Consider the following 230686-nt stretch of genomic DNA (forward strand, 5'->3'; position numbering starts at 1 on the left):
AGCAGGCCGACGAGGATCAGGATCAGCGCGGCGACGACATTGGATTTCATGCGGGAGACTGGTTGAAAGACAGGCGCCTATCGTAGCCGTTGCGCCCACGCTGCGACATGCTGCTGCAACGCCTCGGGCACAAAACGCTGCGCACTGCCGCTGCCCCAGACGGGTCCAGGCCACGCGGCATCGCCGGGGTGACGGCCGACCACATGCACGTGCAGCTGTCGCACGATGTTGCCCAGCGCGCCGATATTGAGCTTGCTCACCGCAGGTTGGGTGTGCAGCAACTGCGAAAGCTGGTTGATTTCGGCCAGCAACAAGCGCTGCTGGCCGCCATCCAGATCGATCCACTCACTGACATCGGCCACCCGCGGCACCAACACGAGCCACGGGAAGCGTGCGTCATCCATCAGCCGCACCTGCGACAGCGGCCCGTCGGCGACGAACACGCTGTCCGCCGCCAGGCGCGGGTCGAGTTGGAAATCGCCCGCAGGCATGCCTGGCGCGGTGTCGCTCATCCCAGATGCGCCGCGAAGAAACCCAGGGTGCGCTCCAGTGCGCGCTCGGCACTGTCGGCGTCGTAATGGGTCGGGTCGATGCTGCGGTTGAAGGCGTGCCCGGTCGGGTACACGAAGGTTTCCATCTGCGGCAGCTTCTCGCAGTGGGCCTGGATCGCCTCGGGCGGGATGCTGGCATCGCGCTCGCCGAAGTGGAACATCACCGGTGCCTTGGGGGTTTCGTCCAGCAGCTGGGTGTTGCGGCCGCCGTAATAGCTCACTGAAGGCAGCCCCAGGCGGATCGCCGATAGCAGTGCGACCGAACCGCCCCAGCAGTAGCCAACCGTGCCGACCTTGCCGGCGCGGGTCAGCAGGGTGGCGGCGGATTTCACCACCGCCACGGCGCGCTCCAGGCCCACCGCATTGGCCAGCGCCAGGCCGCGCTGGACGCTTTCCTGGTCGTACGGCAGCTGCACGTCTTTCTCTTCCAGGTCGAAGAAGGCCGGTGCCAGCACTTCGTAGCCGCGCGCGGCGTAATCGTCGGCCACCGCGCGGATGTGTTCGTTGACGCCGAAGATCTCTTGAATCACCACCAGGCCGCCGCGCGGGCTGGAAGCAGGTGTGGCGTGCAGGCGGCAACCTGGCCGTCGGGGGTGTCGAGCGTGGTCCAGTGACCCATGGAAACTCCTGCTGCAGTACGGGGAGGCGCGCATTATCGACTGGATTGGCGGCGCCGAAGGTGAGGGTTCCGCTAAGGTGACCTCGCTTGCGCGGGCATGCGGCTCGGAGCGCTGCCCACGCACCGCTATAATCGGGCCGCTCAGGCCCCAGGCCGCTCCGTTCTCCAGGCTCCTGCTTCCATGTCCCAGCTGAACCCCAAAGTCGGCTTCGTCAGCCTTGGCTGCCCGAAGGCGCTCGTCGATTCCGAACGCATCCTCACCCAGCTGCGCGTGGAGGGCTACGACATCGTGCCCAGCTACGACGCTGCCGATGTGGTGGTGGTCAACACTTGCGGCTTCATCGATTCGGCGGTGACCGAGTCGCTGGATGCAATTGGCGAGGCGATGAATGCCAACGGCAAGGTCATCGTCACCGGCTGCCTGGGCAAGCGCCCGGAGCAAATTCGCGAAGCGTATCCGCAGGTGCTGGCGGTATCGGGTCCGCAGGACTACCAGAGCGTGATGGAGGCGGTGCACGCCGCCTTGCCGCCGCGTCACGACCCGTTCGTGGATCTGGTGCCGGACTACGGCATCAAGCTGACCCCGCGCCATTACGCGTATCTTAAAATTTCCGAAGGCTGCAATCACCGTTGCAGCTTTTGCATCATTCCGTCGATGCGTGGCGATCTGGTCTCGCGTCCGGTGGATGAAGTATTGCGCGAGGCCGAACGGCTGGTGCGCGGTGGCGTCAAGGAATTGCTGGTGGTGTCGCAGGACACCTCTGCCTACGGCGTAGACCTGAAATATGCCGAGCGTCCGTGGCGTGACCGCATGTATCAAACCCGCATGAAGGCGCTGTGCGAAGGTTTGTCGGAGTTGGGCGTGTGGACGCGCCTGCATTACGTGTATCCATATCCGCACGTGGATGATGTGATTCCGCTGATGGCCGAAGGCAAGCTGTTGCCGTATCTGGACATCCCGTTCCAGCACGCCAGCCCGCGCATTCTCAAGCTGATGAAGCGCCCGGGTGCAGTGGAAAAGACCCTGGAGCGCGTGCAACGCTGGAAGGCGATGTGCCCGGAGATCACCGTGCGCTCGACCTTCATCGTCGGCTTCCCCGGCGAGACCGATGCCGAGTTCGAATCCTTGCTCGATTTTTTGGATCAGGCGCAGCTGGACCGCGTCGGTGCGTTCGCGTATTCGCCGGTCGATGGCGCCGGCGCCAACGCCTTGCCGGACCCGGTGCCGGAGGAAGTGAAGCAGGAGCGCCTGGCACGCTTCATGGCCAAGCAGGCAGAAATTTCTGCGTTGCGGCTGGAAGCAAAAATCGGCAGCGTGCAGCAGTGCCTGGTGGATCTGATCGAAGACGACATCGCGGTGGCGCGCTCACGTGCCGATGCGCCGGAGATCGATGGTTTGGTGCATATCCAGAACGGCGGCGAGCTCGGGCTGAAGGTGGGCGATCTGGTCGACGTGGAAATCACCGACAGCGATGAGCACGATCTGTTTGGCGATGCGTTGCCGGTAAAGAGCAATCGCGGGATTGAACTTGCGGTGATCAGCTAGCGCAAGGTTGCGTAGAAGAGCTCGTACATGACTCTCATTGCGAGTTCCGCGTCTTCGCGACCCAGGGCGCGCGGATGTTTTTTTTCGGCTATAAGTCGGCTTCCAAGAGTATGCTCTTGATCGTAGGCTTCTTTTCGATGCGCATAGGCATTTCTTCTTTCAACCAGTAGGCATAGATTTTTCAGCAAGTTCTGGCTTAAAACTAAATTGGGTATTTGGTGTTTTCTTATCTCTTCAATGATTATTCCCAGTGTTGGCTTCTTCAGTGAGCGGCCTGCAGCCTTCAGCTCATCTGCCAAAGTCATCTCAATATAAGCAGATGCCGTTAAAACTGCTGCAATGTCCAGGCTAAGTTTGAAGCACTTCTTTGCTTCCTGGAGAAGAGTGGGTGATTCGATATCATTACTCGAAAAGGCTACGGAATACTGCTCAAGCGCACCCAGCCATTTGATGCGCTCAGCGCGATCGGGTCTTGATTCAATGTCAGCTCTTTCCAGTGCGTCTAGTAGGTTGAGGTTCATGCGTTTCAAGCCTCGTAATGGACGGACATCACCACAAACGTGTGCTTGCCTGCCGGCAATTGCGCATCGAATTCGTCGTCCACGCGCTTTTTCAGCAGTGCGCGCGCCAGGGGCGAATCGATGCTGATCCAGCCGCGTCCGGCATCGGTTTCGTCCGGGCCGACGATGCGGTAGCGCAGCAACTCGCCGCTGTCGGCATCTTCCAGTTCCACCTGCGCGCCGAAGAACACCGCATTCGGGTCGGTGGGCGCGGTATCCACCACGCGCAGCGCTTCCAGGCGCTTGCTCAGATAACGCACACGGCGGTCGATCTCGCCGAGCTGCTTCTTGCGATAGGTATATTCCGCATTTTCCGAGCGGTCGCCTTCCGCGGCCGCGGCCGCCAGTGCGCGGACCACCTCGGGCCGACGCACGCGCCATAGGTCTTCCAGCTCGGCCTTGAGGCGGGCGTGGCCTTCGGGCGTGATCAGCGCGGTGCTTTTTTCGGCAGGTGGGCGCCAACGGCTCATGGGGCAGGGCAGGTTCGAACGACGGGGCCGCGATGCTAGCGCGCATGGCGTGCTTGCGCATCTGCCGCCTCACAGCGAAGCTTTGCGCCATTCTCGGACACGGACGTCGTCATGCTGATCATGCCGCTGCACAAACCCTGCTCGCGCCAAAATATTCCCTGGGTGACGCTGCTGCTGGTGCTGATCAATGTGGTCGTCTACCTGGGCTACCAGCGCAAGGACGATGGCCTGGTCGAGAGTGCCGTGCACTATTACGTGCAATCCGGGTTGGGCGCGCTGGAGGCCGATGCGCATATCCGTGACCTGCAGCAGACCGATGACGCCAAGCAGCGCGCGGCGCGCCAGGCAAAACTGGACAGCGTGGCTAAACCGCAGCGCCTCGCCTAGCTGACGCACCTGACGATGCACGATGTCGCCTTCGAACAAGCGCTGCGCAGCGGCAGCTTGTTCAAGGACGACGAGCATCTGCACGAATGGCGCGCGTTGCGTGCGCCTTACAACACGTGGCTGTCCAAAATCTTCACGCTACGCCATCTGCAGCGCAGTTCCAAATGGTCGCCAGCGCGCATGCTGACCGCCACGTTCCTGCATGGCAGCTTCGATCATTTGTTGGGAAACATGCTGTTTTTGCTGGCGTTAGGCACCTTGCTGGAAGGTGCGATCGGCAGTGGCTGGTTCCTGCTGCTGTATTTACTCGGCGGATTCGGTCCCATCGCCGACTTGATGGGCGCGTTTTGCGTGGTCTGGGGACGACGCAAGGTACGCGTTTTCTACTGGTTTTTCGTCGTCTTCAACTACGCGCGCGGCCCGGCGATCCTGCTGTTGCCCCTGTGGCTGGGCTGGGAGTTGTACAGCCTGGCATCCAGCGACAACGGCACAGTCGCCTTCGGAGCGCATGCAGGCGGCCTGGTCAGCGGTGCATTGCTGGGCGCATTGCTGGTGCTGTTGCGGCGAACCCGGCCGGCATTTATGGAAGAGGGCGACGCGCTCGCGGTGGATGATCGCTGGGAGTGTGCGCAGTGGCATCTGGGCCGGATGGAAGACGCCGAGGCCGAATATTTGCTGGCGGAGCTGGCCAGCGAGCAGCCGCACAATCTAGACGTTGCGCTTGCGCGTTATCGCGCAGCGCGTCATGCAGGACGCGGACAGGACAGCCTGCGCCATGCCGGACGTTGCTGACACTGCAGACGCACAACGCGCAACACACGCGTATCCAGCTGGCGGTCGCCGACGAACTCAGCAAGGCCAAGATGGCCTATGGTCTCCCGGCGCGCAGGGCTTTGATCGCTGCGCGCATACGCAACGGACTGCTCGCCGATGCCGAGCGCTTGTTGAAAGAAGGCGAGCTGAGTGCGCCACGCGACGCATTGGCGCACAGTGGCTTGTGCTTGCTCTACGTCATGGCGAGCTGCAGGCAGTCGAGCAGCGCACGCGGCTGTTGGGTATGGTCGCGGAGCAGTTTCCCGAACAAGGTCAGGCCACCAAGGCAAGTTTCCTGCTCGACGATGGGTGAGCCGTCTCAGCTTGCTTGGCGTGCTGCGACCAACATTCATCGCCAGCGATAGTTTGTCGATAACGGAACGGATGATCTGTGGCCTGCAAGTACATCCATGCAGGTTTTTGTGCGGCATCCATGCCGTCTAAAGCGCCTCGGCGGCGAGCGGGCCAGGACCAGTCCAGTTGGCTGGCACTGCTGCGCGCAGTCTCGATGAGAGCTGTTTGATCAGATCCCTCAAAGGGTTCGGCAGCCGCTCAAGCCGGTTGAATTGGCACCGCTTTCAGTGCTGCATCCAGTTTCGCGCGCAACGCGTCGTTGTCGCACTGATCGATTGCGCTATGCAGAACACCGCGCGCCTCGTCGTCGCGACCGAAGCGCTCGGCCAGCAGCAAGCCGGCGTCCAGTGACCAGGCCGGCAGCATTGGGTCGCGCGGCCATGCAGCGATAGCGGCCAGCAGGCCGTCGGTTGCGAGTTGGAACTGCCCGGCCATCTTTGCGCGCTCGGCCAGCACGTTGGCTTGTTCGGGCGTCAGCGGTGTAAATGTGGGGTCGAGGTCCAGCGCCGCACGCTGCAGTGCAAGCGCACGCCGCTCCTGCTTTTCCTGCAGCAGGCCGTTGATGTATTGGCGCGTGTGCTCGCGTAACTCGTCGTTGCGGTGATGCTGCCGGAGCAGGCGCTGATACAGCTCGTGCACTGCCAGACTCACCGCGCGCGAACGCACCGCACCGCGCAAGGCCTGGAAGGCTTCGTCGGAGTGGCCGTCGCGTACGTACTGTTCTGCTTCGTCGAGCAGGCGCTGATCCGGGTCGCTGCGTTCGTGCGCGGCTCCGCTGCTAGGCTCGTATCCAAGCTCCTCGTGGTACTGGTAGACCAGATACCCCAGCAGGTGAAAGCTGGCGAACAGGGACCAGATCGAGGTCATCACCACCGTCGCTTCGCGCACGAGTGGGGGCAGATATTTCATGGCGAAGAATACCGCTGCCGTACCGCTGCCCTGGATGACATAGAGCAGGCCATAAGCGGCCAAATACGGCCAGCCGATCCGCAGCGCCATGTCGATCGAGACGAGCGGATTGAGTGCGCGGCGCAGGCTGCCGTCGATGGCAAGCGAGATCAGCATGCCCGGCAGCAACAACATGGTTCCCAGATAGGCAACGGTCAACCCGAACCGGCCCCCGATTGCGGCAGCCATGCCGATCACGATGCCCAGCGCAACGGCCAGCAGGATCAAGCGAAGCACTGCGCTGTCGAAACTGTTGTACCCCAGTCGTGGCGCGTCGGTTTCGCCATCGGCGGTGTAGCGCAGAATGTCGAACGCATAGGTGTAGGTCGCCATACCCAGCACGCCGGCAATCACCAGTTTCACGATGCCCGGCAGCACCAATAACGCGCTACATAACGTCAGCGCGATCAGCGCATACAGCGCGGAGCCACGCAGCGGATACGTGGCGATGGAGGGAATGCGGGTCCAGAACGGCGCAGGCGCAGCTTGCGCGGCCACTTGGCGTGCGCGAAAACGGTCTTCCATGACGCTCCCCAAGCGTGTGATGTGAAGGGATTGTGCGGGCGCGCGTGTCGCTGCGCAATTGGGACGTGTGAGTTCCGCCAGCGGGGCGGGTGGCGGGATGATTGTTGGCAGCAACCTTGCGGCACCTGCCGCTGCCGCTGCAGAGCCAGAGCCAGAACCAGAACCAGAACCAGAACCAGAACCAGAGCCAGAACCAGAGCCAGAACCAGAGCCAGAACCAGAGCCAGAACCAGAGCCAGAGCCAGAGCCAGAGCCAGAGCCAGAGCCAGAGCCAGAGCCAGAGCCAGAGCCAGAGCCAGAGCCAGAGCCAGAGCCAGAGCCAGAACCGCGTCAACGCCGGGTTGCTCCATGCCGTGCAGGCAGCTGCAATCACAGATTCAGCACGGTGGTGTGCCTATCACGCGATGCCTAGTCAGCCTGAAAAATACCAGCGTCCCGTGTGTCATCGGGTTACCAAACCAAGCTGTGTCGTGCCCACGTAAACTTCGGCCTTGGATACGGTGTTGGCAGGTACCGACAATGGAACGCTTCTCTCAATAGTCGTGTTGAGCGACTCCATCTTCAGCGCCGCCGTACGGTAAGTCAGTCGTTATTTCCACAATGAGCTTTGCTTGGATCTCACCCCCACCGGCAACCCGCAGGTTCGTCTTCGTAACATCGCGACAAGATCGGCGACGGCGTGGGCTCGAAGAAGATGGCGAAGACATCGAAGTATTGGAGTTATCACTCGACACTGCGCTGGCGATGATCTCACGGCCGAGATCGCCGACGCCAAGACCATCATGCTGCTGCAGTACGCCAAGTTGCATGGTGTGCTGGAGTGAGGTGCGCCCAGTCCACTCTGCCCAATATAGGTAAGTAGGCAAACGCGCAACGCGCGTATGCCCGGACTCTCGCTTAAGGGGCTCGTCTCAACACTTTGTCTCGATGTTCTAGTGGATTGCCGCTGTTGCAGTTATTGCCGTCTTGAGCTAATGAAAAGCTAGCTTGCTGCCCTTTCGAACCAGTTTCTTCGTTGATCCGAAATCCATACATATTCGGATTGAGCGAGAGATCGGAGACGTCGTTGCGCGAGAGAATCAGGCAATCGTCCCCATTCTTGTCGAGCCACCAAGGTCCGCGTTCGGTTGTGGTGGTCGTACTGCGTTGCGTTTCGGGCGCGATACATACCGTCTTCAAAATATATCGCCGGCTTTCCTTGTTTCCTTTGGCCTCAAGCCAGAGCTCTGCGCGAACGGCCTGGCACTGCACGTTGTCTGGGTGCAGCTTGCCGACATAGTGACCTGCAAGCAGGTGCTGCCTGCCCAGCGGCCATGCGGTGGGCGGGTCGTCTTGATTTGCGTTCTGCTCAGCGAGCGCTGTGCCCGCGCTGATAAATAAGAAAAATGACGTGATAGCTGCATACCCTTGCATCTTGCGAGTCTCCTTGACGTGCGGATGTGGTGTTGCGCGTGCACGCTTGATTGTAATGCCTTGCTGGTCAGGCTTCATTGCATGCAAGCGCACAATCATGTTGGTTGTACTTCCAGGTTCAACGCTTCCCACCAAAAATACTGCCGAAAATACCGCGCACGATCTGCTGGCCGATCTTGTTGCCCACCGTGCGCGAAGTCTGCTTGGCCATCGCTTCGAGCATGCCCTGGCGGCGGCTGGTGCCGAAGACTGCGTCCTTGACTGCCTGGCCGAAGCCGCTGTCGTGCGCATCGTCGTCTTCGCGGGTGCGAGCGGGTGGGGCAGCGCTGTGTTCGGTCACCTGTTCGACACGGCGTGCGAGCAGTTCTGCGGCCGATTCGCGATTGATGGCGGTGTCGTACCGCGTGCCGACCGGGCTGGTGGCGCGCACCTGTGCGCGCTCGGGTGCGGTGATCGATCCCATGCGGCAACGCGGTGGTGCGATCAGCGTCTGTTGCACCGGCGCCGGCACGCCCGTGCCCTGCAGCGGCGACACCAGCGCCTCGCCAGTGCCCAGGCTGGAGATGGCGGTGGCCACATCGAGCTTGGGATTGCCGACAAAGGTCTGCGCGGCGGTCTTGACCGCCTTTTGGTCGCGTGGGGTGTAGGCGCGCAATGCGTGCTGCACGCGGTTGCCGAGCTGGCCGAGGATATTGTCGGGAATGTCGTCTGGAAACTGCGAGCAGAAATACACGCCCACGCCCTTGGAACGAATCAGGCGCACCACCTGTTCGATGCGCTGTACCAGCGCAGGCGGCGCATCGTCGAACAGCAGGTGCGCCTCGTCGAACACGAACACCAACTTGGGTTGTTCCAGGTCGCCCACTTCGGGCAAACGTTCGAACAACTCCGACAATAGCCACAGCAGGAACGTGGAATACAGCTTCGGCTTGAGCACCAATTGGTTGGCAGCCAGGATGCCGATGACGCCGCGGCCATCGGGCGCCACGCGCATCAGCTCGGCCAGCTCCAATGCGGGCTCGCCAAAAAACTGCTCGCCGCCGTCCTGCGCTAGACGTAGTAAAGAACGCTGGATGGCGGCCACCGATTGGCTGGACACCAGCCCGTAACTGGTAGAGAGCTGCTTGCGTTCTTCGACGACCAGCGCCAGCAGCGCGCGCAGGTCGTCCAGATCCAGCAGCAGCAAACCACGGTCGTCGGCCAGCTTGAACACGATGTCGAGCACGCCGGACTGGGTGTCGTTGAGTTCCAGAATGCGCGCGAGCAGGGTGGGGCCCATCTCGCTGACGGTGGTACGCACCGGGTGCCCGAGCTGGCCGTACAGGTCCCAGAACACCACCGGGTTGGCGGCCGGGGCGTAGTCGGCAATGCCCATCTCTTTGGCGCGCTGCAGCACACCGGGCGCGCCATCGCCAGCGACGGCCAGGCCGGCGACGTCGCCTTTCACATCGGCCAGGAACACCGGCACGCCCAGCCGCGAGAAGCCTTCGGCCAGGGTCATCAAGGTCACGGTCTTGCCGGTGCCGGTGGCGCCGGCCACCAGCCCGTGGCGGTTGCCGAAGCGTCCTTCCAGCACAACCGGGATGTCGTCGGTGACGCCTTTGCCGAGCAGGAACGAGGCCATTGCGCAGATCCGGTGGGAAAGTTCGGATTCTAGCGGGCAATCCCGGCGGGCAATGCCAGCCTGCACATCAGCAGCTTCTGAGGCGGCAGCATCGATCAAACCGGCTGATCACGCACGCGCCACGCCGCAGCTGCAGGCTCAGTGACGCATCGTCGCGGGGAGCCGGTTTGCAGGTGCTGCATGCTTGGATCACTCGCCTCAAGCTAACGGCCCACTGACCCCGGCGACCCCGCCGCCTTGCCCCGGTGTCGCCCCGGCGGCTACCCTGCCTGCCTTTCCGCTGTACTGCCTACGATGCCGCTCGCTCATTTTGGTTTGCGCCCATGGCCGGTTCTGGTCGTGGTTGCGTTGATGTCTGTCGTCCCCGCCGCCCACGCTATCTCCAAACGCGACACGGAGAAGGCTGCCGCGCTCGATGCGCGCATGGCCGCCGCCGAAAAACGCTATCGCGATGCGCTGGTGCTGGTGAACAACTCCGACCCCAAGGGCACCGCCGAAGGCGATGCCGCGCTGGAGGACATGGAAGACATCATCGACGCCTGCATCAAGCAGCGCGGCTGCCTGGTTTCCAATCAATTGGCCACCTACAAGCGCCTGCTCAAGGCGCGCGCCGATGCCGAAGCGCCGGCGGCTGAAGATCCGGAAGACGACGACACGCTGCTGCAAGCCGACCCGGACCATCTTGGCCCGGCGTCGAACGGCGTGCCCGAGGCCGCGCGTGCTTCCACGCTGCTCAACGACCAGCGCCACGACTTCGACAAGATGGTGCAGTACAACCCGGCCGTGCAGGCCGGCATCCGGCGCTGGCTTACCGATATGCGCCCGGCGCTGCTCACCAGCTATGAGAACTACAGCAACCTGCGCGGGGTGATGTGGCCGGAATGGCAGAAGCGCGGCCTTCCCGAGGCGCTGCTGTTCGGCATCATGGCCAAGGAATCCAATGGCAAGGTGCACGCCAGCTCGCGCGCGGGCGCGGCCGGGCTGATGCAGTTCATGCCGGCCACCGGGCGTCGCTTCGGGCTGGGTCCGGACGGCACCGGCTTCGACACGCGTTTTGATGCACGCAGCGCCGCCGAAGCCAGCGCCGCCTATCTCAATGAGCGCATGGCCGAGCTCAACCGCAGCATCGAACTGGCGCTGGCCGCCTACAACGGTGGCGAAGGCCGTGCTGCGCGCGTGTTCTCGCAGAGCGGTGGGCGCGGCTTCTGGGATCAGGACGTCTACAACCAGTTCCCGGCCGAAACCAAGGACTACGTGCCGATGGTGATTGCGGCGGCGTGGATCTTCCTGCACCCGCGCCAGTACGGTGTGGACTTTCCCAAGCTCGATGCGCAGCCGGCCACACTCAAGCTGGCCAAGTCGACCACCATCTACGAACTCACCATCTGCCTGGGTAGCATGGGCACGCGCGACGGCTACATGCGTGCGCTGCGCAACCTCAATCCGCGCTATGAATCCGATGGCTGGATTCCGGCCGGCACCGTCATCAACGCCACCAACCGCATCGCCAGCCTTTACACGCGTTACTGCGTTAACGGCCCGCGCGCGGATCTGGCTCGCACGCTGATCACTGCCGATCTCAATAACGCAATCGTCCGCAGCAGTAGTGCGCCCGAATACGTGCCAAGCGTGGCGGTGGGCGATGTCAGCCAGATGGCCGGCGTACCGACCACCGTGGCCACCGGCAAACCTGTGGTGGCCAAGCCCAAGGCCAAGCAGGTGCGCAACTACACCATTGCCAAGGGCGACACGCTCGGCCGCGTCGCGCAGAAGTACCAATGCGAGATCAAGGAACTGGCGAAGGCCAACGGCTTGAAAGCGCCCTCGTACGCGCTCAAGCCGGGGCAGAGCATCAAGCTGGCGGGTTGCGACCGCTGAACCTGCGCAGGCGGTGCCGTGCTGGTAGTCGAGTCCTGCAACAGCGGTGCGTCTGGCCTGTACGCGCTGCCGTAGGAGCGGACCCGGCCGCGACGAAGCCGTCCCGGTAGCCCCGCCTGGGCGGTGTGTTCTCAATCGAAGGCTGGAAGACGGCGCGTGGATGCAAGACGAGTCGTCGGGAATGCGTCTTCGCGGTCAGGTCCGCTCCTACGACGGCATCGCTGCAATCCGCCGGCGAAATGCAAGTGTCTGACCGGGGCGGACGGACGTTTCTGCAGTGAGTTCGCCGTCGAGCATTGCGACACACTGCGGCAGCAAGACAATCCCGCTTCGAACCGTATGGACGCGCCGTGCCTCACTCAAATGACGCGCCTAGACGCCGGACGGGCCGCTGCGCGTCAGCGCATTTGCCAGCGTGGGAGCGCTTGACCCAGCCGAACCGATGTCTCTGCTGCAGGTCTTCCGTCGAGCTTGGCCACACCCGGCGGCAGCAACACGGTGGAGCCGTAATTCAAGCGCGCCACGCCTGATTGCAATGATGCGCCTGAATGCCGGACGCGCCGCTGCGCGTCAGCCAGGCTGACGACGTGCGAGTGCCTGGCCAAGCCGGACCGACGTTTCGGAACCAAGTCCGCCATCAAGCTTCGCCACACCTGGCGGCAGCAATACGATCACCGTAGAGCCGTAGTTGAAGCGCGCCATCTCCGCAAACCTCTCCAGCACGATGCCCTTGCCGCGGTAATCCTTGCGCGTGATGCGGTCGCCATAGCGCGGAATCTCCACGCCGCTCCACACCGTCTCCACGCCGGAAACCAGGAGCGCACCCACCATCACCGAGGCCATCGGGCCGAAGTCGGTGTCGAAGTGGCACACCAGCCGCTCGTTGCGCGCGAACAGGCGCGGCACGTTGCGCACTGCATCCGGGCCCACGCTGAACAGCCGGCCCGGCACGTGCACGGTTTCACGCAAGGTGCCGGTCCACGGCATATGCACGCGGTGGTAGTCCTTGGGCGACAGGTACACGGTGGCGAACAGGCCGTTGTTGAACGGCACTGCCGCGGCTTCGTCACCGAGCAATTCGGCAGCAGTGAATGATTGCCCCTTGGCCTGGAAAATGCGGCCGTTTTCAATCGAGCCGAGCTGGCTGATGCGGCCGTCGGCCGGCATCAGCAATGCTGCTGGGTCGGCGTCCGGCACGCGTGCGCCGGGCTTCAAGGCGCGGGTGAAAAACGCGTTGAAGGTGGGATAGGCGCGCGGATCCGGCTCCTGCGCTTCGCTCAGGTCCACGCCGAACTTGCGCGTCACCGTGTCGATCAACCACTGCTTGGTGGACGGTGTCTCGGAATAGGCCAGCGCGCGCGCCAGCGAAGACAACAACCGGTGCGGCAGCACGTAGGTCAGGGAAGTGACAAGACTCACGGTGCAGTTACCTTGGTCAGCTGTTGGAGGTCGGCGGCAATCGCCTTCGGATCGAGCGGGGGACGGATCAGCCCGGCCAGGTGGCCCTGCGGATCTAGAACAGCGATGCCGGCCGAATGATCCATGCTGTAGTCGTTGGGATTCTGCGCGTAGCCCTTACCCGGCACCTTCTGGAACACAAAGCCCAGCGCGGCGGCAAAGCGTTCCAGCGCCGGCACGTCCGCGGTCGCGGCCAGGGTGTCCTTGTGGAAGGCGTGCGCATACTCGCCCAGTCGCGCCGGCGGGTCGCGCTGCGGGTCCACCGAGACGAACAGCACGCGCGGGCGCAAGCCGTCGGGAATGCTTTCCCATTGCTGCTGTGCCACTGCCAGATCGGTCAAGGTGGTCGGGCAGACATCCGGGCAGAAGGTGAAGCCTAGAAACACCAGCGTCCAATGCCCCTTGAGCTCGCCGGGCACCAACTGGGTGCCGTCGGATTGGCGCAGGCTGAATTGCGGCAGCGGGCGCGGCTGCGGATAAAACGTGATGGTCTTGGTGGGCGGCCATGGCGAACTGGGCGCGTCGCCAAGGAACTTCTGGCCCAGCAGCATCCCCAGGCCAGCGGCCAGCGCCACCAGTAGCACGATGCCGGTATTGCGATTGAACATGGCGGTTTCCAGTGCAACGGACGCTCATGATACCGATCCGACCTTTATAATCGGGGGCCGATTCCTCTTTAGTTGTTGCCATGACTGCCGCCGCGGCCGACGAACTGCACACCATCATCGACCTGATCCGCTACGGCACCAGCCGTTTCAACGCAGCCGGTCTGACCTTCGGCCACAGCTACGACAATGCGCTGGACGAAGCCACCCAGCTGGTCCTGCACGGCCTGCATCTGCCGCACGATCTGGGCCCGGCCTACGGCCAGGCGCGTTTGCTGCGCTCGGAAAAAGAGCAGGTGCTCGGCTTGTTCGAGCGTCGCATCGCCGAGCGCGTGCCGGCCGCCTACCTCACTGGCGAGGCCTGGTTTGCCGGCCTGAGTTTCAAGAGCGATGCGCGCGCCCTGGTGCCGCGTTCGCCGATCGCCGAATTGATCGAAGCCGGCTTCGAGCCCTGGCTGGGCGGCCGTGAAGTGACCCGCGCGCTCGACCTGTGCACCGGTTCGGGCTGTATTGCCATTGCGATGGGCCACTACAACCCGCAGTGGGATGTGGACGGCGTGGACATCAGCGACGATGCCCTGGCGCTGGCTGCTGAAAACAAGGCGCGCCTGCATGCCGACAACGTCAGCTTGCTCAAGTCGGACCTGTTCACCGGGTTGGGCGGTCGCCAGTACGACCTGATCGTCACCAATCCGCCATACGTCACCAATGACGAAACCGACGCGCTGCCGCAGGAGTATTCCTACGAGCCCGAACTTGGCCTGCGCGCCGGCGACGATGGTCTGGACCTGGTGCTGAAAATCCTGCGCGACGCGCCGCAGCATCTGAGCGAAGACGGTTTGCTGATTTGCGAAGTGGGCGAATCCGAGCAGCATCTGATCAAGCTGCTGCCGGAAGTGGACTTGGCCTGGGTCGAGTTCAAGGTAGGGCAGATGGGCATCTTCGCGGTGGAATGCCGCGAATTGATCGCCCACGGCGAACGCATCGCCGAGCTGGCCGCGCAGCGATGAGCCTGCGCGCATGAGTGCCAATGCGTTCGGTAAGCTGTTCACCGTCACCACCTTTGGCGAATCACACGGGCCGGCGATCGGTTGCGTGGTCGATGGCTGCCCTCCCGGCCTGGAGATTGCGCCGGAAGAGTTCACCCACGATCTGCAGCGTCGTGCCAGCGGCAAGAGCCGGCACACCTCGGCGCGCCGCGAGGCCGATGAGATCGAGATCCTGTCCGGCGTGTACGAAGGCCGCACCACCGGCACGCCGATCGGCTTGCTGATCCGCAATACCGATCAGCGCAGCAAGGACTACAGCAATATCGCCCAGCAGTTCCGTCCCGGCCATGCGGATTACACCTATTGGCAGAAGTACGGCATCCGCGATCCGCGCGGCGGCGGGCGTTCGTCGGCGCGCGAAACCACCATGCGTGTGGCCGCGGGCGTCATCGCCAAGAAGTGGCTCAAGCAGCGTTATGGCGTGCTGGTGCGCGGTTTTCTGTCGCAGTTGGGCGACATCCGCCCGAACGGTTTCGACTGGGATGCGGTGGAAGACAACCCGTTTTTCTGGCCGCATGCCGAGCAGGTGCGGGAGCTGGAAACCTACATGGACGCGCTGCGCAAATCCGGCGATTCGGTCGGCGCGCGCGTGGACGTGGTGGCCGGCGGCGTCCCGGCAGGCTGGGGCGAGCCGATCTACGGCAAGCTCGATGCCGAACTTGCGGCGGCGTTGATGAGCATCAATGCGGTCAAGGGCGTGGAGATCGGCGACGGCTTCGCCAGCGCGGCGCAGAAGGGCACCGAGCACCGCGACCTGATCACTCCGGAAGGCTTTCGCAGCAACCATGCCGGCGGCATTTTGGGCGGCATTTCTACCGGCCAGGCGGTCACCGCCTCGATGGTGCTCAAGCCAACCTCCAGCTTGCGCCTGCCTGGCGCAACGGTGGATGCCGATGGCAGTGTGGTCGATGTCATCACCACCGGCCGGCACGACCCCTGCGTAGGCATCCGCGCCACGCCGATCGCCGAGGCGATGATGGCGCTGGTGTTGATGGACCAGGCACTGCGCCACCGCGCGCAGTGCGGCGATGTTGGCGAGATCTCGCCGCGCATTCCCGGTCAGGTCGATGTCTGACGCGCGTCGCGCCAAGGTGTGGGTCAGCCAGCCGCTGTTCGACGATGTCGTCGCGCAGCTGGGCGAGCATTTCGAACTGACCACCACCGAGCGCGTCAGTGCGTATTCGCCGGCCGAGCTGGCCGCGCACTTGGCGCCACTGGACGGTGCCCTGATCACCCTCAACGAGCGCATCGGCGCTGCCGAAATCGCCGCGGCGCCGCGGCTGTCTGCGATCGCCAATGTTGGCGTGGGCTACAACAATCTGGATCTGGATGCGCTGAGCGCCGCTGGCATCCTTGCCAGCAATACGCCGGATGTGCTCACCGAAACCACCGCCGATCTGGGCTTTGCGTTGTTGATGGCCACCGCGCGTCGCCTCACCGAATCCGAGCGCTGGCTGCGCGACGGGCAATGGGGGCAATGGTCGTTCAAGACCATGCTCGGTGCCGATATCCATGGCAGCACGCTCGGCATTCTGGGTATGGGCCGGATCGGGCAGGGCATCGCACGGCGCGGAGCGCACGGTTTCGGCATGCGCGTGCTGTATCACAACCGCAGCCAGTTGCCGGCCGCCACCGAACAGGCGCTGGGCGCGCAGTACGTCGATTTCGATACCTTGCTGGCGCAGTCCGATCACCTGGTGCTGGTGTTGCCGTACACCAAGGACTCGCACCACATCATCGACGCAGCGGCGCTGGGCAAGATGCGCGCCACTGCCACGTTGGTGAACATTGCGCGCGGCGGCATCGTCGATGAGCTGGCGCTGACCGATGCGCTCGCGAACGGGCGACTGGCCGGTGCCGGTCTGGATGTGTACGAAGGCGAACCCCGCGTGCGTCCGGAGTTGCTGGCGCTGCACAACGTCGTTCTTACGCCGCATATCGGCAGTGCCAGCCTGGCCACGCGCCGCGCGATGGTGCAGCTGGCGGTGGACAACCTGATCGCTGCGCTGGGCAAAGGCCCGCATGCCGGCCATCCGCCGAGCGCGCTCAATGCCGATGCGGTTGCCGCTGCCAAACACGGCGGTACCGACGCGGACGCGAAAAAAACCGGCGTCACCGGCAGCATTTCGACCAAACGATAGGGAACCTCCGCGGCCAGCGTTGGAGGTTCCCCGAACCCAGCGCGCAGTGCTTCCTCTTTCCCCTTTCGATAAAGACAAACCTCATGAGCAACGAAAACCGTCGTTTCAACGTCGCGGTCGTGGGCGCCACCGGCGCTGTTGGCGAGACCATGCTGAGCATTCTGGCCGAGCGCAACTTCCCGGTCGCCACCCTGTATGCACTGGCGTCGTCGCGCTCGGCGGGCGGGCAGGTCGAGTTCAATGGCGGTAAGGTCGATGTGCTGGATCTGGCCGACTTCAACCCGACCGGCGTGGACATCGCGCTGTTCTCCGCAGGCGGCAGCGTGTCCAAGGAATACGGCCCCAAGTTCGCCGCGGCCGGTGCGGTGGTGATCGATAACTCGTCGGCGTTCCGCTACGACGACGACGTGCCGCTGGTGGTCTCCGAGGTCAACCCGGAAGCGCTCAAGCAGCGCCCGCGCGGCATCATCGCCAATCCCAATTGCTCGACCATGCAGATGCTGGTGGCGCTAGGCCCGATCCATCGCACCTACGGCATTGAGCGCATCAATGTGGCGACCTACCAGTCGGTCTCCGGCGGCGGGCGTTCGGCGATGGAAGAACTGGGCAAGCAGACCAGCGAGCTGCTGAGCTTCCAGGAAATCGACCCGCAGCGGTTCCCGGTGCAGATTGCCTTCAACCTGATCCCGCACATCGACGACTTCCAGGACAACGGCTACACCAAGGAAGAGATGAAGCTGGTCTGGGAAACCCGCAAGATCCTCGGCGACGACAGCATCCAGGTGAACCCCACTGCGGTGCGTGTGCCGGTGTTCTACGGCCATTCTGAAGCGGTGGCGATCGAAACCCGCGACAAGATCACCGTGGAAGCGGCGCGCGCGCTGCTGGAAGCATCGCCCGGCGTGGAAGTGGTGGACGAGCGCGCCCCCGGCGGCTACCCGACGCCGGTCACGCACGCCTCCGGCAAGGACGCGGTGTTCGTCGGCCGCATCCGTGAGGACTTCTCGCACCCGCGTGGTCTGAACCTGTGGATCGTCTCCGACAACATCCGTAAGGGCGCTGCGCTCAACGCCGTGCAGCTGGCCGAACTGGTCGCCCAGGAAGGCTAAGAACTGCTGTACTAACGAATGCGCAGCGGCCATCTGGCCGCGCGGTGCTCGGGTTCGGCATGTGCCAAGCGGACGTTGCGGTTGCTGTGCGTCGTCCTCACCCGCATGACGACTGTTCGCTGCGTTTTGTTAGCTGCTCCAAGCGGCCTTGCACCTGCAGGCGCGCGCGATGATGCTTCCTTGGGAGGCATCACCGTGCGCAAGCGCTCCCGCAGGTTGCACGCCAGCGCGTTGAAGATGGCTCCAGCCCTCAACAACTCGGGTCCAACCTGCAGGCGCGTGGTCATCGCGCGCCTGCAGGCATGCGCTAACTGCGCGTATCGCTGCATATCGAATAACCCCGGACGTGGGCGAAGTGGGCATGATTGCGCCGCGCCGCAGTCCTGATGCCGGCTTCTCTCACTCCGTTGCCGACTCTGCAGCGATCCGACAGCGCCAGCACCGGTGCGTCCGATGGTGTCACCCACTCGGTTTTTTGCACTATGCAAGCCACGGATGAACCACCGCGCGCGTGATATCTATCGCAGCGTTGTCGCCGATCTGTACGCGCTGTCTACATCGACCGCACATGCATGCCGCACTGCGGCAGTGGCGCCGTCACAGCGCTCTGCATCACAGCGCCGACTTTTTCGCTCATCCAGCGGCTATATTGATGCCCATGAAAGATAGGGGCGGGGGCGCGATGCGTCCGATACAAGGGATAGGTGCGTTGCTGCTGATGGCTTGCAGCGGCGCTGCCATGGCGTTGGGGTTGGGCGATATCCGGGTGCTGTCCAAGCCCGGGCAACCGCTGGTGGCCGAGATTCCGGTCATCTCCAACGAGCCGGGCGAACTCGACAACGCGCGCGTGGCGCTGGCATCGGCCACCACGTTTGCGCGGGTCGGTCTGGAACGCCCGCAAGGCCTGGTCGGCAATCTGCAGTTCCAGTTCGCGCAGGACGCGCGTGGGCGTGCGGTGATCCGCGTGACCAGCAGCCAGGCGGTGGACCAGCCGGCGATCAACTTCCTGATCGAAGTGGAGTGGGACCAGGGCCGGCTGGTGCGCGAATATTCCGCCTTGGTCGATGCACCCAGCACCGCTGCCGCGATCGCCGAGCCGGCCATCCAGGCGCCGCGCGCTGGTGCCAGCAACGCCATCACGCGCGAGCCGGCAGCTGCGCCGGTTGCCAACCGCGATGCACAGGACACCGCCAGAACCGAGCCCGCGGCACGCGCAGCCGCCAGTGCGCCGCCCGCGTCTGCCACGCAGGCCGGCGATGCGTTGCCGGCCGTACGCTCGGGCCAGACCTTGTCGGAGATTGCCGCGGTGGTGGCGCGTTCCAGCGGGCATTCGCTGGACCAGACCATGCTGGCCTTGCTGCGCACCAATCCGGATGCCTTCATCAACGGCAACATCAACCGCCTGAAGCAGGGCGCGGTGTTGCGCACCCCGCAGGAAGACGCGCTGGCGCAGGTCGGCGCGGCCGAAGCGGAGGTGATGGTGCGCGAGCAGGCTGCGCAGTGGCGGCAGGCACGCTCGGCGGTGCCGCAACCGGCCGAAGCCGGCGCTGCTGCCCCTACAACCCCGCCACCCGCCATGTCAGCCGCAGCGGCCGGTGGCGGTGCGCGGCTCGAAATCGCCCCTGCAGTGGCGAGTCAGACCAACAAGGCCGGCGTCACGTCCGGTACCAGTGCCGAAGTCGAGGGCGAGATGGCGGCCAACCAACAGTTGCAACATGCCAAGGAAGACATCGCCACCCGCGATGCGGAATTGCAGGATCTGCGCACCCGCGTGGCCGACCTGGAAAAGCTCAAGCAGCAACAGCAAGCGCTGATCGCAATGAAGGACACCGATCTGGCGGCCGCACAAAAGCGCCTGTCAGAAGCGCCGGCGGCCGCGCAACAAGGCAGTGGTTTTCCAATGTGGTTGATCGGTGGGCTGGTGTTGATCGTCGCTGCCGTGGTGGCGTGGCTGGCTGCGCGTCGTCGCAAACCGTCGCCGCTGCCACCGTTGCCGCGCCGGCAGTACGACTTCGTCCTGCCTGGCGCGCCGACGCAGACCGCCGAGCCGCAAGACGAAGCCCAGGCCACCGAGCCGAGCGAACGCGATGTGCTGCACGAGACCGAATTCGAGCCGGCAGATCTGCGCGAAGACGAGCGCGCACATGAGGCACATCAACCGTTATCGGACGTGCTGCGCCGCGAGCCGCTGCTATCCGCGCCGGCCGCTGCGCCGGCGGCGATCAATAGCGACGACTGGCGCGCGCTGCGTGCCACGCCGCCAGTGGTGGTGACAGAACCGCAGCATATTGCGCCGGTTGACGAGTCGTCTCAGTACGCGGCGCGCGATTCGGTGGAGGTGCACCACGCAGACGTGGAGCCCACGATCAGCGACGTGCCATCCGCAGCTGCAGCCGCACCGATCGCCACGCAGGACAGCGTGGATTTCGATAGCCCGCCGGTGGCACCGAGTGCGACACCCAATACGACCACCAGCCGGGACTTCGCCTCGGCCGGGCGCGATCGCCTGGAACTGGCGTTGGCCTATATGGACCTGGGCGACAAGGACACCGCGCGCGGCTTGCTGCTGGAAGTTGCAGCCACCGGCAATGACGTCACCCGCGCTGAAGCCGCCGAGCTGCTGGAACGCCTGGCATGAGCCCGGCAATCGACCATCTGGCCCTACAGGAAAGTGCTGCACGCGAGCGCCGGATCGACTACGTGGAGTTCGCCTCGGTCGATCCGGACGGCAGCCGCGCGTTTTTCGAAACGGTGTTCGGTTGGCAATTTCAGGCCTATGGCCCGGATTATCTGGCCTTCAATGACGGCCGCCTGGACGGCGGCTTCTACCGCACCTCCGCGCCAGCGCCGGCCGAAGGTGGCCCATTGGTGGTGCTGTATGCCGATGACCTGGCGCCGGTGCTCGAGCGCGTGCGTGTTGCGGGCGGAGAGATCGTCAAGCCGGTGTTCGGCTTCCCCGGCGGCAGCCGCTTTCACTTCCGCGAGCCCGGGGGCACCACCTTGGCCGTGTGGTCCGAGCGCAGCGTCGCATCCAACGACTAACAACTCGCCTGCGCGCTGACTGCACGCGCGCTGCTCGGCATCGGACATTGCTGCTCGTACACTTCACGTTCTCCGCAGTGGCGGGGCCGTGCCGACCATCGCCTGCGATGGAACGATCTGCATGACCGGTGCGCGGATTTCATCCAATCACTGAGAGGCAGGTACCGATGCGTTACGCGCTGGGCGTGGAGTACGACGGCAGCGAGTTCCAAGGCTGGCAGCAGTTGGGCGAGCATGGCGGCCCGAGTGTGCAGGCCAGCCTGCAGGCGGCATTGTCGTCGGTCGCCGATGGGCAGGTGCAGGTGATCTGCGCCGGTCGCACCGACGCGGGCGTGCATGGCGAATGCCAGGTGGTGCATTTCGACAGCGACGCACGCCGCGAGCCGCGCGGCTGGATGCTGGGCACCACGGCGCGTCTGCCGCCGTCGATCGCCGTGCGCTGGTGCGTCCCAGTAGCCGATGACTTCCATGCGCGTTTTTCCGCGCGCGCACGTCGTTATCGCTATCGCCTGCTCAATCGGCAGATTCGTCCGGCGCTGTATCGGCAGACCGTGAGCTGGGAGCGTCGCCCGCTCGATGCCGATGCCATGCATGCGGCAGCGCAGGCCTTGTTAGGCGAGAACGACTTCAGCGCATTCCGCAGCGTGCAGTGCCAGGCGTTGCATGCGCGCCGCAACTTGCAGGCCATCCATGTGCAGCGCATCGGCGAGGTGGTGGAGGTGCAGGTGCAGGCCAATGCATTCCTTCATCACATGGTGCGGAATATTGTGGGCTCGCTGATTTTGGTCGGTACCGGCGAGCGGCCGGCCGACTGGATCGCGACGTTGCTCGCCGGACGCGACCGCACTGTGGCCGGCCAGACAGCGCCGCCACAAGGTCTGGTATTCATCGGGCCTCTGTATCCTGCAGAGTGGCATCTGCCTGCTGAGGTGACCCAATGAATCGATCGCTGTACCGCACCCGTATCAAGTTCTGTGGCATGACCCGCGCCGGCGATATCCGGCTGGCCGGGGAGCTGGGTGTGGACGCGGTAGGTTTCATCTTTGCGCATGGCAGCCCGCGGCGCGTGGCACCGGCCGAGGCGCGCGCGATGCGCCAGGCCACCGCACCGATGGTCGATGTGGTGGCGTTGTTCCGCAACAACTCTAAGGAAGAAGTGCGCGAAGTGGTGCGCACCGTGCGCCCGACCTTGCTGCAATTCCACGGCGAAGAAGACGACGCGTTCTGCCGTAGTTTCAATCTGCCGTATCTCAAGGCGATACCGATGGGCAGCACCGGCGTAAATGGCGAAGATGCCAACGCGCGCACGCTGCAGTTGGCTTACCCAAATACCGCCGGTTTTTTGTTCGATAGCCATGCGCCCGGCGCGGGCGGCGGCACTGGCAAGACCTTCGATTGGTCACGCTTGCCCACCGGCCTGCATCGTCCGTTTCTGCTGGCCGGTGGCATCAACGCCGACAACGTATTCGACGCCATTGTGGCTACGCTGCCTTGGGGCGTGGATGTCTCCAGCGGTGTGGAGTTGGCGCCCGGCATCAAGGATGGTCACAAGATGCGCAAGTTCGTTGAAGAAGTGCGGCGGGCGGATTGTCACGAGATGTCGTGAGTGGTGGGAACGGTGATTTGGGATTCGTAACAGCATGCGCGTCACGCGGCGGTTTGTTGGGATTTGGCGAGTTTGCCAAGTGCGTAAGCGTTGGCATGCTTTTCTAATTCCGAATTCCGGTTAACGATCAGCGATTAGCGACGTCCCCGCACATGAGTGTTTAGCTCGTTTGACCAGGCTGCAGTTGCTTCACTTGAGGCGACTCCGCTGGCCATTGCGCGCTAGGTCATGTTCCTGCAGTGCGCGCCGTTACGCGCGTTTTTGCGCCGCCTTGCTCGCTGTGTCGATGTGTGGCGTGTCCGCTCGGCACGCAGAGCTTTCGGCGGTGCACGTGCTCGTAAACACCTGTTGGTTAGCGATGCAGCGCTATATCGACCGGCCGCAATAGCCGCTCAGGCTTCCGTTGCATCCATGGCTGTTGAGGTGTGCTGGTCTTTCGCTAACGCTTTGCCAAGCCAATCCGCCAGCCGTTCGATGCGTGGGTCCGGATTACGCTTTGCGGCGCACAGTACCCAGCGGCCGCGCGTGGCGGTGAATCCCCACGGCGCCAGCAGGCGCCCGGCCGCCAGGTCGGCCGCCACCAACGGCTGCGGCGCGATGGCGATCCCCAGGCCGGCGGCAGCGGCTTCCAGCAGATACACCAGGTGTTCAAATTCGGTGCCGAAGCGCAGCGCCTCGGGTGCCAGTTCATGCGCCTGCGCCCATTCCGGCCAGGCTTGCGGTCGCGAGCGGGTGTGGAGCAAGGCGTGATCGCGCAGTGTGGCCGGGTCGCTCCGGTCGATCCGCAAGGTCGACGCGAGCTGCGGGCTCAGCACCGGGCCGATCCACTCCACGCCCAGCGCGTGCACTTGCCACTCGCTTGGCCAGGGCGGGGTGTCCAGCAGCAGGGCGGCATCCAGACCGTCCAGATCCGGGCCGGGCGGCTGTTCGCTGGCTGACAGGTGCACGCGCAGGTCAGGAAGGTCGTGCTGCAGCAGTCCCAGGCGCGGGATCACCCAGCGTGCCAGCAGGCTACCGGAACACCCCAGCACCAGTGGCGCCTCGGCGGCCGGGCGCTGCAACGCTGCCCAGGTCTGGCCGATCACGCCAAAGCCTTCGCTGGTGGCATCGCGCAGCCTCATGCCTGCTGCGGTCAGCACCAGGCCGCGGCCCTGCCGCGCAAACAGCGCAGTACCCAGCGCCTGTTCCAGCGAACGGACGTGCCGGCTGATGGCGCCATGGGTGACGTGCAATTCCTGCGCGGCGCGGCTGACGCTCTGCAGGCGCGCGGCGGATTCAAACGCACGCAGCGCCGCCAGCGGGGGAAGTGACGCGGTCATGTGTGATTCCAAGTCACAGGTTGCAGCAATCTTATCGATTTATCGCAGGCCGTGGCTGCGCTAAAGTGTCTCTTCTCGTATGACGCATCGCTGCAGAGGATTTCCATGTCGGCCCAGCCCATCAGTGACTTTTACGCGTATCCGGATGCTGCCGGCCACTTCGGCAAGTTCGGTGGCCGGTTCGTCGCCGAAACCTTGATCGGCCCGCTGCAGGAACTGGCCGCCGCCTACGATCTGGCGCGTCAGGATCCGGCCTTCATCGCCGAGTACGACAAGGACCTCAAGCATTACGTCGGCCGTCCCAGCCCGATCTATCACGCAGAACGGCTCAGCCGCGAAGTGGGCGGGGCGCAAATCCTGCTCAAGCGCGAAGACCTGAATCACACCGGCGCGCACAAGATCAACAACACCATCGGCCAGGCCCTGCTGGCCAGCCGCATGGGCAAGAACCGCATCATCGCCGAGACCGGCGCCGGCCAGCATGGCGTGGCCAGCGCCACCGTCGCTGCACGTCTGGGCCTGGAATGCGTGGTCTACATGGGCGCTACGGACATCGAGCGGCAGAAGATCAACGTCTACCGCATGAAGTTGTTGGGCGCGACGGTGATTCCGGTGACTTCAGGCTCAGCCACGCTCAAGGACGCGCTCAACGAAGCCATGCGCGACTGGGTCACCAACGTGCAGGACACCTTCTACATCATCGGCACCGTGGCCGGCCCGGATCCGTATCCGCGCATGGTGCGTGACTTCAATGCCATTGTCGGCCGCGAAGCTCGCGAGCAGATGCTGCAGGACTACGGCCGGCTGCCGGATGCGATCAGCGCCTGCGTTGGCGGCGGCAGCAATGCCATCGGTCTGTTCCATGCCTTCCTCAACGACCCGGGCGTCAAGATCTACGGCGCCGAGGCGGCGGGCGATGGCATCGCGACCGGGCGCCATGCGGCGTCGATCGCGGCAGGGCGCCCCGGTGTGCTGCATGGCAACCGCACCTATGTGATCTGCGACGACGATGGCCAGATCACCGAAACCCATTCGATCTCCGCCGGTCTGGATTACCCCGGCGTGGGCCCGGAGCATTCGTTCCTGTCCGACAGCGGCCGCGCGGTGTACCAGGGCATTACCGACGACGAAGCGATGGCCGCGTTCCATTTGCTGGCGCACACCGAAGGCATTCTTGCCGCGCTTGAATCCAGCCATGCGGTGGCGCAGTCGATCAAGCTCGCGCGCGAGATGCCGAAAGATGCGTTGGTGTTGTGCAATCTGTCTGGTCGTGGCGACAAGGACGTGCACACCATTGCGGCGCGCGAAGGCCTAACCCTGTGAAGCAACAGCGCATGCGCAGCCTTGCTGGGGCGGCTGCGCTGCTGTCTGTATCTGCCCCTGCAGTGGCCGCCGCAGCACCTGCGCTGGATCGCAGTGGCGCGGTGCGTGTGGGCCGACGCTTCATCGACTTGGCGCCGCAAGCAACCTGGAAGCACTTCAATGCCGGCCAGATCGAACACTGCGATTACGTCGAGGCGGGGCTGTTGCCCGCTGGCGTGTCGATGATGCTGCAGGACGGGCGTGTTGCAGGATTTGGCGTCAGCAACGCCGCAACAGTTGGTCCGTTCGGGAGCTCTGTGGGCGACACCGAAGCCGCCGCGCGTGCGCGTCTTCCGGCAGGCTATCGCGTCGCACCGCATCACGATGGCAGCTGCGGCGGCAACGATCTTTATTTGACTTGGCGCGACCCGCACAGTGGGTTCGCGGTTCGCTATGAAACTGGAGAAGGCAGCGTGAGATCGATGTATTGGGGAACCTGGGACGGCGTGCAGTTGGTGGAGGGATGCGCATGAGCTGGCAGCCCGATCGCATCGCCGCGCGCTTTGATGCGCTGCGCCACTCCGGCCGCAAGGCGTTGATTCCCTTCATCACCGCTGGCGACCCGTCGCTGGAGGCCACCGTGCCGGTGATGCACGCGCTGGTGCGCGCCGGTGCCGATGTCATCGAACTCGGCGTGCCGTTCTCCGACCCGATGGCCGACGGCCCCACTATCCAGCGCAGCTCCGAGCGCGCGCTGGGGCGCGGCGCCGGCCTGGCTTACGTGCTGGAAGCGGTGCACGAGTTCCGCCGCGAAGACACGGCCACGCCGGTGGTGCTGATGGGCTACCTCAACCCGATCGAGATCCACGGCACGCTGCGCTTCGCCGAAGCGGCCGTCGCCGCTGGCGTCGATGGCCTGCTGCTGGTCGATCTGCCGCCGGAAGAAGCCGATGAAACGCGCACCATCTTCACCGAGGTTGGGCTGGCGCTGATTGCACTGGCATCGCCCACCACTAGCGAGCAGCGCCTGGACATGCTGTGCAGCACCGCGCAGGGCTATCTTTATTACGTCAGCTTCGCTGGCGTCACTGGTGCCTCCAACCTGCTCGACACCCATGCCGCCAGCGACCGCCTGCGCCAGTTGCGTCAGCGTGCCGGCGCACCGGTGGTGGCCGGCTTCGGCATCAAGGACGCCGCCAGCGCTGCCGCTATGGCCGTGGATGCCGATGGCGTGGTGGTCGGCAGTGCTCTGGTTGCCACCTTGGCCGAAGCGGACGACGTCCGTAGCGCTCGCGAACGCGCCGAGGCCTTCCTGGCCCCGTTACGCCAGGCCCTCGACCAGGCATAGACGACCACGCGTAGACCAAAAAACGCCAGCGCGAGGCCCGTGAGCAGGGCAACATCCCGCAATCGCGCGAGCTCTCGAAGGCGGCCGCGTTCGGTGCCGGCGTGTTGGCGCTGATGGCGCTGGCCCGCGGCATTGGCAATTGCGCCACGGTGGATGAAGATCGCGCTCGGCCCGGATCCGACGATGACCTAGGTGCCTCTCCCACCAAGACGGGAAGGCGCCGCTTGCGCGCCGCCGGTACGCGTGCCTTGGAATGCGCGCGGCAAGCGCGAGCTGTGGCGCCGAGCAGGGGGGATGGTACGAGCGCAGCCGTGTGTACCCAACCCATTGCGCTGCATCAACAAGGTGAAGCAGTGGCCCGCGATACGTCATCCGCAAGCAGACACACCAGTCAGGCCGGAAGTATCTGCGCCAGATCGCGCATTCATGACGCCCGCTACCTTGGCATTCCCACGGCGCGTTAGACTGTCGCCCCTCTGCGGCCCGCAAGGCCGCCCTGCATGGATTTCAGACACGCATGAGCTGGCTCAGCAAATTGATGCCCTCCGGCATCCGCACCGAAAACACTCCGGCCAAGAAGCGCAGCGTCCCCGAGGGCCTGTGGGAAAAGTGCAGCAATTGCGGCAGCGCGCTGTACGGCCCGGAACTCGAAGAAAACCTCGAGGTGTGCCCGAAGTGCGATCACCACATGGCGATCCGCGCCCGCGCGCGCCTGAATTCGCTGTTCGATCCCGACACTGCGACTACTGAAATCGCTGCCCAACTCGGGCCGGTCGACGTGCTCAAGTTCAGGGACCAGAAGCGTTACGGTGAACGCATCAAGGCCAGCCAGAAGGCCAGCGGCGAATACGACGCGCTGATCGCCATGCGCGGCACGCTCAAGGGCAACCCCTTGGTCGCCGCTGCGTTCGACTTCGCCTTCATGGGCGGCTCGATGGGCTCGGTGGTCGGCGAGCGCTTTGCGCGTGCCGCCGAAGTGGCGCTGGAAGTCGGTTGCCCGTTCGTGTGCTTCTCCGCCAGCGGCGGCGCCCGTATGCAGGAAGGCTTGTTCTCGCTGATGCAGATGGCCAAGACCTCGGCCGCGCTCGGCCGCCTGCGCGAAGCGGGTCTGCCCTATATCTCGGTGCTGACCCATCCCACCACCGGTGGCGTGTCGGCTTCGTTCGCGATGCTGGGCGACATCAATATCGCCGAGCCGCATGCGCTGATCGGCTTTGCCGGCCCGCGCGTGATCGAACAGACCGTGCGCGAAACGCTGCCGGAAGGCTTCCAGCGCTCGGAGTTCCTGCTCGACCACGGCGCCATCGATCAGATCTGCGACCGCCGCGAGATGCGCGACCGCATTGCCGAACTCACCGCGATGATGATGCGTCAGCCGCATCCGCAGGACGCCGACGCCGCATGAGCGCACGCAAGTACTTCGGCACCGACGGCATCCGCGGTCGGGTAGGGCAGGGCGTGATTTCTGCCGATTTTGTGCTGCGGCTGGGCAATGCGCTTGGCCGTGTACTAACCCAGGGCCGCAGCAAGCGGCCGTTGGTGCTGATCGGCAAGGACACCCGCATTTCCGGCTACATGTTCGAAGCGGCGCTGGAAGCAGGCTTGGTTGCTGCAGGTGCCGACGTGCAGCTGATCGGCCCGATGCCGACCCCGGCCATCGCCTTTCTGACCAGCACGCTGCGCGCCGACGCGGGCGTAGTGATCAGCGCTTCGCACAATCCGCACTACGACAACGGCATCAAATTCTTCTCCGCCGAAGGCGAGAAACTCGACGACGCGACCGAAGCGGCGATCGAAGCGGCGTTGGACGCGCCATTCCACACAGTGGAATCGGAGCGTCTGGGCAAAGCCATTCGTACGCGTGACGCCATCGGCCGCTACATCGAATTCTGCAAGGCCAGCGTAGCGCGTGGCTTCACCCTGCACGGGCTAAAGATGGTGCTGGACTGCGCGCATGGTGCTACCTATCACATCGCACCCATGCTGTTCCGCGAGCTCGGCGCAGAGGTAGTGGTCATCGGCGCCGCGCCGGATGGGCTCAATATCAATGCAGGTGTCGGCTCGACCCATATCGACAATCTTGCCGCCACGGTGCGCGAGTGCGGTGCGCATCTGGGCATCGCTTTCGACGGCGACGGCGACCGCGTGTTGATGGCCGACGACCAGGGCAACCCGGTCGATGGCGACGATCTGCTGTACGTGCTTGCGCGCTCGTGGCAGGCCAGTGGCCGGCTCACTGGCACCGTGGTCGGCACCTTGATGACCAATTACGGTCTGGAGCAGGCCCTGGAGTCGCTGAACATCCCGTTCCAGCGCGCCAAGGTGGGCGATCGCTACGTGCATCAGGCCCTGGTCGAAGGCGGCGGCACCTTGGGCGGCGAAACCTCCGGTCATCTGTTGTGCCTGGACCGTGCCACCACCGGCGATGGCATCGTCAGCGCGCTGCAGGTGCTCGAAGCGTTGGGGCGCGATGGCCAGAGCCTGCGCCAGGCACTCAGCAGCCTGAGCAAGGTGCCGCAGAAGACTGTCAACGTGCGCCTGGATGGCGGTGCGGCCAAGGCCATTGTGGAAGCGGCCAACGTGCAACAGGCGTTACAGCAGGCGCAAGCCGCTGTTCAAGGCCGCGGCCGCGCGTTCCTGCGCCCGTCCGGCACCGAGCCAGTGGTGCGCGTGACGGTGGAAGCCGACGACGCGCGCCTGATGCAGGACACGCTCGACCGACTCTCGGGTGCAGTGCGTGACGCGGCGTGAGTCAATCGTCATTGGCGTGTGCGTGGTCATCGCCAAGGCCGCGACGTTTTACCTGTTGTATCGCCTGCTGATCTGATCAGGCTTCTCTCGACCTTTTCGACTTCGACTGCAGACATCCGTATGAGCGCGCGCATCCCCACGCTGGACATCACCCGTTTCGACACCGACCGCGACGCCTTCGTTGCCGAGCTCGGAGCGGCCTATCGTCAGTGGGGTTTTGCCGGCATCCGCAATCACGGCATCGCCCAGGCCGACATCGATGCCGCCTACGAGGTGTTCAAAGCGTTCTTCGCGCTGCCGGAAGCGACCAAGCGCTGCTATCACGTGGAAGGCAGCGGCGGCGCGCGCGGCTATACCGCGTTCGGTGTGGAAACCGCCAAGGATTCCAAACACTTCGACCTGAAGGAGTTCTGGCACATCGGTCGCGAGATTGCAGACGATTCGCCGTACCGCGCGGTGATGGCGCCGAATCTGTGGCCTAGCGAAGTGCCGGGTTTCCGCGAGCGCGGCTACCAGCTGTACCAGCAGCTTGATCAACTCGGTTCGCGCGTGCTGTCGGCGCTGGCGCTGCATATCGGCTTGCCGCAGGACTACTTCGTCGACAAGACCAACAACGGCAATTCGATCCTGCGGCCGATCCATTACCCGCCGATCACCAGCGACGACATCCCCAACGTGCGTGCTGGTGCGCATGGCGACATAAACTTCATCACCTTGCTGGTTGGCGCCAGCGCCGCTGGGCTGGAAGTGCGTTCCAACGATGGCGAGTGGGTGCCATTCACTGCCGACGCCGACACCATCGTGGTCAATATCGGCGACATGCTGCAGCGCCTGACCAACCACGTATATCCCTCCACCATCCACCGCGTGGTTAATCCGCCGGGCGAGCAGGCGCGCCAGCCGCGCTATTCGGTGCCGTTCTTCCTGCACCCCAATCCGGATTTCCTCATCGACGTGCTGCCCTCGTGCATCAGCGCCGACAACCCCAGCCGTTACCCGGAGCCGATCACGGCGCATGGCTTCTTGGAAGAGCGCCTGCGCGAGATCAAGCTGAAGTAATCCGGCGCGCATCGCGACGCTTTGTGCGCAGCGAATAGCCGCGCTCGCAACACCAGCGGTGACCATTGCCACACTTCTGTTCAGAAAATTCCGCTCGCGTCTGGTTAAAGCTTGCGTTCACTCAGGCCGATAACCCAGTCTGATCGCTAGCGCGACGTCGGACTCGCCTGGCGCCCGCTGCCGATTGCACAGGGTGGGGCGCTTTTGCATGCGATGGTTCAAACGGGTAGGTGCAGTGTGCGTGCTGGCGGCCTATGCCGCACCAGGGGCGGCCGCGGCGACGTCGGTCAATGTGACCGTCGCCGATGCCGGCGGCGTGCTGGTCGATGCGGTGGTGAGCCTGGAGCCGGCGCGGCCTGCTGCGCCGAGCGCGACCAAGACCGCGGAAATGGACCAGGTCAACTCGCAGTTCGTGCCTGCCGTGCTGGCAGTGCGCGCAGGGACGCTGGTGCGCTTTCCGAACAACGACCAGATTCGCCATCAGGTTTATTCGTTCTCGCCGGCCAAGCGTTTCGAACTGCCGCTCTTCCAAGGCACCACGGCGACGCCAGTGCGTTTCGATCAGGCCGGCCTGGTCACCATCGGCTGCAATATTCACGACTGGATGGTGGGGTACATCGTGGTGTTGGAAACGCCGTACTTCGGCAAGACCGGCAGCGATGGCCGCGCCCAACTGGAGGCGCCTGCGGGCAATTACACGCTGCGCGTCTGGCATCCGCGTATCAAGGGGGCAGCAAGTAGCGAGCCATTGGTGATCGCGCGCGATGCAGTGCAGCGCCGCGTCACCTTGCAGACTACCGGCACTGCTCCTGTCGTTGCGCCGCCGGATGCGCGGGTACGCGCGCTGCAAGACAAGTTCCGTAATGCCGACCCCAAGAAGCCGCGTCCATGAGAGCGATGCGCCTGCATACCCGCATCGCGGCCTTGCTGGTGCTGGTCTTGCTTGCCACGCAGGCATTGACGTTTCTTGCCGTGCAGCTGGCGACCGAACGTAGCGTCAAGGCGCAGCTCGGCGAAGAGCTGGAAATCGGCGAGCGCGTCTGGCAACGCATCAACGTGCGTCGCGACGAGCAGTTGCTGCAGTCGGCATCGGTGCTGGCCGACGACTTCGGGTTTCGCGCCGCCGTAGCAAGTGGCGATGTTCCGACGATGCAGTCGGCCCTGCGCAACCATGCCGCACGTATGTCGTCAGAGACTGCGCTGCTGCTGTCACCAGATGGTGAATTCTTGACCGGCCTGGCCGATCTGCCGCAGGCCGAACAAGTGCGTGCGGTGCAGGCATTGCTGCAACGAGCGCAGCACGATGGACGCGCAGTGGGCGTGGTGGCGCTGGATCAGCACATCGTGCGGCTGGCGGTGGTGCAGGTGCTGGCGCCAAACCGCGTCGGCTGGATTGCGATCGGCAACGAATCCGGCGATGGCCTGGCGCAGGATTTCCGCAGCACCACCGGGCTGGATGCCACCTTCTTCACCGATGGCCCGCCAGTGCGTGTGTTGGCCTCCACCCTTGAGCCGCCGGCACGCGTCGAATTTGCGCAACAATTGCCCGAGGCTGAGAAGGTGCAGGCTGCATCGATCCCGTTGACGCTGGGCGAGTCGCGCTATCTGGTCAGACTGCAATCGATCCAGGGCGACAGCCACGTGCGGGTCGCGTTGCAGGCATCGCTGGATCGCGCTGTCGCGCCGTATCGCGTTCTCAAGCTGCGCATCCTGCTGCTGGCGGGGCTGGCGACCGTCGCTGCGCTGGTTGTGGCGATTTTTCTCGCGCGTGGCGTGAGCAAGCCGGTTGCGCAACTGGTACAGGCTGCGCGACGCATCCAGCGCGGCGATTACCAGACTGCGGTGCAGGTCCCGCCCGGCCGCGAACTTGCCGAGCTGGCCGACAGTTTCGGACGCATGCAGCATCAGATCGCCAGCCGCGAGCAGCGCATCCTGCATCAGGCCCGGCACGACGCCTTGACCGGCTTACCCAACCGGATCTGGTTGCTGGAGCGGTTGAAGGAAGTTGTGGAGCAGACCGTGGCATCCGGTGGCACCGCCGCGGTGCTGATCCTGGATCTGGAGCGCTTCAAGGAACTCAACGACAGCCTCGGCCACGACTTCGCCGACCAGGTGCTGGTGGAAGCCGGACGCCGGCTGGTGGAGGTCGTGCAGGAGCCCAATTTAGTCGGCCGGTTGGGCAGCGATGAATTCATGGTGGTGGTGGCGCAAGCCGATGCCGCCAGCGTGCAGCAGAATGCGCAGTTCTTGCTGCTGCAGCTGCGCCGCCCGCTGGTCTTGCCGCAGGCGCGGATCCAGCTTGAAGCCAGCATCGGCATCGCCCTGATTCCCGACCATGGCGCCGACCCGGATACCTTATTGCGCCGCGCCGATATCGCGCGGCGCCAAGTCGGCACCACAAGCGCCATCGGTGCCAGCGTCTATCGCCTGGGCCAGGACGAACAGCATCTGCGGCGTTTGCGCCTCACCGGCGATCTGCGTCAGGCCATCGGCGGCAACGAACTCACCTTGCGCTTCCAGCCCAAGATCTGTCTGCGCAGCGATCGGGTCGAGCAAGTCGAAGTGCTGGTGCGCTGGCATCACCCGGTGCTCGGCCCGATCGGCCCGGACGAATTCATCCCGCTCGCCGAGCACTCCGGCGTCATCCATTCGCTCACTCGCTTCGTGCTAGACCAAGCGCTACGCTGTCAGGCGCAGTGGCGCGAGCAAGGGTTGGAGTTGGGCATGGCGATCAACTTGTCCGCGCTCGATCTGTCCGACCCCGGCTTGCCCGACTTCGTGCGCGGCCGCCTGGAGCATCATGCCGTACCGGCGCAGTCGTTCACGCTGGAATTGACCGAAAGCGCCTTGATGCGCGATGTCGAATTCGCGCTGCACATGCTGCATCAATTGCGCAGCGTGGGAGTGCGACTGTCCATCGACGACTTCGGTACCGGGTATTCCTCGTTGGCTCAACTCAAGCGCATGCCGGTGAACGAATTGAAGATCGACAAGAGTTTCGTCATGCAGTTGGCCGAAGGCACCGACGATGCCTTCATTGTCCGCAGCACGATCGATCTGGGGCATAACTTGGGCCTGAGCGTCATCGCCGAAGGCGTCGAGAACGCCACTGCGTTGGCACTGTTGCGGGGCTATGGCTGTGACATGGTGCAGGGCTATCTGTATTCGCCACCGCTGGAGGAAGCGCCGATGGTAGCCTGGTGTATGCGCCAACTCGGCATGAACTCGGCCGCGCACGCAGGTGCACAGCGATGAGCGTGCATCTGCGTGTTGTAGTGATCGCTGCATCTGTTGCTGGTGCATTCGCACCACTGCACGCAATGGCCGGCGACGGACGCCTGCTCGCCACCGGCGGTGCGTCCATGATCGAAGGCAGTAGCGGTGGCGGCATCGTGCCGTGGGCTACGTTGTCTGGGTACGGCACGCGCGACGAACTCGGCACTATCGCGTTTGCCACGCATGTAGATAGCGGCGATTACCGCCTCAATGTGCAGGGCGTCGCGCTCACGGTCGGCAATCGGCTGGAGCTGTCAGTCGCCCGCCAGCGTTTGGATCTGGGCACCTTGCAGGACCGGCTTGGCTTGCCATGGAATGCGCTCGGCCAGGACGTGTTTGGTGCCAAGTTACGTCTGGCCGGCGATCTTGTGTACGGGCATGCGCCGCAGGTCAGCCTGGGCGTGCAGTACAAGCGCTTGCGCAATGGCACGTTGCCGCTGGCGATCGGTGCGCGCGACGACCACGGCACCGATGTCTACATCAGTGCCAGCCGCTTGTTGCTGCAGGGCGCCGGTGGGTATCAGTTGCTGCTCAACGGCACCTTGCGCGCCACCCGCGCCAACCAGACCGGCTTGCTCGGCTTCGGTGGCGATCGTCGCAACAGTTATCGTCTGGTACCCGAGGCCAGTGCTGCGGTGGTGCTGTCGCCGTCGTGGGCGGTGGGCGTGGAATATCGCGACAAACCGAATAACCTCGGCTTCGCGCGCGAGCAAGCGTGGGCGGATGCATTCCTTGCCTGGTTCCCCAGCAAGCATGTCTCGTTGACCGCTGCATTCGCCGATCTTGGCGACATCGCCACGCTTGCCGATCAGCGCGGTCCTTATCTTTCTTTGCAGGTGGCGTTCTGATGAACCGATGGTTGCGCTGGTCCTTGCTGTGCATGCTCGGCCTGACGAGCGCCTGCGCCAGCACGCAACCGCGCCAGACGCTTTATGACGAACTCGGCGGACAAGCCGGCATCGAAGCGCTGGTGGACACCATGCTCTCGCGCATCGCCGACGACCAACGCATCGTCGATAAATTCGCACGCGTCAATATCGTCATGCTCAACGAGCGCCTGGTGCAGAAGTTCTGTCATGTCGCCGACGGCCCATGCCCGGACACCGCCAAGTCGATGCAGCAGGCGCACGCACACCTTGCCATTGGCGAAGGCGACTTCAATGCCTTGGTCGAAGATCTGAACTGGGCGATGGATCAGCGCAAAATTCCGCGCCGCACGCAAAATCGCCTGCTCGCACGGCTGGCGGCCATGCATGGCGATATCGTCAATCACTAAGAATCTGTTCACGATCTCCTGAGCAGCAATGTCAGGAACGCAAGATCGATGAACTGCAAGCTGGTATTGAGCCTTCGCTCGCAGTTCTTCCATAACCTTCGATTCTTCTCCAGCCAGACAAAGCTGCGTTCAACAATCCAGCGCTTCGGCAGGACCTTGAAAGTATGCAACTCGCTGCGTTTGGCAATCTGTACGGTGACGCGCTTGCCAAGGATGTCCTGGACGCCCTTGGCGAAGGGATCTCCGCTATAGCCGCTATCGCCCCGCAGGCTTTTCACCCGACCTAAGCCCGATTGGCAGCGATCCAATGCTTCCAGCGCGCCTTTACGATCGGTGACCTCCGCTGTGCTCACAGCAACGGCATGCGGAAATCCTTCCGAATCCACCGCGATATGGCGCTTGATCCCCGACACCTTCTTGCCCGCGTCGCAGGCTTCGTGCGTTTGCGGGCTTGTTCCAGAATCGGACGGGTGTGCTCGAACCGCTCACGGCGCATGTCACTTGGGTAGTCTTCTCGCGCATTCGTGCAGTTTGCACGGCTTGAAAAAGATCGTGAACAGGTTCTAAGAGCGGCTAACAAAATGTAACCGGCAGTTGTCAGGTAGGCGTGGACAGCGCGGAGGAACGCAGTGGACGAGTGGTACATGCCGCACCGAGCACCGGCCACGCCCGCCTGGCGGCTGCGCAGTCGTTTTGTTAGGGCCCGTTAACACATCCGAAGCCCATCAACGGTGAGCACAAAGCTGAGGAATCCAAGGAACATGACGTCCAGCTTCTCAAAGCGCGTGAAAATCCGGCGGTAGCCCTTCAAGCGACGGAACAGCCTCTCCACTTCGTTGCGCCGCTTGTACATGTGTTGATCGTACTCCCAAGGATGGACCCGATTGGACTTGGGTGGGACCACCGGCACGAAACCAAGATCGAGCGCCAGCTGGCGGGTTTCATTGCCTTCGTAAGCGCGATCCATTAGCAGATGAATCGGCCGCTTCACTTGCCCCAAATGTTCAAGCAATGCCCGGCCTGCTGGTGCGTCATGTGCGTTGCCAGGCGTCAATCCGAACGTGATGGCTGTTCGAGCATCTGCGGCAACCATATGAATCTTGGTGTTCCATCCGCCGCGGGATTTGCCAATCGCCTGTGGGCCTTTTTTTAATGCGCCAGTGCCATCCGGATGCACCTTGATGCTGGTGGAGTCCAGCGAGACCGCTTCGATTTTGATGCGCACGATCTGGCAGGTCTGCAATTGGGCGAACATCCGATCCAGCACACCGGACTTAGCCCAACGGTTCATGCGTGTGTACACCGTATGCCAGTTGCCAAAGCGCTTGGGCAGACCGCGCCATTTGCAGCCGTGCTCTGCGACGTAGAGGATGGCGTTGACCACCTGCAGATTGGTCATGCTGACATTGCCGCGCTGCGCAGGTAAGCAATGTTCGATGAGGGCAAATTGTGCTGGCGTGATCTCCATGTCCAATAGTTTAATCGCCCGAGCCATTAGTGTTAACAGGCCCTAGTCACTCCAAGAGTAGCGATTGGTTTTAGCGCTTGTGGTCAGGCGCGAGCCGCTGTTGGTTGGACTGGCATGTGCGTGCATCCCAATCATTTGACGATCGATACACTCGCTTGCGTGGTCATCGCACGCCCTACGGGCGCCCAGGTTGCAGGCAGGCGTGCAGCGCCGCTGCGCACCGGCGATATCTCCCGCACACGCAGCCTGCTGCCGCCTCAATCCAGCGGCCGCACCCGATGCGAGCCGCGTGCCATCAGGCCTAAGGCAAACGCATGCGGCAGCAGCCGCAGTGCGGCATTGACCAGCCGATAGCGCCAGCCAGGCACTGCCAACACCTGGCCGCGTTCCAGTGCATCGATTCCGTACTCGGCCACCGCGTCTGCCTGCAGCCACGCCCAGGCGGGCAGGGTGGACATCGCTTCGCGGGTGCCGGTGACATCGTGGAATTCCGACCAGGCAAAGCCCGGGCACAGCGCGCACACCTTGACGCCGCAATCGGCATTTTCCAGCGCCAGCGATTCGCTGAAGCGCAACATGAAGCTCTTGCTGGCCGCGTACAGGGTCTGCCCATCGGCGCTCGGCGTCAGCGCCGCGAACGAGGCCACGTTGAGAATGCGGCCCTGTCCGCTGGCGCGGATCATCGGCAACAGTCGCCAGGTCAGCTCGCACACCGCAGTCACCATTACCTGCAGAAAGCGCGCATGCGTGGCCCAGCCGTTATGCAGGTAACGGCCCGGCACGCCGTACCCGGCGTTATTGACCAGGGTGCCCACGGTCCAGCCATTGCGCTGGATCTGCGTTGCCAACGTGTCGGGCGCGGCAGGGTCGGCCAGATCGGCCGGTAGCACTTCCACCCGCACAGTGCCGCGCAATCCATCGGCCAATGCCTGCAGTCGGTCCTCCCTGCGCGCAGTCAGGATCAACGGTACGCCGCGCTTGGCGTATGCCCGCGCAATCTCGCGGCCGATGCCGCTGGAAGCGCCGGTGATCAACGCGAAGACAGGTGAAACGGACATGGCAGGTTCCTGTGAGGGGAGGGGTGAGACATGTGGCGGACAGAAGTGTGCCGGTTGCCGACAGGGCATGGGCTATTCTGTCGCCTGTCTTCAACTCAGGAACCTGCGCCTGATGCGTCGAAAGATCGTTGCCGGAAATTGGAAGCTGCACGGCAGCCGCTCCTTCGCCACCGAACTGGTGGCCAAGCTCGCTGCGCACATGCCCCTGGAGGGTGTCGAAGTCGTCATCCTGCCGCCACTGCCTTATCTCGGCGACCTGATCGAGGGTTTCGAGGCCCATCACCTGTCGTTTGGAGCCCAGGACGTCAGCAGCAATGAAAAGGGCGCCTACACCGGCGAGGTGTCGGCCTCGATGCTGGTCGATGTCGGTGCCGGCTACGGGTTGGTCGGCCACTCCGAGCGCCGCCAATATCACCACGAGAGTAGCGAGTTGGTAGCGCGCAAGTTCGCCGCCGCCATCCATGCCGGGCTGATTCCGGTGCTTTGCGTGGGCGAATCGCTGGAACAGCGTGAAGCCGGTCAGACTGAGGCAATCCTACGTGCCCAGCTCGAACCGGTCCTGGAGCTGGTCGGCAGTGCCGGTTTTGCGGGCGCAGTGCTGGCCTATGAACCGATCTGGGCCATTGGCACCGGCCGTACCGCCAGCCCAGAGCAGGCTCAGGCCGTGCACGCCTTCCTGCGTGGCGAAGTCGCGAAGGCGGATGCTAGAATTGCAGATTCGTTGCCCATCCTGTACGGGGGCAGTGTCAAACCCGATAACGCCGGCGAGCTGTTTGCACAGCCCGATGTCGATGGCGGGCTGGTCGGAGGCGCATCACTGGTCGCCGAAGATTTCCTGGCCATCGCACGCGCGGCGGCCGCGTGCTAACCCATTAAGTTTTGTCCGGGGACGGATTTCGAAATGCTGATGTTGATCCTAAATGTGGTCTACGTGCTGGTCGCGCTGGCGATGATTGCGCTGATCCTGATGCAGCGTGGCGCGGGTGCGGCAGCCGGTTCCGGCTTCGGTGCGGGCGCCTCGGGCACCGTGTTCGGTTCGCAGGGTGCGTCGAACTTCCTGTCCAAGTCGACCAAGTGGTTGGCTGTGGTGTTTTTCAGCATCAGCCTGTTCATGGCGTGGTACGCCACCCACGGCGCGCGTCCGACCGATCAGAACCTGGGTGTGATGTCGCAGTCGGCAACGCCGGCTCCGGCCGCCGCTGGCGAGTTGACCCAGCCGTTGCCGAAGGCGCCGGCCGGTGCAGTACCGACCGCTCCGTCGCAGCCGGTTCCTGCCGCCGCACCAGCAGCAGCACCAGCGCAGTCCGCACCGGCGCAACCGGCGCCTGCAGCGCGCGAAGAAAACGCTTCAGAACCAGCACAAAAACGCTGAAGCCGGTTACAATGCGCTGCGCACTGGGATGCCCAGCGGCGCAACGTATGCCCAGGTGGCGGAATTGGTAGACGCACTACCTTGAGGTGGTAGCGACTTAGGTCGTAGGGGTTCGAGTCCCCTCTTGGGCACCATTGTTTGGCTGCAGTTCCTGCGCATCGCTTGTCGCGCGCGGGGTCTGCCTATACCCCATGCCGGCACGCGGCGCGTGCGGGCAGAGGCAAGAGAGAATCGCTGTGCTGGCCGAATATTTGCCGAGTCTGCTGTTTCTGATCGTCGCCACCGGTATCGGCATTGTGCTGATGCTGATTGGTCGGTTCCTCGCTCCGCGTACCCCGGACGCGCGCAAGCTTTCTCCGTACGAGTGTGGCTTCGAAGCATTCGAAGACGCGCGCATGAAGTTCGATGTGCGCTACTACCTCATCGCGATCCAGTTCATCGTGTTCGATCTGGAAATCATCTTCATCGTGCCGTGGACGCAGGTGTTCATGGAGATCGGCGCACGTTCGCTGGTCACCATGGGGCTGTTCGTCGGCATGTTGTTCCTCGGCTTTATCTACGTGTGGAAGAAGGGAGCGCTGGAATGGGAGTGATTCAGACCCTGGATCGTCTGATGACCAACCCGATGCCGGAAGGCCGGGTGGAAGACATCCTGCGCCCGGAAGGCGAAAACCCGCTGCTCGAAAAGGGCTACGTGACCACCAGTGTCGATGCGCTGCTGAATTGGGCGCGCACCGGTTCGATGTGGCCGATGACCTTCGGTTTGGCCTGTTGCGCCGTCGAGATGATGCACGCGGGCGCCTCGCGCCTGGATCTGGACCGTTACGGCGTGGTGTTCCGCCCGTCGCCGCGCCAGTCCGACGTGATGATCGTGGCCGGCACCCTGGTCAACAAGATGGCTCCGGCACTGCGCAAGGTCTACGACCAGATGCCGGATCCGAAGTGGGTCATTTCGATGGGCAGCTGCGCCAACGGCGGCGGCTACTACCATTATTCGTATTCGGTGGTGCGCGGTTGCGACCGCATCGTGCCGGTGGACATCTATGTCCCGGGCTGCCCGCCGACCGCCGAGGCGCTGGTCTACGGCATCTTGCAGCTGCAGAAGAAGATCTGGCGTACCCAGACGATCGCGCGCTGACACCCGTCTTCTTCTACCGAGAGCAGCCAAGCCCCCATGGCAGAGCAAGCATCCTCCTTCACTGACCGACTTGCGGCACGTTTCGCCGGTGCGCAGATTGCCGTGACATTGCCGCGCGGCGAAGTGACGCTGGAAGTCGCTGCAGCCGATTGGCACGTCACCTGTCTTGCACTGCGCGACGAGCTCGGTTTCGAGCAGCTCAGCGACCTGTGCGGCGTCGATTACCTGGGCTATGGCAGCGACGAGTGGGATACCGCCGACGTGTCGTCGCAGGGTTTCAGCCGCGGCGTCGAAGGCAAGGCGATTGGCCGTTTTGCCTGGGGTGAATTTCCCAGCCAGGAAAGCTCCAGTGGCGCGCAGCCGCAGCAATTGCCCAAGCAGCGTTTTGCCGTGGTCGCGCAGCTGATTTCCTACCAGCACAACCAGCGTCTGCGCGTGCGTTGCTACGCACCGGACAAACAGGTGCCGGTGGTGGCCTCGTTGACCGATATCTGGCCGGGCGTGAACTGGTTCGAGCGCGAAGCGTTCGACTTGTTCGGCATCGTGTTCGATGGTCACCCGGATCTGCGCCGCATCCTGACCGACTACGGATTCGTCGGCCACCCGTTCCGCAAGGATTTCCCGCTGATCGGCAACGTCGAAGTGCGTTACGACGACGAGCGCAAGCGCGTGGTGTACGAGCCGGTGACCTCGGTCGAGCCGCGCGTTGGCGTGCCGCGCGTGATTCGCGACGATGCCCGTTATGAGACTGCCGCTGGTGAAGTGGGCAAGTCGGAGACTGCCAAGTGAGTGAGTTCCGCCAGGCAACCGATGCCTTCGCGAGCAATCCTGCCGAAAGCAAGCAGGAAATCCGCAATTACACGATGAACTTCGGCCCGCAGCATCCTGCGGCGCACGGCGTGTTGCGCCTGATCCTGGAAATGGATGGCGAAACCGTGGTGCGTGCCGACCCGCATATCGGCCTGCTGCACCGTGGCACCGAGAAGCTGGCCGAGTCCAAGCCGTTCAACCAGTCGGTTCCGTACATGGATCGGCTGGATTACGTGTCGATGATGTGCAACGAGCACGCTTACGTGCTCGCGATCGAATCACTGATGGGAATCGAGGCGCCCGAGCGTGCGCAGTACATCCGCACCATGTTCGACGAGATCACCCGCATCAAGAACCATCTGATGTGGGTCGGCTCCAACGCGCTCGATCTGGGTGCGATGGCGGTGATGCTGTATGCATTTCGCGAGCGCGAAGAATTGATGGACGTCTACGAGGCGGTCAGTGGTGCGCGTATGCACGCGGCCTACTATCGTCCGGGTGGTGTGTATCGCGATCTGCCCGATCGCATGCCCAAGTACAAGGAATCGCGTTGGCACAAGGGCGGGGCGCTGAAGCAGCTTAATGCAGCGCGTGAAGGCTCGATGCTGGATTTCCTTGAGGATTTCACCAACACCTTCCCGTCGCGTGTGGACGAATACGAAACGCTGCTGACCGATAACCGCATCTGGAAACAGCGTACCGTCGACGTCGGCATCATCAGTCCGGATCTGGCGCGTGCCTGGGGCATGACCGGTCCGATGCTGCGTGGTTCGGGCATCGAGTGGGATCTACGCAAGAAGCAGCCGTACGCCAAGTACGACGCAGTGGATTTCGACATCCCGGTCGGCACCAACGGCGACTGCTACGACCGCTATCTGGTGCGCGTGGCCGAGATGCGCGAATCCAACCGCATTATCAAGCAGTGCGTGAAGTGGCTGAAGGCCAACCCGGGCCCGGTCATGGTCACCAATTTCAAGGTCGCTCCGCCAAGCCGCGAAGGCATGAAGGACGACATGGAAGCGTTGATCCATCACTTCAAGCTGTTTAGTGAAGGCTACTGCGTGCCGGCCGGCGAAACCTACAGCGCGGTCGAAGCGCCGAAGGGCGAGTTCGGTTGCTACCTGATGTCCGATGGCGCCAACAAACCGTTCCGCGTGCATCTGCGTGCGCCTGGTTTTGCGCATCTGTCATCGATGGACGCAGTGGTGCGTGGTTATTTGTTGGCCGACGTCGTGGCGATGATCGGTACTTACGATTTGGTTTTCGGTGAGGTTGACCGATGAAGGCGACGGGTAATTTCGAGGCGGCGCGCGACGTCGATCCGCAGGTTGTGCTGAGCGACAAGACGCGCGCGCATATCGATCATTGGCTGGCCAAGTTTCCGCCCGATCGCAAGCGTTCGGCTGTGTTGCAGGGCCTGCATGCTGCGCAGGAACAAAACCAGGGCTGGCTGACCGACGAGTTGATTGTTGGTGTGGCCAAGTACCTGGAACTGCCGCCGGTGTGGGCGTACGAGGTCGCCAGCTTTTATTCGATGTTCGAGACCGAAAAGGTCGGCCGCCACAACGTGGCGTTCTGCACCAATATCAGCTGCTGGCTCAATGGCGCCGAAGACCTGCTGGCCCATGCGGAAAAGAAGCTAGGTTGCAAGCTGGGGCAGTCGACGGCCGATGGTCGCGTCTACCTCAAGCGCGAAGAAGAGTGCCTGGCTGCCTGCTCCGCGGCGCCGATGATGGTCATCAATGGCCACTATCACGAGCACCTGACGAAAGAGAAGGTCGACGCGCTGCTGGACGGGCTGGAGTAAGACATGGCACATCATCACGCACCCTCAGGCCCGGTCGGTCCGGCGCCGTTGCCGCATCAGGTCGTCTATACGACGCTGCATTACGACACCCCGTGGTCGTATGAGAGCTATCTGAAAACCGGTGGCTACGCCGCGCTGCGCAAGATCCTCGAAGAGAAGATCCCGCCGGCCGACGTCATCGAAATGGTCAAGGCGTCGAATCTGCGCGGCCGTGGCGGCGCAGGCTTCCCGACCGGTTTGAAGTGGTCGTTCATGCCCAAGGGCACGATGCAGAAGTACATCCTGTGCAACTCGGACGAGTCCGAGCCGGGAACCTGCAAGGACCGCGACATTCTGCGTTACAACCCGCACTCGGTGGTGGAGGGCATGGCGATTGCCTGCTACGCCACCGGTTCGACGGTGGGCTACAACTACCTGCGTGGCGAGTTCCACCACGAGCCGTTCGAAAACTTCGAGCTGGCACTGGCTGATGCGTACGCCAACGGTTGGCTGGGCAAGAACATCCTCGGCAGCGGCGTGGATATCGACATCTACGGTGCGCTGGGTGCTGGCGCGTACATCTGCGGCGAAGAAACCGCACTGATGGAGTCGCTGGAAGGCAAGAAGGGCCAGCCGCGCTACAAACCGCCGTTTCCGGCCAACTTTGGCCTATATGGCAAGCCGACCACCATCAACAATACCGAGACCTATGCGTCGGTGCCGGCGATCATTCGCAACGGCCCGGAGTGGTTCCTCGGTTTGAGCAAGACCAAGAACGGCGGCCCGAAGATTTTCTCGGTGTCCGGCTGCGTGCAGAAGGGCGGCAATTTCGAAGTGCCGCTCGGTACCACCTTCGACGAACTGCTGGAAATGGCCGGTGGCCTGCGTCCGGGTCGCAAGCTCAAGGGCGTGGTGCCCGGTGGCGTATCGATGCCGGTGCTGAAGGCCGACCAGGTCGCTGGCCTGCAGATGGATTACGACACCTTGCGTGCGCTCGGCACCGGTTTGGGTTCTGGCGCCATCGTGGTGCTGGACGACAGCGTCTGCTGCGTGCGTTTCGCTTGCCGCATCTCGCAGTTCTTCCACAAGGAATCCTGCGGCCAGTGCACCCCGTGCCGTGAGGGCACCGGCTGGATGCACCGCGTGCTGGAGCGCATCGTTGCCGGCAAGGCCACGATGGAAGACCTGCATCAGCTGCGCACCGTTGCGGGCCAGATCGAAGGTCACACCATCTGCGCGTTTGGTGAAGCGGCGGCGTGGCCGATTCAGGGCTTCCTGCGCCAGTTCTGGGACGAGTTCGAGTACTACATCGTCAACGGTCGTTCGATCGTCGATACGCAAGTCGGAGTGGCTGCATGAGCGCCCAACCAGTGAACCCGAACGTCCCACCGGACCACGTCAGCGTCGAGATCGACGGGCAGTCCTTGGTGGTGCCGAAGGGCTCGATGATCATCCAGGCGGCCGACAAGGCCGGCATCCCGATCCCGCGCTTCTGCTACCACGAGAAGCTACCGATCGCGGCAAACTGCCGCATGTGCCTGGTCGATGTCGAAAAGTCGCCGAAGCCGTCGCCCGCCTGCGCCACGCCGGTGATGGATGGCATGAAGGTCACCACGCGTAGCGAAAAGGCGCTGAAGTACCAGCGCAGCGTGATGGAATTCCTGTTGATCAATCACCCGCTGGATTGCCCGATCTGCGATCAGGGCGGCGAATGCGAATTGCAGGACGTCTCGCTCGGCTACGGCCGTTCGGTGAGTCGCTTCAACGAACGCAAGCGCGTAGTGCCGGACGAGGACATCGGTCCGTTGGTCGCCACCGAAATGACCCGCTGCATCCAGTGCACCCGTTGCGTACGTTTCACTGCAGACATCGCCGGCACTTATGAGCTGGGCGGCATGTATCGCGGTGAAAACCTGCAGATCGGCACCTACGACGGCAAGCCGCTGACCACCGAAATTTCCGGCAACGTCATCGACGTGTGCCCGGTGGGCGCGCTGACCAACAAGGTGTTCCAGTTCCGCGCACGTCCTTGGGAACTGATGGCACGCGAATCGCTCGGCTACCACGATGCGATGGGCTCGAACCTGTTCCTGCACGTACGCCGCGGCGAAGTGCTGCGCACCGTGCCGCGCGAGAACGAAGCGGTCAACGAATGCTGGCTGTCCGATCGCGACCGGTATTCGCATCAGGGCCTGTATTCGGAAGACCGTGCGGTCAAGCCTCTGAAGAAGGTCAACGGTGAGTGGACCGAAGTTAGCTGGGCCGAAGGTCTGGCTGCCGCGACACAGATCCTGCGCGAAAATGCGGGCGATGCGCTTGGCCTGCTGGTGCATCCGTCTACCTCCAACGAAGAGGGCGCATTGCTTGCGCGTCTGGCCGAAGGGCTGAGCAGTGGCAATCTGGATCACCGCTTGCTCAACCGCGACTTCTCCGATGCTGCGGTGGCTGAAGCATTCGCCACGCCGCTGGCCGAGATCGAACGCGCCGACGTGGTCGTGTTGTTCGGTACCAACGTGCGTCATGAATTGCCGTTGCTGCATGCACGTTTGCGCAAGGCGCACATCCAGAACCGTACCCAGATTCACTCGGTCAATCCGGTCGATTTCGACTTTGCCTTTACTCAGGCGAGTCGCACCGTGGTGGCGCCGTCGCAGTTGGCTGGCGCACTGAGCGATGCGACGCTGCGCGATGCGGTCAAGGGCGCAAGCCGCGCCGTGATCGTGGTTGGCGCGCTGGCCGAAAACCATCCGCAGGCTGCAGCGCTGCGTGCTGCTGCACGCGACTTTGCCGCCGCCACCGGCGCATCGTTGTGTCGCATCCCGCAGGGTGCTAATGCTGTTGGCCTAGTCTCGCAGGGCGTGCTGCCCACCGCGCGCGATGTCGCCGGTATGCTGGCCCAACCGCGTCAGGCGTATGTGTTGTACGGCATCGAGCCGGGTCTGGATTTTGCCGATGCCGCCGCTGCCCGCAGCGCGTTGGCTGGTGCAAAGGTCGTTGCCTTCAGTCAGTTCGCTTGTGCCTCGACGCGCGATGTCGCCGATGTGATCTTGCCGATCGGTGCGTTGCCGGAAATCGATGCATCGCTGACCAATCTCGATGGTCGCGTGCAGACTGCACGTGCTGCGGGCCGCTTGCCGGTCGAAGCGCGCGAAGGCTGGCGCGTCCTGCGTGCACTTGGCGGTGAGCTGGGTCTGGGCGGTTTCGAGTTCATCGATCTGGTTGGGCTGCGCGCCGGCATGCAGAACCGCAGCGTGACGCCGATCGCGTCGGCACAGCCGGCAGCCGCCAGCAACGGTCTGGAAGTTGCTGCCACCGCAGCGATCTACCGCACTGATGCGGTGGTGCGTCGCGCCGCTGCGCTGCAATCGCATCCGCTCAACATCGCGCCGTGCGTGGCGATGCATCCGGAGCAGGCTGCACAATTGCAGGTCCAGGCGGGTCAGATGGTCAAGGTCGGTACCGATGCCGGTAAGGCAACGTTGCCGGTGGTGCTGGACGAGCGCGTCGCACCGGGCACGGTGTGGATCGAATCCGGCCATGGCGCAACCGCGCCGCTCGGTGCCGGTCGTGTAACGGTGGTGGCTGCATGAACGAATTGCTGTTGAACCTGGTCGACCCCCTGCACCAGTGGTTTCTGGGACTGGGCGATGGCGGCGTGGTGCTCTGGTCGGTCTTGAAGATCCTGCTGATCGCCGTGCCGGTGATTATCTCGGTGGCCTTCTACGTGGTCTGGGAGCGCAAGCTGATCGGTTGGATGCACGTGCGCCATGGGCCAATGTACGTGGGTATGGGCATCTTTCAGGCCTTCGCCGACGTGTTCAAACTCCTGTTCAAGGAGATCCTGCAGCCGAGTAGCTCGCACAAGGCGATGTTCATCATCGCGCCGTTGCTGACCCTGGCACCTGCATTTGCCGCGTGGTCGGTGGTGCCGTTCGATGCGAAGCTGGTGTTGTCCAATGCCAATGTCGGCTTGCTTTATCTGCTGGCGATGACCTCGCTGGGCGTGTACGGCATCATCCTGGCCGGCTGGGCATCTAACTCGAAGTACGCGTTCCTGGGTGCGATGCGCTCGGCCGCACAGGTGGTCAGCTACGAAATCGCGATGGGCTTTGCGCTGGTCGGCGTGATGATTGCCTCCGGCAGCGTCAACTTGAGCCAGATCGTGTTCGCGCAGGCTGGTAACTCCGGCTTCTTCGACTGGTTCCTGATTCCGCTGTTTCCGTTGTTCATCGTGTACTGGGTCTCCGGCGTCGCCGAAACCAACCGTGCGCCGTTCGACGTGGTGGAAGGCGAATCGGAAATCGTCGCCGGCCACATGGTGGAATATTCGGGCGGTGCATTTGCGCTGTTCTTCCTGGCCGAATACGCCAACATGATCTTGGTCAGCTTCCTGATCTCGATCTTCTTCCTCGGCGGTTGGCTGAGCCCGATCCAGGGCTGGATCAACGCAGATATTTCGCCGTGGATCGACTGGGTGTGGAAGGGCGGCTGGCCGTGGTTGCTGATGAAGGTGTTCTTCTTCGCCAGCGCCTACATCTGGTTCCGCGCCAGCTTCCCGCGTTACCGCTATGACCAGATCATGCGTCTGGGCTGGAAGGTCTTCATTCCGCTCACGATCGTGTGGATCGCAGTGACGGCGTTGTTGGTGTTTTACGGCGTGATCCAGAAGGGCGTGTAATTGATGAATAAGATTACCCACTACTTCAAGAGCTTGCTGCTGCTCGAACTGCTCGGCGGCTTGTGGCTGACGTTGAAATACACGTTCAAGCCCAAGTACACCGTGCTGTATCCGATGGAGAAGTTCCCGCAGTCGCCGCGCTTCCGCGGCCTGCATGCGCTGCGTCGCTATCCCAACGGCGAAGAGCGCTGCATCGCTTGCAAACTGTGCGAAGCGGTGTGCCCGGCGCTGGCGATCACCATCGACTCGGCCAAGCGCGAAGACGGCACCCGCCGCACGACGCGTTATGACATCGATTTGTTCAAGTGCATCTTCTGCGGCTTCTGCGAGGAAAGCTGCCCGGTGGACTCGATCGTCGAGACGCACATCCTCGAGTATCACTTCGAGAAGCGTGGCGAAAACATTGTCAACAAGCCGCAGTTGCTGGCGATCGGAGACCGGTTAGAAACCGAGATCGCCGAGCGTCGCGCTGCCGATGCCGCCTTCCGTTGAGGTCATGATGGACTGGGTCACTATTGCTTTCTACGCCTTCTCCGCCGTCGCGGTCGTGTCCGCCGGTGCGGTGATCAGCGTGCGCAACCCGGTGTACGCCGTGTTGTGCCTGATCCTCACTTTCTTTTCGATGGCATGCATCTGGTTGCTGGTCGGTGCCGAGTTCCTCGGCGTGACGCTGGTGCTGGTCTACGTCGGTGCGGTGATGGTGCTGTTCCTGTTCGTGGTGATGATGCTGGACATCGACACCAGCCGCCTGCGCGAGGGGTGGGTCAAGTACATGCCGCTGGGCGTGATCGTGGCGGTCGCCATGCTCGCGCAGATGGTCACCTTGATTGGCGTCAAGTCGCGTAGCGCCACGCCGTTCCCGGCAGACAACGCAGCGGCGCAAGCAGCGGACAGCTCGAATCTGACCTGGTTGGCCAAGAGCCTCTATACCGAGTTCCTGCTGCCGTTCGAGTTCGCCGCGGTGATCCTGACCGTGGCTGTGGTGGCCGCGGTGATGCTGACCCTGCGCAAGCGCACCGGCATCAAGTTGCAGAATGCCGGCGAGCAGTCGCGAGTGAAGGCGGGCGACCGCTTGCGCATGGTCAAAATGGCGGTTGAAAAGCCGGTACAGGTTGCGCCGCAGAGCGATGCGGCCGACGGACAGGAGGCGAAGTCTTGATTACCTTGGGCCACCTGCTGGGACTGGGCGCGGTGCTGTTCTGTATCTCCTTGGCCGGCATCTTCCTCAACCGCAAGAACGTCATCGTGTTGCTGATGTCGATCGAGTTGATGTTGCTGTCGGTCAACGTCAACTTCATCGCGTTCTCGCGCGAGCTTGGCGATACCGCCGGTCAGTTGTTCGTGTTCTTCATTCTGACGGTTGCCGCTGCGGAGGCTGCAATCGGCCTTGCGATCCTGGTGACTCTGTTCCGCACGCGCCGCACGATCAATGTGGCCGAAGTCGATACGTTGAAGGGCTGACCTGTAGATGGAAATCACTCTCTCCAAGGGTCTGTTGATCGCAGTGGTGCTTGCACCGCTGGTCGGCAGCATCATCGCCGGCCTGTTCGGGCGCCAGGTAGGCCGCAAGGGCGCGCAGTACGTCACCATTCTCGGTGTGGCGGTCAGCTGCGTGTTGTCGTGCCTGACGCTGTATCAGCTGGTGGAGCAGGGCGCCAGCCCGTTCAATCAGAACCTCTACACCTTCTTCGACGTCGGCAATTACTCGGCGCATGTCGGCTTCATGGTCGACCGCCTGACCGCGATGATGATGGTGGTGGTGACCTTCGTGTCGCTGCTGGTGCACATCTACACCATCGGCTACATGGAAGAAGACCCGGGCTACCAGCGCTTCTTCAGCTACATCTCGTTGTTTACCTTCTCCATGCTCACGCTGGTGATGAGCAATAACTTCCTGCAGCTGTTCTTTGGCTGGGAAGCGGTGGGTCTGGTGTCGTACCTGCTGATCGGTTTCTGGTTCAAGCGCCCGACCGCCGTGTTCGCCAACATGAAGGCGTTCCTGGTCAATCGTGTCGGCGACTTCGGTTTCATCCTCGGTATTGCCGGCGTGCTGTTGTGGTTCGGCTCGCTGGATTACTCCACCGTGTTTGCCAACGCGACCACCATGGCCGGTGCCAAGGTGCAGCTGTTCGCGGGCCACGAATGGAGCGTGATGACGCTGATCTGCATCTGCCTGTTCATCGGTGCGATGGGTAAGTCGGCGCAGGTGCCGCTGCACGTGTGGTTGCCGGACTCGATGGAAGGCCCGACGCCGATCTCGGCGCTGATCCACGCCGCAACGATGGTCACTGCCGGTATCTTCATGGTGGCGCGCATGTCGCCGCTGTTCGAACTGTCGGAAACCGCGCTGAACTTCATCCTGTTCATTGGTGCGACAACTGCCTTCTTCACCGGCCTGATCGGCATCGTGCAGAACGACATCAAGCGCGTGGTTGCGTATTCCACGCTGTCGCAGCTTGGCTACATGACCGTGGCATTGGGTGTGTCGGCCTATTCGGCAGCCGTGTTCCATCTGATGACGCACGCCTTCTTCAAGGCGCTGCTGTTCCTGGCAGCCGGCTCGGTCATCATCGGCATGCACCATGAGCAGGACATGCGCAAGATGGGCGGCCTGCGCAAGTACATGAAGGTGACCTACTGGACCAGCGTGATCGGTACCCTTGCCCTGGTCGGTACGCCGTTCTTCTCCGGGTTCTACTCGAAGGACACCATCATTGAAGCGGCCGCGCATCACGCGCATGAGTCGCATAGCTGGGTCGCGACCTACGGCTACTGGGCAGTGCTCGGCGGCGTGCTGGTGACCAGTTTCTATAGCTTCCGTTTGTTGTTCCTGACCTTCCACGGCAAGGAACGCTTCCGAGACGTCCATGCGCACGACACGCATTCGCATCACGACAGCGCGCACACCGATGCCGAAGCGCAGGTGCACGCGCACGATGCGCATGCCCATGACACGCATGGTCACGATGATCATGGGCACGGCCATCACGGTGCGCACGAGCCGCATGAGTCCAAGTGGGTGGTGACGCTGCCCCTGATCCTGCTGGCGATCCCGTCGGTGGCGATCGGCTTCTTCACCATCGGCCCGATGTTGTTCGGCACCGATTGGCAGGGGCAACATGCCGCGCACGCGATGAAGGGCCAGGCCGTTTCGTTCTTCACCGGCATCGTCGATTTCTACAACCCGGCACGTGACACCGTCGGCGCGCTGGCCGAAGAGTTCCACGGTCCTGTCGCATTCGCACTGCACGGCATGATGGCGGCACCGTTCTTCCTGACGGTCGCAGGCTTGTTGCTGGCGGCGCTGTTCTACCTGTGGAAGCCGGAACTGGCCACCAAGTCGCGCAAGACATTCGCGCCGATCGTGTGGTTGCTGGAAAACAAGTACGGCTTCGACAAGCTCTGGATCAATGGCTTCGCCGGTGGTGGCGTCGTCCTTGGCAAGGCGTCACGTGCCGTCGATACCCATGTGGTCGACGGTGTGGTTGTCAATGGTTCTGCCCGACTGATCGACCTGGCTGCAAATCTGCTGCGTCGCACGCAATCCGGTTTCCTCTATCACTACGCCTTCGCAATGATCATCGGTTTGATCGCCTTGTTGGCGGTACTGATGCATTTCTGGCGTTGACCTGTACGGAATAAGAAAACGTGTCGAACTGGCCTTTACTGTCTATCTTGATCTGGCTGCCGATTATCGGTGGCGCCCTGATCCTTGCGTTGCGCAACGCCGAGACTGCCCGCTGGGCATCGTTGGCGGTTGCGGTGGCGACTTTTGCGCTGAGTCTGCCGCTGCTGGGCTACGACACCGCCAATGACGCCATGCAGTTCATCGAACTGCATGCCTGGATTCCGGCCTACAACATTGGTTACAACCTTGGCGTGGACGGCATCGCGGTCGCCTTGATCGTGCTGACCACGCTGGTGACAGTGCTGGCCCTGATCGGCGCCTGGCGCTCGATCGACAAGCGCGTCAATCAGTACGTCGCTGCCTTCCTGATCCTGGAAGGCGTCACGGTCGGTATCTTCGCCGCGACCGACGCGATGCTGTTCTACGTGTTCTTCGAAGCCATGCTGATCCCGATGTTCCTGATCATCGGTGTCTGGGGCGGCCCGCGGCGCATCTACGCGGCGATGAAGTTCTTCCTCTACACCTTCCTCGGCTCGGTGCTGATGCTGGTGGGCTTGGTGTACCTGTATCTGAAGGGCGGCAGCTTCCAGCTGGCCGACCTGTATGCGCTGCAGCTGACCGCCAAGGAACAGACCTGGATCTTCTTCGCGTTCCTGATCGCTTTTGCGGTCAAGGTGCCGATGTTCCCGGTGCACACCTGGCTACCGGATGCACACGTCGAGGCGCCGACTGCAGGTTCGGTGATCCTGGCGGCGATTGCGTTGAAGATCGGTGGCTACGGCTTCCTGCGCTTCAATCTGCCGATCGTGCCGGACGCGAGCCACGAGTTCGCCTGGTTGGTCATCGCGCTGTCGCTGATTGCGGTGATCTATGTCGGCCTGGTGGCATTGGTGCAGGAAGACATGAAGAAGCTGGTGGCGTATTCGTCCATCGCGCACATGGGCTTCGTCACGCTGGGCACCTTCATCGCATTCACCCTGGTGCGCGATTACGGCAGCACCGATGCCGCCCGCCTGGGCCTGCAGGGCGCGATGGTGCAGATGATTTCGCATGGTTTCGTATCCGGTGCGATGTTCTCCTGCATCGGCGTGCTCTATGACCGCATGCACACACGTCGCATCGCCGATTACGGCGGCGTGGTCAATGTGATGCCGTGGTTCGCCACGTTCTCCATGTTGTTCTTCATGGCGAATTCCGGCCTGCCGGGCACCAGTGGTTTCGTTGGTGAATTCATGGTGATACTGGCCAGCTTCCAGAAGCACCCGCTGGTTGCCTTCGCTGCTGCCACAACCTTGGTGATCACCGCTGCGTATACGCTGTGGCTCTACAAGCGTGTGTTCTTCGGCGAAGTAGCCAACGCTCACGTTGCCGAGCTGAAGGACATCAATGGCCGCGAGGCATTCGTGCTGGGGGTCTTCGCCGCTGGCGTGCTGGCCCTGGGCCTGTACCCGAAGCCGCTGACCGATCTGATGGAACCATCGATCGCCAAGCTGGCGACCCAGATTGCCGCGACCAAGCTCTGACCGCTTGCCGTACGTTTTGATTTCCAGGATTTAATGATGACCACGCCAACGCTCGCGCCGTTGACCACCGCTGACCTGGCTCCGCTCGTACCGGAGCTGGTGCTGATCGGCGGCGCCTTCGCACTGCTGATGCTCGACCTGTTCGTGAGCCAGCGGAACAAGGTCTGGACCCACCTGTTCTCCGTCGCCGTTCTTGCCTTTGTGCTCGTGTTGTTGGCGACCGGCACGGGCGGGCAGGGCGATATCTTCAACGGCATGTTCGTTCGCGACACTGCGGCCGATGTCATGAAGACCGTGATCGTGCTGGTCAGCGGGCTGAGTCTGGTCTATGGCTGGACCTACTTGCGCGAACGCAATCTCTACCAGGGCGAAATTCCGGTGTTGGTGCTGTTCGCCACCGCCGGCATGATGTTGCTGGCGTCGGCCGGTAGCCTGTTGATGGTCTATTTGGGGCTCGAGTTGTTGGCGCTGTGCTCCTACGCACTGGTCGCCTCCAACCGCGACAATGGCCTGGCTACCGAAGCGGCGATGAAGTACTTCGTTCTGGGGTCACTGGCCTCGGGCCTGCTGTTGTATGGGATGTCGCTGGTGTATGGCGCCACCGGTACGCTCAGCCTGGCCGGCATCCATGATGCGATCGAGGGGTCCAACGAGCGCACGCTGCTGCTCACCGGCACCATCTTCATGATCGCCGGTGTCGCCTTCAAGCTGGGCGCTGCGCCGTTCCACATGTGGCTGCCTGACGTGTACCAGGGTGCACCTGCCCCGATCGCATTGTTCATCAGCTCGGCGCCCAAGCTTGCAGCCTTCGGTATGGCGTATCGCCTACTTGAAGTCGGCATGGGTCCGTTGTCGCCGCAGTGGCATCTGCTGATCGGCGGCCTGTCGGCGGTGTCGCTGGTCGTCGGCAACCTGATGGCCATCGCGCAGAGCAATCTCAAGCGTATGCTCGCGTATTCGACCGTTTCGCACATCGGCTTCCTGCTGATGGGCGTTGCCGGTGGCGGCGAAGAAGGCTATGCAGCTGCAATGTTCTACGCGGTCAGCTACACCATCATGTCTACCGCTTCGTTCGGCGTCATCATCGCGCTGTCGCGCAATGGGTTCGAAGCGGAGAACATCGACGACTTCAAGGGACTCAACGCGCGCAACCCCTGGATGGCTGGCCTAGTGCTGTGCATCATGGCTTCGCTTGCAGGTATTCCGCCGTTCCTTGGCTTCTGGACCAAGCTAGCAGTACTGGGCGCGGCAGTGAAGGGCGACATGCTGTGGTTGGCCCTGGTCGGTGTGATCTGCGCGGTGATCGGTGCGTACTACTACCTGCGTGTCATCAAGGTCATGTACTTCGACGAGCCGGTCGGCGAGCCGTTGCCGGCCAATAACGACCGTGTGCTTGGCGCCGTGCTGGGTGTCAACGCGCTGGCCTTGCTTGCGCTTGGTTTGGCCTGGAGCCCGATCATGGTGTGGTGCCAGCGCGCATTCGCTGGTATCGCCTAGGACCGTTGCGTCAGCGCCAGATTTCGCGGTGCCGCATCTCGTGTGGGGCATAGAAATGAAACAAAACCGCGCTGACTGTTTCGTTTTTGTTGCATTGCGGGTATCATTCGCCGCGACGTTGAACAGCCGCCACGCTGTTCAACAGATGGAAAACTAGGGCTTGCAATTTTTGCTCCAGTTCTTCATAATTCCGCTTCTGCTGCGGGGTGGAGCAGTCTGGCAGCTCGTCGGGCTCATAACCCGAAGGTCGCAGGTTCAAATCCTGCCCCCGCTACCAAGTTTCGAATTGTTGCTTGATCGCAGTAATTCAACTTCTTGGATCGTAAGGACGCATGTTCCCGTCTTTACGCCGACCCTGAGAGGTCGGGCTTTTTTCACGCAAGGGGCCCATTGGGCCCCTTGCTTTTTCCGGAACCGGAAAGTTTGCTGCCGGTTGCCGGGGTTCTACTGGTAATCATCTGATCAGGGCAGTCTGTGAGCGAAAAAGCGACCGAAATCGCGAATCTGCTGAGTCCAACGGTTGAATCCTTGGGCTTGGAACTGCTGGGCGTGGAATATCTTCCCGCTCCGGGTGGCGCCACATTGCGCCTGTATATCGATGTGCCGCTGGCCGAACAGCCCGAGCGTGTCATCAACGTCGATGATTGCGAGCGCGTGAGCCGTGAAGTCTCGGCCCAGCTCGACGTCGAAGATCCGATCAGCGGCAACTACACCCTGGAAGTCTCGTCGCCGGGTGTGGATCGTCCGCTGTTTACGCTGGAACAGTTCGCGCGCCATGCCGGCGAATCCGCGAAGATTGTCTTGAAGCTGGCGCAGGATGGTCGGCGCCGCTTCCAGGGCGAGATTCTGCGCATCGATGCCGAGGCTGGTGCCGTGGTGTTCGCTGTCGACGGCAAAGAAGTGCAGATCGGCTTCGATAACATCGACAAGGCGCGCATCCTGCCGGATTGGGTCGCTTTGGGCCTGGCACCGCAGAAACCGAATAAGCCCGGCCCGAAAAAACCCGGGCACGAGAAGAAGAAACCATCCAACGAGTCGGCGGCTGGCAAGCCGCGCGCGGAGTGACGAAATGAGCAAGGAACTTTTGCTGGTAGTGGATGCGGTCGCCAACGAAAAAGGCGTGCCGCGCGAAGTGATCTTCGATGCGATCGAGGCCGCGTTGGCGTCCGCAGCGAAGAAGCGCTATCCCGACCAGGACGTGCTGGCCCGCGTCACCATCGATCACAAGGACGGTACCTACGAAACCTACCGTCGTTGGGAAGTGGTTGCCGATGACGTGGTGATGGAATCTCCGGACCGCCAAGTGCGTCTGATGGATGCCATCGACGAAGCCGATGGCGTGGACGTTGGCGACTACATCGAAGAACAGATTGAAAACCCCGACTTCGGTCGTATCGCTGCGCAGGCCGCCAAGCAGGTGATCGTGCAGCGTGTGCGCGAAGCCGAGCGTCAGCAGGTTGTCGATGCGTGGAAGGATCGCGTGGGTGAGTTGATCACCGGTGTGGTCAAGCGCGCCGAGCGCGGCAATATCTTTGTCGATCTGGGCGGTAATGCCGAAGCCTTCATTCCGAAGGACAAGGGCATTCCGCGCGACGTGCTGCGTCCCGGCGACCGCGTGCGCGGTTATCTGGCCGAAGTGCGTTCCGAGCCGCGTGGCCCGCAGTTGTTCATCAGCCGCGCCGCACCGGAATTCATGATCGAACTGTTCAAGCTTGAAGTGCCGGAAGTGGGTCAGGGCCTGGTCGAGATCAAGGCTTGCGCACGCGATCCGGGCGACCGCGCCAAGATCGCCGTGATTGCGCACGACACCCGCACCGATCCCATCGGCGCGTGCATCGGTATGCGCGGTTCGCGCGTGCAGGCAGTGTCCAACGAGCTCAATGGCGAGCGCGTGGATATCGTGTTGTGGAACGAAAACCCGGCCAATTTCGTCATCAATGCGATGGCGCCGGCCGAAGTGCAGTCGATCATCGTCGATGAAGACAAGCATTCGATGGATCTGGCCGTGGCTGAAGACCGGCTTGCGCAGGCGATCGGCAAGGGCGGCCAGAACGTACGTCTGGCCAGCCGCCTGACCGGCTGGCAGCTCAACGTGATGACCGCCGACCAGGTGGCCGCCAAGTCCGAGGCCGAGCAGGCAGCGGCACGCCAGCTGTTCATGGATCGCCTGGAAGTGGACGAAGAAATCTCCGCGATCCTGGTGTCCGAAGGCTTCAACACGGTCGAAGAAATCGCTTACGTACCGGTCGGCGAGTTGCTGGCGGTGGAAGGCTTCGACGAAGACATCGTCGAAGAATTGCGCGCCCGTGCCCGCGATGCGCTGCTCAACGCTGCGCTGGCAGAAGAAGAAGGCCTGGAAGGAACTCAGCCCACCGAGGACCTGCTGGCGCTGGAGGGGATGGATGAGGAGACGGCCTTTGCTCTGGCCGAGCACGGCGTGCGCACCAGCGAGGACTTGTCCGACCTGGCTGCGGACGAGATCGTCGACTTCGGCATCGAGGGTTTGACCCAGGAGCGCGCCGCGGCGCTGATCCTGGCGGCCCGCGCCGAGGAGATCGCCCGTTTGGAGCGCGGCGAATGAGCCGGCAATGAACCGCGCCCTGACCCCATCAGGGCTTAGAATCAGCGTTTCCCTTGCTCTGGGCGAGGGGGCGCCAACCAGATCATAGGATCCGAATGTCGCAGCAAACCACCATCCGCAAGCTTGCCGAACTGGTCAATACGCCGGTCGATAAACTGCTGGTTCAACTGGCCGAGGCCGGAATGAAGTTCAGCGGTCCCGACCAGGTCGTGACCAGCACCGAGAAGATGAAACTGCTTGGCTTCCTGCGTCGCACGCATGGCAAGGCCGAAACGCCCGCCGAAGCGGCGAGCGAAGCAGCCAAGAAGATCACACTCAATCGGCGCAAGCTGCAGGAAGTGACGGTCAGTGCAGGTCGCACCAAAACCACGGTCAACGTGGAAGTGCGGCAGAAGCGCACCTACGTCAAATCCGAAAACGAAGGCCGCGCTGCGCCGATGACGCCGGACGAAGAGCGTGCAGACATCCTGGCCAAGCTCGCCGCTTCGCGTCAGCGCAATCTTGACGAGCAGCAGCGCCTTGCTGAAAGCGACCGCATGCGCGACGAAGCAATTCAGCGCAAGCGCGATGAAGAGCAGGCCGCCAAGGACCGTGCAGAAGCCGAGCGCAAGGCTGCCGAGGAAGCCGCTGCGGCTGCCAGCGCGCCGGCCCCGGTTGCTGCTGCGCCGATGCCGTCTGCCGCAGCGCCTGCTGCACGCGCACCGTCGTCGCCATCTTCCGCGCCGCGTCCTTCGCGTCCGGGTGGCGCATCGCCGGCTTCACGTCCGGCAACACCGGCACGTCCAGACGACCGCAACAACGCTGCCAAGCACAAGACGCGCGGTTCGCACGTCATGGTGGCTGGCGTCGAAGACGACGACGCGACCAAGCGCTTCGCCGGGCAGTTGCATCTGTCCGCCGCAGACCGCGCGCGTCGTTCCAATGTGCGTGGCAAGCCGACCGGCCGTCCCGGTTCGTCGTCCTCGCGCCGTGGCAACGACAATGGGCGTGGCAGCAACCAGGCCAACAGCGGTCCGCACGGGTTCGAGCGTCCCACCGCACCGGTGGTGCGTGAAGTGGCGATCGGTGAGACCATCACCGTCGCAGACCTGGCGCAGAAGCTCGCGCTCAAGGGCGGCGACGTGGTCAAGGCGCTGTTCAAGATGGGCGTCATGGCGACCATCACTCAGAGCATCGATCACGACACCGCTGCGCTGGTGACCGAAGAACTCGGCCACAAGGTCGTGCGTGCCGACAATGCCGACTTCGAGGACGCGCTGCTGGCGCATGCCGAAGACGCGCAGGGCGACACCACGACGCGTCCGCCGGTGGTCACCATCATGGGTCACGTCGATCACGGCAAGACCTCGCTGCTGGATTACATCCGTCGCACCAAGATCGCCTCGGGCGAAGCCGGCGGCATTACCCAGCACATCGGTGCCTACCACGTCGAAACCAATCGTGGCGTCATCAGCTTCTTGGATACGCCCGGCCATGCCGCGTTTACCTCAATGCGTGCCCGTGGTGCCAAGATCACCGACATCGTGGTGCTGGTGGTTGCAGCCGACGATGGCGTGATGCCGCAGACCAAGGAGGCGGTGGCGCATGCCAAGGCGGCAGGCGTTCCGTTGATCGTGGCGGTCAACAAGATCGACAAGGCCGGCGCGGATCCGCTGCGGGTCAAGAACGAGCTGCTGGCCGAAAACGTGGTGGCCGAAGATTTCGGTGGCGATACCCAGTTCATCGAAGTGTCGGCCAAGGTCGGTACCGGTGTGGACACGCTGCTGGACGCGATTTCGCTGCAGGCCGAAGTGCTGGAACTCAAGGCAGTGGCCGAAGGCCGCGCCAGCGGTACGGTTATCGAATCCTCGCTGGACAAGGGCCGTGGCCCGGTTGCGACGGTGCTGGTGCAGCAGGGCGCGCTGAAGCGTGGCGATTACCTGGTGTGCGGCATTCAGTACGGCCGCGTGCGTGCGCTGTTCGACGAAACCGGTCATCAGCCGGCCTCGGCGGGCCCGTCGATTCCGGTGCAGGTGCTCGGCTTATCTGGCGTGCCGGAAGCTGGCGATGACTTCGTGGTTGTCGACGACGAGCGTCTGGCCAAGGACGTGGCGCAGCAACGCGAAACCAAGCGCCGCGAGTCGCGTCTGGTTGCCTCGGCCACCAACCGCATGGAAGACATCCTGGCCCAGATGGGCAAGGGCGAAGGTCAGCAGGTGTTGAACCTGGTGATCAAGGCCGACGTGCAGGGTTCGGTGGAAGCGCTCAAGCAGTCGCTGGTGGCGTTGTCCAACGACGACATCCGCATCAACGTGATCCACTCCGGCGTGGGCGGCATCACCGAGTCGGATGCGAATTCGGCAGCGGCTTCCAAGGCCACGATCATCGGCTTCAACGTGCGCGCGGATGCATCGGCACGCAAGATTGTCGAGTCCAACGGGATCGATCTGCGTTACTTCTCGATCATCTATGACGTGATCGACCAGGTGAAGCAGGTGGCCTCCGGTCTGCTCGGCGTGGAAATCCGCGAAGAGATCATCGGTATCGCGCAGGTTCGCGACGTGTTCCGCAGCTCGAAGTTCGGTGCGGTTGCAGGCTGCATGATCATCGAAGGCGTGGTGAAGCGCAGCAAGCCGATCCGCGTGCTCCGCGACAGCGTCGTGGTCTTCGAAGGCGAGTTGGAATCGCTGCGTCGCTTCAAGGAAAACGTCGACGAAGTGCGCAACGGTACCGAATGCGGTATCGGCGTGAAGGCGTACAACGACGTCAAGGCCGGCGACCAGATCGAGTGCTTCGAGCGTATCGAAGTTGCCCGCACGCTGTAACGGCTGACGGGGTCCCCGCGTTGTAACGGCTGAGGGGCCCAGGACTCCGCACGGCGGAGTTGTCCAACGCAGGTTTTATAAGGCGAGGGCGGCATGGCCGCCCGCGTTTGTTTTTGGCTTCGGTGCCGACTGGCCCTCCGAATCAACAAGGTCCACGACCATGGCAACCAAATCATTCCACCGTACCGACCGCGTGTCTGCGCAGGTGCGTCGCGACCTCGGCACGATCGTGCACGCGGCGGTGCGTGACCACGGCTTGCCGTCGGTCAGCGTGTCCGACGTCGAAATCAGCCGCGACCTGGCGCACGCCAAGGTCTTCGTGACTGCGCTGCAGCAGGAACGTTCGGCCGAAGCGGTCAAGGGGCTCAAGGAAATCGCCGGCCAGTTGCGCACGCAGTTGGCGCGCGCGATGAAGCTGCGCCACGTGCCCGAGCTGCACTTCCATTACGACGATTCGGTCGATCGCGGCGAGCGCATCGACAATCTGTTGCGTGACCTTGACGACGTCGGCCCCGAGGCCACGTCCAGCGACGAAGACGCCGAACAGCGCTGAGCGCTGTCATGGCCCGCCGCCTCTGCTGCGGCCCTGATTTCCGCGGGCGCGCATAGCGCCCGATTCGAGCGCCGATCTTTTGAAACCCCGCATCTTCTACCGCCCGTTGCACGGCATCCTGTTGCTGGACAAGCCGGCCGGGCTCAGTTCCAACACTGCATTGCAGGTGGCGCGCCGGTTATTGCGTGCAGAGAAGGGGGGCCATACCGGCAGCCTGGATCCGCTGGCCACCGGCCTGCTACCGCTGTGCTTTGGCGAAGCGACCAAAATCGCCGGACTGCTGCTGAGGTCGGCCAAGGCGTACGACGCCGAGATCGTGTTGGGCGTCACCACCGATACAGACGATGCCGACGGCGAGCCGCTGCGCAAACGTGCGGTGCCAGACGTGAGCGAGGCCGATCTGCAAGCGGCGCTGGCGCGCTTCATCGGCCGCATCCAGCAGCAGGCGCCGATCTATTCCGCACTCAAGCAAGGCGGTGAGCCGCTGTATGCCAAGGCGCGGCGCGGCGAAGTCATCGAGGCGCCGGTACGTGAGGTCGAGGTGCAGGCGATCGAGGTGCTGGGCTACAGCGCGCCGCGTCTGCAACTGCGCGTGACCTGCGGCTCGGGCACCTATATCCGCAGCCTGGCGCGCGATCTGGGCGAAGTGCTGGGCTGCGGCGCGCACATCGCTTCGTTGCGTCGGCTGTGGGTGGAGCCGTTTCGCGCCCCGCAGATGATCACGCTGGAGGCGTTGGCGGCAGCGCTGGAAGCGGACACCGATGCGCAGACAGTGCTGCTGCCGATCGAGGCCGGTCTGGCCGGTTTCGCGCGGATCGTGCTTGATGAGACCCTCGCGGCGCGTTTCCGCATGGGGCAGCGCTTACGCGATGCTGCATTCCCGACTGGCCAGGTGGCCGTGTTCGGACCGGACGGAAACCCCTCAGGCCTAGGCTTGGTGGATGCGGATGGGCGCCTGTCGCCGCAGCGATTGTTCAATGGACTGAACGAGATTTCAGTCTGTTAAGACTTTGTCAACTTGTTCCCTGGGCCGCGCAACGGTACAATTTTGCGGCCCCGATCGGGGCAACTCAGCGCCAAGCGCGCTCATCCTAAGCAAACGGCGAGTCCGACGGTGCGTCACGCACGTTCCTGTCGACCACGCATCTATCGAGAAAAACATCATGTCCGTCGACACCCAGAAAATTATTGAAGACAACAAGCGCAGCGCCCAGGACACCGGTTCGCCGGAAGTGCAGGTCGCTCTGCTGACCGCGCGTATCGAGTTGCTGACCGGTCACTTCAAGACCCACAAGAAGGATCACCACAGCCGTCGTGGTCTGCTGCAGATGGTCAACCGTCGCCGCAGCCTGCTCGACTACCTGAAGAAGAAGGACAACGAGCGTTACAAGTCCTTGATCGAGAAGCTCGGCCTGCGCCGCTAATCGAGTCCCTACCGCCGCGGCGCAGCGATGCGCCGCGGTTTTGTTTTGGTCAACCGCACTCCGTTTTTCGCAACACGCACTCTTGGGCCGGAGCCTCCCGGCCGCCCGTTCTCGGCATGGGTCGACGACGGTCCAACGCAGACAGCAACACCTAAGGGAAAAAACCTCCGTGGCAAAAATCACCAAAACCTTCCAGTACGGCAAGCACACCGTCACCCTCGAGACGGGCGAAATCGCTCGCCAGGCAGGCGGTGCCGTCATCGTTAAGTTCGACGACACCGTACTGCTGGTCACCGCCGTCGCCGCCAAGAGCGCGCGCGAAGGGCAGGACTTCTTTCCTCTGACGGTTGATTATCAGGAGAAGTTCTACGCTGGCGGCCGCATCCCGGGCGGCTTCTTCAAGCGCGAAGGACGCGCGACCGAGAAGGAAACGTTGATCTCGCGCCTGATCGATCGCCCGATCCGTCCGCTGTTCCCGGAGGACTACAAGAACGAAGTGCAGATCATCGCCACCGTGATGTCGATGAACCCGGACATCGACGGCGATATCGCCGCGCTGATCGGCGCATCGGCCGCGCTGTCGCTGGCCGGCACCCCGTTCAACGGCCCGATCGCTGCGGCGAAGGTGGGTTACAAGAATGGCGAATACATCCTCAACCCGACCGTCACCGAGCTGAAGGATTCGCAGCTGGAACTGGTCGTGGCCGGTACCGCCAATGCGGTGCTGATGGTCGAGTCCGAAGCCGAGCTGCTGTCGGAAGAAGTGATGCTGGGCGCGGTGACGTTCGGCCATCGCGAGATGCAGAAAGTCATCAACATCATCAACGAGCTGACCGTCGAAGCCGGCACCAAGCCGTCCGATTGGGTGGCCCCGGCGAAGAACGACGGCATGATCGCCGCACTGAAGGAAGCAGTGGGCGACCAGCTCGCTTCGGCGTTCCAGGTGCGCGACAAGCTGCAGCGCCGAGACGCGATTTCGGCCATCAAGAAAGATGTGCTGGGTGTGCTGGCGCCGCGCGCCACGATCGAAGGCTGGGCTGCCGGTGATCTGTCGAAGGAATTCGGCGAGCTGGAATACCAGACCATGCGCGGCTCGGTGCTGAGCACCAAGGTGCGTATCGACGGTCGCGCGCTGGACACCGTGCGTCCGATCAGTGCCAAGGCTGGCGTGTTGCCGCGTACCCACGGTTCGGCGCTGTTCACCCGCGGCGAAACCCAAGCGATCGTGATCACCACGCTGGGCACCGCGCGCGACGGTCAGGTCATCGACGCCGTCTCGGGCGAGTACAAAGAAAACTTCCTGTTCCATTACAACTTCCCTCCGTACTCGGTGGGCGAGTGCGGTCGTTTCGGTGCGCCGAAGCGTCGCGAAATCGGTCATGGCCGTCTGGCCAAGCGCGGCGTGCTCGCCGTGATGCCGAGCCTGGAAGAATTCCCTTACACCATCCGTGTGGTTTCGGAAATCACCGAGTCCAACGGTTCGTCCTCGATGGCATCGGTCTGCGGCAGCTCGCTGGCGCTGATGGACGCCGGTGTGCCGATCAAGGCACCGGTTGCCGGTATCGCGATGGGTCTGGTCAAGGAAGGTAACGACTTCGTCGTGCTCTCCGACATCCTGGGTGACGAAGATCACCTCGGCGACATGGACTTCAAGGTGGCCGGTACTGCCGAAGGCGTGTCCGCGCTGCAGATGGACATCAAGATCGAAGGCATCACCGAAGAAATCATGAAGCAGGCACTGCAGCAGGCCAAGGCTGGCCGTCTGCACATCCTGGGCGAGATGGCGCATGCGCTGACCACCCCGCGTCAGGAGCTGAGCGACTACGCGCCGCGCCTGCTGACCATCAAGATCCACCCGGACAAGATCCGCGAAGTGATCGGCAAGGGCGGCTCGACCATCCAGGCCATCACCAAGGAAACCGGTACGCAGATCGACATCCAGGACGACGGCACGATCATCATCGCCTCGGTGAATGCAATCGCTGCGCAGGCTGCAAAGTCGCGCATCGAGCAGATCACCTCGGACGTGGAGCCGGGCCGCATCTACGAAGGCAAGGTCGCCAAGATCATGGACTTCGGTGCGTTCGTCACCATCCTGCCGGGCAAGGATGGGCTGGTGCACGTCTCGCAGATTTCTAGCGAGCGCGTGGAGAAGGTTGGCGACAAGTTGAAGGAAGGCGATCTGGTCCGCGTCAAGGTGCTGGAAGTGGACAAACAGGGCCGCATCCGTCTGTCGATTAAGGCAGTGGAAGAAGGCGAAGGCGTGCCGGCTTCGGCCGAGTAATCGCTGCTGTCTAATGCATCACGCGTGATGCATGACGAAAAAGCGGGCTTCGGCCCGCTTTTTTTTTGTGTGCGATCGGTGCAGCGTTGCTTAATTCCTTCTCGCATCGGGAGAAGGTGGCACGCAGTGCCGGATGAGGGTGCGACGCAGGGAGATATCACCGCCGCGCAGGCCGGGACGCGGCGCCATGCGCCAATAGAAGTAAATCGGTGGCGTCACGCTCACCACCCCAGGCTATCTCTCGACGGGAGAGGTGGTTTAACTGCTAACGACTTACCCCTGCTGTTGCGTCGGCGCAGGCTGCGTTTCCGGACGTGGCGGGACAACGCGCGGGAAACCCGGCGGCATCGTTTGTTCTGCGGGCGCAGTGTTGGGCGCGGGCAGTGGCACCGTCGGTGGCGGCGCCACCACTGCCGCATCAGGACGCAATTTCAGAAGTGCGGCCCAGTCGCGGCGATTGAAGTCGCACAGTTCTTCGTGCGCCGGCGTGCACTCGCTGGCAATACCCAGACTGTCTTCGTTTTGGTCCTGGCTGCTGTCCGATTGCGGCGTTGGCAAGATCACGCGGCCGGCGCGATCCAGCGGCATCTTGCGCATCATTACCGTGTTGAACACATTGCCGCCGATCAGGTACAGCGTGTGATCGCCGCCGACGTTGGCGGCCACCACGACATCGCAATGCGATTGCCACTGCATCGGCGCGCTGCCGCCGAGCGCAGCCTTAAGGCCGGCATAGCCCAAGGCGGTGCTGCGCCCGCGCAGCAGACACAGCAGATCGCCAGGCGCGGGCTTTTCGACCGCCGGATCAGTGAACTGGTACGGGCCAGCTGCGCCGTCGTTGTAGGCGCTGCGGATGTAATCCAGATGACGTACGGAACGATGAAAGCCGCTCAGCCCCGACTGCGTCATTACCCAGGAAATGAAAGCGGCCGACCACGGGTTATCGATCAGAAACGCGCGGCAGTCGCTGGCGGTGTAGCGCGTGCCATGCAGTGCCGCGCAGCTGGAAGCGCGGGGGCGGCCGCCCATCGACGCAAGGGTACCGCTGTCGCGCCAGTAGCCCGCAACGCGTTGCCAGGCGACCAGGCCATGGTCGGCGAGATAACCCGATTCGGCTTCGGTGACGCCCAGGCTGGCCACGCGACCCTTAGCATCGATAAACGGGCGCTGCCACAAGCGATGCTCATTGCAGGCGTTGTGCACGATGGCGATCGCAGCGGGGCTGGTGCCGAACCGTGGCGGGATATCGCACACCTCCGCAGCCGCAGCGCTGCTTCCAGCACCTGCCAGCAACAAGCAGAGCCACGGCCAAGGTCTTACGGTCATTGCAGGTCCCGCACGGAAACAATCGCAGCAGGCTGCCAGAGCCGGCTGCGCGCACGCGTGAAATCAGCAGGTGGGCGGCGGGCCGAGTTTGAGCGACAGATCCACCGCCTGCACGTGCTTGGTGAGCCCGCCAATCGAAATGCAGTCCACGCCGTCTTCGGCGATTGCGCGAATGCCGGCCAGATCCACGCTGCCGGAGACTTCCAGCGGAATGCGTCGTTCGTGCGGCAATGCGGCAACGATACGTACTGCTTCGCGGCGCATGGCTTGGTCGAAGTCATCGATCAGGATGCGCGTGCAACCGACCTGCAAGGCTTCATGCAGTTGCTCCAGCGTTTCCACTTCGACCACCAGCGGCAGCAGCGGTTGCTGCGCGCGTGCGGCATGCACGGCAGCGCTCAACGACCCGGCGGCACGGATGTGGTTTTCCTTGAGCATCACCGTGTCGAATAGGCCGATGCGGTGATTGTCGCCACCGCCGCAGCGCACGGCGTATTTCTGCGCGGCGCGCAGGCCCGGGAGCGTCTTGCGTGTGTCCAGAATACGCGCGTGCGTCCCGGCCACCGCCGCCACATACGCCGCGGTGGTGGTTGCCGTGGCCGACAGCGTCTGCATGAAATTGAGCGACGTGCGTTCGGCACTGACCAGGCTACGGCTACGCCCGTGCAGCAGCGCGAGCACCGTGCCGGCAGCCACGTGCTGGCCTTCGTGCACCTGCCAGTCGATGCGCACTTGCGGGTCGAGCGCGCGGTGGGTGGCATCGAACCAGGGACGGCCGGCGATCACCGCATCCTGCTTACACAGCAAATAGGCGCTGTCGGCCTGGTCGGGTAGCAGCGCTGCGGTCACATCGCCGTTGCCGATGTCTTCGCCCAGCGCGCGCGCCACATCGGCTTGGATCGATTCGGCGGGTGGCGCGACCGGCACGTTGGTGTGCAGGGGCAGGCTCACTTCTCGGGGAAGTCGGCGATTTGCGTGGTGGCGATGGCTTCTTCAGCCAGCAGCACCGGAATGCCGTCATCGACGCGGAAGATCTGCTTGCGGTCGCGGGTAATCAATGCCTCGCGCAGAGGCTGGGTCTGGGCGGCGCCATCGGCGCGCTGCAGGGTTCCGCCGGCAATGGCGGCGTTGAGTGCTTCCAGGCCCTTGCCGTCGAGCAGCGAAAGCGGCTGGCGGGTGTCGGGGGAGCACAGCAGGTCGAGCAATTTGCGATCCATCGAAGTCTTGTCTTGCCTGGAGATTGGCTAGAATACGTCTTTACCGCAGGGCAGGGCCATGACCTCCAACCACTCCGCGCCGCTGGTCGGCATCGTGATGGGCTCCCGTTCGGATTGGGAAACCATGCAACACGCAGCTCAGAAGCTCGACGCGCTGGGCGTGCCGTACGAAGTCAAGGTGGTTTCGGCGCACCGCACCCCGGACGTGTTGTTCACCTATGCCGAACAGGCTGGCGAACGCGGCCTGCGCGCGATCATCGCCGGCGCCGGCGGCGCGGCGCATCTGCCGGGCATGCTGGCCGCCAAGACCGCAGTGCCGGTACTCGGCGTGCCGGTGCAGTCCAAGGCGCTCAACGGCATGGATTCGCTGCTGTCGATCGTGCAGATGCCGGCCGGCATTCCGGTGGCCACCTTTGCCATCGGCAATGCGGGTGCGGCCAATGCAGCGTTGTTTGCGGCGGCCATGCTGGCGCCCGAGCAGGCGCAGATCGGTGAAGCATTAGCGCAGTTCCGCGCCAAGCAGACCGACGACGTCATGGCCAGCGACGACCCGCGCCAATGAGCACTGTCGGCATTCTGGGTGGCGGCCAGCTGGCGCGCATGTTGGTGCTGGCCGGTGCGCCGCTGGGCATACGCTTTGCGGTATTCGATCCGGTGGCCGATGCTTGCGCAGGGCAGGTGGCGCCGCTGCAGGTGGGTGCGTTCGATGACGCCGCGGCACTTGCTGCCTTCGCCGAACAGGTGGATGTGATCACCTTCGACTTCGAAAACGTGCCGGCCACCAGCGCGCGGCAACTTGCCGCGCAGGTGCCTGTGTACCCGAGCCCGGCTGCGCTTGCAGTTGCGCAGGACCGGCTCAGCGAAAAAACCTTGTTCCGCGAGCTCGGCATTCCGGTACCGGAGTTTGCCGCGATCGACGACCGCGCCGGTCTGGATGCAGCGCTTGCGCGCATCGGCACGCCGTGCGTGCTGAAGACGCGCCGCTTCGGCTATGACGGCAAGGGCCAGTTCCGCATCAAGACGCTCGCCGATGCCGATGCCGCATGGGGCGCACTCGGCGCGCAGGCCGCGCACGTTGGCTTGATCGTGGAAGCGTTCGTGCCGTTTCAGCGCGAGGTGAGCGTGGTGGCAGTACGCGGGCGCGATGGCGAATTTCGCGCCTGGCCGTTGACTGAGAACTGGCACGTGGACGGTGTGCTGTCGGCCAGCCTGGCGCCGGCGAGCGTAGACACAACACTACAAATTTTGGCCGAATCGCACGCGCGCGCAGTGGCGGAAAAGCTCGATTATGTCGGCGTCTTTGCGCTGGAACTGTTCGTGCGCGACGGCGAGCTGCTGGCCAACGAAATGGCGCCGCGCGTGCACAACTCGGGGCATTGGACCATCGAAGGCGCCGAGACCTCGCAGTTCGAAAACCATGTGCGTGCCGTCCTTGGCTTGCCGCTGGGCAGCACGGCGATGCGCGGCCACGCCTGCATGCTCAACTGGCTGGGCGCGATGCCGGACGCCGCGGCGTTTCTGGCGGTACCTGGCGGGCATTGGCACGACTACGGCAAGCAAGCACGCGATGGCCGCAAGGTAGGGCACGCAACGCTGCGTGCGGAGACGGTGCAGGCGCTTGCATCGGCAGTGAGCGATGCAGGCACGGCGTTGCTGCGCGATCCGCAAGTTGGGCCGGTAGTTGCGCGCTTGAACGAAGGCTGATGCGCTTAGCGCATCAGCGCTGATCCGGCGCTGTGTAAGTCGTTTTCCGCGATGACGCATTGGTGCCGTGATCGAAGACGTTCGGCAACTCCGTTAGCAGATGAGCCAGTGACCAACTGCTAACGCAAGCTGAGCGGTCAGCCCAGCCGGCTTGCGACAAAATCCCAGTTGACCAGCTTCCAGAAAGCACCCAGGTAGCGCGCGCGATCCTGCTGGTAATCCAGGTAATACGCGTGTTCCCAGATGTCGCAAGCGAGTAGCGGAATGTCCGGCCCGGTGAGCGGGGTGGAGGCATTGGGTGTGGCGACTACTGCCAACGCGCCGTCCGGGCGCTGCACCAGCCACACCCAGCCCGATCCGAAGCTGGTCAAGGCCACGCGATTGAATTCTTGTTTGAAATGCACGAAGTCGCCGAACGATTTGGCGATGCTGTCGCCGAGCCGTCCAAGCGGCTCGCCGCCAGCGCGCGGACGCAGGCACTGCCAGTAGAAATTGTGGTTCCACACCTGCGCGGCGAGATGAAACAGCGTGCCTTGCGCCTGCGCGATGATTTCTTCCAGCGTCAGCTCGGCAAACTCGCTGCCTTCGATGCACGCGTTGAGTTGTTCCACCTCGTTGCGATGGCAGACACCGTGATGCGCCTCCAGCGTCGCAGACGACAGATGCGGTTCCAGGGCAGCGCGGGAGTAGGGCAGTGCAACGTGTTCGATCGGCATGATGTCAGTGGCAGCGAAGGGAGTGCGGCGATAGGTCGCGCTGAAGGCTTACAATGCGCGACTTTGCGGAAGTTTATCCGACCCGGCGGTCGGGCCTGCCGCTCCCAGTCAGGAGAGTCCAATGCCGGTGATGGAACGGATCCAGGCCGAAGTCGAACAACACCCGATCGTGCTGTTCATGAAAGGCAACCCGCAATTCCCGATGTGCGAGTTCTCCAGTCGCGCTGTGCAGGCCCTGGTGGCCGCCGGTGCCGATCAGCTGCGCACGGTCAACGTACTTGAAGAGCCGGAGATACGCGCCAATTTGCCGCGCTATTCCAACTGGCCGACCTTCCCGCAATTGTTCATTCATGGCGAACTGATCGGCGGTTGCGACATCACGCTGGAATTGTTCGAGGCCGGCGAGCTCAAGCGCATTGTCAGCGAGGCCTACCACCCGTGAGTTCGGCGCAGGCCCAGCCTCAAACCGCCGACTTATCGGGTCGCGTCGTGCTGATCACCGGCGCTGCCGGTGGCCTCGGCGCGGCGGCGGCGCAGGCATGCGCCGCCGCAGGCGCCACCGTGGTCTTGCTTGGCCGCAAGCTGCGCCCGTTGGAGCGCGTGTATGACGTCGTTGCAGCACTGGGTGCCGAGCCGCTGCTGTATCCGCTGGATCTGGCCGGCGCCACGCCGGACGACTACGCCACGCTGGCGCAACGGTTGCGGACGGAGCTCGGCGGGCTGCACGGCTTGCTGCACTGCGCTGCCGACTTTGCCGGCCTGACGCCGGCCGAACTTGCCGCACCTGCGGACTTCGCGCGCACCTTGCACGTCAACCTGACCGCGCGCGCGTGGCTGACCCAGGCATGCTTGCCGCTATTGCGTCAGCAGCACGATGCGGCGGTTGTATTTGTGGTGGATGACCCCGCGCGTGTCGGCCAGGCATATTGGGGGGCGTATGGCGCCGCCCAATATGCGCAACGCGGTCTGATCGCCAGCATGCATCATGAAACTGCCGCTGGCCCGGTCCGCGTCAGCGGCCTGCAGCCCGGCCCGATGCGCACCGCATTACGCGCACGCGCTTTCACCCATCACGAAGACAGCGACGCGGTCGATGCCGCACGTTACGCACCCGCGTGCGTCAGCGTGTTGTCCGCCGCTGGGGCGACCCAGCGCGGCGCGATCTGGAGTCCGTCGGTATGACCATTCTTTCAGCGGCGCTGCTGCTGTTCCTGATTCTCGATCCGCTGGGCAATATTCCAGTGTTTCTCAGCGTGCTCAAGCCGTTGCCGCCCAAGCGCCAGCGCTTCGTGCTTGCGCGTGAACTGCTGATTGCGCTGTGCGTGTTGATGGCGTTCCTGTGGGGTGGCAAGTACGCGCTGGAGCTGATGCACCTGCGCCAGGAGTCGGTGGCCATCGCCGGCGGCATCGTGCTGTTCCTGATCGGCATCCGCATGATCTTCCCGCGGCCCGAAGGCCTGATGGGGGAAATCCCCGACGGCGAGCCCTTCATCGTGCCGCTGGCCATCCCGCTGGTGGCCGGCCCGTCCGGCATGGCTGCGGTCATGCTCATGGGCAGCAACGAGCCCACGCGGCTCTGGGACTGGAGCCTGGCGCTGATGATCGCCTGGATCGGTGCCGCGTCGATTCTTGCTTCCGCGCCGCTGCTGTACAAACTACTCGGACACCGCGCCCTGACGGCCATCGAGCGCCTGATGGGCATGCTGCTGGTCGCCATCTCGGTACAGATGTTCCTGGACGGCCTGGGTACGTATTTCAAGCTGCCGGTATCCATTTAGCGCGTCATTGAGGAAGGGGAGCCCTGCGGTCCGTCGCGTGCGTGCGGGAGCGTGCACGATGAGTTGGTTCTCCACCCATTTCGCCCCTTGCTCGGTTCGTGTGCTCGCTGCCCATAGCGCAGGCGGCTGACTAGCGCGACATAACGCTAAAAAGGATGGACGGGGCGTCTGTTGCTGGATGGTGGAGAAGAAGCCGCTGGCCGCAGTTCGTCACCGTTTTGAGTGCATCTGCTCGTTTCGGCAACCCCGCAGTTCGGTGTCATATTGCGAAGTGCAATTGGCGTGTGACATCGACATGCGCCGGGCGCATTCGATAGACGAATGCAGCTGTTTGATCGCTACGATCCTTTCCTAATGGTTCAACCGGTCTGAACCTGCGACGAAGGTCTCGATCCCGCTGCGATCTTGCTCAATCTGGCGCCTACGCCGTCACATGCGCAGTTCATGTTGCAGTGCGCGAAGTTTGTCACGCCGCCGTCACAATGAGGCCTTAGCGTGTTAATCTGTTGTTAACCGTTGCGGCAGCAACCAGTCGCGCGGCAAGGGACCCCAGATCATCGGCAGCCCACCCCCGGGAACGGTTGGGCTGACTGCGCCTTTTTGTCACTGCCCAACCTGTATCGAGGCTACCGAAATGACCCACCCCCGTTATCTCCGCATGTCCAAGCTGACGCTTGGCCTTGTCGCCGCGCTCGCTGCTGCCCCCGTCTTTGCCCAGAGCACTTCAGCCGGCGTCGCTGGCCTGGTAACCAGCAGCGGTGGTCAGCCGGTGCCCAATGCCGAAGTGACGATCACCCACGTCGAATCCGGCACGGTCAGCCGCGCCACCACTGATGCCAGCGGACGCTATAACGCGCGCGGCTTGCGTGTGGGCGGGCCGTACACCATCACCATTACCGCCTCAGGCGCTGGCAACACCACGCGCGAAGGCGTGTATCTGAATCTGGACAAGGTCAACCAGGTCGATGCCGCCCTGGGCGGCGATATGGAGACGCTGGGCACCGTACAGGCCATCGCCGGCAACTACGGCTCGGCCATTTTCAGCGCCAACAAGATGGGCACCGGTACCAACGTGACCCGCGAAGAAATCGAGTCGCTGCCGTCGATCAACCGTAACCTGCAGGACTATGTGCGCCTGGATCCGCGCGTTGCGCAAACCGACAAGGCTCGCAACGAAATCTCCATCGCGGGCCAGAACCCGCGCTACAACGCGATCCGCGTCGACGGCATCAGCACCAACGACGCCTTCGGTCTGGAATCCAACAGCCTGCCGACCCCGCGCCAGCCGTTCTCGATGGACGTCATCGATGAAATTTCGGTGGACGTGGCCAACTACGACGTTACGATCAGTGGCGGCACCGGTGGCGTGATCAATGCCGTCACCAAGTCGGGCACCAACGAATTCCATGGTTCGGTCTATGGCACTTATCGCGAGAACGACTGGTCGGGCAAGAACCAGAACAACATCCGCCCGCAGCTGTTCGACAACGAAGCGACATATGGTCTGACCTTGGGCGGACCGATCGTCAAGGACAAATTGTTCTTCTTCGCCAACTACGAGAAGTACAAGGGTAAGGGTGTGTTTACCGGTAACAGTGGCTACGGTCCAGCCGGTTCTGGTGCCAGCAATGAAGTCGGTATTACCCAGGCGCAGGTCGATCAGGTGATCGATATCTCGCGCAATGTCTATGGCTTCGACCCTGGGACCCTGGCCTTGCCGGCATTGGATTCTGATTCAGAAGAGAAGGGCTTCAAGCTGGATTGGAACATCAGCGACAAGCATCGTGGTTCGTTCCGCTATGGCAAGTCCGAGCAGAGCACGGCCAATCTCAATGGGTTCGGCAACAACCAGCTGGCGTTGAACTCGTACCACTATGTGCGCGACTTCGAACTCGAGACCTACACCGGTCAGTTGTTCAGCGACTGGACCGATACTTTCTCGACCGAAGCCAAGGTGTCTTATCGCGATTACTCGGCAGTTCGTACTGCGGCATCGCAGTTGCCGGCCATCGCCGTGCGTTTCGGCAACAACACCTTAAATCTGGGTACTGAAGCCAATACTCAGGCTAATGAGTTGCGCACCGAAACCTGGAACGCGTTCTTCGCCGGCACGCTGTTCTTTAATGACCACACGGTCAAGTTCGGGTTCGACTACGAAGACAACGACATCTACAACTTGTATGGTCCGCGTGTTTTCGGTAGCTACACCTTCAACTCGGTTGCCAATTACCAGGCAAATTTGCCGAACGCGTATCGTTACTCGTATTCGCCCACCGGTATCGACAATATCGCTGCGAAGTGGGGCATGCGGAACGTGGGCGTGTTCTTGCAGGATTCTTGGGCCGTCAATAGCAACCTGACACTGAACTTCGGCCTGCGTTATGACGAGCCGATGGTGAAGAACTCGCCGCAGTTCAACCAGGCTGCGTTTAACGCATTCGGTCTTCGCAATGATGAAACCATTGACGGCAACGGCTTGTGGCAGCCGCGCTTTGGTTTCAACTACACCTTCGATGCAGATCGTCCGACCCAGCTGCGTGGCGGCGTTGGCCTGTTCCAGGGTGCTGCCGCGTCGGTTTGGTTGTCCAATCCGTATTCCAATACTGGTTTGGCTTATACCGATTACAACTTCAACAACGCGTCCAACAGTGGTATCCGCTTCACGCCGGATATCAACAACCAGCCGCGCGGAACATCGGGCGCCACGCAGTCGGTCGACTTTGTTGACAAGGATCTGAGCCAGCCGTCCGTTTGGAAAGCAAACCTCGCCTTCGATACCGAGTTGCCCTGGTACGGCATCTTCGCCTCGATGGAAGGTGTGGTGACCAAGGTCAAGGAAGCGATTTATTACCAGCAGCTCAATCTCGGTAATCCGACGGCAGTTGGCCAGGATGGTCGTGATATCTACTGGAATGCCAATGGCCGCAATCCGGCTAACTGGAATTCCCTGGGTAATGCATGTCTCCGCGAAACGGGTGTGGCGGCTGGTTCGTCATGTGTGAACAGCGGTACCGACATCCGTGCTGGTCGCAACATGAGCTTCAACGATGCCATCATTGCGCGCCCCACCGATCAGGGTGGCTCGCAGAGTTTCACTGTCGGCTTGAACAAGCCGTTCAACGACAGCGACTGGTCGTGGAGCTTGGCTTACACCTACTCGAACGCGAAGGAAGTCAGCGGTCTGACCAGTTCCACTTCGGGGTCGCAGCTGCTCAACACCGCAACCTTCCAGGCGAATGAAGAGGTCAATGCAACCTCGGCATACGAAATCAAGGACAGTTTCCTGGGTACGCTGCAGTGGAAGCATAATTTTTTCGGCGATTTTGCAACGAAGGTCGGTCTGGTGTATCAAGGCCGCAGCGGTCGTCCCTACAGCTATACGTTCGACAACGATGCCAATGGCGACGGTCGCTCCAATGACCTGTTGTACATCCCGGCGGCGCGCGGCGATGTACTGTTCCGTAACGCGGCCGAAGAAAACGCGTTCTGGAACTACGTCAACAATGACCAGTACTTGTCCACGCACAAGGGCCAGGTTGCTAGCCGCAATGCGGTACGTAATTCCTGGGTCAACCAGTTCGATCTACACATCGAGCAGGAGCTTCCTGGCTTCTTCGATGGCAACAAGGCGCAGATCTGGGTCGACGTCATGAACGTGGGCAACCTGCTCAACAAGAAGTGGGGCCGCGTCGATGAGTACGCATTCCCGGGCTTCAAGGGTGTTGCTGAATACGGCGGTATCGACGCGGCGACTGGCAAGTATGTTTACCGCTTCAACGAGCCGGATGCCGCGACCGTCTACGACGACAAGGGCATCTCCCGCTGGGCGCTGCAGCTGGGCTTCCGCTACCAGTTCTAACGCTTGCTAGCGTGTCGAAGTCTGCAAAAACGGCCGGAGTCTCCCGGCCGTTTTCTTTTGTGCGGGTGAGTACGCTAAAGTTCCGTGCATACGACAGGAGCATGCTATGGAACTCAGCAATACGGCAGCACGGGCGCTGCCGGTGGTGGATGCGCGGATTTATCCGCGTGGTGGCCTGGATGTGTTGTCCAAGGCGGAAGTTGCTCGGCTGCGTGATGCATCCAGCGGTGGCATGCATGACTTGTTGCGCCGTTGCGCGCTGGCCGTGCTGACCAGCGGTAGCGCATCTGACGACCCGCGCGCCGCGCGCGATCTGTATACGGATTTCGACATCCAGGTGAACCAGCAGGATCGTGGCATCCGCATCGATCTGACTAACGCGCCGGCGATGGCCTTCGTCGATGGCGAAATCATCCGCGGCGTGGCCGAGCTGTTGTTCGCTGTTGTACGCGATCTCGCTTACATGGCCATCGAACTCGAAGCGCAACGCGCCGATCTCGACACCAGCGAGGGCATCACCAATGCCGTGTTCGGCCAGCTGCGCAATGCGCGCATCCTGCAGCCGTTGGACCCAAACTTGGTCGTGTGCTGGGGCGGGCATTCCATCTCGCGCGACGAATACCTGTACACCAAGCAAGTCGGCTATGAGCTCGGCCTGCGTGGATTTGATATCTGCACCGGTTGCGGGCCGGGCGCCATGAAGGGCCCCATGAAGGGCGCCACCATCGCGCATGCCAAGCAGCGCAAGCACAATACCCGCTACATCGGGGTCACCGAACCCGGCATCATCGCCGCCGAATCGCCGAACCCGATCGTCAACCATCTGGTGATCATGCCGGACATCGAGAAACGTCTCGAGGCCTTCGTCCGCATCGGGCACGGCATTCTGGTATTCCCGGGCGGCGTCGGTACCGCGGAAGAAATTCTCTACCTGCTCGGCATCTTGCTGCGCGAGGAAAATGCTGACCTGCCGTTCCCGCTAATTCTCACCGGCCCGACCATCGCCGCACCATACTTCGAGCAAATCGACCGTTTCATCCGCCTGACCTTGGGTGATGCAGCTGCATCGCGCTACGAGATCATCGTCGGCGATCCCGTCGCAGTCGCGCGCCGCATGGCCGAAGGGGTCCGCGAGGTGCGCGCGCACCGCAAGGACCAGAAGGACTCGTATTACTTCAACTGGTCCGTGCACATCCCGCTCGAGTACCAGCAACCGTTCGAGCCCAGCCACGAAGCAATGGCCGCGCTGGATCTGCATCACGGCCGCCCGGCACCAGCCCTGGCCGCCGACCTGCGCCGCGCCTTCTCGGGCATCGTCGCCGGCAACGTCAAGGAAGACGGCATGCGCCGCATCGAGGAGTTCGGCCCCTTCGAAATCCACGGCGACCCCGGGATCATGCAGGCTCTGGATGAGCTGCTGCGCGGCTTCGTCGAGCAGCGGCGGATGAAGATCTCGGGAGACTATCGGCCGTGTTATCGGGTGGTGACTTGATTGTTGTTCCTATTTGGGTCAGGTTGCTGGTAGATCTAGAGTGCTAATAAAGGTTCCCTCGGCGCGCTGAGTTGTCAGAAATGCGTGGCCGCTGCCGAACGTTTCTAGCCTCGCCTCGACCGCCGCGAGACCTAGTTGATGGCCGCGGCGAGTGTTCTCCTGCGACGATGGCAGCGGGTTGGTGATCTCGATCTTGACCCGCTCGCCTTCCAGGGTGACTTTGAGTGATACGCACCCGCCGTCGATGCTCGGCTCGATGCCATGAAAGACGGCGTTTTCAACCAGGGGCTGTATGGATAGGGTGGGGATTTGAACATCGGGAAGCGCTGCAGGAATTTGCCAATCGATGCTAAGTCGTCGTCCCAGGCGCATTTCCTCTATTTCCAGATACCGCCTTGCCAATGCGAGTTCTTCGCTAAGGCTGATATGGTCGGAGTTGCTCATGGCGGCTCTGAATAAATCCGACAGATCCAGCAGGAGCCGCTCTGCCTGTTCGGGATGAACATGGATGAGAGCAGCACCAGTGTTGAGTGTATTAAAAAGAAAATGGGGGCGGATGCGCGCGCGCAATGCGTCTAGTTGCGCCTGTTTCGCTTACAACGCCAGCCGCCGTGCTTGCCAGTGGTTATGGAATGCCAGTACGCCGAGTATTCCCACCGTCAAGGCAATTCCGGTGGTACGCAAAAAGGTCAATCCCCATTCGCGGGGACGCATATTCCAGGTCTCGTGAAGTGCTGCCCAGGTCGCGCCGCAGACCGCCCAGGTACAGGCTAGCATCAGTGCCAAAGAGAGCGTCGCCACCTGCAAAGGCTTGAGATTCGCTACGTGTCTGCGCAGCCCATACAGACACGTCAAGGTCAATAATGCGACCCACTGGATTGTTAACGAAGCAAGGCCGAAATAAACCCATCGATTCCCATCTAGGGCCGGTGCGAGCGCAAGGACGGCAGCGACTCCTTCTCCGGCAAGCAACGTCCAAACAATCACCGGCGCTTGGCGCAGGGTGTCCAGTGGCTGCGCTACATGCGAGTGATTTGGCATTGAGGCGATTTTTCCGAGAACCGATGCAGCCATGATGCCTGGATTCCGAAGCGCCATGAGGCTCCGTTCGCACCCTTAGGCTTGCCGCCTATCGGTCATCGATTGCACGTCTAGCGGCCAGCCGCTAGCTTTGTGTTGGGGAATGTTAAGAGGAAGAACCATGCAGGCGTTGCAATGCAACCTGCGGGGCAGGGTGCGTCTGGCTTGTTGCCTTGGCTTTAGCCTGGTTGAATTGATGGTCACCGTGGCCGTCCTTGCAATCGTGGCGGCAATCGCCATCCCGAGCTTCACCGGATTGATCAATAGTAGCCGTCTCACCGCGTCGGCCAACGAGGTGCTAGCGTCCATACAGCTAGCCCGGTCCGAAGCCGTGCAGCGCAACCAGACAGTCTTGATCTGCCCGAGTAGCAACGCTTCCACCTGCGGTAGCGGCTCCTGGAACCAGTGGATCGTAATGATCAAGTCCACCAGCGAAGTGTTGCGAGTGGGTACTGCGAAAGTACCGCTACTCATCCAGGCCAGCCCAGCAATTGTCAGCAACGGCAACGCCATCGAATTCCATGCCGATGGTCTTGCACGTGACTCGACTGGTGCGCTGCTTGTCGCTTCGGTCAGTTCCTGCCTTACCACGAACAAACCGCCGGAGAACGTGCGTGTGGTGGTAATCGTCAGCGGTAGCCGTGCAGCCGTCCGTACTGGTGCAAGCGACGTGACATGCGGCGCCCCTGCAAATACGCCGACTACGATATAGGGATGCAATGAAGACTATCAAGCGTAAGTCCATGTCTGGTATCGGTTTGATCGAGGTATTGATTTCAGTCGTGATCTTGGGCGTGGGCATGCTGGGTATCGCTGCAATGCAGGCGACAGCCTTACGCAATAGCCAGAGCTCGCTGGAGCGTAGCCAGGCTGTAATTCAGGCATACACGATATTCGATTCGATGCGCGCAAATCTGGCAATGGCGACGTCAGGCGGTTACAACCAGACGTCCTGTACTGCGCCGACCGGTTCCAATCTGGTGTCCAACGACGTCAGCAATTGGTTGCAAGGGTTGAAGGCATCAATCAACTCCACTGCGTGCGGCAAGATCACCTGTAGTGCAACCGCCTGCGAAGCCGTGGTGAGCTGGGATGACAGCCGCGCCAAGGACGGTAGCGCAACTCAGCAATTTTCTATCAAGACCCGTCTATGAACCTGATGAAGCGTGCACGTCCATCCCGATCACGCATGCGCGGCGTGACGCTGATCGAACTGATGATTGCATTGGTTTTGGGACTGCTGGTGGTCGGTGCTGCGATCGGTATCTTCCTGGCCAATCGGCGTACCTATAGCGCTACCGAAGGCTTGGGGCGCGTCCAGGAGAATGTACGCACGGCATTTGAGCTGATGGCGCGCGATGTACGCGAAGCATCAGGTAATCCCTGTGTAAATACTGTTCCAGTTGCGAATGTTCTCAAAACCAAAGCAAGTAATTGGTACACCAACATCGACACATGGAACGCTGGTATCACCGGCGTAGAAGGTGCTTTCCCGTCTGGATCGCCAGCCAATGGGACCGCGACGGGAGCGCGAGTGGCGGGGACCGACGCGCTGCAGATTTTGGGCTCTGGTTATGAAGTGGCGACGATTTCATCGGATAACACTAGTGCAGCAACCTTTACTCTTAACATGACCGCAGCAGCTGCCGGTATCAATGTCGGCGATGTCGCAGTCGCGTGCAATGCGCGGCAGTCGGCTATTTTCCAGGTTAGTGCTGTCTCAGGCTCTACGATCACGCATGCGGTCTCAGGTGTCTCGCCCGGGAACTGTTCGACGGGGTTGGCAATGCCGGTGTGTGGCGGCTCGCAATTCGCGTTCGTCGCGCCGGGCTCTGTTGTCGCTAACTTACATGCTGCGCGTTGGTTTATCGGAAACAATGCAAGCGGCACAAGATCCTTGTATCAGTCTCAGATGGTGTATTCCGGTGGCGCATTGGCGCAGCGTAACGACGAGGTATTGGAGGGCGTCAACGACATGCAATTGCAATATCTGGTGAAGGATGCGGCGTCTTACGTGGACGCCACCGCCGTCTCAGATTGGTCTTCTGTCGTTGCGGTAAGCGTGCGCCTTGAAATGCTGGATACAACCCGTGTCGGGCCTGCCGGTGAACCAATTAGGCGCACCCTCAGCCATGTGATCGCTCTTCGGAATCGCAATGCATGAAGACTCTTGACCACCGGCGGCAGGACGGCGTCTCGCTCATTGTTGTGCTGTTGCTTTTGCTGATAATGACCCTTTTGGGCTTGGCAGTGCTGCGCAGCACCGTTCTCGAGGAACGGATGGCATCGAACCTGGTTGATCGCGGCAGAAGCTTCCAGGCCGCAGAGGGCGCTGTCCGAGAGGCGGAGGATCGCATCAAAGCCGCTGCCACCTTGACCATACCTGGTAGCGGTTGTAATGACGGCATTTGCGCAACGCCGGTCGCAAGCGATGCTGATCGCTGGTTGGCATCTAGCCGCGCCGGTTGGCGTACCGCGTCTCTGACCGTAGATTCCACGGCAGCCCCGCAATACATCATCGAATATATGGGAGATGCACCCACGTGGCCGGCATGCGACCGCATCTCTCCGATACCCGCATTGTGCTTGGCTCCCAGGTATCGCATCACCGCTGTGAGTGAGGGGACAGGGCGCTCGCAGGTCCTGCTCCAGACTAACTACATCAAGCAGTAAGGCTGACCATGAACATTCCAAAAAGTCCGTTCCGTCGGCGTCTTGATGCGATGCGCAAGGCGCTTCGCGTGCCAATGTTTTCCATGCTGGCGACGTTGCTGTCGCTGCCTGCGAATGCGGGAATCACCCTGCCCACCGACCCGTTGACTACAGCCAGTCGCGTGCCGCCAAACATCATGTTCATTCTGGATGATTCAGGTTCGATGTCCTTCGGGGATCTTGCCAATCCGGATTTTCCAACGATCTGTCGACGTGCTACTGATGGGGGCGCCTGCAGTACCGACGATGCGCTAGATATTACGGAAAATACGTATGTTGGTAACACTGTTTTTTACAACCCCGCAACGAACTATCAGCCATGGTTGACAGCGGCGGGAGTGTTGATGACGGGAGGAACGACATACAACGCGGTCTACGGTGATTTCAATAAAGCTAGCGGTACTTTCATCGATCTCGCCAATTCCGCAAGTTGCGCAAAGTTTGATCAAAATGGAAACGACAAAAACACGGGCGCAAACGTTACCGTGTGCGGTGGAGTGCAGACATTTTATGCTCCGAAAAATAGCGGAAATACTTCGTCCAACTACCTGTCGAATGCAAGCAACTACTATCGTTATCAGATAACGGGCGCTAACACGGTTACCCGTAGCGAGTATGGGGTTGTTGGCAATAACTCCACACCGCCTGGGTTTCCAGTCTCTGATTCTGTTTCGAGAAATCAGGTTGATACATACACTGTTAGCGTGCCTGCAAATGGAGTGCTCACTGTTTCAGCCCAGTCCAATGCTGCAGTGACCCTGACGGTCAAGAATGCTGCAAATGTTACGAATGATTGCTCTCAAACTGTGACGGCGACCCGATCTGGGTCGTGTAATGTGACGCCGTCTTCAAATGCTACATATACCGTGCAGGTTTCGCGCGGTGCGGTTAACGGCGCCGCAAACTATTCTCTCAACGCATCTATCTATCGCGATAATCGTTGCGATACGAGCACGGCTGCGACAAGTACCTGGATTAACTGCACGGCGGTGACGCCGACGGGGAGAACTGCAGCTGCCGAGGCAGTCAACTACGCGACATGGTTTTCCTATCATCGTACGCGTATCAAAGCTGCAAAGGCCGGTGCAGGGCAGGCATTTAGCGATCTGGGCGCCAATGTTCGTGTCGGCTTCAGAACCATCTGGTCGCGCAACAATCTTGATATTCCCGTGAATGACGGTAATCAGGGTTTATTCGTGGACCGCGCGGCCTCTGGTGGAGCCGCTGCGACAAGTGCACGGACGAATTGGTATGGCCGTCTTTACAATGCATCAGGATTCAATGGAACTCCATTGCTCGATGCATTGGACGGTACAGGGAGATATTTTCAAAGTTCAACTGCGACCGGTCCCTATGGCCCGGAAGCCGGCAATGACCAATATGCATGTCGTCAGAACTTCGCGATCATGACGACTGACGGCTACTGGAACGGGACTACCAGCGCAAGGCCCGGTAATCAGGACGGAACAGATGGTGTGACCTACAGCGGTCCGAATGGCTTGCCGGCGCCATATGGCTACACAACGAGCGCGCCTTATTCGGATACTTATTCCAATACATTGGCCGACGTGGCCATGCAGTACTGGAAGACTGACTTACGTACAGATCTCGACAACATTGTACCGACGACAAACGCGGACCCCGCTTTTTGGCAGCATATGGTCACGTTCGCCATCGCAATTGGTGCACGTGGTGTGCTAAATCCGAGCACGGATCTGCCGGGCCTGACCGCTGGTACCAAGAGCTGGCCCGATCCTAATACTGGTTACACGGGTGGGAACGATATCCTGGCCCGCTTGGACGATTTGTGGCACGCCTCGGTTAACGGACGCGGTACCTTTCTGTCTGCCGCCGACCCAAATGCGTTCAAGCTGGGGCTCACCGCAGCGCTGTCGACAATTACCCAACGGACAGGGTCGTTTTCGAATGTATCTGCGACGTCAACCAGCCTTGACGGCGGTACGATAGTGTTTATGGCCAGTTACCTGTCGGGTATCTGGACCGGTGAAATCAAGGCCTATCCGGTTGTTAATCAAAATGTGTCGTCCACGGCGAGCTGGAATGCGTCAGAGGGAATAAGGACGAACAACCGAAGGATTTTTACCTGGAGCGGTGTGGCCGGCGCGGCATTTCCAACAACGAGTCAGACACTTTCTCTGGAGCGCACGACGAGCCCGGCTGTCTCTGGTGCCGACAACGCGGCTTATCTCGCCGGTGATCGCAGCAAGGAGATTGTAAACGGCGGCACGCTGCGCAACCGCACTTCGCTGCTTGGTGACATTGTCAGCTCTTCGCCTGCATATTCAAGCGATACCAATACTGTTTATGTCGGTGCGAACGACGGCATGCTGCACGCTTTCGACGCGACCACCGGTGCGGAGCAGTTCGCATATGTTCCATCTGGAATTAATTTCTCGGATCTGGCTAGCTTGAGCGCTCCAGCCTATAGTCACCGTTATTTCGTGGATGGCCCGGTTGTTCTATCCACGCGTGCGCAGACACCTAACAAGACGGTATTAGTTGGTGCGCTAGGCAAGGGAGGTAAAGGCATTTATGCGTTGGACGTCACTACCCCAGCCGGCTTTTCTGCGAGCAATGTGAAGTGGGAACGCTATGGGGCGACCTCCGATCTTGATGCGGGTAACATCGGTCTCGTGCAAGCGCGCCCATTTATCGCAAAACTTAATAATGGTACGACTGCGCTGGTTGTTGCGAACGGCATCAATAGCGCCAACGATCAAGCAGTGCTGCTGATCTACGACTTGGATACCGGGGCGCTTATCAAGCAAATCAGCACCGGTGCTGGATCGTCAAGTGCTCCAAATGGGCTCTCCGGTGCGACAGGCTGGGATACCGATGCGAGTGGCACTGTGGATTACGTGTACGCGGGCGATATGCTTGGAAATGTCTGGAAGTTCGATCTGTCAGCTGCTGCTGTGACCAGTTGGGGTGTCGCCAATACCGGTAAGCCGTTGTTCACCGCTTCCTACCCAGCCGGTACGGCGAGCACCGCGCAGCCGATCTCCGCAACTATGACGGTTGCACTGAATCCCAATACATACGACATCTGGTTATTCTTCGGCACCGGTCGGTTCATGACCACAGGTGATATGACTGACAAGAGTGGACAAAGCCTGTATGGAATTATCGATGGGAGTACATCCACTAGTAACGCCAGTTTGGCGCGCAGCGCCTTAACGACTCGCTCTATTAAGGTGACGGGCACGCGGAACGGATTCCCGGTGCGAGGATTCGAGGCTAGCTCTGTGTTACCCGCGAATTCGAAGGGGTGGTACATCGATCTGGCGAAACCGGCTGCAACGACTGGTGGCTCCTCCACACTGGAGGGCGAGCGTATCGTCACGGAAGCGCAACTGCTCAACAAAACGTTGGTGGTGAGTAGCATCATTCCAACTGCAAGTGCATGTCAGGCAGATGGAACTGGCTATATCAATGCGCTGGATGCATTTACAGGCACGAGTAGTACCGGTCCCTTCTTTGATCTCAATGGTGATGGCAATTTCAAGGACGAAACAGTGGGTGGCGTACCCGTAGGCTCAGTTAACCTGGGTGTAGGCATGCCAACGCTGGCCAATATCTTGCGTGGCAAGATCGTGGTCGGTGGGTCCGGCGGAAGCCTGGGCGGCCTTAACATTGCAGATAACCGCAACGCCGGACGCGTGTCGTGGCGCGAGATCATCAGGAACTAATCATGTACAGAATTGCTCGCTCGAAAGCTCAGGTAGGTTCGCGGTATTTGTCTGGTTTCAGCCTGATGGAGCTGATGATCGCAGTTGCGATTGTCGGTATTCTCAGTGCTATCGCTTTGACCAATTATCAGTCGTCTGTCATTAAATCCCGTCGTTCGGCTGCAGCCGCTTGTCTTCAAGAGGGGGCGCAGACGATGGAGCGCTACTACACGACCAAAATGACTTACGTGGGTGGAAGCATGGGGTCGTGCAGTAGTGATATTTCTAACTTCTATACGCTTTCTTCGGGAACTCCCGCAGTCACGAGTTTTACGCTGACTGCGACGCCAACCTCGAAGCAGAACGATCCGAAATGCGGAACGCTGTCAATCGATCAAAAAGGCGTGCGTACTGCATCTGGAACAGATGGCGCGTCACAATGTTTTTGACGGTGTGAGTCGTGGCCGTTGATGGCAGTCCACTTAGTAGGGCTGCCTTTAGGCTATGAGGTTGCAGTGCGAAGCACACATTGCCTTCACTCACGCTCGCTGGTAGCTGCCCTGCTAAAGATCAAAAAAAAGACCTCTGAAGAGGTCTTTTTTTATTTGGCGCCCGAAGTTGGACTCGAACCAACGACCCCCTGATTAACAGTCAAGTGCTCTAACCGGCTGAGCTATTCGGGCGGGGAGCCAAATTATAGGGAGGCGACGCCTCACGCGCAACCCCCTTCAATGCAACTCCTCACGAAGGGCAGGGATGCGCGGAAAGTGGCCGCTGCACACGCGGCCGACCAGCCATGCTAACAATCAACTGCGTGTCCAGGTAGCGACCGCGGCAGATGTTGAAGGTAGCGTTGGTCCCTTGTGTGGTGCCCAGAGGAGCGTATCGCATCTGTGCGCGGCCAAGGGTGGTGCGGATGCTGAGCGTCGAGCCTGCCTGTGGGGCGACCGATGCGAGAATGTCGCTTGCGTGATCTGGTTGACGATTTCCATCAGGGTCTGCATAGACCAACCATCCGCGGCTCCAGTCGTGGCTGGCCATGCAACTCTCTGTGTCTGAGCTTGGGCACATAGCAACGACGCTGCCCCGTGCGATCGAGGTCGACCTGGTTAAGGCAAGATGCGCGGTGAGTTCGGCAACGGCAGCACGCGCCTGATGGCGTTGGTGGAGTTCGGTAAGAGACGGCAAAGCGATCGCTGCCACAACGGCGAGAACCGCTCCGGCAAGCATGCTTTCGATCAGGCTGAACCCAGCTTGGCTGCATCTCCGGCGCATGGTGTAGCTCCTAATCCAGGATCGTTCCAGGATCAGTAGACGGCCGTTGCGATGGGATCAGTCCACCCCTGATCGAGGGGTAGGAATACTACAAACATCGCCGTCATCCCTCGTCGCTATACTCATTGGTCGTTTGAAGGTGCCGCTCCATGACCGACCGTTTTCAGCTCGTATCTCCATACTCGCCAGCGGGCGACCAGCCTGCCGCCATCGACAAGTTGGTTGCCAACTTCGAGGCTGGGCTGGCCAAACAGACGCTGCTGGGTGTGACCGGTTCGGGCAAGACCTACACGATTTCCAATGTGGTCCAGCATGTGCAGAAGCCGACCCTGGTGATGGCGCCGAACAAGACGCTAGCAGCGCAGTTGTATGGCGAGTTCAAGTCGTTTTTTCCGCACAACGCGGTGGAGTACTTCGTCAGCTACTACGACTACTACCAGCCGGAGGCTTACGTGCCGTCGTCGGACACCTTCATCGAGAAGGACAGTTCGATCAACGAACACATCGAGCAGATGCGCTTGTCGGCGACGAAGACCTTGCTGTCGCGGCGCGATTCGCTGGTGGTGGCAACGGTGTCGGCAATCTATGGTCTCGGCGCGCCGGAAGACTATCTTTCGCTGCGCTTGATCCTGTCGGTTGGTGAGCACATCGATCAGCGCCAGCTGATCCGCCATCTCACCGATCTGCAGTACACCCGCAACGAATTCGAACTCACGCGTGGCGCCTTTCGCGTGCGCGGCGAGGTGCTGGATGTGTTTCCGGCCGAGTCGGATACCGAGGCCCTGCGCATCGAGTTGTTTGATGGCGATATCGAACAATTGACGCTGTTCGATCCGTTGACCGGCGAGACCTTGCGCAAGCTGCAGCGCTACACCGTGTACCCGAAAACGCATTACGCCACAACGCGCGAGCGCACCCTGAGTGCAGTGGATACCATTAAAGAAGAGTTGAAAGAGCGCCTGGAACAGCTCTACTCGCAGAACAAGTTGGTCGAGGCGCAGCGTCTGGCGCAGCGCACGCAATTCGATCTGGAAATGATGGCCGAAGTGGGTTTCTGCAACGGCATCGAAAACTACTCGCGGCATCTCACAGGCAAGGCGCCCGGCGAGCCGCCGCCGACCTTGTTCGACTACCTGCCGCCGGACGCGCTTCTGGTCATCGACGAATCGCATGTGACCATTCCGCAGATCGGCGCGATGTACAAGGGCGACCGCTCGCGCAAGGAAACGCTGGTGGAGTTCGGCTTCCGCTTACCGTCTGCACTGGATAACCGGCCTTTGCGCTTCGAGGAGTGGGAAGCGCGTTCGCCGCGTAGCATCTATGTCTCGGCGACGCCCGGTCCTTACGAGTTGCGCGAGTCGGCAGGCGAGGTCACAGAGTTAGTGGTACGCCCGACTGGCTTGATCGACCCGGTAGTGGAGATCCGCCCGGTCGGCACGCAGGTCGACGACCTCATGTCCGAGATTCACGAACGCATCAAGCTCGGCGACCGCGTATTGGTGACCACGCTGACCAAGCGCATGTCCGAGAACCTCACCGAGTACCTGGGCGAGCACGGCATTCGGGTGCGCTATCTGCACTCGGATATCGACACCGTTGAGCGCGTGGAAATCATTCGCGATCTGCGCTTGGGCAAGTTCGATGTTCTGGTCGGCATCAATCTGCTGCGCGAAGGCTTGGACATGCCGGAAGTTTCACTGGTGGCGATCCTGGATGCCGACAAGGAAGGCTTCCTGCGGTCGACCGGTTCGCTAATCCAGACCATCGGCCGTGCCGCGCGTAATCTGCGCGGCAAGGCCATTCTGTATGCCGACAAGATGACGCGTTCGATGCAGGCGGCAATCGACGAGACCGATCGTCGCCGCGAGAAGCAGGTCGAGTACAACCTGGAGCATGGCATCACACCGAAGTCCGTCGAGCGGCCGATCTCCGACATCATGGAAGGTGCGCGCGAAGATGCAGTCGAGAAGAAGTCGGGCAAGGGACGTTCGAAGTCGCGCCAGGTTGCCGAAGAGACACCCGATTATCGCGCCATGAAGCCCGCGGAAATCGCCGGCAAGCTCAAGAGCCTGGAGCAGAAGATGTATCAGCATGCAAAGGATCTGGAGTTCGAGGCCGCAGCTCAAATTCGCGACCAGATTCAGAAGCTGAAAGCGGCAAGCCTGGGCTAGGGCAGGGGGTATCCGAGTGCGTGGAGGGCTTGTGGTCCATGAATCCCTGCGCTAGAATGCGCGCCCTGCACAGCGCAATGCTGTCGCAGGATTCGGGCGGTTAGCTCAGCGGTAGAGCACTACCTTGACATGGTAGGGGTCACAGGTTCGAACCCTGTACCGCCCACCACTCCAAGTCCAGATGGCACAAGGTCTTGAGTGGTTTCAACATCGGCAGCGACGTTTGCCACTGACCCCAAAATGACCCCACGCAGAAGCTGTTGCAGCTTTGGCATCCGTTAGATCACGTTTCTCCACTCCAATTCCCAGCTTGCTACGCTTACGTATGCTTCATTGCGCTGCGGGCAGCGTATTGACTAGTGGTGCTGCGCGAAGTGGCGCTCGAGCATGGAGTTTGGCTTGCCGCGGCTTGAGCGCCCCCGCTCGGGTGATCGGGGATGACCAACGATCTTGATTGTGCTCCGGCATATTTTCAGAAAAACCGGTCGCGGCTGATACGGCATGCTAGCGGGGCCATACCCATGCATCGGATGGATGAACTGCCGTCTCTGGTCTCTTCTCCGTCTCTTGCAAAGGTGTTTGATCGATGGCCATGGGATGCCAGTCAAGCGCCATGACTGATCCGTGCTGTATGTGCGACGGGGGTACTTCGTACCGGATTCATGCAGCTACCAGGCAGTGGCGCTGCCTCCCACACAAAGGTCCACGTTTCCCGCAGCCCACGCGTGTCTTCGAAGGCGCGCCAAAAGTGCCTGGGGGATGCAAAATAAGCTCTCAGTGCGGCTGTTCTACGAGCCAGCGCGGCCCACCGCAGCCCACTCCGCCGAAACCGCTTTCACCGTCACACGTCTTGCTTTAGCATCGCCACCGCGCTGACGGAAAGGAAGGCTGGCGATGGACGAATATCAGCACACCGTGCTGACCAGGGGAGGGTATCGCGTCGTGGCCATTACGCGCGATGAGGTGTATGCGCCCGACGCAATCGTGGCATACGCTGTTGTGACCAATGCGGGCACGCGAATCACACCGGACCTGTCTCTGGATCAGGCCAAGGTCTGGATCGATTCGCTAGTGGAAAGCGAGAGTGGCGGGCGCACGTCCGATTTTGTCGACCATAAGCCCGTCGTCCGTCGCTAGACCGCCATCGTGATGCAAGCCTAAGGAGAAGGGCGCATGTCCAAACCCAAGATCATCGCAATCGCCACGCTGGTGGCGGTGCTCGTTGGATACTTCCTGTCCGGTTTTCTGACGCTGCTGTTGTTGCGGCTCGACACCGGCCTGTACGCGTGGGACACCTACTACCGCTATTTCAGCGCGCTTGGGTTGTCCCAGGTTGCGCCTTACGCGACCAAGATCAAGATTGCAGGCATGCTTGGATTCGGCCTGCCGGCATTGGTCTGGGCGATTACTGTCGTGCTCGTTGTGAAGCCGAAGGCGCGCGCCCTGCACGGCGACGCGCGCTTTGCCGGCGCCGCCGACCTCTCCAAGCATGGGCTGTTCAAGCCCAGCGGAAATAGCATTGTCGTCGGCAAGTTCAACGGCAAGCTGGTGCGACTGAGTGGCCAGCAATTCGTGATTCTTGCTGCGCCAACCCGTTCGGGTAAGGGTGTTGGCGTCGTCATTCCTAACCTGCTGGAGTATCAAGAGTCGGTCGTCGTCCTGGACATCAAGCAGGAGAACTTCGACCTGACCAGTGGGTGGCGTGCCAGCCAGGGCCACGAGGTCTTCCTGTTTAACCCGTTTGCCGAAGACCGTCGCACCCATCGCTGGAATCCGCTGACCTATGTGTCGAACGACCCCGCGTTCCGCGTTTCGGATCTGATGAGCATTGCGGCGATGCTGTATCCGGATGGGTCGGACGACCAGAAATTCTGGGTGAGCCAGGCACGCAACGCGTTCATGGCGTTTGCTCTGTATCTGTTTGAAAACTGGGACGAGGAGCTGTCGCTTGGCTTCCCTGGTGGAGCCGGGGCGCCGACGCTGGGCGGGATTTATCGCCTGTCCTCGGGCGACGGTACCGAGCTCAAGAAATATCTGAAGTCGCTGTCCGAGCGACGGTTCCTTAGCAGCAATGCCAAGTCGGCCTTTGCTAACCTGCTGTCCCAGGCGGATGAGACCTTCGCCTCGATCATGGGCACGTTGAAAGAGCCGCTCAATGCATGGATCAATCCGGTGTTGGACGCCGCCACCAGTGCGGACGACTTCCTGCTCACGGATCTTCGCAAGAAAAAGATGACCATCTACATCGGCATCCAGCCGAACAAGCTGGCCGAAAGTCGCCTGATCATCAATCTGCTCTTCAGTCAGATCATCAACCTCAACACCCGCGAACTGCCCAAGTCCAACCCCGAGCTCAAATACCAGTGCCTGTTGCTGATGGACGAATTCACCTCGATCGGCAAGGTGGACATCATCGCAACCGCGGTAGCCTATATGGCTGGCTACAACATCCGCCTGCTGCCCATTATTCAGAGCATGGCGCAGCTGGACGCTACCTACGGCAAGGACCTGTCGCGCACCATCATCACCAACCACGCCCTGCAGATCCTCTATGCACCACGCGAGCAGCAGGATGCCAACGACTACTCCGAGATGCTGGGCTATACCACTATCAAAAAGAAGAATATCACCCGAGGGCGAGAGACCACGCACAGCGTGTCAGAGGAGCGTCGGGCGCTGATGTTGCCGCAGGAGCTCAAGGCCATGGGCAACGAGAAGGAAGTGTTCTTGTACGAGGGGATCCCGCACCCTGTGAAGTGCGACAAGATCCGCTACTACGAAGACCGCTACTTCACTGCCCGCGTGTTGCCGAAGACTGAAGTGAAAACGCTTACGATCAAATTGTGATTCAAGTCACATTTGGTGTGCGGACTGGGGGCGTAATTCTTGACGTATCTGCTTGTTAAGGGCAAAGTTATCAAGAATCAGGGTAGATGGATTTGTACAGGGAAGCGGCGCTGGACGGGGCCGTACTGGAGTAGAGCTATGGATGGTGTGTCAGCGTCTTCTTTTTCTTCAGCAGCAGGCATTGCCCACTGGGGTGACTCAGCGGCTTGCGTGACTGCGAGTGGGTCATCAACAAAAACAATTTTCCTCCGGTGCCTGATGGTGCGCGGAGGCCTAATGCTGTCCGGTGTAAGCCCAGAATTTCATGAGTTGGAGAAGTCAGAGTGAATCCGATGTATGTGTCCAAGCTGTCGTTGGTGCTAATAGCTGCGGTATTGGTAGGCGCTTGCGCGACCAAGCCTGCTCCTGACTTTGGTGGTCGTTGGAAGCACGTCAACCATTTTGACGAGGCACCAACCGAGATCCCGCTCTATACCTCGTACACGTATCAGGCCACCCCGATGGACGGCACGCTGAAGACCATGCTGGAACGCTGGGCCGCGGATTCCAACATGCAGCTGTCCTATAACTTGCCGTCGGACTACACCTTGATCGGGCCGGTTTCTGCAATCAGCACGACCAGCGTCCAGCAGGCTGCCACCGAGTTGAGCGTCGTGTACGCAGCCCAAGGAGTTTCAGTGTCGGTTTCTGCCAACAAGTTGTTGGTCCAGCCGGTGCCGGTATCGTCTGGCGCAAAGCTTTAAAGGACTGCCTTTTGATCCATGCTGTTTAGGCATGGATCTTTGGCCTTTCTGCCTTCTCAATTCCCCGCGACACGTTGCGGCGATAGTTTCAGGCCTGACAAGGCCCCACGGTGACGGATCAAGACATGTTGCGTAAGAAGGTCAGTGAAAAGGACGGTTCCGCCCAAGTGGGTGCGGCCATTCAAAAGGCGGTAAATTACGAGGTCAGCATTGCCGACCTCGCGCGCCGCAGTGAAAAGCGTGCCTGGATCGTGGCGACCCTGTCGATGCTGGTCACCGTCCTGACGGCGGGCGGCTACTACTACATGCTGCCGCTGAAGGAGAAGGTGCCGTATCTGGTCATGGCGGACGCGTATTCCGGTACTAGCACCATAGCCAAGCTTGAGCCCAATTTCGGTGGCCGGACAATCAGCACCAGCGAAGCGCTGGCGCGCAGCAATATTGCGCGTTTCATTATCGCGCGTGAGTCGTTTGACCTTTCCATCATTGGTCAGCGCGATTGGAACACGGTCTCGGCAATGGGGTCGACAAACGTCGTGGGCGAATATCGTGCGTTGCATTCTGCCAATAACCCGTCGAGGCCGCTGAATACGTACGGCAAACTCCGTGCGATTCGCGTTAATATTTTGAGCATTACCTTGATTGGCGGTAATGGGAAAGCATATACCGGGGCAACCGTGCGCTTCCAGCGAACCGTTTATGACAAGAATTCCACGGTTTCCACGCTACTGGATAACAAGATCGCCACGATGGGCTTTGTTTATCAGGATAATCTTGAGATGAGCGATAGCTTGAGGGTGGAAAACCCTCTAGGTTTTCGCGTCACTGATTACCGCGTAGATAATGACTACTCGGCGCTGCCCGTCGCTCCAGCGGCTGGTGCGGTCATCAACGCCCAGCCTCAGGCAGCAGTGCCGCAGCAGGCCATGCAGCAGCCGATGACTGGGATGGCCGATCCAAGCGCAGCAGGTGCGGGCATTGCACCTCAAGCGGGCGTTCCGATGCAACAAGGTATGCAGCAGCAAGGTGGGGTGCCGCAGCAACAGGCGCAGCCAGCATTTCCTGATCAAATGCAGTCGGCCGGTCAGCTGCAAGCGCAGCCTGCAATGCACCCCCAAGGGACGCCCAAGAATGTCAATGGAGCAAGTGGTCGATGAAACTTTTTAACCGATATAGGGTTGCGTTGTTGTCAGCGCTACCGCTTGCGCTGTGCGCTTTGTCAGCAGCCGCTCAAGTGGTTCAGGAATATGAATATGCACCCGACCGTATCTATCAGGTGCGCACAGGTCTTGGTATTACCACTCAGGTGGAGCTGAGTCCGAACGAAAAAATTCTGGATTACAGCACCGGTTTCACTGGTGGGTGGGAGCTCACGCGGCGAGAGAATGTTTTTTATCTCAAGCCTAAAAATGTCGATGTCGATACGAACATGATGATTCGTACAGCGACGCATTCTTACATTCTTGAGCTCAAGGTGGTGGCAACGGATTGGCAGCGTCTGGAGCAGGCAAAGCAGGCGGGCGTTCAATACAAGGTTGTGTTTACCTACCCGAAGGACACAAGCTTCAATAACGTCGAGGATGCGGATACCTCGAAGAACGGCCCGTTACTGAATGCCAAGATCCTGAAGGATCGCCGCTACTACTACGATTACGACTATGCAACACGCACCAAGAAGTCCTGGTTGATTCCAAGTCGTGTCTATGACGATGGCAAATTCACTTACATTAATATGGATTTGACGCGTTTTCCGACAGGGAACTTTCCTGCGGTTTTCGCTCGCGAGAAAGAACATGCCGAAGATTTTCTCGTTAATACGACGGTAGAGGGAAATACTCTGATCGTGCACGGAACCTATCCTTTCCTGGTGGTTCGTCATGGCGATAACGTCGTCGGTCTGCGAAGGAACAAGCAAAAGTGAATTCGAATATTCCAAACAGTCCTGATGAGCGCTCCCAGAACCATGGCGGGGATGAGCAGCGCAACGGCGACTATAACGAGCGCAACAATCCGTACTTCACGCGTCAGCAGGCTGGCGCCGAGCCGGACTTGGATGCCAATGAGCCGGTCTTAAGATCGAGCGACATCAAGCGACTTAATCGTAAGGCGCTAGTGTTTCTTGCGGCTATTGCGGCCCTCTTGATTCTTGCCATCTTCTGGCTTGCGACGCAAAGCGGGGAAGATTCTGCGCCCCCGAAGCCGCGTACCGAGACGGTAGTTGCACCTGCGTTGCCGCAGAGCATGACTGCGCCAGTCGAAGAAGCACCGGTTCCGTTAGCTCAGCAGCCCAGTCTGCCGCCACTGCCACCGATGCCGACCGACAATAGCGATGAGGTTAGTTCCGCACCGGAACGCCAGCGTGGGCCAACGCTGCTGGAGCGTCGAATCCTTGCTGAGTCTGCTGCAAACAACGGCGGCGTTCCCGGTCAGCTGGGTGCGCAGCCTGCACCTGCTCAGGAAGATGGTCCGGTCACGCTGGCCAAGCCGATCAGCAACCCGGACGGTCTACTGGTACGCGGTACCTATATTCGCTGCATCCTGGAGACGCGCATCATCTCCGATTTTGGCGGTTACACCTCGTGCATCGTCACCGAGCCCGTCTACTCCATCAATGGACACAACCTGCTTCTTCCGAAGGGGTCCAAGATGCTGGGGCAGTACAGTGCCGGTGAGCCGACCTCTCATCGTCTACAAGTCGTCTGGGACCGCGTCACTACGCCTACAGGTTTGGATGTCACGCTCATGGGGCCCGGCATCGATACGCTCGGCAGCTCCGGTCATCCGGGGAATTACAACGCGCATTGGGGTAACAAGATTGCTTCAGCCTTGTTCATTAGTTTGCTGAGCGACGCATTCAAATATGCAGCGGCGGAATATGGCCCCGAGACCACAACAATCGGCGTTGGCTCCGGCATCGTTACCCAGCAGCCGTTCGAGAGTAATACTGCACGTAGCATGCAGCAGCTTGCGGAGCAGGCGGTTGAAAAATCAGGGCGTCGTCCTGCAACCCTGACGATCAACCAAGGAACGGTGCTGAACGTTTATGTTGCCAAGGACGTCGATTTCTCGGCTGTCCTGCCGAAGTGAATGAAATGGTTGCCATGACGATCGATGACTCCCCGACAGCGCGTATTTCGAATGACTTTCTGGACTACCAGTACTCCGTGCTGGGAATCCTGGACTATCTTAATTCGCCTGACGTGACCGAAATTTGCATCAATCGTCCTGGTGAGTTGTACCTGGAAACGATCCATGGATGGCAGCGAGTCGACGTGCCATCCCTCACGTACGACCGTGCTCGGCAGTTCTGTACGGCGGTCGTCAATGAGAGCAACACCGGGCAACGCATTACCGATGCTGACCCTGTCGTGTCGCTGACGTTTCCGACCGGGCAACGCGCCCAGTTTGTGATGCCGCCGGCCTGTGATGCGGGCAAGGTGTCCATCACCATCCGGCTTCCTTCCAAGCACACCAAGTCGCTGGAGCAATACAAGCACGACGGTTTCTTCGACGAAGTGCTTGAGCAATCGGCAGATGTCAGCGATCACGACCAAGAACTGCTGGAGCTGCGCCGCAAGCGCGATTACGCAGAGTTCTTCAAGAGGTGCGTGCTTTACAAGAAAAACGTCGTTGTTGCTGGGGCGACGGGTAGCGGCAAGACGACCTTCATGAAGGCGCTCGTCAATCACATTCCGAGCGAAGAGCGCTTGGTGACCATTGAGGACGCCCGAGAGCTCTTCATCAGTCAGCCGAACTCCGTGCACTTGCTCTATTCCAAGGGGGGGCAAAGCGCCAGCAACGTGACGGCCAAGAGTTGCATGGAAGCCTGCCTGCGTATGAAGCCGGACCGTATAATTCTTGCCGAGTTGCGCGGCGATGAGTCGTTTTACTTTATTCGTAACTGCGCATCTGGCCATCCAGGCTCAATTACCAGTTGTCACGCTGGAAGCGTCGAGCAGACGTGGGACCAGCTTGCATTGATGGTGAAGGCCTCGAATGAGGGCTCCGGACTGGAGTTCGAAGTGATCAAGCGCTTGCTCAGAATGACCATTGACGTTGTGGTTCACATCAAGGCGCACGCTGGACGGCGCTTCATCACGGGCATCGATTTCGATCCGCTGCGCACGCTGCGCGGCGGTTAGGGGTTGACGTTGTAGTTGAGTTTGATCTGGTTTAGAAGGAGTACTGAGATGTTGCCTGGCATGGAACTAATGGGATGCACTGGACTGGCCGTCCCCGGCGAGGTAATGCAGCACGTTGTCCGTGTCGAATCGTCGCGTAATCCCTACGCGATTGGTGTCGTTGGTGGACGCCTGGTACGTGAGCCGCGCGGTCTGGCTGAGGCAGTCGCCACGGCGAAGATGTTGGAACAGAAGGGGTACAACTTCTCGCTTGGTCTAGGTCAGGTCAATCGGTACAACCTGCAGAAGTACGGTCTGGCTACCTATGAGATGGCATTCGACAAATGCCCTAACTTGGTCGCCGCCTCAAAGATTTTGGCTGAATGCCATTCGCGTTCTGGTGCCAACTGGGGGAAGTCGTTTAGCTGCTACTACTCTGGAAATTTTGAAACCGGCTTCAAGCATGGCTACGTGCAGAAAATTTATGCCTCCATTCGTCAGTCGGTAGCGTCTTCCGCAGCCGAGCCCATCGCGGTCGTGCCAACCCGCGAGGTGCAACTGAAGCGCGCGAGTCCCCTGCGACAGGCTGCAGCCGAATTGGCAGACGCGATCGTGTCTAGGCGCATTCAGGATTTTTCCGGGGCGGGCCACACAGCGGCTTCACCGCCGGGGCCTATGCTATCCCAGCCTGCAACAGCGTATTCCTTACCGAGCCGGGTCGCGCCTGCGGTTAATGCACCTCATTCAGCCGAAAATGAGTTGTATGTGGTGAAAGCAACGGGGCAGGGGCGTGGTGTGGCAGTACCAGCCTCTGCGCCTCAGGCTTCGACGCCGATCGAGCAATCTGCACCCGTTTCTATGCAGCGAGCACCACAAACAGTTCCGCAAGTAGATAGCGCATTCGTTTTTTAGGATGGAAATTGCCAAGGATATGGCTGCTGGACCCCCTCTGTTCCCAAGGAGTTAGACATGAAGTTTGAAATCGACAACAAAACGATCGCCGATGCCAAAATGATTGGCACACAGGCAGTTAAGGCACTGGTATTCATTTCGTTGCTGATGGTGGCCGGCGGTGCATCCGCAGACGGCAACGGTCTGGCAGATACCGACACCCGTGTGTGTGGCTTTTTGAACAATGTGACCAAGCTGTTGAACATGGGCTCGATTGCAGTGGTCACCATCGCGGTCATTGTGGCTGGCTACCAGATCGCTTTCGCACACAAGCGCATTTCCGAGGTTTCGCCCATTCTCATCGGTGGCGTTCTCATTGGTGCTGCTGGTCAGATCGCCAACATGATCCTGCAGAATAAAAGTTCGACTTCCGGTGATTGCTCAACGATCACCGGTTCGCTAATGCAGATCGCTCAATACTATGCATAAAGACGTACTCTTCCGCGGATGCACCCGCCCCGCGATGTTTTTGGGGGTGCCTTACATTCCCTTCTTCATTGGTGCGGGCTGTGGCTTGCTGTTGGGGATGTACATCAATCTTTGGTACCTGTTGACCATCCCGGTCATCATCTTTGCCATGCAGCAGATGGCAAAGCGTGATGAGATGATCTTCAGGTTGCTGGGATTACGTTGGCTGTTCCGAATGCGTGCGCGAAACCTTCAGCGTTATTCGGGAATGTGGGTCTTCAGCCCGAATGAATATCGCAAGAATCCCCCGGGAAAATCGCGATGAACACGTAGCCGTTTTACCAACCCCACGCATGCAACCCGCGTGGGGTTGGTGTTTGCGATGGTCGCTTGGTGTGATGCTTCCTCTCTAAATTTGGTAAGACCATGTTCAGCCCAGACAGTCCGATCAGCGAGTTTGTTTCCATCTCGACGCATGTTGCCCCGTCCGTCGTCAAGACGACCGCCGGCGACTACCTGTTGATCTGGCATCTGGGCGGCTTGCCGTTCGTGGGGCGAGACGAGTTCGAGCTCGAACAGCGGCATAACACGTTTAATCGTCTCCTGCAGACCCTGCGCGCCCCGGATTTCGCCAACGTTGCATTCTGGGTCCACGATGTGCGGCGTCGGCGCAGAATCGGTGCAGGCGGGCGTTTCAAGCAGGCATTCAATCAAAATCTGTCTGACGAATATTACAGAGCGCTTTCATCGCAAAAGATCATGCAGAACGAGCTGTATTTCAGCATGATTTATAGGCCGGTAGTTACGGGGCGTCGCTTGGTGGAGAAATCCGCCAACCCGGACAAGATTCGCGCCGAGGAAGAACAGGCTGTCGCAAAAGTTGTCGAACTGGCTACCAATGTCGAAGCCGTGCTCAAGGATTATGCGCCGTACCGTCTCGGTATGTACGAGGCAAAGAACGGCGTGGTTTTCTCCGAGACCTTGGAGTTTTTGGGCTACCTGTTGAACCGAATCGATGAGCCAGTGCCGGTTCTGCCGGCGCCAGTGCCCGCGTATTTGCCCGTCAGTAAGCATATGTTCGCCAACAAGACTGGCGATTTCGTCATTCGTACTCCAGACGGAATCAATTACTTCGGCGCCATCTTGAATATCAAGGAATATGCAGATGGAACCTATCCGGGCATTCTCAATGGCCTGAAGTATCTGGACTTCGAATACGTCATGACGCATTCGTTTAGCCCGGTTGGCCGACACGATGCGCTGAAGGTGCTCGAACGCACCAAGGGGATGATGATTTCCTCTGGGGACAAGTCGTCGACCCAGATCCGTGATCTCGATGTCGCGATGGACGATGTTGCCTCGGGAAACTTCGTGCTTGGCGAATACCATTTCACGTTGGCGGTCTATGCCGAGAGCCAGGAGAAGCTGGCTAGGCAGATCGCGACTACCCGCGCCGAGTTGTCCAATGCCGGCTTCGTCTCGGCCAAGGAAGATCTTGCGATCGCCTCATCGTTTTATTCGCAGCTGCCTGGCAACTGGCGCTTCCGCACGCGCATTGCCAACCTGAGCTCGCTCAATTTCCTCGGCTTGTCGCCGCTGCACAATTTTGCCCAGGGCAAGCAGCACAATAATCCGTGGGGTGAGTGCGTCACCACCCTGCAGACAACCAATGGGCAACCGTACTACTTCAATTTCCATGCGACGCACCCGTCGGAAAACTCTCTGGGAGAGAAGGCCATCGGCAACACGATGGTGATCGGTAAGTCGGGTACCGGTAAGACAGCGCTGATCAACTTCTTGTTAAGTCAGGTGCAGAAGTTCGACCCGATTCCGACCATCTTCTTTTTCGACAAGGACCGCGGCGCGGAGATCTTTGTGCGCGCGTGCGGCGGCAACTACCTGGCGCTGGAAAATGGTTCACCCACCGGCTTCAATCCCTTCCAGTGCGAGCGCAATGAAGCCAATACGCAGTTTCTGTCCGAGTTGATCAAGGTGCTTGGCGGCAAAGCCGAATACAGCGCACGTGAGGAAGAAGATATCTATCGCGCGGTGGAAGGCATGCTGGACACGCCGATGCACCTGCGCAGCATGAGCAATTTCCGCAAGAGTCTGCCCAACATGGGCGATGACGGCCTGTATGCGCGTCTGCGCCGCTGGACCGCTGGCAATTCGCTCGGTTGGGTGTTCGACAATCCGGTGGACACGATCGACCTGACGCGCGCGTCCATCATCGGTTTCGACTATACAGATGTCATCGACAACGCCGAAGTGCGCGTGCCGGTGATCAATTACCTGCTACATCGCCTGGAAGCGCTGATCGACGGCCGCCCGCTGATCTACGTGATGGACGAGTTCTGGAAGATCCTGGACGGCAAGGGTGGCCTGAAGGAATTCGCCAAGAACAAGCAGAAGACCATCCGTAAGCAAAACGGCCTGGGCATTTTCGCCACACAGAGCCCGGAAGATGCGCTGGCCAGCGACATTGCCGCCGCGTTGATCGAGCAGACGGCCACCATGATCCTGCTGCCAACCCGAATGCCAGCCGCGACGATTACATGGAAGGGCTCAAGCTCACCGACGCCGAATACCAGGTTGTGGTGTCGCTGGACGAACGCTCGCGTTGTTTCATGGTCAAGCAGGGGCATGCGTCGGCGGTGTGCCAGCTCAACCTGCGCGGCATGGATGATGCGTTGTCGGTGATTTCCTCGTCCACCGACAATATCGAAATCATGCACCAAATTCTGGCAGACAAGGCCGGCAAGCTTGGTGTCACCGTGGATCAACTGACGCCGGAGCAGTGGTTGGCCGATTTCTATGCCAACCGCAAGGGCTCGGGCAAGCGCAAGTCGGCCAAGGACAAGGAGGTCGAAGATGCATAGTCAGTCCAGGCACGCGAAGCAGTTTCACACCGCACCATCTTCATTTGTGTCACAGGAGGCGAAGAACACCATGGCAACCAAGTTCAGACATTTTTCCCAAGTCTTCATGGGACTGGTGCTGCTCAGCATGGCGGGAGCAGCCAGTGCGCAATGGGAAGTTATCGACAACAAGCTCAATGGAACGACCGAGAAAATCCTTAACAATCAGACGGTGGGCAAGGGCGAGGGCAAGGAATCCAGCGGCAAGGAGGTCGAGAAGCCCAAAGAGACCTTGAAGAAGGTGGCAGATGATGAGGGTGTGGCCGCCTGTTCGGCGTCCACGTCTGGAACACCTGTCTCCGATTCGCAGAGGGAATCCTGTGAGCTGATCCAACGCACGCGCAATTCCCAGTTCAACTACATGGTAGCGATGTACGAGATCACCACCAAGCGCCTGGAGCGTCTGCGCACGATCGAGGAAGAGCGCAAGAAGATCGGCGACCAGAAGATTGGCGAGCTGGAAAGCAACACCAATAAGCTTCTGGCGCTGAAGGCGATGATGGATATCGATCGCCAGCAGATGGAGTCGGCAATGTTTGCCTACGAAAAGCGCCTAGCGGCCTTGACCGAACTGCAAACCGGCGCTGCGAAAGCCGCGATGGCGGGGAAGGAGCCGCCGAAGGGAGATGGAAGCGGATCGTGGTTGCCATCTTGGATTCCCGCTGATCTGTTGAGCATCGGTAAGACGCTTGTCGCCGGGGCGGTGATGAAAGGTGCGTTCAAAGCCATTAAATCAGACACGCCAGCCGGTATGGAAAGATTAGAGATCGACAAAGACTGATGGAGCTGGTTTACCTGTTTAGGCAACATACTCAAACCCGGGGCAGCGACTGCCCCACGGCGCAGCCGTCCAGTGGATGTGGTGACATATGGATTTTTGACGAACATCGCCAACTACGAATTTTTTCGTCTGATCAACAACTACCTGCGCGATGAGATCGCGATTTTCCAGTGGGAGTTGTTGCAGCGAACGACGGCTTGGGTGGGGATGGTGTCCCTGACGGTGTTGACGCTTTGGATTTTTATCCAAGGTTACCGCATCGTCACCGGCCAATCGCGCGAGGCGGCGATGGGCTTGGTCGTCACGGCGCTGCGCGCGGCGCTGATCATCGGGGTGGCGACCAGCATGGCGCAAGGTTCGGCCCGCTTGTATTGGACGCTGACGGATGGAGTCAGCCAAGCGATTACCAAGACAGTGACGGGCAGTTCAAAAAGCCCATATGAAGCGATCGACAAGAACTTGATGTTGATGCAGGTGGCGATGTCGGCTCTGGATCAGATCAAGACGGGCGGTGACGAGGAAAGCAAGGACGAAAAAGACCGCGCCCGGTGGTTCACCGGCCTCGGCATGGCCGGTCCAGGCGTCGTTGCAGGCTCGATGTTGCTCCTCAACAAGCTGGCGATGGCGTTAGTTGTAGGATTTGGGCCTCTGTTCATCCTGTGTCTGCTGTTTCAGGCGACGAAGTCATTGTTCAGCAAATGGCTGCTATACGGACTGGGCACTGTGTTTTCGTTGTCGGTTTTGACCTTCACGGTGAGCCTGGCGACCAAGGTGGTTGGCGCAGTGGGCGCTGCCTTCGTCGCAAAGTGGGCAATGAACGGGTTTACGGGAGAAGGCATCAGCAGCATGGCGCCGACGTCCCCCCAATTTTGAGTAGCACCTCAGTTTGGAGTCCAATTCCCTACCCCAAGGAGATTGGACGTGAAGAAGCGTTTTTCCGAAGAGCAGATCATCGGCTTCCTGCGCGAAGCCGAAGCGGGCATAGCGATCAAGGACTTATGCCGGCGGCATGGCTTCAGTGAGGCCTCGTACTATCTGTGGCGCAGCAAGTTCGGCGGCATGAGCGTGCCCGACGCCAAGCGGCTCAAGGACCTTGAGGCCGAGAACGCGCGGCTAAAGAGGTTGCTGGCCGAGCAGTTGTTCGAGAATGACCTGATCAAGGATGCGTTGCGAAAAAAGTGGTGAGCGCACCGGCGCGTCGTGCGCTGGTGCGCGAGTGGATCGGGCGTGGTGCTAGCGAGCGTCGTGCCTTGGCGGCGATTGGCATGAGCGCCAGCGCGCTGCGCTATTGCCCACGCCAAGACCGCAATGGCGAACTGCGCGAGCGCATTCTTGCGTTGGCGCATCGCCATCGCCGCTACGGCGTGGGGATGATCTATCTCAAGCTGCGACAGGAAGGACGCCTGGTGAACTACAAGCGCGTGGAGCGGTTGTATCGCGAGCAGCAGCTACAAGTGCGGCACCGCAAGCGCAAGAAGGTACCGGTTGGCGAGCGTCAGCCGCTGCTGCGGCCAGCGCAGGCCAACCAGGTGTGGTCGATGGACTTCGTGTTCGACCGCTCCGCCGACGGCCGAGTGATCAAGTGTCTGGTGATCGTGGACGACGCAACGCACGAAGCGGTCGCCATCGAGGTGGAACGCGCGATCTCCGGGCACGGCGTTGCGCGCGTGCTGGATCGGTTGGCACACAGTCGCGGCCTGCCGCAGGTGATCCGCACCGACAACGGCAAGGAGTTTTGCGGCAAAGCGATGGTTGCCTGGGCGCATGACCGGGGTGTGCAGCTACGGCTCATCCAGCCGGGCAAACCAAACCAGAACGCCTACGTCGAATCGTTCAACGGCCGGCTGCGCGACGAATGCCTCAACGAACACTGGTTCCCAACGCTGCTGCATGCACGCAATGAGATCGAACGCTGGCGACGCGAATACAACGAGGACCGACCCAAGAACGCAATTGGCGGCATGACGCCGTCCGCTTATGCCCAACATCTGGCAAACACCGATATCATCAACCCCGGACTCTAAACGCGGCCGCTACTCAGGGCGGGGGGACGTCGGCGCTGCAGCAGGGAGGGTTAGGACTGGTGTTAACGACATTGATCATCACCGCACCGCCGATGGCCGCCGCCTTCTTCCAGGGCACGCTTGGCCAGTTCACGGCGTATTCTGCCCTGGGGCAGCTGGATCGAGGCGGTCAGTCAGCGCCGGGAGCTGGGCGGCCTTATGAGCCGGGGGTGCCGGCTAGTGATGGAGGGCGTTCTTCAGAACATCAGAAAAACGTGTCTCATGTTAATACACGTGCTAATGGTGGTGAGCAGTCCAATTCTCCAGTCAGTACGGGCTCTCGTGGCATAGCATCCAATAATCAGAACGGTTAACGAAATGAGGCATGAACCTATGCGATTTCTATTTCTATCAATTTTTTTGTTGGGGTTTATTATTGGCATCGCAAATGCTCAAACTGCTTGTCCCGTCGGAGTCGCTCCCGGTAGCCCACAGTGTGGGTCCGACTCGGGAACTTCAAGGGGGGATACCCCGCTTCCTCCGCCTCGGCCAACAGGTGAATGGATTAAAACATGGGGGGCTATTGCGAATTCAGAAGATAGGGATGGTCTGATCAACGCGACCGGAAAACGAAGCAACCGCATCCGCCGCGCTGAGGGCGCTCAAATCGCCGATTTTTTGCCGGTTTCGGCACGTTTGCGGGGTGTTGCCTGGATTACAGGCACAGCTTCCCCGCAGCAGGCATTAACGCTTTGCGCGTCAGCCACAGATTCGATAGTGCAAACAGCGTCAGCACCTGTGCGGTGTTCTTCGCCAAACCGCGATAGCGCACCTTGACGTAACCAAACTGACGCTTGATCACCCGAAACGGGTGTTCCACCTTCGCACGCAGGCTGGCTTTGGTGTGCTCCCAGCGCTTGGCCAACTTCAGTTCGCGCTTATTCTTGATCTGCTTCAGCTTCGAGGGCTTCTCCGCGATCAGGTAGCGCAGCGTGCGCTTGCCCTTCATCTCATCGCGCTTGTCCAGCCCGGTGTAGCCGCTGTCGCCGCTCACAGTGTCTTCCTTGCCGTGCAGCAGCTTGTGCGCCTGCGTGATGTCCGCTGCGTTGGCCGCCGTGCATTCCACGTGGTGCACCAGGCCCGACTCATCGTCCACCCCGATGTGCGCCTTCATCCCGAAGAAGTACTGGTTGCCCTTCTTGGTCTGGTGCATGTCCGGATCGCGCTCGCCATCCTTGTTCTTGGTCGAACTTGGCGCCGCAATGATCGTGGCATCCACGATCGTCCCGCCCCGCAGACTCTGCCCTTTACGCGACAGGTGCGCGTTGACCCGGTTGAACAGCTTGCGCGCCAAATCATGCCGCTCCAGCAAATGCCGGAAGTTGAGAATCGTCGTTTCATCCGGCACCTCATCCAGCCCGCCGATCTTCGCAAAACGGCGCATCGACACCGTGTCGTACAGTGCTTCTTCCGCCGATGGATCGCTCAGTGCGTACCACTGCTGCAAAAAGTGGATGCGCAGCATCGTCTCCAGCCGATACGGCTGTCGCCCCGGCTGCCCCGACTTCGGGTAGTGCGGTTCGATCAGTGCCAGCAGATCCTTCCACGGCACGACCTGGTCCATCTCGGCCAAGAACACCTCACGCCGCGTCCGCTTGCGCTTGCCGTTGTACTCCGCATCGCCGAAGGTCAGTTGCATCGTCGTTGTCCCGTTGCGTCTGTGTGATTGTCGCAGGATCAAGGGGAGTTGTTCAGAGTTTCCATAGTTCTGAAGCTTGGGCGTCCACGGGAAAATTTTCAAAGAGCGACGCAGAAGCCGATGCGGTTGATCAATGTCAAGTTGCAGGGTTTCACGGATGTGCTGTAACTTTCACTTACAGGAATCAATGTGTTGCACTTGCTTCCCCCTCTCAAGGCAGGGCGGGTGTTGCCGCTGCACCAAATTTAGCGCTTTCTGAAAATGATGCTGTCAGCGTGTGTAAAAAACAGGGCGGGTCGAACTGCTCGGTCATTTATAAAGATTGCACTAAACCAATATTTAAAAAGTTTTAGTAGTGATAATCTTTGTTGGATGTTGAATTTACTATATCTCTGAGGTTGAATTTTTTTGGCTAAAATTGACTTCTGTCGGTCTTAAGTTAACTAGTTTATACGCTTGGGAGAGGGTTGGGGTGGCTAATTTTCCGATAAGGCTATCTGTGATTTTGATATTTAGTGGGTTTCTGTTGCTATCGGCCTGCAAGCAACAGGTTGCCTCAGAGGAAAAGTCTGAGACCTCCCCTGTTGTAAATAAAAATTTGCAGGCAAGTCAAAATGAGCCTGTATCTCAGAGTGAAAATTTGAAGGGAAAAGGACGAATGACATCGCTTTACCAAGTCGTTTCGTTGCTAACTGCCAAGCACGGCACGCCTTGGACCAGCTTCGATGTAGTTCCAGGGGTCCAGTGGCGGGATACGTCTCCGAAAGAAAATTCCGACAGCGCCGATTCTGAGAATGCGCGGTATCGTAGTGGGACTTTGCTGCTAGACGGATTCGCTATGGTAGATGTCCCAAGCAGCGGCGAGGGGTCTGATAAAAGCGCGAAGCAAGCAAACGAAGGCGAGTCGGGTGTCACACTCAATGGTGATGCGCAGAGTGTAAAGTCCGTTGCAGTCAAGAAATTCTATGCAAGTCCAGATTACGCCCAGATCTTGAAGCGTCAGCTACCGGTGACTGCCGCGGTACGGTTGATCGCAGACACCTGTACTGGTGACGAGAATGGTGGGCCCGATTTGCTGCAAACCAAGTTCTATGTGATCGATCTAGATGCAGGCGAGGCATTTGTCGAGGCCTATGTGGATGATGGCACAGAGACGCGTGGGCCAGGCTCCACAACGTTTGTTTTTACTAAAAAAGCCACAAAAGAGAATTAAAGCGCTGCAATGTAAAGAGTCGTGAAGTAGTCACCCAGGCACCAGTAGAAGGCTGGTGTTTTTTCCTAACCGTCATATCCAGAGGACATGCATCATGGCTGATAGACGAGAAAAAGCGGCGGCCACCGCTCAAAGCTACGATCAAGGCAACATCGCGGGTCTCGATGACGCAATGACGCGCCGTCTGATTGCATCGACCGTCATGACTGAAAGCAATGGCGGCGATCTGCAAATTACTAATAAACAGGGTTACGTCGGTCGTTATCAAGCAGGGGCAGGCTGGTTGGCCGATGCGGGATATGTAGATCGTGCCAAGCTAAACGATGCGATGGCCGATGCCGGTTTCGATCCCCAGAAGGTACGTGGTGCGGAATGGAAGTGGGCGGTCAGCGGTGGCATGACGCGGTTTCTTGAGGACTCATCTAACTGGAAGAATGGTGCGAGCCTTGAGCAATACAAGTCATCGGCCGCATTGCAAGACGGTGCGTTCAAGATCAACAGCGACAAGGCTTATAGCCAAGCGATTCGTAATGGCGTATTGGACGAAGGCGTCGATCCAGCCAAGGTGGCAGGATTCCTGAAAGCCCGCCATATTTCAGGCTATGGTGGTGCGCGCGAGGCCGTCACTGGCGGGCGGGTCATCAGTGATAGCAACGGCACCAGCAACTACGATTACATGCACGACATCACACGTAATCGTGATGGGATGGACCAATACATGCAGCCGGACCGTTCGCATGCCATGCATGCGAATACCTCGGCTGTGCCTCAGCAGCCGAAGCGCGATGCATCGCATGACGACAAACTAGAACAAGGCGAGCGCGGCGAGCAGGTGAAGCAGCTTCAAAGCCAGCTTGCTCAGCTTGGCGCTGTTGGCTGCGATGGCAAGCCCCCGCACGCTGATGGCGATTTCGGCGGCAACACAAAATATGCGGTCGAGCAATTTCAACGCGAACGTGGTTTGCAGGTAGATGGCGTTGTGGGCAGCCAAGCGCAAGCGGCCCTGAGCCAGGCATTGTCGCAGCACACGGCCAAGCAGACTGCCGCTCCCATGAATGTGCCACAGACCAGGAGTCCGTTGCTTTCCGACCCTCGCCATCCAGAGAACGCGATGTATAACGGCGCAGTGAGCAAGCTGGAAGCACTTGGGGAGCGTGGCGGTTTTGCCAACCGGCAAGAACTCCAGCAAGCGGCCGGCCAGATCGTGTTCGAGGCCAAGGTCAGCGGTATGCAACGCATCGATCATGTGGTGCCCAACAAGAGCGGAGACGGCTTCTTCGCAGTACAAGGCGAGATGACCGACCCGGCGATGCAGCGCGTGTTCGTTGATCGCACTCAGGCGCAAACCCAGCCGTTGGAACACAGCAGCCGGCAGGTTGCTGAGGAGAGTCAACGTCAGGTGCAGCAACAGGCGCGGACACAGCAGCACACCGAGACGCGCGGCCCGACGTTATGACAGCACCGTAGCAGTTGATTCAAGGCCCTGGCATTGCCGGGGCCTTTTTTGTTGGCAGCACTCAATCGCTTCTTCGTTCTATGCGTGTCGACTCCCCTTAATTCAGTGCCAGCCAAAACTAGAGGTCTGCGGTTGATGTTGATCACGGAACTCGGCGGGTGTTAGCCCGCCCAGGCTGTCGTGCGGTATCTGGTGGTTGTAGTCGGCCAGCCAGTGTTCGGTCTGTTCGCGAACCTCGCTCAGCGCGACGTCCCCCCGCCCTGAGTAGCGGCCGCGTTTAGAGTCCGGGGTTGATGATATCGGTGTTTGCCAGATGTTGGGCATAAGCGGACGGCGTCATGCCGCCAATTGCGTTCTTGGGTCGGTCCTCGTTGTATTCGCGTCGCCAGCGTTCGATCTCATTGCGTGCATGCAGCAGCGTTGGGAACCAGTGTTCGTTGAGGCATTCGTCGCGCAGCCGGCCGTTGAACGATTCGACGTAGGCGTTCTGGTTTGGTTTGCCCGGCTGGATGAGCCGTAGCTGCACACCCCGGTCATGCGCCCAGGCAACCATCGCTTTGCCGCAAAACTCCTTGCCGTTGTCGGTGCGGATCACCTGCGGCAGGCCGCGACTGTGTGCCAACCGATCCAGCACGCGCGCAACGCCGTGCCCGGAGATCGCGCGTTCCACCTCGATGGCGACCGCTTCGTGCGTTGCGTCGTCCACGATCACCAGACACTTGATCACTCGGCCGTCGGCGGAGCGGTCGAACACGAAGTCCATCGACCACACCTGGTTGGCCTGCGCTGGCCGCAGCAGCGGCTGACGCTCGCCAACCGGTACCTTCTTGCGCTTGCGGTGCCGCACTTGTAGCTGCTGCTCGCGATACAACCGCTCCACGCGCTTGTAGTTCACCAGGCGTCCTTCCTGTCGCAGCTTGAGATAGATCATCCCCACGCCGTAGCGGCGATGGCGATGCGCCAACGCAAGAATGCGCTCGCGCAGTTCGCCATTGCGGTCTTGGCGTGGGCAATAGCGCAGCGCGCTGGCGCTCATGCCAATCGCCGCCAAGGCACGACGCTCGCTAGCACCACGCCCGATCCACTCGCGCACCAGCGCACGACGCGCCGGTGCGCTCACCACTTTTTTCGCAACGCATCCTTGATCAGGTCATTCTCGAACAACTGCTCGGCCAGCAACCTCTTTAGCCGCGCGTTCTCGGCCTCAAGGTCCTTGAGCCGCTTGGCGTCGGGCACGCTCATGCCGCCGAACTTGCTGCGCCACAGATAGTACGAGGCCTCACTGAAGCCATGCCGCCGGCATAAGTCCTTGATCGCTATGCCCGCTTCGGCTTCGCGCAGGAAGCCGATGATCTGCTCTTCGGAAAAACGCTTCTTCACGTCCAATCTCCTTGGGGTAGGGAATTGGACTCCAAACTGAGGTGCTACTCAAAATTGGGGGGACGTCGACGCCGTTGATTGAGTTTCATCAGGCAATACACACGCCAGACCCTTTTGTGATTCCACACGTGTCCGCGACGGCGGATGATCTGAAAGAGCTTTCCAAACCCACGCTCGGGAAAGCGCTCGGCCAATTCGGACAGCAGCGCAATGACCTTCTCGTTGCGATCAGGACGGCGCCGATAGCGCGCTGTCGAGCGAGCCACGCCAACGACTGCACAGGCCCGGCGCTCGCTCCAGCCATGCTGCTCGACGAGCCAGGCAAGAAGCGGGCGTTTATGCGCCGGGTCTACAGTTTTTTTGCGATGACATCCTTCAATGCATGGTTTTCCATCGCGAGCTCGGCGTACATGCGTTTGAGCTTGCTGTGCTCGGTCTCCAGGTCGCGAAGGCGCTGGACATCAGCGGCCTCCGTGCCACCGTACTTGGACTTCCAGACGTAGTACGTGGCGTCGGAAATACCCAGCTCACGGCACACATCCTTGACATGGCGGCCGCCCTCAACCTGCTTCAGCGTGGCGACAATCTGGCTCTCGGTGAACTTGCTCTTGCGCATCGTTGGTCTCCTTGGTGGCTAGTGTGCCCGGAGACCTCTAACTATGGATGGATCAATTTTACGGGGAGTCGACATTGCTTTTTTTCGCCCTGCATGGAGCAGGGCTTTCGTTTTTAGGGCGTCTACAACTCCCGGCGTCCTTAAACTTCCAGCGACGCCAGATCGCCCTTGGTTTCCAGCCACTGCTTGCGGTCGCTTGCGCGCTTTTTGGCCAGCAGCATGTCCATCAACGAACGCGTCTGCTCGCCATCATCGATGGTCAGCTGCACCAGCCGGCGCGTGTCCGGGTGGATGGTGGATTCGCGCAGCTGCTGCGGATTCATTTCGCCCAGGCCCTTGAAGCGGGTGACGCTGATCTGCCCCTTCATCTTCTCGCGCGCGATCTTGTCCAGCAGCGTGGTCTTTTCTTCTTCATCCAGCGCGTAGAACACCTGCTTGCCCACGTCCACGCGGAACAGCGGCGGCATCGCGACGAACACGTGGCCGGCGGCCACAAGCGCAGGAAAGTGCTGCAGGAACAGCGCAGTCAGCAGCGTGGCGATATGCAGGCCATCGGAGTCGGCGTCGGCCAGAATCACCACCTTGCCGTAGCGCAGCCCGGTGATGTCGTCCTTGCCCGGGTCGCAACCGATCGCGATCGCCAGGTTATGCACTTCCTCGGAGGCCAATACGCTGCCCGAAGTCACTTCCCACGTATTGAGGATCTTGCCGCGCAGCGGCAGGATCGCCTGGAAATCCTTGTCGCGCGCCTGCTTGGCCGAGCCGCCGGCCGAATCGCCTTCGACCAGGAACAGCTCGGTGCGCGACAGATCCTGGCTGATGCAATCGGCCAACTTGCCGGGCAGGGCAGGGCCCTGGGTTACCTTCTTGCGGACGATCTGCTTTTCGGTCTTCAAGCGTGCGCTGGCGCGGTCGATGGCAATCTGCGCAATCTTCTCGCCGATCTCCACGTTCTGATTCAGATACAGGCTGAAGGCATCGAGTGCAGCGCCTTCGATGAAACCGGCGGCCTGGCGCGAGGACAGACGTTCCTTGGTCTGCCCGGAAAATTGCGGGTCGGTCATCTTCAGGCTGAGCACGAAGGTGACCCGGTCCCACACGTCTTCTGGCGCCAGCTTGACGCCGCGCGGCAGCAGATTGCGGAAGTCGCAGAACTCGCGCAGCGCATCGGTCAGGCCCGAGCGCAGGCCGTTGACGTGGGTGCCGTGCTGCGCGGTGGGGATCAGGTTGACGTAGCTTTCCTGCACCAGCTCGCCTTCCGGCACCCAGGCGGCGGCCCAGTCGACGATCTCGGTGTCTTTTTTCAGGCTACCGACGAACAGCTCGGCCGGCAGCATCTCGTGCTCGGCCATCTCGCCTTTCAAGTAATCGCGCAGGCCGTTTTCGAAATACCAGCTGTCCTGCTCGTCGGTGGCTTCGTCGTGCAGCTTCACGGTCAGGCCGGGGCACAGCACCGCCTTGGCGCGCAGCAGATGCCGCAACGCACGCACGTTGAATTTCGGCGTATCGAAATACTTGGGGTCGGCCCAGAACCGCAGCCGCGTGCCGGTGTTCTTCTTGCCGACGGTGCCAACCACTTCCAGTTTGGAAGCAGCATTGCCGTCGCGGAACTCCATGCGGTGCTCGCTGCCTTCGCGCTTGATGAACAGCTCGACCTTGGTCGACAGCGCGTTGACCACGCTCACGCCCACGCCGTGCAAGCCGCCGGAAAAGGTGTAGTTGCGGTTGTTGAACTTACCGCCGGCATGCAGCCGGGTCAGGATCAGCTCCACGCCCGGAATCTTCTCTTCCGGATGGATGTCCACCGGCATGCCACGGCCGTCGTCGGACACCTCGCAGCTGCCGTCCTTATACAAGGTGACTTCGACCTGCTTGGCGTGACCGGCCAGCGCCTCGTCGACCGAGTTATCGATCACTTCCTGCGCCAGATGGTTCGGGCGCGCAGTGTCGGTGTACATGCCAGGACGGCGTTTGACCGGGTCCAGGCCCGACAGCACTTCAATATCGGCGGCGTTATAACGGGTGTTCATGCATCTCGTTGGCACGTGAAACGACGCGCAAGTGTGGGGGCTGTGACGAATTTTTGCACGCGACAGGCGTTCAGTGCAGGGCTGGGTGCCACTGGATACCCTGGCGTTGGTTTCGGAACCAAACGTCCCCACCTGAGGATGTCACCGAAGCTAAAGAGGACGCCATGAAGTTCAAGCATATCCTGATGCTCACCCTCGGTGCGGCCGCAGTCGCAGCGCTTCCCGCCATGGCCCAGGCCGCTCCGCAGCAGACCGGGCAGGGCGCCACCGCGCAAAAAGCAGGCGACGCGAAGGCCAAGAGCGAAGCTGAGCGCAAGGCCGAACGCCGTGCCGCTGCTGCCGCGCAGAAGCCCAAGAGCGACGTGTCACCGCGCGAAGAAGAGGAAGAAGAGAAGCCGGCGCGCTGATTCTGCGCATCGATTGAGTGACACGCAGACGCCCTGGCTCCGGCCGGGGCGTCTGCTTTTGCGGCTCGCGCAGCACGCACTTTTTCAGCGTGGAATGACTTGGTCGCCACGCAACCCTTGGGCATTCGCCCGTCAACCGCTAAACTATGGCTTTCCGGGAGGCTTCAAGCCCCATGACCCCCCTGATTTTTGTTACCGGCGGCGTAGTGTCCTCGCTAGGCAAGGGCATTGCCGCCGCTTCGCTTGCGTCCATTCTTGAAGCGCGTGGCCTGAAGGTCACGATGATGAAGCTGGACCCGTATATCAATGTGGACCCGGGCACGATGAGCCCGTTCCAGCATGGCGAGGTCTACGTCACCGACGACGGTGCCGAAACCGACCTGGATCTGGGCCACTACGAGCGCTACGTGCGCACGCGCCTGTCGCGCAAGAACTCGGTGACCACCGGCCGCATCTACGAGAACGTGATCCGCAAGGAGCGTCGCGGCGATTATCTGGGCGCCACCGTGCAGGTGATCCCGCATATCACCGATGAAATCCGCCGTTGCATCGATGAAGCCACGGCCGGCTTCGATGTCGCGCTGATCGAGATCGGCGGCACCGTCGGCGACATCGAATCGCTGCCGTTTCTGGAAGCGATCCGCCAGGTGCGCACCGAGCGCGGCGCCGAGAAAGCCATGTTCATGCATCTCACGCTGGTGCCGTACATCGCGGCGGCCGGTGAGTTGAAGACCAAGCCGACCCAGCATTCGGTCAAGGAATTGCGCTCGATCGGCATCCAGCCGGACGTGCTGCTGTGCCGTTCCGAGCAGGCGGTGCCGGATTCGGAACGCCGCAAGATTGCGTTGTTCACCAATGTCTCCGAGCGCGCAGTGATCAGTTGCCCGGATATCGACGTGCTGTACGGCATGCCGCTGGAGTTGCTGCGCCAGGGGTTGGATGAGTTGGTTATCGAGCAGTTCAAGCTGCGCGACAAGGTGGCTGCGGCGGATCTGTCCGAATGGGCGGCCGTGGTGGATGCGGTCAAGCATCCGCTGGACGAAGTCACCATCGCCGTGGTCGGCAAATACGTCGATCACCAGGACGCCTATAAGTCGGTGGCTGAAGCGCTGCGTCACGGCGGCCTGCGTCAGCGCACCAAGGTCAATTTGAAGTGGCTGGAAGCGCAGGATCTGGAAGGTAGCGACATGGCGGCGTTGCAGGACATCGACGGCATCCTGGTGCCGGGCGGGTTTGGCGACCGCGGTTTCGAAGGCAAGGTGCAGACCTCCAAGTTCGCGCGTGAGCACAAGGTGCCGTATTTCGGTATCTGCTACGGCATGCAGGCGGCGGTGGTGGACTATGCTCGTCATGTTGCCGATCTGGATGCGGCCAACAGCACCGAGAACGATCGCCAGTCGCCGCACCCGGTGATCGGCCTGATCACCGAATGGCGCACCGCGACCGGCGAAGTCGAAAAGCGCGACGAAAAATCCGATCTGGGTGGCACCATGCGCCTGGGCCTGCAGGAGCAGCGCCTGAAGCCGGGCACGCTGGCGCGCGAGGTGTACGGCAAGGACGTGGTAGCTGAGCGGCATCGTCATCGCTACGAATTCAACAACCGCTACCGCACGCAGCTGGAAGACGCTGGGTTGGTGATCTCCGGCAAGTCGATGGACGACACGTTGGTGGAAGTGGTGGAACTGCCGCGCGACACGCACCCTTGGTTCCTGGCCTGCCAGGCGCATCCGGAATTCCTGTCCACTCCGCGCGACGGCCACCCGCTGTTTATCGGCTTCGTGCGTGCGGCGCGCGAAAAGAAGGCGGGCGGGAAGTTGTTGAAGGAAGCGCGTGCGTGAGTATTGGCGAAGATGAATTCAAGGCTCTGCTTCGGAAGATTCTTGCGGATCCGGAAACCGAGGCCTTTGTTAAAAATATCGTTCTGAATCGGCCGCTGATTTTTGAGTCTGCCAACGGTTCCAATACGCTCCATATTGCGCCTACGGCGGTAGTGAATAACGCAACATTCAATCTTTCGTCAGGCAATATCCAAGTGCAAGACTGGGCTTTTTTCGGGCATGAGGTGAAACTGCTCACTGGTAGTCACGATGCGCGCGTGCTTGACCGAGATCGGCAGACCGCGGTTCCGAAAAGTGGGCGCGACATCGTGGTAGGGCAGGGTGCTTGGATTTGCACGGGAGCCATTATTTTAGGTCCGTGCACCATTGGCGAACATGCGGTCGTCGCAGCTGGTGCGGTTGTCAATCGCGATGTTCCGTCATTTGCGGTGGTTGGAGGCGTTCCTGCCAAGATCATCAAGATGGTTGATTCGCATCTCACGACAAATGGTGGAATTGATGAAACTGTGTGACTTTGAAGTTGGCCTGGATCAGCCGTTGTTCCTGATCGCCGGCCCCTGCGTGATCGAGTCGATGCAGCTGCAACTCGACGTGGCCGGCAAGCTCAAGGAAATCACCGGCAAGCTCGGTGTCAACTTCATTTTCAAGTCGAGTTTCGACAAGGCCAACCGCACCTCCGGTACCAGCTTCCGTGGCCCAGGCCTGGAAGAGGGCCTGAAGGTGCTGGATGCGGTGAAGCAGCAGATCGGCGTGCCGGTGCTCACCGACGTCCACGAATACACCCCGATGAATGAGGTCGCGGCCGTCGTCGACGTGCTGCAGACCCCGGCATTTCTGGTGCGCCAGACCGACTTCATCAAGAACGTCTGCGCCGCCGGCAAGCCGGTCAATATCAAAAAGGGTCAGTTCCTGGCACCGTGGGACATGAAGCCGGTGGTGGACAAGGCCAAGTCGACCGGCAACGAGCAGATCATGGTCTGCGAGCGTGGTGCCTCGTTCGGCTACAACAATTTGGTCAGCGACATGCGCTCGCTGAGCGTCATGCGCGATACCGGCTGCCCGGTGGTGTTCGATGCCACCCATTCGGTGCAGTTGCCGGGCGGGCAGGGCAGCAGCTCCGGTGGCCAGCGCGAGTTCGTGCCGGTGCTGGCGCGTGCGGCGGTGTCGGTCGGTATTTCCGGCCTGTTTGCCGAGACCCACCCGGATCCGTCCAAGGCGCTGTCCGATGGCCCTAACGCGTGGCCGCTGGATCGCATGGAAGAACTGCTCGAAACTCTGATGGAACTGGATGCCGTCACCAAGAAGCACGGGTTCGCGCGCTTCGCATGAATTCCGATGCCTGGGTGGTGGCAGCGTTGCACCGCCCGAGTCGGCAATGGCGCCACTGCCCGTGGGGCTGGTTGGCGTTGGCTGCATCGATCGCGGCGTGGGCCTGCATGGCAGTGATGGTGGTGCTGTTCACCGTAAGCGTCGGTGTGCCCGGCGACGGCGACCATGTGATGCAGGCCACGCGGGTGCCGATGCTGATCACGCTGGTGGTGGCCGCGATCGCAACAGTCAGTTGCCTGGTCGCCGGCCCGGTCGCGTTGCGGCTGGCGCGCAAACCGGCGCAGCGGTCCTTGCGCTGATCTTGCTGTTGCTCTTGCTGCTGCTGTTTGGTTTGTCGCTGCCGGGCTTGATGGCTTAGCAGCGCGCTCGCCTGCCTGTTGCATGCACCAGCTGTCTGCGATTTGGCAATGGGCCGGTGTGCAGCGATAATCCTGCAGCTTGTCTCCGGTGTCCTTCCCCCTCTACTGGTAACCGATCGACCTATGACCACTATTGCCAAGATTCTCGCCCGCGAAATCCTCGACTCCCGCGGAAATCCCACGCTGGAGGCCGAAGTCACGCTGGACGACGGCTCGTTCGGTCGCGCTGCTGTGCCCTCGGGCGCTTCGACCGGCACCAAGGAAGCGGTGGAACTGCGCGATGGCGACAAGACCCGCTACCTGGGCAAGGGTGTGCGTCACGCAGTGGACAACGTCAACGGCACGATTGCCGAGACGCTGAAGAACTTCGACGCTGCCGACCAGCAGGGCCTGGACCGTCGCCTGATCGATCTGGATGGCACCGATAACAAGGGCCGCCTGGGCGCCAACGCGCTTCTGGGTGTTTCGCTGGCTGCCGCGCATGCCGTGGCCGCTTCGCGCAAGCAGCCGCTGTGGCAGTACCTGTCCACCATCACCGAATCCGATGTGGCGCTGCCGGTGCCGATGATGAACATCATTAACGGCGGCGCACATGCCGACAACAACGTCGATTTCCAGGAGTTCATGGTGCTGCCGGTTGGCTGCAGCTCGTTCTCCGAAGCGCTGCGCGCCGGTACCGAAATCTTTCATTCGCTCAAGTCGGTGCTCAAGGGCCACGGCCTGAGCACCGCGGTGGGCGACGAAGGTGGCTTTGCGCCGGACTTCCGCAGCAACGTCGAGGCACTGGACACCATTCTCGAAGCGATCGGTAAAGCCGGTTACACCGCTGGCGAAGACATCCTGCTGGGCCTGGACGTAGCCTCCTCGGAGTTCTACGACAACGGCAAGTACAACCTGGTGGGCGAGAACAAGCGCCTGACCAGCGAGCAGTTCGTCGACTTCCTGGCCGACTGGGTGGCCCAGTACCCGATCATCAGCATCGAAGACGGCCTGGCCGAAGACGACTGGACCGGCTGGAAGCTGCTGACCGAGCGTGTCGGCAAGAAGGTGCAGCTGGTGGGCGACGATCTGTTCGTCACCAACCCGAAGATCTTCAAGCAGGGCATCGATTCGGGCACCGCCAATGCGATCCTGATCAAGGTCAACCAGATCGGCACGCTGACCGAAACGCTGGAAGCCATCGCGATGGCGCACGCGGCCAATTACGCCTCGATCGTGTCGCACCGTTCGGGCGAAACCGAAGACACCACCATCGCCGATATCGCCGTGGCCACCACCGCCACGCAGATCAAGACCGGCTCGCTGTGCCGCAGCGACCGCGTCGCCAAGTACAACCAGTTGCTGCGTATCGAGCAGGCGCTGGGCTCCGGCGCGCGTTACGCCGGTCGCGACGCGTTCGTTTCGATCAAGCGATAAGACGTGCGCAACTGGCGCTGGCTACTGCTGGTGCTGGCGGTACTGCTGGCTTGGCTACAGTACCGCTTCTGGTTCGGGCCTGGGAATTCTGGCGAAGTCATGATGCTGGAAGCCCAGGTCGCGCATCAGACACAGGACAACGAAGGTCTGCGCCAACGCAACCAGGCGTTGGCAGCAGAAGTCAAGGACTTGAAGGATGGCGAGGCGGCAATCGAAGAGCGTGCACGCAGCGAGCTGGGCATGATCAAGCCTGGCGAAACGTTTTATCGCGTGGTCGAAGATGCGCCATTGCCGTCACCTGCATCGCCTGAAACAGCGGCTCCCGCACAGCAAACGCCTGCCTCCACCGATCCGGTGGATCACCCATGACCGGTTCAATCTGGGCAATCGTGCCGGCCGCAGGGCGCGGCACGCGTTTTGGCGGTCCGCTGCCCAAACAATATCTGCAGGCCGGCGCTCAGCCCTTGATGGCGTACACGCTGGCGGCATTGGCCGCGCATCCGGCGCTGGCCGGCATCATGGTGGCGATCGCCCCCGGCGATGCCGATTGGCCGGGCTGGACCGCGGTGCAGTCCAAGCCGGTACTCACCTGCCTGGGCGGCGCGACGCGTGCTGCCTCGGTGCTGGCTGGCTTGCTGGCCTTGCCTGAGAGCGTGCGTGCCGACGATTTCGTGCTGGTGCACGATGCCGCACGGCCGAATCTGGCCCTGGCCGATCTGGACCGCCTGCTGGAAATCGGCCGCGGCGACCCGGTCGGCGCAATCCTGGCCGCACCGGTACGCGACACGCTCAAACGTGCCGGTGACGATGGCGGCATCGACGGCACCGAACCGCGCGAGCGTCTGTGGCGTGCACTCACGCCGCAGTTGTTTCGCCGGCATCAACTGATCCGCGGACTCACCGAAGCCTCGGCGGCCGGTGTGGACGTCACCGATGAGGCGATGGCGATGGAACGGATGGGGCTGCGCCCATTGCTGGTGGAAGGCGCCGAAGACAACTTCAAGGTGACCACGCCGGCGGATCTGGCGCGCTTCGAATTCGAATTGGCACGCCGCGGCATTACGGTCGACGCCGATGCGCTGGATGCGCAGGCCGACGATGCGCCGACCAATGCGCGCGACGCTGCAGCGCAGTTCACCACAGTCGGTCACGGCAACGGCAACGACGCCACTTAACAACGACAGGCTCTCCATGTCCTTCAAGTTCCGAATCGGCCAAGGCTACGACGTGCATGCGTTCGGCCCTGGCGACCATGTGATGCTCGGTGGCGTGCGCGTGACGCACAGCCATGGCGTGCTCGCGCATAGCGATGGCGATGTGGTGTTGCACGCACTGTGCGATGCGATGCTGGGCGCGCTGGCGCTGGGTGACATCGGCCGGCATTTTCCGCCGTCCGACGAACGCTGGAAGGACGCCGACAGCGCGCAGTTCCTGCAGCATTGCGATAGCTTGCTGCGCGAGCGCGGCTGGCGCGTCGGCAATGCCGACATCACCGTGATCTGCGAGCGGCCCAAGGTCGGTCCGCATGCGGTGGCCATGCGCGAACGCATCGCCGGCCTGTTGGCGATCGAGCTGGACGCGGTCAGCGTCAAGGCCACCACGAGCGAACAATTGGGCTTCACCGGTCGCGGCGAAGGCATTGCCGCACAGGCCGCAGTACTGCTGGGCAGGATCGCTGCATAAGCTGCAGCAACACACGCAGCGCTGCGCGCCGGGACCGGCGCTGATACAGCGAGATGTAATCATCACGCCGAGCGATTCGGCGCACAGCGCGCCACCTCCGGCGCGAAGGCGGCCACACCATGAGCGAGACCTCTTTGCTGCCACGTGCGCATGGCGCTGCCGTGCTCAGCGCGGCAATGCGCAGCACGCCGGACGACTTTCAGGTCGACGAACTCCCGGCATTCGAGCCATCCGGTGAAGGTGAGCATTTGCTGCTCACCGTGCGCAAGCGAGGTCAGAACACCGCCTATATCGCCAAAAAGCTCGCGCACTGGGCCGGCATCGCCGAAATGGGCGTCAGTTATGCAGGTTTGAAAGATCGCCATGCAGTGACCACCCAGCGCTTCAGTGTGCATCTGCCCAAGCGCATCGCGCCGGATATCGCCGCGCTGGACGACGCCGAGATGCAGGTGGTCGATAGCACCTGGCACAACCGCAAGCTGCAGCGCGGTGCGCTGCATGGGAACCGTTTTGTGTTGACGCTGCGCCAGGTACAGGGCGAACGCGATGCAATCGATGACCGCTTGCAGGCGATCGCCGCACGCGGCATTCCGAATTGGTTTGGCGAACAACGCTTCGGTCGCGATGGCGGCAACGTGGCGGGCGCGTTGGCGATGTTCGGTTATACGCAAGCTGCCGACGGCACATTGGCGCCGGCGCCAACATCCAAGCGGCGGCTGCGCAACGATCAGCGCTCGATGCTGCTGTCGGCGGCGCGCTCGGCCTTGTTCAATCGTGTCCTCGCTGCACGGGTGGCGCAGGGCAGCTGGGATAGGGCGCTGGAGGGCGAGGCATGGATGCTGGACGGCTCGCGCAGCGTCTTCGGCCCGGAGCCGTGGAGCGATGTGCTGGCCGAGCGCCTGGCGCGTTTCGATATTCATCCCAGTGGCCCGTTGTGGGGCGTGGGTGATTTGCGTTCGACTGATCAGGCCGCAACGGTGGAGCAGGGCGCGTTGTCCGATCCGCAATCTGAAGCGCTGCGCCAAGGCCTGGAAGCAGCAGGGCTGAAGCAGGAACGCCGCGCGCTGCGTTTGCGTCCGCAAGGCCTGGACTATCGATGGCTGGAGGCGCAGACCCTGCAATTGGAGTTCGCGCTGCCGCCTGGTTGTTATGCCACCGCGGTGCTGTGGGAATTGGGTGAGGTCACCGACGCAGGCCGTTTCAACGCCGGTGTGCGTTCTGACGAGTGACTGCGTGCGGCCGCTGGTCGGTCGCATTGCACAGCGTCGATCGCGATCTTCGCGTAGGAGCGGCCTTGGCCGCGACGGGTGCCATCGTGAGGTGGATAGCAGCGGCACTGACCAGGATTCAGCGGTACAAAGTTGCTAAACACTCATCACCTCGCGTCGCGGCCGCCCACACGTGCCAGACGTTCCCTTCAACGCATCAACGCGTGCAGTTGCAATTCAACGCCGCGAGTCATGCGCTCGCCGCAATCCGCCTAGGTTGCAATAGATAGGGATGGCGGTTGCGTTTTTGGGGACACAACCACTTGTTATCGCCGCGCCAGCAACACCAGCAGCGCCCCGGTGCCGCCCTGCGTCGGCGGCGCCGAATGAAACGCCAGCACATCGTTGCGTTGGCGCAGCAGCCGGTCCATCAGGTTCTTCAACACAGGCGCACCGTTGTCGGACTGCAGGCCCTTGCCGTGGATGATGCGCACGCAACCATGTTCGTGCGCATGCGCTTCCAGCAGGAATTGGCGCAGCAGCGATTCGGCCTGAGCGGCGGTGGCGCCGTGTAGATCCAGTTCGTCCTGCACCGAAAATTGCCCGCGCTTGAGCCGCTGAAACAATCGTGTAGGAAGATTCTCGCGCCGATAGCTGGCGGTATCGCCCGCTTCCAGCGGCGCGCTGTCGCGCAACAGGCGCGCAAATTCCGTGTGCGCTTCGGCATCGTCGCGCTCGGCCATGCGCGCGCGCGGTTTGGGGCGCGGCTTGGCATTGGCCGGTGGGTCGACTTCACGAATCGGGTTGACCGCGCCGATTGCTGCGCGGAACAACGCCGCGTCGTCTTCGTCTTCAGGATGCGACATCCGCACAGCGTACCCGGTCCAAGCGCAGACGCACGCGAAGATCAAGCGCGAAGGCGCGGGACGCATCCGGTATCATGGCCCGGTTTTCCGAGGAGTCTCATGCGCGTACTGGTTAGCAACGACGACGGTGTCGACGCCCCCGGCATCCAGCTATTGGCCGAGGCGCTGCGGCATGCCGGTCATGAAGTGATGGTGGTCGCGCCTGATCGCGACCGCTCTGGTGCCAGCAATTCGCTGACGCTGGATGTGCCTATCCGCACCCGCCGCATCGACGCGCAGACCTGCGCCGTGGCCGGCACACCGACCGACTGCGTGCATCTGGCACTCACCGGCATGCTCGATTACGACCCTGACATCGTGGTCTCCGGCATCAATAACTCGGCCAATCTGGGCGACGACGTGATCTATTCGGGCACCGTGTCTGCCGCAATGGAAGGCCGCTTCCTGGGCTTGCCGGCGGTGGCGGTCTCGTTGGTCACGCGCAACCACCAAGCGCATCACTACGACACCGCCGCGCGCGCTGCGGTGGAAATCGTGGCGCGGCTCAAGGCCGATCCCTTGCCCGCCGACACTATTCTGAACGTCAACGTGCCGGATCTGGCGTGGTCGGATGTGCTCGGTTTCGAAGTCACCCGTCTCGGCAATCGTCATCGCTCCGAACCCTGTGTGCCGCAACGCGATCCGCGCGGCCGCACCGTGTATTGGATCGGCCCTGCCGGTCCGGAGCAGGACGCAGGCGCCGGCACCGATTTCCACGCCGTGCGCACCGGGCATATTTCGATTACCCCGATCCATGTCGATCTCACCCGCTACCAGGCGCTGGAGACCGTTGCTGGTTGGGTAGGCGGGCTGACCGCAGCGCTGGACGGCCCGGCATGACGCCGAGGCTGCGCCTGCAACCAGAATCGGTCGGCATCGGCATGACCTCGCAGCGCGTGCGCGACCGCCTGGTCGAGCGGCTGCGCGAGGCCGGCATCCAGGACGAGGCCACCCTCAACGCGATGCGCACCGTGCCGCGGCACTTGTTTATCGACGAAGCGCTGGCCTCACGCGCCTACGAGGACACCGCGCTGCCGATCGGCCACGGCCAGACCATCTCCCAGCCGTGGGTGGTGGCGCGCATGACCGAAGCAGTGCTGCAGGTGGCGCCGACCAAGGTGCTTGAAGTGGGCACCGGCTCCGGTTACCAGGGCGCCATCCTGGCTGCATTGGGGCTGGAGGTGTACACCGTCGAGCGCATCGGTGACCTGCTGCGGCAGGCGCGCAAGCGCTTCCGGCATTTGGGCATGAATGTGCGCAGCAAGCACGACGACGGCCGCATTGGCTGGCCCGAGCATGGCCCCTACGACGCCATCGTGGTGACCGCCGCGGCACCGGCGTTGGTCGATGCGCTGGTCGATCAACTCGCCGTTGGCGGGCGCCTGGTCGCGCCGGTCGGTGGTGCTTCCTCGCAATCGTTGGTGCAACTCACCCGCGCGGCCGATGGCGCAATCGAACAACAGGTTCTGGCGCCGGTCACGTTCGTCCCGCTGTTGTCGGGCATGCTGGATTGAATCCATGAGAATTTCTCGATGAAGATTTTTGGGCCGTTGTACGACGTGGCCATCCGTTGGTCGCGCCATCGCCGCGCACCCGCGCTGCTGACCGGCCTCAGCTTCGTGGAGGGCTTCATCTTCCCGGTGCCGCCGGAAGTGATGCTGGCACCGATGTCGCTGGCCGAGCCCAAGCGCTCGTTGTGGTTCGCCACCTTGAGCCTGCTGGGCTCGATCTGCGGCGCACTGGTCGGTTATCTGCTCGGCCATTTCGCGTTTGCGGCGTTGCAGCCGTTGATCGAATGGCTGGGCTGGAATGCAAAGATCCAGCAGCAGATCGAAACGCTGCGCACGCTGGTCGCCGATTCGCCGTGGAAGGCATTTTGGGCCCTGGTGTTGGTTGGCTTCACCCCGATTCCGCTGAAAATCTTTACCTGGGCTTCGGGCGTGGTCGGCGTGCCGATCCTGCCGTTCATCGCCAGCATGTTGGTTGGACGCGGCAAGCGCGTGTACCTGGTTGCCGGTGCGATCCGCCTGGGCGGAGCGCGTGCCGAAGCGGCGCTGCATCGCTGGATCGAGCCGCTGGGCTGGGTTGCGATGGCGGTGCTGGCGATAGGTGCAGGGTGGCTGGTGTGGAAGACAACGAACGGATGAGCAAGACGCAGATGAATTCGGTACGCAAGACAGCAGTCATGCTCGCAGTGGCCATCGGGCTGACCGCCTGCAGCAGTGCCACGGTGGTGCGTTCGCCTGGAGCCAGTGGTGGTTCGTCCTCGCGTCCAAGCGCGGCGCCACGCCCGTCGGTGCCACGCCCCGGTGCCACCGTGACCGTCCAGCGCGGCGACACTCTGTATGCGATCTCGCGCCGCACCAACATCACTGCGCCGGACCTGGCGGCCTGGAACGGCTTGTCTTCGCCGAACACCATCTATCCCGGTCAGACCCTCAAGCTATATCCGCCCGGTGCCAGCAAGCCGGGCAGTAGCTCGCCGGTTGCCGGCACCGTGGCTCCGCCGCGCCCGACTGCGCCGATCGCCGCACCGGTCAGCAGTGGATTTTCCTGGCGTTGGCCGGCCGATGGCGTGGTCGTCGGCACCTTCGTCACTGGCGAAACGACCAAGCAGGGCGTGGACATCGCCGGTGCCAGCGGCCAGGCCGTGCGCGCCGCCGCCGATGGCGTGGTGGTGTATTCCGGCGCCGGCCTGGTCGGCTACGGCGAGCTGATCATCATCAAGCACAACGACCAGTGGCTATCTGCGTACGGGCACAACCGCAAGCGTTTGCTTAACGAAGGCCAGAGCGTCAAGGCCGGGCAGCAGATCGCCGAAATGGGCCGCAGCGGTGCGTCCCGCGACATGCTGCACTTCGAGATCCGCTACAACGGCAAGCCGGTCGATCCGCTGCTGTATTTGCCGAAGAAGTGAGATTGGGGAGTTGGGATTCGGGATTCGCAACGGCCCTGGACTGTTCGTATTCGGGCAGAGCGTGCGTTTTTCGCCTCTCCACTTGGTGACTAATTGACGCTCTAGTCTGGGTGGCGATTAAAAGCGCAGCTTGCTAAAGCGCGCTCTTACGAGTCCCCAATCTCGACTCCCAAATCCCGTCCCAACCCGATCAGCCCGGCAACACCATCGCCAATGCTACCCGGCGGCCTTCGCTGGCCAGCACGTTGTAGGTACGTGCAGCGGCGGCATTGGTCATTGCTTCCAGGCCGATGCCGCGGGTCAGGCAGGCCGCCAGCACGTCGGTCTTGGGGAATAGCTGGCGCTCGCCGGTGCCGAGCAGGATGACGGCTGGGTTGAGCGCCAGGATCGCGTCCATATGGCGCACCTGGAGTTGCTCCAGGGTTTGCACCGGCCAGCGTTCCACCAGTTCGTCCGGCATCAAGATGAAACTCTGCTGCAGGATCTGGTCGTTCACCTTGGCATGGCGGCCATCGGCCGCGCGCAGCGCATAGGCGTAATCGGGGTGTTCCTGACTTAAAGGCATAACGAACTCGTTGGTTCAGCCGCGCGGCAGCACGATCTGGCGCTTTTCCTTGCTGGGGCGGTACAGGATGGCGACGTGGCCGATGCGCTGCACCAGCGCACTGCCGGTTTGCTCGATCAGCTCGGCAATCAGTGTATCCCGGGTCTCACGATCCTCCGAAGCCACCTTCACCTTGATCAGTTCATGGCGCTCGAGCACTTCCTCGAGTTCAGCCAGAAATGCCGGCGTGACCCCTTTGCCGCCGGTCTGCAGCAAGGCCTTGAGATCGTGGGCCTGGCCGCGCAGGAAACGGTTCTGGGCGGAGGTGAGAACAATGGACATGCAGGATCGAAGGGAAGCAAAGGGTGTTCAGGGTATCATGGCGACCCGTTCGGACCCCTTTGCCAATGCCTTCCCGCAGTAAAAGCAGCCAGCGCTGGCTCAAGGAACACTTCGCCGACCCTTACGTGAAGAAGGCCCAGGCCGAGGGCATGCGCTCGCGCGCGGCCTACAAGCTGGAAGAGTTGCTGCAGCGCGACCGCTTGCTCAAGCCGGGCATGGTCGTAGTCGATCTGGGTGCGGCGCCGGGTGGCTGGTCGCAGCAGGTGCGCAAGTCCATGGGCGACAGCGGCCGGGTCGTGGCGCTGGACATTCTCGACATGCCGGCCCTGGCGGGCGTGGAGTTCCTTCACGGCGACTTCAGGGAGCAGGCCGTCCTATCGCAATTCGAAGCGTTGCTGGGCGATGTGCCGGTGGACCTTGTTCTGTCCGATATGGCCCCCAATAAGAGTGGCATGGATGCGGTTGACCAACCGCGGATGATGCACCTGGCGGAATTGGCGATGGAATTTGCCGACACCCACCTCAAACCGGGCGGAGCGTTTCTGATCAAGCTGTTCCAGGGTGTTGGGTCCGACGACTACATTCGTGAGCTTCGCCGCCGCTATGAGAAGGTGACGATTCGCAAGCCGGCGGCCTCGCGCAAGCGCTCCCCGGAAGTTTACGCACTCGGTCAGGGCAAGCGTGTCCAGATCAAGTAAGCTGCCAATGACCACCGTATTTCAAGCTATTGAAGAGTAGAGGGCACCGGAGCCAATGAGGATGAACGACTTGACCAAGAATCTGCTGCTGTGGGTGGTCGTCGCAGTTGTGCTGATGGTTGTCTTCCAGAGCTTCTCGCCGCGGATGGCAGGCGGCGTCGGTCCCGACTCGATTACCTACACCCAATTCCTGAAGGAAGTGGACTCCGGGCGCGTCAAATCGGTCGATTACACCGATGAAACCAACCTGGCCGTCAACGCGATCCGCTTCAAGCGTACCGACGGTAGCGAAGCCACCGTGTACGGTCCGCGCGATGACAAGCTGGTCGACGTGCTGTACAGCAAGAACATCGAAATGACCCGCCAGAAGCCCTCGACCGGCCCTGGCTTCTGGTCGTTGGTGCTGAATTTCCTGCCCGTCATCCTGATCATCGGCTTCTGGCTGTTCATCATGCGCCAGATGCAAGGCGGCGGTGGCGGCGCCAAGGGTGCGATGAGCTTCGGCAAGTCGCGTGCCAAGCTGCAGGGCGAAGACCAGGTCAAGATCACCTTTGCCGACGTTGCCGGTTGCGACGAGGCCAAGGAAGAAGTCGGCGAACTGGTCGACTTCCTGCGCGATCCGACCAAGTTCACCAAGCTGGGCGGCAAGATCCCGCGCGGCGTGTTGATGGTCGGCCCGCCGGGTACCGGCAAGACCCTGCTCGCCAAGGCGATCGCCGGCGAAGCCAAGGTGCCGTTCTTCAGCATATCCGGTTCCGACTTCGTGGAAATGTTTGTCGGTGTCGGTGCCAGCCGTGTGCGTGACATGTTCGAGCAGGCCAAAAAGCATGCGCCGTGCATCATCTTCATCGACGAAATCGATGCGGTGGGCCGTCATCGTGGCGCCGGTCTCGGCGGTGGGCATGACGAGCGCGAGCAGACGTTGAACCAGTTGCTGGTTGAAATGGACGGCTTTGAAGGCGGCGAAGGCGTGATCGTAATCGCGGCGACCAACCGTCCCGATGTGCTGGATCCGGCGCTGCTGCGTCCCGGTCGTTTCGACCGCCAGGTCGTGGTTGGCCTGCCGGACGTCAAGGGCCGCGAGCAGATCCTGCGCGTGCATATGCGCAAGCTGCCGCTGGCCGACGACGTCGTACCGATGGTGATTGCCCGCGGTACCCCGGGGTTCTCGGGCGCCGATCTGGCCAACCTGTGTAACGAAGCGGCGTTGTTCGCGGCGCGTGGCAGCGAGAAGGAAGTCCGTATGGACCACTTCGACCGTGCCCGTGACAAGATCCTGATGGGTGCCGAGCGTCGCTCGATGGCCATGAGCGAAGACGAAAAGACGCTGACCGCGTATCACGAGGCAGGCCACGCCATCGTTGGCCGCCTGGTGCCGGAGCACGACCCGGTCTACAAGGTCACCATCATTCCGCGCGGCCGCGCACTGGGCGTGACGATGTATCTGCCGGAGGGCGATCGTTATTCGATGAATCGCGTGGCGATTGAATCCCAGCTGTGCTCGCTGTATGGCGGCCGCGTTGCGGAAGAGCTGATCTTCGGTGGCGACAAGGTCACCACGGGTGCGTCCAACGACATCGAGCGGGCCACCAAGATGGCGCGCAACATGGTCACCAAGTGGGGCTTGTCGGACGAGCTCGGCCCGGTGGCCTATGGCGAGGAAGAGGACGAGGTGTTCCTGGGTCGTTCGGTGACCCAGCACAAGAACGTCTCCGACGAGACCGCACGCAAGATCGATGAAGTGGTGCGTTCGATCCTGGACAAGGCCTACAGCAAGACCAAGACCATCCTCACCGAGAATCTGGACAAGCTGCATGCGATGTCGCAGCTGCTGCTGCAGTACGAAACCATCGACGTGCCGCAGATCGACGCCATCATGGAAGGCCGCGAGCCGCCGCCGCCGGCCGGTTGGGGCAAGTCCGATAAGGACGGTGGCAACAACAATGACAAGGGTAGTCCGCGTCCGTTGCCGCCCATCGCCGGGCCCGCCGAGCAGATCTAAGCCGGCCGTGCACTGATCTGCAGGGGCATCCATCAAGGCCGGGAAGCGATTCCCGGCCTTGATGCGTTATCGGGCGTCGCAATGCCCACATGCAAGCAACACCCAGGAGACACCGCCGATGTTCGATACCACCCTCACATTGGATTGCGCCGGCCGCAACCTGCGCCTGGATGCGCCGCAGGTGATGGGTATCGTCAATGTCACGCCCGATTCGTTCTCCGACGGCGGCCAGTATGCGACCTGCGAAGCGGCGATCGCACATGGGTTGGCGCTGGTGGAGCAGGGCGCTGCGGTGCTGGATATCGGCGGTGAGTCCACCCGCCCGCGCGCCACGGCGGTTTCGGTTGAAGAAGAACTGCAGCGGGTGATTCCGGTGATCGAAGCACTGGCGCAACGCACCAGCGTGCCGATCAGTGTGGATACGTTCAAACCGGAGGTCATGCGCGCAGCGGTCGCGGCCGGCGCCGGCATGATCAACGACGTGTATGCACTGCGTTCGCCCGGTGCATTGGAAGCGGCGTCTGACCTGCGCGTGCCGGTGGTCTTGATGCATGCGCGCAGCGCGCCGCACGCCATGCAGGAGGCGCCGCGCTACGATGATGTGGTAGGTGAGGTGCATCGATTCCTGGCCGAGCGCATCTTCGCCGCCGAAATGGCCGGCATCGACAAGCGCCGGCTGGTTCTGGATCCGGGCTTTGGCTTCGACAAGACCACCACGCACAACCTCACCCTGCTTGCGCAACTGCAGCGCCTGCAGGAATTCGGCTTGCCGGTGCTGGCGGGACTGTCGCGCAAGCGCAGCATCGGCGAGCTGACCGGCCGCGAGATCGCCGCCGAACGCGTACACGGCTCGGTGGCGGCACATTTGATCGCCGCCCAGCATGGCGCGCTGCTGTTACGCGTGCACGATGTGGCAGCAACCGTGGATGCGTTGAAGGTGTGGCATGCGATGACGTCGATTCCCGTCCCGCGCGTCAGCGCACCGGCCGCACCGACGATCCGTTGGCCGGACGAGGACTGATGCCTACCGACCAACGCCCGCTGGCGATCGCCCTGATGGGCCCCACCGCTAGCGGCAAGACTGCGCTGGCGCTGGAAGCTGCAGAGCGCTGGAATGGCGAAATCGTCAGCGTCGATTCGGCGCTGGTGTATCGCGGTCTGGAGATCGGCGCGGCCAAACCGGACGCGGCAATGCGCGCGGCGGTTCCACATCATCTGCTAGACCTGCGCAATCCCTGGCAGGTGTATTCGGCAGCAGAGTTCGCCAGCGATGCGCGTCAGGCAATCGCGCAGATCGTGGCGCGCGGTAAATTGCCGATCCTTGCCGGCGGTACCGGATTGTATTTTCGTGCGCTGCTGGAAGGTTTGTCGCAATTACCTGAGGCCGACCAAGCCGTACGCGCATCCATTGCGGCCGAAGCCGAGCAGCTTGGTTGGGCCGGCTTGCACACGCAGCTGGCAGGCGTGGACCCGATCGCAGCTGCGCGCATTCATGCGACCGACCCGCAGCGGATCCAGCGAGCGCTCGAGGTCTACCGCATTAGTGGGCGGCCGATCAGTTATTGGCAGGCGCTACCGCCAGGGCCGCGTCTGCCAGTGCGTGTGTTGAAGGTGGTATTGGCGCCGCGAGAACGCGCGGTGTTGCATGCACGTATCGCACACCGGCTGGATGCGATGTTGGCGCAGGATTTTCTGGGCGAAGTGCAACGTTTGCGTGCGCTGCCGCAGATGCAAGCGGTGGCTGCCCCGCTGGATCTGCCAGCTGTGCGTGCGGTCGGCTACCGGCAAGCCTGGGAGTATCTGGATGGGGCTGGCAGCCTCGCCGAGTTCCGCGACAAGGCGATCCAGGCGACGCGGCAATTGGCCAAACGGCAGCTCACCTGGCTGCGTGGCGAGCTGGATGCGCGCTGGTTCGACCCGGAGCGTGACCGCCAACAGTTGGAGCACGCACTTGTCGGCTTCCTCGGTGATCGTTCCACCGCGCGGCAGGCTTCAGGCGTGTAACATCCCGTTTCCGGGACCGGCTGGGGATGGCAGGTGTCGACCGGGACAATAAGAACAATAATGAAGAGGATTTTTCGATGGCTAAGGGGCAATCTTTACAGGACCCATTCCTCAATGCGCTGCGGCGTGAGCGGGTTCCGGTGTCGGTGTATCTGGTCAATGGCATCAAGCTGCAGGGCACGATCGAGTCGTTCGACCAATTCGTGGTCCTGCTGCGCAATACCGTGAGTCAGATGGTGTACAAGCACGCCATTTCCACGGTGGTGCCGGCGCGCAATGTGCGCGTGGGGCCGGGTGGTGGGTATGTGCAATCCAATGAAGGCAATCAGGCGGAAGATGACGACGTCGAGCAGTAACGGAGTAGTGCGTGTTTGATCGGTCCCGCAAGGGTGAACACGCCTTGTTGATACAGACCCACTCCGGTGGGCCTGCCGAAGACGATGTGATGGAGGAGTTCGCCGATCTTGCAAAGTCGGCGGGCGCCACGGTGGCGGCCACGCTCACCGCGCGCATCGATAAACCAAGCCCATCGACCTTGATCGGCAGCGGCAAGCTGGAAGAGGTCAAGGCGGCTGCCGAGGCCACCGGTGCGGATCTGGTGTTGGTCAATCACACCTTGTCGCCCGGGCAGGAGCGCAACCTGGAGAAGTATCTGGAGCGGCGTGTCATCGACCGCACCGGATTGATCCTGGACATCTTCGCGCAACGCGCGCGCAGCCACGAAGGCAAGCTGCAGGTGGAGCTGGCGCAGTTGCGTCACATGGCCACGCGTCTGGTTCGCGGCTGGACCCACTTGGAGCGTCAGCGCGGCGGCTCGATCGGCCTGCGCGGCCCAGGCGAAACCCAGTTGGAAACCGACCGTCGCTTGCTGCAAAAGCGTGTGGAGCAGTTGCAGCAGCGCCTGGAAAAAGTCGAGGTGCAGCGCACCCAGATGCGTCGTGCACGGATGCGCAGCGAATTGCCGCGGATTGCATTGGTCGGTTACACCAACGCCGGCAAATCGACGCTATTCAATGCGTTGACCGGCGCGGAGGCGTACGTGGCCGACCAGCTGTTCGCCACGCTCGACCCCACCGTGCGGCGCATCGCGTTGCCGGGCGGCAGTGCGATACTTGCCGACACGGTCGGCTTTGTGCGCGATCTTCCGCACGAACTGGTCGCAGCGTTCCGTTCGACGCTGTCCGAAGCGCGCGATGCCGATCTGTTGCTGCACATCGTCGATGCGGCCGACCCGCTGCGCGAGGAGCGCATTCTGCAGGTGGATGAAGTGTTGCAGGCCGTCGGTGCCGGCGATCTGCCGCAGCTGTTGGTGTTCAACAAGATCGACAAGATCGAAGGCGCTGAAGTGCGCCACGACGCGCAGGACGGCATTCCGGACCCGGCACGTCGTGAGCGTGTGTGGGTGTCGGCGCGCGACGGGCGTGGCCTGGAAGAATTGCAGCATGCGCTCGGTCAGCGACTGGACCTGCGCCATCTGACCGGCCAGCTGCGGCTGCCGCCGTCGGCCGGCCGCCTGCGTTCGCGGTTGCATCAGCTGGAAGTGGTGCGCAACGAGCAATCCGACGAGGACGGCTGGTTGCTTGAGGTCGATCTGCCGATGGTCGAAGCCGAGCGGCTGGCCGCAGGCGAAGACGGTGCGCCACTGCGCGCGATGCTGCCGGATCGACGCGAAGACTGGGAGGCGTGATGCAAGCAGCGCAGTCTGCATAGCGCGATTGTGCTGCTTCAAGGCGAATGAGACGGATGTGTGGCCTCGTTATTTGGCAGTCGCCACGTCCCATCTTGACTATTCGGAAATTCAAAAAGTCATGGGCGATGACATTGGGGCTACGGTAGATCACAGTCGGGAGCTGACCTCTTGCACCACATCGTTCCTCAGTAACGCGGCGCCCTGGCTGCGGTGCTTTGGGTGATCTGGAGGTTGCAGTGCTGCATGTTGACCGCGTGCGGCCGACAAGTTGCTGCACATCCACGGCCGATCCAGACCCAAGACACCGCATGTCGGCCACACAGCGCCACTGAACCTCGGCCACCTCGCGCCTAGCCGGAATCGGCGCCAGCAGCAGACAGACGCGGCGAATTGGGCTAAAACGTCCGCTGCCCCCTCGTCGCCGTGCCCATGTCCTTGTCCGCCGATTCCGAATTGCAGCAGCTGGCCGAAGCCCTCGGGCAGCAATTGCTTGCCGCGCGCGAGCGCTTGGTCACTGCCGAGAGCTGTACCGGTGGCTGGATCGCCAAGGCGGTAACTGATGTCGCCGGCTCCTCGCATTGGTTCGACTGCGGCATGGCCGCCTATAGCTACGAGGCCAAACAGGCGTTGCTTGGAGTCCGCCCGCAGACGCTGGAAGTGCACGGCGCGGTCAGCCGCGAAACCGTGATCGAAATGGTCTCTGGCGCGCTGGTCAATTCCGGCGCGAGCATCGCGGTGGCGGTGACCGGCATTGCCGGGCCCGGTGGCGGCAGCGATGACAAGCCGGTCGGCACGGTCTGGATCGGTTGGAAACGTCGCGGTGGTTACGCCACGGCGCAACTGTTCCAGTTCAATGGCGACCGCGATGCGGTTCGCCGTCAAACGGTGGCCGCAGCACTGCGTGGATTGAGCGCGCTGCTTTAACTACCCTCAGATTCGCTGGATGGCGTCCGGCCCCAGACGCGTGGTGTGCGCCATTTTTAGCGTGATATCGCGCGCAGCAAAGCCGAAAGCGGCGAGGCAGTGCTGCATGCCCAAAGAAGCCTACCGGCAGAGCGTCATCGACACGCCACTGCAGCCTGCGTCGTAGACGCGTTTCTGCGCACACCGCTTAACGATGGTCTGACCATGCGACTGCACGATTGAGGTACATGTAACTGAAGAAAGCACGCTGCATTTTGGACATGCGCTACGCAGTGCGTTGCAACCTGCGCTGAGCTTGGAGCGGGCGAGGGCGCGACAGCGGCGGGCAGATCGGCTACAAACAAAGTCTCGTTATCGCCTAGTGTGCCAATGCGTTTGTTGCTTGCTCCTGTCCCATCATCCTCCGCGCTGAAAACCGCTGCGCATCACAGCGTCGCGCAGCGCGTAATCGCGCCACACGCGCAGGCGGTGCACTGATGTGGGAAGCGCTTGGCACGGTGCGCGATCTTGGACGGCTGCAGGAAATCGCCTCGGTCCTGATCCGCTACGGCTTCGGCGATGTGGTGCGTCGTATCGGCATGGCCGATGTGCTGGAGCGCGCTGGCAGGTTGTTGCATTGGAATAACGTCGAAGGCCGCTTGCGCATGTCTGCGGCACTGCGCGTGCGGCGTGCGCTGGAAGAGCTCGGGCCCACTTTCGTCAAACTCGGGCAGGTGTTGGCCACGCGCGTGGATCTGCTGCCGCCGGAGTGGATCGAAGAATTAAGCGAGCTGCAGAACGCCGTACCGGCGCTGCCGTTCGAGCAGATCCGCCCGCAGCTCGTTGCCGCGCTGGGCATGGAGCCGGAAAGCGTGTTCGCGCGCCTGGACGAACAACCGCTGGCGGCCGCGTCGCTGGCACAGACGCATCGCGCGTGGTTGGTCGATGGCACGCCGGTGGTGCTGAAGATCCGCCGTCCCGATATCGGCGACACCATCGATGCCGACCTGCGCTTGCTGGCGCGGCTTGCTGAAATTGTCGAAACCCGCGCACCGGATCTCAAGCGCTATCGCCCCGCCGATGTGGTGCAGCAATTCACCGTCTCGCTGCGACGTGAGCTGGATTTCGCTGCTGAGGGGCGCAATGCCGAACGTATCGCCGCCAACTTCGCGCACGACGCGCAGGTGGTGGTGCCGACGGTGTACTGGGAGTGGACTTGCGAGTCGCTCAACGTACAGGAATTCATCGACGGCATTCCGGGGCGTGATCTGCTCGCCGTCGATGCCGCCGGTCTTGATCGCAAGGCGCTCGCGCGCGCCGGTGCCGGCATCGTGCTCAAGATGGTGCTGCAGGATGGCTGCTTCCACGCCGACCCGCATCCGGGCAATATTTTTTATCTGCGCGACGGGCGCATCGCGGTCATCGATTTCGGCATGGTGGGGCGCGTCTCCGAGCAGCGCCGGTTTCAGGTCGCGCAACTGTTGCACGGCATGGTCAGCTACGACGCCGAAGCGGTAATCGATGTGCTGCTGGAATGGGCGGGCACCAGCCTGGACATCGACGAGCCACGGCTGCAGCAGGACATTGGCGCGTTCGTCGACGAGTATCGCGGCGTGCCGCTGAAAGAGCTGCGCATCGGCGCAATGCTCGGCGACGTGACCTCGATCCTGCGCGACCACGGGCTGACGCTGCCTTCGGATCTGGCACTGATGATCAAGGCCTTTCTCACTCTCGAAGGCATGGGCCGCCAGCTCGACCCGGATTTCGACATGGCCACCGAGGCGCGCCCGTATCTGGAACGCGTGGTGCTGCAGCGGTATGCGCCGCGCGCCATCGTGCGGCGTGGCCGGCGTACCGTAACTGGCGCGATCGACCTGATCGGCGATCTGCCACGCGACCTCAAGCGCCTGCTGCAGGCCGCGCGCCGCGGCAAACTGCAGCTGCAGATCGAAACACGCGCATTGCGCGAGTTCGGCGAGCAGGTCGACCGCGCGGCCAACCGCCTCACGATGGGCATTGTCACTGCCGCGCTGGTGATCGGCTCCTCGATCGTCATGAATAGCGTCGGCGGCAGCGCCAGCCGCTGGCTGCTCGCGCTGGGCGTGGGGGGCTTTATCGGCGCGGCGCTGTGCGGCATCTGGATCCTGTTCTCGATCTGGCGCAGCCGGCGCTAGCGCACCACGCACGCGACACCCGGGACGGCGTGCAGTTACGGTGTTGCGAAGCGCTTGCGCAAGTGTTCGTTAGTAGTAATACTACTAACCATGGACCTGACCGATACCCAGCAAGCAATCCTGGCCTTGATCGCCGAGCGCATCGACGCCGATGGCGTCCCGCCGTCGCAGACCGAAATCGCACGCGCGTTCGGCTTCAAGGGCGTGCGCGCCGCGCAGTACCACCTGGAGGCACTGGAGCAGGCGGGTGCGATCCGTCGCGTCCCAGGCCAGGCGCGCGGGATCCGGCTAGCCGGGCAGGGTGCACAGACGCGCGCAGCGGCGGTGAGCGAACCCGTCCGCGACGATGTGCTGCGTCTGCCGGTGCTGGGCCGCGTTGCGGCGGGTCTGCCGATCGGTGCCGATATCGGCTCGGACGACTTCGTGGTGCTGGATCGCGTGTTTTTCTCCCCGTCGCCGGATTACCTGCTTAAGGTGCAAGGCGATTCGATGCGTGACGAAGGCATCTTCAACGGTGATCTGATCGGTGTGCACCGTACCCGCGACGCGCGCTCGGGGCAGATCGTAGTGGCGCGGATCGATGAGGAAATCACCGTCAAGCTGCTGAAGATCGGCAAAGATCGGATCCGCCTCCTGCCGCGCAATCCGGACTACGCGCCCATCGAAGTGCTGCCGGATCAGGATTTCGCGATCGAAGGCCTGTATTGCGGGCTATTGAGGCCGAACCGCTGAGGTCTGTGCCGATGGTCGTGCTGGCTTTTTCCTGAGCCGGTACCGCAGGATTTTCCGCTGCCACGGGACATGTGGTCTCCCTAATCTGAGTGTGTCGCCTGCAGTCTCAGCCTGTGCGATACACCGCCGCTACATTAGCCCCATACCGACATCACTGACGAGGATCACCCAGATGGACGAGAACAAGAAGCGCGCCCTTTCCGCCGCACTGAGCCAGATCGAAAAGCAATTCGGCAAGGGCTCGGTCATGCGCATGGGCGACCGTGTCATCGAAGCGGTCGAAGTCATTCCGACCGGCTCGCTGATGCTGGATATCGCTCTGGGGATCGGCGGCCTGCCGAAGGGTCGCGTGGTCGAAATCTACGGGCCGGAATCCTCGGGCAAGACCACGCTGACCCTGCAGGCGATTGCCCAGTGTCAGAAGCTGGGCGGCACCGCAGCCTTCATCGACGCCGAGCACGCGCTGGACCCGATCTATGCGGCCAAGCTGGGTGTCAACGTCGACGATCTGCTGCTGTCGCAGCCGGATACCGGCGAGCAGGCACTGGAAATTGCCGACATGCTGGTGCGCTCGAGCTCGGTGGACATCGTGGTGATCGACTCGGTTGCCGCACTGACCCCGAAGGCAGAAATCGAAGGCGAAATGGGCGACCAGCTGCCGGGCCTGCAGGCTCGCCTGATGAGTCAGGCGCTGCGCAAGCTCACCGGTAACATCAAGCGCTCCAATACGCTAGTGGTCTTCATCAATCAGCTGCGCATGAAGATCGGCGTCATGATGCCGGGCCAGAGCCCGGAAGTGACCACCGGCGGCAATGCCTTGAAGTTCTACGCCTCGGTGCGTCTGGACATCCGTCGTATCGGTGCCATCAAAAAGGGCGACGAGATCATCGGCAATCAGACCAAGATCAAGGTGGTCAAGAACAAGCTGGCGCCTCCGTTCAAGCAGGTCGTGACCGAAATCCTGTACGGCGAAGGCATTAGCCGCGAAGGCGAACTGATCGAAATGGGCGTGGAAGCCAAGTTGGTCGACAAAGCCGGCGCCTGGTACAGCTACGGCGATGAGCGCATCGGTCAGGGCAAGGACAACGCGCGCACCTACCTGCGCGATAACCCACAGGTTGCGGTTCGGCTGGAAGCCGAGTTGCGCGAGAAGTTCCAGCCTGCCGAAGCGCCGCGCGAAGCCGGCGACGACGAAGAGAAGGAATAAGTCGCAGCTGCACAACATTGCCCGTCGCCCTTAGGCGGTTCGCCGAGATTAGGTGACGGTGATGCTGTCAGTAAGTGATTGGATGGACTGTCGCGTGCCCGTGGTACGCGACGACTCCAGCAACGCTGGCGCTTGCCCGGCGTTGGCACAGCAGGTCCAAGCGCGTGAAGTTTTTCTATCGCGAGGACGGCGGAGTCAGTGCCGTCGCTTCTCGCGGTAGATCTATCGAAGGCCAGGAGGGCAGGCGCTATGGACGGCGCTTTAATGCAATACGATTTTCAGCGATTCAGGACACCTGACGATGGACGAGCAAGAGCCCGCACCAAAGCGGGGGCACCGGTTCAAGGAGCAGACGCCGGTCCAGCGTGCACTCGGTCTATTGGTGCGGCGCGAACATTCGCGCAAAGAATTGAACCGCAAGCTGCTGGCCCGGGGGATCGAGCCAGATGCGGCGCAGGCCGCCGTCGATCGCCTTACTGGCGAAGGGTGGCAAGACGACGCCCGTTTCGCTGCTGCCGTGGTGCGCAATCGCGCCGGCTCCGGTTATGGCCCGCTGCATATCCGTGCCGAACTCGGAACCCATGGCCTGGATAGCGAGGCCATCAGTGCCGCTATGGCAACGTTTGAAGGCGATTGGACCGAAAACGCGCGTGACTTAATCCGCCGTCGTTTCGGCGAGCAGGGCCTAGTGGACCTTCCACAGCGGCGCAAGGCCGCCGATTTGCTGGCCCGGCGTGGTTTCGACGGCAACAGCATTCGCAGTGCCACGCGCTTCGACCTTGAGGACTGAGGGCGTCAGGCCTGCTACCCTTCGCGGATTCAGGTTGTTCCGCTCATCTGCGCCCACATCTCATTGGGTGAGCGGAACTGCCGCCCGCCCAATGCCAGCACATGAACGCACCTGCCAAATTCAGCACTTCCCAGATCCGTAGTGACTTCCTCGCGTTCTTCGAGGGGAAGGGCCACACCATTGTGCCATCCGCGCCGCTGGTGCCAGGCAATGACCCCACCTTGCTGTTTACCAACTCCGGCATGGTCCAGTTCAAGGACGTCTTCCTTGGCGCGGAGAAACGCAGTTACGTACGTGCCGCAGACGTGCAGCGCTGCCTGCGTGCCGGTGGCAAGCACAACGATCTGGATTCGGTGGGCTACACCGCGCGTCACCACACCTTCTTCGAAATGCTCGGCAACTGGTCGTTCGGCGATTACTTCAAGAAGGACGCCATCGCGTGGGCATGGGAGCTGCTGACCCAGGTCTGGAAGCTGCCGGCAGAACGCCTGCTGGTGACCGTCTACCACACCGACGAAGAAGCCTTCGCGTTGTGGCGCGACATGATCGGCATTCCGGAAAGCCGCATCGTGCGCATCGGCGATAACAAGGGTGCGCCGTACGCCTCGGACAATTTCTGGCAGATGGCCGACACCGGCCCGTGCGGCCCGTGTACCGAAATTTTCTTCGACCACGGCGATCACATCGCCGGTGGTCCGCCGGGGTCGCCCGACGAAGATGGCGACCGCTTCATCGAGATCTGGAACTTGGTCTTCATGCAGTTCGATCGCCAGCCCGATGGCACCCTGGTGCCGCTGCCGGCGCCATGCGTGGACACCGGTATGGGATTGGAGCGTCTGGCCGCGATCCTGCAGCATGTCCATACCAACTACGAAATCGACCTGTTCCAGGCGTTGATCGGCAAGGCCAGCGCGTTGACTGGCATCACCGATCTGGAAAACAAGTCACTGCGGGTGATCGCCGATCACATACGCGCCTGTTCGTTTCTCATCGTCGATGGCGTGCTGCCCTCCAACGAAGGCCGCGGTTACGTACTGCGGCGGATCATCCGGCGTGCGCTACGCCATGGCTGGATGCTGGGCGTGCGCCAGCCGTTCTTCAGCAAGATGGTGCCCACGCTGGTCGAACTGATGGGCGAAGCCTATCCCGAGCTGGTGGTTGCCAAGGACACCGTCGCGCGCGCCTTGTTGGCCGAAGAAGAGCGTTTTGCGGAGACGCTGGACGCCGGCATGAAAATCTTCGACGAGGTCGCGTCGCGCTCGCAGGAAATTATCCCCGGCGCCGATGCGTTCCGCTTGTACGACACCTATGGTTTCCCAGTCGACCTGACCGCCGATATCGCGCGCGAGCGCGGCATGCGCGTAGACATGGAGGGCTTCGAGTTCGCCATGGAGCGTCAGCGCGAGACCGCGCGTGCGGCGGGCAAGTTCGGCGGCGGCGTGGCATTGCCGGCCGACCTGGTCGCCAGCATGTCGCCAACCGTGTTCCTGGGTTACGATGCGTACGATGCCGATGCGCTCAAGGTCGTGGCACTGCTCAAGCAGGGCCGCCCCGCCGAACGTGCAGAGGCGGGCGACGAGGTGATCGTGTTCACCGACCGTACGCCGTTCTATGCCGAGTCGGGTGGCCAAGTAGGCGATAGCGGCCAGCTGAGCGGCCCTGGTGTCTCGATCGAAGTGGCCGACACGCAGAAGTTCGCCGGCCAGTTCCATGGCCATGTGGGTCGCATCAGCGAAGGCACGCTTGCGCTTGGCGATGTGCTTGCCGGTGGAATCGACGTGCAACGTCGCGGCAAGACCATCCTCAACCATTCGGCGACCCACCTGCTGCACGCCGCGTTGCGCGAAGTATTGGGGACGCATGTGCAGCAGAAGGGCTCGCTGGTCGCGCCTGATCGGCTGCGCTTCGACTTCTCGCACTTCCAGCCGATCACTGCGGATGAGCTCGCTGTGATCGAGCGCAAGGTTAATGCTGAAGTGCGCACCAACCATGGTGTGGAAGTGCACAACATGGCCATGCAGGAGGCGCTGGATTTCGGCGCGATGGCGCTGTTCGGCGAGAAATACGGCGAAAACGTGCGCGTGCTCAAGATGGGCGGTTATTCCACCGAGCTGTGTGGTGGCACCCATGTCACCCGTACCGGCGACATCGGCTTGTTCAAGATCACCTCAGAAGGCGGCGTGTCCTCGGGTGTGCGCCGTATCGAAGCGGTGACCGGGCAGGGTGCGCTGGACTATGTGGCCGACGAGGAGCGTCGCTTGCTTGAAGCCGCCCATCTGCTCGGCGGCAACGCCACCGAGGTGGTCGACAAGGTGCGCGCACTGACTGAGCGCCAGAAGCGGCTGGAGCGCGAGCTGGAATCGCTCAAGGCCAAGCTGGCGTCGGGTGCAACGGCTGATTTGGGCGCTGGTGCGATCGATGTGGCCGGGGTCAAGGTGGTGGCAGTGCGTCTGGAAGGCTTCGATGCCAAGGCGCTACGCGATGCGATGGATCGCCTGAAGCAACAGCTCGGCGACGCGGTGATCGTGCTGGCTGGCGCTTCAGGCGGCAAAGTTGCGCTTGTCGCTGGTGTGAACGGCAGCCCAACTGGCAAGGTGAAGGCAGGGGAACTCCTCGGCTATATCGCCAGTCAGATCGGCGGCAAGGGCGGTGGCCGTCCGGATCTCGCCCAGGGTGGTGGCGAGGACGGGCCCGCCCTTGCGACCGCACTCGACGGTGTGCCCCTCTGGGTCAAGCAACACTTGGGCTGAACACTTGTCCTGCTATGCCTTGCTGGCTAGCAGGATGTCCCGCTACCATTTCTGGTCTATTCCCTTTACGTAGGGCGCGTCTCACTCAGGAGGCCGTCGATGCTGGTGGGGAAATCCACCGGTTACAGGAGATTTGCAAAATGTTGATCCTCACTCGCCGGGTAGCCGAAACCTTGATGATCGGCGACTCGGTCACCGTGACCGTTCTCGGCGTCAAGGGCAATCAGGTGCGCATCGGTATTACCGCACCCAAGGATGTCGCTGTGCATCGCGAAGAAATCTATCAGCGCATCCAGCGTGGGGATGAGCCGGTCGCTTCCGGCGCACATCGCGGTGACGATTCTTCGAATTGATCGTTGTAAAGGGTTTACGTTAGCCCCTCTTACCCGGTATTCTTCGCGGCCTGCCACAGACATCGCGGCGGGCAGCAAAAACTGGAGCGATGCCCGAGCGGCTGAAGGGGCTCCCCTGCTAAGGGAGTATAGGGTCAAAAGCTCTATCGAGGGTTCGAATCCCTCTCGCTCCGCCAGTGTTCTAGACGCCCGCAAATCACTGATTTGCGGGCGTTTTTATGTGTGTAGCTATGGTCCTTGATTCAACGAAGGTTGGCTGATACTGGCGTGTGCTCGCTGCAGCAATACGCATTGCCTGGGCTCTTGCGAGACCCTCTTGGATTGGGGCTAGCAGTGGTCGCCTGCGCAGAGACGTTCCCAAGACGCACTCAGCTTGAACGAGCGTGTGTGCAACTACATCGCCGCACGCTGTACCGCGTGGTCGGTCTCGACAGCTCCTGAGCGGAGTGCAGCTTTCCGGCTTTGGTCGCATCCGCGGCTTACCGCGATTCTTCGCATCTACGGTTAGCTCATTGCTCCGGAACAAGAGCTGGCTTGCGGCATGGGCATTTGGCTTGCTCGCTTCGTCCGAATGCTTGGTAGCTACTCGTTTTACGCGCGCCTGCATCGCGATCGCAATCGTGCGAAGAGGTTTGCACTGACTGCTTCCTGCGAATCCATTGGTTTGCGGCGCGCGCATGCGGTGTGCCATTACATGCGCATGGCTATGCCCGCGCCCGCAAGCATGCGCGCGCAACGCGGGGCGATGCTTTACTCCATCCGGCTGCGCAAGCGTGTTGCACGACATATCAAGCCAAACGCATCGACGTAAGCCAGAGGGTCTCGGATGGATGCGTCTTGGGCGCTTCCGGTTTTCCTGTCTTTTGCATACGCAGTCGGGTAGTGCATGACAGCGCTGCTTCTACGCCAGGGTGCATCGTTCGGTCTGTCGCTGTTTCAGCTAGACCAGTGAGCCAATCCGCTCGTACTAATCGTCAAGGGGCGAAGCCCAATAACCGCGAAAGAGGGGCAAGTATGGAAGGCTTATCAATCTTCGTCGGTGGATGTCGCCAGTGCAGCTACTACCGACATCTTGCACCGCAGTCGGTCGCCTCCCCGGTATGCCGCACAGAGACTCGGAGCGGGTGTAGGACGCGCTTCGCGGCGGGGCGCGTTGCCTCTCCATGACAAGATCTGAACCGCCTTGGAGATGCCGTGCGCAGCGGGGTTAAGTAACCGGCGCATGGGTCGCTAAGGACGTGAACCAAATCTCGGATTTTGACGTGATGCGCCTATCGCACCTGCTTGGAAGCGTGTTCTCTTTCTGGGGCCGTGGGCTGCAACACAAGGCCGCGGCGGTGGACCGGGTGATGGCGGTGATCGAGTTCGATCTGGATGGCCGCATTCTGCATGCAAACCCAAATTTCCTAGGCTTGATGGGGTATCGACTGGACGAGGTGGTCGGCCAGCATCATCGCATGTTCGTGACGCCTACCGATCGCGACAGCGAAAGCTATCGGCAGTTCTGGGAGGCGCTGCGTCGCGGCGACTTCAATGCCGGGCGCTTCTGCCGCCTGGACAAGCACGGGCGCGAGGTGTGGATCAACGCATCGTACAACCCGTTGCTGGATCGATCCGGCAAGGCCTATCGCGTGGTGAAGTACGCCACCGACATCACCGCACAGGTACGCCAGACCGCTGATTTTGAAGGGCGCATCGACGCCATCGACAAGGTGATGGCGGTCATCGAATTTTCGCTGGACGGTACCGTGCTCGCGGCCAACCAGAATTTCTTGCAGGTGATGGGTTATCGGTTGGAGGAGATTGTCGGCAAGCACCATGGCATGTTCGTGGATACGACGACGCGTCAGTTGGCTGCATATCGCGCGTTCTGGGATTCGCTCGGGCGCGGCGCCTTCGACGCGGGGCGTTACCGGCGCATCGGCAAGGACGGCAGGGCGGTGTGGATCCAGGCGTCCTACAACCCGGTGCTCGACGAGCACGGGCGCCCGTACAAGGTGGTCAAGTACGCGACCGACGTGACTCGTCAGGTGGTCGATTCGGCCGACGCAGACGGGCGCATCCGGGCGATCGACAAGGTGATGGGCGTGATCGAGTTCGACCTGAAAGGGAACGTGCTCGGTGCCAACGAGAACTTTCTAAACATCCTGGGGTATCCGGCTGCTGAGGCGATCGGTCAGCACCACAGCGTGTTCGTGGACGCGGCCTATCGTGCGTCAGCGGAATATCGCCAGTTCTGGGCGAAGCTGGCAAGCGGCCAGTTCGATGCCGGGCGTTATCGCCGGCTGCGCAAGGATGGCGGTGCGGTGTGGATCCAGGCTTCCTATAACCCGATCCTGGATGTCTCCGGGCGGCCGTACAAGGTGGTCAAGTACGCAACCGATGTGACCGAGCAGGTGCGTTCGGCCGAGCGCATGCGCGATTTGATGCGGCAGACCATGAGCATTGCGCAGAACGTACAGCGCGAGTCGCACCATATTTCGGCCAGCAACCAGGAGTTGGTCAGCCGCGTATCCACGCAATCGGCCGCGGTGGAGCAGACATCGCGCACGATCGATCAACTTGCTGCCACAGTGCGCACCAACTCCGAGAACGCGGGTTCTGCGCGGCGCATGGCCGAAGACTCGACCGCGGTGGCGCGGCGCGGTGCGGATGTCATTGCCGACGTGGTCAAGACCACCGCCGGCATTCGCTCGGCGACCGACCGTATCGGTCAGATCATCGAGGTGATCGACGGCATCGCGTTCCAGACCAATATCCTGGCCTTGAACGCTGCGGTGGAAGCTGCGCGTGCTGGCGAGCAAGGGCGTGGCTTCGCTGTCGTGGCGACCGAAGTGCGCAGTCTTGCGCAACGTTGCAGCGTCTCGGCCAAGGAGATTCGCTCCTTGATCGACAACGCAACCGATCAGGTCGGCGATGGCTCGCGCCTGGCCGAGCAAGCGGGTGTAGTGATGCAGGACATGGTGACCTCGGTCCTGCGCGTCACTGCGACCGTGGAGCAGATCGCCGCTGCCAGCCGTGACCAGGCTCAGGATATTTCCACCGCCAACGTGGCGTTGCAGTCGATCGGTGTGCAGGCACGCGATCAGGCGCAGATGGTCGACGATCTGGCGCGCTCGGCGCACGTATTGGAAGGCGATGCCGATGCGCTGTTCGCGTTGGTTAATGGCGATGCCAATGGCGATGCCAATGGCGAGACGGATGGCACTGCTGTGCAGGCCGCTGCGCAGGCTACGCGGAACGCTGCCTCGAAGGCGGCGTGATTACGTTCACTGCGTTCCGCATGCGGCACGGAGCGGTTCCCTTGGTCTTGCGACTGCTCTGCGGGTGAATCTCGCAATGAGTTGCCTGACGTGTGGTGGTGAGACCTTCGCTCTCATCAGCGCCGCCGAGATGACACGTCAGCCGGCACGATGATGATGTGAGGTGTGAGCCGCACCTCACAACTCACACCTCACAAGCCGACCTTTGCAGGTCGGCATTTCAATCCGCAAACCGCAAACCGCAGGTGGCTTTTAGAGATCCCTATATGCAGCACGTAGGCCACAAGCCATTCCTATGCCGCTGGCCAGTCCGCTAGCAAATCCGCACAAAACAAAGCCCGCATCAGCGGGCTTTGTCTGTTTCGGCGCTAGCTAACGCATCGCACACCAGCGCCGCGCAGTACGCCATCCATCCAGCGGTTTGCAATTACTTTGGCAGGTCGAATACCAGCACTTCGGCATCGCTTGCATCGGCCAGTACGATCTCCGGCTCGCCGATGATCTGCACCGCGTCGCCGGCCGAGAGCACCTGACCGTTGACGCTCAGACTGCCGCGGGCCACCTGCACGTAGCCGATGCGGCCTTCAGCCAGTGGCTGCTGGAGGCCCACTTCGCCATCCAGTATCGAGGCGTACAAGCGCGCATCCTGATGCAGGCGCAGCGAGCCATTCTCGCCACCGGGCGAGGCGATCAGGCGCAACTGGTTGCGCTTGCTGTCGGCATCGAAGTGCTTTTCTTCGTAGCTCGGCTCGATGCCTGCGCGCTCGGGCATCACCCAGATCTGCAGGAAGTGCACCGGCTCGCTGGACGAGTGATTGAACTCGCTATGGGTCACGCCGCTGCCGGCGCTCATGCGCTGCACATCGCCGTAATGCAGCACCGAACCGGTGCCCATGCTGTCCTTGTGCTCCAGCGCGCCGCCCAAGACATAAGAAATGATCTCCATGTCGCGGTGTGCGTGGGTGCCGAAGCCTTCGCCCGGGTGCACCTTATCCTCGTTGATCACGCGCAGCGGGCCGATGCCCATGTGGCGCGGGTCGTGGTAACTGGCAAAGGAGAAGGTATGGCGCGAAGACAACCAGCCATGTTCGGCGCGGCCACGGGTTTCGCTCTTGCGGACATTCAACATGCTGCTTCTCCTTGAAAGATTCGAATTGGCGCTGGGGGTTGAATCGGTGTCCCAGCGGCTTGATGCGTAGTCTCCGCTTCTGCGTCTGAGAGACAAAGCGAGTAGATTTGCCCGCTACCATCGAAAATTTCGAACAATGAAAATCAGCCTGGAAGCGCTGCAAATTCTCGACGCCATCGACCGCCGTGGCTCGTTCGCAGCTGCAGCCAAAGTGCTGTTCAAGGTGCCGTCGACGATTTCCTACACGGTGGCCAAGCTCGAAGAGGATCTGGGCGTGCAGCTGTTCGAGCGGGTGGGGCCGAAAGCCACACCCACTCAGGCTGGGCGCGAGTTATTGCGCGAAGGGCGCCATCTGTTGCGTGCCGCGCAAGAGCTTGAGTTGCGGGTGCGGCGCGTGGCCTCCGGGTGGGAATCGGACTTTGCGATCGGGCTGGATGCGGTGCTGCCTGCGGCCTTGCTGCAGCCGCAGATTCTGGACTTCTACAGCGTGGCCGACAGCACGCGGCTGCGTGTGCTGAGCGAGTCGTTGTCGGGTAGTTGGGAGGCGCTGCTGGACAGGCGCGTGGACCTGATCGTGGCGGCGGGCGAGGGGCCAAGTGGCGGTGGCTATGTGGCCGAGCCGATCGGCACCCTGCGCTTCGTGTTTGCGGTGGCATCCACGCATCCGCTGGCGACGGCCGGCCTGCTGGGCGCGGCCGAGCTGGCCGAACATCGCGCGATCGCCGTGGCGGACTCGGCGCGGCGCCTGCTGCCGCGCACGGTTGGGCTGCTGTCCGGCCGCAATGTGCTTACCGTGTCGGACATGCGCACCAAGCTGCTGCTGCAACTGGCCGGCGCCGGTTACGGCTTTCTGCCCGAGCCCTACGCACGCGGGGCGCTGCAGGACGGCCGGCTGCGCGAGGTGCAGGTGGAAACACACAAGCCCGACGAAACCTTTTACCTGGCGTGGCGGCCAGGCGAGGAGGGCGAGGCATTGGGCTGGTGGCGACGTGCCTTGCGCAGCGAAGGCCTGTTCCACAGCTGGTTGCACGCCTTGGCCGCAACGTATCGTTCCGTCGCTGCCGGGCAGTCGCCGCTGTGACGGAAGGCGGATAATGGCCGCTCGCCGTCGCGCAGGGTCGTCGCATGCAAGGCTTGATCGAACAGTACGGATTGGCGCTGGTGTTTGCCAACGTGCTGGCATTGTCGCTCGGGCTGCCGGTGCCGGCATTGCCGACCCTGGTGCTGGTCGGTGCGAGCTACGCACTGCAGGGCGGTAGTGATGCCTGGTTGGCCGGGCTTGCGGCGTTGGCGGTCTCTGTCTCGGCGAGTTTGTTGGGCGATCTGGCGTGGTATCTGGCCGGTCGCCGCTTCGGCAATCGCACCTTGCAGTCGCTGTGTCGGCTCTCGCTATCGCGCGATAGCTGCATGAAGCAGACTGAGCGCTTTTTTTCCCGCTGGGGCGTGCGGGTGCTGGCAGTCGCCAAGTTCGTGCCGGGCTTGTCGATGGTGTCGGTGCCGATGGCCGGTGCAATGAGGGTGCGCCCTGCGGCATTCCTGCGTTACGACGCATTCGGGGCATCGCTGTGGGCGCTGGTCGGCTTGAGTGTAGGGGCCGTGTTCGCGCATCAGGTGCAGGACGTGCTCGTCTTTCTGTCAGAACTCGGCTCGGGCGCGGTCGTGGTGCTGGCCGCGTTGCTGGCGTGCTATGTCGGTTGGCGCTGGTGGCGGCGGCACAGCCTGTTGCGATCGCTGGAACACGCGCGCATCGCGGTGGATGAGCTGGTGCCGTTGCTGGATGGCGACGAGAGCCTGCGGCCGACCGTGCTGGATATCCGTGCGCCGGGCTATCGCGAGCTGCAGCCGTACACGATTCCTGGCGCCGTGTTCGCCGACGAGCGCCAGCTGGCGCAGATCCTGGCCAGCGTGCCGCGCGATCGCAGCGTGGTGATCTATTGCGCGTGTCCGGACGAAGTATCTGCAGCGTGGTTGGCCGCGCGGATGCGCGAGCGCGGCTATCGCGATGTGCGGCCGCTACTGGGCGGTCTGGATGCATGGCGCGATGCCGGGCATCCGGTGACCTCGCTGGTGCCGGTGGTCGTCGCCGCTGACGTCAGCGCTGCTGCCACTGCCTGAGTGCAGCGGATGCGGTGCGCGCAGTGGCGTCGGCGAGCGTTGCGCTAAAGATCGGCATTGCCTGATGACGCGGCACACTGCAATGCAGTGCGATACACAACGTCATCTGCGCAAGCAAAAACGACAGGCAAAAAAAAGACCAGCAAGCTGGTCGTTTTCTTCAAGATTGGTGCGCCCGGAGAGATTCGAACTCCCGACCGCCTGGTTCGTAGCCAGGTACTCTATCCAACTGAGCTACGGGCGCATATCTTGTTCGACTTGCAGATCTGACGCAGTGCGATCGGATCTTTTTAACTGAAAAAACAGCGGTTGAATGCTGTCTTTTTCTTGTTCTGAAGATGGTGCGCCCGGAGAGATTCGAACTCCCGACCGCCTGGTTCGTAGCCAGGTACTCTATCCAACTGAGCTACGGGCGCCTCGTCAGGAGCGGAATTATGCGGATGAGCGGCGGGCCCGTCAATCCCTTTGTGAAATTCGATCGCCGTTAATGGCATTGTCAGACGCACTGCGCAGCGCAGCGACCACGGCCGCAGGCGTTTTCATCCAGGCGAAATGATCGCTGCGCGTGCCCAGTTGCCTATCGTCCAACGTCACGTGGTTCGCGCGTGCCTGCGGCATCTTGTCGAGTAATGCACGTAGCGGACCTGCCGGACCTAACGTGTCGCACGCAAGCGGCACCGCGCGGATCGGCACGCGCAATTGGCTCAGTGCCTGTTCCAGATCCCATGGCGCACCTGCCGCGCGATAGCGACCGCTGCGGCCGACTTGCGCCCAATCGGCAATCAGGCTGCGTGCTTCAGTGCCGCCGAAGCCGAGCTTGCGACCGTGCAGCACGCCTTGCCTGCGTGCCAGCCACGGCAACAACCGGAATGCCACCGGCAGGCCGTAGCGCATTGGCGAGGGAAAATTGCGCCAGTACGGCGAGCCGCTGGCCACCAGCCAGAGCTGTGCAAAATGCGCCGGATCCAGCGCGGCATGGCAGCACGCGAGCTGGCCGCCAAGGCTGTGTCCGCCGATGACTCGTGGCAGCTGCGGGTCGTGCAGATCGAGCAGGGTGTGGCTGGCGGGCAGATCGTCTGCAATCAGCGTGCGATAGCCCCAATCGTGCTCACGCGAGGGGCGCAGCGTGCTGCTGCCGTTGCCGCGCCATTCGTGCAGATATACCGCGACGCCGGTGGACGCGAGCGCCTGTGCGAAGGGTTGGTAATGCCGCGCTGCCACGCCCAACGCGGGCAGCCACAGCAGGGTTGCAGTCGGTCGCGGTGGCGCGCAACGGGTCACCTGCCAGCGATGTCCATCTGCAGCGCTGGCGCGCAAGGTATCGGTCTGCACGCTCATGCGCTGGGTGCTGCGCCGAAGTGGTCGAGCACCAGCACATTGCTATGGCCAGGGCATTGGCCAAGGCGGATGGCACGTGCAACGTAATCGATCGCCGCTTCGCAGGCGTTGAGTAACGACAGGCCCTGACACAGCTGCGCGGCAATCGCCGCCGACAGGCTGCAGCCGGTGCCGTGTGCGTCGACCTGCAGGCGCGGATGCATGAACACATCCTGGGTTACGCCGTCATCGAAGCGATCGAGCACGCGTGTACCCTCGTGCAGATGGCCGCCTTTGAGCAGCACCGCATTCGCGCCCAGGTCGAGCAGGGCGGCAGTGGCGCGTTCGGCGGCATCGGCGCTGTCGATGCGGCGGCCGATCATCAGCTCGGCTTCGGGCGTATTGGGCGTGATCAACGTGACCAGCGGCAGCAGACGCGTGCGCAGCGCCTCCAGCGCGGCATCTTCGAGCAGGCGCGCGCCGCTGGTAGAAACCATCACCGGGTCGAGCACCACGAATGGCGGGCGATGCTGCTCGAGCAGATCGGCGACGCAATGAATGACGTCGGCATTGGCCAGCATGCCGACTTTGACCGCCTGGATCTCGAAATCGGCGAAGCAGGCATCCACCTGCGCCTGCAAAAACGGCAGCGGTGGAATATGCACAGCGGTGACGGCGCGGGTGTGTTGAGCGGTCAATGCGGCAATTGCCGATAACCCATGCACGCGGTGTGCGGCAAAGGTCTTGAGGTCGGCCTGGATACCGGCGCCACCGCCGGAATCTGAGCCGGCGATGGTCAATGCAGACAGCGTGCTGGGCGTGGTCATCTGCCGATTCTGCACTGCTGGCCGGAGGATGTGCGCATCATCCTATGCGCCAGCGACGCCATTGCAGGTAGGCAACATAACCGGCACCGGTCAATCCGGTGAGGCTGGCGGGCAGGTAGAGCGCGTCGTACTGCCAGCGCTGGAACAGCAAGGTACCGAGGATGCTGCCGCCAAGAAAGCCGCTGATGATCAGCGCGCTCAGCGTGAGGCGGCGCACCTGCAGCGGGCGCCCGCGCAGCATGTGCCCCAGACCGATGCCCAGGTCGGTGAACATGCCGCTCAAATGCGTGGTGCGAACCGCTGCACCGCTGAGGGTGGTCGCCATCGCATTCTGCAGGCCGCAGGCGCCAGCGGCGCACAGGACGCCGCCGACATGATGCATTTTGAACAGTGCAATCGCGCCCAGCAACAGCAGCGCCTCGATCAGTAGTGCAGCGCCGTAGCGCTGTCCAGGCCGCAAGACATCGTCCTCAATGATCAGTCCGATGAGCATGGCGCCTGCGCAGAAAGCGATGAGGACGCCGCCGAGAAAACCGATGTCCGGGGCTCCATCTTGCGCCAGCGCAACGCCGAGCAGGCTGGTCGTGCCGGTGAGGTGGCTGACCACCTGGTGCTCTGAGCCCAGGTAGCCCACCACATTGACCATGCCGGCTACGGCCGACAATGCCACCGCGCCAATCCAGACCCAGCGCGGTAGCAGGATTCCCATCTCGGGTCAGGGACTACCGTTCACCGCAATCTGCGAAAACGCGCCGGTCTGCGGGTCGTACAGCGCACCCCAGAACATGCTGCCACCGTCGCAGACCTGGATCGCCTCGGTGGCCGGTTTCACCTCCGGCGTATTCGGCAGCTTGAAGGCGTTGATGTAGATCAACCGCTGGCCCTGGATCACCACACCCACGTATTGACGGTCGAACGCGCGCGGCTGGGCAATGGTGGGCGTCAACGCATCCTGCCGCGCTTCGAGCTGTTCGACCTGCTGATGGCTCGGCGCCCAATAGCCGCTGATCTGGCCGGGATGCTTCGCCGGGCTGTCGCGCGAACAGGTTTGCAGTACCTGCTCGGCGACGCCCTGCCGGGTGATGATCCACGACTGCCCGTTCTTGAGATTGGTCGGCACACTGGTCGGCCCCTGCGTGGTGGCGCAGCCAGCCAGCGCGATCACGGCAAGCGCCACTGCGCCGCGAAGTGCGCGCATCACAATACCTCCGAGGCGAAGTCGGCCAGACGCGAACGCTCGCCACGACGCAGCGTGATGTGCGCGCTATGCGGCCATGCCTTGAAGCGATCTACCGCATAGGTCAGGCCCGAGGTGGTTTCGGTGAGGTAGGGGGTGTCGATCTGTTCGACATTGCCCAGGCACACGATCTTGGTGCCGGGGCCGGCGCGGGTGATCAGCGTTTTCATCTGCTTGGGGGTGAGGTTTTGCGCCTCGTCCAGAATCAGATACCGCGAAAGAAACGTGCGGCCGCGCATGAAGTTCATCGAGCGGATCTTGATGCGGCTGGCGAGCAGGTCGTTGGTGGCCGCGCGGCCCCACGAGCCGCCTTCCTGGTTGTGGGTGAGCACTTCCAGGTTGTCGGTCAGCGCGCCCATCCACGGGGTCATCTTTTCTTCTTCGGTACCGGGCAAGAAGCCGATGTCTTCGCCCACGCTGACGGTGGCGCGGGTCATGATGATTTCGCGGTAACGCTGCTGATCCATCGTCTGCGCCAGCCCCGCAGCCAGTGCGAGCAAGGTCTTGCCGGTGCCGGCGGTACCGAGCAGGGTGACGAAATCGATCTCCGGGTCCATCAGCGCGTTGAGCGCGAAATTCTGCTCGCGGTTGCGCGCGGCAATGCCCCACACCGCGTGCTGGCTGTTGCGGAAGTCGTCGACCAGGCACAGCGTGGCCTTGCTGCCGCCGACCTTGGCCACGCGCAGCTCGACCTCGTCTTCGCCGGGCAGGTACAGGTACTGATTCGGGTACCAATCTTCATCGTCTGCCAGCACGATTTCGTAATGAGTGCGGCCGCGTTCGTTCCAGCTGCGCAGATCCTCGTTGTGCTTGTGCCAAAAATCTTCCGGCAGCTCGATGGCGCCGGTGAACAGCAGGCTGAAATCGTCCAGTGCACGATCGTTCTGGTAGTCCTCGGCGACCAGGCCGCTGATGTAGGCCTTGATGCGCAAGTTGATGTCCTTGGACACCAGGATGACCGGCACATCCGGATTTTCTTCGCGCAGCGCCAGCACCGAGGCCAGGATCTTGTTGTCCGGCAGCATCGCGCCGAAGGTGCGGCCCGGATCGATCGGCTTGATCTGGAAAAACAGGCGGCCGATTGCGGCCTGGCCCTTGAGCTGGATGCCCTGCGGATGGCTGAGCAGGATGCCGGTCTGGATCTGCTCGGCGTTGGTGTTTTCCAGCAATTCGTCCAGGAAACGGCTGACCTGGCGTGCATTGCGACTGACTTCGGAGGTGCCCTTCTTGGCGTTGTCGAGCTCCTCGATCACCTGCATCGGCAGGAACACATCGTGTTCCTCGAACTTGAACAGCGCGGTGGGATCGTGCATCAGCACGTTGGTGTCCAGCACGTAGATGCGCTTGCCTCGGGTCATTGGGTCTTCCAAGTGATGGAGCAGGGGCGAGCCATCACGCCTGCAGGTGCAGGGTGATGGAGGACGCGGGAAGCGAGGGGTGTCACTGTTTGGCGTGCGCCTTTACTGCAGCCAGCACGGCCTCGGCATGGCCGGCCACCTTGACCTTGCGCCATTCCTGCACGACATGCCCCGCGGGCGACAGCAAGAAGGTGCTGCGCTCGATGCCGAGCACCTGTTTGCCGTACATGTTCTTTTCCTTGATCACGTCGAAGGCGCGGCACAGCGCTTCATCGCTGTCGCTGATCAAGGGGAAGGTGAAGCCTTGCTTGGCGCAGAAGTTGTCGTGCGATTTCACCGAATCGCGCGAGACGCCCAGCACCACTGCGCCTGACTTTTTAAATTGTGGCAGCAATGCGTTGAAGTCCAGGCCTTCGGTGGTGCAGCCAGGCGTGCTGTCCTTCGGATAGAAGTACAGCACCAACCACTTGCCGGCGTAGCCGCGCAGGGTGGTCTGTGTGCCGCCGGACAGCGCCAGCGGCAGATCGAATGTTGCAGCGGGTAATTCCAGCACAGCGTCGGTCATCGTTGCTCAGCCCAAAGTGGAGTAGCGTACGGCGCGGTCATGCCGGGCCGACGTCCATCCCATCATAAGCAGCCACATGGAAACGTTTGGCAAGTGCATCGAACTGCGCATTGCGCTGATTCAGCGATTCGATGGTGTGGTGCTCTTTCTTGTCCACGTGCAGGAAGTACGACTCTTCATCGTCGCCATCGTCTTCGTCGCGTTCGCCGAGAAAGATATCGATGACGCGGTAGCCGTCCTGGGTCAGTTGCTCGGCGAGTTTCTGCAGCGGTTCCTGCGCAGGGTCGGCGAAGAAATATTCCCAGCGCAGCTGGCCGTCGAGATTCCAGTCGGTCTCAGAGCGGATGTGGTCGAACATCTGTTTCAGCGCGGAAATCGCGATGGACATGGATGGGTGCCTTAGAACTTCATCGGGTCCATGATCGCGTCGAGATTGAGGTGATCACAGAATTCCAGAAAATCATCGCGCAAGGCGGCGATGTGCATGTTGGCCGGCACGCCGATCGTCACCTGCGCAGAAAACATCTCCGCGCCGGTCTGCATGGCGCGGTAGCGCGTGCTCTGCAGGTTTTCGATGGTGATGCCCTGGCGGTCGAAGAAATCGGCCAGCTGGAACAGGATGCCCGGCTTGTCGGCGGCGATGACCTCGACGATGTAGGGCAGCAGGTTGGACTGGGTCTGCTTGGGGCCGGTGCGGTACCACACCAGCTTGAGGCCTTCTTCGCGTTCGAGCCGGGTCAGCATGGCTTCGAGCTTGGCGACCGAATCCCAGGAGCCAGTCGCCAGTGCGGTGACCGAGACGTCCCGCCCAACCGTGGCCAGGCGGGCGTCCACGAGATTGCAGCCGCTGTCGGCGATGCGGCGGGTGACGGGCAGCAGGGGGGACTCCGGATGCGTCGTGTAGGCGTTGATCAGGAGGTGATTTTCGGTCGGCGAAGGCCGGGCTGTAGAGTCGGTCAAAGGGGCTTCCGGCATTGCATCAGGCTGAATGGCCGCCCGGGCAGGCGCCCTGGCGGTGACCAGCATACTTGCCCGTGGTTTCGCGCCGCAAGTAACATGCAGACGGTTTCAACCCGCGCGCGCGGGCCTTTTCTTGTCACGTAAGAGCAGCAGAATCTTGTCCCTTTCCGGCATCATCACCGCGCTCGCGACCCCCTTCGGTCCCGATGGAGCACTCGACCTGGATGCCTGGCGGCGGCTGCTGGAGCAGCAGCTGCATGGTGGCGTGCAGGGAATTGTGGTCGCCGGCTCCACCGGCGAAGCGGCGGCATTGAGCGACGACGAATACGACACGTTGCTGCGTGCTGCTGTTGCACAGGTGGCCGGCCGCGTGCCGGTGCTGGCCGGTACTGGCTTGTCCGGGACGGCAAAGACCATTGCGCAGACCCGTCGCGCTGCCGCGCTGAGCGCGCAGTACGCGTTGGTGGTGACGCCGCCGTACGTGCGTCCGACCCAGGCTGGGTTGAAAGCACATTTTCTGGCGGTGGCCGACAACGGCGGCCTGCCGATGGTGCTGTACAACGTGCCGGGCCGTACTGGTTGCGACCTGTTGCCGGAGACCGTGGCCGAGCTGGCGGGGCATCCGAATATTGTCGGCATCAAGGAAGCGCGTAGCGAGCCCGAGCGCGTGGCCGCGCTGGTGGCGCTGCGCAGCGACAGTTTCGTGGTGCTCAGTGGCGACGACGGCAGCGCAGCGCGATCGATGCTGTCCGGCGCTGCCGGGCTGATTTCGGTGGCCTCCAACGCCTTGCCGACGGCGTACCGGCGGCTGTGCGATCTGGCCCGCAACGGTCAGCGCGACGCTGCCATTGCGTGGGATGCGCGTCTGAGCGAGTACCACAGCTTCTGCGGTATCGAATCCAATCCCATCCCGGTCAAGGCGCTGCTGCAGCGCGCCGGGATCGGCCATGGCCTGCGCTTGCCGCTATTACCCCTTTCTGCGGTGCACCAGCCTGCCGCCGACCGCCTTGCCGCCGACGCCATTGCGTTGGAAGCGCTTTCCAGCCGCGAAATGCTCGCGGCCTGACCCAGGAGATCTATCGATGCGTCATTCCGTTTCCCCCGTCCGCGTGCTGTCGCTCGCGTTGCTGGCGACCGCCACTGTCGCTGCCACGAGCGGTTGCAGCTGGTTTCACAAGGGCGCGCGCGGCGACTATGCGCTGGCCCCGGAAGCCCGTCCGCTGGAGGTGCCGCCGGATCTGAACCTGCCCGACACCTCCGGTGCGATGAAGGTGCCGACGCTGGCGTCGACCACGCAGCAGCAGGCCAACACGCCGCCGTCGGCAAGCGCCAATAGCGGGTTCACCGTGCCAGGCGAGCGCGATGAAGTGTTCGGCAAAGTGGGCGCAGCACTGGCCGAGATCCCGGGCCTGACCATTGCCAGCAAGGCGCAGATGCTCGGTTCCTATGACGTGAGCTACGAGGGTTCCAGCTTCCTGGTGCGCGTGGTCAAGGTCGAAGCCGGCAGCTACGTGTCGGCAGTGGATCCGCGTGGCATGCCGGCAACGGCGGCAGCGCCGGTGGCCGTGATCACCGCGCTCAAGGGCAAGCTGGGCGGCTGAGGCCGATTCAATGCGCTGGAAGCAAAACGGGCGCTTTGGGTGCCCGTTTTGCGTTGGTGCGGAGTTACTGGCGATTGATTGCTCTGCAGAACGTGCGCGGCGGTGTCAACGCGGCGCGTCTGATCGTGCAGCTCAGCGCTGCAGCAGCGGCAATTTGTTGGGCTTGCCATCCCATTCGGCGGCATCGGGCAGCGCTTCCTGGCGCACGGTCAACACCGGCCAGGCCTTGGCAAGTTCGGCGTTGAGTGCGACGAAGCCTTCCTGACCTGCCGGCACGTCGTCTTCCGGATAGATCGCGTTGGCCGGGCATTCCGGTTCGCACAGGGTGCAGTCGATGCACTCGTCCGGGTCGATGACCAGGAAGTTCGGGCCGACGTGGAAGCAATCCACCGGACAGACCTCGACGCAGTCGGTGTATTTGCACTTGATGCAGTTTTCGGTGACAACAAAAGGCATGGCGGAATCCGGCGTTTAGCCTTCCAATTCTAAAGCAGTCGCGTGATGGGTGTGGGGTTGTCGACGTTTAGGCTGGCTGGTCAGGCCAGTCCGCGCTGCCTGGCCAGTGCGAACAGCCCCGTCGCAGCCAGATCTTCCGGATGCAGCTGGCGTTCGACGCCCACGTGCTGCAGCGCCAACGCGTAGCGTTGCGCCAGCCCAGGGCTGCCGACCAGGTGCACGGTGGCGTGGTTGCCGCGGTGCTCGCGCAGTTCGTGGCCGATCAGCAAGCCCGAGAGGTAAGACGGCAGCGCCGCAGAGGACAGCCGTTCGAACAGGCCGAGCGTGCGGGTGCCGAACAAGTGGTGACTGAGTCCACCGGGCTCGCTGCTGCGGTCGACACCTTGTAGGAACGCTGCAGTGTCAGGCTCGGCGTGGTCGTCATCCATCAGCTTGCCGAGGATGCTGTGCTGACGCAGCAATGCGTACAGCTCGCCGGTCATGACGGTGGCAAACCCGGTCAGCTGACCGTTGTCGATGTACGCCCATTTGCTGTGCGTGCCGGGCAGGCAGGCGACATGCGCGCCATTGCCGAGAGCGCTCATCAGGCCGACCAACTGGGTTTCTTCACCGCGCATCACATCCGGCACGCTGGCCTGTTCGCCGGTGCTGACGCCGGGTACGAACCACAGCGTGCGACCGGGCAGCAGGTCCTCGTAACTACGCATCGCCTGGGCGAGCGCGGCAGTGTCGGCCGGGCAGGGCAGATAGGCTTGTTCGACCCAGCCATTGCGACTACCGATCATGCCCGAAAGCAACAGCGGGCCGTCCCAGCCGTCGACCAAGCTAGCCAGTACCGCGGCAAAGCGGCCCTGGCAGGCGAGGATGCCGTCGCTGTCGCGCCGCTGCTCAAGCACTTTGCCGTCGGCATCGAGCAGATAGCCGCGCAAGCTGCTGGTGCCCCAATCGATAGCGATCACGCGCTGGCCACCAGGCTCTCTGGCAGGCCCGCGACAGGCAGATCGCACAGGTACAAGCCGCCGGCCTCAGGGGTACGGGCTAACTCTTCGGCGCTGTGGTCCAGACGCGAGCTGATCACGTGCAGACGGTCAAGCGCGGCGCCACCGAAGGCGCTGCAGGTGGGGTGCTTGACCGGCAGTTGCACGATGCGCTCCACGCTGCCGTCGGGGCGATAGCGCACTACGCGCCACGCACGCCATTGCGCATTCCACAGGTGACCTTCGGCATCGATGATCGAACCGTCCGGTTCGGCATCGTCGCGGTCCAATGTGGTGAACACGCGGGTGTTACTGGTCTGCGCAGTCTGGGCGTCGTAGTCGCAACACAGGATCTGCGGGCGTACCGAGTCGCAGTAATACAGCGTGCGGCCGTCGGGGCTGAAGCAGATCGAGTTGGGGATGGACACGCCCGGCAGCGGCAATGCGCGCAAGCCGTGTTTCAGCGAAAACTGGTACATCGCCCCGCGCGCGGTCTTGGTGTCGTGTTCGTCCATAGTGCCGAACACGAAGTTGCCGTTGCGATCGGCGCGGCCATCGTTGCTGCGCGTGAGCGGGTTGTCCGCTTCCACATCGGCCAGTTTTTCGAAGGGCAGCACGTCTTCTTCGACGTTATCCGGATCGACAATGCCGATCGCCTTGGCCAGCGCGATCAGCACGCGACCATCGTCCATCAGGCCGATGCAGCCGGGGCGCTCGGGCAGCGTCCAGTAGCGCGTGTGCGCAGTGTCCGGATGATGCCGCCACAGGCGTTTTTCGCTGATGTCGACCCAGTACAGCGCCTCGCGCTGCGTGCACCACAGCACGCCTTCGCCATGGGTGCAGCGGCTGTCGACCGCCAGCACGGCGGTGTGTTCGGGCGTGCTCACCATTCGGCGATGCTGCCGTCAGCGTGGCGCCACACCGGGTTGCGCCAGTCGGGCGGGTTTTCGTTTGCGCGCTTGAGCATCTCTTCGTCGATCTCCACACCGAGCCCGGGTTTGGGCAGGGCGGCAATGCTGCCATCCACGCAGTGAAAATCGTCTTTGTTGATGACGTAATCGAGCAGGTCCGCGCCTTCGTTGTAATGAATGCCGATGCTCTGTTCCTGCAGCACGGCGTTGTGCGAGACGAAGTCCACGTGCAGGCATGCAGCCAGCGCGATCGGGCCGAGCGGGCAATGCGGCGCGAAGCCGACATCGTAGGCCTCGGCCATCGCGGCGATCTTGACGCATTCGGTGATGCCGCCGGCATGCGACAGGTCTGGTTGCACCATGCCGATACCGCCGGCGCACAGCACGTTCTTGAATTCGAAACGCGAGAACATGCGCTCGCCGGCTGCGAGCGGAATCGAGGTGCTTGCGGCCAGGCGCGGGTAGTACTCGGCCTGTTCGGCCAGCACCGGTTCTTCGACGAACAACGGCTTGAACGGTTCTAGCTCGCGCAGCAGCGCCTTGGCCATCGGTGCGCCGACGCGGCCGTGGAAGTCGATGCCGAAGTCGATGGTGTTGCCGAAGGCTTCGCGGATTTCAGCGACCTTGACCACCGCCGCGTCGACGGCGCGCGCGCTGTCGATCAGCTTCATTTCTTCGGTGCCGTTGAACTTGAAGGTGTCGAAACCCAGCGCGCGGTAGTCGGTGATCTGCTGGATGATGGCGCCCGGGCGGTCACCGCCGACCCAGCGATAGGTCTTCATGCGATCGCGCACCAGCCCGCCCAGCAGCTCGTACACCGGCACGCCCAGCGTCTTGCCCTTGATGTCCCACAACGCCTGGTCGATACCGGCGATGGCGCTCATCAGGATGGCGCCGCCACGGTAGAAACCGGCGCGGTACATGGTCTGCCACAGGTCGTTGATGCGCGCCGGATCCTTGCCGACGACATAGCCGGCCAGTTCGTGCACGGCGGCCTCCACCGAACGCGCGCGGCCTTCGATAACCGGCTCGCCCCAACCGGTGATTCCCTCGTCGGTTTCGACCTTGAGGAATAGCCAGCGCGGCGCAGCGTGGTAGGTGGTGAGGCGGGTGATCTTCATCCTTGCAGTTCCTGGTAGGCCTGCACGAAGGCGCGTGCATGTGTCTGGGTTGTTTCGAGCGATTGCGCAGGTTTGTACAGTTCGCCGCCGATGCCGGCGCCGGCGGCGCCCTGTGCGATGAAGCCGGCCAGGGTCTGCGGGCTGACGCCACCGACCACGTAGACCGGGATGTGCTTGGGCAGTACCGAGCGCAGGGCGCGTACATGCGCGGCGCCATAGGTGGCTGCCGGGAACAGCTTGAGAATGGTTGCGCCGGCGTCAATGGCGTCGAACGCCTCACTGGCGGTAGCGAACCCGGCCACCACGGTCAGGCCGCGGGAGACCGCATGGCGGATCAGCGACGGGCGCGTGTTGGGGGTGACGATGAAGCGCGCGCCGATCTCGACCAAGGTGTCGACGTCTTCGTTGCGCAGTACGGTGCCGGCACCGATCCAGGCGCGTTCGCCGAAGGTCTGCTGGGCCAGCGCGATGCTCTCGGCCCAGCGCGGCGAGTTGAGCGGGATTTCGATTGCATCGAAACCCGCCTCGATCAGCGCTCCGACATGGTCGAGCGTCTCTTCCGGCGTGATGCCGCGCAGGATGGCGACCAGGGGCAGGGCGAACGGGTTGGCGGTGGTATCTGAAGTCATGCGGTTACTCGCGGTAGAGCAGAAAGCGGCCGTTGGCGACCGGGTGGCCGGCAACGTCGGGGGAGAGTTGCGCGATCGCGCGCGGCGCTGCACGACGGCTGACGCGCAGATCGGGACGAGGACGTGGCAACGAAGGCCATGGATTCCGACCTTGACGCCGTGCCGCCCGCACCCGCGTGCGCTGTCTTACGGCCTGCATTAGTGGGCAAGATGCCGTCATCGTCGTCCACCTCCGCGTGTTGGCGTGCGTGGTACCGCCCAGGCCCGGGCAAGTCACGTCTGTTTCACCGCGCCCGGGAGGTAGGGGCTCCTGCTGCGGCGGTCGATAGCCTCGCGCGGGGAGATATGTGCTGCAAATGAAATTTTCGGCATATTCTATTCCTTCGACGAATACACGGCCGCAATCGCACGCTATGGCAAATTCCGGTACTCCCTGGTTTAACGCAGCCCGGCTCAAGACCCGCCAGCTCTTGCTACTGCTGCATTTGCACGAACAGCGCTCGGTCTTGCGTGCGGCTGAGGCCGCTAGCATGACGCAACCGGCGGCGTCCAAGCTGCTGGCGGAAATGGAAGACATGCTGGGCGTGAAACTATTTGAGCGGCACGCCCGCGGCGTGGAGCCCACCTGGTACGGCCACGTGCTGATCCGGCGTGCGCGCGCCGCGATGTCGGAGATTGGCCGGGCGCAGGAAGAAATCGCCGCGCTACTGGCCGGGCGCATGGGCCAAGCCTCGATCGGCACGGTAGTCAACCCGGGCACCAACCTGGTGCCGCAGGCGATCGCCGAGGTAAAGCGCGAGTTCCCCGACATCCTGGTGCGGGTGGAAATGGACTACAGCCGCCCGCTGGTGGCCAAATTGCTGGATGGGCAGTTGGACATCGTGATCGGCCGCATCCTGGGGCCGGAAGGGGTGGGCGAGTTGGAGTTCGAACCACTCGCCGACGAGCCGCATTCGGTGATCGCACGTGCCGGCCACCCGCTGGCCAGCCGCGCCGGCCTGCAACATGCCGATCTGGTGCGGCATGGCTGGATCCTGCCGCCGACCGATAGCGTACTGCGCGCGCGGCTGGACTCGATGTTCATGGAGCACGGTGTGCAGACGCCGACCAACGCCATCGAAACCTCGTCGCTGCCGGTGACCTCGACCTTGCTGCGCGGCACCGACATGCTGACCGCCTTGCCGGTGGAATCGGTAGCGCCGCTGATCCAGGCCAAATTGCTCACCGTGCTGCCGATCGAGCTGGGCGTGCGGATGGAGTCGTTCGGCATCATCCGTCGGCGCGATTACATCCTGCCGCCCGGTGCCGAGCGTATTCTGCAGGCATTGCGCACCACTGCCCGGCGTCTGTATCCGGGTTTGCGGGCGCCGGAGTCGCCGGTTTAGCAGGTCTTGGAGAACTGCGTCATCGGATGACCATGGCAACCGGTGCCGATGTGAGGGTATCGCGGCCGCCCTGAGCACATTTACGCAGAACATCCCGGTGGAGTGGATAACCAGCGCGCTTGATTTAGAGCGGGAAAGGAGCACCGCGCGCGATCTACTGGCACGCCCCAGTCATTTCACTCAATTGATGAAGGCGCCTGGCCAGTCTTGAAACGCGGCGTCACCGGACGACCACGGCAACCGGCGTGGATGTTCATACCGGGGCCGCAGCCATGCGGAGCCGGAACCGGATCCATCGCAATGCGCTCCTGCGCAGCGGCGGTGCACGGTATCGCCGACAGCGACACAATCGCACGCACGTCGCCCCTGATGCCTGAAACCGCGGGGCGCATCACCCGTGGCGGCGGCGCCGGAATCAGCGCGGTTTGACCTGCCGATACTGCCGGCGATCGCCGTAGGACCGGCCCTTGGTCTCCACGTTAGCGCAGAGCTGGCCGTTGCACAGCGTCACGTCGGCGGCGTTGTAGGCGCGCAGCAACTCGGCACGCAACTGGTTGTCTTTAATTTGCTGGCGATAATGGGCCAGCAACCATCCGCCACCGCCCAGCAACACCAGCAGACTTCCGACCACCACCGCGGCGCCTTTCCACAGCAACAGGCGCTGCGCCCGCTCGATACGCGTGAGTTGATCGGACAGCGATTGCGCCCCTTCGGCGATCAAGCGGCCGGCCTGCTGCAGCCGTTTCTCGAACCCGGCCACCGACTGGTCCATCCCCTGCTGCACATTTCTCACCAACGTGTCGGGAACGCGCTGCAAGGTCTGCTCTGCCGAACGGGTCATCACCCCGGGCAAGGACTGCGCCACCTGTTCCAACTGCTGCGCGAGGCGGCGTTGTTGTTGTTCCATCTCACTGCAGCGGCGCTCGAACTGCTCCATGAGTGCGGCGGTCTTGTTGACCAACGTCAGTGGGTCTTTTGTATCCATTGTGCATCCTGCCTTTGTTGTTGCCCCTTGTTACATGCTGCGCCCACCGATGCGCACCGTTTCTTGTTGCTGTTGCTGTTGTTGCTGCGCCTGCATCGCCTGCTGGGTGGCCAGCTGTTCCTGTCGATTTACCGTCTCGATAGCCTCGGCGCGCAACGCGCGGCCGGCTGGTTCATTGGCCAGGGTCTGGGTCATCAGACGGAACTGATCGCGGTTGTCGTTCTGTCCGGCGGACAACATGCGGTCCAGGAATGCTTCCGGGTCGTCATGCAGGGAGGGCAGTTTATCGGCCGCTTTCTGGGCATCGGGCTTCATCGGGACTTGCCACTGCTGCGGATCATGGCTGTGCTCACGCTCATGCTGGCGCTCCTGCCCCCGCTGAATCTGCTGCTGATGCCAGCTTGTCGGCTCGGGTGGGCCATTGTGCAGGACGAACGCCGGCACCGAGGAATCGGTGCGTTCCGGCGACAGCGCCACAGGGCGCAAAGGAAACTGCGCGTGCAGACCGGTATCCAGGGCCTGGGCATCGGTACGGTTGAGGCTGACTGTGGTGCCGGCCAGATCCTTCACATGTACGCGTTGGCCCAGCGTGGTCGCCGCCATCGTGGTGTAGAAGGACTGGTGCTGTTCGGAATGGTGGATGACGTTCATTTCAGGCGCGCTGGACACCGTGCGCGGTTTCAGGAACGGCGTGTCGCTGAGAGTGTTGACGTAATCGGTAAGCAGGTTGCCATTGCGCACGGACAGGCCATCGAGCCGGTAGGAACCGCCGATATCCGAATGCGCGCCCGGATTGACCAGATTGAGCAGGCGCCCGTCGGGGGTGCGGCCCGGATCGATGATGTCCTTGACCGGGAACAGATCACGGCGCTCGTCGCGGGCGGTGAGTTGCAGGCCCGACACCACCGACGGCGGCAGGCGCGTGTCGCGCAGGTTCATGTCCCCGGTGGCCACCGGGTCCAGCAAACCCACCGCCTGCGCGGTCCGCCCGGGCGGTACCAGTGGCGGATGGGTTGGGGTGAGTTTGAGGATTTCGCCGTCTGGGCCACGGTCGATCTTCATGTCTTTGGGATTTTGGATGCCGCGCTCATGCACCATGCGGGTGAACATTGCCGCGGTGACCGCGCCACGGCTGAAGCCGGTGGAGACGGTGCTTATCTCGGCTTTGGGATCTTCGATCTTCCAGTCGTTGGCTTGGTTGATGAACTCCAGATACATTTTTTCCATGCGTCGCCCGTAGCTGTATCCCAGACCGCCATCGAGGTCGCGGGTGAAAGCATCGTCCTGGGTTCCTACCCCTGGGACGTAGTAGCCGCCGATATTGCGAACATTTGATTTTTTAGCGGCTTGTACTTGGTCGTACAGAGTCCCGATATTGGTAATGTGCTCAGGATCCTTGTACTTATCGTTGCCGGTGCCGTCGAAGCAGGCAACAAACAAACGGGTATGCGGATTCTTCTGGCTGACCAGCAAGGGCGCTTGGAACTGAGTCAGCGCATGGCGGCTCTGTTGGTAAGCAGCCAAATCCTGTGCAGTCGCCGGATAGGTTTCCACACCATTGGCCCATTTCTTCTCGTCGTGACGCTCGTTACCCATTGCATGCTCCCTGGCGATGACGCCATCAGTAGGTTTTGGTATAGGCGAGGATCGGGTCGTTGCGGAAATAACTATATTCGTTACCCGGCTTCTGCTGCACCGTCGTCTGCACCATCGCTTTCATATACACATTGATGGTGCGGTCGTTCACTTCCAGGATGATATGAGGAGAGATATCGGCCTGCAGGATTGGTGGCAGCTGCTCCTGCGGCACATGGTGCAGAACCACCTTGTCCTTGAAGATGGCATCGAGGTCGACCAGCGCATGGTGCGGCTGGCCATCCTTGGAGCGCCACGTCACCTCGGCAGGGGGCGGGAAGTGTGGGAAGTTGCGGATGCCGATCGTGCCTGAGTCAAGGTTACCTGGGTAACCATCGCCTAGCGACGCTGACGAGATCTGTTTGACATCATCGGGATCGTTTGCCTCATACCTGCCGTCATACAGCACCTTGCAGCCATAGGTGTCATAACACATCGCCCCGAACGCATGGTCGGCGAACGGAATCGGCTTGCTGGTATCGATATGCACGGTGTTATGGGCATCGACGGGGATATTGCCGATCAGGTGAATACCGGATGGTTCGTTGGTCGGTGTATTCATGCGCGAACATCCACTCAGAGGGAGGGCGAAGATGGCGCACACAAGCAGAGGAAGCGCTGCTCGGTGCTGCGGGAAGCAATCCGGTCGCACAGCCATGGGGCCACCTGTTGGAAGGAAATACTAGCCTACTACAGCCTGCTTGCCGATATGTGCTCAGCGCACGCGACTGCCCCGTAGTCCTGTGACCTGCCAGGCGTTACGTGGCAGCTCGCTCCCTCGCTTCCATCCGTGGCCCATCGCTATAACCCAGGCCACCGTCGAAGTTGCGGGTGAAGGCATCGTCCTGGGCGCCTACGCCGGGCACGTAATACCCGCCAATATTTTTACTGCCGTTACTGACTGCCGTCTGCACCTGATCATCCAGAATGCCTATATTGGTAATGTGCTCAGGATCCTTGTACTTATCGTTGCCGGTGCCGTCGAAGCAGGCAACAAACAAACGGGTATGCGGATTCTTCTGGCTGACAAGCAAGGGCGCCTGGAACTGAGTCAGCGCATGGCGGCTCTGTTGATAAGCAGCCAAATCCTGTGCAGTCGCCGGGTAGGTTTCCACACCATCGGTCCATTTCTTCTCGTCGTTACGCTCGTTACCCATTGCACGCTCCCTGGCGATGACGCCATCAGTAGGTCTTGGTGTAGGCGAGGATCAGGTCGTTGCGAAAATAACTATATTCGTTACCCGGCTTCTGTTGCACGGTTGTCTGCACCATCGCCTTCATATACACATTGATGGTGCGGTCGTTCACTTCCAGGATGATATGCGGAGAGATATCGGCCTGCAGGATCGGTGGCAGCTGCTCCTGCGGCACATGGTGCAGCACCACCTTGTCCTTGAAGATGGCATCGAGGTCGACCAGCGCATGATGCGGCTGGCCATCCTTGGAACGCCACGTCACCTCCGCAGGGGGCGGGAAGTTCGGAAAGTTGCGGATGCCGATCGTATTGGCCTTGAGATTGCCAGGGTAGACATCCCCCAGCGATGCCGACGAAATTCGCTTCTCATCTTCGCGGAAGTTGGCTGCATACCTCCCGTCATACAGCACCTTGCAGCCATAGGTGTCGTAACACATCGCCCCGAACGCATGGTCGGCGAACGGAATCGGTTTGCTGGTATCGATATGCACGGTGTTATGTGCATCGACCGGGATATTGCCGATCAGGTGAATACCGGATGGATCGTTGGCAGGCGCGTTCATACGTGAACATCCAGTCAGAGGTTGGGCGAAGACGGCGCACAGCAGCAGGGGAAGCGCTGCGCGGTGCTGCGGGATGCAAGGAAGTCGCACAGCCATGGGGCCACCTGGGAAAAGTAGAGGGGACGTCTGCTACCGATCGATGCGGTCATCGTAACGCGGTGCTGGCGCGGCTCGCGTGCGCGCGGCATCTCCTGTTCGTAGCAGCGTCGTCCGGCATTGTCATCCGCGTCTGCGCCGTGGTCGCTTCGTCGGCGATGTGGACGTTTTTCTCCCTTTGCCCCATGCGTGCGGTGTCCCGTTGCTACCGCGGCGGCGGGGCGAGAGCGTAGCGGGTGTGCCGATGCTGCCGACCGACTGGTGGCAAAGCTTGGACTGCAGCAATGCTTGACGCTGCGTTCGTGGTCAGCGAGCGCTTTCTCAGTCGTCCGCGAAGCTCCATGACATCGGCCCATCTCCTTGCGCGCGGATCGATCGTTCCATTTCATTTCGATATACCAGTACATAAATTTTTCATTGGCTGGCGCAGAAGGACTCGCCTATACCTGTCGACCAGATCGCACGCTGAAGCGCACGTAACGTCGGGCACGCGATCGGGGGCCAAGCTGCCTGCTGGGGAGAAATGACGGGCGGCATCGCCCGTTTTTTGCGTCATCACGCCGCGCGTTTGCGCTGCGACAACCCGTTTCAATCGTCTTGCGTCCTGGGAGGGATTTAGATGTACCAGTGTTCCAGCCATGCCCCGGCAGGTACGGGCGTGCTCGCCCGCGGTTTGCCTTCGTTGCGTTACTCCGCCATGGCCATCAGCATCGGGTTATTGCTCGCTGCGCCGGTCTATGCGCAGCAGGCGCAGTCGTCCCAGAATGCTTCCTCGAGCACCGCGAGCAAGGCCGCCGACCTGGATGCGGTCGAAGTGCGCGGCGTGCGCGCCAGCCTGATCAAGTCGCAGTCGATCAAGCACGATGCCGAACAGATCGTCGATTCGGTCAGTGCCGAGGACATCGGTGCGCTGCCCGACCGCAGCGTCACCGAAACCCTGCAACGGGTGAGCGGCGTGACCATCGACCACTTCATGGCGCGTAACGATCCGGACCACTTCTCTGCCGAAGGCAGCGGCGTGATGATTCGCGGCATGACCCAGGTGCGCGGCGAGCTCAATGGCCGCGACAGTTTCAGCGCCGCTAGCGGCCGCGGTCTGAGCTTCGAGGATGTGCCGGCCGAACTGATGGCAGGCGTGGACGTCTACAAGAACCCGTCGGCCGAGATCATCGAAGGCGGTCTGGGCGGGACGGTCAACCTGCGCACGCGCATGCCGTTCGACCAGCCGGGCCGGGTGATCGGTGCGACCGCCGACGTGAACTACGGCGATTTCAGCAAGACCTACAAGCCATCGGGCTCGTTTCTCTTCAGCGATCGCTGGAACACCGGCCTCGGCGAGATGGGCTTGATGGTGGATGTGGCGCATTCGGAACTGGCCACGCGCAGCGATGGCATCCAGGTCGAGCCGTTCGTGCGTCGCACCGATGCGGCGCTGCTGGAAGGCACCAGCTTCGACAAGGTCTACGTGCCTGGCGGCGTCAACTGGCGGCAGCTCGATTTCGAGCGCAAGCGCAATGGCGTGGCCGGCGCGTTCCAGTGGCGGCCTAGCGACGACACCGAGATCTACGTGCAGTACATGCGCTCCAGTTACGACATGAACTGGCATGAACTGGCAGGAGCGCGCGGCGTTCTTCAACGACGACACCAACGCGATTGGTCCGGCCCCCGGAACGCAATTTACCTACGATGCCGACGGCCGCTTCGTCAGTGGCTCGCCGGCATCCAGTTCCTGGCGCGGCACCGTCACCGGCAACGATGGCGTGCGCTTCTACACCAACAACCGCTACGCGCAGCAGAGCACGACCACCTCGGATTTGTCCGGCGGCTTTACCCACAAGCTCACCGGCAACCTCACCGTGCGCGGCGACATGCAGCTGGTGCGCTCGGAAAGCGATTCGCTGGACTTCACCCTGTTCGATTCGATCTACCTGCCGGGCCTGACCTTCGATCTGAGCGGCAAATATCCATCGGTCGGGATTGCCGACAGCTCCTACACCAGTAACCCCTCCAATTATTTCTGGAGTGCGGCCATGGACCATCTGGCGAAGAATCGCGGCCGCGAACTGGCCACGCGCTTCGACCTGGAATACGCATTCGACGACAGTGCCTGGCTGCGCACCTTCCGTGCCGGCATCCGCGCCACCGACCGCACCCAGATCAACAAGAACTCCGGCTACAACTGGGGTGTGATCAGCGATAACTGGGCGCAGATTCCCGACACCGCCAATGGGACCGGACTGGCCGATCTGGCCACCTACATGACCGGCACCTCGCAGCTGTATTCGTATTCCAATCTGTTCCGCGGCAAGATCGATGTGCTCAACAGTCTGTATTTTCCGAGCAACGCCGCAGTCAAGGATTACGCCGGTACCTCGAAGATGATCGAGCAGATCGTGGCGCTGCGCGGGTCGGGCTGGGCACCGGACAAGTACCAGCTGCAGGACATCAACCGCCAGTTCGAACGCACCCAGGCCGCCTACGCGGTGATGTACTTCGGCAACGACGAAGCGCTGGGCGTGCCGGTGGACGGCAATATCGGCGTGCGCATCGTGCAGACCAAGACCGAGGCAAATGGCTACGGCCAGTTCCCCGACCTGTCGGGAAGCGCGGGTTCGGAAGAGCTGCGCGAGCAGTACACCGGGCAGTACTTCGCCAACAACGCCAAGGGCAGCTACACCAACGTGCTGCCGAGCTTCAACATGCGCTTCAAGTTCTCCGACGCGCTGCAGTGGCGTATCGCCGCATCCAAGGCGATGGCGCCCGGACTACACGCAGTTGCAGCCGTACCTGCTGCTTGCGGCAAACACCGAGTCCAACGGCACCGTTTCCAGGTGGACCGGTACCGCCGGTAATCCGAATCTGCAGCCGATGAAGGCCAACCAGTACGACACCGCGCTGGAGTGGTACTTCGACACCAGCGACATGATGTACCTGACGCTGTTCTACAAGAGCGTCAAGGATTACTTCTCCAACCAGACGGTCACCGAAAACTACGGTGGGCAGGACTGGCTGGTGACGCGTCCGTACAACATGGACAAGGGGCGCATCCGCGGGTTCGAATACGGCTATACGCAGTTCTTCGATTCCTGGCCGGGTTGGTTGAGCGGCTTCGGCGTCAATGCCAACTTCACCTTCGTCGACAGCAGCGGCGGCGTCAACACCGCCACCGACCCATACACGCAGACCACTGTGACCGGTGTGAGCCTGCCGCTGGAAGGTCTGTCGCGGCGCAGTTACAACCTGGCTGGCATCTACGAGAAGGGACCGCTCTCGCTGCGCTTGGCCTATAACTGGCGTTCGCGTTACCTGCTCACCGCCAGCGACGTGTCGACCAAGTTGCCGACCTGGTCGGACGATTACGGCCAGCTCGATGCTTCGGCGTTCTATCGCTTCAACCCGCATGTGCAGCTCGGCGTGCAGGCCAACAATCTGACCAACACGGTGACCAAGGTGTTGATGGGGCCGACGTCCTACACCGGCGGCGAGGTCGACAACCATCTGTACACGCGCAGCTGGTTCGTCAACGACCGGCGTTACTCGCTGGTATTGCGCATGAACTGGTAAGTGCGGGCGATCACTAACCCGTTGTAGGCAATGGCGTCTAATTGACTGCAGTGGAGATCGATCGGCGGGTCTGGCTTGAATGCCAGGCCCGCTTTTTTTGGACTCGTTCCGGCGGCAACCTGCCGTTGTGAATCGCTGTTGGAGGGCATCACCACCACTCGCGCTTTGATGAGGTGGCGGTCGCCTGTCACGGCGAAGACGGCTGGCTCGCTTCGGTGCTGGCGGCAGTCACCGAAAGACAGATGCGTTGTTCAATGAAAGGCTACCGCGATGCATCGCGGTGCCAACAGACCATCGCGTTGCCCTAGGTCGCGCTTCCTCTAGCAAGTGGCGCTTCCGTTCTCATTTTTTGAGGCATAGCACCGCAGTTTTTTTTTTCATCGCCCCCTTCGCATGTCGAGCCATCGCTGTATGCCTAAGTGGCTAGCCTTGCAGCAGGCTTGGTCATCATCGGCCTTGCTCGATCTGGGGGGGCGAGCGGTCGCTATCGATCTGTCTTATGACACCGCGGCGTCTTTGCACCGCGAAAAAGCAATTCCGGTCTTCCAGGCTGGGAAAGGAGAACTCACGTGTCCAGCTCTTCAAACCCCGCAGCGCTGTGCAGTCGTACGCGCAGCGCATCCGTGCAGCCGTTGCGTCGTTCCGCCATGGCGATCAGCATTGCACTCTTGCTCGCTGCGCCGGCCTATGCGCAACAGGGTCAATCTTCCCAGGAGGCATCCGCGCCCGCCTCCGGCAATGCGGTGGATCTTGATACGGTGCAGGTGCGTGGTTTGCGCGCCAGCCTGATCAAGTCGCAGTCAATCAAGCACGATGCCGAGCAGATCGTCGATTCGGTCAGCGCCGAGGACATCGGCGCGCTGCCGGACCGCAGCGTCACCGAAAGTTTGCAGCGGGTCAGTGGCGTGACCATCGACCACTTCATCACCCGCAGCGATCCGGACCATTTTTCTGCCGAGGGCAGTGGGGTGATGATCCGTGGCATGACCCAGGTGCGCGGTGAACTTAACGGCCGCGACAGCTTCACGGCCGACAGCGGGCGTGGCCTGAGCTTCGAAGATATCCCGGCCGAACTGATGGCGGGTCTGGACGTGTACAAGAATCCTTCCGCCGAAATCATCGAGGGTGGGCTGGGCGGCACGGTCAACCTGCGAACGCGCATGCCGTTCGATCAGCCCGGCCGTAGCGTCGCGTTTAACGCCGATGCCAACGAGGGCGATCTCAGCAAGACTGTTAAGCCGTCGGGCTCGTTGCTGATCAGCGACCGCTGGAACACCGAGCTGGGCGAGATGGGCCTGATGCTGGATGCGGCGTACTCGTCGATGACTACGCGCAGCGACGGAATTCAAGTGGAGCCGTTTGTGCGCCGTACCGATCCGGCGCTGCTGGCGGGTACCAGTTTTTCCGAGGTCTACGTGCCGGGAGGGCTCGATTGGCGTCAGATGGATTCCGAGCGAACGCGCAAGGGTCTTGCGAGTGCATTTCAGTGGCGGCCCAGCGACGATACCGAGCTGTATGTGCAGTACATGCGCTCCACCTATGACATGAACTGGGGCGATCACGCGGCGGTGTTTAACGACCAGAGCAGCGCGATCAACCCTTTGCCAGGGACCACGTTTACTTACAGCGATGACGGCCGCTTCGTCAGTGGCGAGCCTGGCTCGAGCTTGTGGCGCGGCCAGAGTGCCGACAACGACCGGGTGCGTTTCAATACCCAAAAACGTTACGCGCAGCAGACCACCACGACCACCGACCTGTCCGGTGGCTTCACCCACAAGCTCACCAGCAAAATCGCGCTACGCGGCGATATGCAGCTGCTGCAATCGCAAAAAGATACGCTGGATTTCACGCTGTTCAACACGATTTATCTGCCCGGCCTGATGGTCGACCTGAGCGGTAGATATCCATCTGCGACGATAGCCGATCCTGCCTATGCGACTGATCCTTCCCACTATTTCTGGCGGGCGGCGATGGATCATCTGGGGCAGAACCGCGGGCGCGAACTGGCCACACGTTTCGATCTGGAGTACACCGACGACGATAGCCCATGGTTGCGCAGTTTTCGCGCCGGCATTCGCGCCACCGACCGCACCCAGACCAACAAGAACACGCCCTACAACTGGGGCGTGATTTCGGATAAGTCCGCACCTGTCCCAGGTGCTGCCAACGGGCTGGCCGATCTTGCCGATTACATGACTGGGTCGTCGTCGTTGTATACCTTTCCCAATCTGTTTCGGGGCCAGGTGACCGTACCAACGGAGCTGTATTTTCCCAGCGACGCCGCGGTCAAGGACTACGCCGGCACCACGCAGCTGGTCCGGCAGATCGTCGCGCTGCGTGGCCGCGGTTGGTCGCCAGTAGGTTATCGCCTGCGGGATATTAATCATCAATTCGAGCGAACGCAGGCCGCCTATGCGGTGCTGTACTTCGGCAACGACGATGCGTTGGGCGTGCCGGTGGATGGCAACATCGGCGTGCGTGTAGTGCAAACCAAGACGGCAGCCGATGGCTACGGCCAGTTTCCCGATCTGTCGGCAAGCATCGCGCCGCAGGCGCTGCGGGACCAGTACACCGGGCAGTTCTTCGGCAACGATGCCAAGGGTAGCTATACCAATGTTCTGCCGAGCTTCAACATGCGCTTCAAGTTCTCCGATGCGCTGCAGTGGCGCATCGCGGCGTCCAAGGCAATGTCGCGACCGGACTACGATCAACTACAGGCGTACTTGCTGCTCTCAGCGACGGTCCAGGATGGTGTCGTGACGCGCTGGACCGGCGCGGCGGGCAACCCGAATCTGCGGCCGATGAAAGCCAATCAATACGACACTGCGCTGGAATGGTATTTCGACACCAGCGACATGATGTATCTGACCTTGTTCTATAAGGACGTCAGCGATTACATCGCCAACCAGACCGTCGCCGAAAACTACGGTGGGCAAGACTGGTTGGTGACGCGCCCGTACAACATGGACAAGGGGCGCATTCGCGGCTTCGAATACGGCTACACGCAATTCTTCGATTCCTGGCCGGGTTGGCTGAGCGGCTTCGGCATCAATGCCAACTTCACCTTCGTCGACAGCAGTGGTGGGGTCAATCTCGCGGTAGATCCCAACACCCAAACAACCGTCAACGGCGTTCGCCTGCCGTTGGAAGGCTTGTCACGGCGGAGCTACAACCTGGCCGGGATCTACGAAAAGGGGCCAGTGTCGGCGCGTCTGGCCTACAACTGGCGCTCGCGCTACCTGTTGACCGCCAGCGATGTCATTACCCGGCTGCCGGCGTGGGCGGACGATGTCGGGCAGCTGGACGGATCGCTGTTCTACAGGTTCACACCGCATCTGCAGCTTGGATTCCAGGCCAACAATCTGACCAACACCGTGACCAAGGTGTTGATGGGGCCGACGTCCTACACCGGTGGCGAGGTCGACAACCGTTTGTATACGCGCAGCTGGTTCGTCAACGACCGGCGCTACTCGCTGGTGTTGCGCATGAACTGGTGAGTACGCGCAATCACGTCGTCAACGTGCGCGGGCTCCCAGAGTTGAGCCCGCCACGCCCAGCCCGACGCTCTGGCGCTGCGATGCCAGAGTTACCGGGTTTTCTCGTATTGTTATATGTTTAGCGAATACCTTTCCAGGAATATTTCATTGGTCTGGCATGACGGTCGCGCCCTATGCTCCGGCCGCAGCTACTAGGTAAGCCCACTCGGGATTACATCGCATCCACGCAGCCCCGGCCCTTGTCGGAGGCGGATGCCAAGCCAGCACCAACGACCGGTAGGGCGTTCGCGCACCGGCCCGCTAAAAACTAGAAGTACATGCGTCCTGGGAGGGAGCACCATGTCAGTGCAACATCGCCACATTCCGGCAGGCCGGGCTGTGGGTCAGCGTTCGATCGGTGATTTCCGCCGCTCCGTGATGGCCATCAGTGTGGCCACGCTGCTGAGCGCGCAGGCCTATGCGCAGGATGCGACCACCACTGCTACCCCGGCATCGGATGCGACGACGCAACAGCTGGACACCGTGCAGGTCACCGGTACCCGCAGCAGCGTCACCAAGGCGCAGCTGGTCAAGCAGAACGCCGAACAGATCGTCGATTCCATCGTTGCCGAAGACATCGGCAAACTGCCCGACAACAACGTGGCCGAGGCGCTGCAGCGCATTTCCGGCATCCAGATTTCGCGTAACTACGGCGAAGGCAGCTCGATCGCCATTCGCGGCCTGACCCAGGTACGCACCGAACTCAATGGCCGCGACATCTTCACCGCCAACGACGGCCGTGGACTGAGCTTTGAAGACGTGTCTGCCGAATTGCTCGGCGGCGTCAACGTTTACAAGAACCCGTCTGCCGACATGATCGAAGGTGGCCTGGGTGGCACCGTCGACCTGCGCACGCGCCTGCCGTTCGACTACGACGGCCGCAAGATCGCCGGCAGCGTGCAATACAACTATTACGACCTCGCCGACGACGGCAAGCCGGCGTTCTCGGGCCTGGTCAGCGATCGCTGGCAGACCGGCATCGGCGAGATCGGCATCCTGGTGAACTACTCGCAGCAGAAGAGCCCGTTCCGCCAGGACACGATCTCGATCGAGCCCTGGTATACCCAGACCGACCTGCCGGGTTATGAAGGCCAGGAAATCTCGGTGCCGCATGGTGCCGGCATCAACACTACCGTCGGCGAGCGCGAGCGCAAGACCGGCGCGTTTGCGATGCAGTGGCGCCCGAACGATTCGGTGGAGGTCTATACGCAGGTGCTGCGTTCGGACTACGACTTCAGCTGGCAAGATTATTCGTTCTTTGCGCTGACCCAACAAAATCCGATTCAGGGATTGCCCGGCATCCAGGTCAACGGTCGCAACGAATTCGTCAATGGCTCGTTCCAGAACGTGCCGACCGAATCCAACACCAGCCTGACCGAGCGTCACTCGGTGACCACCGATTACTCGCTGGGTGCCAAGTGGACGGTCAACGAAAAGCTGACCCTGAGCACCGACTTCCAGTACGTTGATGCCACCACCAAGGGTACCCGGTACATCTTAGCAACCGGGCAAGACACCAGCCCGCAGTTCAACGTCGACTTCCGTGGCACGCTGCCGCGCCTGTCGGTGACCGATGCCAGCGGCGCGGAAGGTTACCTGGCCGACTTCAACAACTACGACGGCTGGCGCTACCACCTGGACAACAAGGACGACAATGAAGGTACAGAGTTCGCCTGGCGTTCGGACATGGACTTGGCGTTCGATAGCGACTTCGTGCGTAGCTTCAAGGCGGGCGTGCGTTATACCGATCGCGATGCCGAAACAAAAGGCAACGTGTGGCGCTTCATGTGTTTGAACACCGCCTGCGGTGCTGCGACCGACTCGCCATTCGCGGCTTTCCCCAGCATCGGTCTCACGAACAATCCGATTACCGATTTTTTCCGCGGACAAAGCAACACTTTTGGACGCACGCTGACAGCAGCCAATTCGGCAGTGTCTAACTATGAGCAGACTCTGGCCACGTTTGGCGCCAGCCCGCTTGTATTTGCACCCAACAACATCAACACGCAGAACGAAAAGACCTACGCGGCGTATGGTGTACTGCGTTTCGGCGTGGATGGCGACATCCCGTTTGACGGCAACATCGGTGTGCGCGTTGTGCGTACTGAGGTAGGTTCGCAAGGGGTGAGAACCGGAACGGATTCGGAGGGCGGCGGTTTGATCCCAGTCGATGTTCAACGCACCTACACTGACGTGTTGCCTAGCTTGAATTTGCGTTGGATGCTAAGTGATCAGCTACAGTGGCGCTTCGCTGCCTCGCGTGGCATTTCCCGCCCGACGTTTGATCGACTCAATCCTAATTTGAGTTTGGGAACCAACACCGGTGCAGGCGGCTCGACGTTTATTGGCAGCGCGGGTAACCCGGATCTTGAGCCTATGAAAGCCGATCAGTTCGACACTGCGTTGGAATGGTATTTTGGGCAAGGCTCTATGGTGTACGGCACAGCTTTCTACAAAAAAGTGGAGGGCTTCATCGCCAGCGCCGTGTTTGATGAGACCTACGGTGGGCGTCCAGCAGAGATCACCCGTCCGGTCAATGGCGATTCGGGCAAGATCCGCGGCGCCGAACTGGGTTACACGCAGTTCTTCGACTTCCTGCCGGGCTGGTTGAGCGGCTTCGGCCTGCAGACCAACTACACCTATGTCGACAGTGAGGCGCCAAGCCCCACTGCCACCGACACCAACGGGCAATCGTTGACGGTGCCGCTGGAAGGCCTGTCCAAGAACAGCTACAACGCGATCCTCAGCTACGAAACTTCGCGTTTCCAGGGCCGTGTGGCCTATAACTGGCGCAGCGATTGGCTGGTGACCACCGCGGGCAACGGCACCGGCAATCTGCCGGTCTACAACAAGGGCTTCGGCCAGTTGGATGCCTCGCTGCGTTTCAACATCAATGATGTATGGTCGATCTCGCTCGATGGCGTGAATCTGCTCGATACCCGTCGCGAAAGCTATCTGGGCACCGAGTCGCGCTACCGCGATTTCGTGATCAACGATCGTCGGTATGGCCTGACGTTGCGGGCCAGCCTGTAGAACGCGCCGTAGGAAGTGCGTCGCCGCTCCGGCGAACTGTGCAGGCAGCCCGTTGGACCGGCGTTTTTCCTATCGATAACCAGGTCATCGATCGCGAGGGGAGCCGGAGGAATGATCGTCGTGATCGATCCGCCTACTAAGCGCCACCTTTCCGCAGCACAGGCGTGGCTGATTGCTGTGTGCCTGATGCTGGTGTTGTTTTTCATAACGTCCGAGGTGTCAGCGGCCAAGCCCGGCATGCCAGGGCCGTATCAGTGGCGCAGCGTCGCCATTGGCGGTGGCGGTTTTGTCACCGGTGTGCTGTTTCACCCCGCCGAACGCAATCTTGCCTATGCACGCACTGATGTCGGTGGGGCGTACCGCTGGGATGCGCAGGCGCAGCAGTGGGTGGCACTGACCGACTGGTTGGGTGCCGAGGACTGGAATCTGATGGGGATCGACGCCTTTGGGGTCGATCCTGCCGACCCGAACGCGCTGTATCTGGCCGCGGGTACCTACATGCACGAACGCGCCGGCAATGCGGCGGTATTGCGTTCTTTTGATCGCGGCAAACATTTTGAGCGCGCCGAGCTGCCGTTCAAGCTCGGTGGTAATCAATTGGGCCGCGCCAATGGCGAGCGGCTGGCCGTGGACCCGCACGATGGCCGTGTGGTGTTGCTTGGCTCACGTGATGCAGGCCTGTGGCGCAGCGACGATCGCGGCGCGCACTGGGCGCGGGTGGAGACATTTCCTGCCGATGCATTGGCAGGCGCCACGGCGCGCAACCATGTCGGAACCGAACAAGCGGTGGGGATCGCCTTTGTCGTGTTCGACCCCGCCAGCGGCCGCCCTGGCAATCCGTCACCGCGCATTTATGTGGGCGTTTCCACTGCGCAGAACAGCCTATACGTTTCCGAAGATGCTGGCCGCACGTGGTCTGCCGTGGCCGGGCAACCGAAGGGGTTGCGTCCCAACCACATGGTCGGCGGCAACGATGGACAGTGGTATCTGAGCTATGGCGATCAGCCCGGCCCGGATTTGATGGCTGGTGGCGCGCTATGGAACTACGACGCGGCGCAACACCGCTGGCGCGAGATCAGCCCGATTCCGCAACCTGCCAGCGGCGATGGCTTCGGCTGGGGTGCGGTGGCGGTGGATCCGCAACATCCGCAGGTGCTGTTGGCCAGCACCTTCCGCCGACGCACCCCGCGCGACGAGTTGTTCCGCAGCAACGATGGCGGGCGCAGCTGGACGCCGCTGTTGGCGAACGCGCAGTTCGATCACAGCGCCGCACCATGGACGGCGCACGCAACGCCGCACTGGATGGGCGCACTGGCGATCGATCCATTCGACAGCAATCACGCCCTGTTCGTTACCGGCTACGGCATCTGGGCCTCGCGCAATCTGCAGGATTTCGCTGCACGCCAGCAGCCGTTGCAATGGTGGTTCCAGGACCGTGGGCTGGAAGAAACCGTGCCACTGGATCTGCTCAGCCCGATGGCCGGCGCGCATCTGCTCAGTGCGTTGGGCGATATTGACGGCTTCCGGCATGATGCGTTGGACACCGCGCAGTTGCAGTATCTGGGCCCGCGCTTGACCAATGGCGAGAGCATCGATGCTGCCGGCCAAGCGCCGCAGTGGGTGGTGCGCAGTGGCACCGTGCGCGATCGCCGCAACAACGAGATTCGCGCGCTGTACTCGCAAGACGGTGGCACGCATTGGAGCGCGTTCGCCAACGAACCGCCGAGCGGGCAGGGCGCCGGCACGATTGCCATTGCCGCCAATGCATCGCAGGTGGTGTGGGCGCCGGAACAAGGCGGTGTGTGGCGCACTACCGATGTCGGCAAGCACTGGCAACGCGTGCGGGGCTTGCCCGACACCGCGGTGGTGGTGGCCGACCGCGTCGATGCGCAGCGCTGGTATGCGGCTGATCGCGTGAGCGGGCGTCTGTACGAGAGCAGCGATGGCGCCGCCAGCTTTCGCGATACCGGTCAGCAGATCGGCAGCCCGGCGCGCGATGAACGTGCGCGCCCGCAACTGCGGCCCGATCCGTGGCGTGCAGGCGTGGTGTATCTGGCCAGTCCCATGCTGGGCGTGATGCGTTGGCAGAACGGCCGATTGCACACGCTTTCCAAACCGGACCAAGCGCGCTCGCTAGGCATCGGCAAGGCGCTGCGTGCTGGCGCGCCGCCGGCCCTGTATCTGGCTGGGCGCGTGGCAGGCGTGGATGGCATCTTCCGTTCCGATGACGAAGGCACGCATTGGCTGCGCATCAACGACGATGCGCATCGCTTCGGCAAACCATATAGCGTGACCGGCGATCCGCGCATTCCTGGCCGCGTGTATTTCGCCACCGGTGGCCGTGGCATTTTCTATGGCGATCCACGATGAGCGCTGCATCGCTATGCGCAGCATCGCGCTGTCTTACCGTGGACGGCGCTGTTTTCCGTCGTATCGCTGTGCGCCGCCTGGCTGCGCCGATTTTGGAGATCACTGCATGACCGCTTCTTTTGTTCGTCGTAGCTGCCTGCTTGGCCTGGTGTTGGCCAGCCCGGCGGCCTGGGCATTGCCAACGCTGCCGCTGCTGTTTGCCGATGGCGCGGTGCTGCAGCGCGACCAACCGATGCCGGTGTGGGGCTGGTCTGCGCCCAATGCGGCGATCACGGTCAGCTTCGACGGCAAGCGCGCCACCGGCAAAGCCGATGCGACCGGGCAATGGAAGGTCAAACTGCCTGCGCACAAGGCTGGTGGTCCGTATGTGCTGCGGGTGCAAGGCGACGGTGGCGACGTGCAGGTGCGCGATGTGTTGGTTGGCGATGTGTGGCTGGCCAGCGGGCAATCGAATATGGAATGGCCACTGGCTCAGGCCAGCGATGGTCCGCAGGCGGTCGCCGCTGCCAACGACCCGCAGTTGCGCCACTTCAAGGTGCCCAAGTCGTGGTCGGTGCAGCCCGAGGCGCGTCTGACCGGTGGCGAGTGGAAAGCTGCCACGCCGGCCAACGCTGGCGAATTCACCGCGGTCGGCTATTTCTTCGCCAAGGAGCTGCGTGCCAGCACCGGCGTGCCGATCGGCATCGTCAACAGCACCTGGGGCGGTAGCGCGATCGAGGCGTGGATGGACGCCGCCTCATTGGGCCTGAATGCCGATCAGAACCAGGGCGCGATCGAAGCGATCAAACAGCGTGACGCCGCGGCGCAGGCGGCCACCGGCAAGCGCATCGCGCGCTGGCCCAAGGTGGACGGCGAGATGCTGCAATGGCGCGAAGCGGAGTTCGACGACAGCGACTGGGACAGCATCCCGGTCACCAAACAATGGGAATCCAGCGGCTATGACGGCATGGACGGCATCGCTTGGTATCGCACCACGATGACGCTCAGCGCTGCCGAGGCCAAGGCCGGCATCACCTTGGGGGTGGGCCAGGTCGACGATTCGGACATCACCTACGTCAACGGCCAGCAGGTCGGCAGCACCGAAAAGCAGTGGAACCTGCCGCGCGTCTACCAGGTGCCGGCAGCGGTGCTCAAGGCCGGCGTCAACCACATCGCCGTGCGCGTGGACGACCTCAGTGGCGGTGGCGGCATGCACGGCCCGGATGAGCAGCGCTTCGTGCAGACCAGCACAGGTGCCAAGCGGGCGCTGAGTGGCTGGAAATTCCGCCCGGCCGCGGTGCGTGTGTCGTTGGCCGATAACAAGAATCAATTGCCCACGGTGCTGTACAACCAGATGATCCATCCGCTGCAGCCGTTCCCGGTCAAGGGCGTGATCTGGTACCAGGGTGAAACCAATGCCACCGACACCGGCGCGGTGAAATACCGTGAGCAATTCGCAGCGATGATCCAGCAATGGCGTGCCGAGCGCGGCGACAAAACGCTGCCGTTCCTGTGGGTGCAACTGGCCAACTTCAAGGCCGGTGGCGACAACGGCGAGCTGAGCCCGTGGGCGCTGTTGCGCGAGTCGCAGTCCAAGACGCTGGCGTTGCCGGCAACCGGGCAGGCGGTGATCATCGACATCGGCAACCCCACCGACATCCATCCCACCAACAAGCGCGATGTTGGTCATCGTCTGGCGCTGGCGGCGCGGCATGTGGCCTATGGCGAAACGCTGGTGTACAGCGCGCCGGTGTTCAAGCAGGCCAGTTTTGACGGAGGCAAGGCGGTGCTGAGCTTCGACCTGCAGGGCAGTGCATTACAGGTGCGCGGCGGCGCTGGGGCAGTGCAGGGCTTTCGTATTGCCGGTGCCGATCAACACTTCCACCCGGCCACGGCGCAGATCGACGGCGACCGCGTGACCGTGCGCAGCGATGCGGTCGCCGCACCGGTGGCCGTGCGCTACGGCTGGAGCGAGAACCCGGACGACGCCAACCTGATCAATCGCGACGCCCTTCCTGTTTCCCCCTTCCGCACCGATACCTGGTGACACGGAGACTTATGTCCATGCATTCCCCCGTTGCACGCGTACTCTCCCATTCCAACGCACGCCGTTGCCTGCGTCCGCTGCTGCTGTCTGCGCTGACGCTGGCCTTGGCCGCATGCCAATCTGGTGACAAGGGCGATGCCGGCAAAGCTGCCGCAACCACGCCTGCTGCAAGCACCGCCGCGGCAACGCCGGCAACTGCACAGGCGCCGGCTGCACAGACCCCGATGCCTCAGTTCGTCAGCAAGGACGGCAAGCATGCGTTGATGGTCGACGGTGCGCCGTTCCTGATCCTGGGTGCGCAGGTCAACAACTCCAGCAACTATCCCGGCATCATGGACAAGGTGTGGCCGGCGATGCAGGTGCTCGGTCCCAACACCGTGCAGGTGCCGATCGCCTGGGAACAGGTGGAGCCGGAAGAAGGCAAGTTCGATTTCTCCTTCGTCGATACGCTGCTCACCCAGGCGCGCGAACACAAGGTGCGCCTGGTGCTGTTGTGGTTCGCAACCTGGAAGAACAACGGCCCGCAGTACGCACCGCATTGGGTCAAGACCGATAACCAGCGTTTCCCGCGCGTAGTCACCCGCGAAGGCAGGTCGATCGGTTCGCTGTCGCCGCATGCGCAGGCCACCCTGGATGCAGACCGCAAGGCATTCGTCGCCTTCATGCAGCATCTGAAGAAGGTGGACCCGCAACACACCGTGATCATGATCCAGCCGGAGAACGAGCCGGGCACCTACGGCAGCGTGCGCGACTTCTCGCCGATGGCGCAGAAGCTGTTCGACGGCGCAGTGCCGGATGAGCTGATCAAGCGCTTGAACAAGCAGCCGGGCATCTGGGCACAGGTGTTCGGCGCCGATGCCGACGAAGTTTTCCACGCGTGGTCGATTGGTCGTTATATCGATCAAGTCGTCGAGGCCGGCAAGGCCGAGTATCCGTTGCCGATGTACGTCAATGCTGCGCTGCGTGGCCCGTTCAATCCGGGCCAGCCCGGCCAGTACGCCAGCGGTGGGCCCACCGATAACGTGCTGGACGTGTGGAAGGCAGCCGGCCCGCATATCGATCTGCTGGCGCCGGACATCTACATGCCCGAATACCGCATGTACACCACGGTGCTGGAACGTTACGCACGCCCGGACAATGCCTTGTTCGTGGCCGAAACCGGTAACCGCCCGGAATACGCGCGCTATCTGTATCCCACGCTAGGCCACAACGGCATCGGCTGGTCGGCCTTCGGGATGGATTACACGCACTATTCCAACTATCCGCTTGGCGCCAAGCACGTGGATGAAGAAACGCTCGCGCCATTTGCGCTCGGCTTTCGGGCGGTCAGCATGGGCATGCGGCCGTTCGCCAAGGCGGCCTCCGAAGGCAAGCTGCACGGCACGGCTGAAGAACCCGGCGAGGCCGTGCAGGAGCTCAAGCTCAACGACCGTTGGAGCGCCACCATCACCTATGGCGTGCCGCAGTTCTGGTTCAAGGACGACCCGCCGGGCAACCCCGAGCCGATTGGTGCTGCGTTGATCGCCGAGCTCAGCCCAGACGAATTTCTGGTGACCGCTTATCACGCGCGCGTGACCCTGCACCCGGCCAGCGACACCACTGCCAACATGATTTATGACCGCGTCGAGGAAGGCGTCTACGAAGGCAGCGATTGGAAATTCCAGCGCAACTGGAATGGCGACCAGACCGATTACGGCGTCAATTTTTCCAATGTGCCGCAGCTGCTCAAGATCACATTGGCGACCTACAAGTAGGCGCGCCTGCGACAACGTAGCGATGCCACATAGTTGGCACCGCTTTGAACCAACCCATGCGCTGCCGCCCCCGCGGCAACGTTTCGTAATTCCAAGGGAGTGACCATGCAAACCACCATCCGTTCCGCCGGCGCCGTGCCTGCCAACCGACGTACGCCGCTCGCCCAGTGTCTGGCGTTGTCGCTGGCATTGCTGGCCAATGCCGCGCATGCGCAGGAAGTGCACAAGGCCGCCGATGGCGTCACCGTGGTGCCGAGCGCCAAGGGCGCCGCACCGGTGCGCCTGCAAGTGGTCGATAGCGGCGTCATCCGCGTCAGCGCGGACCCGGATGGCGACTTCGCGCGCAGCCCCAGCCTGATGCGCGTACCGGTGCAGGGCGATGGCGCGTTCCAGGTTGCCGAGCAGGGCGATAGTGTGCAGCTGAAGACCGGCAAGGTCACCGCCACGGTGTCCACTGTCGATGGCCACGTCAGCTTCGCCGATGCCAACGGCAAGCCGGTGTTGTCGGAAGTGGCCGGCGGGCGCAGCTTTGCGCCGCTGAAAGTGGAGGGCAAGCAGTACCTGAGCGTGCGGCAGCGCTTCCAGTCGCCCGATGACGAAGCGCTCTACGGCTTCGGCCAGCATCAGCAGGGCTGGATGAACCAGAAGGGGCGCAACGTCGAGTTGCAGCAGAACAACATCGACATGGCGGTGCCGTACCTGGTGTCCAGCCGCAATTACGGCCTGCTGTGGGACAACAACTCGATCACCCGCCTGGGCGACCCGCGCGGCCTGCAGCCGCTGCCGAAGACGCTGAAGTTGTACGACGCCAAGGGCAAGGCCGGCGCGCTGACCGCCCGCTATGCGATCAACGGCAAGCAAATCCTCGAACGCCGCGAGAGCGAGGTGAACTACCAATACCTCAGCGATCTGCCCAAGTACCCGAAGAAGGCGATCACCAAGGACAAGAACAGCCGCATGCAAGTGACCTGGGAGGGCGAGATCGAAGCGCTCACCGGTGGCGAACACACCTTCTCGCTGTATTCGAGCGAATACGCCAAGTTGTATGTGGACGGCAAGCTGGTGATCGATCGCTGGCGCCAAAACTGGAACCCGTGGAACCACGAATTCAAGCTCGATCTCGAGCCGGGCCAGCGCCACACCGTCAAGGTCGAATGGGACCTGATCGACCCGAGCTACATCGCGCTGCTGCATCGCGACCCGCTGCCGGCCGCCGAAGCGAAGGATCTGTCGCTGTGGTCCGAAGCCGGCCAGATGATCGACTACTACTTCGTCTCCGCCGATTCGTACGACCAGGCAGTGGCCGGCTACCGCGAACTCACCGGCAAGTCGACGATGCTGCCCAAATGGGCCTACGGCTTCTGGCAGAGCCGTGAGCGCTACAAGAGCCAGGACGAGCTGGTGGGCGCGGTGGCCGAATACCGCAAGCGCAAACTGTCGTTGGACAACATCGTGCTCGACTGGTCGTACTGGCCGGAAGACGCCTGGGGCTCGCACGATTTCGACAAGCAGCACTTCCCGGACCCGGACGGCATGGTCAAGGCCGTGCACGACATGCATGCGCAGATCATGATTTCGATCTGGCCCAAGTTCTATCCCACCACCGCCAACTACAAGGAGCTGGACGCCGCCGGTTTCATGTTCAAGCGCAACGTGGAAGTGGGCGAACTGGACTGGATCGGCAAGGGCTACAAGAACTCGTTCTACGACCCGTATTCGGAAAAGGCGCAGGCGATCTATTGGCGCCAGATCAACGAAAAGCTCAACAGCAAGGGCTTCGATGCCTGGTGGATGGACGCCGACGAGCCGGACGTGCATTCCAACCTGGACATTGCCGAGCGCAAGGCCCGCACCACGCCCAACGCGCTGGGCTCGTCCACCGAATACTTCAACTCCTACCCGTTGCCGCACACGCATGGCGTGTACGTGGGCGACCGTGCGGCCGACGACAAGCGCGTGTTCATCCTCTCGCGCAAGGGCTATGCCGGCACCCAGCGCAATGCGGTGGCTGTGTGGAGCGGCGACATCGTCTCGCGGTGGGACGACATGCGCGACCAGATTTCTGGAGGCGTGAACATGGCGCTGTCGGGCTTGCCCAACTGGACCTTCGACATCGGCGGCTTTGCGGTGGAGAAGCGCTATGAAGACCAGGATCCGGCGCACCTGCCGGAATGGCGCGAGCTCAACACGCGCTGGTTCCAGTTCGGTGCGTTCGTGCCGATTTTCCGGTCGCACGGCCAGTTCCCGTACCGCGAAATCTGGAACATCGCACCGGAAGGTACGCCGTTCTACGAGAGCATGGCCTACTACAACCGTTTGCGTTATGCGTTGCTGCCGTACATCTACAGCCTGGCCGGCGACACCTACCAGCGCGATGGCGTGATCATGCGCGGCATGATGATGGACTTCCCGAACGACCCCAAGGTCCGCGACATCAACGATCAGTACCTGTTCGGGCCGGCGTTCCTGGTCGCACCGGTGACCCGCTTCGGCGCCACCTCGCGGCAGGTGTATCTGCCGGCCGGCAGCAGCTGGCTGGATTTCGCAACCGGCAAGCGTTACGAGGGCGGACAGAGCATCGAAGCCGCCGCGCCGATCGAGCGCATGCCGTTGTTCGTGCGTGCCGGTTCCATCGTGCCCACCGGCCCGGTGCAGGAATACGTCGACCAGGTGCCGGACGCACCGCTCACCGTGGTGGTCTACACCGGCGCCGATGGCCAGTTCTCGCTGTATGAAGACGATGGCAAAGGCTACGGTTACGAGAAGGGCGAGTTCAGCCGCATCCCGCTGGTCTGGAACCAGGCCAAGGGCGAGCTGAGCATCGGCAAGCGCGAAGGCAGCTGGACCGGCATGCAGGCCAAACGCACCATCAACGTGCGCTTCGTCGACGGCCCGCGCGAGGATGCCGGCGCGCTCGCGCCCAAGACCGACGCCAGCATCCAGTACGACGGCAAGCCGGTCAGCGTGTTGCAGCGCAAGATTGCGTCGAGCAAAGCGCGTCGTCGATGATCGCAGGCTGTCTTCAGTCGATGAGCACCCAGATGCCGGAACGCCGCAAGGCAGGCGCGCGCGGTTCCGGTCAGTCAGCACGGCGGTTGCCGTGCTGAGCCGTCGTGAGCTGTGCAAGGCAACCGGGGCCGCCATTGCGGTCCTTGGCGCCGTGCCGGCGGCTGCACAGGCCGCGCAGGCTTCGAAAAAAACCGCGCTCCCGCCCGTCGCGGCAGCGCAGGCCCTGCAGCTGTGGTATCGCGAGCCGGCCAATCAATGGGTGGAAGCCTTGCCGGTCGGCAACGGGCGATTGGGCGCGATGGTGTGGGGCGGTATCGCCCACGAGCGCCTGCAGCTCAACGAAGACACGCTGTATGCAGGCGGGCCCTACGATTCCACCAGCCCGGGCGCATTGGCGGCCTTGCCGCAGGTGCGTGCGCTGATCTTTGCCGGGCGCTATGCAGAAGCCGAACAACTGGCCGATGCCACGCTGCTCTCGCGTCCGCTCAAGCAGATGCCGTATCAACCGTTGGGCGATCTGCTGCTGGATTTTGATCGCGCCGATGGCATCAGCGACTATCGCCGTCAGCTCGATCTGGACACCGCGGTGGCAATCACCACGTTCCGCTCCGGCGAAGCGGTGCATCGGCGCGAAGTGTTTGTCTCCGCGCAAGCGCAATGCATTGTGGTGCGGTTGTCGTGCGACCACCCCGGCGGTATTTCACTGCGTGTGGGCATCGACAGCCCGCAAAGCGGCGATGTCACCGCGGAGCAGGGCGGCTTGCTGTTCAGTGGTCGCAACGGCAGTTTCGCCGGCATCGAAGGCAAGTTGCGGTTTGCATTGCGGGTGCTACCGCAAGTGACCGGTGGCAAGCTCAGTCAGGTGCGCGACCGCTTGCGTATCGAGGCTGCCGATGAAGTGGTGTTGCTGCTCAGCGCAGCGACCAGTTACCAACGCTTCGATGCGGTCGATGGCGATCCGCTTGCGCTCACCGCAGCAAGCCTGCGCAAGGCTGCCTCGCTGGATTTCCCGGCGCTGTTGCATGCGCATCTGGCCGATCATCAACGCCTGTTCCGGCGCGTGGCCATCGACCTCGGCAGCAGCGATGCCGCACAGCTGCCCACCGACGAACGCGTGCAGCGGTTTGCCGAAGGTAACGACCCGGCACTGGCCGCGCTGTATCACCAATACGGACGTTACCTGTTGATCTGCAGCTCGCGGCCCGGCACCCAGCCGGCCAACCTGCAGGGCATCTGGAATGACCTGATGCAGCCGCCGTGGGAAAGCAAGTACACCATCAACATCAACACCGAGATGAACTACTGGCCCAGCGAGGCCAACGCGATGCATGAGTGCGTCGAACCGCTGGAATCCATGGTGTTCGACCTGGCCAAGACCGGCGCGCATACCGCAAAGGCGATCTACGACGCATCGGGGTGGGTGGTCCACAACAATACCGACCTGTGGCGGCAAGCTGGCCCGATCGACGGCGCCAAGTGGAGTCTGTGGCCAATGGGCGGGGTGTGGCTGCTGCAGCAGCTATGGGACCGCTGGGATTACGGCCGCGATCGCGCCTACCTGAGCAAGATCTACCCGTTGTTCAAGGGCGCCGCAGAATTCTTCGTTGCCACGTTGCTGCGCGACCCGCAGACCGGCGCCATGGTGACCAATCCGTCGATGTCGCCGGAAAACCAGCATCCCTTCGGCGCGGCGGTATGCGCCGGGCCCACCATGGATGCGCAGTTGCTGCGCGATTTGTTCGCCCAATGCATCGCCATGAGCAAGTTGCTCGGCGTCGATGCGGAACTGGCGCAGCAACTGGCCACCTTGCGCGAGCAGTTGCCGCCCAACCGCATCGGCAAGGCGGGGCAGTTGCAGGAATGGCAGCAGGACTGGGACATGCAGGCGCCGGAGATCCATCACCGCCACGTCTCGCATCTGTACGCCTTGCATCCGTCCAGCCAGATCAATCTGCGCGATACCCCCGAACTGGCTGCGGCCGCACGGCGCTCGCTGGAAATCCGTGGCGACAACGCCACTGGCTGGGGCCTGGGCTGGCGTCTGAACCTGTGGGCGCGGCTGGCCGATGGCGAGCATGCGTATCGCATCCTGCAACTGCTGATTTCGCCAGATCGTACGTATCCAAATCTGTTCGACGCACATCCGCCATTCCAGATCGACGGCAACTTCGGCGGCACCGCCGGCATTACCGAAATGCTGCTGCAAAGTTGGGGCGGCAGCGTGTTTCTGCTGCCGGCCTTGCCCAAGGCGTGGCCACGTGGCAGCGTGCGCGGCATGCGCGTGCGTGGTGGCGCCAGCGTGGACCTGGAATGGGAGGGAGGTCGCCTGCAGCAGGCACGCCTGCACAGCGATCGTGGCGGGCGCTATCAACTGTCCTACGCTGGGCAGACCCTGGACCTGGAACTGGGCGCAGGCCGCACCCAGCAGGTGGGACTCAACAACAACCGATTGGTGACGCAATGAGCTTGTACGTAGGACTGGATGTGGGCACGCAAAGCGTCAAGCTGGTGGCCTACGATCCGCAGGATCGCGCCGTGGTCGCCACCATCGCCGCGCCGATGGAGCTGATCAGCCGCGATGACGGCACCCGCGAGCAACAGGCGCAGTGGTGGATCGACGGCATCGTGCATTGCTTCGCGCAGCTCGACGGCGAGTTGCGCGCGCGCGTGCGCGGCATCTCCGTGTCGGGCCAGCAACACGGCTTTGTGCCGGTGGCCGCCGACGGCAGCGTCACCGCGCCAGTCAAGCTGTGGTGCGATACCAGTACCGCGCTGGAATGCGACGAAATCATGGATGCCGTTGGCGGCGCCGCCGGCAGCGTTGCGGCTGCAGGGAACCCCATCATGGCCGGCTACACCGCCTCTAAATTGCCGTGGACACGCAAGCATCGCCCCGAGGCGTATGCAGCGATGACCACGGTGATGTTGCCGCACGACTACATCAACTTCTGGCTCACCGGCGAGCGCTTTGCCGAAGTCGGTGATGCCTCCGGCACCGGCTGGCTGGACGTGCGTACGCGCCAGTGGTCCGAGCGCATGTTGAGCGCGGTCGACGCGCAACGCGATCTGCGCACTGCATTGCCGCCGCTGGTGGAAACCGGCGCGGTCTACGCATTGTCCGATGCCGCTGCCCAGGCATTGAATCTGCCGGCCGGCGTGCGCGTCACCACCGGCGGCGGCGACAACATGATGGCCGCTATCGGCACCGGCAACGTGGTCCCCGGGCGTCTGACCATGAGCCTTGGCACCTCCGGTACCTTGTTCGCCTATGCCGATCACCCGGTGGTTGACGATGAGGCACGCTGGGCCGCGTTCTGCTCCTCCAGCGGCGGCTGGCTGCCGTTGATCTGCACGATGAACTGCACGGTCGCCACCGAGGCGGTGATGCGCATGTTCTCCATTACCCGCGCACAGACCGAGGCGATGATCGCCGACACCGCACCGGGTGCCGACGGCCTGGTGTTGCTGCCGTTCTTCAACGGCGAGCGCACCCCGGATTTGCCTGCCGCGCGCGGCTGCCTGTTCGGCATGGATCTGCACAACACCACCGCCGCGCATTTTTATCGCGCCGCGATGGAAGGCGCCACCTACAGCTTGCGCAACGGCTTCGATGCCTTCGTTGCTGCGGGTTTGCAGTTCGATACCATCCTGCTCACCGGTGGCGGCAGCAAGAGCGCACAGTGGCGGCAGATGGTGGCGGACATCTTCAACCTGCAGGTCGTGGTGCCGACCCAGCCCGAAGGCGCTGCCTTCGGTGCCGCGTTGCAGGCGTTGTGGGCCTGCGAGCGCGCCGACGGTGGCAATGCCGCGTTGTCTGACGTGGTGCTGGAGCACCTGCAGGTGGACGACGCGCTTGCCGCACAGCCCAACCCGCAGCGCGTGGCCCAGTATCAGCAGCACTATCAGACCTTCCTCAAGCACCTGCATTTCGTCAGCCCGCTCTACGTCGGCTGATCGATTTTTTTCTACAACTCCCCCAGCATCAAGGACTTCTCACCCCATGAGCAACACCGTCTACATCGGCGCGAAAGAATATTTCCCCGGCATCGGCAAGATCGGTTTCGAAGGCCGCGATTCGGACAACCCGCTCGCCTTCAAGGTCTACGACGCCACCAAGAAGATCGGCGACAAGACCATGGCCGAGCACCTGCGCTTTGCCGTGGCGTACTGGCACAGCTTCTGCGGCAATGGCGCCGATCCGTTTGGCCCGGGTACGCGTGCGTATCCGTGGGATGTGGGCAATACCGCATTGAACCGCGCTGAAGCCAAGGCCGATGCCGCGTTCGAGTTCTTCACCAAGCTCGGCGTGCCGTATTACTGCTTCCACGACATCGACCTGTCGCCGGATGCCGATGACATCGGCGAATACGAGAGCAACCTCAAGCATATGGTGGGCATTGCCAAGCAGCGCCAGGCCGACACCGGCATCAAGCTGTTGTGGGGTACGGCCAACCTGTTCTCGCATCCGCGCTACATGAATGGTGCTTCGACCAACCCGGACTTCAACGTCGTCGCGCGTGCGGCGGTACAGGTCAAGGCCGCAATCGATGCCACGGTGGAGCTGGGCGGCGAAAACTACGTGTTCTGGGGCGGCCGCGAAGGCTATGCCTGCCTGCACAACACGCAGATGAAGCGCGAGCAGGACAACATGGCGCGCTTCCTCACCCTGGCGCGCGACTACGGCCGCAGCATCGGCTTCACCGGCAATTTCCTGATCGAGCCAAAACCCATGGAGCCGATGAAGCATCAGTACGATTTTGATAGCGCTACCGTCATTGGCTTCCTGCGTCAGCACGGCCTGGATCAGGACTTCAAACTCAATATCGAAGCCAACCACGCTACCTTGTCCGGCCATAGCTTCGAGCACGACCTGCAGGTGGCGTCCGATGCCGGCCTGCTCGGCAGCATCGATGCCAACCGCGGTAACCCGCAGAACGGCTGGGATACCGACCAGTTCCCGACCGATCTGTACGACACCGTCGGTGCGATGCTGGTGGTACTGCGTCAGGGTGGTCTGGCACCGGGCGGTTTGAATTTCGACGCCAAGGTGCGTCGCGAATCGTCCGACCCACAGGATCTGTTCCTGGCGCACATCGGCGGCATGGATGCGTTCGCACGCGGGCTGGAAGTAGCCAATGCGCTGCTGACCTCTTCGCCGCTGGAACACTGGCGCGCCGAGCGTTACGCCAGCTTCGACAGCGGCGCAGGCGCCGACTTTGCCGCTGGCAAGATCACGCTGGCCGACCTGGCCAAGCATGCCACCGGCAATGTGCCCAAGCAGATCAGCGGCCGCCAGGAAGCGTACGAAAACCTGATCAATCAGTATCTGACGCGTTGATGTCCCGTGGCCGGCGGCGCATTGCGTCGCCGGCCGATGGCGGCCACCCCCGTGGACGCTCCCTTGCATGTTCCCAGGTGAACCTATGTCCAGTGTTTCCATCAACGGCGCCCCCGATGCCGGCGAGAACACCCGTTTCATCATCCTGATCAGCTGTGTAGCCACGATCGGCGGCTTCCTGTTCGGCTTCGACAGCGGCGTGATCAATGGCACCGTCGATGGCCTGAAACAGACCTTTCAGTCCACCGCCGCCGAGACCGGTTTCGAAGTCGCCTCGATGCTGCTGGGCTGCGCCATCGGCGCCTTCTTTGCCGGCCGCCTGGCCGACCGTTGGGGCCGCCGCGCGGTCCTGATCATTTCCGCTGCGCTGTTCCTGCTCTCGGCCATCGGCGCCGGTGCTTCGCACAGTTCCGGCTTCTTCATCTTCGCCCGCGTGATGGGCGGTTTTGCGGTTGGCGCGGCCAGTGTCATTTCGCCGGCCTACATTGCCGAGGTGGCCTCCGCACGCTATCGCGGCCGGCTCGCCACGATGCAGCAGATCGCCATCATCAGCGGGCTGTTCTGCGCGTTTTTGAGCAACTACCTGCTGGCCAACGCCGCCGGCGCTTCCACCGAGCTGCTCTGGGCCGGGCAGGCCGCCTGGCGCTGGATGTTCTGGATGCAGGCGATTCCGTCGCTGCTGTTCCTGCTGTTGTTACTGGTCATCCCCGAGAGCCCGCGCTACCTGGTGGTCAAGGGCCGCCGCGAGCAGGCGCTGGTGGTGCTCAAGCGCTTGTACGGCAACGCCGCCGCGCAGACCAAGCTGGGCGAGATTTCCGCCTCGATGTCTGCCGATCAGCACAAGCCCAAGTTCTCCGACCTGATCAACAAGGCCACCGGCAAGGTTCGCCCGATTGTCTGGATCGGGATTGGACTGGCGGTCTTCCAGCAGCTGGTTGGCATCAATGTGGTGTTCTACTACGGCGCGGTGCTGTGGCAGGCAGTCGGCTTCTCCGAACAGGATGCGCTGTTGATCAACGTGCTGTCCGGCGGCCTCAGCATCGGCGCCTGCCTGGTCACGGTGATGCTGGTGGACAAGATCGGTCGCAAGCCGCTGTTGTGGATCGGCTCGGCTGGCATGGCCGTCTCGCTGGCCCTGGTGACTTATGCATTCGCCACCGCCTCGCTGGACCCCAATGGCAAGCTCGCCATGTCCGACGCCATGGGCATGCTTGCGCTGGTCGCCGCTAACGTCTACGTGGTGTTCTTCAACGCCTCGTGGGGCCCGGTGATGTGGGTAATGCTGGGCGAAATGTTCCCCAACCAGATCCGCGGCTCGGGCCTGGCCATTGCCGGTGCCGCGCAGTGGACCTCCAACTTCGCCATCACCGTCAGCTTTCCAATCCTGCTCGGCAGCATCGGTCTGGCTGGTGCCTACGGCATCTACACCGTCGCCGCCTTCATCTCGGTGTTCTTCGTACTCAAATACGTTTATGAGACCAAGGGCAAAGAGCTGGAGCAGATGGAGGGCTGATGACCCCGGTTGTGCCGATATCGATATCGAAAATGAAGAAGGCCGCGCATTGCGCGGCTTTTTTCGTTGAATGAGTTAAGTAACGGGCAAAGTGACGACAGCCACCATTGCACCACTGAAGTGCAAGAACATTGGCCGGGTATGGCATAAGGTCTGTTGCCCTGACTTACTCTCGCGATCTGTGCGCTTCAGCTATACGCGGTATGGCAAATCGCTTCACACTAGACAAAATGGTCGACGAACCAGGGAGTGGTTGTATGGCAGGTGCAAGAGAGCTGGCTGAAGGGCTTCTGCTAAGTCTGGGATATTGCGTTGTCTATCTGCTTGTCTGGCATCTGTCTGTTGATCAATGGTACCTGCCGGCTGGCCTGAGAGTTGCGTCGCTTTTATTCATGCCATACCGTCGTTGGCCGTTTCTCTTAGTGGGCGATGCCGCCGCAATGCTCTGGTTGCGTGTCCCGATGTTGGAGACAAGGGATTACGCCCCGATCTGGGCATATCTGAGTCCGTTCCTACTCGCGCCTGCGGTTGCCCTGGCTGTATCGGCAATTCGCCGTCATATGCCGGGCGTCATTACCCGTAATCGCATTCTCCCCATCATGGCGATTCTCGCTTTGTGGAGCACGCTGTGTGGCATGGCGCTAAATGCCGCGCTTGGTGGCCCGATAGCTAGCTCTCCCCTTGAGATTCTGTTAAGAACGTGGTTGGGTTCATACCTCGGCATTTTGATATTTTTGCTGCCGGGTTTGCTTTGGTACCGGCGTGCGGAAGGCTATCTTCGTGACGATTTGGTGCGTGACAGTGCATTTGCCGGATGTGCGATGGCGGCATTATTTTGCACCGCCAATGTTGTCCCTGAGCCACTGCTGCGACAGGTTTTGATGGTGTCGCTTATTGGGCCAGCAATCGTCCTGACGCTCCGTCATGGCTGGCGGGGAGCCGCGGTTGGCGCCTTGCTGGCAAACCTAATTGCAGCGTTGTCTAGGTCGAAGTACGGAATCGCCGCATATGACTCCGAATTGTTCAGTGTTCAGCTACTGATTGCAGTGATTGCGACGGGACTCTTTGTCCTCGGTTCCCGGTTGGCCTTTGCATACACGCAGGCAGGGAACCAGGAGCAGGCACAACTGGAAGCTTTGCAGTTTGCTCAGGCGGGCTATCTGGCTGCAGAGCGCACCCTTCGCAATCGCGTGGTGGATTATTCTGATATAAACGTTCATATAAATCGGTTGCGCAAGAATTGTGTTGCTCAGCTGCGTGAGCGTGGGCATCACGCCGCAGCCATGGAAATGACTAGGGCAGGAGTCATTGAGTCCCGACTGCTGCATGAATATGTCGCGGGGTTATATCCGCTAGAAATCGAGACGCATGGCGTGTATCAGGCGCTGCGCTCACCCGTACTGGCGAGGTTCTATAACACTGAGATCCATCACGCGCTGCGTGGTCATTGTGGCGATCTATCACTTGGCTTGCAGCTGGCCGCGTATAGGTGCGCGTTAAACGCGTTCGAAATGCTTCCACAAGCTGAGCGGCACCTTGTGCAAGCTCGCACATGGAAAAGTGGGGGGGCACAGGGCGTTGTTATCAGGATCTTCGCTGATAGTTTATTGCTGGATATAGTGCAGCGCGACACAACTGAAGCGAGTGCCGAATTGCGGACGCGACTAAAAGCGCATGGCGGTATGTTTCGCCGCCGCCATACGCGAACCCTCAGTCTGCTACTCGCCGAGCCAGTCTCGATCACTTCGTCCGTGTGACAATCCAGCGCTCTCCAGCGGTGCCCGGGATGAGATGCACCGTGAAATTGTCGGTCTGATAAACCAATTGTGCGAGCGTTGGGACCGTCAATGTCGAAACCGTCACACGATTGACGTCCTTACCCATCGGCAGCACCCACAGAACTTCGCCTGCGCGACCAACCGCGCCACGCACTACGCCAGTTGCATCATTAATCTGCAGATACAGCATGCCCTCGCGTTGAAATTCATAGATCCGCCATGTCGGATCTGCCGCAAGATTGGTTGCGTGGGGCACGGACTCGCCCAGGCCCGTGGCAGCCAGCGTGGTAACTGTTCCATCGCCTGGGCAGCATGCACTTGCTGATGCGGTGCCCGCCAGCACCGCGATGGCGACGGTAAATAGGGTCTCAAATGCCAGCTTCGCCTTCATGTCCATGACTTCGCCTTCTCCCGTTCATGGGAAACGTTCGCCTGCAATTCAGGCATGCCTACGGTACGTGTTTCTCTGTAGTTACGTTAGTGGCTAAGTCAAAATTCATTGCACTTGCCTTGTGTCAATGTGTTGACTCTTGAGTAGGTGTCAGCTCTCCTGAGTTCACTTTCATAACTTTTGCTGCCTTTTTATTTTTTTATATTGTGTGGAATGCCGAGGCTGACAGATTTCATCATAGACTGAAATCATTACTGTGCATGTTCTTGGTGCCACGGTTATAGAGATTGGGAGGGTTGGGTTTTTACAGTCACAGAACTCTGTGGCAAGTAGCGGGTTATTCGAATAATGCGTGACCCGTCCGCGTAGAAGTTATTAGGTTTTCTATGTAAACGCACGACAGTCGGCGAGTCGTCCGGGAAACGAGCGGGTCATCGTCTGTGCGCAATCGACTTCGTCACAGTGATAAAGGCATTTAGGCGTGGCGTATGGCCGCGCCTTCCAATTTGGGGACGGGAAGATGAACGCAAGAGCGCAGGATAGGAGGCGCTGATCTGCCTCCCCTGAATTTATGTTACAGTATAACATATATCCGCCGCCGCGTAGTCTGGCCCCCCGTGTCATGCCTCCCCTTGTGTTGGATGTGCTGTCTTGAATCGCGCAGCGTTTTGTACTGCCGTCTGCCGCGGCTGGTCGATTGCTTGGGTGTCGATTGCTCCGGCTTTGAGGGGGAAGGCGTGATGAGGCGCCGCCACCTAGTACTGGGCGGGGCTGCTGCATTGATGCTTTCGCCGGCGTTGGGGTCTGCACAAGGACTTCCAGTCTTGCGGGGATGCAGCGTGCAGCAGCAGGGCGAATCGCTGCGCCTGGAGCTGGAGCTGGGCGCGCAGGTGGCCTATCGCAGCTTTAGCCTGTCCAATCCCGAGCGCTTGGTCATCGATCTCTCCGGCGTTTCGTTGCAGTCGCCGCGCATGGATCCGGTGCCCGCGGGTGCTGCGGTGACGCGCATACGCAGTGAGCTACATCTGGATGGGCTACGCGTGGTGCTGGATCTGCACAGCCATGTTCAACCAATCTGCGTTGGGAGGGCAGTGCGCTGGTGCTGGAGCTTGCCGCCATGCCCGGCAGCGTGGCGCTGTCCGCGAGTGGCGGTGCTGCAGCGGCAGCGCCGAGTGGGCAGACGGAGCCATCGGAGCCGACCCGCTCGCGCTTGCAGCCCTATGTGGTCACCATCGACGCCGCCACGGCGGCAAGGATCCGGGCGCGGTCAGTGCCGATGCGCGTTACGAAAAATATGTGGCCATGGCGGTGGCTGAGCGGCTACATCAGCGCTTGGCGGCCGATGCGCGCTATTGGCCCACCATGATCCGCAGCGATGACGGCTTCGTGCCGCTGCACGAGCGCGTGTTGATCGCGCATCGCCACAGCGCGGATCTGTTCGTCTCCATCCATGCCGATGCCGCGCCAACGCGCGAAGCGCGCGGCGCCTCGGTGTTTGCGCTATCGCAGACTGGCACGAGCTCTGCACTTGCCCGCTGGATTGCCGATAGCGAAAACGCTGCCGACGACATGGGCGACACCGCGCGCCTGCTGCGGGTGCCGAGCAACCCGGTGTTGTCGCAGGTGCTGGCCGACTTGTCGCTAAGCGGCACCATCGCCAGCAGCCTGGCCTTCGGTACGTTGATGCTGGAGCGCCTGCAGCAGGTGACGCATCTGCATCAAAACCAGGTCGGGCAGGCAGGTTTTGCGGTGCTGAAGTCGCCGGATATCCCATCGCTGCTGGTGGAAACCGGCTTCATGAGCAATCGCGACGATTGCCAGCGCTTGTGCGGCGATACGCATCAGGACGAACTCGCGCAGACGCTGCACGCGGGAATCGACGACTACTTCGCTGCGTTTCCTGGTCGCTCCTGAGGCGCGATCGTCTTTTTATTCTCCAACGAGTGCCCCATGTCCGCCACGCTTCCCGATGTTGCTGTGACTGAACCATCCACGCTGAGCGCGCCCTTGCGGTGGGTCGGCATGCAGGACATCGCGATTCCCGTGCATCTGGACACTGATGGTGGCGACCTTGCCGCCCGCGCCAGTGTGCAGGTCGATCTGCCCCGTGCCGAGCTCAAAGGCATCCACATGTCGCGGCTGTATCGCCTGCTGGATCTGCATCTGCAGCAGCCCTTGTCGCCGGCAATGTTGTCGCAGCTGCTGCAGGCACTGGTCGAAAGTCATAGTGATTGCGCAAGCCGCGCGGCACGGCTGACGCTCAGCTTCGAAGTGATGCTGCGCGTGCCGGCATTGCGCAGCGAGGGACTAAGCGGCTGGCGTGCCTATCCGGTGCACATCGCCGCGCAGTGCAGGGCGGGGCGCGCCACGATCCAGCTACAAGTCGAGGTGCTGTACGCGTCCACCTGCCCCTGTTCGGCGGCGTTGTCGCGGCAGTTGCTGCGCGATGCGTTCGTGCAGCAGTACGCCGGGCGCGATGCGCTGCCGCTGCAAGACGTTGCGCAGTGGCTGCAGGATCACGGTTCTTTCGCCACCCCGCACAGCCAGCGCAGCGTGGCGCAGGTGCGTGTAGATCTGCCCGTGGATGCGCAGGGCTTCGCAATCCAGCAACTGATCGGTCTATGCGAGCAGGCGTTGGCGACGCCGGTGCAGGCCGCGGTGCGGCGGCCCGACGAACAGGCATTTGCGCGCTTGAACGGCGCGAACCTCATGTATGTGGAAGACGCAGCGCGACGCCTGCGCCAGGTGCTGGTCGAGCACTATGCGAGGTTTCATGTGGCGGTACGTCATCTGGAAAGCCTGCATGCCCATGACGCTGTTGCCGAATCCGGCAGCGATGACGAGACGCCTTCCCAATAGCGGTGTAAGCAGGCGTCAGGTACTGCAAATTGCCAAGGCCGCCACTGCGAATGGCACACAACCAGGCAGGTCGGCTGTCTCAACGAAGAAGGGCAAACGCGGCCTGCGTGGCATGTTGCTATCAGACCCGTCTGTTTTCTTCGTGCTGATGTGGCTGATCTAACCGATGCAACGGCGATCGATACGTCGTCTAACCCTCAGCGCGCGATGCGCCCGAAAGATGCACTCGCATTAGCTGCGGCGTGTTGGGTCGGGGCCTCATTTCATCCCGACAAGCACTGCCACATGGCGCGCATTCGATGCAATCCACCTGTCGATACGGGCCGGCAACCAGCCTCGACCACTTCGTCGGCCGAGCGGTCATGCTCAGACCACGGTATGCGGCGGAGATCGTCGCGGCCTGCAGCACGGCAGTGCAGTCCAGCACACTTGCGAAACACCTGCGCCACAACGCAAAAGCCCCGCAATGCGGGGCTCTGGCGTTTCTACAGCGAGACGAGAGGTGGTGCTCCCTAGGGGGCTCGAACCCCTGTTTTAGCCTTGAGAGGGCCACGTCCTAACCATTAGACGAAGGGAGCGCTTTTGTCACGTCTTGTGCAGCGCGCTAGTATAGTGAGGTAATAGCCGTTGGGCAATCCTGCAACACAAGACGGAAGCGCCATCATCGAACCCTCAGTTACATCTCCGTTCACGCTGCGCGTCATTCCACGCGATCAGCACACCATCTCGCGCAAGGACATCAGCCCCAACGCGCTGCGCGTGCTTTACCGCCTGCGTGAATCGGGCTTTGGTGCTTACCTGGTCGGCGGTGCGGTCCGCGATCTGCTGGTCGGTCACCACCCCAAGGATTTCGACGTTGCCACCAGTGCCACGCCGGAAGAGGTCAAGGCGCTGTTCCGCAACTGCCGCCTGATCGGCCGCCGTTTTCGGCTGGCGCACGTGGTGTTCGGCCGCGAAATCATCGAAGTGGCCACCTTTCGCGCCAATAGCGACGATGGCAGCGGCGACCGCGAACTCGATAACGGTCGACTGGTGCGCGACAACGTTTACGGCACCATCGAAGACGACGCGATCCGCCGCGACTTCACTTGCAATGCCTTGTACTACGCCATCGAAGATTTCTCGGTACGCGACTACTGCGGCGGTTTCGAAGATGTGCAGGCGCGCCTGATGAAGCTGATCGGCGACGCGGAGCTGCGCTACCAGGAGGACCCGGTGCGCATGCTGCGCGCGGTGCGCCTGGCGGCCAAGTTGGACTTCGAGATCGAAGCCGGCACCGCCGAGCCGATTCCGCGTCTGGCCGGGCTGTTGTCCGAAGCCGCGCCCGCGCGACTGTTCGAAGAAATTCTCAAGCTGTTCCTGTCCGGGCATGGCGTGTCCAGCTTCGAAGGCTTGGAGCGTTATGGCCTGTTCGGCGCGCTGTTTCCCGAAAGCGCGGCAGCATTGAAGTCCAACCGCAGCGGCGCGTTACGCGCCATGGTGCTGGAAGGCCTGCGCAACACCGATGCACGCGTGGCCAACGACGAACCAGTGTCGCCAGCATTCCTGTTTGCGTTGCTGCTGTGGCCGGCGTTCTGCCGCACCTTGATGGGGCTGCAGGCGCAAGGCGTGCAGCCGGAAGATGCGCAGCGCCGCGCGGCCGACCGCGTGACCTTGCATCAGCTGGAGCGCGTGGCGTTGCCACGCCGCTTCTCGCTGCCGATGCAGGAAATCTGGCTGATGCAGACGCGCTTCTCGTCGCGTCAGCGCAAGCGGGTGTTCCGCACCTTGTCGCATCCGCGCTTCCGCGCGGCGTTCGATTTCCTGGTGCTGCGCCAGTTCGCTTCGCCCGATCACGCCGCCGATGTGGAGTTCTGGCGTGAGGCGCAGAAGTCGTCCGGCCAGGAGCTGGTGGATGCGATCGAATCGGCGCAGGTCGACCTGGAAGGCGAGGAGGGCGCACCGCGCAAGCGTCGCCGGCGCCGCCGCCGCACCGGCGCGCCTGCAGGCGAGTAAGGCATGCAGACCGCCTTTGTCGGCCTGGGTGCCAACCTGGGCCCGGCCGAGGCCAGCGTGCGCGCGGCCATCACCGCGCTCGGCGCGGTGCCGCAGACCACACTGATCGCCGCCTCGCGCTTATACCGCACGCCGGCCTGGGGCCGCGAAGATCAACCCGATTTCATCAATGCCGTGGCGCAGCTGCGCACCGGCCTCGCGCCGCTGCCGCTGTTGGAGGCCTTGCTCGGCATCGAACAGTCATTCGGCCGCGAGCGTCGCGCCGGCGAGCGCTGGGGCCCGCGCACGCTGGATCTGGACCTGCTGCTGTACGCCGAGCAGGTGATTGATCTGCCGCAATTGCAGGTACCGCATCCGCATCTGCAGGCGCGTGCCTTCGCACTGCTGCCGCTGTCCGAGCTGGCGCCGGAGGCGATCATCCCAGGCCATGGAACAGTGCGGCACGCCCTGCAAACCATCGATACCTGCGGGCTGGAGCCGATTGGGTAGATAATGGTCGGCTTATCACCCCACGTAATGACTTCATGAGCAGCCACGCCGATAGCAAGCCCTGGACCGTGCCCGCCTTGGCGCAGGCCAAGCGCGAGGGTCGAAAACTGGTCATGTTGACCGCGTACGACGCCAGCTTCGCGCGCACCTTCGACGTCAATGGCGTGGACCTGATCCTGGTCGGCGACTCGCTCGGCATGGTGGTGCAGGGGCACGAGTCGACCTTGCCGGTGACCACCGCCGACATGGTCTACCACACCGCCGCGGTGGCCCGTGCGCTCGATCGCGCGTTGCTGGTGGCCGACCTGTCGTTCCAGGCCGACGCCACCCCCGAACGTGCATTGGATGCCGCCACCCAGCTGCTGCAGGCCGGCGCAGAGATGGTCAAGATCGAAGGTGCCGGGCACAAGCTCGAGGTCATTCGTTACCTGGTCGAGCGTGAGATTCCGGTCTGCTCGCATTTGGGGCTAACCCCACAATCGGTGCTGCGTTTCGGCGGCTATAAGGTGCAGGGCCGGGGCGAAGCCGGCGAGCAGTTGCGCCGTGATGCGCAGGCAGTGGTCGATGCCGGTGCCAGTCTGGTGGTGCTGGAATGCGTGCCGACGCCGATTGCCGCGCAGATCAGCGCCGAACTCAGCGTGCCCACCATCGGCATCGGCGCCGGCCCCGGCTGCGACGGCCAGGTGCTGGTGATGCACGACATGCTGGGCCTGGACAGCGGCCATCGCCGGCCGAAGTTCGTCAAGGATTTCCTCGCCGAAGGCGGCTCGGTCGCCGGCGCGGTGCGTGCCTACGCGCAGGCCGTGCGCGACGGCAGCTTCCCCGATGCAGAGCACGCGTACGCCGCATGATCCAGACACTCACCGATCTTTCCGCGCTGCGTGCCCTGGTCAATGGCTGGAAGCGCGAGGGCCTGCGTGTGGCGCTGGTGCCCACCATGGGCAACTTGCACGCCGGGCATTATTCGCTGGTGATGCTGGCGCGCCAGTACGCCGACCGCGTGGTCTCCAGCGTGTTCGTCAACCCGACCCAGTTCGGGCCGAACGAAGATTTCGCGCGCTACCCGCGCACGCCCGAGGCCGATCTGCGTGGCCTGGAAGATGCCGGCTGCGATGCACTGTGGTTGCCGGACGTGGGCACCATGTATCCGCTCGGCACCGCACTGGCCACACCGATCCACGCGCCCGGCGTCAGCGATGTGCTGGAAGGTGAATGCCGGCCGGGGCATTTCGATGGCGTGTGCACCGTGGTGGCACGGTTGTTCAACCAGGTGCAGCCGGACGTGGCCGCCTTCGGCAAGAAGGATTACCAACAGTTGGCGGTGATCCGGCAGATGGTGGCCGACCTGGCGTTTCCGATCGAGATCCTGGGCGGCAGCATCGTGCGCGAGGCCGATGGCCTGGCGATGAGCTCGCGCAACCAGTATCTGTCGGCCGAAGAGCGCCCGACCTCGACCAAGATCCGCAAGGTGCTGCTGCAGATGCGCGACAGCTACGCCGCCGGTACACCGCGCGCGCAAGTGGAAGACGCCGCCAGCCACGCGCTGGAGCAAGCCGGCTTCCGGGTCGATTACGCGGTTGTGCGTTTGCCCGACTTGAGCGAGCCGGGCGACAGCCACACCGGTGCGCGCGTGGCCTTGATCGCGGCCCGCCTGGGCAACACGCGTTTGATCGACAACCTGGAATTCTGAGCAGGCTGACGCTGCGTGCGCAGCGCCTGAGCTCGGCTGGTAGCGCCAGCGCGCCAGTGCATGTGCGCCTTCGCGGAGCGCGCGCCTGAAGCCCTCACCACCGGCCGCAGCGCGAACCGGTGGGGACGAGTGCTTTCCGCTAAAATGCCGGCTTTCCTTTTGTCGTTGCCTGCGTCCATGCATCTGTCCCTGCTGAAAGCCAAGATCCACCGCGCCACCGTCACCCACTCCGAGCTCAACTACGAAGGCTCGATCGCTATCGACGGCCTGCTGCTGGAAGCGACCGGCATCCGCGAATTCGAACAGGTCCATATCTGGGACGTCACCAACGGTGCGCGTTTCAGCACCTATGCCATCCGCGCCGAAGACGGCAGCGGCATCATGTCGCTCAACGGCGGCGCTGCGCGTCATGTGCAGGTGGGCGATCTGATCATCGTGGCGGCATTCGCCAGCATGAGCGAAGACGAAGCCAAGACCTTTAAGCCCAATCTGGTATATGTGAACGCGCACAACGCGATCTCCCACACCAACCACAGCATCCCCACGCAGGCCGCATGACACACACCAACGGATTCGACGCGCTTCACGCCCACGCTCAGCGCCTGCGCGGCGCTGCCATCCCCGCATTGCTTGCCGCCGAGCCGGAACGGCCGACGCAATACGCCAGGCAAGTCGGTCCGTTGTATTTCAATTTCGCCCGGCAGAAGTACGACCGCGCCGCGCTGGATGCCTTGTTCACCATCGCCCGCGAGCGCGATCTAGCCGGCGCATTCCAGCGCCTGTTCCGTGGCGAGCAGGTCAATGTCACCGAACAGCGCGCGGCCTTGCACACCGCGTTGCGTGGCGATTTGACCGACGCGCCGGTGGCATCGGAGGCCTATGCCACCGCTGCCGACGTGCGCCAACGCATGGGTGCGTTGATCCAGCAACTGGAAGCCACCGACGTCACCGATATCGTCAGTGTCGGCATCGGTGGCTCGGACCTGGGCCCGCGTCTGGTTGCCGATGCGTTGCGTGCGCCGTCCGGTGCGCGCTTCCGCGTGCATTTTGTCTCCAATGTGGATGGCGCAGCGATGCAGCGTACGCTGGCCACGCTGGACCCGGCACGCACCGCCGGCATCCTGATTTCCAAGACCTTCGGCACCCAGGAAACCCTGCTCAACGGCAGCATCCTGCATGCCTGGCTCGGTGGCAGTGAGCGGCTGTACGCAGTCAGTGCCAATCCCGAGCGCGCCGCCAAGGCCTTCGACATCGCACCCGGCCGCGTGCTGCCGATGTGGGACTGGGTGGGCGGGCGTTATTCGCTGTGGTCGGCGGTGGGCTTCCCGATTGCATTGGCGATCGGCTTCGAACGTTTCGAACACTTGCTGGAAGGCGCCGCGCAGTTCGATGCGCATGTGCTCAATACGCCGCTGGAAGAAAACGTCGCGGTGCTGCACGGCCTGACCGCGGTGTGGAACCGCAACCTGCTCGGGAGCGCCACGCATGCGGTGATGACCTATGACCAACGCCTGGCCTTGCTGCCGGCGTATCTGCAGCAGTTGGTGATGGAGAGCCTGGGCAAGCGCGTCAAGCTCGACGGCTCGGCGGTGGACAGCGACACCGTGGCGGTGTGGTGGGGCGGTGCGGGCACCGATGTACAGCACAGCTTCTTTCAGGCGCTGCACCAGGGCACCAGCGTGGTGCCGGCCGATTTCATTGGCACCGTGCACAACGACGACCCGTACGCGGAAAACCACGTCGCGCTGATGGCCAATGTGCTCGCGCAGACCGAGGCGCTGGCCAACGGCCAGGACAGCAGCGACCCGCACCGCAGTTATCCCGGCGGGCGTCCAAGTACGGTAATCCTGCTCGATGCGCTCACCCCGCAGGCGCTGGGCGCGCTGATCTCGATGTACGAGCACAGCGTGTACGTGCAGTCGGTGATGTGGGGCATCAATGCATTCGATCAGTTCGGCGTGGAGCTGGGCAAGCAGCTGGCCAGCCAGTTGCTGCCGGCGCTGAAGGGCGAATCGGCCGATGTGGCCGACCCGGTGACGCGCGAGCTGCTGAGCAAGCTGCGCGGCTGAGCATTGCGCATCGCGCTTACAGAGAACGGGGCCTGCGGGCCCCGTTTTTATTTTGGACGACATGACCGACTGCGCTGAGGCCAAAATAGGCAAATTTCCTAAATTGGGAATTTGAGAGTAGGCTGATCGCCATTACTCCGCGCCGGACTGCCGCCATGTCGCGCTTCCAGGATTTGCCCGAGCTCGAAAAATCCCCCGCCGCCGACATCAAGGTGAAGGGCTGGCCCAGCCTGATGCGCAAGGTGCGCTCGCACGGGGCGGTGGTCATCACCAACCACAATCACCCCGAGGCGGTGGTGGTGGATGCCGAGGAGTATCGGCGCCTGGTCAATCAGGCGAGTGCGGCGGCGGCGGCCTCGGCGCGTGCGCAATCGCTGCAGGTGTTGCAGGCGAAGTTCGATGCGCATCTTGCGGCAGCCACTGAAGGTGCAGGCCTGGCCAAGGCGATCGCCACGCCGGCACGCCGCGGCCGCAAGGTCACCCTGGGCCCGTCGCTGTAACCGATGGGCAATCTCCTGGTGCTGGCCGGCGTCAACGGCGCCGGCAAGAGTTCGTTGTTGGGCCGTTTTCTGCAGGAGGATGGCGCTACCTGGTTCAATCCCGATGCGTTTACCAAAGAACTGATCGAGCAAGGCTGGGCACCTGCAGAGGCGAACGCGCAGGCCTGGGAAGAAGGCGTGCGGCGGCTTCGCCAGGCCATGGCCGATGGCAGCGATTTCGCGTTCGAAACCACGCTGGGTGCGACGACCATTCCGCGCCTGCTGCGCGAGGCGTGCGCGCAGCACACAGTGGCGGTCTGGTTCTGCGGGTTGGCGACGGTGGACCTGCATATCCAGCGTGTGGCCGCGCGCGTTGCGGCCGGCGGTCACGCTATTCCCGAACACAAGATCCGCGAGCGTTACGACACCTCGCGTGCCAACTTGATCGCGTTGCTGCCGCATCTGGCAGTGCTGCATGTTTACGACAACAGCGCACCGGCCGACGCGGCGGGGCAGGCGTCGCCCATGCTGGTACTGGAATTGGACCGCCTCGGCCTGCATTACCCGCAAACGCCGGAAGGATTGGTGCAGGTGCCCGATTGGGCCAAGCCCATCGTGATGGCGGCGCTGGAGACGCACCGCATGCCCTGACGTGCGCCCCCGCGCCGAGTGCGCGAGGCTGGCCTAACTCGACCGACGGGATGGCGACGCAATCGCTGTTGCGCGCTATGCATTGGACGTGCGTCGGTGCCGCGTGTCTGCGGCGCGTGCTGACAGGCCCCGGTTTGCGTTATTCGGAAGGCGTCGATTGCTAACGGCGAGGGCTCGCCAGAGCGCGGGTCGGTCGGACCCGCGCAGCAACGCAAACCTGCGTATGTTCCAACGACCGCTCGCAGCGCTTCTGTGCGCACTGCGAGCGGTCGTACCGCAGGCTTAGGCCTTGCCCAATTGCACTGCCACCGGGTCGCCGGTGAGATAACCCACGGCTCCACCGAAGCGGTCCTTGTAGTTGGCGCGGACCAGCGGGTCCAGCATAGCCTTGACGGTGTCGTGCAGCGGGCTCTCCCAATCACCGGGGTGCTGGAAGTTGCTCATTACATAGGTCCAGCCGTGGATCTCGTCGACGGCGTGCAGGCCGGTCGATTCGGCGCCCGCCGGCACCGACAGCACGCGCGTCAGCGTGCCGCTGTCCACGTTGTAGGCCCACAGGAAATTGTTGACGTGCAGGCTGCTGTCTTCGCCGATAAACAAGGTGCGCAGCGACTCGGAGAATTTGAGGTTGTCCGGGTTGGCGATCCGGTCCGGGTCGGCCAGATTGCCCAGCGCATCGGCCTTGGCCAGGTTGTGGCCGGTGAGCGCGGCCGGCGCGGCCATGTCGATCGGCACCCAGTCGCTGTGGATCGGCGCGCCGTGACTGTCGCGCTGGCCGCCACGTAGGTTTAAGGCATAGACCGCACCGGCTTCCGGGCCTTGTACTTTTACATCGCCCGAGCCGTTGAGCATGCTGGTGACGATGTAGGACATCGCCATGTAGGCGACCTTGTCATGCGCGTTGACGGTGGTGCCTTCGAGCTTTGTGAAGCCCAGGCTACCGCCGGCCAGCGCGGCATAGCGATGGGTTTCCAGATAGGTGGCGGCCTTTTCCATGCCGGGCTTGATGCGGATCCAGTTGAAGGTGCCGTTGAACGGGATCTTGGTGAACGCGGCATCGCCCGGGTCGCTCAGGTGCACGTCGAGGATGTCGGCGGCGGTGAGGCGGTCGGCCATGGCCTGGATCTCGGCACTGGTGGCGTGGCCGAGCTTGATCCAGCTCAGCGTGGCCGCACCCGGGCCGATGCCCGAGGTCTGGTGCCACTTGCCGACATACAAGGTGCCGGCAGAGAGGTCCGCCTTGCGGTCGGCGATAAACATGAAGAGTCCGCCATTGGTGGCGTCGTCGCCCATCAACACGGTGCGTTGGTCGGGCATCACCTGCACCAGTTCGTGCGAGATGCGGCCCAGGCAATAGTGCTTGCGCACGCTGCCGGTGCCGTCCGGGTGCACGGTGATTTCCGGTAGATGACCGTAGTGGTAGGGATTGGCTTTTTCCGGGTTGCCGTACAGATGCGTGCTGTAGCTGCGGAACTGGGTGTTGCCGGCCAATGCGGTGGCGTCGGGCTCGTACTCTTCGCTGGACAGGTGGGTATTCCACGGCGACAGGCTGGCGCCGCAGGTGGTCCATAGCCCATGCACTGGCGCGGTATCGACGTTGTGGTACTTCACCAGCGAGAGCTTGCCGGTGGCCGGATCCTGATCCAGCGTCAGCACCGCGATCGGCGCGGGCAGGTGGCGGTTGGTGTCATTGCCGGCCTGGTCGCGGGTGGTGTATTCGAACTGCACCACCGCGAACACGTGGTTGCCTTTGACGCCCGGCACTTTGGCATGGGGCAGGGTCAGCAGCGAGGAGCCGTCCGGGCAATCGGAAAAGAACGGACGTTCGGCACCAGGTTTGGAGCGGTCGATGATCGGGCGATGCTGGATGTCGTAATAGCCGCCTGCCAGCACGGTGCCGCCGTTGCCGTCCGGCACTTGGTCGCCGGTAATGAAGAACGGGTGGTAGGCCAGCGCATAGCGCTGCGTGCTGCCGTCGCTGCGGGTCACGCTGAGTGCCGAGCCGACCGTGGTGGTAGCCATGGCCGCCGGGTTGGCCAAGCTCGGTGCCGGCATGCCGTGGAAGGTGGCCGAGACCAGGCGGGTCGGATTGTCCGATGGTCGCAGCGGGCGCGCGGCCGATGCCGCACCGCCAAGTTGCTGGAGGGCGGCGGCGCTGGCGTTGCCCAGCGGCAACAGGGGAACAGCCGCCAGCAACTGCATCAGGCGACGACGGGAGGGGTTGGGGGAGGCAGACATCGAAACTCCAGGCAAAGGCAACGATCAACGATGGCAACGGCGCATCGGCAAGCCGATCACGCTAGGCCAGCGATATGACAGTTGTTTGACGACGGTCTCACCCATTGGCCGGCCTTCGCATGCTGCGACGCAAGCGAGCGCTGGCGGGGGGCAAATACATGCATGTGCTGCGCACTGATCAAACCTGCAGGTGGTGCGGCGCAGCAAAGTGCCTGGTCCGTCAATGCCTGGCGCGGCAGCGGATTAGGTGGTTTTGCGCGGTTTCACCGCTGCTATCGGTATTCCAAGGCTATAGCCGCGTCCAATAAGTTGCCCGTGGATTGGCATACGGTCAGCTTTGGTTGACAGGGTAGGGGAATCACGCAAGCGTACGCCGCCTAATGGCCTGCGGCGCAACGCATCGCCGTGGGAGAACCACCCTGGAGAACCAAATCTTGGACAAGCTGCTCCGTCGTACCGCCGCGCCCGTCGCGCGTCGCGCCCTCTGCCTGGCAACCGCTGCGGCAGTGCTGATGTTGGCCGCCTGCCAAGGCAAGGACACCGCTGCCGAGGCGAGCAAGACCGCACCGACCACCGCGCCTGCCGAGTCGTCGACCACCATCCATCCGGACCAGTGGCCGTCGCCGAAGTGGCCGTTCGCGCAGGACGCGGCACTAGAGCAGCGCATCACCGATGTGATGGCCAAGATGAGCGTGGAAGAAAAGGTCGCTCAGACCATCCAGGGCGACATCGCCAGCATGACCCCGGACGACGTGCGCAAATACCGCATCGGTTCGGTGCTGGCCGGCGGCAATTCCGATCCCGGCGGCAAATACAACGCCAGCCCGGCCGAATGGTTGAAGCTGGCCGACGCGTTCTATGAGGCGTCGATGGACACCTCCAAGGGCGGCAATGCGATTCCGATCATCTTCGGCATCGATGCGGTGCACGGCCAGAGCAACATCGTCGGCGCCACGCTGTTTCCGCACAACATTGGCCTGGGTGCCACGCGCAACCCGGACCTGATCAAGAAGATCGGCGAAGTCACCGCTGCCGAAACCCGCGTCACCGGCATGGAGTGGACCTTCGCGCCAACAGTGGCCGTGCCGCAGGACGACCGCTGGGGCCGCACCTACGAAGGCTATTCCGAGTCGCCGGACGTGGTGGCCAGCTTCGCCGGCAAGATGGTCGAAGGCGTGCAGGGCATGCCGGGCACGCCGCAGTTCCTGGACGGTAGCCACGTCATTTCGTCGGTGAAGCATTTCGTCGGCGACGGCGGCACCACCGATGGCAAGGACCAGGGCGACACCAAGGTGTCCGAAGCCACCATGCGCGACATCCACGCTGCCGGCTATCCGCCCGCAATTGCCGCTGGCGCGCAGAGCGTGATGGCCTCGTTCAACAGTTTCAACGGCGAAAAGATGCACGGCAACAAGGTCATGCTGACCGACGTGCTCAAGGGCCGCATGAATTTCGGCGGTTTCGTGGTCGGCGACTGGAATGGCCACGGCCAGGTCAAGGGCTGCACCAACCAAAATTGCCCGGCCTCGTTCATTGCCGGTGTCGACATGGCGATGGCCGCCGACAGCTGGAAGGGCATCTACGAAACCGAACTGGCCGCAGTGAAGTCGGGCCAGATCTCGGCCGAGCGTCTGGACGATGCCGTGCGCCGCATCCTGCGCGTCAAGATGCGTCTGGGCCTGTTCGAAGCCGGCAAGCCGTCCAATCGCCCGCTCGGTGGCAAGTACCAATTGCTGGGCGCACCGGAACACCGTGCGATCGCCCGCCAGGCGGTGCGCGAGTCGCTGGTGCTGCTGAAGAACCAGGCCGGCATCCTGCCGCTGGATCCGACCAAGCGCGTGCTGGTGCTGGGCGACGGTGCCAACGACATGGGCAAGCAGTCCGGCGGCTGGACCCTGAACTGGCAGGGCACCGGCACCAAGCGCAGCGACTACCCCAACGGCACCACCATCTGGGAAGGCCTGGACAAGCAGATCAAGGCTGCCGGCGGCAGCGCAGAGCTGGCTGTGGATGGCGCCTACAAGACCAAGCCTGACGTGGCTGTGGTGGTGTTCGGCGAAAACCCGTATGCCGAATTCCAGGGCGATATTGCCACCCTGCTGTACAAGCCGGGCGACGAGAGCGAGCTGGCCTTGATCAAGAAACTCAAGGCCGACGGTGTCCCGGTGGTGGCGGTGTTCCTGAGCGGGCGTCCGCTGTGGATGAATCAGTACATCAACGCATCCGACGCGTTCGTGGCTGCGTGGTTGCCGGGTTCCGAAGGTGAGGGCATTGCCGATGTGCTGCTGCGCAAGGCCGATGGCACGGTGCAGAACGACTTCAAGGGCAAGCTGAGCTTCTCCTGGCCGAAGACCGCGGTGCAGTTCGCCAACAACGTCGGCCAGAAAGACTACGACCCGCAGTTCAAGTTCGGCTTCGGCCTGACTTACGCCGACAAGGGCGACCTGGCCGCGTTGCCGGAAGAATCGGGCGTGTCCGGTGAGCAGTCGGTGGGCGGGGTGTACTTCGTGCGCGGCAAGCCGGCGCTGGGCATTGCGATGCAGCTGTCCAACGCCGGCCAGGCCAATATGCCGGCGACCACGCTGCCGGTGGGTCTGTCCGATGGCAGCCTGAAGATGACCGCGGTCGATCACAAGGCGCAGGAAGATGCGCGCCGTCTGGTGTGGTCCGGCAGTGCGGCGTCCAGTGTGTTGCTGGTGTCTGGCAAGCCGGTGGACGTCTCGCGTGAGAGCAACGGCGACGTGCAGCTGCAGCTGACCCTGCGCCGCGACAGTGCGGTGACCGCGCCGGTGTGGCTGGGCGTGGGCTGTGGCGACAAGTGCGGTGGCCGCGTCGATGTGCGCAAGACCCTGGCCGCGCTGCCGCAGGGCCAGTGGAAAGTGGTCGGTGTGCCGCTCAAGTGCTTTGCAGTGGCCGGCGCCGATGTGACCAAACTGACCCAGGTCGCCAGCATCGAAAGCGCTGCTGCGCTGAACCTGTCGGTGTCGAAGGTCTCGCTGGGCGCGCTCAACGAAGCCGAAGTCAGCGTCGACTGCCCGGTCAAGTAAGCAGCATTTCCGCAGGCGTGCGTGCGCGCCCGCGGTAGATCGGATGAAACAGGTGCGTCGCCAGTGCTGGCGACGCATTACAGCGGCCACCCTGATCGGTGGTGTCATCAGCCGCCGCGGGACGCGCGCGTCGATCGGCCCGGATGGCCTGCAGCTGCGGTTCGCCGCGCTGCCGTGGCGCACGCGGTGCGTTGCGGCGGCATTCTGCAGGCTCGCCTGGCGTTCGATGCACACCCCAGAGCCAGACAGGAGAGTGCAGTGGGTTTGGCGACGTTGGATATCGTGATCGTGCTGGTCTATCTGACCGGCATCTTCGTACTCGCGCAGTGGGTGTCGCGCGAGAAGGCAGGCCACAGCAAGAGTGCCGAAGATTACTTCCTGGCCAGCAAGTCGTTGCCGTGGTGGGCGATCGGCGCATCGCTGATTGCCGCGAACATCTCCGCCGAACAGATCATCGGCATGGCCGGTTCGGGTTATGCGATCGGCCTGGCGATCGCGTCCTACGAATGGATGGCGGCGCTGACGCTGCTGATCGTCGGCAAGTTCTTCCTGCCGATCTTCCTGCGCAACGGCATCTACACCATGCCGCAGTTTCTGGAAGAGCGTTACGGCAAGTGGATCCGCACGCTGATGGCGGTGTTCTGGCTGCTGCTGTACGTGTTCGTCAACCTCACCTCGATCCTGTGGCTGGGGTCGATCGCGGTCAGCCAGGTCACCGGCATGGACCAGACCTTGGCGCTGGCATTGATCGGCGTGTTCGCGCTGGTCTACCAGCTGTACGGCGGGCTGAAGGCGGTGGCGCTGACCGACATCGTGCAGGTCACGTTGTTGGTGCTGGGCGGCTTGCTGGTGGCGGGGCTGACCCTGGCGCGTATCGGCGATGGGGCTGGCGTGCTGGCCGGCTTCCAGCACCTGTGGAGTGCGCACCCCGAGCACTTCCATATGATCCTGACCAAGGACAACCCGTTCTACAAAGACCTGCCGGGCCTGAGCGTGCTGCTGGGCGGGATGTGGGTGATGAACATCAGTTACTGGGGTTTCAACCAGTACATCATCCAGCGCGCGCTGGCCGCCAAGAACATCGGCGAGGCGCAGAAGGGCATGGTGTTTGCTGCGTTCCTGAAGCTGCTGATGCCGTTGGTGATCGTGGTGCCGGGTATCGCGGCAGTGGTGCTGGCGCCGGATCTGGCCAAGCCCGATCAAGCCTATCCGACCATGATGCAGCTGTTGCCTACCGGCATCCTGGGCCTGGTGTTTGCCGCGTTGGTGGCGGCGATCGTGGCCTCGCTGGCCTCGAAGATCAATTCGGTGGCGACCATCTTCACCCTGGATTTCTACGCCAAGTTCCGCCCGCAGACCGAACAGAAACAGTTGGTGCGCGTGGGCCGTATTGTTGCCGCCGTCTCGGTGCTGATCGGCATCCTCACCGCGCGGCCACTGCTGGGTAACTTCGATCAGGGCTTCCAGTTCATCCAGGAATTCACCGGCTTCTTTACCCCCGGCGTGGTGGTGATCTTCATGCTGGGCCTGTTCTGGAAGCGTGCCAATGAAGCCGGCGCGCTGACCGCAGCGATCGGCTCGGTGGTGCTGTCGTTCGCGCTCAAGTTCGCCTGGCCGGAACTGCCGTTCATGGACCGCATCGGCGTAGTGTTCGTCGCTGCGCTGTTGCTGGCGGTGGTGGTGTCGCTGCTGACGCCGGCCACGCAGGCGCGCGATCTGATTCGCACCAACGACGTGGCCTACGGCACCACGCTGGGCTTCAAGATCGGCGCAGCCGGCGTGATCGCGATTCTGATCGTGCTGTACACGGTGTTCTGGTGAGCGCTACACCGGCAGATTGATGCCTAAACACAGCGCGGCGCGGCACTTCGGTGTCGCGCCGCGCTGTGTTTGAAGCGTGCGTTTCTGGTGTCGCTTATAGCGGCTACCAGGACGCAGCGAGCAGTCGTCAGGTGGGTGCGAAAGGCGCGCAGGAACCGGAGTGCACACGTGCTACGTGCCGATTCCGAGTACTGGGCGCGCCCGCCTGGCGACTGTGCAGTCGTTTTGCTAGGGAAACTCTGAACAACTCCCCTTGATCCTGCGACAATCACACAGACGCAACGGGACAACGACGATGCAACTGACCTTCGGCGATGCGGAGTACAACGGCAAGCGCAAGCGGACGCGGCGTGAGGTGTTCTTGGCCGAGATGGACCAGGTCGTGCCGTGGAAGGATCTGCTGGCACTGATCGAACCGCACTACCCGAAGTCGGGGCAGCCGGGGCGACAGCCGTATCGGCTGGAGACGATGCTGCGCATCCACTTTTTGCAGCAGTGGTACGCACTGAGCGATCCATCGGCGGAAGAAGCACTGTACGACACGGTGTCGATGCGCCGTTTTGCGAAGATCGGCGGGCTGGATGAGGTGCCGGATGAAACGACGATTCTCAACTTCCGGCATTTGCTGGAGCGGCATGATTTGGCGCGCAAGCTGTTCAACCGGGTCAACGCGCACCTGTCGCGTAAAGGGCAGAGTCTGCGGGGCGGGACGATCGTGGATGCCACGATCATTGCGGCGCCAAGTTCGACCAAGAACAAGGATGGCGAGCGCGATCCGGACATGCACCAGACCAAGAAGGGCAACCAGTACTTCTTCGGGATGAAGGCGCACATCGGGGTGGACGATGAGTCGGGCCTGGTGCACCACGTGGAATGCACGGCGGCCAACGCAGCGGACATCACGCAGGCGCACAAGCTGCTGCACGGCAAGGAAGACACTGTGAGCGGCGACAGCGGCTACACCGGGCTGGACAAGCGCGATGAGATGAAGGGCAAGCGCACGCTGCGCTACCTGATCGCGGAGAAGCCCTCGAAGCTGAAGCAGATCAAGAATAAGCGCGAACTGAAGTTGGCCAAGCGCTGGGAGCACACCAAAGCCAGCCTGCGTGCGAAGGTGGAACACCCGTTTCGGGTGATCAAGCGTCAGTTTGGTTACGTCAAGGTGCGCTATCGCGGTTTGGCGAAGAACACCGCACAGGTGCTGACGCTGTTTGCACTATCGAATCTGTGGCTGACGCGCAAAGCGTTAATGCCTGCTGCGGGGAAGCTGTGCCTGTAATCCAGGCAACACCCCGCAAACGTGCCGAAACCGGCAAAAAATCGGCGATTTGAGCGCCCTCAGCGCGGCGGATGCGGTTGCTTCGTTTTCCGGTCGCGTTGATCAGACCATCCCTAGCTGCGCTTAGACGCGTGCCGCGGCCAGGCTGGCGGCGAGCAGGTTGAACGGCTCATGCCACGGCGTTTCCAGCCAGGTTTCCAGTGCGGCGGCCGGCATCGGTTTGGCGATCCAGTAGCCCTGGCCTTCGTCGCAACCCCAGGCGCGTAACTGCGCATACGCCTCTGCCGATTCGATACCTTCGGCGACCACGCGCTGGCCCAGACTGTGGCCGAGCTGGATCATCGTCGGCACCAGCGTGCGGTCGGTGCGGCTGTCCGGCAACGAGCGGATGAAGGATTGGTCGACCTTGAGCGCGCTGGCAGGCAGCTGCTTGAGATAACTGAAATTGCTGTAGCCAGTACCGAAGTCGTCGATGGCGATATGCACGCCCAACGCTGCAATAGCCGCCAGTTGTTCGGCCAGATGCTCGGGGTGGCGGATCATCGCGCTTTCGGTGAATTCGATTTCCAGCCGGCGCGGGTCCAGCTTGTAGCGATCCAGGCCACGCCGCAGCAGGCCGGCAAAACCGGGGCGATCCAGATCGACAGCCGACACGTTCAACGCCAGGTTGAAGTCCAGGCCTTGCTGTTGCCAGCGCGCTGCCTGCGCGATGCCGTTATCGATGACCCAGGCGGTAATGCGGTTGATCAGCGCTGTTTTCTCGGCCATCGGAATGAAGTCCGACGGTATCACCGGGCCAATCATTGGGTGATGCCAGCGCAGCAATGCTTCCACGCCCACGCAGCGGTGGTCGTGCAGATCCACGCGCGGTTGGTAGTGCAGGCGCAGCTGACCGGCGCTGTCTAGCGCAGCGGGTAGGGCGGCAAGCAGGCGGAAGGTGCTGCGCTGGGCAACATCGTGCTTGCGCTCGTACATGCTCCACGGCATGCAGCGATCGCGCGAGATATCCACCGCAGTGGTCAGCGAACGGATGGTATCGGCGGCGCCGTAGGTGGACTGCAACGCGACCGCACCAATCGAAGCCACCGCGGTATGCGGGATGCCTTGATGTTCCAACGGCTCGGTGAATGCTTTAGAGACCTTGGTGCAAATGGTTGCAAGACGTTGGCCTTCGGCCTGCGCCAGGAAGCCCAGGGTCGTCGGGTCCAACCGATACAGCAGGGTGCCGCCGGGCAGATAGGCGGCCAGGCGACGCTGGGCCAACGCGATATAGCCATCTACGTATTCCCAGCCCAGCGCCTTGACCATTTCTCGCAAATAGTCGCTGCCGCAGACGTCGATGGCCACCGCCGTGGTGGCCGGTGCGGTGTCGCGTTGCGATAGCCAGGTTTCCATGTCTTCGCTGAAACGCGAGCGGTTGGGTAGCCCGGTTGGACCATCGCGGTAGGTGTTGCTGCGCAGGTTTTCCACGCGCAGCACGGCCAGGTCGCGCAGACCTTCCAGCTGAGTGATCGCCGCTGCATCCAGTCCCTCGCGCGGGCTGGTGCCGACCACGCACAGTGTGCCGATGGTGTGGCCGTCACGTAGCTTGAGCGGTGCGCCGGCGTAGAAGCGAATGTACGGCGGGCCCAGCACCAGCGGGTTGTCGCAGAAGCGCGGATCCAGCTGCGCATCGGGAACCACCATCACTTCGTCCGAGCGGATCGCGTGTGCGCAGAACGCCTGGCTGCGTGGCGCTTCGCGCGCTTCCAGGCCAACGCGTGCCTTGAACCACTGGTGGTGCTCGTCCACAAGCGACACCAGCGCAATTTCCGCGCCCAGGCTGCGCGCCGCCATGGCGGCAACCGTGTCGAACACCGGGTCTGGCAGCGAATCCAGCAGGCACAGGCCGCGCAACACCGCGAGCCGGGTGGACTCATCAAGCGTGCGCGGAAGAAGAGCGTCGACGGAGGCGGGCAAGGATGGCATGTGATCGTATCGGCCTGAAGCGCAATCCCTTGAATCGCTGGTGATTGACTCTGTTCAGTTGCGGTAGAGCTGGGCATGGTCGCGTCGGTCTTCATGAATAGAAACCGCCGTTGCGTCATCAACGTGCCGCACGCGATTTGCGGATCTACGTTGTCGCAACAGCGCGACGTTGTTCCCGCGACCAATCGCTCTCTGCCTGAGCGGGAATGTGTGCTCACACCAACATATGGCGCGTGCTTTGTCTCGTCGACGCGCCTAAATATCGTGCGTGCGCTGCCGATAACTGTCTTACCCGCAGCAGTGCCGGTACAAACGCAACCATCTAGCTTCGCGCATGCGACCAATGATTGTTGGCCAGTGTTTGCTTGTGTGATGCGCATTCGACCATGTGCGTTGCAAATTGACACATTCTTCACTCGCGTTGTGAATGTGCCATCGCGGTTTTGTCGCTCCTCTCTGGAATATCGTGAACGCACTTTTGGCTTTTGCACAACGCATGCTCTTGGTCATCGCCGGTCTGTCGCTACCGTCTGCCGCCCATGCCGGGCTCACTGTCTCCGGCACGCAGTTGCGCGAGTCCAACGGCAATGTATTGGTCCTGCGCGGCGTCAATCTTCCGCATGCCTGGTATCCGGGCCGCACTGATGCTGCGTTGGCTGCCATTGCTGCCACCGGCGCCAACAGCGTGCGAGTCGTGCTCAGTTCTGGCTACCGCTGGACGCGGACACCCGAGGCAGACGTGGCACGCATCATCGCGCGCTGTAAAAGCCTGGGCTTGATCGCCGTGCTGGAGGTACACGACACCACTGGGTATGGCGAAGACACCTCCGCTGCGAATCTGCTCAATGCGACCAATTACTGGGTCAGCATACGCAAGGCACTGGTCGGCAATGAAGACAATGTGGTCATCAATATCGCCAACGAACCGTTCGGCAACAGCCTCACTGGCAGCGAATGGGTCAACAGCCATGCCAACGCCATCGCGACCTTGCGCAAGAACGGACTGACTCATGCATTGATGGTAGATGCCCCGAACTGGGGCCAGGATTGGCAGTTCTATATGCGCGACAACGCCGCCGTCCTGCTCGCGCGCGACAGCCGCCGCAACCTCATTTTCAGCGTGCACATGTACGAGGTGTTCAGTAGCGACACCACGGTCAATAATTATTTGCGCGCCTTCAGCGATAAAAAGCTGGCGTTGGTGATCGGCGAATTCGGCGGCGATCATCGCGGCGTACATGTGGACGAATCGGCCATCATGCGCCGCGCACGCGAATACAGCGTCGGCTACATGGGCTGGTCGTGGTCGGGCAATGATAGCGGCACGCAATCGCTGGACATCGCGATCGGCTGGAATGCCACAACACTGAGCACCTGGGGTCGCAGCTTGATACTGGGCACCGATGGCATCACGGCAACCTCGCGCCGGGCGAGCGTGTTCGGCCCGCTTTGAGACTGAAGCCCTGAAGTTAGCGTCTATGTTTCTCTGGAAACGAAGATAGGGGCACTGCAAGCGTGTCGATCTGCGACTTTGCAGCGTGGCCCTTGCCGGCCCGCCATCGCGGCGTACGCTGCAAACATGTCTCGATGGCGGTACTAGCGCAACGGCCCCGGGCTTGGCCGCTTCGTCAGCTTGCGTTGCAGCGAGCGGCGGTGCATGCCGAGCAGTCGTGCCGCCGCCGAAACATTGCCGCCGGTTTCGTGCAGCGCCTGCTGGATGTGCTCCCACTGCAGGCGACTGAGTGGGGTCATCATTTCCTGTGCGCTTTCTTCTTCGTCCGGCTCGGGCAGATCGTCGTCCTCTTCGCCGAGCGCGCGCATGATGGTGGGGATATTCGCTGGCTTGGGCAGGTAATCGTCAGCACCGAGTTTGATCGCCTCCACCGCCGTGGCGATGCTCGCGTAGCCGGTGACCAGCAGAATGCGCATGTCGGCGCGGATCTCACGTAGCGGCTGGATCAGACTCAAACCAGAATCGTGGCCGAGCTTGAGATCGACCAGCGCAAAGTCCGGCAACGCGCTGCGTGCAGTAGACAATGCACTGGCCGCATCGGTGGCGGTGAGCGTTTCCACACCGCGGCGTGCGAGGCTGCGTTGCAGCGTGCGCAGGTACAAGGTATCGTCGTCGACCAATAGGCCGGTACGGATCGGGGGGCTTGTCATGCGAGTGCCTCGTGTTCGGAGAGCGGCAGACGGAAACCGACGCGCGCGCCGCTGCCTTCGGCGGGCAGCATCCACAACTCGCCCTGCAGGCGTTCGACGGTGGCATGCGAGAGCGCCAGCCCGACGCCCATGCCGTCGTGCTTGCCGCTGTTGAACAAGGTGCCCGGCAGCATCGCTTGCGCGGTGTCAAAGCCAGGGCCGTAGTCGCGCACTTCGCCACTGAGATGGTCGTGTTCTACCCGCAGGGTCAGGTCGATCTGCGGGCGCCCGGCGCGTTCGCCGGCATCGGCGGCATTGTTGAGCAGCACCATCAACAAATGACTGACGCCGGGTTGCAGCATCAGTCGCATCGGTGCGTCCTCGTTGCGGCGCAGTTCGATAGTGGGGCGCACCAGACGCCATTGCTCCAGCACTTCTTTCACTGCCACCTCGCGGCTGAGGTGGCCGTTGTCGGCGGGCGCCGCCAGTGCCAAGACGCGTTCGTGGCACTGCACCAGCAACTCGCGCAAGGTATCCAGATCTTCGCGCAGTTCGCCTTGCTCGCACTGGTCGGCGATGTCGTCCACCAGCAGGGTCATGGTGGCCAGCGGCGTGTTCAATTCGTGCGCGACCGACGCCGCATGCGTGGCCAGCGCCACGATGCCTTCGTTGCGGGCAAAGCGCTCACGCAAGGTGGAAATCTCGCGCTCACGCTCGCGCATCGAGAAAGCCAACCGCGTAGCGAAAGCCAGCACCACCACCGTGGACAGCAGGAAGTTGGCGGCCATGCCCCACATGTGCAGGCTCAGCGGGTCGAAGCCGCCGTAGGGCAATGGCAGCCCGAACGCGGCGCTGATCACGTAGCCGGCCACGCACGAGGCCGCCACCGCCATCGCCCAGCCCAACGGCAGTGCCAACGCGGCCAGCGCGATCAGCACCAGGAACAACGAACCGAACGGATTGGCGATACCGCCGCTCCAGCCCACCATCCAGGTCAGCACCGTCACGTCCACCAGGATGTGGCCGAATTCGGTCGCGGGCCTCACCGCGCCGCGGTGGGCCACGCGCAGTTGCGCATACAGGTTGAACACCGCCAGCGCCGCCACGCCGGCCCAAAGCGGCTGCTGCGGCAGGTTCAGGCCCATCAGCCAGGTGGCGACCAGGATGGTGGCGGCCTGGCCGGCGGTAGCCAGCCAGCGCAGGCTGCACAGGGTCCGCAGGAAGGAAGCGTCGGAGGTGTTCATCACGGCAATGCTATGCGCTCGGGGAGGTGGTGGCCTGCGACAAACCGTCGCATCGGCCGGGACGGTGGCGCGCACGGCGCTTCAGCTGTGAGCGCACGGCGGACAGGCTAAAATACCGCGATGTATGACGCCGTGACCCGCCCAACCCCTCCCGCCGACGCCACCGCCTGGCCGCGTCGCATCACCCAGGCCGTCAAGATCGGCAGCGTGACCGTGGGCGGAGGCCATCCGGTCGTCGTCCAGTCGATGACCAACACCGACACTGCTGACATTGCCGGCAGCGTCAAGCAGGTGGCCGATCTGTGGCGCGCCGGCTCGGAAATGGTGCGCCTGACCGTCAACAATGCCGAGTCCGCTGCTGCCATCCCACGCATTGTCGACAAGCTGCGCATGATGGGGATCGAAGTACCGTTGATCGGCGACTTTCATTACAACGGCCACCAGTTGCTCGCAGCAGAGCCGGCCTGCGCCGAGGCACTGGCCAAGTACCGCATCAATCCGGGCAATGTCGGTTTCGGCAAGAAGAAGGATCTGCAGTTCGGTCAGTTGATCGAGTTCGCCATCAAGTACGGCAAGCCGGTGCGCATCGGCGCCAACTGGGGCTCGCTGGACCAGTCGCTGGCGGCGCAGCTGATGGACGAAAACTCGCAGCGCGAAACGCCGTGGGACGCCGGCCGGGTGCTGCGCGAGGCGTTGATTCGCTCGGCGGTGGATTCGGCCGAACGCGCGGTGGAATTGGGCCTGCCGCGCGAGCGCATCATTCTCTCGGCCAAGGTGTCCGGCGTGCAGGAGCTGATCGCGGTGTATCGCGACATGGCCAGCCGCTGCGATTTCGCACTGCATCTGGGCCTGACCGAAGCCGGTATCGGTAGCAAAGGCATTGTCGCCTCGGCGGCAGCGCTGAGCGTGCTGCTGCAGGAAGGCATCGGCGACACCATCCGCATCTCGCTGACCCCGGAGCCGGGGCAGTCGCGTACACAGGAAGTGATCGTCGCGCAGGAACTGCTGCAGACCACCGGCCAGCGTGCATTTACGCCGATGGTCACCGCTTGCCCGGGCTGCGGCCGCACCACCTCAGAGTTCTTCCAGGAGCTGGCGGGGGTGGTACAGAACCATGTGCGCGCCAAGATGCCGGAGTGGAAGATCACCAATCCCGGCGCGGAGAACATGACCCTGGCGGTGATGGGCTGCGTGGTCAATGGGCCTGGCGAATCGCGCCACGCCAACATCGGTATTTCGCTGCCGGGTACCGGCGAGGCGCCTTCGGCGCCGGTGTTCATCGATGGCGAGAAAAGCGTCACCTTGCGCGGCGAAAACATCGCTCAAGAATTCATTGGCCTGATCGATCAATACGTCGAACGCACCTATGCCCGCCGCGCCGGCTGAGTCGCCGGCCGGGTTCAAGGGGTGGTTGCGTAGCAATGCGTGGCGCATGGCGCTGCTGTTTGCCGGTGTGCTGCTGCCGCTGGGTCTATTCGTGGACCTGGCAGATGAAGTCCACGCACTGGAAAACATCTACTTCGACGAATCGCTGCTGTGGAGCATGCGCAGCATCGCCACGCCCGGGCTGGATGCGTTTTTCGGCGTGATCTCTAAAGTGGGCTACCAGTACGGCGTGATTCCGGCCGATATCGCCATCGTGCTGGTGTTGTTGGTCTTGCAGCGCTGGCGCGAAGGCACGTTTGCGGCGCTGGGATTCGGTGGCTCGGCATTGCTCAACATGGGCGCCAAGCAATTTTTTCAGCGCGACCGCCCCAGTCTGTGGGAGTCGATCGCGCCGGAAACGTCTTTCAGTTTTCCCAGCGGCCACGCGATGGGCTCGATGACGCTGGCGGCCGTGGTCATCGCATTGGCCTGGAACACACGCTGGCGCTGGCCGGTGACGATCGCCGCCAGCCTGTTTGCGCTGCTGGTGGGCACCTCGCGCATCTATCTGGGCGTGCATTACCCCTCCGACATCCTGGGCGGCTGGTCGGCGGCGCTGGTGTGGGTGTTCGGGCTATATCTGGTGATGTTCCGCGGCGCGCGACGGCCGCATTGGCGCACGCCGAGCGGTGTGGTGGTGAAGCAGACCGGGCGCGCGCCGTTCGCCGATTAAGAGCAGCTGATAAAACAACCGTGCAGCCGCCAGGCGGGTGTGGGCAGATGCTCGGAATCGGCATGTACCGCTCGTACATTGCTGTTCTTGCGCGCCGTCCACCCAGCTGACGACTGCTCGCTACGTCTGCTAGACGCTCTAAGGGCGGGGGACACGCTCTCGTTGCGATAGCCGGACACCAACGATGGCGCCGATGCACGCCAGCAAAATCACGTAATACGCCGGCCCCATCGGGTGCTGCTTGAGCAGCATCACCACCAGCAGCGGGGTCAGGCCGCCGAACACGGCATAGCCCAGGTTGTAGGCGAACGACACGCCAGACAGACGAACGACGGGTGGGAACGCCTCGACCATCACCCGTGGAATCGCACCCAGCACGCCTAGCGCAGCGCCGAGCAGGGCATATAGCGGGAATAACAATGTTGGGTCGCCCGCAAAGCGATAAAACAGCCATGCGCTGATGCCCAAAAACACACTACCGGCCATCAGAACACGCCCGCTGCCCCAGCGGTCGGACAGCGCGCCGGCCACCACCGAGCCGATCGCCTGCAGCAGCACTGCCAGTAAATTGGCCTGCAACGCGACTGGCGACGGATAGCCATACGCGCTTTGCAGCAGCGTGGGCGTCATTAGCGACACCACCAGCACTGCCGCCGCGATCACCCAGGTCAGCCACAATGACAGCGCCAGACTGCGCGGGTGATCGCGCAGCACCACCTTCAGTGGCGTCTCGCGCGCCAGTGCGCGCATGGCAACCAGCTCGGCGAACACTGGCGTTTCATGCAGCCAACGCCGCAAATACACCGACAGTAGCCCGAAGATGCCGCCGGCCAGGAACGGCAGGCGCCACGCGTATTCGATAATTTCTGACGCCGTGAACGCGTGGTTAAGCGCGCCTGCGCACAATGAACCGAGCAACACGCCGGCAGCCAGACCGGCGGTCAAAGCGCCGCAGGCCAGCCCTCTGCGTCGCGCCGGCACGTGCTCTGCCACGAACACCCACGCGCTGGGCACTTCGCCACCGATGGCCGCGCCCTGCAGCAGGCGCATCGTCAACAGCAGCAGCGGCGCGGCCACGCCGATCTGCGCGTAGGTTGGCAGCACGCCGATGGCGAGCGTGGGCAAGGCCATCAATCCGATGCTCAGCGCGAACATGCGTTTGCGGCCAAGCAGGTCGCCGAAGTGCGCCATCACGATGCCGCCCAACGGGCGGATCAGGTAGCCGGCCGCAAAGATACCGAAGGTCTGCAGCTGGCGCGTCCACTCCGGAATGCCCGGCGGAAAGAACAGCTCGCCCAGTACCTTCGCGAAGAAAATGAAGATGATGAAGTCGTAGAACTCCAGCGCGCCGCCCAGCGCGGACAAGCTCAGCGTTTTGTAGTCGTTGCGGGTGAGTTGTGCTGGCGCGGCGTCGGTGGTCATGCGGTCGCATCCTGTTGCGGGTGGAAACGCATCGCCGTTGCAGCGTGGTAACGCGCCGAGCAGCCAATGCTAGCCGCCATGCGGGGCCGTCGCTACGCCGTTCCGGCGAGGGAGTGCCGATAGGACCCATAATACCTCACGCGAACGCGTGCGTGCATCGGCCATCGCGCGTTGTCCGGGCTTTCGTCGCGACTCAGTCCGACACGCTTGCCAACGCCGCTGCTTCGGCGTGCAGTGCAGTGGTGTCGAACAACGGCAGCTGCGTATCGGTGCTGTCCACCAGCAGCGAAATCTCGGTGCAGCCCAGGATGATCGCTTGCGCACCGTGCTGGCCGAGGTCGGCCATGACCTGGCGGACGTAAGCGCGTGATTCGGGCTTGATCACACCCTGGCAGAGTTCGTTGTAGATCACGCGATGCAACTCTTCGCGTGCATCGGCCGGCGGTACCAGTACGTCCAGGCCGCGCGGTTGCAGGCGCGCGCGATAAAACGGCTGCTCCATGGTGAAGCGCGTGCCGAGTAATCCGACCCGGTTGATGCCCGCTGCGACCAGTGCATCGGCGGTGACATCGGCGATATGCAGCAACGGTAGTGGTGTTGCAGACGTGATCGCGTCGGCAACGCAATGCATGGTGTTGGTGCACAGCACGATAAAGTCGGCGCCTCCTGCCTGCAGCGCACGTGCTGCTGCGGCCATCGCCTGACCAGCACCCTCCCAATCGCCGGCATGCTGCAGCCGCTCGATCGCATGGAAATTGACGCTGTACAGCAGCAACTTTGCAGAGTGCAGGCCGCCGCAGGCATGGCGCACGCGCTGGTTGATGATGCGGTAGTAGGGCAGGGTGGACTCCCAGCTCATTCCACCGATCAAACCGATTGTTTTGCTTGGAACCGGCATGCGAACTCCATGGCAGTGCAGCGGATGACGAATCGCGCAGCGTGCAATGCAGCGCGTGCGCTGCGCATGAGGACTGAAGTGTACGTCGGCAGTACCGACAAGACGCATGCCCGACCAGGCGCAGCCAGCTCAGCGAGCTTCGCTCACTCGCCCGGCTTGGCGCCTTCTACCGGTGCATGCGTGGCGGCGCGGCGCGCCAGCACGGTTTCGCGATGGGCGATGTAGACGTTGGCACCGATGATGATGGCTGCACCGATCACGGTGTGGCGCTCGATCGCCTCGCCGAACAGCCACCAGCCCAGCAGCGCCACCAATGGCAGCTGCATGAAGCTGATCGGCTGCAATGCGGAGACCTCGCCCAGCTTGAGTGCGCGCGTCCAGAACAACTGCCCGGCGGTGCCGAAGATGCCGGTGGCCACCAACCACAGCCAATCGATGCCCTGCGGCCAGGTCCATTGGAATAGCGCCGGAATCAGCGACATCGGCACCCAGAATACGTAGGTGTAGAACACCACCGTGTCGGAGTCGTCGCTGCGCGAGAGCTGCTTGATCTGGATCGCGACGACGGCGCTGATCACCGCAGCCAACAGCGCAATCAATAGGCCGGGCGTGAATGTGGACGAGCCCGGCCGCAAAATCACCAACACGCCGATGAAGCCCGCCGCCACCGCCAGCCAGCGCCGCAGCCGCACCTGCTCATGCAGCCAGATGACGGCCAGCACGGTGACGAACAACGGGGTGGCGTAGGACAGCGAGATGGCCTGCGACAACGGCAGATGGCCAATCGCCCAGAACCCGCACAGCATCGAGGCCAGGCCGATGAGCGTGCGTGCCAGATAGTGCGGCAATTGCCGCGTGCGCGGCAGCGGCTTACCTGGCCGCACGATCAACGGCAGTAATGCCAACAGCCCGAAGGCATTGCGGAAAAACGCGATCTCGGTCGTCGCGATCGTGCTCGATGCAAGCCGAATCGTGATCGCCATCAGACCGAAGGCGAAGGTACTGGTGAGCATCCACAACGCGGCACGCCGCGAGACCTGCGCTGCCGTCACCAATGCGCCCCGATGATGCGCGGTTCCGGCTCCAGGATCACCGAATAGCGCTCGCGCACCGATTCGGCGATACGCCGAGCAAACTCCAGCAACTGCGCGCCGCTGGCGGTGCCGTAATTGACCAGCACCAGCGCATGCTCAGGCGACACGCCGGCATCGCCTTCGCGCTTACCTTTCCAGCCGCATTGCTCGATCAGCCAGGCTGCCGACAATTTGCCCTGGCGTGCATGCTCGCCTGGGTACACCGGCATGTCGGCAAAGCTGGCCTGCAACGCGGCGATTTGCTCGCTTGGCAGCAGCGGGTTCTTGAAGAAGCTACCTGCATTGCCAAGCACATCCGGGTCCGGCAACTTGCGCCGGCGGATATTGATGACCGCTTGCGCCACATCAGCGGCGCCCGCCAATTCGGCGCCCATGCTCGCCAGTTCCTCGCGAATGCCGGCGTAGTCCAGCCGCAGTTCGTGCAGCAGCGGCAGATTGAATTCCACCGCCACGATCAGATAACGCTCGGGTTGTTGCTTGAACACGCTGTCGCGATAACCGAACGCGCAGTCGGCCGCATCCAGCCGCACGAATTGCTGGCTGTGCCGATCGAAGGCTTCCACCACATGGATGAAGTCGCCTACCTGCGCGCCGTATGCTCCGATGTTCTGGATCGGGCAGGCACCGACAGTGCCGGGAATCAAGGCCAGATTTTCCAGCCCCGACAAGCCTTGCTGCAGCGAATACAGCACTAGCGCATGCCAATTCACGCCGGCACCGGCACGCACGATGGCGTGGTCGGCATGGTGCGCGATGATGACCATGTCGCGGTTTTCGAAACACAGCACGCAGCCCGGCGGGTCGCCAGCAAGCAACACATTGCTGCCGTTGCCCAGCACCAGCAGCGGCTGATCGGCGATCTCGGGTGCGGCCAGTGCCTGCGGCAATGCCTCGGGCGCGTGGACGCTGAGCAGCCAGCGCGCGGTGGCTTGGACATGGAAGGTATTGAGCGCGCGCAGCGGCGCATGCTCGCTCAGCTGCCAGCCGGCTTGCGTCGTGTCGCTCATAACGGCGACACCGCACCGCCGCTGGGTGCCTCGCGGCGGCGGCGGATGGCATTGACGCATTCACCGATGAGCTGCGGGCCGCGATACACCAACCCGCTATAGCACTGCACCAGGCTCGCACCGGCCGCCATCTTGGCCACCGCATCCGCGCCGGAGTTGATGCCACCCACGCCGATCAATGGAATCGATTCGGGCAGCCGCGCGCGCAAACGTCGCAGCACCAGCGTGGATTGCCCCAGCAGCGGCGCACCAGACAGACCGCCGGCTTCCGCAGCCAACGGGTGATTGGCGATCAAGGTGCGCGTCACCGTGGTGTTGGTGGCGATCACGCCATCCACAGCAAGGTCGGCCAGCACGCGTGCGGCGGCATCGATGTCACGGTCGTTGAGGTCCGGCGCGACTTTCACCAGCATCGGCACGCGCTTGCCGTGCTGCGCGCCCAACGCTTCCTGGGTTTCGCGCAAGTCGGAAATCAGGCGACGCAGCGATTGTTCCTCCTGCAACTCGCGCAATCCGGCGGTATTGGGCGAGGAGATGTTGACCGTGATGTAGTCGGCCAGCGGATACACGCGTTCCATGCAATAGCGGTAGTCGCTGGTGGCCTCTTCGTTGGGCGTGTCCTTGTTCTTGCCGATGTTGATGCCAAGCAGGCCACCACGGCGGCGCGCGCGCTGCACATTGGCCACCAGCGCATCCACGCCCAGATTGTTGAAGCCCATGCGGTTGATCACCGCCTGGTACTCGGGCAAGCGGAACATGCGCGGCTTGGGGTTGCCCTCCTGCGCGCGCGGCGTCACCGTGCCGATTTCGACGAAGCCGAAACCCAGCGCAAGCAAGGCATCGATATGCTCGCCGTTTTTGTCCAGCCCGGCACCCAGTCCAACCGGGTTGGGGAACATCAAGCCGAAGGCCGGCGTGGGCAGCGGCACCGGGCGCTTGGCCAGCAGCGACGTGGTGCCGGTGCGATACGCGGTGTCGATGGAGCGCAATGCCAGCGCGTGGGCGCGCTCGGCATCGAGAGAAAACAGCAAGGGGCGGGCAAGCGAATACATGCGGGTTAGTTCAATCTCCCGGCGAAAACGCGGGTTTGGTATTGGAAGTCGATCAGCCCATCGTGTGCATACGCATCGAACAGCGTGCGCAGCGCGGCGAGCATCGGGGCATGACGTGGGTCGTGCGCAAGCGGGGCGTACGAGGACGACAGCAGGCGGCCGCGCAAGCCATCGAAGTCCAATCGCTGCACATTCGGGAAGCGTGCCGTCGCGCGAAAACCCTCGCCGAACCACGCCTGCATGGTGGCGTCGTCCTGATAACGCTCGGCTACTGCAGAATAGTCGGTGCCGTAATCCAGCAGCAGTTGCTCGTAGCCGCGCAGGAAGGCAGTGCTGTCCAGTTCGCGCGAATTCCAGTACACCACCGCCAGCCCGCCGGGTTGCAGGATGCGCGCCCATTCGTCGCGCACGGCTTGCATGTCGAACCAGTGGAAGGCCTGCGCAGCAGAGACCATGCCGACGCTGGCATCGGCCAGCCCGGTGGCTTCGGCGGTGCCGTCGATCGCCTGAAACCTTGGGAATTCCGCCAGCCACTGCAGCGCGGCTTCGCGCATGGCCGGGTTGGGCTCTACCGCGGTGACCGCATACCCGGCTTCCAGAAACAGGCGGCTGGAAATGCCGGTGCCGGCGCCGATATCGGCGATCCTCGTCGCTGGCGTCACGCCCAGTTCTTCATGCAGCCAGCGCAGCAACTGCGGCGGATAACTCGGCCGGTAGCGCACGTAGGCCGCCACACGGTCGTTAAAGCGCTGAGCGGAGGAGGGCGCGGCCATGCTCAATTGTTGGCAGCCGCGAGCCAGGCCATGCCGCCGAAGAACAGCAGGAAAAACGCGATTCCCACCACCCACAGCGCCACCGCCAGCCAGCCCATGATCAAGCCGCCGATGGCCAGGCCGTCGCCGTCCAGACCCTGCGGATTGCGGCGGATTTCCGCGCGCGCCAGGTGGCCGGTGATAATGGCGCAAATGCTGCCCAGGAACGGGATCAGCGTCCAGCCGAGAATGCCTGCGACCAGGCTGACGATCGCCATGGCGCTGGTCTGTCGAACGACAACGTTCATCATGAACTCCTTGAAGGGCGGGCAGCCGAGGGCTGGCGTCGCACGATTATCCCAGAGCCGCCGGGCAAAAGGCGTGCCGTTTGCGGCCAAACGCAGTCGGGTGGGCGTGGTGAGTCGAATTTGACGGGTTGAACAGGCTGATCTGGCCGTCTTGGTGCTGCTGCTGACGGGCGAGGTGGCTTGGCTAGGCCGGTAGTCAGGCCGTGCGATTCGCGCTTGCGGCGCTGTCATTTGTAGGTCGGTCAGCTGGGTGCTGCAATCCAAGCTGAGAGTGGCGGCCGGGCACCGCATCGTGCAGAGAGAGGCTCTCGGTTTCCTGTCGACCTGCATCCGGAGACGCAGTCAGTCCCTCTCAGCCTGCTGCATCCGTATGTTGCCGCAGCACGGCCGCATGGCAGAACAGGCGCGCCGGCAGCTGCCAGACGCGCGTTAAAGCCTTCGAGTGGCCAGCGAAACGGAGCGAATAATCATGAGGGCGTGAGCCGCGCGCTCAGCCATGGAGTGTCCGCATGGCAGGCGACTTGCCCGGCAACGACCGCGTCCGCCTGACGGCGGCGCGGTGCTCTTCTAGCCGCTTCCGATCAAAGATCGAACGTGATGCCCTGGGCAAGCGGCAGCGAATCGGAGTAGTTGATGGTGTTGGTCTGACGACGCATGTACACCTTCCACGCATCCGAGCCAGACTCGCGACCGCCGCCGGTTTCCTTCTCGCCACCGAACGCGCCGCCGATCTCCGCACCCGAGGTGCCGATATTGACGTTGGCAATGCCGCAATCGCTGCCGGCCGCCGACAGGAACTTCTCGGCCGCTTTGAGGTTCTGGGTGAAGATCGACGAGGACAGGCCTTGCGGCACGCCGTTCTGCAGCTCGATTGCCTCATCCAGCGTGCTGTACTTCATCACGTACAGGATCGGCGCGAAGGTCTCGTGCTGCACCACTTCGTCGCTGTTCTGCAGCCCGGTGACAATCGCCGGCAACACGAAGTTGCCCGGGCCATCGATCGCCGTGCCGCCCACTTCGACCGTGCCGCCGGCCGCCTTGGCCTTGGCGATTGAGTCGAGGAACTGTTGGACGGCGCCCTGGCTGTTGAGCGGGCCCATCAGGTTTGCGGGGTCAGTTGGGTCCCCAATCTTGCTGTCGAGCTGCTTGTACGCCTTGACCAGGGTCGCCAGCACGTTGTCATAGATGGATTCGTGCACGATCAGGCGGCGGGTGGTGGTGCAGCGCTGCCCGGCAGTGCCGACAGCGCCGAACACGATGCCGGGAATCGCCAGCTTCAGGTCGGCGGTTTCGTCCAGGATGATGGCGTTGTTGCCGCCCAGTTCCAGCAGGCAACGGCCCAGGCGATGGGCGACCTTTTCGGCGACCACGCGGCCGACCTGGGTCGAGCCGGTGAAGCTGATCAGCGGCACGCGCTTGTCTTCGACCAGCTTCTCCGACAGTGCCGTACCGGCATCGTTGATCAGGAAGAAGATGTCCGGGAAGCCGGCGTCCTTCAATGCCGCGTTGCAGATCTTCATTGTCGCGATTGCGGTCAGCGGCGTCTTGTTGGACGGCTTCCAGATGCAGATATCGCCGCAAATCGCCGCCAAAAACGCATTCCAGGCCCACACTGCGACCGGGAAGTTGAACGCGCTGATGATGCCCACCAGGCCCAGCGGCTGATACTGCTCATACATGCGGTGGCCGGGGCGCTCCGAATGCATGGTGTAGCCGTAGAGCATGCGGCTCTGGCCGAGCGCGAAGTCGGCAATGTCGATCATCTCCTGCACTTCGCCATCGCCTTCCGGCTTGCTCTTGCCCATTTCCAGCGCCACCAGCGAACCGAGCGCATCCTTGTGCGCACGCAGCGCCTCGCCACACAAACGCACCGCCTCGCCCCGACGTGGCGCCGGCGTCGTACGCCACACCTTGAAAGCCGCCTGCGCGCGCTGGAGGATCAGCTCGTAATCTTCTTGCGTGGTGGCTTGCACCTCGGCGATCACCGCATTGGTGGTTGGATTGAGCGGCTGCAGCACCCCGGCGCCGGTGGCCTGCGACCAGGTCGCCTCGCCAAGATAGGTGCCGGAATTGGACGCAGCGAGGTCGAGCGCCTTGAGCAGGTCAGCGGACATGGGATCTCCTGGAAACAGTGGCGGTCGCGCGGCGGCAAGGCCGGCCACGACACGGGGGTAGCCGCTGATTTTAGCAGGCTCCGCCGTCCAGCTACCGGCTTGGCAATCGCAACGATCGTGCGACAATGCTGCCCTTGGCCCCGTAGCTCAGCTGGATAGAGCGTCCCCCTCCTAAGGGGAAGGTCGCCCGTTCGAATCGGGCCGGGGTCACCAAAAATCAATGGCTTAGGTGCTTGCGGGATTAGCCGTTTCTGCATATTGCAGTGGATATCCACAAGGCATTGCCACAGCTGCCACAGTCCACTTTGAGAATTGCTCAGACGGTGTGGGCAAGCGGCTTGCACTTGGGCAAGAGGTACAAACATGCAGCACAAAGCCGTCGGGGTTTGGTCCATTCGCTACTACTTGATAGTGAATGCCGCGCTTGGGCTTGCTGGCTTCGTTTGCCTCGTTATGGGCACTTTGAGCGCGATTAGAATTGAGACTACGGCTGCCTTGGCACTTTGGGGCGCGGGTATCGCACTGTTTTTTGCGTCCACTATCGAGCGTTTCGAGAGCATCAAGGGGCTTGGAATTGAAGCCAAGCAGCGTCAGTTAGACGCGACGCTGGTGCAGGCGGAGGTCATCCTTGCTCGCATTAAGGAAATTGCCGAGATTGTCGGCGGCAACCTCTTAGACCTACAACTTAAGTCGGGATATATAAATGATGTGCCCAGAGCGGAAACGCTCTATGAGTTGCTTCAGAAAATAAGTGAGCAATCTACGCGCTCTCGGGTCTAGCCAAAATACTGTGATGGCTACAGCGGAGCCGACGTTGAGATATCTTTTGCTGACTTTGGTCTGCCAGCTTGTTAAACCAGTTGTTGAAGAGGTGGATGCAATGATCCAGAGGGCTCAAGAAATTTCAAAGTTGGTGCAGATCAGTTCAAAACCCTGATGCAGACAAGCAGATTGATTTGCTTCGCGAAGAATTGGCGTATATCAGCGCCCCGTGGAAATGGCCAATTGAATCTGTCCCCGAGCTGCTACAGGATAGTCTGCTCCGAGGGCAACTTGGAACCCTTGCGTCCGCGCGTGAAGCGTTGAATGAACTGCGCAGTTTTGCGCCTGATATGAAATTGCTTGTAACCGAGATGAAACTGTTGCATCCACAGCGGTGGTTCGATTTCGTTGAAAAGCGCTAGTCAAAGCTTAATCTTACGCACAGCTTCGCTATCCCCCTCTGGTGTCAGGTGCGCGTAGTATTTGTCTGTTGTCGCGTAGTCCGCGTGGCTGCCAAGGTCTGAATTCTGCGTAAGAGAACGCCGGCCATCGACGTCCCCCCCGATTTTGAGTAGCACATCAGTTTGTAGTCCGATTCGCTACCGCGAGGAGATTGGGACATGACGGCGCGAATCCGTACGGGGTTAGCTGAGTGCGGACTCGCTATTTGCGTATTCACGGCTTGCACAGAAGCTCTGCCAGGCTGACGGCCGCGGATCACAGACCACAACAGGCATGACCCAACGAAGTTCAAAAAAACCACAATGGTTTGGCCTTCTCGGCTGGCTGGTGCTGTGCTACGCCGTCGCCGGGCTGGGCGCGATGGCGTCGATCCAGGCGGCCAGCTTTTATGCGCAGCTGCAGCGGCCGGCATGGGCGCCGCCGGGGTGGTTGTTCGGGCCGGTGTGGACGGCGTTGTACGGGATGATGGCGGTGTCGGTGTGGTTGGTGTGGCGCCGTGGGGGATGGGCCGGCGCGCGTGTGGCGCTGACACTTTTCCTGGTGCAGCTGGCACTCAATGCGCTGTGGAGCTGGTTGTTCTTTGCGTGGCATCTGGGGGCGTGGGCGTTCGCGGACATCGTGGCCCTGTGGCTGGTGCTGGCGGCGACCATCGGTGTGTTTGCGAAGAGGCAAGCTCTGGCGGTGTGGTTGTTGGTGCCGTATCTGGCGTGGGTGAGCTTTGCGGCGGCGCTCAATTTTTCGGTCTGGCAACTCAACCCTCAGGTGCTTGGCTGATCTGCGCTGCTGACCTTGGCTCGCACCGATTCGGGGTTGCGATAGCGACGATCTGTTGCTTGATGCGAAGTTGTCTGTTGCTTGAAGCAACATGCTGCCTGCAGCGATGTGATGCATCGAGCGCTGCCGATCCAGTCAGCCTATCGCGTCAGCCGAGCGTATGGCCCCACCAAGCTAAGGTTAGAAACCTGCGCAGCATGGCTCTGCAACGCCGCTCCAAAAGTTTCCATAGCAATCAATTGCTTGCGCGCACAGTGCTTAAATCCCTGAGCGGCAAGGTTTTCTGTTCCGTGCGCCAAACGCGCACGGTTGCCCATTCACGCAATGCTTGACAGGCCTCGGCCTGGTGATGTCTTTTGCATGCATGGGTAACGCCTCTGCCATCGCTTTGCTTCTCTGCCAGCCGCTGCTGCGGGCAGGTGCGGGCGTGGCCGGCATTACCATCATTATTACTACCGCCACCATTCGCCCGGTGCGGTCCGTCGTCTTCGCGTAACTTCCGAAAACAACGGCCCCGCACCCGGATCAGGATGCGGGGGCTTCCCTCTCTCATCTGATGCGGACGGGGCCTCCCCAACGAGGTCTGTCGATGTCATCGCCTGCTGTTTTGTTCGAACCCGCCGCTGTTGTTGCGTCCTGTGCGCGCACTGTCGTCCACAAATTCGGCGGCACCTCGGTAGCCGATGCCGAGCGTTATCGGCATGTGGCGCAGCTGCTGCTTGCGCGCGACGAGACGGTGCAAGTCACCGTGGTCTCGGCGATGAAGGGCGTCACCGATGCCTTGATCGAGCTGGCCGAACTGGCGGCAAAGGATCGCCCCGAATGGCGCGAGCGCTGGTACGAAACGCGTGCGCGCCATCGCGGTGCGGCCGTGGCCCTGCTCGGTGAGCATTCCGGGCCGACGGTGGAGTGGCTGGACGAGCGCTTCGAGCATCTGTCGCAGATCCTTGGCGCGCTAGCGGTCATCGGCGAATTGCCGCGCGAGGTGCTTGACCGCGTGCAGGGACTGGGCGAGGTGTATTCGGCGCAATTATTGGGAGATCACTTCCGCGCGATTGGCGAAGACTGCGCGGTGCTGGATGCGCGCGACGTGCTTGTGGTCAATCGCGGCGAGTTGGGTGTGGATGTGGACTGGGACGTGAGTGCGCAGCGGCTTGCAACGTGGCGACAAGCGCATCCGCAAACGCGCGTGGTAGTCACCGGATTCGTGGCGCGCGACCGTGACGACCGCATCACCACGCTAGGCCGCAACGGCAGCGATTATTCGGGGGCCATCTTTGCCGCATTGTTTGATGCCGACGAACTGCATATCTGGACCGATGTGGACGGCGTGCTGTCGGCCGACCCGCGCGTGGTGCCCGAAGCGGTGCAACTGGAAACGCTGAGCTACGATGAGGCGTGCGAGCTGGCGTATTTCGGCGCGAAGGTGGTGCATCCGCAAACGATGTCGCCGGCAATCGAACGCGGCCTGCCGATCATCATCCGCAACACCTTCCAGCCCGAACATCCGGGCACGCGCATCACTGCCAGCAGCGCGGAGAGCGGGCCGATCAAGGGGCTGACGCTGAGCCCGGATCTGGCGGTACTGAATCTGGAAGGCACCGGCCTGATCGGTGTGCCTGGCACGGCCGAGCGCGTGTTCGCTGCGCTGCGCACGGCGCAGGTGTCGGTGGTGATGATCTCGCAGGGTTCGTCGGAGCATTCGATCTGCTGCGTGGTCAAACAGCACGAATCCGAGCGTGCACGCAATGCGTTGTTGCAGGCGTTTGCGCATGAACTTACGGTCGGCCAGGTGCAACGCGTGCAGCTGACCCCCGGCATCAGCGTGCTGGCAGCGGTGGGCGATGGCATGGCCGGCCAGCCGGGTGTGGCGGCGCGCTTGTTCGAATCGTTGGGACGTGCGCAGGTCAATATCCTGGCGATTGCGCAGGGCTCCTCCGAGCGCAATATCTCGGTGGCCATTGATGCAGCGCATGCCACCAAGGCCTTACGCGCGGCGCATGCCGGTTTCTGGTTATCGCCGCAGACCTTCTCGGTCGGCGTGATCGGGCCGGGCAATGTGGGCGCGGCGTTGCTGGATCAACTACGCGTCGCGCAACCGCAGTTGCTGGGCAAGGCCAATCTGGATCTGCGCCTGCGTGCGGTGGTGTCGCGCGGTCGCATGCTGCTGGACGAGCGCGGGCTGGTCGGCAACTGGCGCGATGCCTTTGCATCGGCCGCCACGCCCACCGATCTGGAACGCTTCACCACACATTTGCTGTCTGCGCATCTGCCGCATACGGTGATCATCGATTGCAGCGGCAGCGCCGAAGTAGCAGACCGTTACGCAGGCTGGCTGGCTGCCGGGATCCACGTGGCGACGCCGAACAAACAGGCGGGTTCCGGCCCGCTGGCGCGTTATGAGGCAATCCGCGCAGCAGCCGACGCTAGCGGTGCGCGCTTCCGTTACGAAGCCACCGTGGGCGCTGGTTTGCCGGTGATCACCACGCTGCGTGATCTGGTCGATACCGGCGATGCAGTCACCTCCATCGAAGGCATCTTCTCCGGCACGTTGGCCTGGTTGTTCAACAAATACGACGGCAGCGTGCCGTTCGCCGAACTGGTGACGCAGGCGCGCGGCATGGGCTACACGGAGCCAGACCCGCGCGACGATCTGTCCGGCGTGGATGTGGCGCGCAAGCTGGTGATCCTGGCGCGCGAAGCAGGGCGTTCCATCAGCCTGGAAGACGTGCAGGTGGAAAGCCTGGTGCCGGAGGCATTGCGTCAGGCCAGCGTGGACGATTTCATGGCGCGCCTGCCGGAAGTGGATGCGGCTTTCGCGCAGCGTCTTGCCGAAGCGCATGCGCGTGGCAACGTGCTGCGCTATGTCGCGCAGTTGCCGCCGGACCGCGCGCCCAGCGTGGGCCTGGTCGAGCTACCAGCCGATCATGCATTCGCCAATTTGCGTTTGACTGACAACGTTGTGCAATTCACCACGCGGCGCTACTGCGAGAACCCGCTGGTGGTCCAGGGGCCGGGTGCGGGGCCGGAAGTGACCGCAGCAGGCGTGTTCGCCGATCTGCTGCGCGTGGCGGCGGGCGAGGGTGCGCGGCTGTGACGCAAACAGCCGCCAGCCAAGCCAGCTCGAGTCAAGCATCCGCGACACAAGTGCACCACAGCGATCGTGCTTCTCTCGGCAAACGCGGCCCGCACGAAGCGCGCGCCTTCGCGCCGGCATCGATTGCGAATGTGGCGGTGGGATTCGACCTGCTCGGTTACCCCATCGA

General features: G+C 62.2%; 197 protein-coding genes, 9 tRNA genes, 4 other RNA genes and 14 pseudogenes (2 of these 224 cut by a window edge). 154 read left to right on the forward strand and 70 right to left on the reverse strand.

Going from position 1 to position 230686, the window contains the following annotated elements; all coding sequences use genetic code 11:
* The 3 genes and pseudogenes from KWO_RS08355 to KWO_RS08365 form a co-directional block, all read right to left on the reverse strand.
* On the reverse strand, positions 1-50 hold the beginning of the coding sequence (locus tag KWO_RS08355) for a LiaI-LiaF-like domain-containing protein (protein ID WP_008577498.1). It extends 118 nt beyond the left edge of the window; the window shows 50 of its 168 coding nt (coding positions 1-50); it begins with the start codon at positions 48-50; its stop codon lies beyond the left edge, outside the window.
* Positions 51-77: 27 nt separating this feature from the next.
* On the reverse strand, positions 78-512 hold the full coding sequence (locus KWO_RS08360; protein WP_010366717.1) for an HIT domain-containing protein: 435 nt from the start codon (positions 510-512) through the stop codon (positions 78-80).
* A pseudogene (locus KWO_RS08365) lies at positions 509-1170 on the reverse strand (dienelactone hydrolase family protein). Before KWO_RS08365 ends, KWO_RS08360 begins: the two are co-directional and overlap by 4 nt.
* Positions 1171-1351: 181 nt before the next feature.
* On the opposite strand from KWO_RS08365, the gene rimO reads away from it, so the two are divergent.
* The gene (rimO, locus tag KWO_RS08370; RefSeq protein WP_010379399.1) at positions 1352-2716 is read left to right on the forward strand and encodes a 30S ribosomal protein S12 methylthiotransferase RimO; all 1365 of its coding nucleotides are present in this window, start codon (positions 1352-1354) and stop codon (positions 2714-2716) included.
* On the opposite strand, the gene KWO_RS08375 is transcribed toward rimO, so the two are convergent.
* Together KWO_RS08375 and greB are read right to left on the reverse strand one after the other, a co-directional pair.
* Complete coding sequence (locus KWO_RS08375; protein ID WP_010379398.1) at positions 2713-3237, reverse strand: hypothetical protein; 525 nt, start codon at positions 3235-3237, stop codon at positions 2713-2715. The genes rimO and KWO_RS08375 overlap by 4 nt on opposite strands.
* Before the next feature lie 5 nt (positions 3238-3242).
* A complete protein-coding gene (gene greB, locus KWO_RS08380) occupies positions 3243-3746 on the reverse strand; it encodes a transcription elongation factor GreB (protein ID WP_010366707.1) in 504 nt (167 codons plus the stop codon).
* Between the two features lie 111 nt (positions 3747-3857).
* Here greB and KWO_RS22945 point away from each other — a divergent pair, with 111 nt between their 5' ends.
* Both KWO_RS22945 and KWO_RS08390 read left to right on the forward strand, forming a co-directional pair.
* Positions 3858-4133, forward strand: a complete 276-nt coding sequence (locus tag KWO_RS22945; protein ID WP_010379397.1) for a hypothetical protein — start codon at positions 3858-3860, stop codon at positions 4131-4133.
* A gap of 15 nt (positions 4134-4148) precedes the next feature.
* Positions 4149-5259: pseudogene (locus tag KWO_RS08390) on the forward strand (rhomboid family intramembrane serine protease).
* Between the two features lie 239 nt (positions 5260-5498).
* On the opposite strand, the gene KWO_RS08395 reads toward KWO_RS08390, so the two are convergent.
* Positions 5499-6773, reverse strand: coding sequence for a DUF4013 domain-containing protein (locus KWO_RS08395; protein ID WP_010379396.1), 1275 nt, complete (start codon positions 6771-6773; stop codon positions 5499-5501).
* 104 nt (positions 6774-6877) lie between these two features.
* On the opposite strand from KWO_RS08395, the gene KWO_RS22525 reads away from it, so the two are divergent.
* Positions 6878-7255 (forward strand): hypothetical protein, encoded by a 378-nt coding sequence (locus KWO_RS22525; RefSeq protein ID WP_167321400.1) that lies wholly within the window; start codon positions 6878-6880, stop codon positions 7253-7255.
* A gap of 199 nt (positions 7256-7454) precedes the next feature.
* Positions 7455-7597 (forward strand): annotated as a pseudogene (locus KWO_RS22530) (GDP-mannose pyrophosphatase); the annotation flags it as partial.
* 73 nt (positions 7598-7670) lie between these two features.
* On the opposite strand, the gene KWO_RS08405 reads toward KWO_RS22530, so the two are convergent.
* Together KWO_RS08405 and KWO_RS08410 are read right to left on the reverse strand one after the other, a co-directional pair.
* On the reverse strand, positions 7671-8285 hold the full coding sequence (locus tag KWO_RS08405; protein WP_010366701.1) for a hypothetical protein: 615 nt from the start codon (positions 8283-8285) through the stop codon (positions 7671-7673).
* A 19-nt stretch (positions 8286-8304) separates the two neighbouring features.
* A complete protein-coding gene (locus KWO_RS08410; RefSeq protein ID WP_017113386.1) occupies positions 8305-9810 on the reverse strand; it encodes a helicase HerA-like domain-containing protein in 1506 nt (501 codons plus the stop codon).
* 294 nt (positions 9811-10104) lie between these two features.
* Between KWO_RS08410 and KWO_RS08415 the strand changes: the two genes are divergently transcribed.
* On the forward strand, positions 10105-11688 hold the full coding sequence (locus KWO_RS08415) for a transglycosylase SLT domain-containing protein (RefSeq protein WP_010379392.1): 1584 nt from the start codon (positions 10105-10107) through the stop codon (positions 11686-11688).
* A gap of 398 nt (positions 11689-12086) precedes the next feature.
* Here the strand turns inward: KWO_RS08415 and KWO_RS08420 are convergent.
* The 3 genes and pseudogenes from KWO_RS08420 to KWO_RS08430 all read right to left on the reverse strand — a co-directional run.
* Positions 12087-12212, reverse strand: a pseudogene (locus tag KWO_RS08420) (phosphatidylserine decarboxylase); the annotation flags it as partial.
* A gap of 46 nt (positions 12213-12258) precedes the next feature.
* Entirely contained in the window at positions 12259-13107 is an 849-nt protein-coding gene (asd, locus tag KWO_RS08425) for an archaetidylserine decarboxylase (RefSeq protein WP_010366694.1), read from the reverse strand.
* Positions 13104-13754, reverse strand: a complete 651-nt coding sequence (locus KWO_RS08430; protein ID WP_010366692.1) for an SCO family protein — start codon at positions 13752-13754, stop codon at positions 13104-13106. Before KWO_RS08430 ends, asd begins: the two co-directional genes overlap by 4 nt.
* A gap of 80 nt (positions 13755-13834) precedes the next feature.
* Here KWO_RS08430 and prmB point away from each other — a divergent pair, with 80 nt between their 5' ends.
* The 9 genes from prmB to KWO_RS08475 all read left to right on the forward strand — a co-directional run bounded on the left by prmB (position 13835) and on the right by KWO_RS08475 (position 22698).
* Positions 13835-14761 (forward strand): 50S ribosomal protein L3 N(5)-glutamine methyltransferase, encoded by a 927-nt coding sequence (gene prmB / locus KWO_RS08435; RefSeq protein ID WP_010379387.1) that lies wholly within the window; start codon positions 13835-13837, stop codon positions 14759-14761.
* Positions 14762-14771: 10 nt separating this feature from the next.
* The gene (gene aroC, locus KWO_RS08440; protein WP_010366687.1) at positions 14772-15875 is read left to right on the forward strand and encodes a chorismate synthase; all 1104 of its coding nucleotides are present in this window, start codon (positions 14772-14774) and stop codon (positions 15873-15875) included.
* Positions 15868-16941: a 2-hydroxyacid dehydrogenase gene (locus KWO_RS08445; protein ID WP_010379384.1), complete on the forward strand. Its 1074-nt coding sequence runs from the start codon at positions 15868-15870 to the stop codon at positions 16939-16941. Before aroC ends, KWO_RS08445 begins: the two co-directional genes overlap by 8 nt.
* A gap of 83 nt (positions 16942-17024) precedes the next feature.
* Positions 17025-18050: an aspartate-semialdehyde dehydrogenase gene (locus KWO_RS08450; RefSeq protein WP_010379382.1), complete on the forward strand. Its 1026-nt coding sequence runs from the start codon at positions 17025-17027 to the stop codon at positions 18048-18050.
* A gap of 59 nt (positions 18051-18109) precedes the next feature.
* Positions 18110-18185: non-coding RNA, sX9 sRNA (locus KWO_RS08455), on the forward strand.
* 547 nt (positions 18186-18732) lie between these two features.
* Positions 18733-20688 (forward strand): type IV pilus assembly protein FimV, encoded by a 1956-nt coding sequence (locus tag KWO_RS08460; RefSeq protein ID WP_017113385.1) that lies wholly within the window; start codon positions 18733-18735, stop codon positions 20686-20688.
* Positions 20685-21092, forward strand: a complete 408-nt coding sequence (locus KWO_RS08465; RefSeq protein ID WP_010379378.1) for a VOC family protein — start codon at positions 20685-20687, stop codon at positions 21090-21092. The genes KWO_RS08460 and KWO_RS08465 overlap by 4 nt, the downstream gene beginning before the upstream one ends.
* 167 nt (positions 21093-21259) lie before the next feature.
* The gene (gene truA, locus KWO_RS08470) at positions 21260-22033 is read left to right on the forward strand and encodes a tRNA pseudouridine(38-40) synthase TruA (protein ID WP_010379376.1); all 774 of its coding nucleotides are present in this window, start codon (positions 21260-21262) and stop codon (positions 22031-22033) included.
* Entirely contained in the window at positions 22030-22698 is a 669-nt protein-coding gene (locus tag KWO_RS08475; protein WP_010366669.1) for a phosphoribosylanthranilate isomerase, read from the forward strand. The genes truA and KWO_RS08475 overlap by 4 nt, the downstream gene beginning before the upstream one ends.
* A gap of 392 nt (positions 22699-23090) precedes the next feature.
* Here KWO_RS08475 and KWO_RS08480 read toward each other — a convergent pair whose 3' ends face one another.
* Positions 23091-24017 (reverse strand): LysR family transcriptional regulator, encoded by a 927-nt coding sequence (locus KWO_RS08480; RefSeq protein WP_010379375.1) that lies wholly within the window; start codon positions 24015-24017, stop codon positions 23091-23093.
* 105 nt (positions 24018-24122) lie between these two features.
* On the opposite strand from KWO_RS08480, the gene trpB reads away from it, so the two are divergent.
* From trpB to KWO_RS08535, 11 genes and pseudogenes are all read left to right on the forward strand, one after another.
* Complete coding sequence (gene trpB, locus KWO_RS08485; protein WP_010366666.1) at positions 24123-25340, forward strand: tryptophan synthase subunit beta; 1218 nt, start codon at positions 24123-24125, stop codon at positions 25338-25340.
* Positions 25337-25852 carry a hypothetical protein gene (locus KWO_RS08490; RefSeq protein ID WP_010379374.1) on the forward strand — a complete coding sequence of 172 codons (516 nt, stop codon included), beginning with the start codon at positions 25337-25339 and terminating at the stop codon, positions 25850-25852. Before trpB ends, KWO_RS08490 begins: the two co-directional genes overlap by 4 nt.
* Entirely contained in the window at positions 25849-26667 is an 819-nt protein-coding gene (gene trpA / locus KWO_RS08495; RefSeq protein WP_010379373.1) for a tryptophan synthase subunit alpha, read from the forward strand. Before KWO_RS08490 ends, trpA begins: the two co-directional genes overlap by 4 nt.
* A 14-nt stretch (positions 26668-26681) precedes the next feature.
* A pseudogene (locus tag KWO_RS08500) lies at positions 26682-26853 on the forward strand (EscU/YscU/HrcU family type III secretion system export apparatus switch protein); the annotation flags it as partial.
* 331 nt (positions 26854-27184) lie between these two features.
* Positions 27185-28072: an acetyl-CoA carboxylase, carboxyltransferase subunit beta gene (gene accD, locus KWO_RS08505; RefSeq protein WP_010366658.1), complete on the forward strand. Its 888-nt coding sequence runs from the start codon at positions 27185-27187 to the stop codon at positions 28070-28072.
* Positions 28069-29418, forward strand: coding sequence for a phosphoglucosamine mutase (gene glmM / locus KWO_RS08510; RefSeq protein WP_010379372.1), 1350 nt, complete (start codon positions 28069-28071; stop codon positions 29416-29418). Before accD ends, glmM begins: the two co-directional genes overlap by 4 nt.
* Positions 29419-29538: 120 nt before the next feature.
* Positions 29539-30477 carry an isopenicillin N synthase family dioxygenase gene (locus tag KWO_RS08515; protein ID WP_010379371.1) on the forward strand — a complete coding sequence of 313 codons (939 nt, stop codon included), beginning with the start codon at positions 29539-29541 and terminating at the stop codon, positions 30475-30477.
* 208 nt (positions 30478-30685) lie between these two features.
* Positions 30686-31369 (forward strand): methylamine utilization protein, encoded by a 684-nt coding sequence (locus KWO_RS08520; RefSeq protein ID WP_010379370.1) that lies wholly within the window; start codon positions 30686-30688, stop codon positions 31367-31369.
* Entirely contained in the window at positions 31366-33732 is a 2367-nt protein-coding gene (locus KWO_RS08525) for a putative bifunctional diguanylate cyclase/phosphodiesterase (protein WP_017113383.1), read from the forward strand. The genes KWO_RS08520 and KWO_RS08525 overlap by 4 nt, the downstream gene beginning before the upstream one ends.
* Entirely contained in the window at positions 33729-34601 is an 873-nt protein-coding gene (locus KWO_RS08530; protein WP_010379365.1) for a DUF3034 family protein, read from the forward strand. Before KWO_RS08525 ends, KWO_RS08530 begins: the two co-directional genes overlap by 4 nt.
* Positions 34601-35029: a group I truncated hemoglobin gene (locus KWO_RS08535; protein WP_010379363.1), complete on the forward strand. Its 429-nt coding sequence runs from the start codon at positions 34601-34603 to the stop codon at positions 35027-35029. Before KWO_RS08530 ends, KWO_RS08535 begins: the two co-directional genes overlap by 1 nt.
* Positions 35030-35037: 8 nt before the next feature.
* Here KWO_RS08535 and KWO_RS08540 read toward each other — a convergent pair.
* The 4 genes and pseudogenes from KWO_RS08540 to KWO_RS08560 form a co-directional block, all read right to left on the reverse strand.
* A pseudogene (locus tag KWO_RS08540) lies at positions 35038-35460 on the reverse strand (IS5 family transposase); the annotation flags it as partial.
* Positions 35461-35600: 140 nt separating this feature from the next.
* Positions 35601-35675, reverse strand: a non-coding RNA gene (locus KWO_RS08545) — sX9 sRNA.
* A 60-nt stretch (positions 35676-35735) separates the two neighbouring features.
* Positions 35736-36497, reverse strand: a complete 762-nt coding sequence (locus tag KWO_RS08550) for an IS5 family transposase (protein WP_106888038.1) — start codon at positions 36495-36497, stop codon at positions 35736-35738.
* A gap of 257 nt (positions 36498-36754) precedes the next feature.
* A complete protein-coding gene (locus KWO_RS08560) occupies positions 36755-37555 on the reverse strand; it encodes an SDR family NAD(P)-dependent oxidoreductase (RefSeq protein WP_010375885.1) in 801 nt (266 codons plus the stop codon).
* A gap of 112 nt (positions 37556-37667) precedes the next feature.
* On the opposite strand from KWO_RS08560, the gene tpiA reads away from it, so the two are divergent.
* The 25 genes from tpiA (at position 37668) to pnp (ending at position 63633) form a co-directional block, all read left to right on the forward strand.
* On the forward strand, positions 37668-38423 hold the full coding sequence (tpiA, locus tag KWO_RS08565; RefSeq protein WP_010375883.1) for a triose-phosphate isomerase: 756 nt from the start codon (positions 37668-37670) through the stop codon (positions 38421-38423).
* Positions 38424-38456: 33 nt separating this feature from the next.
* Complete coding sequence (gene secG, locus KWO_RS08570) at positions 38457-38927, forward strand: preprotein translocase subunit SecG (RefSeq protein ID WP_010375880.1); 471 nt, start codon at positions 38457-38459, stop codon at positions 38925-38927.
* 49 nt (positions 38928-38976) lie between these two features.
* Positions 38977-39061 (forward strand) — tRNA-Leu (locus tag KWO_RS08575).
* Between the two features lie 102 nt (positions 39062-39163).
* Complete coding sequence (locus tag KWO_RS08580) at positions 39164-39520, forward strand: NADH-quinone oxidoreductase subunit A (RefSeq protein WP_010371162.1); 357 nt, start codon at positions 39164-39166, stop codon at positions 39518-39520.
* Positions 39511-40065: a NuoB/complex I 20 kDa subunit family protein gene (locus KWO_RS08585; RefSeq protein ID WP_010371165.1), complete on the forward strand. Its 555-nt coding sequence runs from the start codon at positions 39511-39513 to the stop codon at positions 40063-40065. Before KWO_RS08580 ends, KWO_RS08585 begins: the two co-directional genes overlap by 10 nt.
* Positions 40066-40101: 36 nt before the next feature.
* Positions 40102-40854, forward strand: a complete 753-nt coding sequence (locus KWO_RS08590; protein WP_010375877.1) for an NADH-quinone oxidoreductase subunit C — start codon at positions 40102-40104, stop codon at positions 40852-40854.
* On the forward strand, positions 40851-42158 hold the full coding sequence (locus tag KWO_RS08595) for an NADH-quinone oxidoreductase subunit D (protein WP_010375875.1): 1308 nt from the start codon (positions 40851-40853) through the stop codon (positions 42156-42158). The genes KWO_RS08590 and KWO_RS08595 overlap by 4 nt, the downstream gene beginning before the upstream one ends.
* A complete protein-coding gene (gene nuoE, locus KWO_RS08600; RefSeq protein WP_005991372.1) occupies positions 42155-42682 on the forward strand; it encodes an NADH-quinone oxidoreductase subunit NuoE in 528 nt (175 codons plus the stop codon). Before KWO_RS08595 ends, nuoE begins: the two co-directional genes overlap by 4 nt.
* Positions 42683-42685: 3 nt before the next feature.
* Complete coding sequence (nuoF, locus tag KWO_RS08605) at positions 42686-44020, forward strand: NADH-quinone oxidoreductase subunit NuoF (RefSeq protein ID WP_010371179.1); 1335 nt, start codon at positions 42686-42688, stop codon at positions 44018-44020.
* Positions 44017-46251, forward strand: a complete 2235-nt coding sequence (gene nuoG / locus KWO_RS08610; protein WP_026113117.1) for an NADH-quinone oxidoreductase subunit NuoG — start codon at positions 44017-44019, stop codon at positions 46249-46251. Before nuoF ends, nuoG begins: the two co-directional genes overlap by 4 nt.
* Positions 46248-47339 carry an NADH-quinone oxidoreductase subunit NuoH gene (gene nuoH / locus KWO_RS08615; protein ID WP_010375869.1) on the forward strand — a complete coding sequence of 364 codons (1092 nt, stop codon included), beginning with the start codon at positions 46248-46250 and terminating at the stop codon, positions 47337-47339. Before nuoG ends, nuoH begins: the two co-directional genes overlap by 4 nt.
* A 3-nt stretch (positions 47340-47342) precedes the next feature.
* Positions 47343-47831, forward strand: coding sequence for an NADH-quinone oxidoreductase subunit NuoI (gene nuoI / locus KWO_RS08620; protein WP_003485557.1), 489 nt, complete (start codon positions 47343-47345; stop codon positions 47829-47831).
* Positions 47832-47835: 4 nt separating this feature from the next.
* Complete coding sequence (locus KWO_RS08625) at positions 47836-48498, forward strand: NADH-quinone oxidoreductase subunit J (RefSeq protein ID WP_017112139.1); 663 nt, start codon at positions 47836-47838, stop codon at positions 48496-48498.
* Complete coding sequence (gene nuoK / locus KWO_RS08630) at positions 48495-48800, forward strand: NADH-quinone oxidoreductase subunit NuoK (RefSeq protein ID WP_005914274.1); 306 nt, start codon at positions 48495-48497, stop codon at positions 48798-48800. Before KWO_RS08625 ends, nuoK begins: the two co-directional genes overlap by 4 nt.
* A 7-nt stretch (positions 48801-48807) precedes the next feature.
* Entirely contained in the window at positions 48808-50967 is a 2160-nt protein-coding gene (gene nuoL, locus KWO_RS08635) for an NADH-quinone oxidoreductase subunit L (RefSeq protein WP_010371201.1), read from the forward strand.
* Between the two features lie 20 nt (positions 50968-50987).
* Entirely contained in the window at positions 50988-52490 is a 1503-nt protein-coding gene (locus KWO_RS08640; RefSeq protein ID WP_017113534.1) for an NADH-quinone oxidoreductase subunit M, read from the forward strand.
* A gap of 36 nt (positions 52491-52526) precedes the next feature.
* Positions 52527-53987 (forward strand): NADH-quinone oxidoreductase subunit NuoN, encoded by a 1461-nt coding sequence (nuoN, locus tag KWO_RS08645; RefSeq protein WP_026113118.1) that lies wholly within the window; start codon positions 52527-52529, stop codon positions 53985-53987.
* 200 nt (positions 53988-54187) lie between these two features.
* Positions 54188-54264 (forward strand) — tRNA-Met (locus KWO_RS08650).
* A 197-nt stretch (positions 54265-54461) separates the two neighbouring features.
* Positions 54462-55052: a ribosome maturation factor RimP gene (gene rimP, locus KWO_RS08655; RefSeq protein WP_010371208.1), complete on the forward strand. Its 591-nt coding sequence runs from the start codon at positions 54462-54464 to the stop codon at positions 55050-55052.
* Positions 55053-55056: 4 nt separating this feature from the next.
* Positions 55057-56568, forward strand: a complete 1512-nt coding sequence (gene nusA, locus KWO_RS08660) for a transcription termination factor NusA (RefSeq protein WP_010371209.1) — start codon at positions 55057-55059, stop codon at positions 56566-56568.
* Between the two features lie 95 nt (positions 56569-56663).
* Positions 56664-59372: a translation initiation factor IF-2 gene (gene infB, locus KWO_RS08665; protein ID WP_010375858.1), complete on the forward strand. Its 2709-nt coding sequence runs from the start codon at positions 56664-56666 to the stop codon at positions 59370-59372.
* Between the two features lie 160 nt (positions 59373-59532).
* Complete coding sequence (gene rbfA, locus KWO_RS08670; protein ID WP_010371223.1) at positions 59533-59925, forward strand: 30S ribosome-binding factor RbfA; 393 nt, start codon at positions 59533-59535, stop codon at positions 59923-59925.
* Positions 59926-60004: 79 nt separating this feature from the next.
* Positions 60005-60931: a tRNA pseudouridine(55) synthase TruB gene (gene truB, locus KWO_RS08675; RefSeq protein WP_010375856.1), complete on the forward strand. Its 927-nt coding sequence runs from the start codon at positions 60005-60007 to the stop codon at positions 60929-60931.
* Positions 60932-61088: 157 nt separating this feature from the next.
* Entirely contained in the window at positions 61089-61349 is a 261-nt protein-coding gene (gene rpsO / locus KWO_RS08680; RefSeq protein WP_010371226.1) for a 30S ribosomal protein S15, read from the forward strand.
* A 169-nt stretch (positions 61350-61518) separates the two neighbouring features.
* The gene (gene pnp / locus KWO_RS08685) at positions 61519-63633 is read left to right on the forward strand and encodes a polyribonucleotide nucleotidyltransferase (protein ID WP_010371227.1); all 2115 of its coding nucleotides are present in this window, start codon (positions 61519-61521) and stop codon (positions 63631-63633) included.
* Positions 63634-63906: 273 nt separating this feature from the next.
* Here pnp and KWO_RS08690 read toward each other — a convergent pair whose 3' ends face one another.
* From KWO_RS08690 to KWO_RS08700, 3 genes are all read right to left on the reverse strand, one after another.
* Positions 63907-64959, reverse strand: a complete 1053-nt coding sequence (locus tag KWO_RS08690; RefSeq protein WP_017112141.1) for a DUF2272 domain-containing protein — start codon at positions 64957-64959, stop codon at positions 63907-63909.
* A 63-nt stretch (positions 64960-65022) separates the two neighbouring features.
* Entirely contained in the window at positions 65023-65910 is an 888-nt protein-coding gene (nadC, locus tag KWO_RS08695) for a carboxylating nicotinate-nucleotide diphosphorylase (RefSeq protein WP_017112142.1), read from the reverse strand.
* Positions 65907-66176, reverse strand: coding sequence for a Trm112 family protein (locus KWO_RS08700; protein WP_010371233.1), 270 nt, complete (start codon positions 66174-66176; stop codon positions 65907-65909). The genes nadC and KWO_RS08700 overlap by 4 nt, the downstream gene beginning before the upstream one ends.
* Positions 66177-66234: 58 nt before the next feature.
* On the opposite strand from KWO_RS08700, the gene purE reads away from it, so the two are divergent.
* Together purE and KWO_RS08710 are read left to right on the forward strand one after the other, a co-directional pair.
* Positions 66235-66738 (forward strand): 5-(carboxyamino)imidazole ribonucleotide mutase, encoded by a 504-nt coding sequence (gene purE / locus KWO_RS08705; RefSeq protein WP_010371236.1) that lies wholly within the window; start codon positions 66235-66237, stop codon positions 66736-66738.
* Positions 66735-67880, forward strand: coding sequence for a 5-(carboxyamino)imidazole ribonucleotide synthase (locus KWO_RS08710; RefSeq protein WP_010375846.1), 1146 nt, complete (start codon positions 66735-66737; stop codon positions 67878-67880). Before purE ends, KWO_RS08710 begins: the two co-directional genes overlap by 4 nt.
* A 137-nt stretch (positions 67881-68017) precedes the next feature.
* On the opposite strand, the gene KWO_RS08715 is transcribed toward KWO_RS08710, so the two are convergent.
* The gene (locus tag KWO_RS08715) at positions 68018-68596 is read right to left on the reverse strand and encodes a superoxide dismutase (protein WP_010371246.1); all 579 of its coding nucleotides are present in this window, start codon (positions 68594-68596) and stop codon (positions 68018-68020) included.
* A 121-nt stretch (positions 68597-68717) separates the two neighbouring features.
* On the opposite strand from KWO_RS08715, the gene grxD reads away from it, so the two are divergent.
* The 5 genes from grxD to ppnN all read left to right on the forward strand — a co-directional run bounded on the left by grxD (position 68718) and on the right by ppnN (position 75725).
* Positions 68718-69038, forward strand: a complete 321-nt coding sequence (gene grxD, locus KWO_RS08720; protein WP_010371249.1) for a Grx4 family monothiol glutaredoxin — start codon at positions 68718-68720, stop codon at positions 69036-69038.
* Complete coding sequence (locus tag KWO_RS08725) at positions 69035-69778, forward strand: SDR family NAD(P)-dependent oxidoreductase (protein ID WP_017112144.1); 744 nt, start codon at positions 69035-69037, stop codon at positions 69776-69778. The genes grxD and KWO_RS08725 overlap by 4 nt, the downstream gene beginning before the upstream one ends.
* Entirely contained in the window at positions 69775-70374 is a 600-nt protein-coding gene (locus KWO_RS08730) for a YhgN family NAAT transporter (protein WP_010371261.1), read from the forward strand. The genes KWO_RS08725 and KWO_RS08730 overlap by 4 nt, the downstream gene beginning before the upstream one ends.
* A 634-nt stretch (positions 70375-71008) precedes the next feature.
* Entirely contained in the window at positions 71009-74233 is a 3225-nt protein-coding gene (locus KWO_RS08735) for a TonB-dependent receptor (RefSeq protein ID WP_010375841.1), read from the forward strand.
* A 106-nt stretch (positions 74234-74339) separates the two neighbouring features.
* Positions 74340-75725, forward strand: coding sequence for a nucleotide 5'-monophosphate nucleosidase PpnN (ppnN, locus tag KWO_RS08740; protein ID WP_010371268.1), 1386 nt, complete (start codon positions 74340-74342; stop codon positions 75723-75725).
* A gap of 18 nt (positions 75726-75743) precedes the next feature.
* Here ppnN and KWO_RS22950 read toward each other — a convergent pair whose 3' ends face one another.
* Both KWO_RS22950 and KWO_RS22955 read right to left on the reverse strand, forming a co-directional pair.
* Positions 75744-76295, reverse strand: coding sequence for a sensor histidine kinase (locus KWO_RS22950; RefSeq protein ID WP_017113538.1), 552 nt, complete (start codon positions 76293-76295; stop codon positions 75744-75746).
* A 24-nt stretch (positions 76296-76319) separates the two neighbouring features.
* The gene (locus tag KWO_RS22955; protein ID WP_017114891.1) at positions 76320-76799 is read right to left on the reverse strand and encodes a hypothetical protein; all 480 of its coding nucleotides are present in this window, start codon (positions 76797-76799) and stop codon (positions 76320-76322) included.
* Positions 76800-76926: 127 nt separating this feature from the next.
* Between KWO_RS22955 and KWO_RS08755 the strand changes: the two genes are divergently transcribed.
* The 6 genes from KWO_RS08755 to KWO_RS08780 are packed head-to-tail and all read left to right on the forward strand — an operon-like array spanning position 76927 to position 83655.
* Positions 76927-77517, forward strand: coding sequence for a GspH/FimT family pseudopilin (locus KWO_RS08755; protein ID WP_162832868.1), 591 nt, complete (start codon positions 76927-76929; stop codon positions 77515-77517).
* A gap of 7 nt (positions 77518-77524) precedes the next feature.
* On the forward strand, positions 77525-77959 hold the full coding sequence (gene pilV, locus KWO_RS08760; protein ID WP_017112417.1) for a type IV pilus modification protein PilV: 435 nt from the start codon (positions 77525-77527) through the stop codon (positions 77957-77959).
* On the forward strand, positions 77956-78969 hold the full coding sequence (locus KWO_RS08765) for a PilW family protein (protein WP_227479803.1): 1014 nt from the start codon (positions 77956-77958) through the stop codon (positions 78967-78969). Before pilV ends, KWO_RS08765 begins: the two co-directional genes overlap by 4 nt.
* Positions 78966-79478: a pilus assembly PilX family protein gene (locus tag KWO_RS08770; protein WP_010375832.1), complete on the forward strand. Its 513-nt coding sequence runs from the start codon at positions 78966-78968 to the stop codon at positions 79476-79478. Before KWO_RS08765 ends, KWO_RS08770 begins: the two co-directional genes overlap by 4 nt.
* A gap of 8 nt (positions 79479-79486) precedes the next feature.
* The gene (locus tag KWO_RS08775) at positions 79487-83227 is read left to right on the forward strand and encodes a pilus assembly protein (protein ID WP_227479802.1); all 3741 of its coding nucleotides are present in this window, start codon (positions 79487-79489) and stop codon (positions 83225-83227) included.
* A gap of 2 nt (positions 83228-83229) precedes the next feature.
* Positions 83230-83655 carry a type IV pilin protein gene (locus tag KWO_RS08780; protein ID WP_010375828.1) on the forward strand — a complete coding sequence of 142 codons (426 nt, stop codon included), beginning with the start codon at positions 83230-83232 and terminating at the stop codon, positions 83653-83655.
* A 157-nt stretch (positions 83656-83812) separates the two neighbouring features.
* Here the strand turns inward: KWO_RS08780 and KWO_RS08785 are convergent.
* Together KWO_RS08785 and KWO_RS08790 are read right to left on the reverse strand one after the other, a co-directional pair.
* Positions 83813-83889: transfer RNA gene (locus tag KWO_RS08785), tRNA-Asn, on the reverse strand.
* Between the two features lie 58 nt (positions 83890-83947).
* Positions 83948-84481, reverse strand: a complete 534-nt coding sequence (locus tag KWO_RS08790) for a GspH/FimT family pseudopilin (protein WP_082320266.1) — start codon at positions 84479-84481, stop codon at positions 83948-83950.
* A 149-nt stretch (positions 84482-84630) separates the two neighbouring features.
* On the opposite strand from KWO_RS08790, the gene uvrB reads away from it, so the two are divergent.
* The 18 genes and pseudogenes from uvrB to KWO_RS22965 all read left to right on the forward strand — a co-directional run.
* Complete coding sequence (gene uvrB / locus KWO_RS08795) at positions 84631-86652, forward strand: excinuclease ABC subunit UvrB (protein WP_010375823.1); 2022 nt, start codon at positions 84631-84633, stop codon at positions 86650-86652.
* A gap of 94 nt (positions 86653-86746) precedes the next feature.
* Positions 86747-86821 (forward strand) — tRNA-Val (locus KWO_RS08800).
* 725 nt (positions 86822-87546) lie between these two features.
* Positions 87547-87789 carry a hypothetical protein gene (locus KWO_RS08805; RefSeq protein ID WP_010375820.1) on the forward strand — a complete coding sequence of 81 codons (243 nt, stop codon included), beginning with the start codon at positions 87547-87549 and terminating at the stop codon, positions 87787-87789.
* Between the two features lie 36 nt (positions 87790-87825).
* Positions 87826-89499, forward strand: a complete 1674-nt coding sequence (locus KWO_RS08810; protein ID WP_010375817.1) for a type IV secretory system conjugative DNA transfer family protein — start codon at positions 87826-87828, stop codon at positions 89497-89499.
* A 332-nt stretch (positions 89500-89831) separates the two neighbouring features.
* A complete protein-coding gene (locus KWO_RS08815; protein ID WP_010371304.1) occupies positions 89832-90242 on the forward strand; it encodes a TcpQ domain-containing protein in 411 nt (136 codons plus the stop codon).
* 125 nt (positions 90243-90367) lie between these two features.
* Positions 90368-91399 carry a VirB8 family type IV secretion system protein gene (locus KWO_RS08820; RefSeq protein WP_010375814.1) on the forward strand — a complete coding sequence of 344 codons (1032 nt, stop codon included), beginning with the start codon at positions 90368-90370 and terminating at the stop codon, positions 91397-91399.
* Positions 91396-92163 (forward strand): TrbG/VirB9 family P-type conjugative transfer protein, encoded by a 768-nt coding sequence (locus tag KWO_RS08825; protein ID WP_010371311.1) that lies wholly within the window; start codon positions 91396-91398, stop codon positions 92161-92163. Before KWO_RS08820 ends, KWO_RS08825 begins: the two co-directional genes overlap by 4 nt.
* Positions 92160-93329, forward strand: coding sequence for a TrbI/VirB10 family protein (locus KWO_RS08830; protein ID WP_010375812.1), 1170 nt, complete (start codon positions 92160-92162; stop codon positions 93327-93329). Before KWO_RS08825 ends, KWO_RS08830 begins: the two co-directional genes overlap by 4 nt.
* Positions 93330-93334: 5 nt before the next feature.
* Positions 93335-94384, forward strand: coding sequence for a P-type DNA transfer ATPase VirB11 (gene virB11, locus KWO_RS08835; protein ID WP_010371315.1), 1050 nt, complete (start codon positions 93335-93337; stop codon positions 94382-94384).
* A 60-nt stretch (positions 94385-94444) separates the two neighbouring features.
* Positions 94445-95275: a lytic transglycosylase domain-containing protein gene (locus tag KWO_RS08840; protein ID WP_043096298.1), complete on the forward strand. Its 831-nt coding sequence runs from the start codon at positions 94445-94447 to the stop codon at positions 95273-95275.
* A gap of 57 nt (positions 95276-95332) precedes the next feature.
* Positions 95333-95743, forward strand: coding sequence for a TrbC/VirB2 family protein (locus KWO_RS08845; protein ID WP_010375805.1), 411 nt, complete (start codon positions 95333-95335; stop codon positions 95741-95743).
* Positions 95736-96047 (forward strand): VirB3 family type IV secretion system protein, encoded by a 312-nt coding sequence (locus KWO_RS08850; RefSeq protein WP_010375802.1) that lies wholly within the window; start codon positions 95736-95738, stop codon positions 96045-96047. Before KWO_RS08845 ends, KWO_RS08850 begins: the two co-directional genes overlap by 8 nt.
* Positions 96048-96148: 101 nt before the next feature.
* Positions 96149-98601, forward strand: a pseudogene (locus KWO_RS08855) (VirB4 family type IV secretion/conjugal transfer ATPase).
* Positions 98594-99421 carry a hypothetical protein gene (locus KWO_RS08860; protein WP_010375800.1) on the forward strand — a complete coding sequence of 276 codons (828 nt, stop codon included), beginning with the start codon at positions 98594-98596 and terminating at the stop codon, positions 99419-99421. The pseudogene KWO_RS08855 and the gene KWO_RS08860 overlap by 8 nt, the downstream one beginning before the upstream one ends.
* Before the next feature lie 72 nt (positions 99422-99493).
* Positions 99494-100273 (forward strand): annotated as a pseudogene (locus tag KWO_RS08865) (TrbL/VirB6 family protein); the annotation flags it as partial.
* Between the two features lie 69 nt (positions 100274-100342).
* Positions 100343-101445 (forward strand): IS3 family transposase gene (locus KWO_RS08870; RefSeq protein WP_100243780.1). Its coding sequence is split into 2 segments (ribosomal slippage): positions 100343-100601 and positions 100601-101445, totalling 1104 coding nucleotides; the frame shifts between segments, so codons are not numbered across the junction.
* Positions 101446-101471: 26 nt separating this feature from the next.
* A pseudogene (locus KWO_RS22960) lies at positions 101472-101798 on the forward strand (type IV secretion system protein); the annotation flags it as partial.
* A gap of 19 nt (positions 101799-101817) precedes the next feature.
* Positions 101818-102025 (forward strand): annotated as a pseudogene (locus tag KWO_RS22965) (DUF4189 domain-containing protein); the annotation flags it as partial.
* Between the two features lie 114 nt (positions 102026-102139).
* On the opposite strand, the gene KWO_RS08885 reads toward KWO_RS22965, so the two are convergent.
* Positions 102140-103123: an IS5 family transposase gene (locus KWO_RS08885; protein WP_017113471.1), complete on the reverse strand. Its 984-nt coding sequence runs from the start codon at positions 103121-103123 to the stop codon at positions 102140-102142.
* Positions 103124-103146: 23 nt separating this feature from the next.
* Between KWO_RS08885 and KWO_RS08890 the strand changes: the two genes are divergently transcribed.
* From KWO_RS08890 to KWO_RS23385, 3 genes are all read left to right on the forward strand, one after another.
* Positions 103147-103476 carry a DUF4189 domain-containing protein gene (locus KWO_RS08890; protein WP_082320608.1) on the forward strand — a complete coding sequence of 110 codons (330 nt, stop codon included), beginning with the start codon at positions 103147-103149 and terminating at the stop codon, positions 103474-103476.
* A gap of 119 nt (positions 103477-103595) precedes the next feature.
* Positions 103596-104336 (forward strand): hypothetical protein, encoded by a 741-nt coding sequence (locus KWO_RS22970; RefSeq protein WP_235047213.1) that lies wholly within the window; start codon positions 103596-103598, stop codon positions 104334-104336.
* 172 nt (positions 104337-104508) lie between these two features.
* Positions 104509-105792: a peptidoglycan-binding domain-containing protein gene (locus KWO_RS23385; protein ID WP_010375609.1), complete on the forward strand. Its 1284-nt coding sequence runs from the start codon at positions 104509-104511 to the stop codon at positions 105790-105792.
* Positions 105793-105894: 102 nt separating this feature from the next.
* Here KWO_RS23385 and KWO_RS08905 read toward each other — a convergent pair.
* The 4 genes and pseudogenes from KWO_RS08905 to parE all read right to left on the reverse strand — a co-directional run.
* Positions 105895-106035, reverse strand: a pseudogene (locus KWO_RS08905) (integrase core domain-containing protein); the annotation flags it as partial.
* 34 nt (positions 106036-106069) lie between these two features.
* Positions 106070-107172 (reverse strand): IS3 family transposase gene (locus KWO_RS08910; RefSeq protein ID WP_100243780.1). Its coding sequence is split into 2 segments (ribosomal slippage): positions 106070-106914 and positions 106914-107172, totalling 1104 coding nucleotides; the frame shifts between segments, so codons are not numbered across the junction.
* Between the two features lie 65 nt (positions 107173-107237).
* Positions 107238-107788: pseudogene (locus KWO_RS08915) on the reverse strand (transposase); the annotation flags it as partial.
* Positions 107789-107928: 140 nt separating this feature from the next.
* A complete protein-coding gene (gene parE / locus KWO_RS08920; RefSeq protein WP_017112590.1) occupies positions 107929-109818 on the reverse strand; it encodes a DNA topoisomerase IV subunit B in 1890 nt (629 codons plus the stop codon).
* A gap of 164 nt (positions 109819-109982) precedes the next feature.
* Here parE and KWO_RS08925 point away from each other — a divergent pair, with 164 nt between their 5' ends.
* The 10 genes from KWO_RS08925 to truD all read left to right on the forward strand — a co-directional run bounded on the left by KWO_RS08925 (position 109983) and on the right by truD (position 118079).
* Positions 109983-110225, forward strand: coding sequence for a hypothetical protein (locus KWO_RS08925; RefSeq protein ID WP_010365665.1), 243 nt, complete (start codon positions 109983-109985; stop codon positions 110223-110225).
* Positions 110226-110398: 173 nt separating this feature from the next.
* Positions 110399-112063 (forward strand): CTP synthase, encoded by a 1665-nt coding sequence (gene pyrG, locus KWO_RS08930; RefSeq protein ID WP_010365666.1) that lies wholly within the window; start codon positions 110399-110401, stop codon positions 112061-112063.
* On the forward strand, positions 112060-112575 hold the full coding sequence (locus KWO_RS08935; protein WP_010379634.1) for an acyltransferase: 516 nt from the start codon (positions 112060-112062) through the stop codon (positions 112573-112575). The genes pyrG and KWO_RS08935 overlap by 4 nt, the downstream gene beginning before the upstream one ends.
* A complete protein-coding gene (kdsA, locus tag KWO_RS08940; protein ID WP_010379635.1) occupies positions 112562-113392 on the forward strand; it encodes a 3-deoxy-8-phosphooctulonate synthase in 831 nt (276 codons plus the stop codon). Before KWO_RS08935 ends, kdsA begins: the two co-directional genes overlap by 14 nt.
* A complete protein-coding gene (locus tag KWO_RS23560) occupies positions 113389-113691 on the forward strand; it encodes a hypothetical protein (RefSeq protein WP_010379636.1) in 303 nt (100 codons plus the stop codon). The genes kdsA and KWO_RS23560 overlap by 4 nt, the downstream gene beginning before the upstream one ends.
* Positions 113692-113874: 183 nt before the next feature.
* Positions 113875-115167, forward strand: coding sequence for a phosphopyruvate hydratase (gene eno / locus KWO_RS08950; RefSeq protein WP_010379637.1), 1293 nt, complete (start codon positions 113875-113877; stop codon positions 115165-115167).
* Between the two features lie 3 nt (positions 115168-115170).
* On the forward strand, positions 115171-115536 hold the full coding sequence (gene ftsB, locus KWO_RS08955) for a cell division protein FtsB (protein WP_010365672.1): 366 nt from the start codon (positions 115171-115173) through the stop codon (positions 115534-115536).
* Entirely contained in the window at positions 115533-116342 is an 810-nt protein-coding gene (gene ispD, locus KWO_RS08960; RefSeq protein WP_010379639.1) for a 2-C-methyl-D-erythritol 4-phosphate cytidylyltransferase, read from the forward strand. The genes ftsB and ispD overlap by 4 nt, the downstream gene beginning before the upstream one ends.
* 16 nt (positions 116343-116358) lie before the next feature.
* Positions 116359-116850 carry a 2-C-methyl-D-erythritol 2,4-cyclodiphosphate synthase gene (ispF, locus tag KWO_RS08965; RefSeq protein WP_010379640.1) on the forward strand — a complete coding sequence of 164 codons (492 nt, stop codon included), beginning with the start codon at positions 116359-116361 and terminating at the stop codon, positions 116848-116850.
* Positions 116851-116969: 119 nt separating this feature from the next.
* On the forward strand, positions 116970-118079 hold the full coding sequence (gene truD / locus KWO_RS08970; RefSeq protein ID WP_010379641.1) for a tRNA pseudouridine(13) synthase TruD: 1110 nt from the start codon (positions 116970-116972) through the stop codon (positions 118077-118079).
* A 305-nt stretch (positions 118080-118384) separates the two neighbouring features.
* Here truD and KWO_RS08975 read toward each other — a convergent pair whose 3' ends face one another.
* Entirely contained in the window at positions 118385-118924 is a 540-nt protein-coding gene (locus tag KWO_RS08975; protein WP_010379642.1) for a Smr/MutS family protein, read from the reverse strand.
* A 99-nt stretch (positions 118925-119023) separates the two neighbouring features.
* On the opposite strand from KWO_RS08975, the gene surE reads away from it, so the two are divergent.
* Genes surE through KWO_RS08995 form a run of 4 tightly spaced genes read left to right on the forward strand, consistent with a single transcriptional unit; the run spans position 119024 to position 121880 of the window.
* Positions 119024-119803 (forward strand): 5'/3'-nucleotidase SurE, encoded by a 780-nt coding sequence (gene surE / locus KWO_RS08980; protein WP_010365682.1) that lies wholly within the window; start codon positions 119024-119026, stop codon positions 119801-119803.
* The gene (locus KWO_RS08985; protein ID WP_010365684.1) at positions 119800-120477 is read left to right on the forward strand and encodes a protein-L-isoaspartate(D-aspartate) O-methyltransferase; all 678 of its coding nucleotides are present in this window, start codon (positions 119800-119802) and stop codon (positions 120475-120477) included. Before surE ends, KWO_RS08985 begins: the two co-directional genes overlap by 4 nt.
* An 18-nt stretch (positions 120478-120495) precedes the next feature.
* Positions 120496-121110, forward strand: a complete 615-nt coding sequence (locus tag KWO_RS08990; protein WP_010379643.1) for a YqaA family protein — start codon at positions 120496-120498, stop codon at positions 121108-121110.
* Positions 121107-121880: a peptidoglycan DD-metalloendopeptidase family protein gene (locus KWO_RS08995; RefSeq protein ID WP_010379644.1), complete on the forward strand. Its 774-nt coding sequence runs from the start codon at positions 121107-121109 to the stop codon at positions 121878-121880. Before KWO_RS08990 ends, KWO_RS08995 begins: the two co-directional genes overlap by 4 nt.
* Positions 121881-122070: 190 nt before the next feature.
* Here KWO_RS08995 and KWO_RS09000 read toward each other — a convergent pair whose 3' ends face one another.
* Together KWO_RS09000 and yhbY are read right to left on the reverse strand one after the other, a co-directional pair.
* A complete protein-coding gene (locus KWO_RS09000) occupies positions 122071-122445 on the reverse strand; it encodes an Mth938-like domain-containing protein (RefSeq protein WP_010379645.1) in 375 nt (124 codons plus the stop codon).
* 15 nt (positions 122446-122460) lie between these two features.
* Positions 122461-122766: a ribosome assembly RNA-binding protein YhbY gene (yhbY, locus tag KWO_RS09005; RefSeq protein WP_010379646.1), complete on the reverse strand. Its 306-nt coding sequence runs from the start codon at positions 122764-122766 to the stop codon at positions 122461-122463.
* Positions 122767-122831: 65 nt separating this feature from the next.
* Here yhbY and rlmE point away from each other — a divergent pair, with 65 nt between their 5' ends.
* From rlmE to KWO_RS09085, 16 genes are all read left to right on the forward strand, one after another.
* Positions 122832-123464, forward strand: a complete 633-nt coding sequence (rlmE, locus tag KWO_RS09010) for a 23S rRNA (uridine(2552)-2'-O)-methyltransferase RlmE (protein WP_010365694.1) — start codon at positions 122832-122834, stop codon at positions 123462-123464.
* A 61-nt stretch (positions 123465-123525) separates the two neighbouring features.
* The gene (ftsH, locus tag KWO_RS09015; protein WP_010365695.1) at positions 123526-125466 is read left to right on the forward strand and encodes an ATP-dependent zinc metalloprotease FtsH; all 1941 of its coding nucleotides are present in this window, start codon (positions 123526-123528) and stop codon (positions 125464-125466) included.
* 118 nt (positions 125467-125584) lie between these two features.
* Complete coding sequence (gene folP / locus KWO_RS09020; protein WP_010379647.1) at positions 125585-126487, forward strand: dihydropteroate synthase; 903 nt, start codon at positions 125585-125587, stop codon at positions 126485-126487.
* A complete protein-coding gene (gene miaA / locus KWO_RS09025; protein WP_017112592.1) occupies positions 126487-127470 on the forward strand; it encodes a tRNA (adenosine(37)-N6)-dimethylallyltransferase MiaA in 984 nt (327 codons plus the stop codon). Before folP ends, miaA begins: the two co-directional genes overlap by 1 nt.
* 77 nt (positions 127471-127547) lie before the next feature.
* Positions 127548-127826 carry an RNA chaperone Hfq gene (hfq, locus tag KWO_RS09030; RefSeq protein WP_005915027.1) on the forward strand — a complete coding sequence of 93 codons (279 nt, stop codon included), beginning with the start codon at positions 127548-127550 and terminating at the stop codon, positions 127824-127826.
* Positions 127827-127837: 11 nt separating this feature from the next.
* On the forward strand, positions 127838-129157 hold the full coding sequence (gene hflX, locus KWO_RS09035) for a ribosome rescue GTPase HflX (protein WP_010365705.1): 1320 nt from the start codon (positions 127838-127840) through the stop codon (positions 129155-129157).
* A gap of 432 nt (positions 129158-129589) precedes the next feature.
* Positions 129590-130084 carry a CinA family protein gene (locus tag KWO_RS09040; RefSeq protein WP_010379652.1) on the forward strand — a complete coding sequence of 165 codons (495 nt, stop codon included), beginning with the start codon at positions 129590-129592 and terminating at the stop codon, positions 130082-130084.
* Between the two features lie 476 nt (positions 130085-130560).
* Positions 130561-132237 (forward strand): 2-polyprenylphenol 6-hydroxylase, encoded by a 1677-nt coding sequence (gene ubiB, locus KWO_RS09045; RefSeq protein ID WP_010365712.1) that lies wholly within the window; start codon positions 130561-130563, stop codon positions 132235-132237.
* A 90-nt stretch (positions 132238-132327) separates the two neighbouring features.
* Entirely contained in the window at positions 132328-132969 is a 642-nt protein-coding gene (gene lexA / locus KWO_RS09050; protein WP_010365714.1) for a transcriptional repressor LexA, read from the forward strand.
* A 172-nt stretch (positions 132970-133141) separates the two neighbouring features.
* On the forward strand, positions 133142-134176 hold the full coding sequence (recA, locus tag KWO_RS09055; protein WP_010379656.1) for a recombinase RecA: 1035 nt from the start codon (positions 133142-133144) through the stop codon (positions 134174-134176).
* Between the two features lie 301 nt (positions 134177-134477).
* Positions 134478-134966: a recombination regulator RecX gene (recX, locus tag KWO_RS09060; protein WP_010365717.1), complete on the forward strand. Its 489-nt coding sequence runs from the start codon at positions 134478-134480 to the stop codon at positions 134964-134966.
* A 101-nt stretch (positions 134967-135067) separates the two neighbouring features.
* Positions 135068-137716 carry an alanine--tRNA ligase gene (gene alaS, locus KWO_RS09065; protein WP_010365719.1) on the forward strand — a complete coding sequence of 883 codons (2649 nt, stop codon included), beginning with the start codon at positions 135068-135070 and terminating at the stop codon, positions 137714-137716.
* Positions 137717-137856: 140 nt separating this feature from the next.
* Positions 137857-138069 carry a carbon storage regulator CsrA gene (gene csrA, locus KWO_RS09070; protein WP_010365721.1) on the forward strand — a complete coding sequence of 71 codons (213 nt, stop codon included), beginning with the start codon at positions 137857-137859 and terminating at the stop codon, positions 138067-138069.
* Positions 138070-138152: 83 nt separating this feature from the next.
* Positions 138153-138245 (forward strand) — tRNA-Ser (locus tag KWO_RS09075).
* A gap of 365 nt (positions 138246-138610) precedes the next feature.
* A complete protein-coding gene (locus tag KWO_RS09080; RefSeq protein WP_010379657.1) occupies positions 138611-138880 on the forward strand; it encodes a hypothetical protein in 270 nt (89 codons plus the stop codon).
* A gap of 481 nt (positions 138881-139361) precedes the next feature.
* Entirely contained in the window at positions 139362-141332 is a 1971-nt protein-coding gene (locus KWO_RS09085; RefSeq protein WP_026113110.1) for a methyl-accepting chemotaxis protein, read from the forward strand.
* A 427-nt stretch (positions 141333-141759) separates the two neighbouring features.
* Here the strand turns inward: KWO_RS09085 and KWO_RS09090 are convergent, their stop codons facing one another.
* Complete coding sequence (locus KWO_RS09090) at positions 141760-142461, reverse strand: pirin family protein (RefSeq protein WP_010365725.1); 702 nt, start codon at positions 142459-142461, stop codon at positions 141760-141762.
* A 136-nt stretch (positions 142462-142597) separates the two neighbouring features.
* Between KWO_RS09090 and KWO_RS09095 the strand changes: the two genes are divergently transcribed.
* Entirely contained in the window at positions 142598-143542 is a 945-nt protein-coding gene (locus KWO_RS09095; protein WP_017112596.1) for a LysR substrate-binding domain-containing protein, read from the forward strand.
* 44 nt (positions 143543-143586) lie between these two features.
* A complete protein-coding gene (locus KWO_RS09100) occupies positions 143587-144576 on the forward strand; it encodes a DedA family protein/thiosulfate sulfurtransferase GlpE (RefSeq protein ID WP_017112597.1) in 990 nt (329 codons plus the stop codon).
* 167 nt (positions 144577-144743) lie between these two features.
* Here KWO_RS09100 and KWO_RS09105 read toward each other — a convergent pair.
* The 10 genes from KWO_RS09105 to KWO_RS09150 form a co-directional block, all read right to left on the reverse strand.
* A tRNA-Arg gene (locus tag KWO_RS09105) sits at positions 144744-144820 on the reverse strand.
* A gap of 95 nt (positions 144821-144915) precedes the next feature.
* Positions 144916-144992, reverse strand: a tRNA-Arg gene (locus KWO_RS09110).
* 40 nt (positions 144993-145032) lie between these two features.
* The gene (locus tag KWO_RS09115) at positions 145033-145914 is read right to left on the reverse strand and encodes an alpha/beta hydrolase family protein (RefSeq protein ID WP_010379665.1); all 882 of its coding nucleotides are present in this window, start codon (positions 145912-145914) and stop codon (positions 145033-145035) included.
* Entirely contained in the window at positions 145911-146720 is an 810-nt protein-coding gene (gene thiD / locus KWO_RS09120; RefSeq protein ID WP_010379666.1) for a bifunctional hydroxymethylpyrimidine kinase/phosphomethylpyrimidine kinase, read from the reverse strand. The genes KWO_RS09115 and thiD overlap by 4 nt, the downstream gene beginning before the upstream one ends.
* A gap of 37 nt (positions 146721-146757) precedes the next feature.
* Complete coding sequence (locus tag KWO_RS09125) at positions 146758-147429, reverse strand: YoaK family protein (RefSeq protein ID WP_010379668.1); 672 nt, start codon at positions 147427-147429, stop codon at positions 146758-146760.
* Between the two features lie 6 nt (positions 147430-147435).
* Positions 147436-147918, reverse strand: a complete 483-nt coding sequence (locus tag KWO_RS09130; protein WP_010365740.1) for a hypothetical protein — start codon at positions 147916-147918, stop codon at positions 147436-147438.
* Positions 147918-149315, reverse strand: a complete 1398-nt coding sequence (locus tag KWO_RS09135; RefSeq protein WP_010365742.1) for a PhoH family protein — start codon at positions 149313-149315, stop codon at positions 147918-147920. The genes KWO_RS09130 and KWO_RS09135 overlap by 1 nt, the downstream gene beginning before the upstream one ends.
* A gap of 82 nt (positions 149316-149397) precedes the next feature.
* Positions 149398-149880, reverse strand: a complete 483-nt coding sequence (locus KWO_RS09140) for a peroxiredoxin (RefSeq protein ID WP_010365744.1) — start codon at positions 149878-149880, stop codon at positions 149398-149400.
* 37 nt (positions 149881-149917) lie between these two features.
* Entirely contained in the window at positions 149918-150268 is a 351-nt protein-coding gene (locus KWO_RS09145) for a ribonuclease E inhibitor RraB (protein ID WP_010379669.1), read from the reverse strand.
* A gap of 11 nt (positions 150269-150279) precedes the next feature.
* Positions 150280-150906 carry a glycine cleavage system transcriptional repressor gene (locus KWO_RS09150; protein ID WP_010365748.1) on the reverse strand — a complete coding sequence of 209 codons (627 nt, stop codon included), beginning with the start codon at positions 150904-150906 and terminating at the stop codon, positions 150280-150282.
* Positions 150907-150997: 91 nt separating this feature from the next.
* On the opposite strand from KWO_RS09150, the gene dapA reads away from it, so the two are divergent.
* The gene (dapA, locus tag KWO_RS09155; protein ID WP_010365750.1) at positions 150998-151906 is read left to right on the forward strand and encodes a 4-hydroxy-tetrahydrodipicolinate synthase; all 909 of its coding nucleotides are present in this window, start codon (positions 150998-151000) and stop codon (positions 151904-151906) included.
* A gap of 16 nt (positions 151907-151922) precedes the next feature.
* Positions 151923-152441: a hypothetical protein gene (locus KWO_RS09160; RefSeq protein WP_017112600.1), complete on the forward strand. Its 519-nt coding sequence runs from the start codon at positions 151923-151925 to the stop codon at positions 152439-152441.
* 132 nt (positions 152442-152573) lie between these two features.
* On the opposite strand, the gene fdxA is transcribed toward KWO_RS09160, so the two are convergent.
* From fdxA to KWO_RS23305, 6 genes are all read right to left on the reverse strand, one after another.
* Positions 152574-152897, reverse strand: a complete 324-nt coding sequence (gene fdxA / locus KWO_RS09165) for a ferredoxin FdxA (RefSeq protein WP_010379675.1) — start codon at positions 152895-152897, stop codon at positions 152574-152576.
* A gap of 80 nt (positions 152898-152977) precedes the next feature.
* Positions 152978-153856, reverse strand: a complete 879-nt coding sequence (locus KWO_RS09170) for a 2-dehydro-3-deoxygalactonokinase (RefSeq protein WP_010379677.1) — start codon at positions 153854-153856, stop codon at positions 152978-152980.
* Positions 153853-154764, reverse strand: a complete 912-nt coding sequence (locus KWO_RS09175) for an SMP-30/gluconolactonase/LRE family protein (RefSeq protein ID WP_017112601.1) — start codon at positions 154762-154764, stop codon at positions 153853-153855. The genes KWO_RS09170 and KWO_RS09175 overlap by 4 nt, the downstream gene beginning before the upstream one ends.
* On the reverse strand, positions 154758-155906 hold the full coding sequence (dgoD, locus tag KWO_RS09180) for a galactonate dehydratase (RefSeq protein WP_010379683.1): 1149 nt from the start codon (positions 155904-155906) through the stop codon (positions 154758-154760). Before dgoD ends, KWO_RS09175 begins: the two co-directional genes overlap by 7 nt.
* Positions 155903-156535 (reverse strand): 2-dehydro-3-deoxy-6-phosphogalactonate aldolase, encoded by a 633-nt coding sequence (locus KWO_RS09185; protein ID WP_010379684.1) that lies wholly within the window; start codon positions 156533-156535, stop codon positions 155903-155905. Before KWO_RS09185 ends, dgoD begins: the two co-directional genes overlap by 4 nt.
* 4 nt (positions 156536-156539) lie before the next feature.
* Positions 156540-156665 carry a hypothetical protein gene (locus KWO_RS23305; protein WP_010365770.1) on the reverse strand — a complete coding sequence of 42 codons (126 nt, stop codon included), beginning with the start codon at positions 156663-156665 and terminating at the stop codon, positions 156540-156542.
* Between the two features lie 283 nt (positions 156666-156948).
* Here KWO_RS23305 and KWO_RS09190 point away from each other — a divergent pair, with 283 nt between their 5' ends.
* Positions 156949-157920, forward strand: coding sequence for a LysR family transcriptional regulator (locus KWO_RS09190; RefSeq protein ID WP_017112602.1), 972 nt, complete (start codon positions 156949-156951; stop codon positions 157918-157920).
* A 415-nt stretch (positions 157921-158335) separates the two neighbouring features.
* Here the strand turns inward: KWO_RS09190 and KWO_RS09195 are convergent, their stop codons facing one another.
* The 5 genes from KWO_RS09195 to KWO_RS09215 all read right to left on the reverse strand — a co-directional run bounded on the left by KWO_RS09195 (position 158336) and on the right by KWO_RS09215 (position 162298).
* On the reverse strand, positions 158336-158905 hold the full coding sequence (locus KWO_RS09195) for a hypothetical protein (protein ID WP_010379687.1): 570 nt from the start codon (positions 158903-158905) through the stop codon (positions 158336-158338).
* A 30-nt stretch (positions 158906-158935) separates the two neighbouring features.
* Complete coding sequence (locus KWO_RS09200; protein WP_017113448.1) at positions 158936-160501, reverse strand: phospholipase effector Tle1 domain-containing protein; 1566 nt, start codon at positions 160499-160501, stop codon at positions 158936-158938.
* 25 nt (positions 160502-160526) lie between these two features.
* Positions 160527-161102 (reverse strand): hypothetical protein, encoded by a 576-nt coding sequence (locus KWO_RS09205; RefSeq protein WP_017112339.1) that lies wholly within the window; start codon positions 161100-161102, stop codon positions 160527-160529.
* A 196-nt stretch (positions 161103-161298) separates the two neighbouring features.
* The gene (locus KWO_RS09210) at positions 161299-161697 is read right to left on the reverse strand and encodes a hypothetical protein (protein WP_017113502.1); all 399 of its coding nucleotides are present in this window, start codon (positions 161695-161697) and stop codon (positions 161299-161301) included.
* A gap of 25 nt (positions 161698-161722) precedes the next feature.
* Complete coding sequence (locus KWO_RS09215; RefSeq protein ID WP_017113503.1) at positions 161723-162298, reverse strand: hypothetical protein; 576 nt, start codon at positions 162296-162298, stop codon at positions 161723-161725.
* Between the two features lie 715 nt (positions 162299-163013).
* On the opposite strand from KWO_RS09215, the pseudogene KWO_RS09220 reads away from it, so the two are divergent.
* Positions 163014-165958, forward strand: a pseudogene (locus KWO_RS09220) (TonB-dependent receptor).
* On the opposite strand, the gene KWO_RS09225 reads toward KWO_RS09220, so the two are convergent.
* Entirely contained in the window at positions 165928-166149 is a 222-nt protein-coding gene (locus KWO_RS09225) for a hypothetical protein (RefSeq protein WP_010379692.1), read from the reverse strand. The pseudogene KWO_RS09220 and the gene KWO_RS09225 sit on opposite strands and share 31 nt — an antisense overlap.
* Before the next feature lie 456 nt (positions 166150-166605).
* On the opposite strand from KWO_RS09225, the gene KWO_RS09230 reads away from it, so the two are divergent.
* The 11 genes from KWO_RS09230 to KWO_RS09280 all read left to right on the forward strand — a co-directional run bounded on the left by KWO_RS09230 (position 166606) and on the right by KWO_RS09280 (position 190294).
* Entirely contained in the window at positions 166606-169455 is a 2850-nt protein-coding gene (locus tag KWO_RS09230; RefSeq protein WP_162832867.1) for a TonB-dependent receptor, read from the forward strand.
* Positions 169456-169794: 339 nt separating this feature from the next.
* Entirely contained in the window at positions 169795-172527 is a 2733-nt protein-coding gene (locus KWO_RS09235) for a TonB-dependent receptor (RefSeq protein ID WP_017113281.1), read from the forward strand.
* 111 nt (positions 172528-172638) lie between these two features.
* The gene (locus KWO_RS09240; protein ID WP_017113282.1) at positions 172639-174897 is read left to right on the forward strand and encodes a hypothetical protein; all 2259 of its coding nucleotides are present in this window, start codon (positions 172639-172641) and stop codon (positions 174895-174897) included.
* Between the two features lie 106 nt (positions 174898-175003).
* Positions 175004-176923 (forward strand): sialate O-acetylesterase, encoded by a 1920-nt coding sequence (locus KWO_RS09245; RefSeq protein WP_010379700.1) that lies wholly within the window; start codon positions 175004-175006, stop codon positions 176921-176923.
* A gap of 11 nt (positions 176924-176934) precedes the next feature.
* Positions 176935-178677 carry a DUF5597 domain-containing protein gene (locus KWO_RS09250; protein ID WP_010379701.1) on the forward strand — a complete coding sequence of 581 codons (1743 nt, stop codon included), beginning with the start codon at positions 176935-176937 and terminating at the stop codon, positions 178675-178677.
* A 105-nt stretch (positions 178678-178782) separates the two neighbouring features.
* Entirely contained in the window at positions 178783-181686 is a 2904-nt protein-coding gene (locus KWO_RS09255; RefSeq protein ID WP_010379702.1) for a TIM-barrel domain-containing protein, read from the forward strand.
* 91 nt (positions 181687-181777) lie between these two features.
* Positions 181778-184150 (forward strand): glycoside hydrolase family 95 protein, encoded by a 2373-nt coding sequence (locus KWO_RS09260; protein ID WP_010379703.1) that lies wholly within the window; start codon positions 181778-181780, stop codon positions 184148-184150.
* Positions 184147-185640, forward strand: coding sequence for a xylulokinase (xylB, locus tag KWO_RS09265; RefSeq protein ID WP_010370197.1), 1494 nt, complete (start codon positions 184147-184149; stop codon positions 185638-185640). Before KWO_RS09260 ends, xylB begins: the two co-directional genes overlap by 4 nt.
* Positions 185641-185686: 46 nt before the next feature.
* Positions 185687-187024 (forward strand): xylose isomerase, encoded by a 1338-nt coding sequence (gene xylA, locus KWO_RS09270; protein WP_010377902.1) that lies wholly within the window; start codon positions 185687-185689, stop codon positions 187022-187024.
* A gap of 85 nt (positions 187025-187109) precedes the next feature.
* Complete coding sequence (locus tag KWO_RS09275) at positions 187110-188537, forward strand: sugar porter family MFS transporter (protein WP_010371361.1); 1428 nt, start codon at positions 187110-187112, stop codon at positions 188535-188537.
* 257 nt (positions 188538-188794) lie between these two features.
* The gene (locus KWO_RS09280; protein WP_010375659.1) at positions 188795-190294 is read left to right on the forward strand and encodes an MASE1 domain-containing protein; all 1500 of its coding nucleotides are present in this window, start codon (positions 188795-188797) and stop codon (positions 190292-190294) included.
* Here KWO_RS09280 and KWO_RS09285 read toward each other — a convergent pair.
* Complete coding sequence (locus KWO_RS09285) at positions 190278-190712, reverse strand: hypothetical protein (RefSeq protein ID WP_017112549.1); 435 nt, start codon at positions 190710-190712, stop codon at positions 190278-190280. The genes KWO_RS09280 and KWO_RS09285 overlap by 17 nt on opposite strands.
* Positions 190713-191446: 734 nt before the next feature.
* On the opposite strand from KWO_RS09285, the pseudogene KWO_RS09290 reads away from it, so the two are divergent.
* Both KWO_RS09290 and folE2 read left to right on the forward strand, forming a co-directional pair.
* Positions 191447-192620: pseudogene (locus KWO_RS09290) on the forward strand (N-acetylmuramoyl-L-alanine amidase).
* Between the two features lie 36 nt (positions 192621-192656).
* Positions 192657-193565 (forward strand): GTP cyclohydrolase FolE2, encoded by a 909-nt coding sequence (gene folE2 / locus KWO_RS09295; protein WP_010371371.1) that lies wholly within the window; start codon positions 192657-192659, stop codon positions 193563-193565.
* Between the two features lie 503 nt (positions 193566-194068).
* Here the strand turns inward: folE2 and KWO_RS09305 are convergent.
* A tRNA-Glu gene (locus tag KWO_RS09305) sits at positions 194069-194143 on the reverse strand.
* Between the two features lie 49 nt (positions 194144-194192).
* Here KWO_RS09305 and pcnB point away from each other — a divergent pair.
* From pcnB to KWO_RS09345, 8 genes are all read left to right on the forward strand, one after another.
* Positions 194193-195560, forward strand: coding sequence for a polynucleotide adenylyltransferase PcnB (gene pcnB, locus KWO_RS09310; protein ID WP_010375668.1), 1368 nt, complete (start codon positions 194193-194195; stop codon positions 195558-195560).
* Between the two features lie 3 nt (positions 195561-195563).
* Positions 195564-196049, forward strand: a complete 486-nt coding sequence (gene folK / locus KWO_RS09315) for a 2-amino-4-hydroxy-6-hydroxymethyldihydropteridine diphosphokinase (RefSeq protein WP_010371378.1) — start codon at positions 195564-195566, stop codon at positions 196047-196049.
* A 35-nt stretch (positions 196050-196084) separates the two neighbouring features.
* Positions 196085-196900: a 3-methyl-2-oxobutanoate hydroxymethyltransferase gene (gene panB, locus KWO_RS09320; RefSeq protein WP_010371380.1), complete on the forward strand. Its 816-nt coding sequence runs from the start codon at positions 196085-196087 to the stop codon at positions 196898-196900.
* A complete protein-coding gene (panC, locus tag KWO_RS09325; RefSeq protein ID WP_010371383.1) occupies positions 196897-197739 on the forward strand; it encodes a pantoate--beta-alanine ligase in 843 nt (280 codons plus the stop codon). The genes panB and panC overlap by 4 nt, the downstream gene beginning before the upstream one ends.
* Positions 197740-197916: 177 nt before the next feature.
* Positions 197917-198297, forward strand: a complete 381-nt coding sequence (gene panD / locus KWO_RS09330) for an aspartate 1-decarboxylase (protein ID WP_003481969.1) — start codon at positions 197917-197919, stop codon at positions 198295-198297.
* The gene (pgi, locus tag KWO_RS09335) at positions 198294-199808 is read left to right on the forward strand and encodes a glucose-6-phosphate isomerase (RefSeq protein ID WP_010375670.1); all 1515 of its coding nucleotides are present in this window, start codon (positions 198294-198296) and stop codon (positions 199806-199808) included. Before panD ends, pgi begins: the two co-directional genes overlap by 4 nt.
* A gap of 155 nt (positions 199809-199963) precedes the next feature.
* Positions 199964-200308, forward strand: coding sequence for a type II toxin-antitoxin system prevent-host-death family antitoxin (locus tag KWO_RS09340; RefSeq protein WP_010371400.1), 345 nt, complete (start codon positions 199964-199966; stop codon positions 200306-200308).
* A gap of 3 nt (positions 200309-200311) precedes the next feature.
* The gene (locus KWO_RS09345) at positions 200312-200938 is read left to right on the forward strand and encodes an ATPase (RefSeq protein WP_010375673.1); all 627 of its coding nucleotides are present in this window, start codon (positions 200312-200314) and stop codon (positions 200936-200938) included.
* Between the two features lie 282 nt (positions 200939-201220).
* Here KWO_RS09345 and KWO_RS09350 read toward each other — a convergent pair whose 3' ends face one another.
* Positions 201221-203176, reverse strand: a complete 1956-nt coding sequence (locus tag KWO_RS09350) for a PhoX family protein (RefSeq protein WP_010371408.1) — start codon at positions 203174-203176, stop codon at positions 201221-201223.
* A gap of 434 nt (positions 203177-203610) precedes the next feature.
* On the opposite strand from KWO_RS09350, the gene KWO_RS09355 reads away from it, so the two are divergent.
* Positions 203611-206223 (forward strand): glycoside hydrolase family 3 protein, encoded by a 2613-nt coding sequence (locus KWO_RS09355; RefSeq protein WP_017112551.1) that lies wholly within the window; start codon positions 203611-203613, stop codon positions 206221-206223.
* A 258-nt stretch (positions 206224-206481) separates the two neighbouring features.
* Entirely contained in the window at positions 206482-208044 is a 1563-nt protein-coding gene (locus KWO_RS09365) for a sodium/sugar symporter (protein WP_010375678.1), read from the forward strand.
* Between the two features lie 101 nt (positions 208045-208145).
* Here KWO_RS09365 and KWO_RS09370 read toward each other — a convergent pair.
* Positions 208146-208221: non-coding RNA, sX9 sRNA (locus KWO_RS09370), on the reverse strand.
* A 118-nt stretch (positions 208222-208339) separates the two neighbouring features.
* Here KWO_RS09370 and KWO_RS09375 point away from each other — a divergent pair.
* Positions 208340-209323, forward strand: coding sequence for an IS5 family transposase (locus tag KWO_RS09375; protein ID WP_017113471.1), 984 nt, complete (start codon positions 208340-208342; stop codon positions 209321-209323).
* Between the two features lie 123 nt (positions 209324-209446).
* Here the strand turns inward: KWO_RS09375 and KWO_RS09380 are convergent, their stop codons facing one another.
* Complete coding sequence (locus KWO_RS09380) at positions 209447-211291, reverse strand: putative bifunctional diguanylate cyclase/phosphodiesterase (RefSeq protein WP_010371415.1); 1845 nt, start codon at positions 211289-211291, stop codon at positions 209447-209449.
* 466 nt (positions 211292-211757) lie between these two features.
* Here KWO_RS09380 and KWO_RS09385 point away from each other — a divergent pair, with 466 nt between their 5' ends.
* Positions 211758-212744 (forward strand): glycoside hydrolase family 5 protein, encoded by a 987-nt coding sequence (locus KWO_RS09385; protein WP_010378578.1) that lies wholly within the window; start codon positions 211758-211760, stop codon positions 212742-212744.
* A gap of 143 nt (positions 212745-212887) precedes the next feature.
* On the opposite strand, the gene KWO_RS09390 is transcribed toward KWO_RS09385, so the two are convergent.
* Both KWO_RS09390 and KWO_RS09395 read right to left on the reverse strand, forming a co-directional pair.
* Complete coding sequence (locus tag KWO_RS09390; RefSeq protein WP_010378576.1) at positions 212888-213454, reverse strand: response regulator transcription factor; 567 nt, start codon at positions 213452-213454, stop codon at positions 212888-212890.
* Complete coding sequence (locus tag KWO_RS09395) at positions 213451-214677, reverse strand: ATP-binding protein (RefSeq protein WP_017113108.1); 1227 nt, start codon at positions 214675-214677, stop codon at positions 213451-213453. Before KWO_RS09395 ends, KWO_RS09390 begins: the two co-directional genes overlap by 4 nt.
* A 120-nt stretch (positions 214678-214797) precedes the next feature.
* On the opposite strand from KWO_RS09395, the gene ispG reads away from it, so the two are divergent.
* The 3 genes from ispG (at position 214798) to KWO_RS09410 (ending at position 216910) form a co-directional block, all read left to right on the forward strand.
* A complete protein-coding gene (gene ispG / locus KWO_RS09400) occupies positions 214798-216063 on the forward strand; it encodes a flavodoxin-dependent (E)-4-hydroxy-3-methylbut-2-enyl-diphosphate synthase (protein WP_010371421.1) in 1266 nt (421 codons plus the stop codon).
* Entirely contained in the window at positions 216044-216775 is a 732-nt protein-coding gene (locus KWO_RS09405; protein WP_010378563.1) for a phosphatase PAP2 family protein, read from the forward strand. Before ispG ends, KWO_RS09405 begins: the two co-directional genes overlap by 20 nt.
* 62 nt (positions 216776-216837) lie before the next feature.
* A non-coding RNA gene (locus tag KWO_RS09410) (sX9 sRNA) lies at positions 216838-216910 on the forward strand.
* Between the two features lie 3 nt (positions 216911-216913).
* Here the strand turns inward: KWO_RS09410 and KWO_RS09415 are convergent.
* The 8 genes from KWO_RS09415 to amaB form a co-directional block, all read right to left on the reverse strand.
* Positions 216914-218197 (reverse strand): MFS transporter, encoded by a 1284-nt coding sequence (locus KWO_RS09415; RefSeq protein ID WP_010378561.1) that lies wholly within the window; start codon positions 218195-218197, stop codon positions 216914-216916.
* A gap of 193 nt (positions 218198-218390) precedes the next feature.
* Positions 218391-219095 (reverse strand): aspartate/glutamate racemase family protein, encoded by a 705-nt coding sequence (locus KWO_RS09420; protein ID WP_010371432.1) that lies wholly within the window; start codon positions 219093-219095, stop codon positions 218391-218393.
* 143 nt (positions 219096-219238) lie between these two features.
* On the reverse strand, positions 219239-220150 hold the full coding sequence (locus KWO_RS09430) for a DMT family transporter (RefSeq protein WP_010378560.1): 912 nt from the start codon (positions 220148-220150) through the stop codon (positions 219239-219241).
* Positions 220144-221196 (reverse strand): UDP-N-acetylmuramate dehydrogenase, encoded by a 1053-nt coding sequence (gene murB / locus KWO_RS09435; RefSeq protein WP_010371434.1) that lies wholly within the window; start codon positions 221194-221196, stop codon positions 220144-220146. Before murB ends, KWO_RS09430 begins: the two co-directional genes overlap by 7 nt.
* Positions 221193-222248 carry a quinone-dependent dihydroorotate dehydrogenase gene (locus KWO_RS09440; RefSeq protein WP_010378559.1) on the reverse strand — a complete coding sequence of 352 codons (1056 nt, stop codon included), beginning with the start codon at positions 222246-222248 and terminating at the stop codon, positions 221193-221195. Before KWO_RS09440 ends, murB begins: the two co-directional genes overlap by 4 nt.
* A gap of 5 nt (positions 222249-222253) precedes the next feature.
* Positions 222254-223021: a class I SAM-dependent methyltransferase gene (locus tag KWO_RS09445; RefSeq protein WP_017117646.1), complete on the reverse strand. Its 768-nt coding sequence runs from the start codon at positions 223019-223021 to the stop codon at positions 222254-222256.
* Between the two features lie 2 nt (positions 223022-223023).
* Positions 223024-223308, reverse strand: coding sequence for a DUF4190 domain-containing protein (locus KWO_RS09450; protein WP_010378557.1), 285 nt, complete (start codon positions 223306-223308; stop codon positions 223024-223026).
* Between the two features lie 581 nt (positions 223309-223889).
* Positions 223890-225422: an L-piperidine-6-carboxylate dehydrogenase gene (gene amaB, locus KWO_RS09455; RefSeq protein ID WP_010378556.1), complete on the reverse strand. Its 1533-nt coding sequence runs from the start codon at positions 225420-225422 to the stop codon at positions 223890-223892.
* 136 nt (positions 225423-225558) lie between these two features.
* Here amaB and KWO_RS09460 point away from each other — a divergent pair.
* From KWO_RS09460 to KWO_RS09485, 5 genes are all read left to right on the forward strand, one after another.
* Positions 225559-225635, forward strand: a tRNA-Arg gene (locus KWO_RS09460).
* 150 nt (positions 225636-225785) lie between these two features.
* Entirely contained in the window at positions 225786-226202 is a 417-nt protein-coding gene (locus KWO_RS09465) for a hypothetical protein (protein WP_010367198.1), read from the forward strand.
* 717 nt (positions 226203-226919) lie between these two features.
* Positions 226920-227420 (forward strand): TspO/MBR family protein, encoded by a 501-nt coding sequence (locus KWO_RS09475; protein ID WP_010367192.1) that lies wholly within the window; start codon positions 226920-226922, stop codon positions 227418-227420.
* A 589-nt stretch (positions 227421-228009) separates the two neighbouring features.
* Positions 228010-230517, forward strand: coding sequence for a bifunctional aspartate kinase/homoserine dehydrogenase I (gene thrA / locus KWO_RS09480; RefSeq protein WP_017113111.1), 2508 nt, complete (start codon positions 228010-228012; stop codon positions 230515-230517).
* Positions 230518-230567: 50 nt separating this feature from the next.
* A protein-coding gene (locus KWO_RS09485; RefSeq protein ID WP_010378548.1) for a homoserine kinase crosses the window boundary here: on the forward strand, positions 230568-230686 show its 5' end (the start). Its footprint extends 841 nt past the window's final position; 119 of the gene's 960 nt are visible here — the first part of the coding sequence; it begins with the start codon at positions 230568-230570; its stop codon lies off the right edge, out of view.

This window comes from Xanthomonas vasicola pv. musacearum NCPPB 4379 (assembly GCF_000277895.2).
GTDB classification, from domain to species: domain Bacteria; phylum Pseudomonadota; class Gammaproteobacteria; order Xanthomonadales; family Xanthomonadaceae; genus Xanthomonas; species Xanthomonas vasicola.

Excerpts from the sequence above, each read along its gene's own strand:
- folP (WP_010379647.1), top strand. The coding sequence starts at position 125,585 with ATGTTCGATACCACCCTCACATTGGATTGCGCCGGCCGCAACCTGCGC.
- KWO_RS08765 (WP_227479803.1), top strand. The coding sequence starts at position 77,956 with ATGAACCTGATGAAGCGTGCACGTCCATCCCGATCACGCATGCGCGGC.
- KWO_RS09090 (WP_010365725.1), bottom strand. The coding sequence starts at position 142,461 with ATGTTGAATGTCCGCAAGAGCGAAACCCGTGGCCGCGCCGAACATGGC.
- xylA (WP_010377902.1), top strand. The coding sequence starts at position 185,687 with ATGAGCAACACCGTCTACATCGGCGCGAAAGAATATTTCCCCGGCATC.
- nusA (WP_010371209.1), top strand. The coding sequence starts at position 55,057 with ATGAGCAAGGAACTTTTGCTGGTAGTGGATGCGGTCGCCAACGAAAAA.
- KWO_RS09420 (WP_010371432.1), bottom strand. The coding sequence starts at position 219,095 with ATGCCGGTTCCAAGCAAAACAATCGGTTTGATCGGTGGAATGAGCTGG.
- rlmE (WP_010365694.1), top strand. The coding sequence starts at position 122,832 with ATGCCTTCCCGCAGTAAAAGCAGCCAGCGCTGGCTCAAGGAACACTTC.
- KWO_RS08790 (WP_082320266.1), bottom strand. The coding sequence starts at position 84,481 with ATGCGCCGGAGATGCAGCCAAGCTGGGTTCAGCCTGATCGAAAGCATG.
- KWO_RS08860 (WP_010375800.1), top strand. The coding sequence starts at position 98,594 with ATGCATAGTCAGTCCAGGCACGCGAAGCAGTTTCACACCGCACCATCT.
- nuoH (WP_010375869.1), top strand. The coding sequence starts at position 46,248 with ATGAACGAATTGCTGTTGAACCTGGTCGACCCCCTGCACCAGTGGTTT.
- KWO_RS09375 (WP_017113471.1), top strand. The coding sequence starts at position 208,340 with ATGCAACTGACCTTCGGCGATGCGGAGTACAACGGCAAGCGCAAGCGG.
- KWO_RS09405 (WP_010378563.1), top strand. The coding sequence starts at position 216,044 with ATGCCCGCCGCGCCGGCTGAGTCGCCGGCCGGGTTCAAGGGGTGGTTG.
- nuoF (WP_010371179.1), top strand. The coding sequence starts at position 42,686 with ATGGCACATCATCACGCACCCTCAGGCCCGGTCGGTCCGGCGCCGTTG.
- parE (WP_017112590.1), bottom strand. The coding sequence starts at position 109,818 with ATGAACACCCGTTATAACGCCGCCGATATTGAAGTGCTGTCGGGCCTG.
- truA (WP_010379376.1), top strand. The coding sequence starts at position 21,260 with ATGCGTTACGCGCTGGGCGTGGAGTACGACGGCAGCGAGTTCCAAGGC.
- KWO_RS09150 (WP_010365748.1), bottom strand. The coding sequence starts at position 150,906 with ATGCTGGTCACCGCCAGGGCGCCTGCCCGGGCGGCCATTCAGCCTGAT.
- KWO_RS08585 (WP_010371165.1), top strand. The coding sequence starts at position 39,511 with ATGGGAGTGATTCAGACCCTGGATCGTCTGATGACCAACCCGATGCCG.
- ppnN (WP_010371268.1), top strand. The coding sequence starts at position 74,340 with ATGGAACTCAGCAATACGGCAGCACGGGCGCTGCCGGTGGTGGATGCG.
- KWO_RS08465 (WP_010379378.1), top strand. The coding sequence starts at position 20,685 with ATGAGCCCGGCAATCGACCATCTGGCCCTACAGGAAAGTGCTGCACGC.
- KWO_RS08810 (WP_010375817.1), top strand. The coding sequence starts at position 87,826 with ATGTCCAAACCCAAGATCATCGCAATCGCCACGCTGGTGGCGGTGCTC.
- kdsA (WP_010379635.1), top strand. The coding sequence starts at position 112,562 with ATGAAACTGTGTGACTTTGAAGTTGGCCTGGATCAGCCGTTGTTCCTG.
- thiD (WP_010379666.1), bottom strand. The coding sequence starts at position 146,720 with ATGACCACGCCCAGCACGCTGTCTGCATTGACCATCGCCGGCTCAGAT.
- KWO_RS09415 (WP_010378561.1), bottom strand. The coding sequence starts at position 218,197 with ATGACCACCGACGCCGCGCCAGCACAACTCACCCGCAACGACTACAAA.
- KWO_RS09380 (WP_010371415.1), bottom strand. The coding sequence starts at position 211,291 with ATGCCATCCTTGCCCGCCTCCGTCGACGCTCTTCTTCCGCGCACGCTT.
- KWO_RS09040 (WP_010379652.1), top strand. The coding sequence starts at position 129,590 with ATGTCCTTGTCCGCCGATTCCGAATTGCAGCAGCTGGCCGAAGCCCTC.
- nuoI (WP_003485557.1), top strand. The coding sequence starts at position 47,343 with ATGAATAAGATTACCCACTACTTCAAGAGCTTGCTGCTGCTCGAACTG.
- KWO_RS09445 (WP_017117646.1), bottom strand. The coding sequence starts at position 223,021 with ATGGCCGCGCCCTCCTCCGCTCAGCGCTTTAACGACCGTGTGGCGGCC.
- purE (WP_010371236.1), top strand. The coding sequence starts at position 66,235 with ATGACCTCCAACCACTCCGCGCCGCTGGTCGGCATCGTGATGGGCTCC.
- nuoG (WP_026113117.1), top strand. The coding sequence starts at position 44,017 with ATGAGCGCCCAACCAGTGAACCCGAACGTCCCACCGGACCACGTCAGC.
- KWO_RS09390 (WP_010378576.1), bottom strand. The coding sequence starts at position 213,454 with ATGACAAGCCCCCCGATCCGTACCGGCCTATTGGTCGACGACGATACC.
- KWO_RS09240 (WP_017113282.1), top strand. The coding sequence starts at position 172,639 with ATGATCGTCGTGATCGATCCGCCTACTAAGCGCCACCTTTCCGCAGCA.
- KWO_RS09280 (WP_010375659.1), top strand. The coding sequence starts at position 188,795 with ATGGCAGGTGCAAGAGAGCTGGCTGAAGGGCTTCTGCTAAGTCTGGGA.
- grxD (WP_010371249.1), top strand. The coding sequence starts at position 68,718 with ATGCCGGTGATGGAACGGATCCAGGCCGAAGTCGAACAACACCCGATC.
- KWO_RS09145 (WP_010379669.1), bottom strand. The coding sequence starts at position 150,268 with ATGTCCATCGCGATTTCCGCGCTGAAACAGATGTTCGACCACATCCGC.
- nuoL (WP_010371201.1), top strand. The coding sequence starts at position 48,808 with ATGGAAATCACTCTCTCCAAGGGTCTGTTGATCGCAGTGGTGCTTGCA.
- miaA (WP_017112592.1), top strand. The coding sequence starts at position 126,487 with ATGCCTACCGACCAACGCCCGCTGGCGATCGCCCTGATGGGCCCCACC.
- KWO_RS09195 (WP_010379687.1), bottom strand. The coding sequence starts at position 158,905 with ATGGATACAAAAGACCCACTGACGTTGGTCAACAAGACCGCCGCACTC.
- pilV (WP_017112417.1), top strand. The coding sequence starts at position 77,525 with ATGAAGACTATCAAGCGTAAGTCCATGTCTGGTATCGGTTTGATCGAG.
- KWO_RS09230 (WP_162832867.1), top strand. The coding sequence starts at position 166,606 with ATGGCGATCAGCATTGCACTCTTGCTCGCTGCGCCGGCCTATGCGCAA.
- recA (WP_010379656.1), top strand. The coding sequence starts at position 133,142 with ATGGACGAGAACAAGAAGCGCGCCCTTTCCGCCGCACTGAGCCAGATC.
- alaS (WP_010365719.1), top strand. The coding sequence starts at position 135,068 with ATGAACGCACCTGCCAAATTCAGCACTTCCCAGATCCGTAGTGACTTC.
- panC (WP_010371383.1), top strand. The coding sequence starts at position 196,897 with ATGATCCAGACACTCACCGATCTTTCCGCGCTGCGTGCCCTGGTCAAT.
- KWO_RS08805 (WP_010375820.1), top strand. The coding sequence starts at position 87,547 with ATGGACGAATATCAGCACACCGTGCTGACCAGGGGAGGGTATCGCGTC.
- dgoD (WP_010379683.1), bottom strand. The coding sequence starts at position 155,906 with ATGAAGATCACCCGCCTCACCACCTACCACGCTGCGCCGCGCTGGCTA.
- KWO_RS09465 (WP_010367198.1), top strand. The coding sequence starts at position 225,786 with ATGCAGCACAAAGCCGTCGGGGTTTGGTCCATTCGCTACTACTTGATA.
- folK (WP_010371378.1), top strand. The coding sequence starts at position 195,564 with ATGCAGACCGCCTTTGTCGGCCTGGGTGCCAACCTGGGCCCGGCCGAG.
- ftsH (WP_010365695.1), top strand. The coding sequence starts at position 123,526 with ATGAACGACTTGACCAAGAATCTGCTGCTGTGGGTGGTCGTCGCAGTT.
- thrA (WP_017113111.1), top strand. The coding sequence starts at position 228,010 with ATGTCATCGCCTGCTGTTTTGTTCGAACCCGCCGCTGTTGTTGCGTCC.
- nuoN (WP_026113118.1), top strand. The coding sequence starts at position 52,527 with ATGACCACGCCAACGCTCGCGCCGTTGACCACCGCTGACCTGGCTCCG.
- KWO_RS09340 (WP_010371400.1), top strand. The coding sequence starts at position 199,964 with ATGTCGCGCTTCCAGGATTTGCCCGAGCTCGAAAAATCCCCCGCCGCC.
- KWO_RS08415 (WP_010379392.1), top strand. The coding sequence starts at position 10,105 with ATGCCGCTCGCTCATTTTGGTTTGCGCCCATGGCCGGTTCTGGTCGTG.
- KWO_RS09345 (WP_010375673.1), top strand. The coding sequence starts at position 200,312 with ATGGGCAATCTCCTGGTGCTGGCCGGCGTCAACGGCGCCGGCAAGAGT.
- KWO_RS08700 (WP_010371233.1), bottom strand. The coding sequence starts at position 66,176 with ATGGATCGCAAATTGCTCGACCTGCTGTGCTCCCCCGACACCCGCCAG.
- secG (WP_010375880.1), top strand. The coding sequence starts at position 38,457 with ATGCTGATGTTGATCCTAAATGTGGTCTACGTGCTGGTCGCGCTGGCG.
- KWO_RS09245 (WP_010379700.1), top strand. The coding sequence starts at position 175,004 with ATGACCGCTTCTTTTGTTCGTCGTAGCTGCCTGCTTGGCCTGGTGTTG.
- KWO_RS08985 (WP_010365684.1), top strand. The coding sequence starts at position 119,800 with ATGACGCCGAGGCTGCGCCTGCAACCAGAATCGGTCGGCATCGGCATG.
- KWO_RS09000 (WP_010379645.1), bottom strand. The coding sequence starts at position 122,445 with ATGCCTTTAAGTCAGGAACACCCCGATTACGCCTATGCGCTGCGCGCG.
- KWO_RS09285 (WP_017112549.1), bottom strand. The coding sequence starts at position 190,712 with ATGGACATGAAGGCGAAGCTGGCATTTGAGACCCTATTTACCGTCGCC.
- KWO_RS22955 (WP_017114891.1), bottom strand. The coding sequence starts at position 76,799 with ATGGCTGCATCGGTTCTCGGAAAAATCGCCTCAATGCCAAATCACTCG.
- KWO_RS09080 (WP_010379657.1), top strand. The coding sequence starts at position 138,611 with ATGGGCATTTGGCTTGCTCGCTTCGTCCGAATGCTTGGTAGCTACTCG.
- folE2 (WP_010371371.1), top strand. The coding sequence starts at position 192,657 with ATGTCCGCCACGCTTCCCGATGTTGCTGTGACTGAACCATCCACGCTG.
- KWO_RS09185 (WP_010379684.1), bottom strand. The coding sequence starts at position 156,535 with ATGACTTCAGATACCACCGCCAACCCGTTCGCCCTGCCCCTGGTCGCC.
- KWO_RS08770 (WP_010375832.1), top strand. The coding sequence starts at position 78,966 with ATGAAGACTCTTGACCACCGGCGGCAGGACGGCGTCTCGCTCATTGTT.
- KWO_RS08845 (WP_010375805.1), top strand. The coding sequence starts at position 95,333 with ATGAAGTTTGAAATCGACAACAAAACGATCGCCGATGCCAAAATGATT.
- pgi (WP_010375670.1), top strand. The coding sequence starts at position 198,294 with ATGACACACACCAACGGATTCGACGCGCTTCACGCCCACGCTCAGCGC.
- nuoE (WP_005991372.1), top strand. The coding sequence starts at position 42,155 with ATGAAGGCGACGGGTAATTTCGAGGCGGCGCGCGACGTCGATCCGCAG.
- KWO_RS09215 (WP_017113503.1), bottom strand. The coding sequence starts at position 162,298 with ATGAACGCGCCTGCCAACGATCCATCCGGTATTCACCTGATCGGCAAT.
- panD (WP_003481969.1), top strand. The coding sequence starts at position 197,917 with ATGCATCTGTCCCTGCTGAAAGCCAAGATCCACCGCGCCACCGTCACC.
- KWO_RS09125 (WP_010379668.1), bottom strand. The coding sequence starts at position 147,429 with ATGGGAATCCTGCTACCGCGCTGGGTCTGGATTGGCGCGGTGGCATTG.
- KWO_RS23385 (WP_010375609.1), top strand. The coding sequence starts at position 104,509 with ATGACGCGCCGTCTGATTGCATCGACCGTCATGACTGAAAGCAATGGC.
- KWO_RS08850 (WP_010375802.1), top strand. The coding sequence starts at position 95,736 with ATGCATAAAGACGTACTCTTCCGCGGATGCACCCGCCCCGCGATGTTT.
- infB (WP_010375858.1), top strand. The coding sequence starts at position 56,664 with ATGTCGCAGCAAACCACCATCCGCAAGCTTGCCGAACTGGTCAATACG.
- KWO_RS09205 (WP_017112339.1), bottom strand. The coding sequence starts at position 161,102 with ATGAATACACCGACCAACGAACCATCCGGTATTCACCTGATCGGCAAT.
- KWO_RS09250 (WP_010379701.1), top strand. The coding sequence starts at position 176,935 with ATGTCCATGCATTCCCCCGTTGCACGCGTACTCTCCCATTCCAACGCA.
- KWO_RS22945 (WP_010379397.1), top strand. The coding sequence starts at position 3,858 with ATGCTGATCATGCCGCTGCACAAACCCTGCTCGCGCCAAAATATTCCC.
- surE (WP_010365682.1), top strand. The coding sequence starts at position 119,024 with ATGCGCGTACTGGTTAGCAACGACGACGGTGTCGACGCCCCCGGCATC.
- KWO_RS08710 (WP_010375846.1), top strand. The coding sequence starts at position 66,735 with ATGAGCACTGTCGGCATTCTGGGTGGCGGCCAGCTGGCGCGCATGTTG.
- KWO_RS09100 (WP_017112597.1), top strand. The coding sequence starts at position 143,587 with ATGCAAGGCTTGATCGAACAGTACGGATTGGCGCTGGTGTTTGCCAAC.
- KWO_RS08975 (WP_010379642.1), bottom strand. The coding sequence starts at position 118,924 with ATGTCGCATCCTGAAGACGAAGACGACGCGGCGTTGTTCCGCGCAGCA.
- KWO_RS08405 (WP_010366701.1), bottom strand. The coding sequence starts at position 8,285 with ATGATTGTGCGCTTGCATGCAATGAAGCCTGACCAGCAAGGCATTACA.
- KWO_RS08550 (WP_106888038.1), bottom strand. The coding sequence starts at position 36,497 with ATGGAGATCACGCCAGCACAATTTGCCCTCATCGAACATTGCTTACCT.
- KWO_RS09450 (WP_010378557.1), bottom strand. The coding sequence starts at position 223,308 with ATGAACGTTGTCGTTCGACAGACCAGCGCCATGGCGATCGTCAGCCTG.
- KWO_RS09140 (WP_010365744.1), bottom strand. The coding sequence starts at position 149,880 with ATGACCGACGCTGTGCTGGAATTACCCGCTGCAACATTCGATCTGCCG.
- KWO_RS09350 (WP_010371408.1), bottom strand. The coding sequence starts at position 203,176 with ATGTCTGCCTCCCCCAACCCCTCCCGTCGTCGCCTGATGCAGTTGCTG.
- ispF (WP_010379640.1), top strand. The coding sequence starts at position 116,359 with ATGTCCTTCAAGTTCCGAATCGGCCAAGGCTACGACGTGCATGCGTTC.
- KWO_RS08515 (WP_010379371.1), top strand. The coding sequence starts at position 29,539 with ATGAGCGCGCGCATCCCCACGCTGGACATCACCCGTTTCGACACCGAC.
- KWO_RS08410 (WP_017113386.1), bottom strand. The coding sequence starts at position 9,810 with ATGGCCTCGTTCCTGCTCGGCAAAGGCGTCACCGACGACATCCCGGTT.
- panB (WP_010371380.1), top strand. The coding sequence starts at position 196,085 with ATGAGCAGCCACGCCGATAGCAAGCCCTGGACCGTGCCCGCCTTGGCG.
- KWO_RS09115 (WP_010379665.1), bottom strand. The coding sequence starts at position 145,914 with ATGAGCGTGCAGACCGATACCTTGCGCGCCAGCGCTGCAGATGGACAT.
- KWO_RS08525 (WP_017113383.1), top strand. The coding sequence starts at position 31,366 with ATGAGAGCGATGCGCCTGCATACCCGCATCGCGGCCTTGCTGGTGCTG.
- KWO_RS09275 (WP_010371361.1), top strand. The coding sequence starts at position 187,110 with ATGTCCAGTGTTTCCATCAACGGCGCCCCCGATGCCGGCGAGAACACC.
- KWO_RS08395 (WP_010379396.1), bottom strand. The coding sequence starts at position 6,773 with ATGGAAGACCGTTTTCGCGCACGCCAAGTGGCCGCGCAAGCTGCGCCT.
- KWO_RS08520 (WP_010379370.1), top strand. The coding sequence starts at position 30,686 with ATGCGATGGTTCAAACGGGTAGGTGCAGTGTGCGTGCTGGCGGCCTAT.
- csrA (WP_010365721.1), top strand. The coding sequence starts at position 137,857 with ATGTTGATCCTCACTCGCCGGGTAGCCGAAACCTTGATGATCGGCGAC.
- uvrB (WP_010375823.1), top strand. The coding sequence starts at position 84,631 with ATGACCGACCGTTTTCAGCTCGTATCTCCATACTCGCCAGCGGGCGAC.
- KWO_RS08775 (WP_227479802.1), top strand. The coding sequence starts at position 79,487 with ATGAACATTCCAAAAAGTCCGTTCCGTCGGCGTCTTGATGCGATGCGC.
- KWO_RS08360 (WP_010366717.1), bottom strand. The coding sequence starts at position 512 with ATGAGCGACACCGCGCCAGGCATGCCTGCGGGCGATTTCCAACTCGAC.
- KWO_RS08560 (WP_010375885.1), bottom strand. The coding sequence starts at position 37,555 with ATGTCCGTTTCACCTGTCTTCGCGTTGATCACCGGCGCTTCCAGCGGC.
- KWO_RS23560 (WP_010379636.1), top strand. The coding sequence starts at position 113,389 with ATGAATTCCGATGCCTGGGTGGTGGCAGCGTTGCACCGCCCGAGTCGG.
- KWO_RS08430 (WP_010366692.1), bottom strand. The coding sequence starts at position 13,754 with ATGTTCAATCGCAATACCGGCATCGTGCTACTGGTGGCGCTGGCCGCT.
- KWO_RS08715 (WP_010371246.1), bottom strand. The coding sequence starts at position 68,596 with ATGCCGATCGAACACGTTGCACTGCCCTACTCCCGCGCTGCCCTGGAA.
- KWO_RS08820 (WP_010375814.1), top strand. The coding sequence starts at position 90,368 with ATGTTGCGTAAGAAGGTCAGTGAAAAGGACGGTTCCGCCCAAGTGGGT.
- KWO_RS09440 (WP_010378559.1), bottom strand. The coding sequence starts at position 222,248 with ATGTATTCGCTTGCCCGCCCCTTGCTGTTTTCTCTCGATGCCGAGCGC.
- glmM (WP_010379372.1), top strand. The coding sequence starts at position 28,069 with ATGAGCGCACGCAAGTACTTCGGCACCGACGGCATCCGCGGTCGGGTA.
- ispG (WP_010371421.1), top strand. The coding sequence starts at position 214,798 with ATGTATGACGCCGTGACCCGCCCAACCCCTCCCGCCGACGCCACCGCC.
- KWO_RS09160 (WP_017112600.1), top strand. The coding sequence starts at position 151,923 with ATGCGTCATTCCGTTTCCCCCGTCCGCGTGCTGTCGCTCGCGTTGCTG.
- KWO_RS08590 (WP_010375877.1), top strand. The coding sequence starts at position 40,102 with ATGGCAGAGCAAGCATCCTCCTTCACTGACCGACTTGCGGCACGTTTC.
- KWO_RS08480 (WP_010379375.1), bottom strand. The coding sequence starts at position 24,017 with ATGACCGCGTCACTTCCCCCGCTGGCGGCGCTGCGTGCGTTTGAATCC.
- fdxA (WP_010379675.1), bottom strand. The coding sequence starts at position 152,897 with ATGCCTTTTGTTGTCACCGAAAACTGCATCAAGTGCAAATACACCGAC.
- ispD (WP_010379639.1), top strand. The coding sequence starts at position 115,533 with ATGACCGGTTCAATCTGGGCAATCGTGCCGGCCGCAGGGCGCGGCACG.
- KWO_RS09175 (WP_017112601.1), bottom strand. The coding sequence starts at position 154,764 with ATGGTGAGCACGCCCGAACACACCGCCGTGCTGGCGGTCGACAGCCGC.
- pyrG (WP_010365666.1), top strand. The coding sequence starts at position 110,399 with ATGACCCCCCTGATTTTTGTTACCGGCGGCGTAGTGTCCTCGCTAGGC.
- KWO_RS08840 (WP_043096298.1), top strand. The coding sequence starts at position 94,445 with ATGGAACTAATGGGATGCACTGGACTGGCCGTCCCCGGCGAGGTAATG.
- rimO (WP_010379399.1), top strand. The coding sequence starts at position 1,352 with ATGTCCCAGCTGAACCCCAAAGTCGGCTTCGTCAGCCTTGGCTGCCCG.
- ubiB (WP_010365712.1), top strand. The coding sequence starts at position 130,561 with ATGTGGGAAGCGCTTGGCACGGTGCGCGATCTTGGACGGCTGCAGGAA.
- KWO_RS09475 (WP_010367192.1), top strand. The coding sequence starts at position 226,920 with ATGACCCAACGAAGTTCAAAAAAACCACAATGGTTTGGCCTTCTCGGC.
- KWO_RS08475 (WP_010366669.1), top strand. The coding sequence starts at position 22,030 with ATGAATCGATCGCTGTACCGCACCCGTATCAAGTTCTGTGGCATGACC.
- greB (WP_010366707.1), bottom strand. The coding sequence starts at position 3,746 with ATGAGCCGTTGGCGCCCACCTGCCGAAAAAAGCACCGCGCTGATCACG.
- KWO_RS08735 (WP_010375841.1), top strand. The coding sequence starts at position 71,009 with ATGACCCACCCCCGTTATCTCCGCATGTCCAAGCTGACGCTTGGCCTT.
- rbfA (WP_010371223.1), top strand. The coding sequence starts at position 59,533 with ATGGCAACCAAATCATTCCACCGTACCGACCGCGTGTCTGCGCAGGTG.
- KWO_RS09255 (WP_010379702.1), top strand. The coding sequence starts at position 178,783 with ATGCAAACCACCATCCGTTCCGCCGGCGCCGTGCCTGCCAACCGACGT.
- KWO_RS08375 (WP_010379398.1), bottom strand. The coding sequence starts at position 3,237 with ATGAACCTCAACCTACTAGACGCACTGGAAAGAGCTGACATTGAATCA.
- KWO_RS08815 (WP_010371304.1), top strand. The coding sequence starts at position 89,832 with ATGTATGTGTCCAAGCTGTCGTTGGTGCTAATAGCTGCGGTATTGGTA.
- prmB (WP_010379387.1), top strand. The coding sequence starts at position 13,835 with ATGACTGCCGCCGCGGCCGACGAACTGCACACCATCATCGACCTGATC.
- xylB (WP_010370197.1), top strand. The coding sequence starts at position 184,147 with ATGAGCTTGTACGTAGGACTGGATGTGGGCACGCAAAGCGTCAAGCTG.
- tpiA (WP_010375883.1), top strand. The coding sequence starts at position 37,668 with ATGCGTCGAAAGATCGTTGCCGGAAATTGGAAGCTGCACGGCAGCCGC.
- KWO_RS08730 (WP_010371261.1), top strand. The coding sequence starts at position 69,775 with ATGACCATTCTTTCAGCGGCGCTGCTGCTGTTCCTGATTCTCGATCCG.
- KWO_RS09095 (WP_017112596.1), top strand. The coding sequence starts at position 142,598 with ATGAAAATCAGCCTGGAAGCGCTGCAAATTCTCGACGCCATCGACCGC.
- KWO_RS09135 (WP_010365742.1), bottom strand. The coding sequence starts at position 149,315 with ATGACCCGAGGCAAGCGCATCTACGTGCTGGACACCAACGTGCTGATG.
- KWO_RS08445 (WP_010379384.1), top strand. The coding sequence starts at position 15,868 with ATGTCTGACGCGCGTCGCGCCAAGGTGTGGGTCAGCCAGCCGCTGTTC.
- yhbY (WP_010379646.1), bottom strand. The coding sequence starts at position 122,766 with ATGTCCATTGTTCTCACCTCCGCCCAGAACCGTTTCCTGCGCGGCCAG.
- KWO_RS08885 (WP_017113471.1), bottom strand. The coding sequence starts at position 103,123 with ATGCAACTGACCTTCGGCGATGCGGAGTACAACGGCAAGCGCAAGCGG.
- KWO_RS08755 (WP_162832868.1), top strand. The coding sequence starts at position 76,927 with ATGCAGGCGTTGCAATGCAACCTGCGGGGCAGGGTGCGTCTGGCTTGT.
- recX (WP_010365717.1), top strand. The coding sequence starts at position 134,478 with ATGGACGAGCAAGAGCCCGCACCAAAGCGGGGGCACCGGTTCAAGGAG.
- amaB (WP_010378556.1), bottom strand. The coding sequence starts at position 225,422 with ATGTCCGCTGACCTGCTCAAGGCGCTCGACCTCGCTGCGTCCAATTCC.
- KWO_RS09200 (WP_017113448.1), bottom strand. The coding sequence starts at position 160,501 with ATGGGTAACGAGCGTCACGACGAGAAGAAATGGGCCAATGGTGTGGAA.
- murB (WP_010371434.1), bottom strand. The coding sequence starts at position 221,196 with ATGAGCGACACGACGCAAGCCGGCTGGCAGCTGAGCGAGCATGCGCCG.
- KWO_RS08625 (WP_017112139.1), top strand. The coding sequence starts at position 47,836 with ATGATGGACTGGGTCACTATTGCTTTCTACGCCTTCTCCGCCGTCGCG.
- accD (WP_010366658.1), top strand. The coding sequence starts at position 27,185 with ATGAGCTGGCTCAGCAAATTGATGCCCTCCGGCATCCGCACCGAAAAC.
- KWO_RS08925 (WP_010365665.1), top strand. The coding sequence starts at position 109,983 with ATGAAGTTCAAGCATATCCTGATGCTCACCCTCGGTGCGGCCGCAGTC.
- trpA (WP_010379373.1), top strand. The coding sequence starts at position 25,849 with ATGAGCTGGCAGCCCGATCGCATCGCCGCGCGCTTTGATGCGCTGCGC.
- KWO_RS08690 (WP_017112141.1), bottom strand. The coding sequence starts at position 64,959 with ATGACCGTAAGACCTTGGCCGTGGCTCTGCTTGTTGCTGGCAGGTGCT.
- KWO_RS08825 (WP_010371311.1), top strand. The coding sequence starts at position 91,396 with ATGAAACTTTTTAACCGATATAGGGTTGCGTTGTTGTCAGCGCTACCG.
- aroC (WP_010366687.1), top strand. The coding sequence starts at position 14,772 with ATGAGTGCCAATGCGTTCGGTAAGCTGTTCACCGTCACCACCTTTGGC.
- KWO_RS08990 (WP_010379643.1), top strand. The coding sequence starts at position 120,496 with ATGAAGATTTTTGGGCCGTTGTACGACGTGGCCATCCGTTGGTCGCGC.
- KWO_RS09235 (WP_017113281.1), top strand. The coding sequence starts at position 169,795 with ATGTCAGTGCAACATCGCCACATTCCGGCAGGCCGGGCTGTGGGTCAG.
- truD (WP_010379641.1), top strand. The coding sequence starts at position 116,970 with ATGAGCGAGACCTCTTTGCTGCCACGTGCGCATGGCGCTGCCGTGCTC.
- KWO_RS09395 (WP_017113108.1), bottom strand. The coding sequence starts at position 214,677 with ATGAACACCTCCGACGCTTCCTTCCTGCGGACCCTGTGCAGCCTGCGC.
- trpB (WP_010366666.1), top strand. The coding sequence starts at position 24,123 with ATGTCGGCCCAGCCCATCAGTGACTTTTACGCGTATCCGGATGCTGCC.
- KWO_RS09210 (WP_017113502.1), bottom strand. The coding sequence starts at position 161,697 with ATGGGTAACGAGCGTAACGACGAGAAGAAATGGACCGATGGTGTGGAA.
- KWO_RS08780 (WP_010375828.1), top strand. The coding sequence starts at position 83,230 with ATGTACAGAATTGCTCGCTCGAAAGCTCAGGTAGGTTCGCGGTATTTG.
- eno (WP_010379637.1), top strand. The coding sequence starts at position 113,875 with ATGACCACTATTGCCAAGATTCTCGCCCGCGAAATCCTCGACTCCCGC.
- KWO_RS08460 (WP_017113385.1), top strand. The coding sequence starts at position 18,733 with ATGCGTCCGATACAAGGGATAGGTGCGTTGCTGCTGATGGCTTGCAGC.
- lexA (WP_010365714.1), top strand. The coding sequence starts at position 132,328 with ATGGACCTGACCGATACCCAGCAAGCAATCCTGGCCTTGATCGCCGAG.
- KWO_RS08530 (WP_010379365.1), top strand. The coding sequence starts at position 33,729 with ATGAGCGTGCATCTGCGTGTTGTAGTGATCGCTGCATCTGTTGCTGGT.
- rpsO (WP_010371226.1), top strand. The coding sequence starts at position 61,089 with ATGTCCGTCGACACCCAGAAAATTATTGAAGACAACAAGCGCAGCGCC.
- KWO_RS09190 (WP_017112602.1), top strand. The coding sequence starts at position 156,949 with ATGGCAAATTCCGGTACTCCCTGGTTTAACGCAGCCCGGCTCAAGACC.
- virB11 (WP_010371315.1), top strand. The coding sequence starts at position 93,335 with ATGGTTGCCATGACGATCGATGACTCCCCGACAGCGCGTATTTCGAAT.
- KWO_RS08995 (WP_010379644.1), top strand. The coding sequence starts at position 121,107 with ATGAGCAAGACGCAGATGAATTCGGTACGCAAGACAGCAGTCATGCTC.
- KWO_RS08535 (WP_010379363.1), top strand. The coding sequence starts at position 34,601 with ATGAACCGATGGTTGCGCTGGTCCTTGCTGTGCATGCTCGGCCTGACG.
- KWO_RS08450 (WP_010379382.1), top strand. The coding sequence starts at position 17,025 with ATGAGCAACGAAAACCGTCGTTTCAACGTCGCGGTCGTGGGCGCCACC.
- hfq (WP_005915027.1), top strand. The coding sequence starts at position 127,548 with ATGGCTAAGGGGCAATCTTTACAGGACCCATTCCTCAATGCGCTGCGG.
- KWO_RS09130 (WP_010365740.1), bottom strand. The coding sequence starts at position 147,918 with ATGCGCGCACTTCGCGGCGCAGTGGCGCTTGCCGTGATCGCGCTGGCT.